The 230,686-nt window shown below is 64.9% G+C and carries 197 protein-coding genes, 4 tRNA genes, 2 pseudogenes and 1 riboswitch (2 of these 204 cut by a window edge); of the genes and pseudogenes, 103 read left to right on the top strand and 100 right to left on the bottom strand.

The annotated features are described in order from the left end of the window. A protein-coding gene (locus tag ACQHGV_RS08635) for a mannose-1-phosphate guanylyltransferase/mannose-6-phosphate isomerase (protein WP_440977884.1) crosses the window boundary here: on the bottom strand, positions 1–716 show its 5' portion. 328 nt of this gene lie to the left of the window's left edge; the window shows 716 of its 1,044 coding nt (coding positions 1–716); its start codon is at positions 714–716; its stop codon lies beyond the left edge, outside the window. Between the two features lie 152 nt (positions 717–868). Between ACQHGV_RS08635 and ACQHGV_RS08630 the strand changes: the two genes are divergently transcribed. From ACQHGV_RS08630 to lepA, 7 genes are all read left to right on the top strand, one after another. Continuing rightward, positions 869–2,257, top strand: coding sequence for a TIGR03013 family XrtA/PEP-CTERM system glycosyltransferase (locus tag ACQHGV_RS08630; RefSeq protein ID WP_440977883.1), 1,389 nt, complete (start codon positions 869–871; stop codon positions 2,255–2,257). Next, a complete protein-coding gene (locus tag ACQHGV_RS08625; protein ID WP_440977882.1) occupies positions 2,254–4,287 on the top strand; it encodes a tetratricopeptide repeat protein in 2,034 nt (677 codons plus the stop codon). The genes ACQHGV_RS08630 and ACQHGV_RS08625 overlap by 4 nt, the downstream gene beginning before the upstream one ends. Before the next feature lie 45 nt (positions 4,288–4,332). Then, positions 4,333–5,151: an ATP-binding protein gene (locus ACQHGV_RS08620; protein WP_440977881.1), complete on the top strand. Its 819-nt coding sequence runs from the start codon at positions 4,333–4,335 to the stop codon at positions 5,149–5,151. A gap of 118 nt (positions 5,152–5,269) precedes the next feature. After that, positions 5,270–5,346: transfer RNA gene (locus ACQHGV_RS08615), tRNA-Pro, on the top strand. A gap of 73 nt (positions 5,347–5,419) precedes the next feature. Next, positions 5,420–5,971, top strand: coding sequence for a nicotinamide riboside transporter PnuC (pnuC, locus tag ACQHGV_RS08610; protein WP_440977880.1), 552 nt, complete (start codon positions 5,420–5,422; stop codon positions 5,969–5,971). Beyond that, positions 5,953–6,495: an AAA family ATPase gene (locus tag ACQHGV_RS08605; protein WP_183951814.1), complete on the top strand. Its 543-nt coding sequence runs from the start codon at positions 5,953–5,955 to the stop codon at positions 6,493–6,495. Before pnuC ends, ACQHGV_RS08605 begins: the two co-directional genes overlap by 19 nt. Before the next feature lie 38 nt (positions 6,496–6,533). Then, positions 6,534–8,345 (top strand): translation elongation factor 4, encoded by a 1,812-nt coding sequence (gene lepA, locus ACQHGV_RS08600; RefSeq protein ID WP_183951813.1) that lies wholly within the window; start codon positions 6,534–6,536, stop codon positions 8,343–8,345. Positions 8,346–8,390: 45 nt separating this feature from the next. Here lepA and ACQHGV_RS08595 read toward each other — a convergent pair whose 3' ends face one another. Both ACQHGV_RS08595 and ACQHGV_RS08590 read right to left on the bottom strand, forming a co-directional pair. Then, on the bottom strand, positions 8,391–8,813 hold the full coding sequence (locus ACQHGV_RS08595) for a hypothetical protein (RefSeq protein ID WP_440977879.1): 423 nt from the start codon (positions 8,811–8,813) through the stop codon (positions 8,391–8,393). Between the two features lie 166 nt (positions 8,814–8,979). Beyond that, entirely contained in the window at positions 8,980–12,387 is a 3,408-nt protein-coding gene (locus ACQHGV_RS08590) for an autotransporter domain-containing protein (RefSeq protein WP_440977878.1), read from the bottom strand. A gap of 196 nt (positions 12,388–12,583) precedes the next feature. Here ACQHGV_RS08590 and modA point away from each other — a divergent pair, with 196 nt between their 5' ends. From modA to ACQHGV_RS08575, 3 genes are read left to right on the top strand one after another with little or no spacing between them, the layout of a single operon-like run. Beyond that, positions 12,584–13,333, top strand: coding sequence for a molybdate ABC transporter substrate-binding protein (gene modA, locus ACQHGV_RS08585; RefSeq protein ID WP_440977877.1), 750 nt, complete (start codon positions 12,584–12,586; stop codon positions 13,331–13,333). Between the two features lie 7 nt (positions 13,334–13,340). Continuing rightward, a complete protein-coding gene (gene modB / locus ACQHGV_RS08580) occupies positions 13,341–14,030 on the top strand; it encodes a molybdate ABC transporter permease subunit (RefSeq protein WP_440977876.1) in 690 nt (229 codons plus the stop codon). Next, a complete protein-coding gene (locus ACQHGV_RS08575) occupies positions 14,020–14,625 on the top strand; it encodes an ATP-binding cassette domain-containing protein (RefSeq protein ID WP_440977875.1) in 606 nt (201 codons plus the stop codon). The genes modB and ACQHGV_RS08575 overlap by 11 nt, the downstream gene beginning before the upstream one ends. Positions 14,626–14,630: 5 nt before the next feature. On the opposite strand, the gene ACQHGV_RS08570 is transcribed toward ACQHGV_RS08575, so the two are convergent. The 3 genes from ACQHGV_RS08570 to ACQHGV_RS08560 form a co-directional block, all read right to left on the bottom strand. Next, positions 14,631–16,874, bottom strand: a complete 2,244-nt coding sequence (locus ACQHGV_RS08570) for a glycoside hydrolase family 3 N-terminal domain-containing protein (protein WP_440977874.1) — start codon at positions 16,872–16,874, stop codon at positions 14,631–14,633. Positions 16,875–16,952: 78 nt separating this feature from the next. Next, positions 16,953–17,705 carry a hypothetical protein gene (locus ACQHGV_RS08565; RefSeq protein ID WP_440977873.1) on the bottom strand — a complete coding sequence of 251 codons (753 nt, stop codon included), beginning with the start codon at positions 17,703–17,705 and terminating at the stop codon, positions 16,953–16,955. Between the two features lie 117 nt (positions 17,706–17,822). Further along, a complete protein-coding gene (locus ACQHGV_RS08560; protein WP_440977872.1) occupies positions 17,823–18,713 on the bottom strand; it encodes a DMT family transporter in 891 nt (296 codons plus the stop codon). A gap of 284 nt (positions 18,714–18,997) precedes the next feature. Between ACQHGV_RS08560 and ACQHGV_RS08555 the strand changes: the two genes are divergently transcribed. Then, entirely contained in the window at positions 18,998–19,240 is a 243-nt protein-coding gene (locus ACQHGV_RS08555; RefSeq protein WP_440977871.1) for a hypothetical protein, read from the top strand. Positions 19,241–19,339: 99 nt separating this feature from the next. Here ACQHGV_RS08555 and rpsI read toward each other — a convergent pair whose 3' ends face one another. From rpsI to ACQHGV_RS08540, 3 genes are all read right to left on the bottom strand, one after another. Next, the gene (rpsI, locus tag ACQHGV_RS08550; RefSeq protein ID WP_440977870.1) at positions 19,340–19,885 is read right to left on the bottom strand and encodes a 30S ribosomal protein S9; all 546 of its coding nucleotides are present in this window, start codon (positions 19,883–19,885) and stop codon (positions 19,340–19,342) included. Beyond that, entirely contained in the window at positions 19,885–20,364 is a 480-nt protein-coding gene (rplM, locus tag ACQHGV_RS08545; RefSeq protein WP_037568175.1) for a 50S ribosomal protein L13, read from the bottom strand. The genes rpsI and rplM overlap by 1 nt, the downstream gene beginning before the upstream one ends. A gap of 122 nt (positions 20,365–20,486) precedes the next feature. Beyond that, entirely contained in the window at positions 20,487–21,542 is a 1,056-nt protein-coding gene (locus tag ACQHGV_RS08540) for a COX15/CtaA family protein (protein WP_440977869.1), read from the bottom strand. 116 nt (positions 21,543–21,658) lie between these two features. Between ACQHGV_RS08540 and ACQHGV_RS08535 the strand changes: the two genes are divergently transcribed. Then, positions 21,659–22,078: a MerC domain-containing protein gene (locus tag ACQHGV_RS08535; RefSeq protein ID WP_440977868.1), complete on the top strand. Its 420-nt coding sequence runs from the start codon at positions 21,659–21,661 to the stop codon at positions 22,076–22,078. Positions 22,079–22,087: 9 nt separating this feature from the next. Further along, the gene (locus ACQHGV_RS08530) at positions 22,088–22,555 is read left to right on the top strand and encodes a Fur family transcriptional regulator (RefSeq protein WP_440977867.1); all 468 of its coding nucleotides are present in this window, start codon (positions 22,088–22,090) and stop codon (positions 22,553–22,555) included. A gap of 201 nt (positions 22,556–22,756) precedes the next feature. On the opposite strand, the gene ACQHGV_RS08525 is transcribed toward ACQHGV_RS08530, so the two are convergent. After that, positions 22,757–23,233, bottom strand: a complete 477-nt coding sequence (locus tag ACQHGV_RS08525) for a GNAT family N-acetyltransferase (RefSeq protein WP_440977866.1) — start codon at positions 23,231–23,233, stop codon at positions 22,757–22,759. Positions 23,234–23,380: 147 nt separating this feature from the next. On the opposite strand from ACQHGV_RS08525, the gene dxs reads away from it, so the two are divergent. Then, on the top strand, positions 23,381–25,306 hold the full coding sequence (dxs, locus tag ACQHGV_RS08520) for a 1-deoxy-D-xylulose-5-phosphate synthase (RefSeq protein ID WP_440977865.1): 1,926 nt from the start codon (positions 23,381–23,383) through the stop codon (positions 25,304–25,306). Beyond that, positions 25,303–25,488 carry a hypothetical protein gene (locus tag ACQHGV_RS08515; protein ID WP_440977864.1) on the top strand — a complete coding sequence of 62 codons (186 nt, stop codon included), beginning with the start codon at positions 25,303–25,305 and terminating at the stop codon, positions 25,486–25,488. Before dxs ends, ACQHGV_RS08515 begins: the two co-directional genes overlap by 4 nt. 409 nt (positions 25,489–25,897) lie before the next feature. Here ACQHGV_RS08515 and ACQHGV_RS08510 read toward each other — a convergent pair whose 3' ends face one another. Next, the gene (locus tag ACQHGV_RS08510; RefSeq protein WP_440977863.1) at positions 25,898–26,578 is read right to left on the bottom strand and encodes an RBBP9/YdeN family alpha/beta hydrolase; all 681 of its coding nucleotides are present in this window, start codon (positions 26,576–26,578) and stop codon (positions 25,898–25,900) included. Positions 26,579–26,726: 148 nt separating this feature from the next. Between ACQHGV_RS08510 and ACQHGV_RS08505 the strand changes: the two genes are divergently transcribed. From ACQHGV_RS08505 to ACQHGV_RS08485, 5 genes are all read left to right on the top strand, one after another. Further along, entirely contained in the window at positions 26,727–27,461 is a 735-nt protein-coding gene (locus ACQHGV_RS08505) for a TlyA family RNA methyltransferase (protein WP_440977862.1), read from the top strand. Between the two features lie 121 nt (positions 27,462–27,582). Further along, positions 27,583–28,101 carry a TspO/MBR family protein gene (locus tag ACQHGV_RS08500; protein WP_440977861.1) on the top strand — a complete coding sequence of 173 codons (519 nt, stop codon included), beginning with the start codon at positions 27,583–27,585 and terminating at the stop codon, positions 28,099–28,101. Positions 28,102–28,123: 22 nt separating this feature from the next. Continuing rightward, positions 28,124–28,405 (top strand): accessory factor UbiK family protein, encoded by a 282-nt coding sequence (locus ACQHGV_RS08495; RefSeq protein ID WP_183951794.1) that lies wholly within the window; start codon positions 28,124–28,126, stop codon positions 28,403–28,405. A gap of 138 nt (positions 28,406–28,543) precedes the next feature. Next, positions 28,544–29,047 carry a YbjN domain-containing protein gene (locus ACQHGV_RS08490; protein ID WP_183951793.1) on the top strand — a complete coding sequence of 168 codons (504 nt, stop codon included), beginning with the start codon at positions 28,544–28,546 and terminating at the stop codon, positions 29,045–29,047. Beyond that, the gene (locus ACQHGV_RS08485; RefSeq protein WP_440977860.1) at positions 29,044–29,844 is read left to right on the top strand and encodes a pyrroline-5-carboxylate reductase family protein; all 801 of its coding nucleotides are present in this window, start codon (positions 29,044–29,046) and stop codon (positions 29,842–29,844) included. Before ACQHGV_RS08490 ends, ACQHGV_RS08485 begins: the two co-directional genes overlap by 4 nt. Before the next feature lie 3 nt (positions 29,845–29,847). Here the strand turns inward: ACQHGV_RS08485 and ACQHGV_RS08480 are convergent, their stop codons facing one another. Continuing rightward, on the bottom strand, positions 29,848–30,345 hold the full coding sequence (locus tag ACQHGV_RS08480; protein WP_183951792.1) for a MarR family transcriptional regulator: 498 nt from the start codon (positions 30,343–30,345) through the stop codon (positions 29,848–29,850). Between the two features lie 57 nt (positions 30,346–30,402). Between ACQHGV_RS08480 and ACQHGV_RS08475 the strand changes: the two genes are divergently transcribed. From ACQHGV_RS08475 to ACQHGV_RS08460, 4 genes are all read left to right on the top strand, one after another. Then, positions 30,403–31,500 carry a branched-chain amino acid aminotransferase gene (locus ACQHGV_RS08475; protein ID WP_440977859.1) on the top strand — a complete coding sequence of 366 codons (1,098 nt, stop codon included), beginning with the start codon at positions 30,403–30,405 and terminating at the stop codon, positions 31,498–31,500. A 64-nt stretch (positions 31,501–31,564) separates the two neighbouring features. Further along, positions 31,565–31,639 (top strand) — tRNA-Gln (locus ACQHGV_RS08470). Positions 31,640–32,057: 418 nt separating this feature from the next. Further along, complete coding sequence (locus ACQHGV_RS08465; protein WP_440977858.1) at positions 32,058–32,684, top strand: hypothetical protein; 627 nt, start codon at positions 32,058–32,060, stop codon at positions 32,682–32,684. 553 nt (positions 32,685–33,237) lie between these two features. Further along, positions 33,238–34,587 carry a DNA cytosine methyltransferase gene (locus ACQHGV_RS08460; RefSeq protein WP_440977857.1) on the top strand — a complete coding sequence of 450 codons (1,350 nt, stop codon included), beginning with the start codon at positions 33,238–33,240 and terminating at the stop codon, positions 34,585–34,587. Here ACQHGV_RS08460 and ACQHGV_RS08455 read toward each other — a convergent pair. Then, positions 34,584–35,249 (bottom strand): hypothetical protein, encoded by a 666-nt coding sequence (locus ACQHGV_RS08455; protein ID WP_440977856.1) that lies wholly within the window; start codon positions 35,247–35,249, stop codon positions 34,584–34,586. The two genes, ACQHGV_RS08460 and ACQHGV_RS08455, sit on opposite strands and share 4 nt — an antisense overlap. A 71-nt stretch (positions 35,250–35,320) precedes the next feature. Then, entirely contained in the window at positions 35,321–35,476 is a 156-nt protein-coding gene (locus ACQHGV_RS08450) for a recombinase family protein (RefSeq protein WP_440980173.1), read from the bottom strand. A gap of 186 nt (positions 35,477–35,662) precedes the next feature. Here ACQHGV_RS08450 and ACQHGV_RS08445 point away from each other — a divergent pair. Further along, positions 35,663–36,828 (top strand): IS3 family transposase gene (locus tag ACQHGV_RS08445; RefSeq protein WP_440977798.1). Its coding sequence is split into 2 segments (ribosomal slippage): positions 35,663–35,915 and positions 35,915–36,828, totalling 1,167 coding nucleotides; the frame shifts between segments, so codons are not numbered across the junction. A gap of 29 nt (positions 36,829–36,857) precedes the next feature. Here ACQHGV_RS08445 and ACQHGV_RS08440 read toward each other — a convergent pair. Both ACQHGV_RS08440 and ACQHGV_RS08435 read right to left on the bottom strand, forming a co-directional pair. After that, positions 36,858–37,250, bottom strand: a pseudogene (locus ACQHGV_RS08440) (recombinase family protein); the annotation flags it as partial. 411 nt (positions 37,251–37,661) lie between these two features. Continuing rightward, on the bottom strand, positions 37,662–37,835 hold the full coding sequence (locus ACQHGV_RS08435; protein ID WP_440977855.1) for a hypothetical protein: 174 nt from the start codon (positions 37,833–37,835) through the stop codon (positions 37,662–37,664). Between the two features lie 408 nt (positions 37,836–38,243). On the opposite strand from ACQHGV_RS08435, the gene ACQHGV_RS08430 reads away from it, so the two are divergent. Then, complete coding sequence (locus tag ACQHGV_RS08430) at positions 38,244–39,605, top strand: RNA-directed DNA polymerase (RefSeq protein WP_440977854.1); 1,362 nt, start codon at positions 38,244–38,246, stop codon at positions 39,603–39,605. A 22-nt stretch (positions 39,606–39,627) separates the two neighbouring features. Here ACQHGV_RS08430 and ACQHGV_RS08425 read toward each other — a convergent pair whose 3' ends face one another. Continuing rightward, the gene (locus tag ACQHGV_RS08425) at positions 39,628–41,295 is read right to left on the bottom strand and encodes a DUF6538 domain-containing protein (RefSeq protein WP_440977853.1); all 1,668 of its coding nucleotides are present in this window, start codon (positions 41,293–41,295) and stop codon (positions 39,628–39,630) included. Positions 41,296–41,593: 298 nt separating this feature from the next. Between ACQHGV_RS08425 and ACQHGV_RS08420 the strand changes: the two genes are divergently transcribed. Next, the gene (locus tag ACQHGV_RS08420) at positions 41,594–42,880 is read left to right on the top strand and encodes a tyrosine-type recombinase/integrase (RefSeq protein WP_440977852.1); all 1,287 of its coding nucleotides are present in this window, start codon (positions 41,594–41,596) and stop codon (positions 42,878–42,880) included. Between the two features lie 619 nt (positions 42,881–43,499). Here ACQHGV_RS08420 and ACQHGV_RS08415 read toward each other — a convergent pair. Further along, positions 43,500–45,395, bottom strand: coding sequence for a family 1 glycosylhydrolase (locus tag ACQHGV_RS08415; RefSeq protein ID WP_440977851.1), 1,896 nt, complete (start codon positions 45,393–45,395; stop codon positions 43,500–43,502). Between the two features lie 271 nt (positions 45,396–45,666). Here ACQHGV_RS08415 and glf point away from each other — a divergent pair, with 271 nt between their 5' ends. Genes glf through ACQHGV_RS08400 form a run of 3 tightly spaced genes read left to right on the top strand, consistent with a single transcriptional unit; the run spans position 45,667 to position 50,610 of the window. Beyond that, complete coding sequence (gene glf / locus ACQHGV_RS08410; protein ID WP_440977850.1) at positions 45,667–47,904, top strand: UDP-galactopyranose mutase; 2,238 nt, start codon at positions 45,667–45,669, stop codon at positions 47,902–47,904. A gap of 20 nt (positions 47,905–47,924) precedes the next feature. Continuing rightward, on the top strand, positions 47,925–48,263 hold the full coding sequence (locus tag ACQHGV_RS08405) for a hypothetical protein (protein WP_440977849.1): 339 nt from the start codon (positions 47,925–47,927) through the stop codon (positions 48,261–48,263). A gap of 55 nt (positions 48,264–48,318) precedes the next feature. After that, positions 48,319–50,610 carry a PAS domain S-box protein gene (locus ACQHGV_RS08400; protein ID WP_440977848.1) on the top strand — a complete coding sequence of 764 codons (2,292 nt, stop codon included), beginning with the start codon at positions 48,319–48,321 and terminating at the stop codon, positions 50,608–50,610. On the opposite strand, the gene ACQHGV_RS08395 is transcribed toward ACQHGV_RS08400, so the two are convergent. The 3 genes from ACQHGV_RS08395 to ACQHGV_RS08385 all read right to left on the bottom strand — a co-directional run bounded on the left by ACQHGV_RS08395 (position 50,607) and on the right by ACQHGV_RS08385 (position 52,551). Then, positions 50,607–51,470 carry an ATP-grasp fold amidoligase family protein gene (locus tag ACQHGV_RS08395; RefSeq protein WP_440977847.1) on the bottom strand — a complete coding sequence of 288 codons (864 nt, stop codon included), beginning with the start codon at positions 51,468–51,470 and terminating at the stop codon, positions 50,607–50,609. The two genes, ACQHGV_RS08400 and ACQHGV_RS08395, sit on opposite strands and share 4 nt — an antisense overlap. A 227-nt stretch (positions 51,471–51,697) precedes the next feature. Further along, on the bottom strand, positions 51,698–51,901 hold the full coding sequence (locus tag ACQHGV_RS08390; RefSeq protein ID WP_084787799.1) for a DUF3606 domain-containing protein: 204 nt from the start codon (positions 51,899–51,901) through the stop codon (positions 51,698–51,700). A 17-nt stretch (positions 51,902–51,918) separates the two neighbouring features. Further along, a complete protein-coding gene (locus ACQHGV_RS08385) occupies positions 51,919–52,551 on the bottom strand; it encodes an alcohol dehydrogenase catalytic domain-containing protein (protein ID WP_440977846.1) in 633 nt (210 codons plus the stop codon). Between the two features lie 324 nt (positions 52,552–52,875). Here ACQHGV_RS08385 and ACQHGV_RS08380 point away from each other — a divergent pair, with 324 nt between their 5' ends. Genes ACQHGV_RS08380 through ACQHGV_RS08350 form a run of 7 tightly spaced genes read left to right on the top strand, consistent with a single transcriptional unit; the run spans position 52,876 to position 58,373 of the window. Next, positions 52,876–53,343 carry a hypothetical protein gene (locus tag ACQHGV_RS08380; protein WP_440977845.1) on the top strand — a complete coding sequence of 156 codons (468 nt, stop codon included), beginning with the start codon at positions 52,876–52,878 and terminating at the stop codon, positions 53,341–53,343. After that, positions 53,340–54,302 carry a cytochrome c oxidase subunit II gene (locus ACQHGV_RS08375; RefSeq protein ID WP_167345437.1) on the top strand — a complete coding sequence of 321 codons (963 nt, stop codon included), beginning with the start codon at positions 53,340–53,342 and terminating at the stop codon, positions 54,300–54,302. Before ACQHGV_RS08380 ends, ACQHGV_RS08375 begins: the two co-directional genes overlap by 4 nt. Then, the gene (locus tag ACQHGV_RS08370; protein WP_440977844.1) at positions 54,299–56,173 is read left to right on the top strand and encodes a cbb3-type cytochrome c oxidase subunit I; all 1,875 of its coding nucleotides are present in this window, start codon (positions 54,299–54,301) and stop codon (positions 56,171–56,173) included. Before ACQHGV_RS08375 ends, ACQHGV_RS08370 begins: the two co-directional genes overlap by 4 nt. Next, entirely contained in the window at positions 56,170–56,793 is a 624-nt protein-coding gene (locus ACQHGV_RS08365) for a cytochrome c oxidase subunit 3 (protein ID WP_440977843.1), read from the top strand. The genes ACQHGV_RS08370 and ACQHGV_RS08365 overlap by 4 nt, the downstream gene beginning before the upstream one ends. Next, positions 56,790–57,098 carry a hypothetical protein gene (locus ACQHGV_RS08360; protein ID WP_440977842.1) on the top strand — a complete coding sequence of 103 codons (309 nt, stop codon included), beginning with the start codon at positions 56,790–56,792 and terminating at the stop codon, positions 57,096–57,098. Before ACQHGV_RS08365 ends, ACQHGV_RS08360 begins: the two co-directional genes overlap by 4 nt. After that, positions 57,086–57,958, top strand: coding sequence for a cytochrome c oxidase assembly protein (locus ACQHGV_RS08355; RefSeq protein ID WP_440977841.1), 873 nt, complete (start codon positions 57,086–57,088; stop codon positions 57,956–57,958). Before ACQHGV_RS08360 ends, ACQHGV_RS08355 begins: the two co-directional genes overlap by 13 nt. Next, entirely contained in the window at positions 57,951–58,373 is a 423-nt protein-coding gene (locus ACQHGV_RS08350) for a c-type cytochrome (protein ID WP_440977840.1), read from the top strand. Before ACQHGV_RS08355 ends, ACQHGV_RS08350 begins: the two co-directional genes overlap by 8 nt. Before the next feature lie 31 nt (positions 58,374–58,404). On the opposite strand, the gene ACQHGV_RS08345 is transcribed toward ACQHGV_RS08350, so the two are convergent. Beyond that, positions 58,405–60,735 carry an FdhF/YdeP family oxidoreductase gene (locus ACQHGV_RS08345; protein ID WP_440977839.1) on the bottom strand — a complete coding sequence of 777 codons (2,331 nt, stop codon included), beginning with the start codon at positions 60,733–60,735 and terminating at the stop codon, positions 58,405–58,407. Positions 60,736–60,863: 128 nt separating this feature from the next. Here ACQHGV_RS08345 and ACQHGV_RS08340 point away from each other — a divergent pair, with 128 nt between their 5' ends. Further along, the gene (locus ACQHGV_RS08340; protein ID WP_440977838.1) at positions 60,864–61,130 is read left to right on the top strand and encodes a hypothetical protein; all 267 of its coding nucleotides are present in this window, start codon (positions 60,864–60,866) and stop codon (positions 61,128–61,130) included. Between the two features lie 66 nt (positions 61,131–61,196). Further along, a complete protein-coding gene (locus tag ACQHGV_RS08335) occupies positions 61,197–62,177 on the top strand; it encodes a methyltransferase (protein ID WP_440977837.1) in 981 nt (326 codons plus the stop codon). 9 nt (positions 62,178–62,186) lie between these two features. Here the strand turns inward: ACQHGV_RS08335 and ACQHGV_RS08330 are convergent, their stop codons facing one another. From ACQHGV_RS08330 to ACQHGV_RS08320, 3 genes are all read right to left on the bottom strand, one after another. Beyond that, on the bottom strand, positions 62,187–62,921 hold the full coding sequence (locus ACQHGV_RS08330; protein ID WP_440977836.1) for an SDR family oxidoreductase: 735 nt from the start codon (positions 62,919–62,921) through the stop codon (positions 62,187–62,189). A gap of 2 nt (positions 62,922–62,923) precedes the next feature. After that, entirely contained in the window at positions 62,924–65,149 is a 2,226-nt protein-coding gene (locus ACQHGV_RS08325) for a hypothetical protein (RefSeq protein ID WP_440977835.1), read from the bottom strand. Between the two features lie 87 nt (positions 65,150–65,236). Next, positions 65,237–66,745, bottom strand: a complete 1,509-nt coding sequence (locus ACQHGV_RS08320; protein WP_440977834.1) for an MFS transporter — start codon at positions 66,743–66,745, stop codon at positions 65,237–65,239. Positions 66,746–66,879: 134 nt separating this feature from the next. On the opposite strand from ACQHGV_RS08320, the gene ACQHGV_RS08315 reads away from it, so the two are divergent. The 4 genes from ACQHGV_RS08315 (at position 66,880) to ACQHGV_RS08300 (ending at position 71,521) form a co-directional block, all read left to right on the top strand. Further along, complete coding sequence (locus tag ACQHGV_RS08315; RefSeq protein ID WP_440977833.1) at positions 66,880–67,938, top strand: patatin-like phospholipase family protein; 1,059 nt, start codon at positions 66,880–66,882, stop codon at positions 67,936–67,938. Next, positions 67,935–68,987 (top strand): zinc-dependent alcohol dehydrogenase, encoded by a 1,053-nt coding sequence (locus tag ACQHGV_RS08310; RefSeq protein ID WP_440977832.1) that lies wholly within the window; start codon positions 67,935–67,937, stop codon positions 68,985–68,987. Before ACQHGV_RS08315 ends, ACQHGV_RS08310 begins: the two co-directional genes overlap by 4 nt. A 396-nt stretch (positions 68,988–69,383) precedes the next feature. After that, positions 69,384–70,334 (top strand): glycerophosphodiester phosphodiesterase family protein, encoded by a 951-nt coding sequence (locus tag ACQHGV_RS08305; protein WP_440977831.1) that lies wholly within the window; start codon positions 69,384–69,386, stop codon positions 70,332–70,334. A 191-nt stretch (positions 70,335–70,525) separates the two neighbouring features. Continuing rightward, complete coding sequence (locus tag ACQHGV_RS08300; protein WP_440977830.1) at positions 70,526–71,521, top strand: alpha/beta hydrolase; 996 nt, start codon at positions 70,526–70,528, stop codon at positions 71,519–71,521. A gap of 142 nt (positions 71,522–71,663) precedes the next feature. Here ACQHGV_RS08300 and ACQHGV_RS08295 read toward each other — a convergent pair whose 3' ends face one another. The 6 genes from ACQHGV_RS08295 to ACQHGV_RS08270 all read right to left on the bottom strand — a co-directional run bounded on the left by ACQHGV_RS08295 (position 71,664) and on the right by ACQHGV_RS08270 (position 76,924). Then, a complete protein-coding gene (locus tag ACQHGV_RS08295) occupies positions 71,664–72,290 on the bottom strand; it encodes a response regulator transcription factor (RefSeq protein WP_440977829.1) in 627 nt (208 codons plus the stop codon). Further along, on the bottom strand, positions 72,287–73,408 hold the full coding sequence (locus ACQHGV_RS08290) for a sensor histidine kinase (RefSeq protein WP_440977828.1): 1,122 nt from the start codon (positions 73,406–73,408) through the stop codon (positions 72,287–72,289). Before ACQHGV_RS08290 ends, ACQHGV_RS08295 begins: the two co-directional genes overlap by 4 nt. Beyond that, positions 73,378–74,136 (bottom strand): ABC transporter permease, encoded by a 759-nt coding sequence (locus ACQHGV_RS08285; RefSeq protein ID WP_440977827.1) that lies wholly within the window; start codon positions 74,134–74,136, stop codon positions 73,378–73,380. The genes ACQHGV_RS08290 and ACQHGV_RS08285 overlap by 31 nt, the downstream gene beginning before the upstream one ends. Continuing rightward, positions 74,133–75,044: an ABC transporter ATP-binding protein gene (locus ACQHGV_RS08280; protein ID WP_440977826.1), complete on the bottom strand. Its 912-nt coding sequence runs from the start codon at positions 75,042–75,044 to the stop codon at positions 74,133–74,135. Before ACQHGV_RS08280 ends, ACQHGV_RS08285 begins: the two co-directional genes overlap by 4 nt. Positions 75,045–75,587: 543 nt before the next feature. Beyond that, positions 75,588–76,124, bottom strand: a complete 537-nt coding sequence (locus ACQHGV_RS08275; RefSeq protein ID WP_440977825.1) for a GNAT family N-acetyltransferase — start codon at positions 76,122–76,124, stop codon at positions 75,588–75,590. Positions 76,125–76,210: 86 nt separating this feature from the next. Beyond that, complete coding sequence (locus ACQHGV_RS08270) at positions 76,211–76,924, bottom strand: ArsR/SmtB family transcription factor (protein ID WP_219019578.1); 714 nt, start codon at positions 76,922–76,924, stop codon at positions 76,211–76,213. A 138-nt stretch (positions 76,925–77,062) separates the two neighbouring features. Here ACQHGV_RS08270 and ACQHGV_RS08265 point away from each other — a divergent pair, with 138 nt between their 5' ends. Next, positions 77,063–77,392, top strand: coding sequence for an NIPSNAP family protein (locus ACQHGV_RS08265; RefSeq protein ID WP_440977824.1), 330 nt, complete (start codon positions 77,063–77,065; stop codon positions 77,390–77,392). Continuing rightward, the gene (locus ACQHGV_RS08260) at positions 77,389–77,736 is read left to right on the top strand and encodes an antibiotic biosynthesis monooxygenase family protein (protein WP_440977823.1); all 348 of its coding nucleotides are present in this window, start codon (positions 77,389–77,391) and stop codon (positions 77,734–77,736) included. Before ACQHGV_RS08265 ends, ACQHGV_RS08260 begins: the two co-directional genes overlap by 4 nt. A gap of 376 nt (positions 77,737–78,112) precedes the next feature. Here the strand turns inward: ACQHGV_RS08260 and ACQHGV_RS08255 are convergent, their stop codons facing one another. Both ACQHGV_RS08255 and ACQHGV_RS08250 read right to left on the bottom strand, forming a co-directional pair. Beyond that, on the bottom strand, positions 78,113–78,658 hold the full coding sequence (locus ACQHGV_RS08255; RefSeq protein WP_440977822.1) for a hypothetical protein: 546 nt from the start codon (positions 78,656–78,658) through the stop codon (positions 78,113–78,115). A 38-nt stretch (positions 78,659–78,696) separates the two neighbouring features. After that, the gene (locus ACQHGV_RS08250; protein ID WP_440977821.1) at positions 78,697–79,608 is read right to left on the bottom strand and encodes a peptidoglycan-binding domain-containing protein; all 912 of its coding nucleotides are present in this window, start codon (positions 79,606–79,608) and stop codon (positions 78,697–78,699) included. 139 nt (positions 79,609–79,747) lie between these two features. Between ACQHGV_RS08250 and ACQHGV_RS08245 the strand changes: the two genes are divergently transcribed. Beyond that, entirely contained in the window at positions 79,748–80,029 is a 282-nt protein-coding gene (locus ACQHGV_RS08245) for a hypothetical protein (RefSeq protein ID WP_440977820.1), read from the top strand. Positions 80,030–80,293: 264 nt separating this feature from the next. Beyond that, entirely contained in the window at positions 80,294–80,521 is a 228-nt protein-coding gene (locus ACQHGV_RS08240) for a hypothetical protein (protein ID WP_440977819.1), read from the top strand. A gap of 185 nt (positions 80,522–80,706) precedes the next feature. Here the strand turns inward: ACQHGV_RS08240 and ACQHGV_RS08235 are convergent. From ACQHGV_RS08235 to ACQHGV_RS08225, 3 genes and pseudogenes are all read right to left on the bottom strand, one after another. Next, positions 80,707–81,339, bottom strand: a pseudogene (locus ACQHGV_RS08235) (tyrosine-type recombinase/integrase). 157 nt (positions 81,340–81,496) lie between these two features. After that, on the bottom strand, positions 81,497–84,667 hold the full coding sequence (locus tag ACQHGV_RS08230) for an efflux RND transporter permease subunit (RefSeq protein ID WP_440977818.1): 3,171 nt from the start codon (positions 84,665–84,667) through the stop codon (positions 81,497–81,499). Then, complete coding sequence (locus ACQHGV_RS08225; RefSeq protein ID WP_440977817.1) at positions 84,664–85,920, bottom strand: TolC family protein; 1,257 nt, start codon at positions 85,918–85,920, stop codon at positions 84,664–84,666. The genes ACQHGV_RS08230 and ACQHGV_RS08225 overlap by 4 nt, the downstream gene beginning before the upstream one ends. A gap of 188 nt (positions 85,921–86,108) precedes the next feature. Here ACQHGV_RS08225 and ACQHGV_RS08220 point away from each other — a divergent pair, with 188 nt between their 5' ends. The 4 genes from ACQHGV_RS08220 (at position 86,109) to ACQHGV_RS08205 (ending at position 90,719) form a co-directional block, all read left to right on the top strand. Next, complete coding sequence (locus ACQHGV_RS08220; protein ID WP_440977816.1) at positions 86,109–86,786, top strand: response regulator transcription factor; 678 nt, start codon at positions 86,109–86,111, stop codon at positions 86,784–86,786. Then, the gene (locus tag ACQHGV_RS08215; RefSeq protein WP_440977815.1) at positions 86,764–88,125 is read left to right on the top strand and encodes an ATP-binding protein; all 1,362 of its coding nucleotides are present in this window, start codon (positions 86,764–86,766) and stop codon (positions 88,123–88,125) included. The genes ACQHGV_RS08220 and ACQHGV_RS08215 overlap by 23 nt, the downstream gene beginning before the upstream one ends. Positions 88,126–88,313: 188 nt before the next feature. Then, on the top strand, positions 88,314–88,901 hold the full coding sequence (locus tag ACQHGV_RS08210; RefSeq protein ID WP_440977814.1) for a Dps family protein: 588 nt from the start codon (positions 88,314–88,316) through the stop codon (positions 88,899–88,901). A gap of 381 nt (positions 88,902–89,282) precedes the next feature. After that, complete coding sequence (locus ACQHGV_RS08205; RefSeq protein ID WP_440977813.1) at positions 89,283–90,719, top strand: IS1182 family transposase; 1,437 nt, start codon at positions 89,283–89,285, stop codon at positions 90,717–90,719. Between the two features lie 92 nt (positions 90,720–90,811). Here ACQHGV_RS08205 and ACQHGV_RS08200 read toward each other — a convergent pair whose 3' ends face one another. The 7 genes from ACQHGV_RS08200 to ACQHGV_RS08170 all read right to left on the bottom strand — a co-directional run bounded on the left by ACQHGV_RS08200 (position 90,812) and on the right by ACQHGV_RS08170 (position 99,192). After that, positions 90,812–91,198, bottom strand: coding sequence for a DUF6334 family protein (locus ACQHGV_RS08200; protein WP_440977812.1), 387 nt, complete (start codon positions 91,196–91,198; stop codon positions 90,812–90,814). An 86-nt stretch (positions 91,199–91,284) separates the two neighbouring features. Continuing rightward, on the bottom strand, positions 91,285–91,602 hold the full coding sequence (locus ACQHGV_RS08195; RefSeq protein ID WP_440977811.1) for a hypothetical protein: 318 nt from the start codon (positions 91,600–91,602) through the stop codon (positions 91,285–91,287). A gap of 198 nt (positions 91,603–91,800) precedes the next feature. Beyond that, positions 91,801–93,042: an MFS transporter gene (locus ACQHGV_RS08190; RefSeq protein WP_440977810.1), complete on the bottom strand. Its 1,242-nt coding sequence runs from the start codon at positions 93,040–93,042 to the stop codon at positions 91,801–91,803. After that, positions 93,039–93,584, bottom strand: coding sequence for a cytochrome b (locus tag ACQHGV_RS08185; RefSeq protein WP_440977809.1), 546 nt, complete (start codon positions 93,582–93,584; stop codon positions 93,039–93,041). Before ACQHGV_RS08185 ends, ACQHGV_RS08190 begins: the two co-directional genes overlap by 4 nt. Next, complete coding sequence (locus ACQHGV_RS08180) at positions 93,581–95,002, bottom strand: efflux transporter outer membrane subunit (RefSeq protein WP_440977808.1); 1,422 nt, start codon at positions 95,000–95,002, stop codon at positions 93,581–93,583. The genes ACQHGV_RS08185 and ACQHGV_RS08180 overlap by 4 nt, the downstream gene beginning before the upstream one ends. Beyond that, complete coding sequence (locus ACQHGV_RS08175) at positions 94,999–98,106, bottom strand: multidrug efflux RND transporter permease subunit (RefSeq protein ID WP_440977807.1); 3,108 nt, start codon at positions 98,104–98,106, stop codon at positions 94,999–95,001. Before ACQHGV_RS08175 ends, ACQHGV_RS08180 begins: the two co-directional genes overlap by 4 nt. Positions 98,107–98,109: 3 nt before the next feature. Continuing rightward, a complete protein-coding gene (locus tag ACQHGV_RS08170; protein ID WP_440977806.1) occupies positions 98,110–99,192 on the bottom strand; it encodes an efflux RND transporter periplasmic adaptor subunit in 1,083 nt (360 codons plus the stop codon). Between the two features lie 176 nt (positions 99,193–99,368). Between ACQHGV_RS08170 and ACQHGV_RS08165 the strand changes: the two genes are divergently transcribed. The 8 genes from ACQHGV_RS08165 (at position 99,369) to ACQHGV_RS08130 (ending at position 105,478) form a co-directional block, all read left to right on the top strand. Then, entirely contained in the window at positions 99,369–100,046 is a 678-nt protein-coding gene (locus tag ACQHGV_RS08165; RefSeq protein WP_294269412.1) for a response regulator, read from the top strand. Then, positions 100,031–101,098, top strand: coding sequence for an ATP-binding protein (locus tag ACQHGV_RS08160; RefSeq protein WP_440977805.1), 1,068 nt, complete (start codon positions 100,031–100,033; stop codon positions 101,096–101,098). The genes ACQHGV_RS08165 and ACQHGV_RS08160 overlap by 16 nt, the downstream gene beginning before the upstream one ends. A gap of 358 nt (positions 101,099–101,456) precedes the next feature. Beyond that, a riboswitch (yybP-ykoY riboswitch) is annotated at positions 101,457–101,640 on the top strand. Then, positions 101,605–102,219, top strand: coding sequence for a manganese efflux pump MntP (locus ACQHGV_RS08155; protein ID WP_440977804.1), 615 nt, complete (start codon positions 101,605–101,607; stop codon positions 102,217–102,219). Its footprint overlaps the riboswitch before it by 36 nt. 293 nt (positions 102,220–102,512) lie before the next feature. Then, on the top strand, positions 102,513–103,115 hold the full coding sequence (locus ACQHGV_RS08150) for a sigma-70 family RNA polymerase sigma factor (RefSeq protein WP_440977803.1): 603 nt from the start codon (positions 102,513–102,515) through the stop codon (positions 103,113–103,115). After that, on the top strand, positions 103,105–103,776 hold the full coding sequence (locus ACQHGV_RS08145; protein WP_440977802.1) for an anti-sigma factor: 672 nt from the start codon (positions 103,105–103,107) through the stop codon (positions 103,774–103,776). The genes ACQHGV_RS08150 and ACQHGV_RS08145 overlap by 11 nt, the downstream gene beginning before the upstream one ends. An 82-nt stretch (positions 103,777–103,858) precedes the next feature. After that, on the top strand, positions 103,859–104,410 hold the full coding sequence (locus ACQHGV_RS08140; RefSeq protein ID WP_440977801.1) for a fasciclin domain-containing protein: 552 nt from the start codon (positions 103,859–103,861) through the stop codon (positions 104,408–104,410). A gap of 108 nt (positions 104,411–104,518) precedes the next feature. Next, positions 104,519–104,917: a VOC family protein gene (locus tag ACQHGV_RS08135; protein WP_440977800.1), complete on the top strand. Its 399-nt coding sequence runs from the start codon at positions 104,519–104,521 to the stop codon at positions 104,915–104,917. Positions 104,918–105,025: 108 nt separating this feature from the next. After that, positions 105,026–105,478, top strand: a complete 453-nt coding sequence (locus tag ACQHGV_RS08130; protein WP_440977799.1) for a hypothetical protein — start codon at positions 105,026–105,028, stop codon at positions 105,476–105,478. 254 nt (positions 105,479–105,732) lie between these two features. Here the strand turns inward: ACQHGV_RS08130 and ACQHGV_RS08125 are convergent. The 3 genes from ACQHGV_RS08125 to ACQHGV_RS08115 all read right to left on the bottom strand — a co-directional run bounded on the left by ACQHGV_RS08125 (position 105,733) and on the right by ACQHGV_RS08115 (position 108,938). Next, a protein-coding gene (locus ACQHGV_RS08125; protein ID WP_440977798.1) for an IS3 family transposase occupies positions 105,733–106,898 on the bottom strand; the annotation gives its coding sequence in 2 pieces (ribosomal slippage) (positions 105,733–106,646 and positions 106,646–106,898; 1,167 coding nt in all). A 217-nt stretch (positions 106,899–107,115) separates the two neighbouring features. Further along, positions 107,116–107,694 (bottom strand): DUF1826 domain-containing protein, encoded by a 579-nt coding sequence (locus ACQHGV_RS08120; protein ID WP_440977797.1) that lies wholly within the window; start codon positions 107,692–107,694, stop codon positions 107,116–107,118. Between the two features lie 8 nt (positions 107,695–107,702). Then, entirely contained in the window at positions 107,703–108,938 is a 1,236-nt protein-coding gene (locus tag ACQHGV_RS08115; protein WP_440977796.1) for a GTP-binding protein, read from the bottom strand. A gap of 54 nt (positions 108,939–108,992) precedes the next feature. Between ACQHGV_RS08115 and ACQHGV_RS08110 the strand changes: the two genes are divergently transcribed. The 4 genes from ACQHGV_RS08110 to ACQHGV_RS08095 are packed head-to-tail and all read left to right on the top strand — an operon-like array spanning position 108,993 to position 111,464. After that, complete coding sequence (locus ACQHGV_RS08110) at positions 108,993–109,427, top strand: MerC domain-containing protein (protein ID WP_440977795.1); 435 nt, start codon at positions 108,993–108,995, stop codon at positions 109,425–109,427. A 42-nt stretch (positions 109,428–109,469) separates the two neighbouring features. Beyond that, positions 109,470–110,522: a CobW family GTP-binding protein gene (locus tag ACQHGV_RS08105; RefSeq protein ID WP_440977794.1), complete on the top strand. Its 1,053-nt coding sequence runs from the start codon at positions 109,470–109,472 to the stop codon at positions 110,520–110,522. After that, positions 110,519–110,944, top strand: coding sequence for a Fur family transcriptional regulator (locus tag ACQHGV_RS08100; protein ID WP_440977793.1), 426 nt, complete (start codon positions 110,519–110,521; stop codon positions 110,942–110,944). Before ACQHGV_RS08105 ends, ACQHGV_RS08100 begins: the two co-directional genes overlap by 4 nt. 55 nt (positions 110,945–110,999) lie before the next feature. After that, positions 111,000–111,464: a hypothetical protein gene (locus tag ACQHGV_RS08095; protein ID WP_440977792.1), complete on the top strand. Its 465-nt coding sequence runs from the start codon at positions 111,000–111,002 to the stop codon at positions 111,462–111,464. Positions 111,465–112,223: 759 nt separating this feature from the next. Here the strand turns inward: ACQHGV_RS08095 and ACQHGV_RS08090 are convergent. Together ACQHGV_RS08090 and ACQHGV_RS08085 are read right to left on the bottom strand one after the other, a co-directional pair. Continuing rightward, a complete protein-coding gene (locus ACQHGV_RS08090; protein ID WP_440977791.1) occupies positions 112,224–113,369 on the bottom strand; it encodes a metallophosphoesterase in 1,146 nt (381 codons plus the stop codon). A gap of 230 nt (positions 113,370–113,599) precedes the next feature. Further along, entirely contained in the window at positions 113,600–114,334 is a 735-nt protein-coding gene (locus ACQHGV_RS08085) for a 3-oxoacyl-ACP reductase family protein (protein ID WP_440977790.1), read from the bottom strand. A 131-nt stretch (positions 114,335–114,465) separates the two neighbouring features. Between ACQHGV_RS08085 and ACQHGV_RS08080 the strand changes: the two genes are divergently transcribed. Continuing rightward, the gene (locus tag ACQHGV_RS08080; protein ID WP_440977789.1) at positions 114,466–114,777 is read left to right on the top strand and encodes an ArsR/SmtB family transcription factor; all 312 of its coding nucleotides are present in this window, start codon (positions 114,466–114,468) and stop codon (positions 114,775–114,777) included. On the opposite strand, the gene ACQHGV_RS08075 is transcribed toward ACQHGV_RS08080, so the two are convergent. After that, positions 114,778–115,641, bottom strand: a complete 864-nt coding sequence (locus ACQHGV_RS08075; protein WP_440977788.1) for an aldo/keto reductase family oxidoreductase — start codon at positions 115,639–115,641, stop codon at positions 114,778–114,780. It lies immediately after the preceding gene. A gap of 92 nt (positions 115,642–115,733) precedes the next feature. Between ACQHGV_RS08075 and ACQHGV_RS08070 the strand changes: the two genes are divergently transcribed. The 4 genes from ACQHGV_RS08070 (at position 115,734) to ACQHGV_RS08055 (ending at position 123,300) form a co-directional block, all read left to right on the top strand. Beyond that, the gene (locus tag ACQHGV_RS08070) at positions 115,734–116,630 is read left to right on the top strand and encodes a LysR family transcriptional regulator (RefSeq protein WP_440977787.1); all 897 of its coding nucleotides are present in this window, start codon (positions 115,734–115,736) and stop codon (positions 116,628–116,630) included. 406 nt (positions 116,631–117,036) lie between these two features. Further along, positions 117,037–119,484 (top strand): DUF2339 domain-containing protein, encoded by a 2,448-nt coding sequence (locus ACQHGV_RS08065; RefSeq protein ID WP_440977786.1) that lies wholly within the window; start codon positions 117,037–117,039, stop codon positions 119,482–119,484. Positions 119,485–119,494: 10 nt separating this feature from the next. Continuing rightward, a complete protein-coding gene (locus ACQHGV_RS08060) occupies positions 119,495–119,833 on the top strand; it encodes a DUF2339 domain-containing protein (RefSeq protein ID WP_440977785.1) in 339 nt (112 codons plus the stop codon). A gap of 41 nt (positions 119,834–119,874) precedes the next feature. Next, on the top strand, positions 119,875–123,300 hold the full coding sequence (locus ACQHGV_RS08055; RefSeq protein WP_440977784.1) for an acyl-[ACP]--phospholipid O-acyltransferase: 3,426 nt from the start codon (positions 119,875–119,877) through the stop codon (positions 123,298–123,300). Here ACQHGV_RS08055 and ACQHGV_RS08050 read toward each other — a convergent pair. The 3 genes from ACQHGV_RS08050 to ACQHGV_RS08040 form a co-directional block, all read right to left on the bottom strand. After that, positions 123,297–124,205 carry a sigma 54-interacting transcriptional regulator gene (locus tag ACQHGV_RS08050; protein ID WP_440977783.1) on the bottom strand — a complete coding sequence of 303 codons (909 nt, stop codon included), beginning with the start codon at positions 124,203–124,205 and terminating at the stop codon, positions 123,297–123,299. The genes ACQHGV_RS08055 and ACQHGV_RS08050 overlap by 4 nt on opposite strands. A gap of 673 nt (positions 124,206–124,878) precedes the next feature. Beyond that, positions 124,879–125,754, bottom strand: coding sequence for an SUMF1/EgtB/PvdO family nonheme iron enzyme (locus ACQHGV_RS08045; protein ID WP_440977782.1), 876 nt, complete (start codon positions 125,752–125,754; stop codon positions 124,879–124,881). Then, entirely contained in the window at positions 125,751–127,523 is a 1,773-nt protein-coding gene (locus ACQHGV_RS08040) for an arylsulfatase (protein WP_440977781.1), read from the bottom strand. The genes ACQHGV_RS08045 and ACQHGV_RS08040 overlap by 4 nt, the downstream gene beginning before the upstream one ends. 187 nt (positions 127,524–127,710) lie before the next feature. Between ACQHGV_RS08040 and ACQHGV_RS08035 the strand changes: the two genes are divergently transcribed. Next, positions 127,711–130,104 carry a TonB-dependent receptor gene (locus tag ACQHGV_RS08035; protein WP_440977780.1) on the top strand — a complete coding sequence of 798 codons (2,394 nt, stop codon included), beginning with the start codon at positions 127,711–127,713 and terminating at the stop codon, positions 130,102–130,104. Positions 130,105–130,411: 307 nt separating this feature from the next. On the opposite strand, the gene ACQHGV_RS08030 is transcribed toward ACQHGV_RS08035, so the two are convergent. Continuing rightward, positions 130,412–133,621 carry a TRCF domain-containing protein gene (locus ACQHGV_RS08030; protein ID WP_440980172.1) on the bottom strand — a complete coding sequence of 1,070 codons (3,210 nt, stop codon included), beginning with the start codon at positions 133,619–133,621 and terminating at the stop codon, positions 130,412–130,414. Between the two features lie 636 nt (positions 133,622–134,257). Here ACQHGV_RS08030 and ACQHGV_RS08025 point away from each other — a divergent pair. After that, positions 134,258–135,943 (top strand): GH39 family glycosyl hydrolase, encoded by a 1,686-nt coding sequence (locus ACQHGV_RS08025; protein WP_440977779.1) that lies wholly within the window; start codon positions 134,258–134,260, stop codon positions 135,941–135,943. Positions 135,944–136,071: 128 nt separating this feature from the next. Then, a complete protein-coding gene (locus ACQHGV_RS08020) occupies positions 136,072–137,265 on the top strand; it encodes an alpha/beta hydrolase (protein ID WP_440977778.1) in 1,194 nt (397 codons plus the stop codon). A 39-nt stretch (positions 137,266–137,304) separates the two neighbouring features. Here the strand turns inward: ACQHGV_RS08020 and ACQHGV_RS08015 are convergent, their stop codons facing one another. Beyond that, positions 137,305–138,270 carry an SMP-30/gluconolactonase/LRE family protein gene (locus tag ACQHGV_RS08015; RefSeq protein ID WP_440977777.1) on the bottom strand — a complete coding sequence of 322 codons (966 nt, stop codon included), beginning with the start codon at positions 138,268–138,270 and terminating at the stop codon, positions 137,305–137,307. A gap of 189 nt (positions 138,271–138,459) precedes the next feature. On the opposite strand from ACQHGV_RS08015, the gene ACQHGV_RS08010 reads away from it, so the two are divergent. Both ACQHGV_RS08010 and ACQHGV_RS08005 read left to right on the top strand, forming a co-directional pair. Further along, a complete protein-coding gene (locus ACQHGV_RS08010; protein WP_440977776.1) occupies positions 138,460–139,734 on the top strand; it encodes a PQQ-dependent sugar dehydrogenase in 1,275 nt (424 codons plus the stop codon). Between the two features lie 23 nt (positions 139,735–139,757). Beyond that, positions 139,758–140,618, top strand: coding sequence for a hypothetical protein (locus tag ACQHGV_RS08005; protein ID WP_440977775.1), 861 nt, complete (start codon positions 139,758–139,760; stop codon positions 140,616–140,618). A gap of 13 nt (positions 140,619–140,631) precedes the next feature. On the opposite strand, the gene ACQHGV_RS08000 is transcribed toward ACQHGV_RS08005, so the two are convergent. Then, positions 140,632–142,212, bottom strand: a complete 1,581-nt coding sequence (locus tag ACQHGV_RS08000; RefSeq protein ID WP_440977774.1) for an ABC-F family ATP-binding cassette domain-containing protein — start codon at positions 142,210–142,212, stop codon at positions 140,632–140,634. A gap of 212 nt (positions 142,213–142,424) precedes the next feature. On the opposite strand from ACQHGV_RS08000, the gene ACQHGV_RS07995 reads away from it, so the two are divergent. Together ACQHGV_RS07995 and ACQHGV_RS07990 are read left to right on the top strand one after the other, a co-directional pair. Further along, positions 142,425–143,855, top strand: coding sequence for a L,D-transpeptidase family protein (locus tag ACQHGV_RS07995; RefSeq protein WP_440977773.1), 1,431 nt, complete (start codon positions 142,425–142,427; stop codon positions 143,853–143,855). Positions 143,856–143,947: 92 nt separating this feature from the next. Beyond that, on the top strand, positions 143,948–144,886 hold the full coding sequence (locus ACQHGV_RS07990; protein ID WP_440977772.1) for a 3-keto-disaccharide hydrolase: 939 nt from the start codon (positions 143,948–143,950) through the stop codon (positions 144,884–144,886). Between the two features lie 70 nt (positions 144,887–144,956). Here ACQHGV_RS07990 and ACQHGV_RS07985 read toward each other — a convergent pair whose 3' ends face one another. After that, positions 144,957–145,490, bottom strand: a complete 534-nt coding sequence (locus ACQHGV_RS07985; RefSeq protein WP_440980090.1) for a hypothetical protein — start codon at positions 145,488–145,490, stop codon at positions 144,957–144,959. Between the two features lie 260 nt (positions 145,491–145,750). Between ACQHGV_RS07985 and ACQHGV_RS07980 the strand changes: the two genes are divergently transcribed. After that, positions 145,751–148,189: a TonB-dependent receptor plug domain-containing protein gene (locus ACQHGV_RS07980; RefSeq protein WP_440980171.1), complete on the top strand. Its 2,439-nt coding sequence runs from the start codon at positions 145,751–145,753 to the stop codon at positions 148,187–148,189. 88 nt (positions 148,190–148,277) lie between these two features. Here ACQHGV_RS07980 and ACQHGV_RS07975 read toward each other — a convergent pair whose 3' ends face one another. Next, positions 148,278–148,895 (bottom strand): cysteine hydrolase family protein, encoded by a 618-nt coding sequence (locus tag ACQHGV_RS07975; RefSeq protein WP_440980089.1) that lies wholly within the window; start codon positions 148,893–148,895, stop codon positions 148,278–148,280. 74 nt (positions 148,896–148,969) lie between these two features. Here ACQHGV_RS07975 and ACQHGV_RS07970 point away from each other — a divergent pair, with 74 nt between their 5' ends. From ACQHGV_RS07970 to ACQHGV_RS07955, 4 genes are all read left to right on the top strand, one after another. After that, on the top strand, positions 148,970–149,698 hold the full coding sequence (locus ACQHGV_RS07970) for an NUDIX hydrolase (protein ID WP_440980088.1): 729 nt from the start codon (positions 148,970–148,972) through the stop codon (positions 149,696–149,698). Positions 149,699–149,776: 78 nt separating this feature from the next. After that, positions 149,777–151,081, top strand: a complete 1,305-nt coding sequence (gene pncB / locus ACQHGV_RS07965; RefSeq protein WP_440980087.1) for a nicotinate phosphoribosyltransferase — start codon at positions 149,777–149,779, stop codon at positions 151,079–151,081. 261 nt (positions 151,082–151,342) lie between these two features. Next, positions 151,343–154,312, top strand: a complete 2,970-nt coding sequence (locus ACQHGV_RS07960) for a TonB-dependent receptor plug domain-containing protein (RefSeq protein WP_440980170.1) — start codon at positions 151,343–151,345, stop codon at positions 154,310–154,312. Between the two features lie 11 nt (positions 154,313–154,323). Next, a complete protein-coding gene (locus tag ACQHGV_RS07955) occupies positions 154,324–155,325 on the top strand; it encodes a glycoside hydrolase family 43 protein (protein WP_440980086.1) in 1,002 nt (333 codons plus the stop codon). A gap of 168 nt (positions 155,326–155,493) precedes the next feature. On the opposite strand, the gene ACQHGV_RS07950 is transcribed toward ACQHGV_RS07955, so the two are convergent. Further along, positions 155,494–156,528 carry a LacI family DNA-binding transcriptional regulator gene (locus ACQHGV_RS07950; protein ID WP_440980085.1) on the bottom strand — a complete coding sequence of 345 codons (1,035 nt, stop codon included), beginning with the start codon at positions 156,526–156,528 and terminating at the stop codon, positions 155,494–155,496. Positions 156,529–156,635: 107 nt separating this feature from the next. Here ACQHGV_RS07950 and ACQHGV_RS07945 point away from each other — a divergent pair, with 107 nt between their 5' ends. Next, the gene (locus ACQHGV_RS07945; protein ID WP_440980084.1) at positions 156,636–157,910 is read left to right on the top strand and encodes an MFS transporter; all 1,275 of its coding nucleotides are present in this window, start codon (positions 156,636–156,638) and stop codon (positions 157,908–157,910) included. Then, the gene (locus ACQHGV_RS07940) at positions 157,907–159,517 is read left to right on the top strand and encodes a glycoside hydrolase family 43 protein (RefSeq protein ID WP_440980083.1); all 1,611 of its coding nucleotides are present in this window, start codon (positions 157,907–157,909) and stop codon (positions 159,515–159,517) included. Before ACQHGV_RS07945 ends, ACQHGV_RS07940 begins: the two co-directional genes overlap by 4 nt. A gap of 39 nt (positions 159,518–159,556) precedes the next feature. Here ACQHGV_RS07940 and ACQHGV_RS07935 read toward each other — a convergent pair whose 3' ends face one another. From ACQHGV_RS07935 to ACQHGV_RS07925, 3 genes are all read right to left on the bottom strand, one after another. Next, complete coding sequence (locus ACQHGV_RS07935; protein ID WP_440980082.1) at positions 159,557–161,386, bottom strand: calcium-binding protein; 1,830 nt, start codon at positions 161,384–161,386, stop codon at positions 159,557–159,559. Between the two features lie 364 nt (positions 161,387–161,750). After that, on the bottom strand, positions 161,751–164,912 hold the full coding sequence (locus ACQHGV_RS07930; RefSeq protein ID WP_440980081.1) for a TonB-dependent receptor: 3,162 nt from the start codon (positions 164,910–164,912) through the stop codon (positions 161,751–161,753). Between the two features lie 391 nt (positions 164,913–165,303). Further along, the gene (locus ACQHGV_RS07925; RefSeq protein ID WP_440980080.1) at positions 165,304–167,367 is read right to left on the bottom strand and encodes an alpha-glucuronidase family glycosyl hydrolase; all 2,064 of its coding nucleotides are present in this window, start codon (positions 167,365–167,367) and stop codon (positions 165,304–165,306) included. Between the two features lie 321 nt (positions 167,368–167,688). Here ACQHGV_RS07925 and manD point away from each other — a divergent pair, with 321 nt between their 5' ends. Together manD and ACQHGV_RS07915 are read left to right on the top strand one after the other, a co-directional pair. Continuing rightward, complete coding sequence (gene manD / locus ACQHGV_RS07920) at positions 167,689–168,900, top strand: D-mannonate dehydratase ManD (protein WP_440980079.1); 1,212 nt, start codon at positions 167,689–167,691, stop codon at positions 168,898–168,900. A gap of 1 nt (position 168,901) precedes the next feature. Further along, the gene (locus tag ACQHGV_RS07915; protein ID WP_440980078.1) at positions 168,902–170,221 is read left to right on the top strand and encodes an MFS transporter; all 1,320 of its coding nucleotides are present in this window, start codon (positions 168,902–168,904) and stop codon (positions 170,219–170,221) included. Positions 170,222–170,876: 655 nt separating this feature from the next. Here the strand turns inward: ACQHGV_RS07915 and ACQHGV_RS07910 are convergent. The 9 genes from ACQHGV_RS07910 to ACQHGV_RS07870 all read right to left on the bottom strand — a co-directional run bounded on the left by ACQHGV_RS07910 (position 170,877) and on the right by ACQHGV_RS07870 (position 183,082). Beyond that, positions 170,877–172,379 (bottom strand): ATP-binding protein, encoded by a 1,503-nt coding sequence (locus ACQHGV_RS07910; RefSeq protein WP_440980077.1) that lies wholly within the window; start codon positions 172,377–172,379, stop codon positions 170,877–170,879. 4 nt (positions 172,380–172,383) lie between these two features. Next, on the bottom strand, positions 172,384–173,109 hold the full coding sequence (locus tag ACQHGV_RS07905; RefSeq protein WP_440980076.1) for a hypothetical protein: 726 nt from the start codon (positions 173,107–173,109) through the stop codon (positions 172,384–172,386). Between the two features lie 501 nt (positions 173,110–173,610). Continuing rightward, positions 173,611–174,804, bottom strand: coding sequence for a GIY-YIG nuclease family protein (locus ACQHGV_RS07900; protein WP_440980075.1), 1,194 nt, complete (start codon positions 174,802–174,804; stop codon positions 173,611–173,613). Position 174,805: 1 nt separating this feature from the next. Beyond that, positions 174,806–176,893 (bottom strand): DEAD/DEAH box helicase, encoded by a 2,088-nt coding sequence (locus tag ACQHGV_RS07895; protein ID WP_440980074.1) that lies wholly within the window; start codon positions 176,891–176,893, stop codon positions 174,806–174,808. Continuing rightward, positions 176,890–177,945: an endonuclease NucS domain-containing protein gene (locus ACQHGV_RS07890; RefSeq protein WP_440980073.1), complete on the bottom strand. Its 1,056-nt coding sequence runs from the start codon at positions 177,943–177,945 to the stop codon at positions 176,890–176,892. The genes ACQHGV_RS07895 and ACQHGV_RS07890 overlap by 4 nt, the downstream gene beginning before the upstream one ends. Next, entirely contained in the window at positions 177,942–180,815 is a 2,874-nt protein-coding gene (locus ACQHGV_RS07885; protein ID WP_440980072.1) for a class I SAM-dependent DNA methyltransferase, read from the bottom strand. Before ACQHGV_RS07885 ends, ACQHGV_RS07890 begins: the two co-directional genes overlap by 4 nt. A gap of 120 nt (positions 180,816–180,935) precedes the next feature. Beyond that, positions 180,936–181,496: an alpha-ketoglutarate-dependent dioxygenase AlkB gene (locus ACQHGV_RS07880; RefSeq protein ID WP_440980071.1), complete on the bottom strand. Its 561-nt coding sequence runs from the start codon at positions 181,494–181,496 to the stop codon at positions 180,936–180,938. After that, positions 181,496–182,578, bottom strand: a complete 1,083-nt coding sequence (gene dinB / locus ACQHGV_RS07875) for a DNA polymerase IV (protein ID WP_440980070.1) — start codon at positions 182,576–182,578, stop codon at positions 181,496–181,498. Before dinB ends, ACQHGV_RS07880 begins: the two co-directional genes overlap by 1 nt. 156 nt (positions 182,579–182,734) lie before the next feature. Beyond that, the gene (locus ACQHGV_RS07870; RefSeq protein ID WP_042490832.1) at positions 182,735–183,082 is read right to left on the bottom strand and encodes a winged helix-turn-helix transcriptional regulator; all 348 of its coding nucleotides are present in this window, start codon (positions 183,080–183,082) and stop codon (positions 182,735–182,737) included. Positions 183,083–183,182: 100 nt separating this feature from the next. On the opposite strand from ACQHGV_RS07870, the gene ACQHGV_RS07865 reads away from it, so the two are divergent. After that, positions 183,183–184,214 carry a zinc-binding alcohol dehydrogenase family protein gene (locus tag ACQHGV_RS07865; RefSeq protein ID WP_440980069.1) on the top strand — a complete coding sequence of 344 codons (1,032 nt, stop codon included), beginning with the start codon at positions 183,183–183,185 and terminating at the stop codon, positions 184,212–184,214. Between the two features lie 39 nt (positions 184,215–184,253). Here the strand turns inward: ACQHGV_RS07865 and ACQHGV_RS07860 are convergent, their stop codons facing one another. Together ACQHGV_RS07860 and ACQHGV_RS07855 are read right to left on the bottom strand one after the other, a co-directional pair. Then, complete coding sequence (locus tag ACQHGV_RS07860) at positions 184,254–184,859, bottom strand: DJ-1/PfpI family protein (RefSeq protein ID WP_440980169.1); 606 nt, start codon at positions 184,857–184,859, stop codon at positions 184,254–184,256. Then, complete coding sequence (locus tag ACQHGV_RS07855; RefSeq protein WP_440980068.1) at positions 184,859–185,701, bottom strand: PhzF family phenazine biosynthesis protein; 843 nt, start codon at positions 185,699–185,701, stop codon at positions 184,859–184,861. The genes ACQHGV_RS07860 and ACQHGV_RS07855 overlap by 1 nt, the downstream gene beginning before the upstream one ends. A 106-nt stretch (positions 185,702–185,807) precedes the next feature. Between ACQHGV_RS07855 and ACQHGV_RS07850 the strand changes: the two genes are divergently transcribed. Continuing rightward, complete coding sequence (locus ACQHGV_RS07850) at positions 185,808–187,220, top strand: PLP-dependent aminotransferase family protein (protein ID WP_440980067.1); 1,413 nt, start codon at positions 185,808–185,810, stop codon at positions 187,218–187,220. Here the strand turns inward: ACQHGV_RS07850 and ACQHGV_RS07845 are convergent. Beyond that, positions 187,200–188,117: a LysR family transcriptional regulator gene (locus ACQHGV_RS07845; RefSeq protein ID WP_440980066.1), complete on the bottom strand. Its 918-nt coding sequence runs from the start codon at positions 188,115–188,117 to the stop codon at positions 187,200–187,202. The genes ACQHGV_RS07850 and ACQHGV_RS07845 overlap by 21 nt on opposite strands. A gap of 92 nt (positions 188,118–188,209) precedes the next feature. On the opposite strand from ACQHGV_RS07845, the gene ACQHGV_RS07840 reads away from it, so the two are divergent. Then, positions 188,210–189,244 (top strand): aldo/keto reductase, encoded by a 1,035-nt coding sequence (locus ACQHGV_RS07840; RefSeq protein WP_440980065.1) that lies wholly within the window; start codon positions 188,210–188,212, stop codon positions 189,242–189,244. Between the two features lie 13 nt (positions 189,245–189,257). Further along, a complete protein-coding gene (locus tag ACQHGV_RS07835; protein WP_440980064.1) occupies positions 189,258–190,421 on the top strand; it encodes an MFS transporter in 1,164 nt (387 codons plus the stop codon). Between the two features lie 23 nt (positions 190,422–190,444). Here the strand turns inward: ACQHGV_RS07835 and ACQHGV_RS07830 are convergent, their stop codons facing one another. Genes ACQHGV_RS07830 through ACQHGV_RS07820 form a run of 3 tightly spaced genes read right to left on the bottom strand, consistent with a single transcriptional unit; the run spans position 190,445 to position 192,832 of the window. Further along, positions 190,445–190,981, bottom strand: coding sequence for a GNAT family N-acetyltransferase (locus ACQHGV_RS07830; protein ID WP_440980063.1), 537 nt, complete (start codon positions 190,979–190,981; stop codon positions 190,445–190,447). Continuing rightward, positions 190,978–191,895, bottom strand: a complete 918-nt coding sequence (locus ACQHGV_RS07825; RefSeq protein WP_440980168.1) for a bifunctional helix-turn-helix transcriptional regulator/GNAT family N-acetyltransferase — start codon at positions 191,893–191,895, stop codon at positions 190,978–190,980. The genes ACQHGV_RS07830 and ACQHGV_RS07825 overlap by 4 nt, the downstream gene beginning before the upstream one ends. 40 nt (positions 191,896–191,935) lie before the next feature. After that, entirely contained in the window at positions 191,936–192,832 is an 897-nt protein-coding gene (locus ACQHGV_RS07820) for an AraC family transcriptional regulator N-terminal domain-containing protein (RefSeq protein ID WP_440980062.1), read from the bottom strand. A 150-nt stretch (positions 192,833–192,982) separates the two neighbouring features. On the opposite strand from ACQHGV_RS07820, the gene ACQHGV_RS07815 reads away from it, so the two are divergent. Further along, positions 192,983–193,999, top strand: coding sequence for an aldo/keto reductase (locus ACQHGV_RS07815; RefSeq protein ID WP_440980061.1), 1,017 nt, complete (start codon positions 192,983–192,985; stop codon positions 193,997–193,999). A gap of 72 nt (positions 194,000–194,071) precedes the next feature. On the opposite strand, the gene ACQHGV_RS07810 is transcribed toward ACQHGV_RS07815, so the two are convergent. Beyond that, positions 194,072–194,899, bottom strand: coding sequence for a metallophosphoesterase family protein (locus tag ACQHGV_RS07810; RefSeq protein WP_440980060.1), 828 nt, complete (start codon positions 194,897–194,899; stop codon positions 194,072–194,074). An 88-nt stretch (positions 194,900–194,987) separates the two neighbouring features. Here ACQHGV_RS07810 and ACQHGV_RS07805 point away from each other — a divergent pair, with 88 nt between their 5' ends. Continuing rightward, positions 194,988–196,124 (top strand): winged helix-turn-helix domain-containing protein, encoded by a 1,137-nt coding sequence (locus ACQHGV_RS07805; protein WP_440980059.1) that lies wholly within the window; start codon positions 194,988–194,990, stop codon positions 196,122–196,124. 13 nt (positions 196,125–196,137) lie between these two features. On the opposite strand, the gene ACQHGV_RS07800 is transcribed toward ACQHGV_RS07805, so the two are convergent. The 4 genes from ACQHGV_RS07800 to ACQHGV_RS07785 all read right to left on the bottom strand — a co-directional run bounded on the left by ACQHGV_RS07800 (position 196,138) and on the right by ACQHGV_RS07785 (position 199,582). Next, positions 196,138–196,314, bottom strand: coding sequence for a hypothetical protein (locus ACQHGV_RS07800; RefSeq protein WP_440980058.1), 177 nt, complete (start codon positions 196,312–196,314; stop codon positions 196,138–196,140). Between the two features lie 42 nt (positions 196,315–196,356). Further along, complete coding sequence (locus ACQHGV_RS07795) at positions 196,357–197,112, bottom strand: serine hydrolase domain-containing protein (RefSeq protein ID WP_440980057.1); 756 nt, start codon at positions 197,110–197,112, stop codon at positions 196,357–196,359. Positions 197,113–197,186: 74 nt separating this feature from the next. Further along, entirely contained in the window at positions 197,187–198,188 is a 1,002-nt protein-coding gene (locus ACQHGV_RS07790) for an alpha/beta fold hydrolase (protein ID WP_440980056.1), read from the bottom strand. A 53-nt stretch (positions 198,189–198,241) separates the two neighbouring features. After that, positions 198,242–199,582: a hypothetical protein gene (locus tag ACQHGV_RS07785; protein WP_440980055.1), complete on the bottom strand. Its 1,341-nt coding sequence runs from the start codon at positions 199,580–199,582 to the stop codon at positions 198,242–198,244. Between the two features lie 522 nt (positions 199,583–200,104). Here ACQHGV_RS07785 and ACQHGV_RS07780 point away from each other — a divergent pair. Beyond that, positions 200,105–200,611, top strand: a complete 507-nt coding sequence (locus tag ACQHGV_RS07780; protein ID WP_440980054.1) for a hypothetical protein — start codon at positions 200,105–200,107, stop codon at positions 200,609–200,611. Further along, on the top strand, positions 200,608–201,234 hold the full coding sequence (locus ACQHGV_RS07775; RefSeq protein ID WP_440980053.1) for a hypothetical protein: 627 nt from the start codon (positions 200,608–200,610) through the stop codon (positions 201,232–201,234). Before ACQHGV_RS07780 ends, ACQHGV_RS07775 begins: the two co-directional genes overlap by 4 nt. A gap of 112 nt (positions 201,235–201,346) precedes the next feature. Here ACQHGV_RS07775 and ACQHGV_RS07770 read toward each other — a convergent pair whose 3' ends face one another. Both ACQHGV_RS07770 and ACQHGV_RS07765 read right to left on the bottom strand, forming a co-directional pair. After that, the gene (locus tag ACQHGV_RS07770; protein ID WP_440980052.1) at positions 201,347–202,015 is read right to left on the bottom strand and encodes a hypothetical protein; all 669 of its coding nucleotides are present in this window, start codon (positions 202,013–202,015) and stop codon (positions 201,347–201,349) included. A gap of 131 nt (positions 202,016–202,146) precedes the next feature. Further along, entirely contained in the window at positions 202,147–204,168 is a 2,022-nt protein-coding gene (locus ACQHGV_RS07765; RefSeq protein ID WP_440980051.1) for a S8 family serine peptidase, read from the bottom strand. A gap of 640 nt (positions 204,169–204,808) precedes the next feature. Between ACQHGV_RS07765 and ACQHGV_RS07760 the strand changes: the two genes are divergently transcribed. The 3 genes from ACQHGV_RS07760 (at position 204,809) to ACQHGV_RS07750 (ending at position 206,247) form a co-directional block, all read left to right on the top strand. After that, on the top strand, positions 204,809–205,117 hold the full coding sequence (locus ACQHGV_RS07760) for a hypothetical protein (RefSeq protein WP_440980050.1): 309 nt from the start codon (positions 204,809–204,811) through the stop codon (positions 205,115–205,117). 63 nt (positions 205,118–205,180) lie between these two features. Then, positions 205,181–205,699, top strand: coding sequence for a hypothetical protein (locus tag ACQHGV_RS07755; protein WP_440980049.1), 519 nt, complete (start codon positions 205,181–205,183; stop codon positions 205,697–205,699). Positions 205,700–205,758: 59 nt separating this feature from the next. Then, on the top strand, positions 205,759–206,247 hold the full coding sequence (locus ACQHGV_RS07750; protein WP_440980048.1) for a hypothetical protein: 489 nt from the start codon (positions 205,759–205,761) through the stop codon (positions 206,245–206,247). 113 nt (positions 206,248–206,360) lie between these two features. Here the strand turns inward: ACQHGV_RS07750 and ACQHGV_RS07745 are convergent, their stop codons facing one another. From ACQHGV_RS07745 to ACQHGV_RS07730, 4 genes are all read right to left on the bottom strand, one after another. After that, entirely contained in the window at positions 206,361–208,223 is a 1,863-nt protein-coding gene (locus ACQHGV_RS07745) for a hypothetical protein (protein WP_440980047.1), read from the bottom strand. Positions 208,224–208,447: 224 nt separating this feature from the next. Further along, positions 208,448–208,524: transfer RNA gene (locus tag ACQHGV_RS07740), tRNA-Pro, on the bottom strand. Positions 208,525–208,608: 84 nt separating this feature from the next. Further along, complete coding sequence (locus tag ACQHGV_RS07735; protein WP_183952493.1) at positions 208,609–208,779, bottom strand: (2Fe-2S)-binding protein; 171 nt, start codon at positions 208,777–208,779, stop codon at positions 208,609–208,611. 76 nt (positions 208,780–208,855) lie between these two features. Then, the gene (locus tag ACQHGV_RS07730; RefSeq protein ID WP_440980046.1) at positions 208,856–210,100 is read right to left on the bottom strand and encodes a DUF418 domain-containing protein; all 1,245 of its coding nucleotides are present in this window, start codon (positions 210,098–210,100) and stop codon (positions 208,856–208,858) included. Between the two features lie 82 nt (positions 210,101–210,182). Between ACQHGV_RS07730 and nhaA the strand changes: the two genes are divergently transcribed. Beyond that, positions 210,183–211,589: a Na+/H+ antiporter NhaA gene (gene nhaA / locus ACQHGV_RS07725; protein ID WP_440980045.1), complete on the top strand. Its 1,407-nt coding sequence runs from the start codon at positions 210,183–210,185 to the stop codon at positions 211,587–211,589. Here the strand turns inward: nhaA and purL are convergent. After that, a complete protein-coding gene (gene purL / locus ACQHGV_RS07720; RefSeq protein ID WP_440980044.1) occupies positions 211,586–213,811 on the bottom strand; it encodes a phosphoribosylformylglycinamidine synthase subunit PurL in 2,226 nt (741 codons plus the stop codon). The genes nhaA and purL overlap by 4 nt on opposite strands. Before the next feature lie 98 nt (positions 213,812–213,909). Here purL and ACQHGV_RS07715 point away from each other — a divergent pair, with 98 nt between their 5' ends. Both ACQHGV_RS07715 and ACQHGV_RS07710 read left to right on the top strand, forming a co-directional pair. Continuing rightward, a complete protein-coding gene (locus ACQHGV_RS07715; protein ID WP_440980043.1) occupies positions 213,910–214,851 on the top strand; it encodes a hypothetical protein in 942 nt (313 codons plus the stop codon). Positions 214,852–214,898: 47 nt separating this feature from the next. After that, a protein-coding gene (locus tag ACQHGV_RS07710) for an IS5 family transposase (protein WP_440980042.1) occupies positions 214,899–215,650 on the top strand; the annotation gives its coding sequence in 2 pieces (ribosomal slippage) (positions 214,899–215,229 and positions 215,229–215,650; 753 coding nt in all). Between the two features lie 13 nt (positions 215,651–215,663). Here the strand turns inward: ACQHGV_RS07710 and ACQHGV_RS07705 are convergent. Both ACQHGV_RS07705 and map read right to left on the bottom strand, forming a co-directional pair. Continuing rightward, positions 215,664–217,169: an ABC1 kinase family protein gene (locus tag ACQHGV_RS07705; RefSeq protein WP_440980041.1), complete on the bottom strand. Its 1,506-nt coding sequence runs from the start codon at positions 217,167–217,169 to the stop codon at positions 215,664–215,666. A 7-nt stretch (positions 217,170–217,176) separates the two neighbouring features. Then, the gene (gene map, locus ACQHGV_RS07700; protein ID WP_440980040.1) at positions 217,177–218,004 is read right to left on the bottom strand and encodes a type I methionyl aminopeptidase; all 828 of its coding nucleotides are present in this window, start codon (positions 218,002–218,004) and stop codon (positions 217,177–217,179) included. Positions 218,005–218,054: 50 nt separating this feature from the next. Here map and ACQHGV_RS07695 point away from each other — a divergent pair, with 50 nt between their 5' ends. From ACQHGV_RS07695 to ACQHGV_RS07685, 3 genes are all read left to right on the top strand, one after another. Continuing rightward, positions 218,055–218,825 carry a competence/damage-inducible protein A gene (locus tag ACQHGV_RS07695; RefSeq protein WP_440980039.1) on the top strand — a complete coding sequence of 257 codons (771 nt, stop codon included), beginning with the start codon at positions 218,055–218,057 and terminating at the stop codon, positions 218,823–218,825. A gap of 97 nt (positions 218,826–218,922) precedes the next feature. Further along, entirely contained in the window at positions 218,923–219,900 is a 978-nt protein-coding gene (locus tag ACQHGV_RS07690; RefSeq protein WP_440980038.1) for an NAD-dependent epimerase/dehydratase family protein, read from the top strand. A 157-nt stretch (positions 219,901–220,057) separates the two neighbouring features. Next, positions 220,058–220,131 (top strand) — tRNA-Gly (locus ACQHGV_RS07685). A gap of 253 nt (positions 220,132–220,384) precedes the next feature. Here the strand turns inward: ACQHGV_RS07685 and ACQHGV_RS07680 are convergent. The 4 genes from ACQHGV_RS07680 to ACQHGV_RS07665 all read right to left on the bottom strand — a co-directional run bounded on the left by ACQHGV_RS07680 (position 220,385) and on the right by ACQHGV_RS07665 (position 224,406). Further along, a complete protein-coding gene (locus ACQHGV_RS07680; protein WP_440980037.1) occupies positions 220,385–222,034 on the bottom strand; it encodes a hypothetical protein in 1,650 nt (549 codons plus the stop codon). A gap of 460 nt (positions 222,035–222,494) precedes the next feature. Then, a complete protein-coding gene (locus ACQHGV_RS07675) occupies positions 222,495–223,133 on the bottom strand; it encodes a L,D-transpeptidase family protein (RefSeq protein WP_440980036.1) in 639 nt (212 codons plus the stop codon). Positions 223,134–223,169: 36 nt separating this feature from the next. Then, positions 223,170–224,105 carry a CDF family Co(II)/Ni(II) efflux transporter DmeF gene (gene dmeF, locus ACQHGV_RS07670; protein WP_440980035.1) on the bottom strand — a complete coding sequence of 312 codons (936 nt, stop codon included), beginning with the start codon at positions 224,103–224,105 and terminating at the stop codon, positions 223,170–223,172. A gap of 25 nt (positions 224,106–224,130) precedes the next feature. After that, positions 224,131–224,406 carry a metal/formaldehyde-sensitive transcriptional repressor gene (locus ACQHGV_RS07665; RefSeq protein WP_183950955.1) on the bottom strand — a complete coding sequence of 92 codons (276 nt, stop codon included), beginning with the start codon at positions 224,404–224,406 and terminating at the stop codon, positions 224,131–224,133. Between the two features lie 109 nt (positions 224,407–224,515). On the opposite strand from ACQHGV_RS07665, the gene ACQHGV_RS07660 reads away from it, so the two are divergent. Beyond that, entirely contained in the window at positions 224,516–225,379 is an 864-nt protein-coding gene (locus ACQHGV_RS07660; RefSeq protein WP_440980034.1) for a PEP-CTERM sorting domain-containing protein, read from the top strand. Here the strand turns inward: ACQHGV_RS07660 and ACQHGV_RS07655 are convergent. The 4 genes from ACQHGV_RS07655 to hppD all read right to left on the bottom strand — a co-directional run bounded on the left by ACQHGV_RS07655 (position 225,369) and on the right by hppD (position 228,845). Then, on the bottom strand, positions 225,369–225,728 hold the full coding sequence (locus ACQHGV_RS07655; protein WP_440980033.1) for a Rieske (2Fe-2S) protein: 360 nt from the start codon (positions 225,726–225,728) through the stop codon (positions 225,369–225,371). The genes ACQHGV_RS07660 and ACQHGV_RS07655 overlap by 11 nt on opposite strands. Then, positions 225,725–226,357 (bottom strand): maleylacetoacetate isomerase, encoded by a 633-nt coding sequence (gene maiA / locus ACQHGV_RS07650; RefSeq protein WP_440980032.1) that lies wholly within the window; start codon positions 226,355–226,357, stop codon positions 225,725–225,727. The genes ACQHGV_RS07655 and maiA overlap by 4 nt, the downstream gene beginning before the upstream one ends. Next, entirely contained in the window at positions 226,354–227,631 is a 1,278-nt protein-coding gene (hmgA, locus tag ACQHGV_RS07645; protein WP_440980031.1) for a homogentisate 1,2-dioxygenase, read from the bottom strand. Before hmgA ends, maiA begins: the two co-directional genes overlap by 4 nt. A 152-nt stretch (positions 227,632–227,783) precedes the next feature. Then, positions 227,784–228,845 carry a 4-hydroxyphenylpyruvate dioxygenase gene (gene hppD, locus ACQHGV_RS07640; RefSeq protein ID WP_440980030.1) on the bottom strand — a complete coding sequence of 354 codons (1,062 nt, stop codon included), beginning with the start codon at positions 228,843–228,845 and terminating at the stop codon, positions 227,784–227,786. A gap of 63 nt (positions 228,846–228,908) precedes the next feature. On the opposite strand from hppD, the gene ACQHGV_RS07635 reads away from it, so the two are divergent. Then, positions 228,909–229,379, top strand: coding sequence for a MarR family winged helix-turn-helix transcriptional regulator (locus ACQHGV_RS07635; RefSeq protein WP_440980029.1), 471 nt, complete (start codon positions 228,909–228,911; stop codon positions 229,377–229,379). Here the strand turns inward: ACQHGV_RS07635 and ACQHGV_RS07630 are convergent. After that, positions 229,358–230,365, bottom strand: coding sequence for a glycosyltransferase family 4 protein (locus ACQHGV_RS07630; RefSeq protein WP_440980028.1), 1,008 nt, complete (start codon positions 230,363–230,365; stop codon positions 229,358–229,360). The genes ACQHGV_RS07635 and ACQHGV_RS07630 overlap by 22 nt on opposite strands. Then, on the bottom strand, positions 230,362–230,686 hold the 3' end of the coding sequence (locus ACQHGV_RS07625; protein ID WP_440980027.1) for an alpha-amylase family glycosyl hydrolase. The gene runs 1,271 nt beyond the window's last position; only the last 325 of its 1,596 coding nucleotides appear in the window; the start codon falls outside the window, past its right edge — the gene reads right to left on this strand; its stop codon occupies positions 230,362–230,364. The genes ACQHGV_RS07630 and ACQHGV_RS07625 overlap by 4 nt, the downstream gene beginning before the upstream one ends.

Here is a 230,686-nt window from a genome sequence, read left to right as displayed (position 1 = left end):
AACTCGGTCTCGTCGGGGCAGATGCGCTTGCCGTCGCGCTTGGCGGCGCGCATCGCCTTTTCGGCGGCGACCAGCATCTCGGGGGCGTGCTGGCCCAGTTCCTCCAGATAGCGATCGGCGCGGAACAGGAAGATGCCGCCGTTCCAGGCATAGTCGCCGCGTGCCAGCATCGCCTCGGCCCGCTCCAGACGCGGTTTTTCGACGAAGCGCGCCACCTGATGCACGCCCTTGGCGATCTCACGGCCCACCTGAATCCAGCCATAGCCGGTCTCGGGCTTGTCGGCTGCGATGCCGAAGGTCGCCAGCCAGCCCTGCGACACCATAGGCAGCGCGGCGTGGATGGCGGCATGGAAGGCGTCGAGATCGGCGATCACATGGTCGGACGGCATGACCAGCATGACGTCTTCCGGATTGGCCGCCAGCGCGGCGAGCGCGATGGCGGGCGCGGTGTTGCGCGCCACCGGCTCCAGGATCAGCGCCTGGGGCGGGGTGCCGGCGTCGGTCAGCTGCCCCTCGACCAGATCGGCGTGGCGTTGGCCCGCGACGACGATCGGCGCGGCGAATTCGTTGGATGCGGTGCGCTGCGCGGTCAGCTGCAGCATGGTTTCGTCCGAGGTCAGCGCCAGCAGCTGCTTGGGCATTTCCGGCTTCGACATCGGCCATAGACGCGTGCCGGACCCGCCGGACAGGATGACCGGTACGATCTGATTATGCATATTCGCCCCTTCTCATGTCCCGTCACCAAAAACCGGGCGACGTGGCTCTCTACAACGCCGCATAACGCATATCTTCACGCTTCGTTTGTCATTCTCTGCAAAAATTGGGACAGTTGGTGATCACGCACGGCCCGGGTACGATCGATCGATAGATGATCCGTCTGTTCAAACACTATGTCCCGCACGCCGTGCTGCTGCTCGGTCTGGTCGATTTCGTGCTGTTGATGGCAGCGGCGGAGCTGGGCTGGACGGTGCGCGCGTGGCAGATCGGCTATCCCGCCGGGCGCGTGATCGACAATCTGCCGCAGATCCTGGGCTTTGCCGTACCGCTTCAGATCGCGCTGATGGCGGTCGGGGCCTATGCGGCGGCCTCCTTCCTGTCGCTCCGCTTCGCCGCCGCGCGGCTGATGGTGGCGATCTCGATGGGCGTGATCCTGTTGTCGCTCATCTATTTCTTCTTTCCTCCGCTGTCCTATTGGCGCTCCAGCCTGTTCTACTCGATGGTCATCGCGGTCGTCCTGCTGGTGGTCGTCCGCGGGCTGCTCGGGCGGTCGCTGGGCGGGGACCGGTTCAAGCGCCGCATCGTCCTGATGGGGGCCGGCGAGCGTGCCGCGCGGATCGCGGCGCTCGCGGGACAGCCGGGCTGCAACTTCCTGGTTGCGGGCGTGATCGCGATGAACGCCGACGAGACCGCTTTGCCAGACGCGATTCCCCGTTCCGCGATACCCAATCTGCAAGGTTTCGTCATCGACCAGCGGGCGACCGAGGTCGTGCTGGCGATTCAGGAACGCCGCAACGCCTTGCCCTATCAGGACCTGTTGCGGGTGCGTACCGCCGGCGTGCAGGTGTCCGAACTGTCGAGCTTTCTCGAGCGCGAGACCGGGCGGATCGACCTCGCCTCGGTCAGCCATAGCTGGCTGATCTTCTCAGACGGTTTCGCGTCGGGCCGGATGTGGTCGGCGATCGTCAAGCGCGCCTTCGACGTGACGGTCAGCCTGCTGCTGATGGTCGTCGCGCTGCCGATCATCCTGATCACCGCCCTCGCCATCAAGCTGGAGTCCAAAGGCCCGGCCTTTTACCGGCAGCGGCGCGTGGGGCTGTTCAACCAGCCGTTCGACATCCCCAAGCTGCGGTCGATGCGCCAGGACGCCGAATTGGCCGGGCAGGCGATCTGGGCCGAGAAGGACGATCCCCGGATCACGCGGATCGGCCGCTTCATCCGCAAGGTGCGGATCGACGAGCTGCCGCAAATCTGGTCGGTGCTGCTGGGTGAGATGAGCTTCGTCGGCCCCCGCCCGGAGCGCCCGCAATTCGTCGAGCAGCTGGAGCAGCAAATCCCCTTCTATGCCGAGCGGCATATGGTCAAACCCGGCATCACCGGCTGGGCACAGCTCAACTATCCCTATGGCGCCTCGATCGACGATGCGCGGCACAAGCTGGAATATGACCTGTATTATGCGAAGAATTATTCGCCTTTCCTCGATGCGCTGATCCTGGTGCAGACGCTGCGCGTCATCCTGTGGCCGTCGGGCGCACGGTGAGCGACGACATCCGGCCCGAGCGGGGCTATCGCGGTCGCGACCGACGCGCGGCGCAGCCCTATCCGATGATGCGGCGCAAGCGGCGGCGGATATGGCGGCGGCGTTCGATCCGGCGGCGGGCGCGGCTGATCGCGATCCTGATGGCCATCGCGCTGGCCATGGCGGGTCTTGCCTATCTGTTGCGCGGCGGCGAGCCGCCGGTCGATCCGGCCGTCGCGCTTCGCAACGCGGCGACCGCGTTGCAGGCCGGCAATTATCACGCCGCCCATGATCTGGCCCGCCGCGCGAGCGTCGCTGCCCCGCGATCGCGCGCGGCGCAGATGACGCTGGCGCGGACCAGCCTGTTGCTGGAGGAGGGCGTCACCGCCGAGGCGGCGCTGGACCGTGCGATCGCGGCGGGCGTTCCGGTCGCGGACACGCTGGCGATGCGGGCCGAGGCGCGGTTGTTGCTCGGCAATCCGGCCGGCGCGCAGGAGGCGGTCGCGCAGATGCCGGCGGCTCGCGATGCCGAGATGATCCGTATCGCCGCCAAGGTGCGCGCCGCGCAGACGAACGCCGGGGGCGCCTATCGCGCCACGCTCCAGCAATTGGCGGCGGCGAAGCCCGATGACGCGGCGATCTGGACCGATCTGGGGCGCAGCCGCTTCGGCGCGGGGGATGTTGCGGGTGCGACCGAGGCCGCCTCGCGCGCAGCGGCGCTGGCCCCGGCCGATCCGCGCGCACTGACGTTGCGGGGGGAGATCGTTCGCGCGCGCTATGGGCTGACGGCGGCGCTGCCATGGTTCCGGCAGGCGCTTGGCCGTGATCCCTATTATCATCCCGCGCTGATCCAATATGCCGCGACGCTGGGCGATCTCGGCCGGGCGGGCGACGCGCTGGCGGTGACGCGCACCGCGCTGGTGTCGCTGCCGGGGAGTCCGGAGGCCTTCTACCTCCAGGCGGTGATCGCGGCACGCGCCAAGCGCTATGGTCTGGCCGAACAGCTCCTGCAACTGACCGGCGGAGCATTGGCGCAGCGACCGGCGACGGCGATGCTCGAGGGCGTGGTCGCCTATGCGCAGGGCCGCCCGCAGCGTGCGGTGCGCGCCTGGGGGCGGTTGGTCGGCATGCAACCGATGAATATCGGCGCACGGCAGCTGCTGGCGGCGGCGCAGATCGGTATCGGCGATCGCGCGGCGGCGCTGGCCACGCTCAGGCCGATGCTGAGCCGGCCCGATGCGGACGGCTATGCGCTGCGACTGGCGGTGATAGCACTGGCGGGTGGTTCGGACAGCGCGGCCATGGTCGACCGGGCGCAGTCGGGGACACGCGGGGACTCGACCATCTTTCGCCCCGACCGCCCTCTTGCCGAACTGACCCAGGCGGCGGCAGGCGAGCCGACCGACCCCACCTATGCGCTGGGCGTCATCCGAGGGCTGGCGAGCCAGGGCAATTGGGGCGCGGCGGCGGCAAGGGCGCAGGCGCTGGTTCGCGCCGCGCCCGGCGCACCGGCGACGCAGCTGGCATATGGGGACATATTGGCGCTGTCCGGCCGCTCGGCGGAGGCGGTCGCCCCTTATGCGCATGCGGCGAACCTGACCTTCGACGAACCGACGATGCTTCGCCTGATCGACGGACAAATTCGTGCCGCCAAGCCGCGCGATGCGGCCGTCGCGCTGGGACTATACATATCGCAGAACCCGCAAAGCGTGGCCGCGCGGCGCTTGCTGGGCCAGTGGCAATTACGCAACGGCGATTGGGACGCGGCGATCGAACTGCTCGAAGGTTTGCGCGAGCAGCTCGGGTCGCGCGACGTCGTGCTCCTGCGTGACCTGGCGCTGGCCTATGCCGGGGCGGGGGACGGCGTGGTCGCACGTCGATATGGTGCGGCGGCCTATCGACTGGCCCCGATGAACCCCGAAGTGGCCGATGTATATGGCGTGGCGCTGGCGGCGGCGGGTGAGGCCGAGGGCGCGCGGCAGCTGTTCGACAAGGCGTTGTCGCTGTCACCCGGCAATCCCGTCGTGATCGCCCACCGCGACGCGCTGTGAGCCGCCATCTTTGCAGCAAGGTGCCGGCCGCCTAAGACGCGCGGCATGACCGAGCTTCCCACCGCCGCGCTGGAGCGGATCGCCGCCGCCCTCGAACGTCTCGCTCCCCCAGCAACGGTTTCGGCCGATCCGCTGGCCCATCCGGCCTATCTGTGGCGCGAAGAGGTGTTGCAGCCGGCGCGGGGCTTCGCACCATTGCCGCTGGCGATGTTGCAGGGACTGGATCGCCAGCGCGAGGCGCTGGTCACCAATTTGGAACGGCTGGCCGATGGTCATGCTGCACAGGACGTGCTGCTCTGGGGCGCACGGGGCACGGGCAAGTCGGCGCTGGTCAAGGCCTCGGTCGCGGCGGTTCAGGCGACCCGGCCGGGCCGGCTGGCATTGGTATCGGTCGACACGCTCGACAGCCTGCCCGCGTTGTTCGCGATGCTGGAAGGGGTCGACCGCGCCTTCGTCCTGTTCATCGACGATCTGGGTTTCGACGAAGCCGGCGAGGCGCGACGTCTGCGCTCGTTGCTCGATGGCGGGGCGGAGGCGCGGCCGGCGCATGTCCGCCTGCTGGTCACCGCCAATCGCCGCCATCTGCTGCCCCGCGATCTCAGCGAGCAGGACAGCGCGATCAACCCGCGTGACGTGGTCGACGACCAGCTGGCGCTGGCCGACCGCTTCGGTCTCAGCCTGGGCTTCCATGCGCTCGATCAGGACGGCTATCTCGCCATCGTCCGTGCCTATACCGATCGCCACGACCTGCCGTTCGACGGGGCCGAGGCGGTCAACTGGGCGACCCGGCGGGGCAGCCGTTCGGGGCGCGTCGCCTGGCAATATATCGTCGATCTGGCGGGGCGGCTGGGCCGTGCGCTGTAAGAATTTTCGTTTCGGGTGAAAAACCGCTTGCGTGGTGTGCGGCCGCTGGCTATTGGCGCGCCTCCAGCATGGATCGGCCTTCCCGAAAGGCTCTGACAACCGGTCCATACTCTCTAGTCGGGGAGTAGCTCAGCCTGGTAGAGCACTGCCTTCGGGAGGCAGGGGCCGGAGGTTCGAATCCTCTCTCCCCGACCATTTCGCCGCGAAGTACGCGGCCCAGCCCATCGATAGCGAACCGCCCCAGGGCGACCGGATTTGCTCCGGTGGCATGACCTGGCTTGAAATCGTCGCCTTCGTTCTGGGTATCGCGAACGTCACGCTCGTCGTGCGACGCAGCTTGTGGAATTATCCGGTCGCGCTGGCGATGGTGTCGCTTTACGGCCTGCTGTTCTGGCAGGAGCGGCTGTACAGCGACGCGGCGCTGCAAGTATTCTTCTTCGTCATCAACCTTTACGGCTGGGTCGTCTGGCGGCGCAGCCTGGCGCGTGAGGGGGAGGTCGCGGTCGGCACGCTGACGCCTGTCGCGCAAGGCGTATGGCTGGTCGGGATCGCGGTTGCGTCTCTATTGTGGGGCGGGGTGATGGCGCGCTGGACCGATGCCGCCATGCCCTATTGGGACGCCGTCAATGCGGTGGCCAGCGTCGCGGCGCAAATCCTGCTGGCGAGGCGTCGGCTGGAGAACTGGCTGCTATGGATCGCGGTCGATCTGTCGTCCATCGCGCTCTACGCGGTGAAGGGCCTGACGCTGACCGCCATTCTTTATGTCATCTTTCTGGGACTGTCGGTGTGGGGCTATCGCGAATGGCGGGTACGGGTGTGACGAGCATCTGTCTGCATGGCCCGGAGAGCACCGGCAAATCGACCATCGGCCCACGTCTCGCCGCCGCGCTCGGCGGGCGCTATCTGCCCGAATATGGCCGCGACTATGCCGAGGCGCATGGCACCGACTTCACCATGGCCGATCTGGTGGCGATCGGGCAGGGGCATGACGCGATGCTGGCCGAGGCGCTGGCGCAGGGGCCCTGGCCGGTCGTGACCGACACCGATCCGCTGATGACCGCCGTGTGGGCCGATATGCTGTTCGGTGCGCGCGACCCGTGGTTCGCCCGCTGGAATCGGCTGTCCGACGTCTATCTCCTGTTCGCGCCCGACCTGCCCTGGGTGGAGGACGGCACGCGCCTGTTCGGCACGCTGGCCGAGCGGCAGCGCTTCTTCGACCTGTCGCGGGCCGAGCTGGATCGGCGCGGGGTGCGCTATGCGCTGGTCGAGGGGCAGGGCGAGCGTCGCTATGCAAATGCGCTGGCCGCGATCGATAGCTTTGGCATCCGCGCGCATCTTTGCTAACGGCGTCAGCTAAAGCTTTTCAGGAAACCATTCCCCCCGTGTCCACGCCGCTCGACAAGATCCGCAACTTCTCCATCATCGCGCATATCGACCATGGCAAGTCGACGCTCGCCGATCGCCTGATCCAGTTCACCGGCGGCCTGACCGACCGCGAGATGAGCGAACAGGTTCTCGATAACATGGAGATCGAGAAGGAACGCGGCATCACCATCAAGGCGCAGACCGTGCGCCTGGCGTACAAGGCGCAGGACGGCGAAACCTATACGCTGAACCTGATGGACACGCCGGGCCATGTCGACTTCGCCTATGAGGTCAGCCGGTCGCTGGCGGCGTGCGAAGGCGCGCTGCTCGTCGTCGACGCTGCGCAGGGCGTCGAGGCGCAGACGCTGGCGAACGTCTATCAGTCGATCGAGCACGACCATGAGATCGTGCCCGTCATCAACAAGATCGACCTGCCCGCCGCCGAACCCGAAAAGGTCCGCGCCGAGATCGAGGACGTCATCGGCATCGACGCCTCGGGCGCGGTGCTGGCCAGTGCCAAGTCGGGCATCGGCATCGGCGACATCCTGGAAGCGATCGTCAAGAACATCCCCGCGCCCAAGGGCGACGCGACCGCGCCGCTCAAGGCGATGCTGGTCGATAGCTGGTACGACCCCTATCTGGGCGTCGTCATCCTGGTGCGCGTGATGGAAGGCACCCTGAAAAAGGGGCAGCAGATCAAGTTCATGCAGGCGGGCACCACCCATCTGATCGACCGCGTCGGCTGTTTCCGCCCCAAGATCGAGCAGCTGACCGAGCTTGGCGTGGGCGAGATCGGCTTCATCACCGCGCAGATCAAGGACGTGGCGCAGGCGCGCGTCGGCGACACGCTGACCGACGCCAAGAAGCCGACCGAGCAGGCGCTGCCGGGCTTCAAGGAAGTTCAGCCGGTCGTGTTCTGCGGCCTGTTCCCGGTCGACGCCAACGACTTCGAGAAGCTGCGCGAGTCGATCAGCAAGCTGCGGCTGAACGACGCCTCGTTCAGCTTCGAGATGGAGACGTCGGCGGCGCTGGGCTTCGGCTTCCGTTGCGGCTTCCTGGGGCTGCTGCATCTGGAGATCATCCAGGAGCGGCTGACCCGCGAATATGACCTCGACCTGATCACGACCGCGCCGTCGGTGGTCTATCAGATCGAGCTGACCCATGACGGCGGCCAGATCGACCTGCACAACCCGGCCGACATGCCCGATCCCAACAAGATCGAGTCGATCAGCGAGCCGTGGATCGAGGCGACCATCTATGTCCCCGATGAGTATCTCGGCTCGATCCTGAAGCTGTGCCAAGACCGGCGCGGCATCCAGAAGAACCTGACCTATGTCGGCGGCCGCGCGCAGGCGACCTATGAACTGCCGCTCAACGAGGTCGTGTTCGACTTCTACGATCGGCTCAAGTCGCTGTCGAAGGGCTATGCCAGCTTCGACTATCACCAGATCGGCTATCGCGAGGGCGACCTCGTCAAGATGAGCATCCTGGTCAACGAAGAGCCGGTCGACGCGCTGTCGATGATCGTCCACCGCGGCACCGCCGAGACGCGCGGGCGCGGCATGTGCGAGCGGCTGAAGGAACTCATCCCACGCCACCTGTTCAAGATCCCGATCCAGGCGGCGATCGGCGGCAAGGTGATCGCGCGCGAGACGATCAGCGCGATGCGCAAGGACGTGACCGCCAAATGCTATGGCGGCGACGCCACCCGCAAGCGCAAGCTGCTGGAAAAGCAGAAAAAGGGTAAGGCAAAGATGCGCGAATACGGCTCGGTCAGCATCCCGCAGGAAGCCTTCATCGCCGCGCTGCGCATGGGCGACGAGGCGTAAGGATTCGAAGGCCGCCCCGATATAATCGGGGCGGCCTTTCCATATTCAGAGGAAAAACACGCTCGCCAGATCGTCTTCGGGCTCATGGGCCCAACGCATGAAGCGAAAGGCAAAGACGCCGAATACGCCCAAGGCAGCACCCGCCCAGATATAGTCGGCGTCACGGGCGACGTTTATGAAAATAGCATATCCGAGATACGCCGAGACAGCGAAGGCACAGGCCGTTCTTACCCACGCGGATCGGAGCGATCGTGTGACGGCGAACCATAAAATGGTCAACACACCGATAATCAGCAATATAACGAAGACCGGATGGACATCCTGCGCGCGCAGATGCGTCCAAATGGGTACACAAATTTCGAGCAGCGTCAGGCCGACAAATCCGATGATGCCCAGCGTCAAGCATCCATTTGCATCAATTCCTGGCGAGTCGAGACGACGCCCATATTCATCATAAATTCCCGGCATTGCTTACCCTCTGCTGCGCGTTGCGCATCTTGTCTCAAAGAGTGGCGTACGAAATTCCGACGTCGTTCCATAAGAAATTGATGGTAAATAGAAAAACAAGTTCGTGGGGAAAGGCCCGCCCGGTTTCCTCGGACGGGCCTTTCGATGTTCAACGAACGGGATCGGATCAGAACGCGATCTTGATCGTGCCCCGATAGGACTGGTTCTCGACATCCTTGCGCTCGAACGTCGTGTCGGCGCCCAGCGACAGCTGGACACGGCCCGAGGTGTAGGACACGCCCAGGCTCGCCTCGCCCCAATCCTTGTCGTGGCCGGGTAGCGCGAACAGCGCCGACGGGCCGATGCCGCCCGCGAAATTCGCACCGAACACGCCCGGGCGATCCTGGAAGTCATGGACATAATAGGCCGAGGCATAGGGACGGAACGGCCCGTCCGAGCTCAGCATCAGACCGGCGCGACCCTGGACGCTGTTATAGTCCTGGCGGTCATAGCGCAGCGCGGGGCCGCCGCCGGTTTCGGCGGTGGGGGTGAAGCCCAGATGGCTCACGCGCGCAGCGATACGCGGTCCGATCTTGAGCCCGCCAAAGCCATAGGTCTTGGCCAACCCGACTTCGCTCGACAGTGCCAGGGCATTGTCGCGCGACCGCAAGTTATAGGCGACACCCGCCAGCGACACGTTGCGCTGCGTCTGCGCCTGGAACACGCCGGCGCTGAACTGGCTGTCCAGCGAGAAGCCGCCCACCTCCGCCTTGCCGTAGAGCGTCCCCTGATACAGGTCGCCGCGCGCATATTGGCCGAACGAGGTGTTGCCGGTCGTCTTGGTATAGGAGAAGCCGAAGCCGAGGATGCTGGCATCGTCCACCTCGGTCTCGATACCGGTCGCGACGTAGAAGCCGTCGAACCGGTCGCGAATGTCGGCAGTCGCCGTCTGCGGCAGGGCACGCGCCTTGCCGTCGAGATAGCCACCCGCCAGGAACACCGCGACATTTTCGGGCAGGACATTCTCGCGCATCGACACGCCGCCGCTGTCGGTCGCCATCTGCGCCTGGCTGCCCGCCAGGTTGCTCATGGCAAGGCTCGCGACCTGCACCGGCTTGCCGATCATGGTCAGCGTGCCGCCCAGGCCTTCGCTCGGCGACAGCGTCGCCAGATGCTCACGGAAGAAGCGCGCGCTGTTGTCGAGCGCCATGGTGCCCTGTGCCCGCTTCAGCGCCTCGGTCGAGGGGGCCAGACCTTCGAGCGTGTTGCGGATGGTCGATGCGGATTGCAGGTCTAGTGTGCCGTACAGATTGCTGAAATTGCCCTGGATCGACCGGTTCTGGTCGAGCAGGCGCGCATAGGCCGTCTGATAGGGCGTGTTGGCGACGACATTGGCGTAAGCGCCGGCGACGATCCGCGCGGTGACGGCGTTGCCGCTATAGTTCAGCGTCGGTGTCAGGATCGCGCTGAGCGCGGTCGGGGCATTGAACCGCCCTGACACGCCGCCGCTGGCGGTCGCGATCGTGTAGACGTCGCCGGCGCGGATCAGGTGCCCGCTCACGGGTGCGAAGCCGACCGAGCCGCCGGCGTTGAGCTGGCCATTCGCGGTGCCATTGGCGACAACCGCGATCTTGTCCGAGGTGCCGCCGGGACCGACATCGATCAGCAGCTGCGTCCCCGAGGCGAGCACGACATTGCCGCCAAAGGTCAGCGTGCCGATCGTGCCGACCGTGCCGGGGGCGATCATGCCGCCGACGCTGGTGAAGAACGGCGCGTTGATCCGCCCCGAGCCCTGCAGGCCGCCAGCCAGCATCAGGAAATCGCCGCCGGCGTTGATCGTGCCGTTATTGGCGATCATGCCCGTCAGCTGGTTGAAGTCCGCCACGGTGGTCAATGCGCCGCCGCTGGCCAGCGACAGCCGCGCCTGCGACCCGCTGATGGTGAAGCGGTCGACCGTCGCCGCCGAGCTGAGCGTCGTATTGCCCGCCGCCGACAGGGTAACGTCGTAATAGCGCGCCGCGACCGAGGCGGTCGGGTTGACGTTGTTGGGCACGAAGTTGGTCGCACCCGGCAGGCCGTTGGCCAGCGTGGCGGCCGGAAGGGCGGCGGCGACCGCCTTGCCGCTCGCCTGTGCCTGGTCCTCGGCACCGGTCATGCTGTCGGTCAGCGTGGCGCGGCCGGCGGCGTTCAGCTCGCGGCCCATGCTGCTGGCATCGTCATTCTGCGCGGTGATCTTGCCGGTCTTGATGTTCTGGCACTCGACACCGTCGCAGATCTCGCCGAACTTGTTGTCCGGGTCGTTCGCGATGCCGATGCCGGGCGTGGTGGGAACGCCGTTCACCAGCTGGCCGTTCTGGATGATCTGATAGGCCGGGTCGGTCGTCGTCACCCAATGCGCACCGTCCTCCCACGCGCCGTCACCGGCCTTGGCGGCGGCATAGCGATAGGGGTTCTTGGCGGCGATATAGTCCCAGAAGAGGTAGAGCGGTTGGTAGAAGGACGAGGTGCCATAGGTGGAGAAGGGCTGCGGCCCGAAGAAGCGGCTGCCGCCCGACAGCACGCCGACCACAACCTTGCGCGCGAACGTCCGGTCGAGGATCAGCGGACCGCCGGAGTCGCCACCCGCCGTCGTGCCTTCCTTGGGCAGCGGCGCGTCGCGGAACAGGTTGAAATCATAGGGGCTGGCGGCTGCGGTGCCCCGGCGCGGATCGTCGAAGTCGAGCTGGTACAGGTTCTGCGGCAGGTTCGAACCCTGGCCGAACAACCACAGATTGCGGTCGTCGAACGAGCCGAGCAGGCCGATATAATTTTCGGCAATGCGGCGGCGATAGTCGATGCCGTTGGTATCGCCCTGATTGCCGACACCGCTGCGGCCATAGCCGGTCAGCGTAACGTGATAGCCGGTGCCCGTGGTCGGATCGATCGCGGCGGGCGCGGGCAGCGCCGACAGCAGGATCGCCCAGGTCGGAACGCCGGTCGCCGGCGTGTCAAGCGAGGCAAGCGCGACATCGGCCTCCAGGAACGTCGTGCGCGCCGACCCCGAATTCCAATGGACCTGGTTCACATTGTAGACGGCGTTGGCGGTGTTCGTCTTGAACTGGTTGGCGTTGGCCGCGCCGCCCAACGTGCTCAGGAACCATTCGCGCACGCCCGGCAGATTGTCGGGCTTGAAGCCGAAGGCGATGGGCGTGCCGCCGCGCGCGGTGCCATAGCTGGCGGCGGCGGCGGAATTGACGCAATGCGCCGCGAAGATGACGGTGCGCGGGTTGATCAGCGTGCCGGTGCACAGGCTGAGGCCGCCGCCGCTGGCTGCGATGAACATCTGGCCGACGCCATTGACGCCGCCGGCGGTGTCGAGCGCGCTGGTCGTGGTGCCGGGCTGCGAAATGACGATCTGCGGCTCGTCGACGACGCGCAGGCCGGGAATGGCGCCCATGCGCTCCGGGCTGGACGACTGGGCATAGTCGATCGCCTGTTCGGGGCGCGCGGTCTGCGCTTGGGCCGGCGTGGCGAGCGACAGCGCGAGCAGTGCGCTGGATGCGAGCAGGGCCGCGCGTCGTCGCGCCCCGCCCATCGATGCGAGATCGTGGACCATGAAAATTCCCCCTTGTTTTGGGGAGCGTGGCTTTTTCTCCATTCGCTCCGAAAACGGAGGCTATTCAGGAAATCGTTTTCATACAATTACTAAAGGGGCAATCGGCATGCCCTATTCGAACAGCGTCGCCGAATCCTCTGGGAATATTAACAATGTCGAGCGACAGCGACTCGGCGGAAAACAGGGAAAACTGCCAATGGTAGCGCGTATGATCTTGGGGGTGGCGGCCTTGTGCTGTACCCAGCCGGTTTTGGCGCAGGAGCGTGCGCCGCTGGTCCTAGCGGCGGCGAGTTTGCAGGAATCTATGAATGCCGCCGCCGATTCGTGGGCGAATCAGGGACATAGGCGACCGGTCATTTCCTTCGCCGCGTCCTCCGCCCTGGCGCGCCAGGTTCAGGCCGGGGGCAAGGCCGACCTATTCGCATCGGCCGATGAGGAATGGATGGACGTGCTGCAAAAGGACGGCCTGCTGGCGGACCGAACGCGCAGCGCGTTCCTAGGCAATCGGCTGGTCGTGATCGCATCGGCCGGCCAAGGCGGGCGGGTGACGACGCGGACCCTGGCCAAGACCCTGTCCGCCGGGCCGCTGGCCATGGCCGATACCGACAGCGTGCCGGCGGGCAAATATGGCAAGGCGGCGCTGGAGCGATTAGGGGCATGGCCGATGGTTGCACCCCATGTCGTCCGGGCCGAGAATGTGCGCGCCGCCCTCGCTTTGGTCGAGCGTGGGGCGGCGCCCTATGGCATCGTCTATGCCACCGACGCCAAGGCGTCGTCGAGGGTCCGCGTGGTCGGCATGTTCCCGGCGGCCAGCCATCCGCCGATCACCTATCCGCTTGCCCGGCTGAAGGCCTCGACCAATCCGGCGGCGGAGGGGTTCCGGCGCTTCCTGATTTCGGCGCAGGGCAAGGCGATCTTCCGGCGTTTCGGGTTCTCGACACGGTGATCGGTTGATGTTGTCGGTCGAGGAATGGGGGATCGTGCGGCTGTCGCTGCTGGTCGGTGGCACGGCGATGCTGGTGACGCTGCCGATCGCCTTTGGTCTCGCCTGGTTGCTGGCGCGGGGGCGCTTTCCGGGCAAGGTGCTGCTTGATGGCGTCGTCCATCTGCCGCTGGTCGTGCCGCCGGTGGTGACGGGCTGGGCGCTGCTGCTGCTCTTCGGGCCGGCGGGACCGATCGGGGCCTGGCTGGCGCAGTGGTTCGGGGTCAGCGTGCTGTTCCGTTGGACCGGCGCGGCGATCGCGGCCGGGGTCATGGCGCTGCCCCTGGTGGTGCGCGCCATTCGCCTTTCGATCGAGTCCGTCGACCGGCAGTTGGAGCAGGCCGCGCGCACGCTGGGCGCGGGGCGCTGGCGGGTTTTCGCGACGATCACGCTGCCGCTATGCGCGCCGGGCGTGCTGGCGGGGCTGGTGCTGGGCTTCGCGCGCTCGATCGGCGAGTTCGGCGCGACGATCACCTTCGTCTCGAACGTGCCCGGCGAGACCGCGACGCTGCCGCTCGCCATCTATTCCGCGCTCCAGCGGCCGGGTGGTGAAGCAATGGTCTGGCGCCTGGCGGGGGTGTCGGTCGGCCTGTCGCTGATCGCGCTGATCGCCTCCGAATGGCTCGCGCGGCGCATGGGGCGGGGGCTGCATGTCCTTTGACGTTTCGCTGTCCGTCCGGCGGGGCGAGAGCCGGATTGCGGCGTCCTTCGTCACCGGGCCGGGCGCGACGGTGCTGTTCGGGCCGTCGGGCATCGGGAAGACCAGCATCCTCCAGATGGTCGCCGGATTGCTCAAGCCCGAGGCGGGGCATGTACGGATCGCCGGCGAGACGCTGTTCGACGCCGCAAAGCGGATCGACGTGCCGCCCGAGCGGCGTCGGATCGGTTATGTCTTTCAGGAGGCGCGGCTGTTCCCGCATCGGCGGGTCGCGGCCAATCTGCGCTATGGCATGCGACAGGGCGCGGGCGATTGGGACGGGGTGATCGCGATGCTGGGCATCGGTCATCTGCTCGATCGCTGGCCGCGCACCCTGTCGGGGGGCGAGGCGCGGCGGGTCGCCATCGGCCGCGCGCTGCTCAGCGATCCGCGCGTGCTGCTGCTCGACGAGCCACTGTCCTCGCTCGACCGCGCGCGGCGCGGGGATATTCTCGACGCGCTGATCGCGGTGCGTGACCGGACAGGCATCCCCATCCTGATGGTTACGCACGATCCGGACGAAGCCGAACGGATCGCCACCGCGATCGTCCGGCTCTGATCCCCTCAGACCAGTTCGAAGGTCTGTTTCTCGCCATTCGCCGAGCTGGTCGCGACCCACAGGTCGAACTGGCCCGGCTCCACCACCCAGTCGTCCTTGCCCCAGAAGCGCAAGGCCTCGCGGGTCAGGCGCAGGCGGACGGTCCGCGACTGGCCGGGGTTCAGCATCACCCGCTCGAACCCCTTCAACTCGCGGACGGGGCGGGTGCGGCTGGCGACCTTGTCATGGATATAGAGCTGTACGACCTCCGCCCCGGCGCGCGCGCCGGTGTTGGTGACGGTGGCGGTCACCTCCATCGCATCGGTCATCCGCGTCGGCACCGAGACGTTGGAGATGGCGAAGCGCGTATAGCTCAGCCCATGGCCGAAGGGGTAGAGCGGCTCGTTCTTCGTCTCGCGATAGCGCGCCTTATATTCCTGCGCGCCGGTGTCGGGGGCGGGGCGGCCGGTATTCTTGTGGTTGTAGAAATAGGGCTGCTGCCCGCTCTCACGCGGGAAGCTGGCGGACAGCTTGGCCGAGGGGTTCACATCGCCGAACAGTACGTCCGCGATCGCGTTGCCGCTCTCCGACCCCAGGAACCAGGTGGCGAGGATCGCTGGAGCATCCTTGACCGCGCCGTGCAGCGCCAGCGCGCGGCCATGGCGTAGCAGGACGACGACCGGCTTGCCCGTCGCCGCCACCGCCTCGGCCAGCGCCATCTGCGCCGCCGGCACGACGATCTCGGTGCGCGACTGCGCCTCGCCCGACATCAGCTGCGTCTCACCGATCGCCAGCAATACGACATCGGCGTTGCGCGCGGCGGCGACGGCCGCGTCGATCCCGCCGGCGATGGGGGCCTCGACCTCCGATCCCTTGACGACATCGACCGTCAGCTTGCGATTGCGAAGCCCCTGCGCGATCGACACGTTCAGCGCGGCGTCGGACATGAACGCCCAGGTGCCGACCACATTGTCACGGTCTTCGCCGAACGGGCCGATCAGCGCGATACGGCCGGGATTGGCCTTGAGCGGCAGCAGGTCGCCTTCGTTCTTCAGCAGCACGATCGACCGCGCGCCCGCCTCACGCGACAGCTTCAGCATGGCGGGCGTCGACACCTGCGTCCGCTCGGCCTTCTGGCTGATCGAACGATAGGGATTGTCGAACAGGCCGATCGCCTCCTTCAGCGACAGGACGCGGCGCACCGCCTCGTCCAGCCGGGCCATCGGCACCTCGCCCTTCTCGACCAGATCGGGCAGCCACAGATTGAACAGGTTGGAGGCCATGGCCATGTCCATGCCCGCCAGGAACGCCTTCTTGGCGGCGTCGCGGCCATCGGCGGCATAGCCGTGCGCGATCAGTTCCTCATCGGCGGTATAGTCGCCGACGACCATGCCCTTGAACCCCCATTCGCCGTGGAGCAGGTCGGTCAGCAGCCACTTGTTGCCCGATGACGGTACGCCGTCGATGTCGTTGAACGCCGACATGATCGTCGCCACGCCGGCATCGACGCACGCCTTGAACGGCGCGAGGTGCACCTCGTGCAGCGTCTGCGGCGAAATCTCGGTGAAGTTGTAATCCATGCCTCCGCTGACCGCGCCATACGCGGCGAAATGCTTGGCGCAGGCGGCGAGGCTGGTGGGATCGCGCAGGGTCCGGCCCTGGAAACCGCGCACCCGCGCGACGGCCAGCCTGGTGCCCAAATAGACATCCTCGCCCGAACCCTCGGCCACGCGGCCCCAGCGCTGGTCGCGCGCCACGTCGACCATCGGCGCGAAGGTCCATTGCATGCCGAGCGCGGTCGTCTCGATCGCCGCCGCGCGTGCGGTGCGCTCGGCCAGATCGGGGTCGAAGGCGCAGGCCTCGGCGATGGGCAGCGGATAAGCGGTGCGCAGGCCGTGGATGACGTCGCCCGCGAAGATCAGCGGGATCTTCAGCCGCGTCTCCATCATCGCGTCCTGCGCCGCTTTGGCCCCGGCATAGCCGACGCCGTTGAACAGCATGCCGATCTCGCCCTTGCGGATGCGCGCCAGCTGCGCGGTCGCATCGTTGCGGGCGGGCAGGCCGGGGTTGAAGGGCAGGCCGATCGGGCGGATCTGGTCGGAAAAGCAGGACAGCTGGCCGGCCTTTTCCGCCGGAGTCATCTGGCGGATCAGGCTTTCGATACGGTCCGACGCGCCCGACGACTGGGCCAGCGCCCGGCCACCCAGCGACAGGCCGGCGATCGTGGCACCCGCCTTCAGCATCTGGCGGCGATCGAGGGTGGGGGACATGGACGCTCTCCTACAGGCATGGTGATTTTGTCACGCAGCTACCGCCCACCGGTGCGGCGGGCAAGTTTTGCGGACCGCTCAGCGTTTCGGGGGCGTGCACCACAGCACCCGCGCGATCAGCCGGGGCTGGGGGCAGGGACCGTCGGGCAGCGGTAACGGGCTGCCCGGCCGCCAGAGATTCAGGCGTCTTAGCGTCTCCGGCATCTCGGAGTCGATGACGGCCAGCGGGTTGCCGTCGCCATAGCGCGTCGAGCTGCGATAGCGGAGTATGGGGGCATAGCGGCCATCGCGCCCGATGCGGTTGACGGAGATCCAGAAGGCGAAGGGCGCATCCGTCGTCGGTTCGGCGGAAATGATCGCACCGCGCAAAGCGCCTTTCTCGATGAAGCGCACGTCCTGATTGTTGTTACGGCCGGTCCGCTTGGCATAGACGGGCACGAAGCGCTGGCCCGCCCGGTCATAGGCCAGTGCCATGCGCCCGACGATCTGGTCGCCATTGCCGGCATGGAGGCTGGCGACCTGCACCCAGAGCAGCGGTCGGTCGGGGACGGGGCGGATGACCCTTGCGAACTCCAGATAATGCACGGTGTCGAATACGTTTTTGCCGTCCCCGGTGACCAGCATGGTGTCGAGTGCGGGGCGGCAGGTCCTGCCCCCGTCACGCGTGATGCAAAGGTGAAGCGCGCCCGGTGCGCGGTTTCCGCCGGGGTCTTCCTCCTCGGGGCCCTGTCTCGTGACGAGCTGCCAGCCGCGCGGCAGGCCGAAGGGGGCGGAGAGGTCGAGACGCGGCTGCGAGGTGCCGGGCGGCGCTGCGGCGGCCAGGGACATCATCGCCAGGCCAATCCCCATCGCTCGCCGCATGCCCGACCCTCCTGATAACCCGCTATAGCGCGCCGATGCCGCCCGGTGATGGTGAAAATGGCGTATGATCAAAACGTCATCCGGCCGTCAGAACAGGGTCGTGATTAGGACGCCGCCAATGATGGCGATGCCCGACAGGACCTGCCGCAGACCCAGTCGTTCACGGAATAGCCGGTGCCCCGCCATGGCAGCGATCGGCGCCTCGATGATGCCAAGCGCGCGGACCGGCGCGGCGGGCGAGAGCGCCAGCGCGATGAACCATCCGGCGGAGGCGCAGGCGCCGCAAAGCCCCGCCCCCAGTGAGGGACGCCAGCGGCGCGCCACCTCGACCAACGTCGCCGGATCGCGCCAGGCGAGGATGAGGCTGAGCGCGACGGTCTGCATCGCCTGTACCACCGCGACGCAGACCAAAGCGGCGAAGACGGGATGCGTGGGATCGAGCGCCAGCGCGGCATGGCGAAAGGCGTTGAGCGAAAAGCCGAAGAACAGCCCTGACGCCAGCCCCATGGCGGCCCCGATCAGCGAGGCGCGGCGCTGCTCGGCGGGCGGCCAGGACAGGGCGACCAGACCGATGGTGGTGACGACGACGCCCATCCAGGCCAGCGCGCTGATCCGGTCGTCATAGATGACCAGGCCCAGAAGCGCCGCGAGCGGCAGCGAACTCTGCTGAAGCGCAGTGCCCACGGCAAAGCCCGACCGGTGCATCGCATCGAGCAACGCGGCCGTCGCCAGCACCTGCGACGCCGCGCCGACCACCGCCGACAGCCAGAAGGCGCTGCTCCAGTGCAGATCGGCCCCCGGCATGACATGATGGGCGACCGTGACGAACAGAATGGAAAAGGGCAGGCCGAACAGGAAGCGGACCAGCGTCGCGCCCCACGGACCCGAGGACGACATGACCCCGCGCTGCAAGGCGTTACGCCCGACCTGAAAGGTCGCGGCCGCGATCGTGGCGGGAATCCAGAGCGGGTTGGTCATGGGAAGCTCTTAGTGAAGTTTCGGCGCGGGTGAACCGGCTCCGGCGCTTTGTCTGGCACGACGGTCATATCGACATTCAGGCGATTGCGCCTTCATTCACCCCTGCAAGGGATCGTTGCGAGATGGGCGTTCCTACGCTCTTCACGCACCACCCCGGCGAAGGCCGGGGTCCAGATGCGGAACGCTTTCCATCGCTTATCCGCGCTTACCCAACTGGACCCCGGCCTACGCCGGGGTGGTGTAAGGAGTTTTGCAGCGGCCCATGCAGGGGAGGAATGGGATGGATGTCGATCGGCCTGGCCTGTCCCGCCTGCCTTTCGGAACCCCGGCTTTCCGGCTGGCGTTGCCGGGGGATGGTCATATTGGGGTGCCTGCTGCTCATCATCCTGCCGCTGATGGGCTTCGTGATCGGCGGCTATCTCGGCGGGGTCGAGATCGGGATATGGGCGGCGCTCGGCGGCCTTGGCCTGGCCGTGCTCGCCTGCGTGATCCCGGTCATAGCCCTGGTGAAGGCCGGGCGTCGCTAGCACCGGGCATGTCTGGAACGACAAAGGGCGACCCGTTGCCGGATCGCCCTATCGTACCCTGTCCCCGGATGGCCTGAACCATCCGGGCGGGTCCGCGTCTTAGCGCTTCGAGAACTGGAAGCTGCGACGCGCCTTGGCGCGGCCATACTTCTTACGCTCGACGGCGCGGCTGTCGCGGGTCAGGAAGCCAGCGGCCTTGACCGGCGCGCGCAGGACCGGCTCGTACTTGGTCAGCGCCTGGCTGATGCCGTGCTTGACTGCACCGGCCTGGCCCGACAGACCACCGCCCTTGACGGTGCAGATCACGTCATACTGACCTTCGCGCTCGGTGATGCCGAACACCTGGTTGATGACGAGACGCAGCGTCGGACGTGCGAAATACACTTCCTGGTCACGACCGTTGATCGTGATCTTGCCCGAACCCGGCTTCAGCCAGACGCGAGCCACGGCGTCCTTACGACGGCCGGTCGCATAGGCGCGGCCGAACTTGTCCAGTTCCTGCTGACGCAGCGGGGTGGTGTTGACGCGCTCGACGGGAGCGGCGGCGGGGGCTTCACCGGCGGCGGCGGGCTGCGCCGAAGCGGCGGCGGCCTGCTGGTTCAGCGTGGCGCCGAGATCGGCGAGCGACTGGCGGTTGTCGGACATTATGCGCCCACCTTGTTCTTGCGGTTCATGCTCGCGATGTCGAGCACTTCGGGGTTCTGCGCGGCGTGCGGATGCTCGGTGCCGGCGAAGATGCGCAGGTTGCGCATCTGCTGACGACCCAGCGGACCACGCGGGATCATGCGCTCGACGGCCTTTTCCAGGACGCGCTCGGGGAAGCGGCCTTCCAGGACCTTGGCGGCGGTGATGCCCTTGATACCACCGGCATAACCGGTGTGCTTGTAGTACACCTTCTGGCCCAGCTTGTTGCCGGTGAAGCGCACTTTGTCCGCGTTGATGACGATGACATTGTCACCGCAATCGACGTGCGGGGTGAAGGACGGCTTGTGCTTGCCGCGCAGGATGTTCGCGATGATGGTGGCGGCGCGGCCGACAACCAGGCCGTCGGCGTCGACGATATGCCACTTCTTCTCCACCTCGTGCGGCTTGGCCGCCTTGGTGGTCTTCATGAGCGCCTTCATGGGCGTGAGACCTTTCGGTTTGAAATGCAACGCGCCGCCCTTTGGATCGGGCGGCGCGGACAAGGGGCCAATGCTGGAGGGACTCGAAAATGTCAAGCAAAGCGCGGCTTTGCTGACGGGTATTATGATACCATGGGCTTCTTCGGAGCCTGTCCCAGGCGGTGCGCGGCGGCGGTCGCGGCGATCAGCAACAGGGCGGCATTGGCCTGGTGCGCGACGGCGATGTCGATCTGCACGCCGCTCAGCAGCGTGGCGATGCCAAGCCCGATCTGAACGATGACCAGCACGATCACCAGCCAGCCGGCGCGCAGGGCCCCGCTGCGGATCGCACGCGCCGCCATCCACACCAGCAGGCCGGCCGCCGCGAAGGCGAACCAGCGGTGGATGAACTGGACGACGACCGGATTGTCGAAGACGTTGGCGATGGCGGGCGTCATCATCGGCGTGCCCGCCGGGAACCAGGCATCGCCCATCAGCGGCCAGCTGGAAAAGGCATAGCCCGCGTCCAGCCCGGCGGTCAGCGCGCCGAACATCAGCTGGACGAACAGGGTCAGCACCGCGCCGGCACCCAGCCAGGTCAGCCGGGCGGGGGCCGCCAGCCGGTTGCGATGCAGCGCCAGAAGGTCGAGCGCGGTCCAAACGATCCCCGCCAGGATGAACAGCGCGGTCAGCAGATGGACGGTCAGGCGGATATGGCTGACATCGGTCCGCTCGACGAGGCCCGAGGCGACCATCCACCAGCCGATCGCGCCCTGCAGCCCGCCGAGGGCAAGGAGTGCGAGCAGGCGTGGCTTATACCCTGCCGGGATCGCCTTGCGCACCCAGAACCACAGCAAGGGGAGGGCGAAGGCCATGCCGATCACCCGGCCCAACACGCGGTGGAGATATTCCCAGAAGAAGATCGCCTTGAACCCCGCGAGCGTCATGTCGCGATTGAAGGTCCAATATTCGGGGATGCGTTTGTAATTGTCGAACTCGGCCTGCCACTGGCTCTCGGTCAGCGGCGGGATGATGCCGGTGATCGGCTTCCATTCGGTGATCGACAGGCCGCTATTGGTCAGGCGCGTGATGCCGCCGACGATCACCATCGCGACGATCAGGCCGGCGACAACGATCAGCCAGCGGGCAACGGCGCGCGGGCGGGCGGTGACCATGAAGGCGGGGTTGGGTTGCAACATGCCCTATTGATAAGGTGTCGACGCGGCGGCGGATAGTGGACCGAATGCCCGATCTCGGTTCTGCTTACGAGTAATGTTATGTTGTAACTTGTAGATTGCAGTCCTACATGGCGTGAATGAATGCCGCGACATCGACCCTTTCCGCGCGACCGCGCCATGCGTCCGGCTTGGATCGCTGGGCGATCGGATTGTCGGGCCTGTGCGTCGTGCACTGTGTGACGTCGTCGGTGCTGATCGCATTGATGTCGACCGCCGGCGGCCTGCTGGCCGCGCCGATCATCCATGAGGTCGGGTTGGTCGTCGCGATCCTGCTGGGCGTCGTCGCGTTGGGGCGCGGTTTCTTGCGGCATCGCCGTGTCTTGCCCGTGCTGGTCGGTGTCGCCGGTCTCGGCACGATGGGTTGGGCCATGACCCTGCCGCATGATGCGTCGGGTGGCGAGGCGCTGTGGACCATTGTCGGCGTCGTGCTGCTGGCCATGGGCCACCTGCTCAATGAGCGCGCCGCCCGGCTTGCTCCCGTCACGACGACACCTTAAGTCCGGACCATGGCGCACGCGCATCACCATCATGAGCCCGAAGGGGCCGATCTTGCCCAGGCGGCGAAGACCACGCTCGAGCGGGCGGGCGAACAATGGACCGCGATGCGCGCCAGCGTATTCGAGGCACTGGCCGGGTTCGAAAAGCCGGCCTCGGCCTATGACATCGCCGACGCCATGTCGAAGGCGCAGGGACGTCGCGTCGCCGCCAACAGCGTCTATCGCATCCTCGACCTGTTCGTCGGCGCCAATCTCGCGCGACGCGTGGAAAGCGCCAACGCCTATGTCGCCAACGCGCATCCCGATTGCCTGCACGACTGCATCTTCCTGGTCTGCGACAAATGCGGGCAGACCACGCATATCGACGACGACCGCCTGACCGGCGCGGTCCGCGATGCGGCGCGCGGGGCGGGGTTCAGCCCCGAGCGGCCGGTGATCGAGGTGCGCGGCCGCTGCTCGGACTGCGCTCAATCCTGAACGGTCGGTAGGCTGATAGGGCCGATACACATTTCCTCTATTCCTCCCCTGCAAGGGGAGGTGGCAGGCCAAAGGCCTGACGGAGGGATGTCGCCGCCAGAGGGATCGACCTTCACGCGTGACCGGGTACACCCCTCTACCATGCTCCGCGTGGTCGCGCTTCCGCTCTCAGGGGAAGAGTGAAAGCCGCTCCATAGCGATCTACAGCGCTTTGCCCATGCGGATCAGCGGCACGCTGACCCCGTCGACCGGGGCGGATCGGACCGGCTCGATCACCTCATACCCGCAGGCGCGGTAGAGCGGCTCGCCCGCCAGCGTCGCCATCATCTCGGCCCGCTGGAAGCCTGCCTCGCGGGCGGCATCCTCGCACCGGGTCAGGATCATCCGGCCCAGGCCCCGGCGCGTGAAATCGGGGTCGGTGTACATCGCCCGGATACGCGCCGCCTGTGTCGCGGGGTCGAGCATGGCGGCGTCACGCAAGCTCGTGCTGTGGTCGCCGCCATACAGAGTCGCGCGGGCGCTCCAGCCGCCGCATCCGGTCAGCCGACCCTCGCATTCGGCGAGCAGATAGGTGCCATCGGCGATCAATTGCGTGTCCAGCCCCATGACCGCGCGGCTGGCGGCGATTTCGGCCGGGGAAAGAAACGGCTGCTGGAGCGTTGCGATGGCGCGGTCCATCAGGACCGCGATAGCGGGAAGATCAGACGAATTGGCCCAGCGAAACGAAAACATGTCCCAATTTTGCAACAGGGTGATGTGTCGTCAACATGACATCGGTGAACGGTTGCAATCGACACCATCGATTTGCTGCGATAAGCCGGTGTGATGGCAGACATTCCTCAGACCCCGTTGCTCGATACGGTTCACACTCCCGACGATCTTCGGCGGCTCGCGCCCGAGCAGTTGCGGCAGCTGGCGGACGAGCTGCGGACCGAGACGATTTCGGCGGTCGGCACCACCGGCGGCCATCTCGGCTCCGGTCTGGGCGTGGTCGAGCTGACGGTCGCGCTCCATTATGTCTTCAACACCCCGGCCGACCGGCTGGTATGGGACGTCGGCCACCAATGCTATCCGCACAAGATCCTGACCGGCCGTCGCGATCGCATCCGCACCATCCGTCAGGGTGGCGGTTTGTCGGGCTTCACCAAGCGATCGGAAAGCGAATACGACCCCTTCGGCGCGGCGCACAGTTCGACCTCGATCTCGGCCGCACTCGGCTTTGCGGTCGCCAACAAGCTGGCGGGTACGCCGGGCAAGGGCATCGCGGTCATCGGCGACGGCGCGATGTCGGCGGGCATGGCCTATGAGGCGATGAACAATGCCGAGCAGGCGGGCAATCGCCTGGTCGTGATCCTCAACGACAACGACATGTCGATCGCGCCGCCGGTCGGCGGCCTGTCGGCCTATCTGTCGCGCATGGTGTCGAGCCGCGAGTTCCTGGGTGTGCGCGACGTGCTCAAGAAGCTCGCCAAGCGCTTCCCGCGTCCGATCCAGAAGGCCGCGCAGAAGACCGACGAGTTCGCGCGTGGCATGACCATGGGCGGCACGCTGTTCGAGGAGCTGGGCTTTTATTATGTCGGCCCGATCGACGGTCACAATCTCGACCATCTGATCCCGGTGCTGGAGAATGTCCGCGACGCCGAGGAAGGCCCGATCCTGATCCACGTCGTCACCAAGAAGGGCAAGGGCTATGCCCCGGCCGAGGCGGCGGCGGACAAATATCACGGCGTCCAGAAGTTCGACGTCATCACCGGCGCGCAGGCCAAGGCCCCGCCGGGGCCGCCCGCCTATCAGAATGTCTTCGGCGAAACGCTGGCCAAGGAAGCCGAGAGCGATCCGCGCATCTGTGCGATCACGGCGGCCATGCCGTCGGGCACCGGGCTGGATCGATTCGCGCAGGCGCACCCAGAGCGCTTCTTCGACGTCGGCATCGCCGAGCAGCATGCGGTGACCTTCGCCGCCGGTCTGGCCGCGCAGGGCATGCGGCCCTTCTGCGCCATTTATTCGACCTTCCTGCAACGCGCCTATGACCAGGTGGTCCATGACGTCGCGATTCAGAACCTGCCGGTCCGCTTCGCGATCGACCGCGCGGGGCTGGTCGGCGCGGACGGCGCGACCCATGCGGGCTCGTTCGACATCACCTATCTGGCCAGCCTGCCCAACATGGTCGTGATGGCCGCCGCCGACGAGGCCGAGCTGGTCCATATGGTCCATACCTGCGTCAACCACGACAGCGGCCCGATCGCGGTACGCTATCCGCGCGGCAACGGCGTCGGCGTGGCATTGCCGGAGACGCCCGAACTGCTCGAGATCGGCAAGGGGCGTGTCGTGCGCGAAGGCAAGAAGGTCGCGATCCTCTCGCTCGGCACCCGCCTGGCCGAGGCGCTGCGCGCTGCCGACACGCTGGAGGCCAAGGGGCTGTCGACTTCGGTCGCCGACCTGCGCTTTGCCAAGCCGCTCGACGAGGCGCTGATCCGTCGGATGCTGACCACCCATGAAGTGGCGGTGACGATCGAGGAAAATGCGATCGGCGGCTTCGGCGCGCATGTCCTGACCATGGCGTCGGACGAAGGGCTGATCGATGCCGGGCTGAAGCTGCGCACCATGCGTCTGCCCGACCTGTTCCAGGATCAGGACAAGCCCGAAGTGCAATATGCCCAGGCCGGGCTGGACGCCGATGCGATCGTCGAGACGGTGCTGAAGGCGCTGCGCCACAACAGCACCCACGTCACCGAGGGCGCGCGCGCGTGATCCGGGGATGGACCGCCGTCATTGTCTTCACGACGCTGGCGGTGGTCATGATGATCGGCGTGAACGTCCGCATGTGGCGGCGAATGAAGGCCGCCACCGCGGCGGCGAAGGCGGATGCGGAGCGGGGTGAGGGTGAGGCTGAGAACCCCTCCGACCCAGACTCCGATCTCCGTTCAGCCTGAGCGCAGTCGAAGGCCAAGGGATGACATTCGTCCGATCGGGCCTTGGCAACGATCGGTAACTCAGAGCGCAAATTGACGAGAGCCTGGGCGTGGCCTTCGACTTCGCTCAGGCTGAACGGCGGGTGGGATGAGGACGCGGTTCCTTAGGTCCGTTTCCCACCTCTTAGTGATGCGCCTGCGGAGGGCTGGTCATCGGCACCATGTGCTTCGCCAGGCACAGATGCGTTAGACCAAACCCCCGTTCAGCCTGAGCGTAGTCGAAGGCCACGCCCAGTCCTTCGCCAACAGACCCGCAAGTTTTCCCCCAGCCGCCAAGGGCTGCTCCAAAACAGGCGCTGTCCCTTGGCCTTCGACTACGCTCAGGCAGAACGGAGGGTAGGATGCTGGGACAAGGTTCCTTGATCCGTTCTCACCGCCCCAGATAATGCGCCTGCGCGGCATCGGTCGCGTTGATCGCCAGCACCGCGCGGGCTTCGCTGGGCGAGAGCGGTCCCGACTGGGTCGGCCGATCCGCGCCGCTGGCCGAGATCACGCGGCCGAGCAGTTCCTGCCCCTCCTGCCACCAGCCCAGGCCGCTGGCGGCGTTGATATGTCCCTGATGCCCGGCATCGACGAAATGGCTACCCCAATCGACCGCCAGGCTGTGCGCGCGCTCGATCGAGATCCAGGGGTCGTCCCGGCTCGCGACCAAAATCGACGGGAAGGGCAGGGGCGTGCGTGGTGACGGCGCAAAGCCCTTCAGGCTGTCGGGTGCATCGGCGCGGTCGACATCGGCGGGCGCGACCAGGAGCGCGCCGGCGACCGGCCAGCCATAGGGTTGCGGTGACAGCTCCGCCCACCAGGCCACCGCCAGACACCCCAGCGAGTGGGCGGCGAGGATGACCGGGGCCTGGGCATGGCTGATCGCCTGATCCAGGCGCGTGACCCAGGCGTTGCGGTGCGGCGTCGACCACATGCCCAATTCGACCCGGATCGTATCGGGCCGCGCCTCTTCCCACAGGCTCTGCCAATGCGATCGACCCGAGCCGCCCAGGCCCGGCACGGTCAGGATGGTCGGCTTGCGTGCTTCATAGGATGCGAACGAACCCATCGGGCGTCTCCTTGCTGCCGGAGCCGAACGGGTGAGTCCCCGTGTCGACCCATGGTGGCATATTATTCCTACTATATTGATAGGCAATAGGCGTCGCGCCTGACGGATGGCGGCTTGCGACGAACCGAGCGGCGCGATAGGGGCGGCCATGGCCAAACAGCGTGTCGACCAGATGCTCGTGGATCGCGGACTCGTGGAATCGCGATCCCGTGCGCAGGCCATGATCATGGCGGGGCTGGTCTTTTCCGGCGAAACGAAGATCGCCAAGCCCGGCCAGCAGCTGGCCGATGACGCAGGGCTGGAAGTGCGCGGGCGCGATCATCCCTGGGTGTCGCGCGGCGGCATCAAGCTGGCGCACGGGCTGGAGCATTTCGGCTGGGACGTGACCGGCGCGGTCGCGATCGATGTCGGGTCGTCGACCGGAGGCTTTACCGATGTGATGCTGCAAAAGGGCGCCGTGCGTGTCTATGCGGTCGACAGCGGGACGAACCAGCTCGCCTGGTCGCTGCGCCAGGACCCGCGCGTGGTCGTCCATGAACAGACCAGCGCGCGCATCCTGACCGAGGCCCATATTCCCGAACCCGTCGACCTGATCGTCTGCGATGCCAGCTTCATCGGGCTGGCCAAGGTACTGGAGCGGCCGCTGAGCTTTGCGGGGCCGTCGGGGCGGTTGCTGGCGCTGATCAAGCCGCAGTTCGAGGCGGGGCGCGAAGAGGTCGGCAAGGGCGGGGTGGTGCGCGATCCGGCGGTCCATGCACGGGTCTGTGAAGAGGTTACCGCCTGGCTGACCGGCATCGGCTGGCGGGTGCACGGGGTGGTGCAGAGCCCGATCACCGGGCCGGAGGGCAATATCGAGTTTCTGGTCGCCGCATCCCGAAATTGAACGGCGCGTCGCCATCGTCGTTGAGCTTTCCGTTTACTGTCTTGTGGCAGTCCGGCAGATCGACGGCATCATAAGGAAAGAGGAACGAGTGGGCGCGATCGCATCGAAGGGGCAGTTGCGGATGGCATTTCTGCGCTGGGCGGTCGTGACCGTACCGCTGGTGCTGTTGCTGGGCTTCGCCTCGGGCCGCTCGGTCCCGGCGGGGAGCGACAATCTCTGGTATGTTGCGCTAACCAAGCCGCCACTGACGCCGCCCGGCTGGGTCTTTCCGGTCGCCTGGACGACGCTCTACATCCTGATGGGGCTGGCGCTGGCGATGATCCTCCATGCGCGCGGCGCGAAGGGGCGGGGTGTGGCGATCGGCCTGTTCGTCGCGCAATTCGCGCTGAACCTGTGCTGGACGCCGCTATTCTTCGGGGCGCACCGCGTCACCCTCGCGCTGATCGTGCTGCTCGCCATCCTCGCGCTGGCCATCGCCACGACCGTCGCCTTTGCGCGTATCCGGCGCGGTGCGGCGTGGCTGATGCTGCCCTATCTGGTCTGGCTGTCCTTCGCCGGCGTGCTGAACTGGCGGATCGGACAGCTCAATCCCGATGCGGAAAGCCTTGTGCCGCGCACCCAAACCTCCCAAATGCTGTGAAACGCTTATTGGGATTTTGATCATGCAGGCCGACAACAAGCTTTTCGACGATTTCGCCAAGGTGATGAACGGCCTGGCCGGCACCGTCGCGGGCATGGGCCGCGAGGCCGAATCCAGCGCCCGCGCTCGTGCGCGTGAATGGATCGGCGGCCTGGATTTCGTCAGCCGCGAGGAGTTCGAAGTGGTGAAGGCGATGGCCGTCGCCGCACGCGACGAGGCCGACGAACTCAAGGCGCGGCTCGACGCGCTGGAGGCCAAGCAGCAGGGTGGCGTGACCGCGCCGATGACCGGGTCCGAATCCTGATCGGCATAGCCCTGCGGGATGGCTTAAGCGTCGTTTCGGGCGGCGCAGCTATCCACAGCTTTCGATCCAACGCTGCTTGCAGTGAGACCGTTACGGGTGCACCCTGTAACGGTCTGGTTTTGTTCGCAGGACAGCGCGATGCTTGAGTCGACCGATCATGAAGCCGAAGAATCAGCCCCCATCGATATGCTGGAGGCCTATTTCGCCGCGCATGGTTGGGAGCATGAACGGCATGATGAAGAGATCGTCGCGACCGTAAAGGGCAGCTGGGCGACGTATGAGTTGCGCGCGCTGTGGCGCGACGACGACAGCGTCCTGCAATTCCTGGCCTTCCCCGACATCAAGGTGACCGAGGATCGCCGCGCCGGCATCTATGAGGCCCTGGCGCTGGTGAACGAACAGCTGTGGATCGGCCATTTCGAACTATGGTCGAACAGCGGCATCCTGCTCTATCGCCATGCCGCCATGGTCGATGGCGGTGAGGATGGCACGATCTCGCTCAGCGCGACCGAATTGCTGGTCGAATCGGCGATCGAGGAGTGCGAGCGCTTCTACCCTGTGTTCCAGTTCGTGCTTTGGGGCGGCAAGAGCCCGCGCGAGGCGCTGGCCGCCGCGCTGATCGAGACGCAGGGCGAGGCGTGAGTTTTCCCGAAGGGCCGTTCTGGCTGATCGGATGCGGCAACATGGCCGGCGCGATGCTGCGTCGCTGGTTGTCGCAAGGGCTAGACCCGGCGCAGGTGACGGTGATCACGCGCAGCGGTCGCGGTGCGCCCGAAGGCGTGCGTTCGCTGACCGCGTTGCCGATCGACGAAACGCCGGCCACGTTGATGCTGGGGTTCAAGCCCCAGCAGCTCGACGACATCGCGCCGACGCTGGCGCATCTGAACCCCAGACTGGTTTTGTCGATCCTGGCCGGTGTCGAGGAACAGGTGCTGGCCGATCGCATCCCGGCGGGCGCGACGGTGCGGATGATGCCCAACCTGCCGGTCGGGATCGGGCAGGGGGTGACCGCCTTGTTCACCCGCTCGACCGATGCGCAGGTGCGTGGGCATGCGCAAGCGCTGGCCGAGGCGTTGGGATTGGCGCCGTGGATCGAGGATGAAGCGCGCTTCGACGCGGTGACGGCGCTGGCCGGATGCGGCCCCGCTTTCGTCTTCCGTTTCATCGATGCCATCGCGCAGGCCGGGGTCGCACTCGGCCTCGATGCGGACCTGGCTCAGCAACTGGCGCTGGCGACGGTGAACGGCGCAGGATCGATGGCGATCGGCGCCGATGCCTCGCCCGGCGTCCTGGCCGACCGTGTCGCCAGTCCGGGCGGCTCGACGCGCGAGGGGTTGAACGTCCTCGACGCCGATGATGCGCTCAAGAGGCTGATGGCGGCGACGCTGGCCGCCTCCGAACGGCGCAATCGCGGAATGGCCGCGGCGGCGCGCCGCTGACCGTCAGGCGTCGTTGGTGCGCAGATCCTCGACCCGGGCGCGTTCCTGCTCGGGGATCAGCCCTTCCAGCACGGTCCAGAACCCCGTCACCGCCTGCTGCCCGGCGCGGGCATAGGCCTTGGCCAGCTTCTCGCGCAGCGCATCGAACAACTGCGCCTCCATCGCCGCGCCGGCCGGGGTCAGCCGCAACAGCCTTTGCCGACGGTCACGATCGCCCGGTCGGGTCTCGACCAGATCGCGGCTCGCCAACTCGTTCAGCACGCGCCCCAGCGACTGTTTGGTGATCGCCAGCAGCGACAATAGCTCGCTGACCGTCATGTCGGGCTTGCGCGCCATGAAATAGAGCGCACGGTGATGCGCCCGGCCCAATCCCTGTGCCGCGAGGCCGCGGTCGATGGAACGGACGATGTGACTATTGCCGAAATACAGCAGTTCCAGCCCGCGCCGAAGCTCGGGCTCGCGGAGAAATTGTGCCGATGCGGACTGGTTCGAGGCAGCCATGTTGACCCGTCTACTCACACGCCCTAGGCCACGGCAACCCAAAACAGAGAGATGGTCATGAAAGCGCAGCAATCCCTGACGTTTCGGTTCGATCCTTGCACGACTCCGGTCGCGGCGAGCGAACGGGCGGCGCGGCTGGTAGACCCCGGCTTCGGGCGCGTTTTCACCGATCACATGGCGCTCATCCGCTATAGCGACGAACAGGGCTGGCACGATGCGCAGATCACCGCGCGTGTGCCGCTGACCGTCGATCCGGCCGCCTCGGTCCTGCACTATGCGCAGGAGATCTTCGAGGGGATGAAGGCCTATCGGCTGGCCGATGGTGGCACCGCGCTGTTCCGTCCCGAGGCCAATGCCCGCCGTTTCCAGGATTCCGCGCGGCGCATGGCGATGCCCGAACTGCCAGAAGAGCTGTTCCTGGAATCGGTCGAGCGTCTGGTCGAGGTCGAGCGCGACTGGATTCCCGAACAGGATGGCGGCGCGCTCTACCTGCGGCCCTTCATGTTCGCCAGCGAGGTGTTCCTGGGCGTGAAGCCCTCGTCCGAATATCTCTACATGGTCATCGCCTCGTCGGTCGGCGCCTATTTCAAGGGCGGCGCGCCCGCCGTGTCGATCTGGGTGAGCCAGGGCTATACGCGCGCCGCGCCCGGCGGCACGGGGGCTGCCAAGTGCGGCGGTAACTATGCGGCCAGCCTGCTCGCGCAGAAGGAGGCCATCGCCAATGGCTGTGACCAGGTCGTCTTCCTCGATGCGGTCGAGCGCCGCTGGGTCGAGGAACTGGGCGGCATGAACGTGTTCTTCGTGTTCGACGACGGCAGCCTGGTGACTCCGCCGCTGACCGGCACGATCCTGCCCGGCATCACCCGCGACTCGATCCTGACGATCGCGCGCGCGCAAGGGTTGACGGTGCGCGAGGAGCCCTATGCCATCGACCAGTGGCGCGCCGACGCCGCCAGCGGTCGCCTCGTCGAGGCGTTCGCCTGCGGTACCGCCGCCGTCGTCACCCCGATCGGCAGCGTCGCGGAGCCGGCAGGCCGCTTCACCATCGGCAGCGGCGGCCCCGGCCAGCTGACCACGAGCTTGCGCGAGCAACTGGTCTCCATCCAGCGCGGTCAGGCCCCCGACCCGCACGGCTGGATGCGTCGCCTGGGCTGACGATTTTCCCCGGAATAGGGGCTTTTCAAGAGCGGCGCGCCGGGTATAAGGCGCGCCTCTCCACTGGGGCGTCGCCAAGCGGTAAGGCAACGGTTTTTGGTACCGTCATACGCAGGTTCGAATCCTGCCGCCCCAGCCAATCCTTCTTATCCGCAGAAAACTGCGGAATTTGGGGGTGCGTTGTAGCACCCCATTGTAGCACTCACCGTAGCAGTTGAGACCGCGCGGCGGTTGACGAATCCGTAGTCGCTCTCCACTCGGCGCCCATGGCAACGACCCCAACACGGCAGCCCATCTCGGGAGCGCAGCCTCGGAAGCGCAAGACGCAAAAAGTTGACGCGCTGACGGAGCTCCGGCTGGAGAATCCGCAGGTTCATCGCGATGCGCAAATCCTAGGAAAACTGCGAAATTCGAGCCGAGGGCTTATCGGGAGACCGGCGCGTCGGGTGCAGGGGGGTAAGCACCCTTCATTATATAGAAGATACAGGGGAACAGGATTTCCCCTTCAATGGAAGCAAGGATCATCCCTCCCATCATGGAGATCGTTGTCGCCATGGATGAAGGTGCAGATTGCTACCCTGGCCCTAGCTGAGAAGGGCTACATGCAATTCAAGATACACCTCCATGACGACCACTTCGCAGAGGTGCTGGCCTCGGGTGAGAATCCTCGAGACAGACTGCGGAACGATCTCAGTCGGCATCTCAAGAGGCGTCTCGGCAGAGTGCCGTGGTTCTTTTTCGTTCTAGAGGATCGTTCCGTCGCCGGTGAGGAGACGCGAGCTCACGCTCATGGGTCCATTGAGATTGTGCGCGCGCCATTGCCCAAGGCGGGGCTAGGGTCGCGACGTTTGGCGACACTCGCTGCGGCAGGCCAAAGCGACGCAGCCGAGCTAGAGGCCGGAAGGATCGTCATTGCGGCCGCGATGTGGGCTGCGTCGGGTGGCAAGCTGCCGAGGGTCGCTTTGACAACGGGAATCGACCAGACGCGGAACGTCTGGCATCGCCGCCCCTATCACCCGCTCTTCAACTCTCAGTGGGTGGATTATGCCTTCAAAAACGTGGGGGCCGTCAGCAAGAAGCTGCCGGACAGCCGGCTGGCGCTACCTAATAGCTTGAGAGGTGAAGCGCAGCGTCTCTGGCGGTTGGTCAAAGAAGGTGAGAGCGCGATGGACCAATGGGACTGAACGGCGGCTTGCGCAACGAGGCCGTGTCTCAGGGGGCCGGGATCATAAGTTGGTAAAAAGTAGTAGTTTTGTTGATGAAATCCGCTGTGTATTTTTTGCCCTACACCGGGAATTTCGAAACCATAAGCTTGTCAAAGACTTAGGTTGCGCGTGTGCAAATGCAGGTGGTTGATGATTCAACTTTTTGCAACTTTGCCTCGAAACGGTAAGCCAAACCCATGCAAGCTGCTCGCGAGGGCACCGTCAGCAACCTTCACGCGTCGACATGTCTGGCAGGGGCTCTGGGGCGCTCCCTGAGCGCGGTTCAGCGATGCTCCGCTAGGTAGGTAGCATCCAAGCGACGTCCCAGTGCCAGCGGCCTTCCCAGCGGGCCAGCGATCCCTGGCCAGATCCACGCATTCAGTCTGCTTCCGGTGAGATTTCTGGGGATAGTAGGTCGGCGGGGGCGTCGGAACTCGTGACAGGAGCAGAGGCCGCGTCCTATCGTCCCCGAATGGCAACTCTCCTCGACGTGCGCACTCTTCGTTCCTCACTCGGACTTAAGCAGCGTGATTTGGCAGAAGCTCTCGGCATACCGCTGCGGCAGATGATGCTGTTAGAGCGCGGGCTGGCCGAGTGCACCGACCAGGTGCTCGAAAAGCTCGCCCACCTCACTGAACTCAACGCCCATCACCTTCTCGACCTGAAGAAGCCGCAGGAGCCACTCTGCGGCGAGGGCTATGTGACCGCTCGTCCAGAGGGCAAAGCGGAGATCCCGCGCCGTCGTGCGCCGTCCGTATCGAAGCGACCAGTCATGGACTTATTCTGTGGCGTCGGCGGGTTCTCTTTCGGTTTCGAGCAGACCGGCGAGTTCGAAGTTGTAGCGGGCATCGATCTTCTCGGAGACAGGCTCAGCACGTTCTGCACCAATCACGACGCAGCCAACGCTTACGGGCAGGACATTCGGTCGATCTCAACCGCCACCCTAGATGACGAGAATCCCCGTCCCTTCGTGATTGTGGGCGGCCCTCCCTGTCAGGGTTTCTCATCCCTTCGGCCGTTCCGAAACGTCGACTGGAATGACCCTCGCAACAATCTCGCTGAGGAGTTCGTGCGCATCGTGGCCGCGCTGCAACCTGAGTGGCTCGTGTTCGAGAACGTCGTTGGGTTGCTGACCTATGCGAACGGCCGAGCATGGCGGGCGATCTGTGAAGCGTTCGAGGAGGTCGGCTACACGACGGACGCAAAGGTGCTCAATGGAGCCAGCTTCGGATTACCTCAGAAGCGCGAGCGACTGATCATCGTAGGCAACCGCAGCGGGAAGCGATTCAAGTGGCCGGTGCCGACGCATAGCTTCGAGGGGAGGAGTATGGCGCCGGACGGCATGCTCCTCGAGGGCACCGAGCGCGATCTCTTCCGCTCGGAGTTGCCTATTGCCGTGTCGGTCATGGATGCCATCGGCGATCTGCCGCCAGTCGCCTCAGGTGAGGGGTGCGAAACTTACACCTTAGAACCGACCACCGACTACCAGCGTCGAATGAGAGCCGGGTCGAAAACGCTTACTCTCCATGATGCAACTCGGCATTCAGCGAAAATGCTGGAGATCATCAAGCACGCCGGGGCAAATATTAACGCGCTTCCGCCGGGAATGGTCACGAGTGGCTTCTCGTCCTGCTACAGCCGTCTTGATGCCGGCGAGCCCTCCACCACGATCACCGTCAATTTCGTTCATCCGGCGTCGAACCGTTGCATTCACCCCACGCAGCATCGCGCGCTCACTCCCCGCGAGGGTGCGCGCCTTCAAGGTTTCCCCGACCGTTTCACGTTCGAGGGCACCCGATCTCAGATCGTCAAACAGATCGGCAATGCGGTCCCGCCCCTGCTTGGGCAGGCCATTGCGGAGGCAATACTCGCCAGCGACTAGGAGCAGAGCCTTACGAGTTCCTTGTAGCGCGCTCCGCGTTGGCCGAGGGGTGCGCGCTCAAGATCGACGTAAACGATCGACAGTGCTTTCATGCCTTCGGCGTTCACCACGGCGGTCTTGCCGGAGTCGCCATCGGTATTCGATGAATTGAAATGACTGTCCTCGAGTTCCCCACATCGAATCTCCCAGATGTGCGGTGTCACGCCGCGCTGTTTGTGCTTCCCCTTCCAGAGAGGCGTTCCATGGTCATCGCACAGAACGTAGCGGCACGTTATGTAGTGACCTGCCTTAACTAGATGCCCCTTAGGCTTGTTGTCCTCCAGTGCCACCTTGATCTCAATGTTGGGGGTAATGCTCGGCTGGTTCGTCAGGAGGTCAGGGAACTTGTGGGGGCCGTTGCGAGAGAAGATACCGTCGGCTGCCGTAACGACGGATGCGGCGAAGATGTTGCCCAACATCGAGGAGAGGTTTGCAAGTTCCACCGTGGCGCTCAACGGTTCCGCCCCTGCGTCTATGAGGGTGGCGTCGATGCGGTCGAGCAGTCGGTATGTGTTAAGCACAGCACGACTGAGGATGTCCGCTGTTAAGCCGATTTTTGTAAGTTCATCCTCGTTGGTGAACTTGCCGCCGATTTCCCGCAGAACTTCTGGTTGAGCCGCCATTGAACCCCCTATCAAGAGGGTGGAGTGGATAGTCGGCTATCGGCGGATCGTCCAGCGACTTACATGTCGTTTCAAGCGGCCATAGAGGACCGATCAATAACGACCTTGACCTGGGCGGCGCTCCATCGGCCTCCGCGGCTCGTTGTTATGCCACGGCGGTTTAGGGCCTCGGCTATCTGCCGCAGCGACTGAATGCCTTCGCCGCGAATTGCCTCGATCTGCACCATGACCTTGGCAGCGCGCTCCAGAGCAGCTCGCGACCGCTTCTCAGCGCTCGCCTGCGGTCCCTTCTTCAAGTCCTCAAGATTGCCCCTCGCGCCGCCTAGCGTAACGCCCCTCGCTCTCGCAGTGACGTGACCCCCGTTTCTTCATCCATCTGGAAGTAGAGACCGGCCCTTGAAGGGACGGACGGAATGAAGCGGAAGCAGTTTTCGGAAGAGCAGATCATCGGCATCCTGAAGGAGGCCGAGGCGGGTGCGGTGGTGACGGAGCTGTGCCGCAAGCACGGGATGTCGAGCGCGACGTACTATGCGTGGAAGGCGAAGTTCGGCGGCCTGGAGGTGTCCGACGCAAAGCGCCTGCGGTCGCTGGAAGAGGAGAATGCCCGGCTCAAACGGCTTCTTGCGGACACGATGCTGGACAACGCGGGGTTGAAAGACCTGCTGTCAAAAAAGTGGTGACGCCCGCCGCGAAGCGACAAGCGGTCGCCCATCTCCAGGCGACGTTGGGGATGAGCGAGCGGCGGGCATGCGCAGTTGTCGGAGCGGATCGCACGAGCATGCGGTATCGCTCGTGCCGGGCAGATGATGGCGACCTGCGGTCGCGTTTGCGTGAGCTGGCGCAGCAGCGTCGGCGGTTCGGCTATCGACGGCTGCACATCCTGCTGCGCCGGGACGGCATCACGATCAACCGCAAGAAGACCCAGCGACTCTACCGCGAGGAAGGGCTGACGGTCAGGCGCCGGAAGGGACGAAGACGCGCGGTTGGCACACGGGCGCCCGCGCCGGTGCTGGCGCTTCCCAACCAGCGCTGGAGCCTGGACTTCGTGCACGACCAGCTCGTCACTGGCCGACGGTTCCGCGTGCTCAACATCGTCGACGACGTCACACGCGAGTGCCTCCGGGCGGTGGTGGACACGTCGATTTCGGGCCGGCGGGTCGTGCGCGAGTTGACCGATCTGGTCGCCGAACGCGGCAAACCGACGATGATCGTCAGCGACAACGGGACCGAACTCACCTCGAACGCGGTGCTTGCCTGGTCCGGCAACATGGACATCGAGTGGCATTACATTGCGCCGGGCAAGCCGACCCAGAACGGGTTTGCCGAGAGCTTCAATGGTCGCATGCGCGACGAGTTGCTCAACGAGACGCTGTTCTTCACCATCGGCCAAGCCCGCTCGATCCTGGCGCGCTGGGTCGACGACTACAACACCGAGCGGCCGCACTCGTCGCTGGGCTACGCTACCCCGGCTGCGTTCGCTGCCGAGCTCGAACAGCAACGGGCGGGGTTAACCCCGCCCGTTGCTTCAACTGCGCTCATGCGCAACAACACCGGTCGGTCTCTGGTCGCAGCTGGGTGAAAGACTGGGGTCACGTCAGCAGCCGCGAGAGCCTCAGTCGTTCGCTTTGAGATTGCCTTACGCTCGGCCTGCGCGACCGCGGCCATGATGTGAATCGTTAGTTCGTTCGCCTCAGGCATGTCTGCCGCGAGGAAGCGAGCCCCACTGTCTTGCAGGGCCGCAAGAAAGGCGACATTTCGGCTGAGCCGATCCAGCTTCGCTACCACGAGAGTAGCACCTGTAAGCTCACACTGCGCGAGAGCCGCCGACAGCTGAGGTCGAGCATCGATCTTCCCTGACTCTATCTCGATGAACTCGCCGACCAGTTGGCAATCGCTAGCGCTTAGGAAGGCGTCCACAGCCGACTTCTGGGCCTCAAGCCCCAGACCGCTCCGGCCCTGCTTGCGGGTGCTCACGCGATAATACGCTACAAACTTTCGCATGGTGTGGTGTTCCGTTACTCGCAACCGACGTTGCTACTGACGTAACACCCCGCCCCGCTTTGCCAAGGCTGAGAATCGCGCCGCACGGCGGTTGCGGTCGCGGATGTCTTCCACCTCTTCTGTCAAGAAGAAGTCCTAGATCGCGCCTGTATTCATGATCCGGGTGGTGCCGATCCCTAGGTCAAATTGGCGCTCTGCCATCCACAGGGGGAGCTTGGTCGCTCCTTCCTTATCCTCATGCGCTGTCCCCGCCACTCTGATTTTCACGCATTTCTTTCTTCTTCTCCTTGATGTCTCGCATGAGTTCCGCGTGCTTTTTCGCCGTCGAACTGGTGTCGCCCTTTTTGAATGGCATTGATTGGCCTCCTCTCTCTAGAAATTCTGACGAGACGCTCCCGCGCATGGCCACCGTTAGCCGTGCTCGATCTTGACCGTCTTCTCGAACGGAGGAGCGTCAGGGTAGAGCCCCCGATACATATCAAGCGCTTGGCTGATCAATTCCGCCAGGTCTCCGGCCTGTCGCACCCCCACGACGTGCTCAACGCGCTGGCCGGCGGGACCAGTTACCGTCACCTTCACATCCATTGGTTCATCTCCTCTGCATAGGTTAACGTGCGAGACCGACTAGGGATGCCCAATGTCGATGCGCACACCGCCGGTTGCGAGCGCCAAGATTACGGCCGCAGAGAGGTGGCGTTTGGACCAGAGTGCCTGTATCGCCATTCTATGGCCACGAAGAAGAAGAGCGCGTCTGCATCCCCTTCTCCCACAGAAGCCCGCCTTCGGCGCCTAATGGCGCATGGTTATTTCCCGGGTGAGCTTCCGCCGCCATTTACCACAGCCGACTATGCAGTCCATGTCGCCAAATTGGCCGCTAAGTGGGACGGCAAGAATATTAGAAAATTCTGGAGCCGGCCAGAAACCTATAGTGTGCCCCGGTATGGACATGCACGCCGTAGGCTCTCTATCGTTAATCCAGTCAATCAGCTGCATGTGGCGGACCTGATTGCCACCAACTGGGACGCCATCCGTAGGAGGCTTGAGCGCTCCACGATCACGGAGTTTGATCCGCAGATCGTGCTGAAGGGGCCGGGGCGGGCAGTCACCGGCGTCAATTTCGACGGCGTGGCTCGGCGCAGAGCGGAGATACTCGGCTCATACGGCCGCTATGTGAAGACCGATGTAGCTAGGTTCTATCCCTCGATCTACACGCACGCCATCCCATGGGCCATCCTCGGGAAAGAGCACGTCAAGGGACACCACCACGACGCCGCGTTCAAAAAGTCCTTCGCCAACCTGCTGGATAAGGCAGTGGGAGCGGGTCAGGAGGGTCAGACCATCGGCATTCCCATCGGACCTGACACATCGCGCATATTATCTGAATTGGTTGCCGTAGAGGTCGAGACGATAGCGCGAGGGCATATACCCGACCTCAATGAGAGGGCAGTGCGCTATGTCGATGATATGCTAATCGGGCTGAGGGACACAGAAACACCTTCCGCGGTGTTGTCCGGCCTCTCCGTGGCCCTCTATGAATACGAGTTGGAGCTAAACGCCGAAAAGACCGTCACTCTCGGATTCGGATGTCCACACGCGCCCGAGTGGATCCATTACGTGAGGACCTTCAATCTAGGCGCAAAGCCTGAGCGCCAGCGTGAGGACTTAGACTCGTTCTTCGAACAAGCCTTCCACTTGGCTGATGCCAACCCGCGGGAGAATGTTCTCTTGTTCGCCGCAAAGCGGGCGGCGAGCTTTGACGTGCACACGACGAATACTGCCCATTTGGTTCGTTGGCTACTCTACTCCGCTCGGCGGTCCCCAAGCTGCCTCAGCTTCGTGGCAGAGCACCTTGCCGCAACCCAAGCGACCGTGGGCATGCCCAAGGGTGAGATCGAGGCATACATTCTCCAGCAACTCCCCCTGAAGGCCGATGCTGGGCACACTGACGAGGTTGCGTGGCTTCTCTTCTGGGCGCGGGAGATCAGCCTAACGCTTCCGGCTGCCACCCTTGCCAAGGTGACCTCCCTCCGTAGTTCAGTCGTGGCGATGCTGGTGCTCGATCTATTGCAGCGCGGACGCGTCCAAGGGCAATTAGACGTTGCTGCGTGGCAGCGCGCGGCCTCTGTCGACGGGCTGCGATCGGAGCTCTGGTTAGTCGCCTATGAAGCTACGAAGAAGGGCTGGTGGCCAGCGGCTCAGCAGACGGATTTCCTCACTGGACACGAGTTCTTCGCAGACATCTATGCGGCGGACGTCGAGTTTTATGATCCAACGAAGACGGCTCGGAAGAAGGTCAAGCCCACATTCCTCCAAGGCGTTCCGAGTGCCAGCATGCTTGCCGGTTATCCCGATTGACGTCGACCGAGCGCCGGCGAACCTAGGCGGCGATTTCCAGCTCCTGTGAGCCCTTCGCCTCGGGGTGCGGGATAGCCAGCCCCGGATAGTCAATCAGGCCGATGATTTCGGCCTTGCGCACCAGGTCGATCCCATCCGGGTTGTAGACGCCGTAAGTGAACCCGCGTTCATGCCCGAAGACCTGCGCCCACTCATTCTCAGGGACGCGAGCCCGTTCCATGATGCGGGTGACATTCTTTCGGAAGGAGTGAAACGTCTTGGTCCGCGAAGTGAAGCCGCGACCTAGTTTGAAGCTCGAGAACTCTCTGCTCGCGTCGGCTCCCGGCTTTTTCCCCACCCCTTCCTCATTGAAGCCGGGCCAAATGCGGGCAGAATGGTCGGACCTGTCTCGGGCCAGCAGCCACCCTAGCGCTGGGTGCACCGGCACTTGGCGGATGCCAGCTGGGGTCTTCGCATCCACTACCTGAAAGTAGTTGATCACGACGCCGTTGATCGTCTCGCTGCGGACCTGCCCCCAAGTCAGTGCAGCAATCTCATCGAGTCTCATCCCGGTGAAGAGCCCCACGATGATCACCTCCAGCATGTCCTGTCGCTGGGGAGGCGGCGTTAGCAGCTGACGAATCTCGCTGGGCTCCCATGCAACGTATGAGTTCACGTTGACCCCCCTCCGAAGCTTCGTGTGGAAGCCGTCGAACGGATTGTCCCCCGCGCAGTGGCCTCGTTTGCTGGCCCAGCGCCAGAGTTCCTGTAGCGTAGCCATGTGCCGGTTCATGGTGGCATCTGAGAGGCCGCGTTCCTGATTGCCGAAGCGCGTGATCAGTTGGCTCCAAGAGAGACCGCGCGCAGCGGGGGAGCGGGCCCAATCTGGGTGAAGTAGCTTGACGGCGTCGCGAAATGCCGCCGCATGAGTATGGTTGACGCCCCTGATCGGCGCATCATTCCAGAAGCCTTCGAACAAGCGGAACGTGGCCCGCTTCTGCTGCTCGGTGTTCGTGATCTTGCCGCCGGGCTTGCTCGCCTTCCACTGGCGGAGAAATGCCTCTGTGAGTTGGGAGAACCTGATGTCGGTCGCGGTGGCCGCCGCGGCTTCCGAAGCTTCTGTGGCTTGCCTCAGGACCGCGCTCGCTGGCTCTGCGGTTAGGTCACCCCGGTCCTGCCGGTTGCTGACCTGGACCGCAGCGACAGTCACCTCCGCCATCATGGCCACGAAGCGCTTGAACCAGTCGCTATTCTGATCAACCGCGATGCCACGGTTCACGAGGATGCGCTCGGCTGGTGCCAGCCACGGTTGCAGGTCGTTGGCTTGAAGGGCGCGGACCAGCCCGATCTGGGCCTGCTCCTGCCGTTCCAAGTAGTCCGCATAGGTGTCGGGGTCTGATGCGAAACGCTCCTTTCGCTTCGTTTGCGAGAGCTCGCGCGCCTGTTCGAAAACCTCTTTGGCCAGCTTGAGCAAGTTGGCGTCAGACGGTTCGTCAGCCGCAGGCGGTGAGCCCCGCCTTAACCGCTCCCACTCGCCCGTCAGGTCCAAGAGTATCGGCAGGGCCTTCATAGCGGCTCGCTCCCGATCGCGCTCGCGGAGTGATACCGTGACCTCCTTGCGACCGTAGGCTGCTTGGACGTCTCTCGGCACCGGCACCCGAAGCTGCCAATAGCCGGAACGTGGACGTTTGGTGAGATAGCGATCAAGCACGCGGAGCGACCTCTGTAGCACTGGCTGTAGCACTCTGCTGTAGCACGCATGCCGGGAAATCAAGGACTTGTGCTATCCCTATGAAGCAAAAGGCGCGTGCGGGAGCCTCAGGTTCGAATCCTGCCGCCCCAGCCAGCAGAATCACTCGATTCGGCTGTGAAGTGAATACCTTGAGCGCGGTCCTACAAAATTCGGATGTAGACGAATGCAGCCTGAAATGGCCTCATGCGGACGCGTATTGTGCCCAATTTGTGCCCGCGTTTTTGTGTCGCTTCGCAGCCCGTGAGGGATTCGAAACGTGGCATCGAGACAGCCTTTCACCCCGGCCAGCCTGGACAATCTGAAGTCCGGCTCGCTCACCGATCCGCAGACGCCCGGCCCCGTCATCGAGGTCGGTGCCCGCGGTAAGAAGACCTGGAAGTATCGCCGTCGCCTTCCGGATCAGGATGTGACGGTGAAGATGACGCTGGGCAGCTATCCTGCATACCGGATCGGTGACGCCCGCGAATGGGCGCGGCAACTCAATAATGACGTCGAAACCGGAGTCGACCCGCGCGAGGCGCTCCGCGAGGCGGCGGCACGGGCGGAGATGACCGTCGCCCGAGCGCACGCCCTCTATATGACGGCCGCGCGGGAAGGGCGCGCCTCGCGGGCCAAGCGCCTGAACAAGCCGCGCACGCTCAAGGACAAGCAGGAGATTTATGATCGCGATATCGCACCCATATTGGGTGCGAAGATCATCTACGAAGTGACCGAGAAAGACCTGATTAAATTGGTCTCGAAGAAGGGCGAAACCGCCAAGGTCCGGGCGAACCGGCTGGCCGCCGAACTGAAGGTGTTCTTCGGCTGGGCGGCGGGCTTGCGCGGACTGGTGGTCGGCTTGGAAAAAGACCCGTCGCGGCGACTGGGAGATTTGAAGTTCGTTGAAACACGGCGGACGCGTAAACTCAACCTCAATGAGATCCGCTGGTTCCTGCAAGCCGTCGCGCTGGAGAAACGCGATTTCCGGCGTGGCCTGATCCTGTCGCTCCTGACCGCAACAAGGATCAACGAACTGGTCAAGGCTCGTAGCTCCGAGATCGAGAACGGCGTGTGGACGATCCCCGCCGCCCGATCCAAGAACTCCACAGCGCATGCCATCGCCCTGGGGCCGTGGGGGCGGCGGCTATTCGCGAGTAATCACAAGTGGGTTTTTCCCGCCGAAAGGGTGGAAGGGCCGCGGACCACCGGCTGGTACAAGGCTAGGGATCGCGTGCTGGCCCGAATGGAGAAGATCGCCGACAGGCCCGTTGATCGCTTTTGCCCGCACGATTTTCGACGAACGGCGCGGAGCAACACCAAGCGGCTGAAGGTCGACTTCGAGACGGCCGAAGCGATGCTGAACCACCTGAAGGTTGGAATGGAACGGATTTACGATGGATATGAGCTCGAAGAGGAAAAGGCAGCCTGGTTCCTCAAGTGGGAGCGTGAGATCATCCAGTTAGCGGAGAAGGCGGGGGTGGCAGCTGAACTCGAAGTCCCGGTTCAGCCGAAGCGAGCCGTAAAGGCACCTTCCGGGCGACGCCGTTGTACGCGACGATCGTAGGCTGCGTGAGAGCGGTCAGAGGAAGCCGGAGGTTTGAGAGTCTCCTCCGCGTGACAGTAATTGGGTATTGCGACCGCGGCAGGTGTCGACCAATCCCGGTCGTTCGCCCTCACTCCGGCAAACGTCTGGTCCCGACAGTAGCTGCCATTCGCCCTGATCAAGGCCAGTGAACGAAACATGCCGAATGGACGACCGTCTGCGCCGCGTCCAAATCTTTGATCGCGAACCGGCACGTCGAAACTTGGTGGATTGCAGCCGGTCCGCTTTCGGACGACACACCGGGGTAAGCTGCCGTTCGTTCAGCAGTGAGGGCAGGGGGCTCGAACGCCTGCCGCTGGTGGGAAGCGGATTGGCCGCTTTCGGGCGAGGATCGTGAGGAAGCGGACGTTCGTTCATCTGTAGCCGGACGGTAGCAAAGTGCCTTGAAAATGGCTGATAGCTTGCCGCCAGCTGATACCAAAAGCGGTCGTTTTCTTCGTTGCTCGCACTACAGCCCCAAGAGTACGATCGGCCGCTCCCTGGTAGCTTGGCGATGCGCTGGGGTCGCAGACTGGCGGAAAGTTGGCACGCTTGAGAGCGGTTATAGAATTTGAAGGGGTCGGCTGAGAACGGCCGTTTTTCAAGTTTGAGCAGCATCGCCGACGGCCGCAGTAATGGCTGCCTGTCGCCCGTGCGCAGTCATGGCGTCGTCAAACTGGAGGGTGGTCGCTCCGAAACCATCTATGGTGCTGCTGCTCCCTACCAATGATCGGGCGGGCTCATGCAAACCATCCTGACCATCGATCAGCAGGTCCAGCGCAGCATTCATAACGGCAGGATCGGATCGGCGGTCTGCAAATCCGCCTTCTCGTCCCCAAGGAATGAGCAAGGCGCCGGGGGGTATCGGCGACCGAGCGCCCTCCTGCACGGGTGGGGACATGTCATTCGGGGCGAGACAGGCGCGCCCGGCGATGAGGTGGAGGCTCGCGACCCGTCTGTCCTGACAGACACGCGCCACCCCGATCGCATCGGCGACATTTTCGGCATCGAGATGAGCCAGAGCCCATGGCCCGATAGAATCCAGCATGGCGGCCATATCGGGCGGACGGTTTCCATCCCGCGTTTCGCATGCGGCTACATGATGGGCGATTCCTCGATTCCGGCACAGTTCCGACCACGCTTGGCCCAGAGCGCTGTTACTACTCCAGATCAGCAGAACCGGATCCGAGCGCGCGTCGCGCAATGGTGGTGTTTTGATCGGATAGGGGATCGCGGGATAGACAAGCCGCTCCTGACGCCGCCACCAGCCCGGGGCATGAACGACCGGATGGCGTTCGGTGCCGGTCGGCAAGCCCTTCCATAAGGATGCCAGCGCGGTCGGCCGGGGCACGCCATGGGATATGTCGAATACCCCCGGTTCATAGGTGCCGGGGCGGGTCAGCAGGGTGTCCCATCCTAACGAACCCAGCAGCGACCAAGCCGTGACGGCCCTGATGTCGACCCCTGCCTGACGAAGCGTCACGCAGCCGTCCCACGCCTCGGCTGCCCAGCGCAACTGCTCCTCGCGGGTGCAGCCATTATGCACCTCCGTCACCGCGATGGGTGTGCCGTAACGGTCCCAGGCTTCGCGGAGGGCTCCGACCAGACCGGGGGGTGGCGGATCGAGGACGCGTATCGCCTCGACATCGGCATAGGCGCGGCGTGCATTGCCGCCATGGCTGCGCGGCGGATAGCGTTGCAACCGATGGTCGAGAAAGCGGTCGCTGGTCAGATAATGGTTCACCCCGACCATGTCGGGCGGGCAGGGATCGTCGGCGATGCGACGCAGCCGGTCGGAAAACCCGAAGCTCCCGATCCGCGCCCAAAGTGGGTGGTCCGAGGTTATACGTCCGAACAACAGGTCCCATCCGGCCCAGCGCCGTAGGTTATCGAACGCTGCCTGCTCACCCAGGATGAGGGTCGCATAGGTGCGACCGAGATCATCGGTCTGGATCAGCCTCGCCGCCGGATTGATCCGGCGGATGGCCCGCATCGCGGCTCTTGTGCCGTCGATCTGGTTGAGCAGCGCCAGCCAGAAGGCCCCTTCGTCCCGAGCATGGGGATACCAATGGCCGTAGAGCGCGGAGAAGCGCGCCGTGGTCACAGGTTCATTGACCGGAGTCCAGTCCTCGATCCACGGATAGCGCTCGGCGACCTGTTGCGCATAGTCGCCCAGCCCGGCGGCGAATTCATCGTCGAGCAGATGGGTATGGGTCGGCCCGCTGCCATGATGGACTAGCCCGGCGATTGGACGGATACCCAGCTTACGCAGTCGCCCAAGCCGTTCGTCGGTCCATGACCAATCCGCTATCCGTCCCTCCCGCATCACACGTTCCCACAAGACGGGGTAGCGGATCGCGCTCAGACCCAATCCGGCAAACAGGTCGAGATCGGCGATCCGATCGTGATGTCCGCTCAAGCGGACCTGATCGCTATAGCCTGTGGCGGTGCGATTGACGGTGCATTCCACACCACCCCAAAGTTCCAGGCTGTCCATGAGCGTCTCCCCCGGCCCCAACGGATCGGGGTCGGCGACGTTCCGGGAAACTGACTGATTTGCATCTATAATCAATAAGTTATCAGGAACTTGGCGAAGCGGCGGGATGTTTCTGTTCTGTAACAGAGATAGAAGAGGAGCTTCCGTGACCGCCCAGCTGTCGAGTGCCGCCCATAGCTCCCATGGTCTTTACCACCGCCGTCCGCGATCGACGCTGATCTGCTTTAGTCACCTTCGCTGGGCCTTCGTCTTTCAACGGCCACAGCATCTGATGACCCGCTTTGCCGCGACGCAGGATGTGTTGTTCTGGGAGGAACCGGAATATCGCCCCGGACCGTCCGAACTGCATAGCCGGACCTGCCCCGACAGCGGTGTGGTCGTCCTGACCCCGCAACTCGACGACGCCTTGCGCGGGCGGGAGGAGGAGGCGCTGGCGACCTTGCTCGACACCGTGTTGGAGGCGGTGACCGGCCCGGTCCTTCGCTGGTATTACACGCCGATGATGCTGCCCTTTTCGGACCATGTCCCGGCGGCTTGCATCGTCTATGACTGTATGGACGAACTGTCCGCCTTCAAGGGCGCGCCTCCCGAGTTGCTGGAGCGGGAGCAGCGGCTGATCGAGCGGGCCGATCTGGTCTTCACCGGCGGGACCAGTCTGTACGAGGCGAAACGTAGCCGCCATTCCAATGTCCACGTCTTTCCGTCCAGCATCGACGCCGCGCATTTCGGCCGCGCACGTTCGGGGAGCGAGGAACCGGCGGATCAGGCGCCGTTGCCGTACCCACGGCTCGGTTTCGCGGGGGTCGTCGACGAGCGGATGGACCTGGAACTGCTGGCAACCCTGGCCGACGCCCATCCCGAATGGTCGCTGGTCATCATCGGCCCCGTTGTGAAGATCGACGAGGCCGATCTGCCGCGTCGGGCCAACATCCATTATCTTGGCGGGCGGCCTTACCCGGCGCTGCCGGACTATATGGCGGGCTGGGATGTCGCGCTGATGCCCTTTGCGATCAACGAGGCGACGCGGTTCATCAGCCCGACCAAGACCCCCGAATATCTGGCGGCGGGCTGTCCGGTCGTCTCGACGCCTATCACTGATGTCGTTCGCCATTATGGTGCCCTGGCGGGCGTGACCATCGCCGACACGCCCGCCGCCTTCGTGGCCGCGTGTGAAGCGGCGATGGCCTTGCGCGCCGCCGGAAACGACTGGCGCGACGCGGCGGATGCGCAGCTTTCACGCGGATCTTGGAGCAGCACGGCGCTGGAGATGACCGCGCTGATCGAGGCGGAGATCGCGGGTCGCAACCGGCACGAGCCCATCGTGTCCCCCGTCACCTGGCCGCCGCGGCATGAGCGCTATGACGTGATGGTCGTCGGCGCGGGGTTTGCAGGGGCCGTGATGGCGGAGCGGCTGGCGGCCGATGGGGGCAAGCGTGTGCTGGTCGTCGACCGGCGGCCGCATCTTGCGGGCAATGCCTATGACCATCACGATGCGGCGGGCATCCTGGTCCATCGCTATGGCCCGCATATCTTCCACACCAATTCGGACGACGTGTTCGAGTATCTGTCGCGCTTCACCGATTGGCGGCCCTATGAGCATCGTGTGCTGGCCGATGTCGACGGCACGCTGGTGCCGATGCCGATCAATCGCACGACGCTGAACGCGCTATATGGTCTGGACCTGTCGAGCGATGCGGAGGTCGAGGCGTTTTTGGCGTCGCGCGCCGAGCCGGTCGACCCGATTCGCACATCGGCGGATGTGGTCATCTCAAAGGTCGGGCGCGAACTCTACGAGACGTTCTTCCAGGGTTATACCCGCAAGCAATGGGGCATGGACCCGTCGGAACTCGACAAGTCGGTCGCCGCGAGGGTGCCGACCCGGACCTGCACCGACGACCGCTATTTCGGCGATCGCCATCAGGCGATGCCCGCGCAAGGTTTCACCCGCATGTTCGAGGCGATGCTCAGCCATCCCAATATCGATCTGCTGCTGGGGGTCGATTATGCCGATGTCCGTGATGCCTATCCGCACGACCATCTGGTCTTCACCGGGCCGATCGACGAATATTTCGGCTATCGGCACGGCCGCTTGCCCTATCGCTCGCTGCGTTTCGAGCATCGGACGCTGAACGAGGAACGGCATCAGCCCGTCGCCGTCGTCAACTATCCCGACGAGGCCGTCCCCCATACGCGCATTACCGAATACAAGCATCTGACCGGCCAGATCGCGCCGCAGACCAGCGTGACCTATGAATATCCCAGCGCGACGGGCGACCCCTATTACCCGATCCCGCGCGACGAGAATCAGGCGCTGTACAAACGCTATGAGGCGCTGGCCCTGGCCGAACCGCATGTCAGTTTCGTCGGGCGGCTGGCAACCTATCGCTATTACAATATGGACCAGGTCGTCGGGCAGGCGCTGGCGACCTATCGCCGGTTGAAGCCGATGCTTGAGGAAGCCGAGATAACGGGTTTGGCCGCCCTGGCGGGGGGACGCAGCGCCGCATGACCCACGGAGATGGGGGCGGCATGGCCAAGCCGGTCCTCCTGCTGGCGGCCCAGATCAATTTCGCCGTCGATTATGTCGCGAGCGTGCTGAAACAAGGGGATAGTTGGGTGATCGGCCCCATGGACGACCTGTCGCAGGCGATCCGGGTCCTGTTGACGGAGGATCTGCGGGGCGCGGTCATCATCGGTCCCTTTCGCACCGAGGATCGCGAGCGGCTGGTCGACATTCTGGCCCGCCGAGCACTGCCCTATCTGTCGGTCAGGAGCGACGTGCAGGCCGAACAGGACGAAGATGGCGCCGCGCTGTTCCCACCATTTGCCGCCTATCAGGTGGCGGACTGGGTCGCTGCGCTGACATGATCGGCCAAGCCAAGGCCGATTGATGAGCGACATACTCCAACGGGTTTGACAGACGATGAAGCGTAAAGCCGCCATTGCGAATGCCATCATCGAAAGCGCGATGGATTACGCGATCATTTCCCTCGATTCCGCCGGTCTCATTACAAGCTGGAATAGCGGGGCCGAACATGTGCTCGGCTGGTCCGCTGACGAAGCGCTGGGCCAGTCTGGCGAGATCATATTCACGGCGGACGATCGCGCGGACGGCGTGCCGCGTCGAGAAATGCGGCATGCCGATGAAGCGGGACGTGCCGCCGATGAACGCTGGCACGTACGGCGCGACGGCAGCCTGTTCTTCGCGCTGGGCGAGCTGATGCCGCTGCGGCTGGAGGAAGGGGGCTACGTCAAAATCCTGCGCGACCGTACCGATCAGCGTCGCGCCGTTCAGGATCTGGAGGATAGTCGCAAAGAGACAAGCGGTGCCAACGCAATGCTCGCCGAGTTGACCGAGTCGCTTCAGGACCCATTTTATGCCGTGGATGCGCAGTGGCGCTTCACCTACGTCAACCGTAAGGCGGGCGAGCTTTGGGGGCGGGCGCCCCAGGACTTGATCGGCAAAATCTGCTGGGATGAGTTTCCCCAGGCGGGCGGCAGCGAACCCTATCACGCTCATCAACGCGCAATGGCCGAGCGCATCGCCGTCCGCCTCGAAGCGAAATCCCCGATTTTGGGCAAATGGGTCGACATCGATATTCATCCGATCACGACCGGCGGGCTGGCCGTCTATTTCAAGGATGCCAGCCTGAGAAAGGCGGCGGAGATCGCGTTGAGGGCACAGAACGACACGCTGGCCGAGGAGATCGCCGAGCGCACCCGCGAACGCGACCGGATCTGGCAGCTGTCCGGCGACCTGATGGACGTATGCAGCGCCGATGGCCGCCTCCACACCGTCAATGCCGCCTGGACGGCCATGCTGGGTTGGACCGAAGACGAACTGCTCCGCGCCAACTTCTTCGACCTGATCCACCCGGAGGACCGCGAGGCGACGGCCGCCGAGTTCGCGCGCCTCGCCAAGGGGGAAGAGGCGGCGCATTTCGAGAACCGGTTTCGCGGACGGGACGGCTGCTATCATGTCATCTCCTGGGCCACGGCGCCCGAGGCCGACTTGTTCTACTCGATCGGCCGCGACATGACGGATCATCGCCGCGTCGAAGAACAGTTGCGCCAGAGCCAGAAGATGGAAGCGGTCGGGCAGTTGACCGGCGGGCTGGCGCATGACTTCAACAATCTGCTGACGGGCATCACGGGCAGCCTGGAGATGATGGCGATCCGTATCGGACAGGGTCGGATCGGCGATGTCGAGAAATATAATGCGGCGGCGCAGGGTGCGGCCAAGCGCGCCGCCGCCTTGACCCACCGTCTGCTCGCCTTCTCCCGACGCCAGACGCTGGACCCCAAGCTGATCGACCCCAATCGGCTGATCGATGGAATGCTCGAGCTGATCATGCGCTCGGTGGGCCCGGACGTGGATACCCGCTATGTCGCGCAGGCGGAGCTATGGGCCACGTTGGTGGATCCCAATCAGTTGGAAAATGCCCTGCTCAATCTCTGCATCAACGCACGGGACGCGATGCCGGATGGGGGAAGGCTGACCATCGAAACGTCCAACCGGACACTGGACGAACGCATGGCACGCTTTCACGAAATGGAGCCGGGGCGCTATGTCGCCGTGTGCGTGTCCGATACGGGGACCGGGATGACGCCCGATGTCGTCGCCAAGGCGTTCGACCCGTTCTTCACCACCAAGCCGATCGGCGTCGGCACCGGCCTTGGCCTGTCGATGATCTATGGCTTTGCCCGCCAGTCGGGCGGCAGCGTTCGCATCCATTCCCATCCCGGAGAGGGCACGACCGTCTGTATCTATTTGCCCGCGCATATCGGCCGCGCCGAGGCGGAAGACGATGTCGCCGACCTGGCCGATGCCCCCCGCGCCAGGTCGGGCGAAACGGTGCTGATCGTCGATGATGAGCCATCAGTGCGAATGCTGGTCACCGACGTGCTGGAAGAACTTGGTTATACCGCGATCGAGGCGGCCGACGGAGCGGCGGGGCTGAGCGTTCTGCAATCCGATGTGCGGATCGATCTTCTGGTTTCGGATGTCGGTTTGCCGGGTGGGATGAATGGGCGTCAGATGGCCGATGCCGCCCGGGTGACCCGACCCGATTTGAAAGTCCTGTTCATCACCGGCTTTGCGCAGAATGCCGCGGTCGGTAACGGGCAGCTCGAACCGGGTATGCATGTCATGACCAAGCCCTTTGCCATGGAAGCCATGGCGACGCGGATCAAGGCCCTGATAGAAGGGCGCTAGATCGCCTTCCACGCCTTGCGGAGCGCGTCCATGAGGGTGCGGCTATAGATATGGTGCGTCGCCGTTTCGCGATGAACACCAGCGCTGGATGGCGCGATGCCCAGCGACGCGGCGGGCGTGAAGGTGAGTTCTCCGAAATAGATGCCGTCGCGACCATCGTACAGGTCGACGCGGACGAACTCGAACGGCGCCGAAAGCGCGCGCGCAGCGGCGATCATCATATCCAGCCGGTCGCGCGTCGCCATGGCGAAACCGTTTGGCACGGTCAGGCCATCTCTTTCATCCATCGCATCGAATTGCGGTACACGGAACAATCGGCTCCACGGCTGTGCGAACCGCCCATGGTCGATCTGGCACAATAGCGGCTCGCCATGGATGCAATGGAACTTGTAATCGTCGGGCGGTCCCAAGCGATGCGCCGGTATCAGCGTTTCGACGATGATCTTTCGCGGCAGTCGCCAATATTGCATTTCGCGCAGGATCGCCGCGTAATCGATCGAAGCCAGGTCATATAGTCCACGCAAAGCCGCAGGATCGACGAGATCGCGCAGGAACACGACGCCGCCACTGGCATGGGTCGGCTTGGCGACGGCGTCCGTACCGATATACGGACGAAGCCGGTCGAAGAACTGCTCGGGCGACGTCAGCTTCTCGACCGGCATGACGGCCAGCGTGTCCGGGATATGAAGGGCGGGGAAGCGTCGCTGTGCCTCGACCTTGGCCGTTTCCTTGTCGACGAAGGTCCGCTGCAAGGCCGACCAGTTCGGATCGATCATCCGGTCGTAAACGACGTCGTTGATCAGTGCATCGGGATGGTGTGGTGGCAGCGGTGCGCGGCGGAACTTGCGCGCAAATGGCACGGAAGCCGCCCGATGATTGGCCGCTCTCGTCATGGAGGCGCACCAACCGTCGTCCCCGTCTCGGTTCGGATTATCATTCAAGGGTGACGGCGTGGTGGCCATACTCACGAATTCCGGTTGAGGGCGGACGAGCTCAAGGTGGCGAGCAGCGCAAGGGACCAGATGTTTTTGGCGATCAGCCGATACGCGTCCAACAGCGGCGGCGACCGCCAGGATTAGCCGAGGCTTTATCCGTCGCCGCGTCGACCCGTCAGTTTTTGCGCCGCGGCGTCCAACTCGGCGCGATCATTGCCGATCCGCGCGATCAATTCGCGAGCCTGCCCCTGCGATAGCCCATGCTTTGATGCGAAATACGCGACTTCATAGGGTTCCTCGCCAGCGACCCTGCTACGATCTTGTCGGCCTTGCTTGTTTTTGTCGTCGGTCATCATTTCCTCCTCATTTCAGATCAATATCGCCCTCGAATTTCGGTCGTCCCATATGCCGACAGCGGCGGGCATCGATAGGACGAGACTATTCGCGTCGCATCGCCAATGCGCTGATTGCGGCGAGACCGCCGAACGCGGTACCGACGCCCATGACGCAGGCCTTCCGTCGCCGTTCGGGGGCGGCGCCGACCGCCAGATTGGGGATCAGCAACTGGTCCAGCTTCAGGACGATCGCGGGGGTGATCGGCAATCCGGACGACCGCCTTTGTCACGGTTTCGGGCGTCAGCGAACCGGGGGGTAGTGACCGCTTCACACCCGTGTAATTCCCGGTGCGATCCACGCCGGGCATATCGGCGAAGGTCGGATGGACGTCGCGGATGTGGATGCGCGGGTGCTTCGACAGTTCGCCGCGCAGCGCCACGGTAAACCCGCGCACCAGATCGCCTAATGCCTCGACCGCGCCGGCGCCTTCATGGCCGAGGATCGTGCCGACCCGCATCCGCGCAAATGTGCCGCGCACGGAATGAAGATCGGTGCCGCAAACTGCCGATATGGTCAGGCGAACAAGGGCGTCGGCCGGTTCCTGAATACGGAGGTCGGGCACCGCCTCGATCCGGATATCGCCGATACCGTGCCAAGCGACTGCTTTCATCACGCGCTCCCCGCTTCGTAATGGGATAACGGAGGCAGAAGGACGGCGTTCCGAATTCAGCTCGGTTAAAAGGTTTTTTGTGCATCTGTGATATAGATTTTAACCGCTGGTCGGTGGCGATCGTAATTCTCGCGTGTCAGAAAAAGATATGAAGTCATAAGTCGATCATTGATCCATGTGGGTAGAAGATGTGGCATATTGACGTGGATCATCGAAAACTTCGTATTTTCGGCTAAAGCTATCCGTCATGGTTGGCGGAGTGCTGTGTGGCGGATAGGCGAAATCCGGGGAGCGATGCCAGCCTGATCCGGTGCGCGTCGAACCATGCCCGCGGCTGATATGCGACGGGCGCGGGCGGCCGTACTCGCGATGCTGCTTTGCGGGTGCAGCAACGAGGCGCGGGAGATCGGTCCGACCGTGCCGCAAACCGCCCCCATCGGTGAGCGGGACCCGCGCATCGCCTATTATCAGGACAATTTTGGGCAGGTCGCGCAGGGCGGCCGGTATTTTCGCTATTATGGTTGCGCCGGATGCCATGATGACGGCGCGCCGGGTGCGCGCGACCTGACCGATGGGCGATGGAAGCGGGGCGGGGGCTTTGCCGCGGTCTTCACATCGATCGCCCATGGTCATGGCGAACGGGCCTATGCGACGCGCATTCCGGTCGAGCCGCTCTGGCAGTTGACCGCCTATGTGCGTGATTTGCAGCGCCACACGCCCGAGAAGCGACGGCGACAGGCACTCGACCAGCAGGCCGAACCCCGGGGGGCGGCTTGGTGGGGACCGCAATGATGCGGATCATCGTGACCGGCGCGTTGCTGTCGCTGGCCGGGTGTCAGGGCATTCAGTCGCCGCTGGCACCAGGTGGTGATCAGGCGGCGGCGTTGCACAGCCTCTTCCTCCTGATGATGGGCGTATGCGGCGTCATCTATATGCTGGTTCTCGGCGGATTGGGCTGGAGCCTGTGGCGCGCCCGTTCCGCAAGCGATGCGGCGGTGGTCCCCGAGCGGGGCCTGTGGGCGGTGGCCATCGTGATCGTCGTCGGCCTCACCGTCCTCATCATCGGCAGCTTCGTCGCGGACCGCGCGGTGTTCGCCTCACGGGCGCACGGCGCGATGATCGTGCGCGTGACCGGACACCAATGGTGGTGGCGGATCGAATATCGCGATCCCGCCACCGGCCGATGGATCGAGACCGCCAACGAGCTTCACCTGCCACGCGACCGAACGACGCGGCTTGCGCTGGGCTCGGCGGATGTGATCCACAGCTTCTGGGTGCCCAATGTCGCGGGCAAGCTCGACATGATTCCCGGGCGCCGCAATATCCTGGACCTGACGCCGCGCCGGATCGGCTGGTTTCGCGGCCAGTGCGCCGAATTCTGTGGAACCCAGCACGCGCATATGGCGCTCGACGTGAAGGTGGAGAGCGCAGCCGCGTTCGATGCCTGGCTGGCGACGCAGGCGCGACCGGCCGCCGCCGTCGCGTCGCGCGGGGCGGCGGTCTTCGCGGGGCCGTGTGCCGCCTGTCACACCATACGCGGAACAGGCGCGTCGGGGCGGGCGGGGCCGGATCTGACGCATCTTGCGGCGCGGCGCTCGATCGCGGCGGGCACGCTGACCATGACGCGGGGTAATCTTCAGGGTTGGATCGCGCAGCCCCAGGCCTTGAAGCCCGGCACCGCGATGCCGAGCGTGCCATTGTCGGGGCCCGATGCCGATGCGCTCGCCACCTATCTGGAGCGCCTGCGATGAGGCCCGAACAGACGCGGCTGGACCGGCTGTCGCTGACGTGGCGCGACCCGCTGGGGTTGTGGGGGTTCCTGACCACCGTCGATCACAAGCGGATCGCGGCACGCTATATCGTCACCGCGCTGCTCCTGATGTTCCTGGCGGGCATGTTGGCGCTTGACATGCGCTGGCAGCTGTCGACGCCCGAAAATGTCCGCATGGGTCCGCAACTCTATAATGAGAGCTTCTCGCTGCACGGGTCGACGATGCTGTTCCTCGTCTCGGTGCCGGTCATGGAGGCCATGGCCTTCTGGCTGGTTCCCCTGATGCTGGGACAGCGCAACATGGCGTTTCCCCGGTTGGGGGCGTTCAGCTATTGGCTGTATCTCGGTGGTGTGCTGACGCTGTGGATCAGCCATGCCCTGGACATCACCCCCGATCTGGGCTGGTTCGAATATCCCCCGCTCAGCGGCCCTGCCTATGCCCCCGGCCACCGCGCCGATATTTGGGCGCAGATGATCACCTTTACCGAGGTCGCGGCTCTCGCCGCCTCGGTCAATGTCGCGGCGACGATCCTGAAGATGCGACCGCCCGGCATGACGCTGGCGCGGATGCCGGTCTTTTTGTGGGCGATGCTCGTCGCGTCGATCATGACGATCCTGTCGATGCCCGCGATCATGCTGGTGACGTCGATGCTGATCGCCGACCGCCTGGTCTCGACCCATTTCTTCTCGCCCGCCGGGGGCGGGGACGTGCTGCTGTTCCAGCACCTCTTCTGGTTCTTCGGCCATCCGGAGGTGTACATCATCTTCGTGCCCGCAACCGGATTCGTCTCGGCGATCGTCGAGACGTTTTCGCGCCGCCCGCTCTTTGGGCATTCGGTAATCGTGCTGGCAATCCTGTCGATCGGCGCGCTCGCTTTTGGTCTGTGGGTGCACCACATGTTCGCGGTCGGGCTCCCGCGTCTCGGCAACAATTTCTACACCGCCGCCAGCATGGCGATCGCTCTGCCCGCCGGACTGCAGATCTTTTGCTGGATCGCCACGATATGGAGCGGACGGCCCTGGCTGGCGACGCCGATGCTGTGGGTGATCGGCTTCGTCACGACCTTCGTGATCGGCGGCCTGTCGGGGGTGATGACCGCGTCGGCGGCGCTCGACCTGCAACTGACCGACAGCTACTTCATCGTGGCGCATTTCCATTATGTGCTGGTCGGCGGCGCGATGTTCCCGCTCTTCGGGGCGTTCTGTTACTGGTATCCCAAGGCGACCGGGCGGATGATGTCGGAGCGCTGGGGGCGGATCGCCTTTGCGCTGATCGTCGGCGGGTTCAATCTGGGCTTTTTCCCGATGCACCTGCTCGGCCTGCTGGGCATGCCGCGCCGGGTCTATACCTATCCTGCGGGCATGGGGTGGGAAGGGCTGAACCAGGTCGCGACCCTGGGCAGCGTGATTGCGGTGGCGGGCGGTTTGGTGTTCGTCGCCAATGCCCTGGTCTGTTACTGGCGGGGGGCGCCGTCCGGGGCGGACCCATGGGGCGGCTCGACGCTGGAATGGGCGGGCGAGGCGCCCGCGCCGTCCTGGAACCTCGCCTATACCCCGATGGTCGACAGCCTGACGCCGATGTGGAACGGCGGCGCTCCGTTGCGCGTCGCGGACGGCGTCGCGATCGAGCGACGCGAGGTACTCATCACCTCCGTGACCGATGCCGATCCGCTTTATCGCCAGAAAAGCGCATCGCCCTCGATCTGGCCGCTTCTGTCCGCGCTGGCGGTCAGCGTGATGTTCATCGCCAGCATCTTCACCCCTTGGGCGATCGTGGTCGGAGCGGTGCCGATCGGCGCGGCCCTGACCGGCTGGTTCTGGCCGCAGCGCCCGCGAAGGAACCGCGGATGACCACCTCGCCCCCACGCCCGTTCGAGGTCGTCGCCGACCTGTCGAGCCTGCCGTCCGGTGCGATCGGCGCGCGGCACCTGGTCTGGTGGGGCAATGTCGGTTTCATGGTCATCGAAGGGACGGGCTTCGCGCTGGCGGCGGCGGCCTATCTCTATCTGATGACGCAAAGCCTCGTCTGGCCACCAGTCGGAGATGCGCTGCCCGGACTGTTGTGGGGCGGGGTCTTCACCGCCGCGCTGGTGCTCAGCACCGTGCCGAACCTCTGGGTGCTGCGTTGCGCCCGCGCCAAGAAGGCGGCGGCGGTGCGCTGGGGCATGGCAGGGTTGGTCCTGATCGGCCTGATCCTGATGGCTCTGCGCGGGGCGGAATTCGCCCATCTGGGGGTGCGGTGGGACCGGGACGGCTATGGCTCGGTCCTGTGGCTGCTGCTGGTGCTCCATACGACGCATATCGTGACCGAATGGGCCGAATGCGCGGTCCAGGCGGTCTGGCTGTTCACCCATGAGATTGGCGACGATCAGTTCTCCGACGTGGAAGACAGCGCCAATTACTGGTCCTTCGTCGTCCTGACCTGGCTGCCGCTTTATGCGTTGATCTATTGGGCGCCGAGGGCGCTATGAGAATCCGCACCCGCGCCTGGGCCGCGCTCGTCCTGCCGCCGATCATCTGGTTCGCCTTCGAGCAGGGGCTGTCGGCGGTGCTGCACGGCGATTGCACTCGCTCGGGCCTGGGGATCGGCTGGGGTGTCACCAGCCTTGCCCTGTGCCTTGGTGCCCTGTGGTTCGGTTGGCCGTATCGGACGCGGCAGAGCCCGCTTTCGGATGTCTGGCTGGCACGGTCCGCCATGCTGGTAGCGGGCTTCTTCGCGCTCGCGATCCTCTTCCAGACGCTCGCCATTCTATGGATCCCGCCATGCGTCGCGTGAAAGCCATGGTCGCGCTGGCGTTTCTGGCCGCCCCGGCCTGGGCGCATGACACCGGGCAGCCCCATGACGAGCCGCCCGGCTGGACCCTCGATCCCTGGATCGTCGTGCCGCTGCTGCTTGCGGTGCTGCTGTTCGCCGTCGGGTGGCGGCGGCTGGCGCGGCGTTTGGGCCGGGGCAGGGCGCGATGGGGGCGGCGGGCGCGGCTCTTCGCGACGGGGTGGCTGATCCTCGGCATCGCGCTCGTCTCGCCGCTCCATGACGCGGGGGAGCGATCCTTCGCGGCGCATATGTTCGAGCATGAGCTGATCATGCTGGTCGCCGCGCCGTTGCTGGTGCTGGCCGAGCCTTTGCCCGTGATGCTGTGGGCGTTCCCGGCGGCCGGGCGGCGCGCCATCGGATCGCTGGTCATGGCGCCCGTCATCGCGGTGCCGTGGCGCATGGTTTCGGCACCCGTGACGGCGACGCTGGTTCAGGCGACGGCCTTGTGGTTGTGGCATGCGCCCGTTCTGTTCGACCTGGCGCTCGCCCATGAGGGGTGGCATGCGGCGCAGCACCTGTCATTCCTCGTCAGTGCGCTGTTCTTCTGGAGTGCGATGCTCGGGCGCCACGTCGCGGCCGGAACCGCCGCCCTGTGCCTGGTCGCGACCTCAATCGTCTCGGGCGCGCTGGGTGCCTTGATGGCTTTTGCGACAAGCCCCTGGTATGCCGGTTATGCCCGGCTGGGCCTTGCGCCCTTCGGCCTAACGCCCGCCGAGGATCAGCAACTGGCGGGCCTGCTGATGTGGGTGCCGGGCGGTGTCGTCCATGCGGCTGCTGCGTTGATCGTCATGCGGCGTCTGCTAAGGATCGCCCATGCCTAGGCGTCCGGTGCCTGCGACACTGATGTGGCTTGCCGCCTTGTTCGGGCTCGCGATGCTCGCGGCGGTCGTCGCAGGGATAACCCTCTATGCCGAGACCCGCGCAAAGACGCGAACCCATGCCGAGGCGATCACCGGCGGACGGGTCGATCGCGGGCGTGCCGCCATCGTGCAGCGCGGCTGCGGCGGCTGTCATGATATTCCGGGAATCACGGGCGCGTCGGGCAGGGTAGGGCCATCTTTGTCCAGGATCGCCACCCGTGCGCATATTGCGGGCGCTTTCCCCAACGATCCGGACACGATGACGCACTGGCTGATGCATCCCCAGAAGATGCGTCCCGGCACTGGTATGCCGGAACAAGGGCTGAGCGAGGCGGAGGCACGCGTGATCGCGGCCTATCTCTATACCTTGGATTGACCGCCGATCGTCGAAAGCCGGTTCGCGCCGGTCATGCCATCGAACGATCCTCCATTCCCGGCTCCAGGATCGCGTCGCCGTCGCTCGTCACCGTCACAGGGATAGACTTGGCGGCGGGCGTCTTGCTGCCCACGGCATAATGCCACACCGGCATCAGGACGTTGCACTCGGGATAATAGCCGCCGATGCACCCGACCGGGATGTCGTAGGCGACGACGATCAGCCCCGACAGATGCCGGTCGACCCCGTCATCGGCGACGGTGTGCAACGTCACCGCCTGTCCTACCTTCAGACCCCGGCGTTCTATGTCGGATCGGTTCATCAGCACGACGTTGCGGATGCCGTCGATACCCCGGAAGCGATCGTTATAGCCATAGACGGTCGTATTGAACTGATCGTTGCTGCGCAGGGTCATCAGCCGCAGCACGTCATGCCCGACGTCCGGCATGTCAAGATCCTCGTCGAGTGCCTCCGGTGTGACGAAATTGGCGCGGCCGGTATCGGTTTGCCATTCGCGCCGTTTGGCGGGCAGATCGCGCTGGAAGCCGCCGGGCTCCCACATCCGTGTTTCATAGTCGTGGAAATTGTCGGGCAGGGTGTGGGCGATCTCGCGCCGGATTTCGGCATAATCGGTCATATAGTCGTCCCACCGCACCTTGGGGTGGGGCTCGAGCACCTGTTTCGCCAGTTCGCACAGCAGCCGTATCTCGCTGACGAGATGCGGAGAGGCCGGTGTGCGGATCCCGCGATTGCCGTGGACGCAGCCGGAGGTGTCCTCCATCGACAGCACTTGCTGCCCGGCCGCCGTCTCGTCGATCTCCAGCCGCCCGATGACGGGCAGGATATAGCTGATCTCGCCGGGGAGCAGCGCCGTACGGTTGAGCTTGGTCAGGACATTGACGGTCAGCCGCATCCGGCGCCAGGCGGGCTCCATCCGGCCCTGGTCGGGGATGGCGCGGGCGAAGTTGCCGCCCAGCATGAAGAACGCCTTCACCCGGCCTTCGAGGATCGCCTCACATGCCTCGACCGTGTTGTATCCCGCCTCGCGCGGCGGCTCGAAGCCGAATTGCTCGCCCAGCCGGTCGAGCGGGAAAAGCTCGGCCTTTTCCGTGATGCCGACCGTCCGCTGGCCCTGGACATTGCTGTGGCCGCGGACCGGACAGATGCCCGCGCCGGGACGCCCGATATTGCCGCGCATCAGGAGCAGGTTGACCAGCATCTGCACCGTCTCGACCCCCGCACGGTGCTGGGTCAGGCCCATGCCGTAAATGCCGATGGTCGACTGCGCGCGGGCATAGATGAGCGCGGTCGCTTCGAGATCGGCACGATGGAGACCCGACCGCCGCTCCAACTCGTCCCAATCCTGTACCCGCAGCCATTCGACGAAGCGCTCAAAGCCGTGCGTGTGCTCGTCGATGAAGGCCAGGTCGAGGATGGGCGGCTCACCCGCCGCCAAGGCATCGTCGTGCAGCGTCAACACCGCCTTGCAGATGCCCGCGATCGCCGCCAGATCGCCGCCATTCTTGACCTGATGATAGTCCGAGCTGATCCGCGTATCCTTGCCCGTCAGCATCTCGGTCGGCGACTGGGGGTTCAGGAACCGTTCCAGTCCCCGTTCGCGCAGCGGATTGAAGGTGATGATCGGCACGCCGCGCTGGCTGGCTTCCTGAAGCGGGTGTAGCATGCGGGGTGAGTTGCTCCCCGGATTCTGACCAAAGAACATCAAGCAGTCGGTTTTGGCGAAGTCCCCCTGGTCGACCGTGCCGACGCCCTGGCCGATGCTGGCGGGCAGGGCGACCGAGGTCGTCTCGTGGCACATGTTCGAACTGTCAGGCAGGTTGTTGTTGCCGTAAAGCCGGGCGAACAGCTGATAGAGATAGCTGCCTTCATTCGACAACCGGCCGGAGCTGTAGAAGACGGTGCCGTGTTGCTTGTCTTCCACGGCGCGAAGTTCGTGGGCGATCTCCGCGATGGCATGGCCCCAGGATACCGGGACATATTTGTCGGTCGCGGAATCATAGCGCAGCGGATGGGTCAGGCGGCCGGGCTGTTCCAGATGATAGTCGTCCCACGTCAGCAACTCGCTGACCGTATGTTCGGCGAAGAAGGCGGGTGTGCAGCGATGCGCGGTCAACTCCCACGCCACCGCCTTCACGCCGTTCTCGCAGAATTCGAAGGGAAGCGGCGTGGCGGGTTTGACCCAGGCGCAGCTGTTGCACTGATAGCCATCGACCTTGTTATGCCGCGACAGCGCGACGCTGGCGCTGCCCAGCACGCCCTCCCGGCGCAGGATGTTGCCGACCGAGCGCGCAGAGCCCCAGCCGCCGGGGGGGAGGCGATACGGCTTGTACGTGGCTTTCATCGGGCATCTCCGGCCGGGGCGGCGGGCGTTTCCGTACGAAACATTCGCCGGGGCCTGTCGTTAACCCTGTGGCGGCGGCGGCTATCCCAAATATGATCTAAGATACGGATTTAAAAAGGATAAGTGCCATGACGGTCGGTCGCGACTATATGCTGAAAAAGACCTCGGGTCCTTCGGCCTCCAAATTTTTCATCGACACACAGCTTGTCCCGCGACTGGTCAACGCCATCGGTCGAGGAGAGGTCATGCTCGACCGTTCGGCGGTCCGCCTCGGGGTCCGTCCGTCGGTGCTGGTCGCGGGAGCGGCGGGTGCCTTGGTCATGCTGGTTTTCAGAATCAGACGCGGACGGCAGGGAGCAGTCGAACAAGCGCAGCCGGTTCAGCGAACAGACTGATCCATATTGAACCCGGGAACCGCGCTCGACCTCTGTTATTGAAGGAGAAAATATAAGGATAATAATGTGATAGAGGAAAAGAACCAGGGCTCGGCGGCGATCCGGGCTCCGATCGGATCGGCAAAGCAGCGCGAGGGCCTGTTGCATCTCCTGCAATTGCTGGAGGCACACCATTATACGTTCGTGACGCCGACGCCTGCCACCCATGCGCGGGTCCTCGTCAATCGTGGGGCTCGGCCTGCGACCGATTTGCGCGACATTCTAGGCTGGAGCCTGCCCTTCTCGCCGTCGGTATTGGATGCAGAACTGCGCGCAGCCTTGGCCGCGGCGGAGATACTGGTTCAACGCGATGACGGCTTGTTGCAAGCCACGTTGCGCGTGTCGCGCGTCGAGGGGACGCTGTTTCTCCATTCCGCCTATCCGACTACGGCCACGGAATCCGTGTTTCTCGGGCCGGACAGCTATCGGTTCGCCAAGTTGATCATCGGGCGGATGGATACGGGCGCGCGGCACATCCTCGATTACGGGGCGGGCGCCGGGGTCGGCGGGATCGTCGCAGCGCGGGTGGCGCGCGGCTCGCACCTGACGCTGGCCGACATCAATCCGCGCGCGCTGTTCCTGGCGTCGATCAACGCCGAACATGCGGGTGTCGCGCACAGCGTCGAGCGGGTGTCCGCGCCGAAAGAGCTGACCGACTGCTTCGACCAGATCGTCACCCATCCGCCGTTCATGATCGATGCGGATCGCCGCGCTTATCGCGATGGCGGCAACCTATATGGCGGCCAGCTTTCGCTCGACTGGACACTTCAGGCCCTGGCTCTGCTCAAGCCCAAGGGCCGGCTGATCCTGCATACCGGCGCCTCGGTCGTCGACGGGCAGGACGTGCTGCGCGCCGCGCTGGCCGAGCATCTGCCCGCGACCGGATTCGAGATCGACTATTCCGAGCTCGACCCCGACATCTTCGGCGACGAACTGGAAAAGCCGACCTATGTCGATGTCGAACGGATCGCGGCGGTGGGGTTGGTCGTACGGCGGGTGGGACTGTGACGTCCCGCCTTACGCCGTCTTCTGGATCAGCGGTTCGATCCGCAGGTTGACGATATCGCAATTGGCCGAGCGGCTGAGGACGAACAGGATCGCGTCGGCGACATCCTCGGCGGGCAGCATCCGGCCTTCCGCGACGGCGGCCTGTTTCTCTTCTTCGCTGCATTCCTGCATCTCGGTGTCGACCGATCCGGGCTGGATCACGCTGACCCGGATGCGCTTGTCGGCGACCTCCTTGCGCAGCGTCTCGGCAAAGGCCTGGATGCCCGCCTTGGTGGCGGCATAGACGCTTTCGCCCGCCGCCTTGATCTCGGCACTGATCGATCCGACGAACAGCAGATGGCCGCCGCCCTGCTCCTGCATGCCCAGGATGGCGGCGCGGGCGCAGGCGAGATAGCCGGTCAGATTGGCGTCGATGACATAGCGCCAGTCGTCCTCGGCCATCTCGTGGATCGGCTGCGCGCCGAGCGCGGCACATGCGACCAGCATGTCGATGCCCCCCAGCCGGTCGTCGACGGCGGCGAAGACCCGGTCGATGCCGTCGCGCGTCGCGGCGTCCTCGACGATCCCGATCACGTCGCCATCGATCCCGGCGAGCGCAGCGTCGAGCGTGTCGCGATGCCGCCCGAAGGTCAGGACGCGCGCGCCCTCGTTCGCCAGCGCCTTCAACGCGGCCCGGCCGATCCCGGTGGTGCCCCCGGTCAGCAGGATGCGGCGGCCGGACAACATGGTGGGGTTCTTGGTCATTGTCATTCCCAGGTCAGGATCAGGCGGCCATGGGCGGGCACGCAATAGTCGACGCGGTCGGCGCTGACGGCATCGGGGGCGATCGCTTCGCCGCTGGCGGTGGTGACGCGGCTGTCGGTCAGCGTGCGCCGCTTCAACCGGACGAGGCGCAGCCAGGCGGTGCGCGTCTCGCCTCCGTCGAGCAGGATCGACAGCGCATGGTCGCCGACCCGCTCGACCGCGCGGACCAGCATGTCGCAATACAGGCGAAAGGGCGCGCCCTCCACGGGATGGAAAGCGCTGGTGGCGAAGATGAACGCCGCGCCCGCGCCGTAGACTTCCTGTCCCACCTGCCCGGCGGGCTGACCATCGGGATAGAGATCTTCCAGCGGAAAGGAGAGGGTCTTGTCGATATGACCGTTCGCCTCGCGCTGTTCCTCGGCGATGGCGTCGGGGGGCAGCGCGTCGGGATAATAATACCAGGCACGCGACAGGGCATGGCGGCAATATTCGCCGATCAGCATCCGCGCCTCGGGATCGAGGTCGGGGCCGCCATCGTCCAGATAGCGCTCGAACGCGACATAGCTGTCGAAACATTCGTACATCGCCATATAGGGCGCGTCCTGAAGACAGGTGACCGCCAGGAACGTCTCGTAATGCGCGGCATGGCCGATGCGGCTGTCCCAGATCACCGCATTGTGCAAAAAGCTGGCGAGATAGACATAGCTCTGCTCGCGATAGACGTCGCGATTGGTGATCCGCCACAACCGCATGCAGGCGGCCGCGCCCCAGGCGGTCAGATTGGCCTGATAGTTGATATCGAAGCCCAGCCCGATGGCGGCATCGATCGCGGCGCGCGCCTCATCGAGATAGGTCCTGTCGTCGGTCAGCTCGAACGCCTGGAGCATGACCCAGGCATAGATGCCGCCCACATCGGTCTGCCCGCGCCCGTCGACGGGGGCCCGCCCAGTGATGATCGAGAAGTCGGTGACGTCATATTCGATCGGCCAGCGATAGTCGAAATGCCGCGCGACCCGCACGCCATAGTCGATCGCCTTCAGGAACAGCGCCCGCGCCTCGTCATCACCGTCCAGCGCCAGCGTGCCGAGGTTGAGCAGCGGGTGATAGAGATACCAGCTGTCGACCGCATCGGCGTTCTTGTCCTTGCCGACATTGGGCAGATAGCGGCGGAACGTGCCGAGCTTTTCGTCGAAGAAGCGCGGCAGCCCTGCCTTGAACGCAGCTTCCAGCGGATGCGGCTCGCCGCACCAATTGCCCCATCGGTGGAGCGCGGCAATCACCGACATCTGCACCATGATGTCGGGATATTCCGCGCCGGTATAGGGATGGACATAGCGATGGCCGTAATGGCGGATCGTGGCGGCGGGGGCTTCGTCCAGATCGCGTGCGGCTCGCTCGGCACGGTCGATCCAGTCGCGATAGGCGACCGGTGGCGGCTCGAGTAGGTCATAGGCGCTGCCCAGCATCTGCACGAACTGGCGGGCGGATTCGCGTTCATGCGGGGGCGCGCGATGGCGAAAGACCAGGATGGTGTCGGACAGCGTGACGCGCTCTCCCGCCGGCAGCGCGACCTCGGCGGGATCGGCCTCGGCCTCGGGGATGGGTAGCGCATAGCCCAGTTCGGGCCAGCTACCCGCCACCGCCTCGCGCGGGATCGTGCCGGTGGCGCGGAAATAGTCGTTCAAGGCGGTGAAATTCTGGATGTAGAGGACGTTCCCAAAGGTCGGTGCGTCGATACGGAAATAAAGGAGTCCTGTGTTCAGCCCGCGCTGCGACGCTTCCACCACCCCTTGCGCGCGCAGGGGATCGTCGCCTGCGCCAAAGGGATAGAGATCGCGCGGGGCGGGGGGCATGACCATTGGCCGGGCGGGGGTAAATCGCGTCGTGATGCGCAGCCGCTCGATCGCCAGCCGGTCGGCAAGGCATGAAATGACATGCTCGCCCATGGCGCTGGTCAGACGAAGGCGGGCGAGCTCATCACCCTCGGGCGGCAGCACCGCGCAATCGAAGCTGGTCGGCACAAAGGCGGCGCGCACCGCCAGCCCGCCGGTGCTGCCTTGGCGCCGCACGATCGCGAACACCGATGTCGCGGTTCTATGCAGCCGGATCGTCAGGTCGCCGACGATGAAATCGACCAGGGGCGCGGGTTCGTCGCGCAGCAGCTCGCGCAGATCCAGCAGATGGGGGCTGATCGCGGGCGGCGCTTCGGCCGTCGCTGTTCGGGGCATGGCACAACTCCGAAAGGGGGACGGGATGATCGCCAACCCCCTCAGAAAGAACGGAGTTCCGGGCAAATGGCGTTCCGCTAAACTGGGTCAGTGCATTCGTCCCGCCCGCGCCGCCTGCGCGCGCTTCAACCGGATGCGGGTGCGGGCATCGCGCAGGAGTGCGCCGGGCAGATCGGTCGCGGCACGCAGCCCCGCGACCGAGGATATGTTGCGGATACTGCGCCGCGTCTCGTTCAGCACCTGCCCGACCATGGCCCGCCGCTCGATCTCACCCTGCTCGCGCACCAGCGACAGGCGGTGGATCGCATAGAGGCCGATCAGCCCGGCCAGCAGGAAATAAAAGTCCCAGGCGGTGAGGGTGATCGGCAGGGAGAAGATGCCGTTGGGGCTGCGCCAGCGCGCCACCAGCTCGAACTGGCGGGCGGCGAAGAACTGCGCCAGCAACCCGCCCAGGATCGGTGCGATCCCGGCCGCGATGGCGGTGGTCATCGCATTGGCCGCGACATAGGCGGTGGCGGACCCCTTGGGCGACAGTTTCAGCGCGATATTGGTGCTGGCCAGCGTCACGCCCGCGATCGTCGCGCCCATGACGAGGTGAAGCCCGATGAGCCACAGTTTCACCGCGCCCCGGTCGCCCAGTTGCGACGCGCCGATCATCGCGACGATCGCCAGGATATAGGCCGGGGCGCACACCGCCAGCACCGACTTGTTGGCGAACCGGTCGCTGAGCCGCCCCCAAAGGCGCAGCGCAAGGATATTGGCGAGCTGACTGGCGACGCTGAGTAGCAGCACGAAACTGACCGCAAAATGCAGCTGGCGGACGATGAAGACGGTGAAGAAGGGTGTCGCGAGGTTGATCGCGAACTGCCAGCTGGCCACGAAGACCAGCAATCGGCGGAAATTGGGGTCATGGAGCGGCTGGGCCAGCAGGGCTCGCAGTTTGATGGGGCCGGGGGCGTGCGGCATTAGCGGTTCCGGCATCATTGCGACGATCCGTGCGCTGATCAGCCCGGTGACGCAGCCACTGGCGAACATCGCGGCGAACACCATGTCTCGCGCGGGTGATCCCGTGCGCGTCCAATCGATTGCCAGCGCGGCGACCAGCCCCAGGATCAGGCTGATCGCCGTCAGCCATACCGTCCGCCGGGCAAAGACGTCGCCCAACCGATTATCGGGCGCGAGATCGCGCATCCAGCTATTCCAGGCGCATCCGCCGACCGCGCCCAATCCGCAGAGCAGCATCTGCGTGCCCAGGAAGATCAGCAGCGCGGTCGTCCCGCTGAAAAAGGCAAGTACCGCCATCACCGCCAACATGGTGCGCCCGACCAGGCTGGACAGGACCGCGATCCGCTTGCGCCGCCGCCATCGCTCGACCAGCTGGATGGCGGGAAGCTGAAGCAACTGCGCGAGGAACGGCATCGCGGCGAGAATGCCGACCATCACGTTCGACGCCCCCAGATGCAGCGCGAAGGCGGTCAGGATCACCCCGCTGGTCAGCGCGGCCGCGCCGCCCGAAAACCCCGCCTCGACGACAAGCAGCCGCAAGCCGCGCTCGCGATCGGCGGTGGTCAGCTCGGCTTGCGGGTCCAGGGGCATGGGTGTCGGGCAACGCCCCGCTTGCGGCCGGGGTTGCCATCAATGTCTGCGGGGACTGATCCATATCATTGAGTTTTCACGATATTACTGCGCCTGCCACGCCACCATCCCGGCGTTCGCGGGTTTGTCGGTCCATGACGCTGCTCCTGCCGCCCGATCTGCGCATCGCCATGGTCCTGGCCGGGGGCAATGCGCTGGGGGCCTATCAGGCCGGGGTCTTTGAGGCCCTGCATGGGGCCGGTATCTCCCTCGACTGGATCGTCGGCACCTCGGCGGGCGCGATCAATGGTGCCATCATTGCGGGGAGCGCCCCGGCCGATCGCCTGTCGCGGCTGACCGATCTGTGGCGGCCCGAAGGGACCGGCGCCATCGCCGTCTCGGCATGGGATGATATGATCGACAGCTGGCGGCGCAGCTCCGAGGTGATCGCGACGCTGCTTGGCGGGCGGCGCGGGCTGTTCGCGCCGCTGGGCACCGCCCTGGCTGAACGCCCCGCGCCCGCGCTCTATGACACGAAACCGCTGGTGCACACGCTGGCCCGGCTCGTCGATTTCGACCGGCTGAATGACGGCGCGATCCGCTACATGGCGCAGGCGGTGGCGCTCGATACCGGCGCTGAGATCGTCTTCGATAACAGGCGCGACAGGATTGCCCCCGACCATGTCCGCGCAAGCTGCGCCATGCCGCCTGCCTTTCCTCCGGTTGCGATCGACGGCGTGCCGTATGTCGATGGCGGGTTGTCGGCCAATCTACCGCTTGATGCCGTGCTGGCCGATCCCGGTGACGCACCGCTGCTGTGCATTGCCGTCGACCTGTTGCCATTGGCTGGCCCGCGCGCGCCGACCCTTGGCGGTCTGATCAGTCGAACGCAGGACCTGGTCTTCGCCGCCCAGTCGCGCCGGACCATGGTGCGCTGGCAGGAGCATTATGCCACCGCTCAAGACAAGGCGGCGGCATCGGTCATGTTGGTGCAGCTGCGCTATGCCGACCAGCAGGATGAAGTCGCGGGCAAGGCGCTGGATTTCTCGCCCCGCACCGTGCGGGCGCGGTGGGATGCGGGGCTGCGCGACGGGCGGGCGCTGGTCGCTGCTCTGGCGGACGGCGACATCCCGTTTGGGAGCAGGGGGCTGACATCCACCACTATAGCGGCGGGGCAGGAGCTACCCGCCGCCCATACGGGAGCCACGCCATGAAAGCCGCCCGCAAGACCGCCGATGGCCGTTTTGAGATCGTCGAGGTCGAGGAGCCGCGCCTGCCCGCCGACGACTGGGTCAAGGCACGGGTGCGGATGGCGGGTATCTGCGGCACCGACCTGCGCCATTGGGAAAAGGCCGAAGAAGAGCTGCATTGCTGTATCATGGGCCATGAGCTGGCGGGCGAGGTGGTCGAGATCGGTCCGGCGGTCACCCACGTCGCGGTCGGTGACCGGGTGCTGGTCGAATCCGTGCTCGGCTGTGGCCACTGCGAATGGTGCCGGGTGCAGCAATATAATCGCTGCCCCGATCTCTATCCCACCCGCCGCGCCAGCGTCTCGCGCGCCTATGCCAAATATGTCGTCGGTCCGCAGCACAAGTTCCACCGCCTGCCCGACAGTGTGGGGTTCGATGACGCCGCGCTGCTCGACACCTATGCGGTGGCGCTGCATGCCCAGCATCTGTCCGGCCTGACCATCGGGACGCGCGTGGCGATCATCGGGGCCGGGCCGATCGGGCTCGGCCAGCTGATGCTCGCCAAGGCCAGCGGCGCGACCGTGACGATCATCGACAGGATGCCGCACGCCCTCGCATTGGCAGCGCGGCTGGGCGCGGACCGCACCATCCATTCGGATGACGAGGACCCCGAGGCCGGGATCCGCGCGCTGACCGACGATCGGGGCGCCGACATCGTGTTCGAATGCGCGGGCGGCGAGTCCATGCCCGAGACGTTGCCGCTCGCCACGCGGCTGGTGCGGCGCGGCGGCAAGGTCGTCATCGTCGGTGGCTTCGATGCCGGCGACATCGCCATCCCGCTGGAATGGCAGCGCATCCAGATGTCCGAGATCACTTTGATCCCCAGCGCCAGCTTCGCCTTTCACGACATCCATGCCGAACAGGTCGAGGTGCTCGATCTGGTGGCGCGTGGCGTGCTGCAGACGCAGGCGCTGATCACCCACCGCTTCCCGCTCGACCAAATCAACGAGGCGTTCGAGGTGGCACAGGATCGTGGCCGGACAGGCGCTATCTTCGTCGGCCTGACAGTCTGAAGAGACTGAGTCTCATACCCGGCTTTCGCTGACATGAACGAATGGCGGGAGTTCGGAAGCAAGATGTGCCGGTTGCGTGTCCGGATGTGGGTCACCGCGATCGCAAAGCTGCAATGCACCTGAACACCACTGTCTAATGGTTGGGAAAGAGGGCACGGTACACAGCGATAGATAGCCGTATATGCAACAGAGCGGTTAAAAGGCAGGAGATCGGTCGTGAGCGCCGGCAATCGCATTATTGCCGGTAGTTCTTGCCGATTAGGCATCCTCCTGTCCGCTAGCGATCCACTGGGGTACGCCGCTTGAATGAATGACGACGTTCACGCCCTATGAACTACCGCGTTGAACAATGGGGGACTCATGAAATGTCGATATTTGGCGGCTATAGGCGCAGGTGTGATCCTGGTGCCCCTGTATCTGGCGAACGCTTCCTGGCTGGCAAAGCTACCGACAGGGCGGCCGACACTAATTGCCCAACGCGGCGTACATCAGCTTTTCGAGGGGAACTCGGATAATCCCCAGGATTGCAAGGCCAGGCATATTCTGCCGCCACGCCATCGCCTGATCGAGAACACGCTACCGTCGATCCGCGCCGCCATCGATGCCGGCGCGGATGTCGTCGAGGTCGATGTCAGGGAGGCGGCTGATGGAGAGTTTGTCCTCTTCCATGATTTCGGCCTGGAATGCCGGACGGACGGAGCAGGTGCGGTCAATCGGACGACCTTCGCGGACATGAAGTCCCTGGATGTCGGCTATGGCTACACGGCGGACGGCGGCAAGACCTACCCGCTCCGGGGTCAGGGGCGGGGGCTGATGACCACGCTGGACGAAGCGTTGCGCGCCTTTCCGAAGCAGCGCTTCCTCGTCCAGTTGAAGGACGGCGCGTCCGCGGGCGCGAACCTTGTCCTGTACATTGACAAGCGGCATCCCGAGGCTTGGGGCCACATCGCCCTGTTCGGCGACACCCCTGCCACGGAGGCAGCCAAGAGACTTCGACCGCAACTGCCGGTGGTCCATGACAGACGCGGCGCGAAATGCACGCTCACCTATGCTGCACTGGGCTGGACAGGTTACGTTCCAAAGGCGTGTAGAGACGGGACGGTTCTCGCCGCGATGAACACGCGGGACTTGGCCTGGGGCTGGCCCAACCGCTTTCTTGCGCGCATGGCCAACGCCAATACCGATGTCATGCTGATTGGGTCGGTGTCCGGCCTGGGTTCCAATGACTTCACCCGGCTGGACACGGTCGACGAACTTGCCAATGTACCGGACGGCTTCGGCGGCCTGATCTGGACTGACCGCGTCGAGGTCATCGGACCGGCCATTCGCAAACGCTGGCCGCGTTGACATGGCGGTCCCAAGGCTCCGCAATATTGGTCATGAGATAAACTATGGCCTGCCGGGATTTAATATCCTTTGTCGGCCCGAACATGCCGAACATATACTTCCGCCGGCGCCGACAAGACATGTAGCCATGAGGTTTCTGCGCCCATCTCGCGCAGAGACCGTTTCCATTCACCATGATGAGGAGATCGCGCGTGACCCGATCGAAGATGGTATGGCTTTTTGTGGTAACGGCGGCTCTTTGCGCTTGCGGTGGTTCGACGGCAGCCGAGCAAGGCAAGCCTGCTTCGCCCCCTGACGATGCGGTCGAGAAGGTCGAAACTTGGCGAGCGCCCGCAGGATCGCGCCAGATGAATATCTGGCCGGGCGCGGCACCCGACGGGACGTTCAGGCCGCAGTCCGGCGAAACGGTCAGGACGTATCGGGACCCCGGCGTGGCAGGCGGCCGGTCCCAGGTCGTCATGAACGTCGCGGTTCCGACTATGACCATCATGCCCGCGAAAGAGCCGAGAACGAAGACAGCAGTTACCGTCTTTCCAGGGGGCGGCTTCCAGAAGGTGTTCGTCGGGCTGGAAGGCACGGAAATTTGCGATTGGCTGGTAGCCCGGGGCGTCACCTCCATCGTCTCGAAATACCGTGCGCCGGGCGGCAACGACTTTTGGGATCCCGTGACGGAGCGTCAGATCACACCAAAAATTCCACGCGCTCTGCAGGATGCCCAGCGTACCATAAGGTTGGTACGGTCCAAGGCGGCTGAGCTCGGCATCGATCCCAACCGTATCGGTGTTCTGGGCATGTCGGCCGGCGGCTATCTGGTAGCGCAGACCAGCAACATCCTCGCGCCGACCTATCGCCCCGTCGATGCGATCGACACGATCAGTAGCCGTCCGGACTTCGGCATCGCGCTCTATCCCGGCCATATCTGCAGGGACGACGGGTCATTCGATCCGAAGCTGCCCGTAACGAAAGCCGCGCCCCCGCAATTCATCGTTCAAGCCTGGAACGACGAGACGGACCCCGTCTGCAACAGCCTGATGTATGCCTCCGCACTCGACAAGGCGGGCGTCCCCACCGAATTGCACCTGTTCGCGCATGGCGGCCACGCCTTCGCCCTCCGCCACCCGAACGAGCCTGTCGGCAAGTGGCCGGAGCTGGTTGAACTGTGGCTCAGGCAAATCAAGATGCTGTGATTTTAGGACTGGCGCCCGCATCAGCTTGCTCGACCTGCGGAGGCGCTTTGATCGGGGTACCGCCAAACTCGGGTATGAACGAATGGCCGAAAGTCGGACGCAGTCAAGGTAGGTCGAGTGGCCGGAATTGGGTCGTTTAAACCTAAAGCCACCCATTCGCGCGCGCCGTTCGTCCAGCTTCGATGCGGTTAGCAGCACCCAGCTTGGACGCTGCATCCGATAGGTAGTTTCTGACGGTGCCTGGAGAAAGGTTGAGGCGACGAGCGATATCTTTGTTCGACAATCCCTGTTCGGCCAATCGAAGTGTGTCGCGTTCACGATCCGTCAGTGGGTCGCGGCCGATTTCCCAAGCGGCTGCGGCGAGTTCGGCAGGGATCGCATGTCCGCCGGCAGCGACGGTGCGAATGGCTGCGGTGAGATCGTCGACCGGTGCGTCTTTCAACAGATAGCCGCGGACGCCGGCGCTTTGGGCGCGGGCAAGATAGCCGGGGCGTGCGAACGTCGTCACGATTACGACTGCGGTACTTGGTGTTTCGGCCGCGATTATCTGGGCAAGCTCTAGGCCGGTGTGCCCCGGCATTTCGATGTCGGACAGTAGGATATCGGGTCGATGGGCGCGGACGATGTCCAGAGCTGCATCGCCATCGGCGGCACGTCCGACGATGGCGAAGTCAGGTTCCATCGCCAGCAGCGCGGCGATCGCGCCGAGCACCAGTGTCTGGTCCTCGGCGATGACGATTTTGATGGGGTTGGGGCAGGTTGAAATCATGCCGGTACGCTGGCCTCTAAGCGCGTGCCCGGATACATAGGCGTCAGCGTGAGACGGCCACCAGCGGCGACTAGCCGCTGGCGCATCCCGGTGAGGCCGTTGCCTTCGCGAAAGGGCAAGCCGACGCCGTCGTCTTCCACGATCAGCCGCACATCGTCGGGGCCGGTGGCAATGCCAATCCTGCACTGACGGGCGTCGGCATGGCGGATGACGTTGGTCACGGCCTCGCGCAGGGTCATAGCCAGAACGCCACCGGCTTCTTCGGGTACGTCTGCTGGGTTGCCGCTGAGGACAAGATCGACACCGGCGGTGCGCAGCGCCGCGCGAGAAGCGGCCGTCTCCTGCGCCAAGCCACCCCCGGCCTGGCCAGCCAAAGCCGCGCGTACGTCGGCAAGACCGGCTCGGGCGGCGGTGGCAATCGCGGCTACTTCGTGACGTGCTGCTTCTGTATCCCGGTCGAGCATGCGCCCGGCCAGATCCGCCTTCAACGCTACTAGCGTCAGGGTACGGCCAATGACGTCATGCAGATCGCGCGTGATGCGCTCTCGTTCGGCAGTGCCCGCGAGACGGCGGACTTCTTCCTGTGTCGCCAGCAGCGCTTGCGTTCGCTCATCAAAGGCCTCGCGCGAGATCGTGGCGCCGCCCGTGATCACGACGAGCAACAGACCGGGCAGCCACCAGAGCAGCGGCTGGTTCTGCATGGATCCGGTGATTGCGACGACGATGGCGATTAGCGCGATCCCGACGACCGCAGCCCTGGGCGGGCGGACGCGCCCCATCTCGGCTGCGGCGTAGATTGCGAAGGTTGTCCACCCGACAGGAAACGTGGCGAGGGCGATCCCGATAGCGGTGATAGCAAGGCAGACGATGGCTCGGCGCGGCCCGTCCATGCGATGCGCGACGAAGTATAGCGGCAGGAACACTGCGACAGCGAACCCGGTCAGCACCAGCGTTGTGGTGTCCGGCCACTTCCAAAGCCATGGCAGCGGTACGAAGATGAGGTAGACCAGCCAGGGCCACGGACCCGCCCACCATCGTTCGTGCTTGGTTTGCATGATCCCTCTGTCGAGGGTGAGAGCGGCCACCGTCAAGCAGGGCTTCGCTGCCAGCCGGTCCATGCCCAGGCAGCCCCAGCTACGGTCATTATGAAGACGGCTGCGATATGGACAAGCGGTGATCCGATCGTCTCGACGCCGACGATCCCACGCGCAAGCTGCCCGAGGTGAAAGGAGGGTGTCGCATCTCCCAGCGTCCGCATCCAGCCGGGAAGCATTGTGCTGGGAATCCACAATCCGCCCAGCACCGATCCGCCGAGGAAAAGCGCGTTGGCGATCGCAACCGCGCCCTTGCCGCTCATCCGCATGCCCATACCAAAGCCGATCAGGGCAAAGGGGATGGCAGAGCCGAGATGAAGCAGCGTGAGCGACGCCCAGGTTGCGGCAGATAGGCGGACGCCTGCAACAACCGCCAGCGCATCGATCAGGACGAGCGCCATCGCCGTGGTGACGATCGCCGCAATCAGCTTGGCCGCCACATATGCACCCGCTGGCATCGGCGAGACGCGTTTGAGCTCGATCAAACCCTGCTCACGCTCCATCGCTACGCCGGCTCCGAAACCGAAGAGCGCCGGCCCGGTCGCCGCAAACACGCCGTATCCAGCCAGCGTCGCGGCGGCATACTCAGGCGAGGGTGACTTGGCGACGGCGAGCGTAAAGAGCCCGTAGAACGCGGCTGGCGTCAGTACGGTCGGCAGAAGAAATTGCGGTAGCCGAGCCGTCCGCTTCAACTCGGCAATGGCTTCGCGCAGCCAGATGCCACCAAGGGCGGGGGCAGTAACGGCGGTCATGCGGCGATCCTCTCGTCATGCGGGTTCAACAGGGTCGCGATCGCATCTTCCAGTGTCGCATCGACGACGCGCAGGTCGGCCAGGGTCTTATCGACGTCAAGAAGCGCGCGGACGGTAGCGGTGGCATTGGCGGTGACAATACGAAGTTCGGCGCCTTCCATGACGGCCTCCCGGACAGCTGGAAGCTGCATGGCCTCCATGGCCTGCAAGTGGCTGCGGCAGCGGATAACGGATCCGCCGGCACGCGCGCGGAGGGCCGCAGGCGCGGCATCGGCGACGATGCGCCCGGCATCCATCACAACAATCCGATCTGCCAGCGTGTCAGCCTCGGCAAGGTCGTGGCTGGTCAGCAGCACGGCAGCGCCGTCGTCAACTAGCGCACGGACCGTTTCCCACAACATCCGGGCGGACGCGCGGTCCATCGCAGCCGTTGGTTCGTCGAGTACCAGCAGGTCAGGCCGGCCGCAGATCGCCAGCGCATAATGAACACGCCGCGCCTGGCCCCCAGACAAGGCGCCGCAGCGTCGGTCGGCAAGCCCCGTCAGGCCGGCGAGCGCCAGCGTCTCTGACAGTGGCCATGGGTCCGGGTAGTAGCCGGACTGAAGCGTCACCGCCTCGGCGATTGTCAGGACGTCAGGCAGCCCTGCACTTTGCAGCATGACGCCCAGCCGCCGGCGCGCGGCGGGGCGGCCCGGATCGAGTCCGAATAGCATTGCCTCGCCAGCCTCCGGCGCGATGCGGCCCGTGAGCAGCGACACACACGTGGTTTTGCCCGCGCCGTTGGGACCGAGCAGTGCCGTGACCTCGCCCGCGCGGACGCCTATACTGAAGTCCGCGAGGATCGAGCGGCCACCAAGCCGCTTCGAGACGCCCGTGAGGCTTGCGACATCGTGAAGGTCGTGAATCATGCTGCCGCGCTCGCGTACGGTATGATTACGAACGATGAGTGGGTACCAATGAATGTGAAGGCGTTTGGAAGCATGGGTCAACCTCGTCGAAGTTGGCTCAGTTTGCGCCACGCCTCACCTGCCGCGTAGTGACAGATGTCATAGGACGACAATTTTTGGATTGGGTCTATCAAGCGCCTCAAATTTGACCGCTAAGGCACCGATGAACGAGCGTCCGGTTTCGGGAAATGTCTTGGGTCTTGTGAACGTCCGGGTATGGGTCCTCGCGGCCGCTAGGCTGCCCGGCCGGTAGCGAGCCATTTCCGGCCATTCTGTGAATCGGCTCGGCATCCCGAAACCGGCCGATCCGCCAACCGTCAGCAGTCCCGTTTCTCCATGTTCAACAGACCGTTTTGGGAAAACGCAATCGGGAACAGATTTCGGGAAGGCCAGCCCGCCGAACAATTGAGGAAGGCGGGAGTTGCCTGAGCCGTCCCGCTCGACCTTCCCAGTCGAGAGTGACGATCGGCATGGCATCACCATAGGATGTGTCCAGTTGGCGCTTTATGCCGTCATAACGCTTTCCCGTCCCAAGGTCTTCGAAAAGCAGACTGCCTCAGGCCGTCCAACATATTTGCCAAAGTTGGGAATGCGATGGTAGCCGTTCCTCTCGTAGAACTCAACGGCGCGGCTGTTTACCAATCGTGTTTCCAGCCATAACTCGCGATAGCCATCGGCTTCTGCTCTCCTTTCAAGATCGTTTAGAATAGCTGATCCCACCCCTTTACTTGCCGGAATGGCGAACATCCGCTTCAACTCCGCCACGCCCTTCTGAAGAGGTCGATATGCCCCGCACCCCAGAGCGTTACCCTGTGCGTCATACGCCAGTACAAACGAGGCCCCGGCTCCTTCTACATCGTAGGGGTCGAATGACGATCTCCCGCTATCTCCGGTTATACCAGCCAGCGTGACCGAAAGTTGATCGAGTAGCTGTAGCGCCATCGGATCAGAGGGGTGGACCGGCTCAACGCGCATTCGCAAAAGCTCCTTTGCAACATCAGAATGCTGCGCCAGCCGACAGGCGGCGCCCACATATTCCATTGCCTCTGCATTTTCGAAAAACCATCCCAAACGAGACGGCGCAGGCCGTCTTGATGGTCGTTCCCAAACCGGAACGACACAGCCGGTTATTGTTCGGTTAGTTTGATACCGAAGTTGACGTTGAGCGCTAGCGCTCCGGCCCTCGTGATCGAGATAATCCGCGAGCGATCGTTGCGTCGCATCCAGCCCTGTTCGATGCACGCATTCAGGAGGGCTGCACCGACCGTCCCGGCGATGTGCGGGCGGCGTTCGCTCCAATCGAGGCAGGGGCGGCAAAACAGCCTGCGCGCCGTCGTGCGGTTCAGTGCCGTATCGATATCAACACCGATCGATCGGAAGAACATGATTCCTTCGGCGGATAGCTCGCCTCCATCAGCCAGATCGGTGATGTAGCCTCGCTCACCCATGCGATCAGCGACAGCTACGGCGATGCTGCCAGCTAGATGGTCGTAGCAGGAGCGGGCGCGTCGCATTGCGGCATCGCGAGGGCCTGTCCTTACTTTGCGGTTTGCGAGGTTCGCGGGTTCGGCCGCGACCGCCATGATGCTTTCGATCATGGTGGCGACGGTCACCGAGGCGAGCCGATGATACCGGTGGCGTCCCTGCCGTTCGACCGCCAGCAGCCCCGCCTCCGTCATCCGCCCCAAGTGACTGCTCGCCGTCTGGGGGGTGATCCCCGCAACGTCGGCCAGCTCGGTCGCCGTCAGCGCGCGCCCGTCCATCAGCGTCACCAGCATCGCGCTTCGGGCAGGATCGCCGATCAGGGCGGCGATTTCGGCAATTCCGGTCGTGGTCAGCATTTATCTCTCACCCGAAGCGGGTTTCGTTGCACACGTCCTCGCATATGCGGCTTCCGTAATGGTTCGATGCCGATCGAAGCATCGCCCAAAGCCCGCGATCTATGAAGGCCCGGTCACGGCAACACCGGAAGGCCATTCATGATTACGTGTTTTATCCGCTATGAAATCGACCCCTTTCGTGTCGATGCGTTCGAGGAATATGCCTGCAACTGGGGGCAAGCAATCCCGCGTTGCGGGGCCGATCTGATCGGCTATTTCGCCCCTCATGAGGGGTCGGCGACCACAGCCTATGGCCTGCACAACATTGAAGACCTTGCCGCCTACGAGGTTTACCGTGCGCGACTGCGCGATGATCCCCTTGGGCGAAGCAATTACGAGTTTGCAAAGCGGGAGCGCTTCATCCACCGCGAAGATCGCATGTTTCTCAGGCTTGCTTCGACACCCCATGCATCGCTGGTGAAACCATGATCGCCGTCATCTTCGAGGTTGATGTGGCCGAGGGGCGGACGGATCAGTACCTTGCGCTCGCCGCTGCATTGCGTGGCGAGCTGGAAACGATCGACGGCTTCCTGTCGGTCGAGCGCTTTCAAAGCATGTCCGCGCCAAACAGGATGGTGTCGCTCTCGTTCTTTCGAGATGAGCAGGCCGTTCAACAGTGGCGAAACACGTCCGCACACCGTGCCACGCAGGCGCAGGGGCGAGCAGGCATTTTTACGAACTATCGGCTGCGGGTCGCCAGCATCGTCCGCGATTACGGGATGCTCGATCGTATCGAGGCTCCAGCAGATAGCCTAGCTGTTCATTCGATGTAGGACAGTCGCCCCACACTGAAACACGTCTACCCTTCCCATTTCCCCTGCCAGGGGAGGTTTCGGGAAGCCTAGCGGCTTCCCGCTCAACCATGGTTTTTGGCAAAGGCGGTCCGCCGCGACATCGGCTAGCGCCATCTGCGTACCCGCAGGTGAACTGCCCGCTCTTAACATTTGAGGACATTCAAGCATCCAGCCTTGATGTGAGTGATCGGCTATCGCGAGATGAACAAATGGCAGAAAGCGGGAAGCGGCTTGGCAGCCTTAAGCGGCCGTTTCTGGGTCCCACCAGTCGCGAAGGCGTAGCATGGCTTTAGTCGCCAAAAGCACGAACTTCACGACCGCTGACGCGTGACCGCTGCTGGCGTGCGGAGGGCAATCAGAACAGCCCGCCCGACTCCGCACGAAAGGAGACCGTGACGGTCTTGCCGGCCATGGGAATGGTGGCGGTCAGGATCTGCCCCGCATCGACGCGCGCGACCCCGGAGGTGTCGGCGGCCCCACCGCCGGCATTGGCGAAATTGGCCTGCAAGAAATGGCTGGCACCGGGCGGGAGTACCAGCGGCGAGGCGCTACCCGGCATATCCTGGCCGATCAGCATGCCGGGCGTGTCATTATCGCTGCGCGTGTCGGCAAGGTCGACGCCGGTCATATCGAGGACAGACAGCGTGTCGATCGGATCGACACCGCGTCGCAACCGGATGTCGCGCGGATCGATCCGGACCACCATCGTGCCCTGATTGGTATATCGGATGTCGAGCGTCTGTTCGCCTTCGCTGGCCCATTGCCCCGATAGCGTGACCGTCACTGCGCCCGATCGCAGCGTCGCTGACGGCCCGCCACCTTTGACCACCGGCGCACCGCCGGTCCCCTCGACAGGGACGAGGGGGCCGCCAGAACCCGGCTGGCACGCCGTCAGCAACAAGGCTACCGCGCCAAGGACCCCAGCGGGACGCAAGGCCGTCACGGCGCGGACACCAGCTGCTCGATGGGCCGCGCGAGTTTCTGGCGTGTCTCGCTATTGGGTCCACCCAGATCGCGATCGACCTTCAGCCGATTGGCGCGCTGAAAGGCTTCCACGGCATCCAGTGTCGCGGATCGACTGCGTCCGATTAGTCCATCGGCATGACGCGCGTCGAGATAGCCCAGCGCTACCAATCGGTCCTGTATGGCCTTGATCGCGACGTCGCCGCCCGGCGCGAGGCTCGAGCCCAGTGCCCTGTAGGGCGCGCTACGGTTACCAGCCCGGATCACATCGCGAATATAAGGAAAGCGCGGATCGGCCTCCGATCGACCGCCGCCAATGACCCCCGGCCCGAACTCCATGCGAGTTCGCCGACGATCGGTCTCGGTGATGAACCAGCTCTCGACCAGCGAACCCTGCTGCTCGACCCCAAAGTCGCTCCACGCCTTTCCCCAATCACGGGCGTGGAGGGTATAGGCGCCGGAGCGATGTTCGTCCCAACGGCGGAATTCGCGCTTTTCGACGATGTCCTTCACCCCCTCGACGATCTGGTCCGTAATCGACTGACCCATGTAGAAGGTTGGCCATACGCCATGAGCGCCTTGCCACACATGCGTCAGTTCATGGATCAGCGTAGCCCGGCGAAACGCCGAATTCATGATATTGCGAAAGCCGACCGGCCAGCAGATACGATAGGAGAAACGTCGGTCCGACAGGTTCAGACCGGAAAGGGTCACGGCCGTGTTGCCGATCTTCCAATCAGAGATGGCGACCCGATCATAGGGCACGCTGCTCTTGAACACCGTACGTGCCAGCGCAATCTCTTGCGCCGTAAGTGGCCGGGTAGATTCCATGACCAAAAGCTCCGCCAGACAGGCCAGCTTGTCAATATGAAGCTGCGTGAGCTGCATCGGTTCGCATATGGAGTCCTTGAGGTCCGTATCGCCACATCAGACGCAAATTCTTCCGCAACAGGGGCGTCGATTCAGGTCGTGGATGTACGTGGCTCGACTGCCTACCTACGTTTCAACGCGCAACCATCGCACCTAAATGGACGCGTCACTGCAGGAAGCGGAACGTCCGCCAACGCTGCACATTCAATCCAGCGTTTCTGCAAAAAACCGGATGAATGAATGTCCGAAGTTCGGAAGCGGGCAGGGTGCTTTGGATGACCGCAACTGGGTCATCGTAACGGTGGAGCAGGGTGGCTGCTTCCGCCCAAGAGCAGACATTTTGCTGCGCCCACGAGGAGATAAAGATGAGACGATGCGTCCTCACGTTTTCCGCAGTTATCATGATTTCTTCTATCGCGGCATTTGCCGCGGGGTATAATATTGCGACCAAGTCATACGACAGGGCAATTGTATCTAATACATGTATGGCTAGATATGCAGAAGAGAACGGGAAGATAGTCTGGATATACATTGGGGATGGACTATGTTCTTCAAAGCGGAGGGCCAATCTCCTGCGTTGGGACTGACGAATGACGACTAACGCCCAATTGCGGACATTTGACGCTGCGGCCTGCCTGCTACAAGGTGTCGCCCTCTTCAGCGATGGACACAGCTGCCTTCATGATAGAGCGAGTGTAAGCCAATGATGGGACTTCTCTCATTGATTGTTTCGATCGGCCTCACAGGTTTCGCGCTCAATCGCCTCTACGTCATGGCGAAGTACAAGGTGATAAACGTCAAGGGGCAGCATTATGACAGAAGCGCTGATCCCTTCCAGTTCTGGTTCTTTGTCGCGGCCGATTGCTTTATGCTCCTGTGGGGAACCGTGATGACGGTTGTTTCATCGGCCGGTATGCTCGGCCTCCTGTAGATCGGAAGATACCTGCCATACCGCTGAGTGAAGACGTACGCGCAAAGCGGAACGGCAGCTTCCCACCCATCTCCGCTGTTCCGAGCGGCCAAGCGGGCTCGCTCAAGCAGCCGATCCGCTGATATGAACGAGCGGCATTTTTCGGGAAGCGAGAAGGCACGTGCGAACGCCCTGGATTGGGTCGGTTAGACCTCAGTGCGTTCTGCCAGTTCCAAAGCGTCCTCGATGTCAACGCCCAGGTAGCGCACTGTGCTGTCGATCTTGGCATGGCCGAGGAGAATCTGAACAGCACGGAGGTTGCCGGTCGCTTTGTAGATGATGGATGCTTTCGTACGTCGAAGCGAGTGTGTCCCGTAATCTTGAGCCGGAAGGCCGATGCCGACTACCTACTCGTGTACGAGGCGGGCATATTGCCGGGTACTCATGTGGGCCATGTAGTCGTTCCGGCTTGGGAAGACGAAGTCGTTCAGTGTCCCGCCACGACGCTCCAGCCATGCCCGCATTGTCTTACGTGCCGTGTCCATCAGCTCGAATTGGACCGGCCGTCTGGTTTTCTGCTGAACCACGACGGCGCGGTCACGGACACGTCCGCCAGAAACTACATCTCCGATCCGTACTCGGACTACGTCACAGCCGCGCAGCTTGCTGTCGATCGCGAAGTCGAACAACGCTCGGTCACGCAGTCGTCTATGCTGGTCGAGCCAGAAGCGAATGGCCCAGACCTGTTGCTGTTTCAGCGCGCGCTTCGCACCGATCAGCCGACCTTCGTTCCAAGGCCGAAGTTCGTGAAAGGCAGGGTCCATCGACGAGTGACCCATCGATCATCTCCAGCAGGCCAAATTGCCAAACGAGCTTACCTAGGCCCGGTGAATCGGCGGTTCGGAAATGTGGTTGATCGGCCAGTGATAACGTTGAACGAGTGGCCAGTTTCGGGCGCAGCCCCAAAAATTGCGGACAACGGAACTGGGGTCTGGTTCACGCGATATCTTTGTTAGGGTGAACGGTTCTGCGGCGGCGTTCGATCCAGGCGTATAGGCTGGGCAACAGCACCAGAGTCAGGATCGTCGAGGTGATGATCCCGCCGATGACCACGGTCGCCAACGGCCGCTGCACCTCCGCACCCGAGCCGGTGGCGATCGCCATGGGGATGAAGCCGACCGAGGCGACCAGCGCGGTCGACAGGACGGGACGCAGCCTATCATGCGCGCCGCGACGCACGGCATCCTCGGCGGGCATCGGATCGCGCTCACGCCCGTCGCGCAGGGAATTGATATGGTCGATCAGCACCAGCCCGTTGAGCATGGCGATGCCCGACAATGCGATGAAGCCGATCGCCGCGGTGATCGAAAAGGGCATGCCGCGCAGCCACAGCGCCAATACGCCGCCGGTCACCGCGAAGGGGATGCCGGTATAGACGATCGCCGCCTCGCGCACGCTGCCCAACGCCGCATAGACCAAAGCGAAGATCAGGATCAGCGCGGCGGGCACGACGATCGACAAGCGCTTCTGCGCGGCCTCAAGCTGGTGGTACTGGCCGCCGAATTTGATGCGATAGCCCGGCGGCAGCTTGACCTGCCCGTCGATCGCCGACTGCGCGCGCTGGACATAGCCCGCCAGATCGCTGGTCGACAGATTGACCATCAGCGCGGCGCGGCGGTTGGTGTCGTCGTGCAGGATCGGCTCGACGATGCGGGTTTCCTTCAACCGGGCGACACGCGACAGCGTCACCATGCCATAGTCGCCGACCCGCAAGGGCAGCGCCATGATCGCGGCGGGGTCTGCGCGTAGCGATTCGGGCATGCGGATCACGATGGCATGGCGTGCTGGGCCGTGCGGGATGAAGCCGACCTCGGCCCCCGCCAGCGCGTCACGGATCGCGTCGTTGACCGCCTGCGCGCCCAGATTCAGGCGGATCAGGGCTGTACGGTCGAGTTCGACGACGATGCTCTTGGGGCGCCCGGCCGTCTCGAACTCGATGCCCTCGGTGCCGGGCAGCTTTTCCAAGATCGCTTTGGCCTGTCCGGCGGCGCGTTCCAGCGTGTCGTAATCGTCGCCGTAGATCTTGACCGAGACGTCGGCGCGCACGCCCTCCAGCATCTCGTTGAAGCGCATTTCGATCGGCTGGGCGAATTCGAAATTCTGGCCCTTATAGACCTGGCGCGCGACCTTCTCGATCCCGGCGATCAGCTCCTGCTTGGTGGTCGGCATGCCGTCACCGGTCGGCCAGTCCTTCAGCGGCGTGTAGAAGATGTAAAGGTCGTTCTCGTTGGGCGGCATCGGGTCGGTCGCGACCTCGCTGGTGCCGATGCGCGAGAAGGTGTGGCTGACCTGTGGGAATTTGCGGCGGATGGCGCGCTCGGTCGCCTGCTCGATGGCTAGGCTCTGTTCGAGCGACATGCCGACCGGGCGATAGACCATCGCGGTGATCGAACCCTCGTCCAGCTGCGGCGTGAATTGCGAGCCGAGCGTCTTGAAGGCGAGGAACGCCGCCACCAGTAGCATCAGAGCACCGAGGACGAGGATCGCCGGATGACGCAGCGAGCGTTCCAGAACCGGCGTATAGACCCGCTCGGCCACCGCGACGAAGCCCTTGGGCGTGTCCTCGCCGTGCGGCCGGGCGGGCGCGCGCAGGAGCCATGCCGACAGCATCGGCACGATGGTGAAGGTCCAGAACAGCCCGGCGACGATGGCCAGCATGACCGCCTGCGCCATCGGCTGGAACAGCTTGCCCTCGACCCCGCCCAGGCTGAGCACGGGGACATAGACGAGCGCGATGATCGCGATGCCGAAAAAGGTCGGGCGCGCCACCATGCGGGCGGCATGGGCCACCGTGTCGCGGCGCTCGTCCGCGGTCAGGTCCTCGCCCTTTTCGGCCCGTCGCAGCGCCAGCAGCCTCAGGCTGTTCTCGACCACCACGATCGATCCGTCGACGATCAACCCGAAGTCGAGCGCGCCCAGGCTCATCAGATTGCCCGACAGGCCGATCGCGTGCATCCCGCTGACCGTGACCAGAAAGGCAAGCGGGATGACGAGTGCGACGATCAACGCCGCGCGCCAGTTGCCCATCACCAGCAGCAGGACGATCGCCACCAGCAGCGCGCCTTCGCCGAGATTGCGCTCGACGGTGTGGATGGTCTGATCGACCAGATCGGCGCGGCTATATTGCCGGTCGATTACCATGCCCTTGGGCAGTGCGGCGGAGATGCCGGGCAGCGCCTCTTGAACGCGCAGCGCGGTCTCGCGGCTGTTCTGCCCGACCAGCATCATGACCGTGCCCAGCACCGTCTCGCGGCCATTCTGGGTCGCGGCGCCCTGGCGCGGGGCGGCACCGGTGACGACCTTGGCGAGGTCGCTGACCTGTAGCGGCAGTACGCCGCCTGCGAACTTCACTGGGATCGCGGCGATCTGGTCGGCCGTCATCACGCGGGCGTCGGTGCGCACGGTGAAGCGTTCGGGGCCGCGCCGGATGATGCCGCCGCCCGCATTCTCGACATTCTTGACGACCGCCGCGGCCAGCTCGCCCGCGGTGACGCCGTGCATGGTCAGCCGAACGGGATCGGGCTCGACGACATATTGTTCTTCCAGCCCGCCGTTCGAGTTGACGTCGGCGACCCCCGCGACCGCACGCAGCATCGGGCGCACGGTATATTCCTGCGCCTCGTACAGCGCCATCAACTGGGCTTGTGCATCCAGCCCCGGCGGCGGCTTTCGCCATTCCAGCGTATAGTAGAATATCTCGCCCAGCCCGGTGGTGATAGGAGCCAGCTGCGGCGTGCTGCCCGGCGGCAACTGGTCGCGCACCGCCGCCAGCCGCTCGGTGACGAGCTGGCGCGCCTTCAGCTGGTCGGTACCATCCTTGTAGAGAAGCGTAACCTGGGACAGCCCGGTCTTCGTCAGCGAGCGTGTCTGGTCCAGCCCCGGCTGGCCCCCCATGGCGCGTTCGATGGGCAGGGTCACCAGCCGCTCGATCTCCTCGGGCGCGAGGGCCGGGACCGTGGTGTTGATCTGCACCTGAACCCCGGTGATGTCGGGGATGGCGTCGATCTGGAGATTGGCGAAGGACCACAGCCCGATCGCGGCGATCAGCGCCGCGACCAGCGCGACGCCCAGCCGGTGGCGGATGACGAGATCGAACCAGCGCTTCATCGGGCCAGCGCCGCCCCGCCGTTCAGCGCGCGCAGCTGGAGCAGCGCCTCCAATGCCTCACGCCTTGTGTCGAGTACGGCGTTGACCGCCTCGACATAGGATTGCTGGATCTGGGTATAGGTAGTCAGAGGAATCGCGCCGAGCCGGTAGTTGCGGTCGGCATCGTCGGCGGCCTGCGCGAAACGCTGCGGCGAATTGCCGTCCCATTTGGCCAGCGCCTCGCGCTTGGCCTCATATTGCGCGGCCTGGTCGAACACGTCGCGCGCGATCCGGCGTTCGGCGTTGATGAGCGTCGCGTTCGCCTGCGCCTGCTTGCCCTGCTCGACCGCGACATCGCCCGCCTGGCGGTTCCACAGCGGGATGGTCGTGGACATGCGGACGCCGTAATTGGTCTCGCGAATGTCGGAGCGGGCGCGGTCGTAATAGGGCCCGACGCTGACCGTCGGGATGCGGCTTTTTCGCGCCAGGTCGACACGGAGCCCCTGCTGCGCGAATTGCGCGCGTAGCGCCTTCAGTTCGAAATTATTCTCGCTCGCCCGGTCGGCCAGTACCTGGCCCGCGGGCAGGGCGGGCAGCGACATGTCGGGGCGCACGATGCGAATACGCGCGGTAAAGGGCGCGCCGCGCAGCTGGTTGAGTTCGTAGAGGATCGAGTTCGCTTCGGCATCGGCGGCGGCCGCTGTGCGCTCGGCGCTGATCGCGCTGGCCTGGAGCGAGGCGGCCTCCAGCTGCGGCGAGGGGCCCGCCGGATCGCGCGCGACGATCACGCGGGCCAGCGTCCGCATCCGTCCCGCAACCTCGCGCGCGGCGGCGGCCTTCTCATCCGCCGCGAACAGGCCGTAACCCAGCGAGCGGGCGCGCGCCGCCAGCGTCGCGTCGAACTGCTGCAACCCGATCCGCGCCAGCCCGACCTGCCCGTCGGCGATCGCGCGGCGCAGTGCGATGCGCCCGCCAAACTCGATCGGTTGGACGACCGACACGGCATAGGTCATGCCCTCGCCGGTGACCGCGCCGCTGGTCGGGTCCTGCGCGCGGCGCTGGCCGAATTCGACCACCGCTTCCGGGTCGGCCCAGCGGCCCGCCGCCTCGCGCTCCACGCCCGCCGTCTCGATCTGGCGCTGGTAGAATTGGCGCTCGGGATTGCCTGCGACGACGTTCTGGACCAGCGCGTCGAGCGTCATCGCCTGCTGTTGCGCCGCTGCGGGCGCGGCGATCACCGTCGCCGCCAGTCCTGCCAAAGCCGTGATCCGCATGTCATCCCCTGCGCGGTATTCGATACCGTCGCGCTAGACGAGTTTGTCGCGCCGCGTCGACTAAATACCGATTTAGGGAATGCTGGTGGAGATATTTGGGCCGCTTGCAGCCTTTTGTTCGTAATGACTATCAATACTAAATCTTAATTTCGTTGACGCCGCCCGCCGTCTGTTGCGATCACGGTGACATGACGCGGATATTGGTGATCGAGGATGATGGGGGCACGGCGGAGGAGATCCAGCTGGAGCTGCGCGCCGCCGGGCATGAGGTGTGCCATGCCGCCAGTCTCGGCTCGGCGGCCGCCCTTGTCGACGGCGCAAATTTCGACCTGCTGATCCTCGACCGGCAGCTGCCCGATGGCGAGGGGCTGGCGCTGCTGTCCGATCTGCGCGCGCGAGGGCAGCATACGCCCGCGCTGGTGCTGAGCGCGCTCGGCAGCCTGGACGACCGGGTGCGCGGCCTGCGCGCCGGGGGCGACGACTATCTGGCCAAGCCGTTCGCGCTGGTCGAACTGATCGCGCGGGTCGAGGCGCTGCTGCGCCGCCCCAACGACACGCGCGAGACGCGGCTGATCGCGGGGCCGCTCGACCTCGACCTGCTGGCGGGCAGCGCCACCCGCGCCGGGCGTGATCTGGCGCTGTTACCGCGCGAGCTGAAGCTGCTCGATTACATGGTGCGGCGGCCGGGACGGATCATCACCCGCTCGATGCTGCTCCAGGACGTCTGGGGCTATAGTTTCGAGCCCAATACCAATGTCGTCGACGTCCATATGGGCCGCCTGCGCCGCAAGGTGGACGGCGAGGGCGAGGCGCAGCTGATCCGCAACGTGCGGGGGCAGGGTTATGTCTTCGATCTTCCCCACTGATCCGCGCGCGCGGGCGACGTGGCGCTGGGGCAGCGCGCTGGCGGCGATGCTGGTCCTGCAATCGCTGGCGCTGGCGGCGGTCTTCTGGGTGCTGGCGCATGACAATCACCGGCGCGAGATCGAGCATCAGTTGAGCGACGACTGCACCTTCTTCCGCCTGACCCCGGCCGACGAGCGGCCGGAGGAACTGCGCGAGAAGCTGGACCGCGACCTGCACCGCGACCTGTTCCTGGCGCTGTTCGATGCGAACGGACGGCGGATCGCAGGCAATGTCGCGCACCTGCCGCCCGGCGCGCCCGCAGGCGGATCGTTCGTCGCCACGGTCGTCCCCACCGAATTGCCGGGCAAGCACAGCGACGAGGCGCGGGTGCAGCTGTGCGCGATGCCGGACGGTACGCGCCTGCTGATCGGCGTCGATCTGGACGATACGGTGGCGTCGATGCGGCTGGTCGGCCAGTCGCTGCTCGTCGGGCTGGTGCCGGGCATTCTGATGGCGCTGGTCTTCGGGCTGATCGCCGGGCGGCGCGCGGCGCGGCAGGTCGATGCGGTCCGCCGCCTGACCGAGCGGATCATGGCAGGTGACCTGTCGCAGCGCCTGCCGGTGCCGGACGATCCCGACAGCTTCGGCCTGCTATGCGCCGACATCAACCTGATGCTTGACCGCCTCCAGCTGCTGGTTGGCGATATGCGGGGCATCGGCGACGATATCGCGCACCAGCTGCGCACCCCGCTCACCCGCTTGCGCGCGCGCGTCGAACGGGGGATGCGTGACGATATCGACCGCGACGCCTTTGCCGCGACCGCGGAGGCGACGCTGGCCGATGTCGACAAGCTGCTGGGCATCATCGCCGCGCTGCTGCGCATCCGCGAACTGGAGGACCATGCCCGCCGCAGCCGCTTCGCGCCCGTCGACCTGGCCCGGCTTGTCGAGGATGCCTGCGACCTTCACCATCCGGCCGCCGAGGATCGCGGCATCGCGCTATCCTGCGCCACTGAACCGGTGCCGCCCGTGGACGGCGATGCCAGCCTGTTGATGGAGGCGCTGGCGAACCTGATCGACAATGCCATGAAGTTCGGGCCCATCGGCGGCGCGGTGCACGTCACCCTGGCCATGCGGGAAGGCGCGATCGTGCTGAGCGTGGCCGATGACGGCATCGGCGTTCCCCCGCCCGAGCGCGCACTGGTGCTCCAGCGTTTCTATCGCGGGCGCGCGGACCAGCCGGGGGTGGGCCTGGGTCTGCCGCTGGTCAAGGCGATCGCCGATCTGCACGGTTTCGTTTTGGCCTTCGCGGCACGGGGAAGCGTCGTGTCGATCATCCGCCCCGGCGCGGCAAAATAAACATAAATTTAGAGAACTCTATTCCGATGGTCGCGTTCACCGATTGCCGACTGACGGCTTGAGCCGATCCCCGATACCCCACGGCTGAGCCCCCTTTCGAAGGAACAGGAACGATGCGTTACGCTTCGCTCGCGCTAGTCGCGTGCCTCTTTGCTGCGCCCGCTGTCGCCCAGACTGGTGACACACAGATGGGCAATGGATTTCCCCAAAACAGTCTGTCGAGCCAGCCGCATGGCGGCCCGCAGGGCGAGGCGCAGCGGACCTCGATCATGGCGCTGCAACAGACGCTGATCGAACTCCAGCAGCTTCAGCTCCAGACGAAGCAGGCGCATTGGAACGTGTCGGGCACGCTGTTCTACCCGCTCCACGAACTGTTGCAGGACCATCATGACGGCGTCGCCAAATATGCCGACGAGGTGGCCGAGCGGCTGCTGGCGATCGGCGCGTCGGCGGACGGCCGCGCCAACACCATCGTGCGCACCAGCCGCGTCCCCGAAATGCCCGGCGGCTTCATCGACGATGCGCAGGTGATCGGCTGGTTCGCGACCAACTACCGCGTGGTTAGCGACGAGATCGGCCAGGGCATCAAGGCCAGCGAGGATGGCGATCCCACCACCTCCAACCTGTTGCAGGAAGTCCAGCACGCGATCGACAAATATCAGTGGCAGATACGGGCCATAATGCAGCCGACGCCGACCGATGCCAATAACGGCGCCGACCTGAACGGCGGCCGCCCGGCGCCGCCGATGGTACGGACGGCCCCCGGCGCACGATAGGCATCGACGTCCGTCGCGCTCGACCGATGCCGGGGACTTTAGGCCTTACGGCAGTTGGGGGCGCATGGGATGATCCTATCGAACCGGAGCCAGCAACGACCTGCTAGCTCCGGGTACGTCACGCTCGGATCGCACCTATATGTCGCTCACATAGGAGGACCGCATTAAGTGCCCTCCGCCGTTTTAGCATCGGGAGCGGCCTGGGCCTTAGAACCCGAATCAAAACATGAATGAATGGCAGAAGTCCGTGAGCGGGGATGGCGGCCTGAACGACCGGGATTGGGTCGTCTTGACGGTAGGGCAGGGCGGCCGCTTCCACCCGAGGCTGTGTAAAAACGTCGGAATCTGCTATGGTTTTCCGGCGTTTCGGGAGGCTTGGGTATGGGCCGTTTCGTTCAGGGGGAAGACCGTCGGCAGGACTATCTACTGCCTGCATCGCTCGATGATTACGTATCGGCAGATAACCCGGTTCGCGCGGTCGAGGCGTTCATCGATGCGCTGGATCTGAAGGCGCTGGAGTTCGCGGGCATGACGCCGGCTGAGACGGGACGGCCCGCCTATCATCCGGCGACGATGCTCAAGATCTACCTCTATGGCTATCTGAACCGGATCCAGTCGAGCCGACGGCTCGAGCGTGAAGCGCAGCGCAACGTGGAATTGATGTGGCTGACGGGGCGGTTAGCGCCCGACTTCAAGACGATCGCCAACTTCCGCCAGGCGAATGGCGCTGCGATCCGGGCAGTGTGCAGCCGGTTCATCACGCTGTGCCGGCAATTGGGGCTGTTCACACGCGCGGTGGTCGCCATCGACGGCAGCAAGATGAAGGCGGTCAACAACCGCGACAAGAACTACACCGCCGCGAAGGTCGCCTCGCGGATGAAGCAGGTCCAGGACAATATCGACCGGTATCTCGACGCGCTTGATCGCGCCGACCGCGAAGAAAGTGACATTGCCGAGCCGAAGGCGAAGCGATTGACGGAGAAGATCGCCCGGTTGCGCGCGCAGTTGCGCGATCTTGCGGTACGTGAGGAGGAAGTCCGGAATGCGCCGGACCAGCAGGTGTCGCTGACCGATCCGGACGCCCGCGCCATGGCGAGTGCGGGGCGCGGCACGAGCATCGTCGGCTACAATCTCCAGGCGGCCGTCGATGCCGAGCACCACCTCATCGTCGCGCACGAGCTTTTGAACATTGGATATGACCGCGGGCAACTTGCCCCCATGGCGGCGAAAGCCAAGGACGCCATGGGGGTGGTGGCTTTGGATGCCATTGCCGACAAGGGCTATTTCAAGGGCGAGGACATCCGAACCTGCGAGGGGATGGGCGTTACTGCCTTCGTACCCAGACCGCTGACCTCAGGGGCGAAGGCGCAAGGTCGCTTTGGCAAGCAGGACTTCGCCTATCTGGAGCAGGAAAACGTCTATCGTTGTCCCGCCGGCGAAGACCTGATCTATCGGTACACGTCGGTCGAGGCCGGTATGACGCTCCATAGCTACGGGAGCTCGAATTGCCAGACATGCGCGCTTCATGACCGATGCACGACTGGCAAGGAACGCCGGGTCAAAAGATGGGAACATGAGGCAGTCGTCGAGGCGATGGAGCGGCGCCTCGATCGTGCGCCAGACGCCATGCGGATCCGCCGGCAGACTGTCGAACATCCATTCGGCACGCTGAAAGCGTGGATGGGCTCGACGCACTTCCAAACGAAAACGCTGAAGCACGTCAGAACCGAGGCCAGCCTCCATATCCTGGCCTATAACTTCAAACGGCTGATCGCCATCCTCGGCGTCCGGGCAATGATCGCAGCAATCCAGAGCTGAGCGCCAACGCTCAACCTTCAACGCGCCACGCCGAAACTACCGACTAGCTGCTGTGAAGCCGTTTTTACACGGCCTGACCCAATAGCGGACGTTCACGCGGCGGGCTGAATGCGCCTTACGCTGATGGTTGCGGCCTCGCCTAAGAAGCAAACCTGCGGTTCAAGGCCGGAAAACGATAGGGCGAACATGTCGAGATAACCCCGGTAATTTCGACCCTCCCAGCACCACCCAAGCTCCAATCCAACAACGTCCGACAATTCGGCGACAGCGAGCCAACCGCTATCCATTTCTGGCGCTGCCTCAAGATGCACCGCGATCTCGTCAGTGTCCGGATCAACCCGCAGCATTAGGGCACGGCTCCCGAGCACCACCGCTATGTCTTGCCAGTTAGCCGCTTCCTCGCGTTGGCCGAGCACGGCGGTTGCCACATGCCCGTGCATCTCATCATAATCGAATTGTAGCATCGTGCGGTCGGCCATGGTCCACTCTTACCTTGCCGGAGGGATGTCCGCCAACAACCCCAAGCAGACAAGCCGCTGCCGCCCAGTTGCAGACAGTCGCACGGCTATAACAGCAGCAACTTGACGATGCCTGCACCGGCCAAAAGTACCAACGCGCATCCCCACCACGGAATGGGGATACCGTCGTCATATTCTCCGCGTTCGACATACAGGCGCACGTCTTGCCTCTGACGTGTGCCGTATACGTCGTCGCGACAGCGAATGTCCGCATCATCAAGATAGCGGTGCACAGCCTCGGGTGTGGCGTCGATTGGGAGTTCCCGCTGAAGCTCGCTCGCTACCCGTTCCACTTCAAGCCAATCGGTAGGCTCGCGTTCTTCGACAGCCAGGATTACCGCCAAGCGGCGCCGCAACTCGTCCATTTCCATCCGCACAGACTATTGGAGCAGGCGCTTGGCGCAATGGCAGCTAACCACCCATCTCCGCCGTTCCGAGTGGCCGAGCGGCTCGCTCAAGCAGCCAATCCACTTATATGAACGAGCGGCCGATTTTGGGAAGCGAGAAGGCGCGTGCGAACGACCGCTTCTGGGTCTCTCCGCATCGAGCTGACGAGGGATGCTTCAATCAGCGTTTCTCAGTTCAATAGAGAGGAACGCAGCCACGCTGGCCATCGTACCCAACACGCCAGTCAGGACGAAAAGCCAACGGACGCCGATCAACGCTCCAAGCGGTGCGGCGGCAAGCAGACCGACCGGCGCGGCCAGACCCATCAGCGTACCGAGCAGGCCCAGAGCCCGTCCCTGAAGCTGGTTGGGCACGGTGGTCTGGATCAGGGCGGTGAAGGGGGCATCGCCCAGGATGAAGGTAACGCCGCTCAACGCCCAGAAGAATGCCGCCAGCCAGAACAAGCCCGGCGGGACCAGCGCAGTCAGGGCCAATGTCGCGCAGGACAGGGTGAAGCCCCACAGGATCCACGACACCAGCCGCCGTGGCACGATGACCGCGACGATCACGCCGCCCGCGATCATGCCCGCCCCGCCCATGCTTTCGAGGATCGCGACCTCGGCCGGCCCACCGCCGAAATGCTGCTTCACCAGCAGCGGCAACAGCGTGAACGTTGGCATGATGACCAGCACCACGGCGGTCAGCAGCGCATAGATGCGCAGCAATTGTTTGCTCTGCCAGACGACGCCGATGCCCTCGCGAAACTCGGCCAATAGGCCGGTCGTGCCGTCGGAGGTGCAGTGTTGCGGGATCGTGAAGATCAAGAGTGGCGTGATGCCGAGCAGCGCCGTGCCGACGTCGATCCACAAAGCCATGCCGACCGGCATTACGGCGATCGCCAGGGCTCCCAGCGGCGCGGCCGCGACCGTCACAATGCCCATAAGCGTCTGATTCAGTCCGGCGGCACGCGGAAGGAAATGCTGCGGCACCAGCATCGCCTCGCTGGCCGCGGCGGCAGGCAACTGGAAGGCGGTGGCCGCGCTGCGAACGAACATCGCCATATAGATGTGCCACAGGGCGATATGGCCGCTCAGGAACAGGGCGATCAGGATCACGATGCACAAGGCCGAGATGAGGTCGGAGACGATCATCAGCATCCGGCGGCTGTAGCGGTCGGCGAATGTGCCTCCAACAGGCCCCAGCAGCGCCTGGGGGAGCAGCGCGGCCAGCCCGGCGGTTGCCAGCACACCCAGGTCGCCGGTCGTGTCGGTGATCCACCAGATCAACACGAACTGCGTCATCGCCGAGCCGATCAGCGACAGCGACTGTCCGGCAAAGATCGACCAGAAGCGCCACTGCCAGCCGGGACCGGGGTCCACGCCCGCTGAGCCCTGCTCCATCGGAATGGTCCGGCTCATAGCATCCGGCGCAGGACGTCGGCGGCCCGGCCTCGATCGAGGAAACGGTGCTTGAGAACGCCCATGACATGCAGCACGACCAGCGCCAGCAGGGTGTAGGCCAGCGTCTTGTGCGCCACAGCGAAGAGCGCGAAGGCGTGGTCGTTCCCCGGCAGGAGTTCGGGCAGGTCGGTGACGAAGAACGGCACGCCGTCGCTCTGCGTGAACGAGCTGGACATGGCATAGCCCATCAGCGGCACGACGATCGCCAGCGCCAGCATCGCATATTGAACCATGTTCGACAGGATGATCTCCCACGCCGCCAGTCCGGCGGGATGATGGGGCAGGGCGGAACCGCGACGCACGATCAGCGCGATGGCGCCAATCAAGAAGGCCAGCACGCCGAATTCCTTGTGGACGGGATACATCCATTCGAACTTGGCGGCGGTGCTGTCGGGCAGCGACGTCATCGTCCAGCCGAGCGCGATAAGCCCCAGGATCAGCGCGGCGCGCGTCCAATGGAGCAGTCGCATCGGCAGCGTGTAGCGGTCACGGCGGTTCATCGCAGCGTTCCCTGGGCTTCGGTATCGCCGCCGAGCGCGCGGTAGAGCGCGGCGGCGGCGGTCAGTTGATCGCGCCGAACGATCAGGGTGGTCTGGCGCGCGGCGTAGATTGCGCGCTGGGCGTCGAGCAATTCCAGGCGGCTGGTCTGCCCCGCGCGATAGGCGAGGTCGGTCAGCGTGGCGCGACGCTCCGCCTCGGTGACGACGGCACGCTGCTCGGTCAGCTGCTTTCCATAGGTTTGCTGCGCCGCAAGCCCGTCGGCGACTTCGCGGAAGCCCGTCTGGATCGCCTTTTCATAGGTGGCGACGGCGGTCGAGGTGCGCAGTCGGGCGAGGTCGAGATTGCCGTGCAGTTCGCCGCCAAGAAAGATCGGCAGGCTGATCGCGGGCGAATAGGACCAGGACCGGTTCGCCCCCCGGAACAGACTCTCGAGCGCCAGACTGGCGAAACCGAAAGCGGCGGTTAGCGACACGCGCGGGAAGAAGGCCGCACGCGCCGCGCCGATATCGGCATTAGCCGCGCGCAGGTCCTGCTCGGCCTGCGCGATGTCGGGGCGGCGGACCAGCAGGTCCGAGGGCGTTCCCGCCGCCAGCGCGGTGTGGATCGGCTGATCCATGAGCGGCGTGGGGGGCAACAGGTCGCTCGGCAGAGATGCGCCGACCGCGAGTGTCAGCGCATTGGTCGCCTGCGCCAGTTCGCGCTCGCGCTGTGCCAGATCGGCCTGCGCCTGCCGAACCAGCCCTTCAGCTTGAGCCAGATCGGCACCACTCGCCTGGCCTGCTTGCCTTCGCAGCCGGGTGATGTCGAACGAGGCGCGCCAGTCGGCCAGCGTCGAGCGGGTCAAGGCCAGTTGCTCGTCCGCCAGTCGCTCGTTCCAATAGGCATCGGCGACCGCGCCGATCACGGCCAGACGCACCGCGCGCCGGGCCTCGACCGTCGCGAGCCAGCGGTGGAAGGCCGCTTCGTTCATGGCGCGCAGGCGGCCGAACAGATCGATCTCGAAACTGGTCAGCGCGGCTTGTGCGCTGAACTGGCCGAACTCGAAACCGGTCGCTCCGCTTCCGGGGGATAGACCGACGCCCGCACCAGCGACACTCGAGGGCTGACGCTGTCGGGTATAACCCGCGTCGACATTGACGCCCGGCAGCGACTGGGCGCGTTGCACCCGTACCTGGGCTCGCGCCGCTTCGGCGTTCAATGCAGCGATACGCAGGTCACGATTGGCGTCGAGCGACAGTGCGATCAGGCTTTGCAGCCGGGGATCGCCGAACATACCGCGCCATTCGGGCAAGGCTTCGGTGCCGCTCGGCGCCGGATAGGCTTCGGCGACCGGCGGGGTCGGCAGGGCCAAGCGGGGCGTCATCGAACAGGCGGTGGTCGCCAGCAACAGGGTGAGTGGCAGGTATCGCATCGTCATGCCTCCTTCACCCGGCGTGCGCGCCAGCGCTCGGCCAACCCCACCACGACCACGAAGAAGGTCGGCACGAAGATCAGTGCCAGCACGGTGCCGGTGATCATCCCTCCGAACACGCCGGTCCCGATCGCATGCTGCGTTTCGGCGCTTGCACCTCCCGCCAGCATCAGCGGCACCACGCCCAGCGTGAAGGCCAGGCTGGTCATCACGATCGGGCGCAGGCGCACCCGCGCGGCTGTGATGGCGGCGTCGACCAGGCTGCTTCCCGCCTCGCGATATTGCTTGGCGAATTCGACGATCAGGATCGCGTTCTTGGCACTGAGGCCGATGATGGTGATCAGGCCGACCTTGAAGAAGATGTCGTTCGACATGCCCCGCAGCATCACCGCCGACACCGCGCCGATCAGGCCGAGCGGCACGACCAGCATCACCGCCATCGGGATCGACCAGCTTTCATAGAGCGCCGCCAGCACCAGGAAGACGACCAGCATCGACAGGGCAAGCAGCATCGGCGCCTGCGCCCCCGCCTCACGTTCCTGTCGCGACTGTCCGGTCCATTCGATGCCGAAGCCGGGCGGCAGTTCGGCGGCCAGCCGCTCCATCTCGCGCATCGCATCGCCGCTGGAAACCCCGGGCGCGGCGGTTCCGGTGATGCTGACGGAAGGGTAGCCATTATACGTGGAGAGCTGAAGCGGACTATTGCTCCATACCGGCGTGACCAACTCGGCCAGCGCGACGGTGCCCCCGGTCGCGTTCTTGACGCGAAGTTTCATGACGTCGTCCAGGTTCATGCGGTGCGCCGGCTCGGCCTGCACGATCACCTGCTGCAACCGGCCCTTGTTGGGGAAGTCGTTGACATAGCTACTGCCGAGCGCGGTGCCGATCATGTCGCTGATCGCGCTGAACGACACGCCGAGTGCACGCGCCTTGGCCCGGTCGATGTCGAGCCGAACGCTGGTCCCAGACGGCAGCCCCTCGGCATAGACGCCGGTCAGCTTGGGGCTGCGCCGGGCATAGGCGACCAGCATGTCGCGGGCGGTGAACAGCGCGTGGCGGCCCTTGCCCGACCGGTCCTCCAGCCGCAGCGCGAAGCCCGATGACGTGCCGAGTTCATCGATCGCGGGCGGCATGACGTTCATTACCAGTCCCTCATGCACGTCCCTGCCCATTGCGGCATCGGCGGCGGCGACTTCCTTGCGCACATCGGTGCCGTCGCGGTCCTTCCAGTCCTTCAGCATCGTATAGACCATCGCGGCATTGGGACCGGAGCCGGAGAAGCCGAAGCCCAGGATCGCCTCGGTGGTCTCGACGCCAGGGCGAGTGGCCATGTGCCTCTCGAGCGTCTTGACCGCCGTCAGCGTGCGGGAGGCGGTGGCATCGGCGGGCAGCTGAAAGCTGGTCATGAAATAGCCCTGATCCTCCTCGGGCATGAAGGACGACGGCAGGTTGACGAAGGCGACGGCGAGCATCCCGATGATGGCGACGAAGACCAGCATCATCCGCCCGCTCGCCTTCAGGAGCGTCGCGACCCAGCCCTGATAGCTGCGCGTGGCGCGGTCGAACTGACGATCAAACCAGGTGAAAAATCGGTTCTTGGGTCGTTCAGCGTCCAGCGGCTTGAGCAGCGTCGCGCACAGAGCCGGGGTAAGGGTAAGGGCGAGGAAGGCGGAGAATAGGATGGACACGGCCATCGCCATCGAAAACTGGCGATAGATGGTGCCGACCGACCCGGCCGCCAGCGCCATGGGAATGAACACCGCTGAGAGGACCAGCGTGATGCCGATGATCGCAGGGGTGATTTCCTGCATCGCCTTGCGCGTGGCGTCGGCGGGAGAGAGCCTTTCCTCGTGCATCAGCCGCTCGACATTCTCGACGACGACGATGGCGTCGTCGACGATGATGCCGATCGCCAGCACCATGCCGAACATGGTCAGCACGTTGATCGAATAACCGCTCGCCAGCATGACCGCGATCGTGCCGAGCAGCGCGATCGGCGCGACGATCGCAGGGATCAGCGTGTAGCGGACCTTTTGCAGGAACAGGTACATGACGAGGAAGACCAGCAGCATCGCCTCGGCCAGGGTGTGCAGAACCTTCTCGATCGAGATTTGGACGAACGGCGCGGTGTCGAACGGCGCGGACCAGCTCATCCCCGACGGTAGCGCGCGGGCCAGCTCGGTCATCCGTGCGCGTACCGCCTTCGACGCCGCGACGGCGTTGGCACCGGGCGTGAGCTGGATTCCGACCGAAGCCGCCGCCTTGCCGTTCTCGCGCGTGTCGTTGCCGAAGCTCTGTCGCCCGAGCTCGATGCGGGCGACCTTGTCCAGCGTCACCGACGACCCGTCGCTATTGGCCTTCAGGATGATACCGGCGAAATCCTCGGGCGTCTTGAGCTGTCCGTCGGCGGTCAGCGGGACCAGCACGCGCTGGCCATTGGCGGTCGGTTCGGCGCCAAGCGAGCCGGGGGCGATCTGGACATTCTGTTCGGCGATCGCCGCAGTCACGTCGGTTGCGGTCAGGCCATATCCTGCCAGCTTGGCCGGATCGATCCAGATGCGCATCGCGCGTTCGGCCGAAAAGTTCTGGACGCGCCCGACACCGGGAATGCGCTTCAACTCGTCGACGATGTTGCGGGTCATGTAATCGGCCAGTTCGACCTCATCCTGACGCCCGTCCGACAACAGGCTGACGATCATCAGAAAGCCAGAGGAGGCGGACTCGACCGTGACGCCGGTCTGGCGCACCACCTGCGGCAGGCGGGGCTCGATCGTCTTCAGCCGGTTCTGCACATCGACCTGCGCCATTTCCGGGTCGGTGCCGGGACGGAAGGTCGCGGTGATCGTCGCCGAACCCGAGGTGTCGGCCGAACTTTCAAAATAGAGCAGGTTCTTCACGCTCGACAGCTCGCGCTGCACCAGCGAGACGACGCTGTCGTTCAGCGTCTGCGGCGTGGCGCCGGGGTAGGTGGCGAAGATGCTGACCGTCGGCGGCGCGACGCTGGGGAAGCGGGCGACCGGCATTTGCGGGATGGCGATGACGCCCATCAGGACGATCGCGATGGCGATCACCCAGGCGAAGATCGGGCGGTTGATGAAGAATTGCGCCACGGCTCAGCTCGCCGCCCCGCCACGCCAGGGGCGTTGGTTGACCGGGGTGCCGGGCTGGACGCGGTCCTGCCCCTCGACGATCACGGTCTCGCCCGCGCGCAGCCCCGATTGGATGATATAGCGGCCATCGACCAACGGGCCGAGCGTGACGCGGCGCAGATGCACCCGGTCCTGTCCACCGACCACACTGACCTGCGCCGAGCCGTCACCCGCGCGGGTCACGGCCTGTTGCGGCACGGTCAGCGCGGCGGCCATTCTGGGACGCGGCAGGCGAGCGCGGACGAACATGCCGGGCAGGAGGCGCTCGCCGGGATTGGGCACCTCGACCCGGACCAGCACATCGCCAGTGCCCGGATCGACGGCGATCCCGGAAAACAGGATGCGCCCCTGCACCGGATGGTGCCGTCCCGAAGGGGTGAGGATCTCGACCGGCCCAGCCGCCGCACTCTGCGCGCGCAATTCGGCATAGCGTTCGGCCGGTTGCCGGACATCCACATAGACCCGGTCGATCTGCTGGATCGTCGCCAGCGGGGTAGCATCGGCCGCCGTCACCAGCGCGCCCTCGGTGACATTGGCCGATCCGATGCGTCCGGCGATCGGTGCGGTGACGCGCGAAAAGTCCAGGTCGATCCGGCGGCGGCGAAGGGTGGCGCGCGCTTCGGCCAGTTCGGCGGCCGCCTGCTCGCGTGCGGCAACGGCATCGTCATAGCTTTGGCGGCTTATCGCATCGGCGGCGACCAGCGGCTTCAGACGATCGGCCTGGGCGCGGGCGCGGGCATAGGCGGCGCTGGCCTTTTGCACGGTTGCCTGCGCGGTGTCGGCATCGGCGCGATAGGGGGCGGGGCTGATCTGGAACAGCATCTGCCCGGCGCGCACCGTCGCGCCCTGCTCGAACAGGCGACGCTGGATGATGCCGCCGACCTGCGGGCGGATTTCCGCTGTACGAAATGCCACGACACGACCGGGCAACTCATCAGCGGCGGTGACTTCGGTCGGCGCGACACGCATGGTCAGCACCGTAACCGGGTCCGCCGGGGCGGCGGGGGCTTCGGCGGAGCAGCCGCTGAGCGAGGCCGTCATCACCATGACGATCGGCAGGGCGGGGAGCGCGCGGCAAGAAAGAGATCGACCCATCATGCCGCCACCTATCCGTGCGGGTCGTTGCGCCTGCGTCGAGATTGTGTGGAGGCTTTGTGGAGGCGGGCTGGCGGCGTGCGCTGCGCCGCTGATAGGAACGGCGTTATGCTCAATGGACTCGCCGCATGAACCCGCTCGTCCTGATCGCCGAGGATGATCGCGATATCGCCGAAATCGTCCGCGCCTATCTGGAGCGCGAAGGGTTTCGAACCGTCCATGCCGGTGACGGGCGCACCGCGCTCGACCTGCATCTCGCGTTGAAGCCCGACATCCTGCTGCTCGATATCTCGATGCCGCTGGTCGACGGCTGGGGCGTGCTCTCCGAAATACGGCGGCGGGGCCATACGCCCGTCGTCGTCACCACCGCGCTGGACCAGGACATCGACAAGCTCCAGGCGCTGCGCATCGGGGCTGACGATTATGTCGTCAAGCCGTTCAACCCGGTCGAGGTGGTGGCGCGGGTCAAGGCGGTGTTGCGGCGCGCGGGCGGCGACGGGGCGAACGGCGTGCTGCGTGTCGGCCCGGTCGAGATCGACACGACCGCGCACATGGTCCGCACGGAAAGCGGCGACGTGGCGCTGACCCTGACTGAGTTCCGCCTGCTCGCCCATATGGCCCGCACGCCGAGCCGGGTGTTCAGCCGCAGCGAACTGCTCGACGCCTGCCTGCCCGGATCGGATGCCCTCGACCGAACGGTCGACAGTCATGTCAGCAAGCTGCGCCGCAAACTGGATCAGGCAGGCGTGCCCGATATGCCCGAAGGCGTTCGAGGTGTCGGATACCGGCTGTGGTCGCGCGGATGAGGAACCGGAACAGCCTGACCCGGCAATTGTCGATCGCGATGGCGGCGCTGGCCTTCGTCGCGGTCGCGGTCAGCACGGCCGCTTTTTACATCGTCTATGCCGTGCTGGAGCGGCTCCGTATCGTTGCGCCGCTGCCGCCTGGGGTGGCGGACACCACGGGTCTGGATGTCGGCATCACCCTCGCGGCCTGCGTCGTCGGGGTGGCGCTGGCGCTGGCAGTTGCGATCCGGCTGGCGCGGCGTATTGTGCAGCCGCTCGGCGCAGTGGGCGAGGCGGCGCGTCGGATCGCCGACGGCGACCTGACTACCCGCATCGCGCCGGTACGCACCGCGCATGGCGAGGCGGCGCTGCTGATCGCCGATTTCAACGCCATGGCCGACCGGCTGCAACGCATGTCGGACGATGTGAAGCTGTGGAATGCCCAGATCGCGCACGAATTGCGCACCCCCCTGACCATATTGCGCGGGCGGCTGCAAGGCGCGAAGGACGGCGTCTTTCCGCTTGATGACGCACTGGTCGTCGGCCTGATGAAACAGGTCGAGGGCCTGACCCGGCTGGTCGAGGATCTGCGCAGCGTCAGCCTGGCTGAGAGCGGGCGACTGGAGCTGGTGATCGGGGACGTCGATCTGGCTGCCGAGTTGGAGGATATGCGACCGATCCTGTCATCCATGCTGTCGCCAGCGGGTTTCGAACTGGAAATGACGTTGGAGGCTGGCGTCGTCCGGGCCGATGCGGCGCGTATCCGACAGGCGGTGGTCGCCCTCGTCGACAATGCGCGTCGCCATGCGTCGCCTTGTACTTTGCGGCTCGCGGTTGAATTCACGAGGAGTGAGGTGGTCATCACCGTTGCGGACAAAGGGCCGGGGTTGCCACCCGAGTTTGAGAGAAGCGCTTTTCACCAATTTGCACGCGGTACAAAGAACTCCGGGGGATCGGGACTGGGCCTTTCCGTCGTTCAGGCTATCGCCCGTGCACATGGCGGAGATGCCAACTATCAAAGAACCAACGACCGATCTCTATTTCGTATTCTCTTGCCGATGCCAAAAGGCTGACAGGGACTGATCGCGTTGCAGCCAGCGCAGGGAAGGCGCTTGCACTGCACATCCGGGTTCGGAGCCAAACCTGAATGAACGTCAGAAGTTGGGGGGCGCTCTACGCCGCCTGAACGTTCGGGAATGGGTCGTCGTTGCGGTGGGGCGGGATGGCTGCTTCCGCCCAACTCGCCCCGTAGACATCTGCGTGAGCAGCGCGACTTCCTCTGAAGCCCGATTTGCAAGGTTCGCAACGATCGATACGTTTTGCAACGCCCGTCAATCTCGCGATCCCCCCCAATAAGGCGAAGAGGACGTGCCGTCCTCGATCAATCGGATCAAATTGATCGCATTTATCATCTGGTGGCAACGGAAATCACCAGATATTGGGCTTCGTCCTTGGGGAGTAGCTACCCGCAGTAGTGGGGTTGCCGTCAACATCCTTGAGCCATCGGCTCGTGGCGGCAGCAGCAGGTTCGTCCTGCCCGGCGAGACCAATGATGCAGCACTCCGCTTTGTGGCCACGGGTGCATGCATCGTTTGGTTTGCTGGCCCTGAGTGATGACGTGATGCCCGGAATAATGACGCTTGGCGCTTTGGGCGCAAGCCTGTCTGTCGATGCCTTCGCTGCGGCGTTGGGCAAAGGGGCGACCGAAGGACGAGCCCGCCTTCGCGATGCCGTTAAAGTCGGCATCGTGTTCGGCTTTTTCGAAGCTCTGACGCCCGCGCTAGGCTGGCTGCTTGGCTTTGCGCTAAATGATTGGATTGCCGATTACGACCATTGGGTCGCGTTCACGCTACTGTTTGCCGTTGGTGCATATACGATCCGGGAAGCCTGGACGAGTGAAGGCGATGCGGCCCAAATTGACAGCGAGACTAAGCCCAGCATGCTGCGGCTTGCTGCGACAGCAATCGCAACGAGCGTCGACGCGGCGGCCGTCGGTGTGACCCTTGCCCTTATGGACGTCAACATTTGGGCTGCCTGCATGGTCATTGGTGGAACGACGACGTTGATGGCGACCATCGGCGTTATGCTGGGCAAGCATATTGGGCCCTACCTGGGTCGGTACGCTGGCATCCTAGGCGGCTTTGTCCTGATCATCATCGGCGGACTGATCCTGGCTCAGCACCTGTCATCTTAAACGCTAGTAAGCTGAGCTCCGGTAGTAACGCTCAATCTGGACCTTGATACGCCAACCATCTGCGGCGCCCATATCGCTGAGCTGGGCTCTACTGCTTCAAAAATCGACATGAACGAATGGCTGACTTTGGGAAGCGGGGGAGGTGGTGTGAATGACCGGTTCTGGGTCACCCTGCTACCCGACCGGTTGGGATACGCGGCGTTTTGGTTTGGCGTCGACGGGCGTCAGCACAAATGCGAATGACGTCGCGCACGATCAGACCCCGAACCGCATCCCCGTTCGGACCCGCCCCGTTGCGTGCCGATGAGCGCTTCGGTATCCCGTCAACGGTGACAATGAACCAACCTGACGCTCGGCAGGAGCTTGTCAAAGCCCTGATCGCCACCGGGCGCGAGGATCGTGTCGCCTTCCGCCAACTTTATGCCCTCACGTCCGCGAAGCTTTTCGGTATCTGCCTTCGTATATGTCGCGAGCGCCAAGCGGCGGAGGACGTTCTGCAAGAGGTCTACGCGATCATCTGGCGGCGCGCCGGTGCCTATGAGCCGGGGCAGACCAGTCCATTCGCCTGGCTGGCCACGATAGCCCGCAACCGGGCCATCGATTATCACCGCGCCCTGGGTCGGCGCCCGACCGCGCCGCTAGACAATGTCGCCGAACCCGCGGCTTCGGAGCGCCTGGCACTGGAAAGCATGCTGCTGGACGAAGAGGAGCGCAAACTTCACGGCTGCATGGACCGCCTGAGCGAAACGCAGCGCGACGCCATCCGGACGGCCTTTTTCGAAGGCATTACCTATGCCGAGCTTGCCGATGTCCGCGGGGTTCCGACGAGCACCATGAAGAGCCGGATTCGGCGTGGCCTCGAACGGCTCAAGGAGTGTCTCGACGATGACATCTGACGAGACCGATCTGACTGCCGCCGAACTGGCACTTGGGGTCCTTGATGGCGACGAGCGCACCGCTGCAATGCGCCGGGCGTTGGACGATCCCGCTTTTGCGCGCAGCGTCGCCTGGTGGAGGCGGCATCTGGCTGCCTTGTATATTGAGGTCGAGCCGATCGCGCCGAGCGCCGATCTGGAACGCCGGATCCTGGCGTTCGGCGACAACGACAATCACCGTACGGCACCCTGGCGAGCGATTGCCGGTTTGGCCGGTCTGGCGGCCGCGATCCTGCTGACGGTCGTGGTAATCCGTCCCGATACGCCAGCCGCTGCACCGCGTGCCGCCAAGCCTGCTCCCTTGCTCTTCGCCGTCCTCACCCCCGAGCGTGCCGCGCCGATCACGGCGTTCTTTGATCCAGCGACTCGCACGTTGAAGCTGCGTGACGCGCCGTCCGTGAAGAGCGGGCAGGACGCACAGCTATGGGCGATCGGGGGCGACGGCGTTCCCCACGCAGCAGGTCTGCTCCGTCATGAAGGCGGGGCTCCCCTGAAGATCGCTCCGCAGGTCACGGTCGTTCCCGGGACCACCTTGGCGATATCCATCGAGCCGCTAGGGGGATCGCCCAAATCAACACCGACGGGGCCGGTGGTGGCTGCGGGTAAGCTTGCCGAAATTTAAGGAGGTGCGTTGCGTCACTGCGTCCAACGGGCTGTTGGCGACGTAATCCGAAAGCCGCGCTTCATGCGGCTGGAGAGATCTGATGACCCTGATGATCCGTGGTGCGATGATGGCTGTCGCGCTCACCGTCGGCGCTGTCGCCGATGCTGCCCCGCGCAACCCGATGGTCGGCGGTGCGGCGATGTACCCCACCAAGACGATCGTGGAGAACGCCTCGCAGTCGAAGGACCATACCACCTTGGTCGCCGCGGTGAAGGCGGCCGGCCTCGTCGACACGCTTTCCGGCCCGGGCCCGTTCACCGTGTTCGCGCCGACCAATGCGGCGTTTGCAAAACTGCCCGCTGGCACCGTCGACACCTTGGTGCAGCCCGAGAACAAGGATAAGTTGACGTCGATCCTCACCTATCACGTCATACCCGGCCGGATCACCGCCCGGGATATTGCCGCCAAGGCAAAGGCCAATGGCGGGACGGCGACCTACATCACCGTTCAGGGCGAGCCGATCATGTTCAAGAAGGCGATGGGCGGCTGGGCCATCATGGACGGCAAGGGCGATACCGGCCGCATCACCACCGCCGATGTCATGCAGTCGAACGGCGTCGTGTATGTTATCGATACGGTGATGATGCCATAAACGAGGGCGGATCATGACATGGGATGGGGCGGCAGGTGGTCGCTCTATCCACGCGACGGTGGGGCAGTCTGTTGCGCAGGCCCCTGGCACCCCGGTAGGAGACGATACGTGCTGTTTCACACGATGATTGGTTCGAACGACATTGAACGGTCGAAGCGCTTTTACGATACTGTGCTGGGAACGCTCGGCATCGGGGAGCCGATGCGGAACGTGGCCGATAGCGGCCACACCCGCCTGATCTATCGGGGCGAGAGCGGAACCGCCTTCATCGTCACGCAGCCGATCAATGATGAACCGGCGACCGTTTCGAACGGCGGCACGGTCGCCTTCCAGTGCGACTCGCCCGAGCAGGTCGAGAAATTCCACGACGTCGCCGTGGCAGCCGGGGGTACGTCTATCGAAGCGCCACCCGGTCCTCGTCATACGGCATCCATGGGAACGATCGAACTGGCCTATGTCCGTGATCCGGACGGCAACAAGCTTTGCGGCATTCATTTTCCGGGGTGACCCGATAGGGCATGGGGCTTGCCACGAATGGCGACGGCAAGCCCATGTCCCAGCAGATCCTCCCTTTCCTAGGCAAGGAAATCGCCATGACACGTGAAAACATGCCCGATGTTTTCTAAGCGATATTCCAATTCGCAGCGCGTTGGATTTGCCCGGCTGGTCGAAGACCATGTTCATATCGAGTCGAGCATCTCGACCCTGTTGAACGATTTGAAGGAAGAGCCTGCATCGCCTCACGACATCTCAGTACAGCTCGATGCCCTGGCCATCGTCATCCGCAAGCATCTGCGTGAAGAGTCCGATGTCATCCAGCATACACGCCTGGAAATATTACCCGATCCATGGCGAGAGACCTGGGTCGAGGGTGAGGCCGCTCTTCTACAGCTCAAGGCCGATTGGAGTGATTTCCTGGACCATTGGATCGAAAACCGTATCGCCAACGATATGCCGGGGTTTTCCGCCGCTGCAAATTCGATCCTGGCCCGATTGAGCGATCGCGTCAAAACAGAAATAGAATGCTTTTATAAAACTGCCCTGTCGTCAGGTAGTATCGACTGCTAATTTCTAGATCATTGAAACCGGTGTCGATTTGTCGATCATTGACTTAATAATTCTTGCTTCGCTCGCGGCTGTCGTCGGACTGGCGACGGTCCACTACCACGCCGTCGATAACGGGATCTTATCGCTGTCACGTTCGCTGATCGCTACCGTTCATAGTGATGTGCTCCCCAAGGCTCTATAACTCAAAACGGGGGCTGAAGCTGGTGTGATCTTCCCCTTGGTGGCGTTGCACGACCTGACGTGACCCCAGTCTTTCACCCAGCTGCGACCAGAGACCGACCGGTGTTGTTGCGCATGAGCGCAGTTGAAGCAACGGGCGGGGTTAACCCCGCCCGTTGCTGTTCGAGCTCGGCAGCGAACGCAGCCGGGGTAGCGTAGCCCAGCGACGAGTGCGGCCGCTCGGTGTTGTAGTCGTCGACCCAGCGCGCCAGGATCGAGCGGGCTTGGCCGATGGTGAAGAACAGCGTCTCGTTGAGCAACTCGTCGCGCATGCGACCATTGAAGCTCTCGGCAAACCCGTTCTGGGTCGGCTTGCCCGGCGCAATGTAATGCCACTCGATGTCCATGTTGCCGGACCAGGCAAGCACCGCGTTCGAGGTGAGTTCGGTCCCGTTGTCGCTGACGATCATCGTCGGTTTGCCGCGTTCGGCGACCAGATCGGTCAACTCGCGCACGACCCGCCGGCCCGAAATCGACGTGTCCACCACCGCCCGGAGGCACTCGCGTGTGACGTCGTCGACGATGTTGAGCACGCGGAACCGTCGGCCAGTGACGAGCTGGTCGTGCACGAAGTCCAGGCTCCAGCGCTGGTTGGGAAGCGCCAGCACCGGCGCGGGCGCCCGTGTGCCAACCGCGCGTCTTCGTCCCTTCCGGCGCCTGACCGTCAGCCCTTCCTCGCGGTAGAGTCGCTGGGTCTTCTTGCGGTTGATCGTGATGCCGTCCCGGCGCAGCAGGATGTGCAGCCGTCGATAGCCGAACCGCCGACGCTGCTGCGCCAGCTCACGCAAACGCGACCGCAGGTCGCCATCATCTGCCCGGCACGAGCGATACCGCATGCTCGTGCGATCCGCTCCGACAACTGCGCATGCCCGCCGCTCGCTCATCCCCAACGTCGCCTGGAGATGGGCGACCGCTTGTCGCTTCGCGGCGGGCGTCACCACTTTTTTGACAGCAGGTCTTTCAACCCCGCGTTGTCCAGCATCGTGTCCGCAAGAAGCCGTTTGAGCCGGGCATTCTCCTCTTCCAGCGACCGCAGGCGCTTTGCGTCGGACACCTCCAGGCCGCCGAACTTCGCCTTCCACGCATAGTACGTCGCGCTCGACATCCCGTGCTTGCGGCACAGCTCCGTCACCACCGCACCCGCCTCGGCCTCCTTCAGGATGCCGATGATCTGCTCTTCCGAAAACTGCTTCCGCTTCATTCCGTCCGTCCCTTCAAGGGCCGGTCTCTACTTCCAGATGGATGAAGAAACGGGGGTCACGTCAGACCTGCTTGGCAACCTGTGCAGTTATCAGGCAATGATTAACGAGCGTCCGCTTCCGGGGGACTGCCGCATTCGTCCGAATGACCGGTTGTGGGTCTTCCTAACGTTCTTTGCCGCAAGTAATAATCACCGACGGTAAAGCCGTGTCTGTTCGTTACGCGATGAGCCGACCGGCCGGCGGATCGATGGCCAGTACGAGACGGCGTTCGCCGGTCGCGCTGATTGGCGGCGAGCGGTGGAGAATGGTGGGCGGGTCAAGCAGCAACCGCCCCTTAAACACGCCCACCGCGCCGGTTGGCACCTCGCAGATCGCATCGGTGGCATCAATCCGGGACCACTGGGTGCCCGGACCCACATAGGTGCACAACAGCCGCAGCGTCACGGAGTCGGCGTGGAAGCGGCGGCAGGCATCGGTTTCGATCACTTCCAGTCGCAGCCGCAACCGATCCTCGCCGGTCAGCGCGGCATGGCGTGCCACCAACAATCTGATATCCTCGGCGAGCAGCGTCGCCACCGGATCGGCATAGCCCGCGTCGGCAAGTGCGCTATCGATCGGTTCCTCGTCGGCAAGGTCGAGCGACACATCATCGACCGTGTCGAGGTCGAGGTATGCCAGCGCGGCACGTAGCGCATCAGGCAGCGATCGCCACCAGATGGCCAGGGCGGCATGGGGCCGGGCAATGGCGTCGAGCGAAGCACGACCATGGCCGAACGCCACGATGTCATCGAGCATGGCAAGGGTCACTCGGCCGGCTCCAATCGGCGCTCGGCCCAGGTCGGGAACGGATCGCGCAGGCCCGTCCACAGCGCTGGAGTGAAGGCAGCGGCGGGCACGAGGCAGGCGTCCAACCGCGTGCGAATTCTCGCCTCGTCCATGCCGATGCCGATGAACACCAGTTCCTGCCGCCGGTCACCCCAGATCATGTCCCAGTGCTTGGCGACGAATTCCTCGAACCGGCCGTCATCGGGCCATTGGTGCTTCGGGATCGACGCCCACCAACGGCCCATGCGCGCGGTCTCGGTCTGGCTGCCCGCCACCGCCAATTCGCCGACCCAGTCGGGTCGGGTCGCCAGCCAGAAATGCCCTTTGGCCCGCACGACATGGTCGAGCCCGCCATCGGTCAGGAAGGCATGGAATTTCGCCGGGTCGAAAGGCGCCCGCGCACGATAGACGAAGCTCTCGATCCCATATTCCTCGGTCTCGGGCTGATGATGGGCATAGCCGTACAGCTCCTTGGCCCAAAGTGGGTGGCGAGACGCCTTCTCCTCGTCGAACAGGCCAGTAGCGAGCACCAGATCCAGATCGACGCGCGAATGATCGGCGGGCACGATGACTGCATCGGCGTTGAGGCTGGCGACCAGCTTCTTGACCACCGCCAGTTGCTCGGCGGACACCGACGACGCCTTGTTGACGATCACCACATCAGCAAACTCGATCTGCTCGACCAGCAGGCCGACCAGGCTGCGGGTATCGTCCTCACCCATCGTCTCGCCGCGGTCGGCCAAGAAATCCTGGCTAGAATAATCGGCGAGCAGGTTCACCGCGTCGACCACCGTCACCATCGTGTCGAGACGCGCGACATCGCCCAGCGATACCCCGTCTTGGTCACGGAACGAGAAGGTGGTGGCGACGGGCAGCGGTTCGGAGATGCCGGTGCTCTCGATCACCAGATAGTCGAACCGCCCCGCCTCGGCGAGCGTCCGCACCTCCACCAACAGGTCGTCGCGCAGTGTGCAGCAGATGCACCCGTTGGTCATCTCGACCAGCGCCTCCTCCGACCGCGACAGTGCGGCCTCTCCGCCCCGCACCAGGTCGGCGTCGATATTTACCTCCGACATGTCGTTGACGATCACCGCCACGCGCCGCCCCTCGCGGTTGGCGAGGATGTGGTTGAGCAGCGTCGTCTTTCCGGCCCCCAGAAAACCGGACAGCACCGTCACTGGCAGGCGGGTGTCGTGCAGCGAATGGCTTGCCATGTCAGTTATCCAATGAGATACGTTACAACATTACATAATCATGAGTTTCAGCCGATGTCCAGTAGCTCCCCGATCACGGGCGATCGCCCGCCGCGCTGGCTCGATGGGGTCGCGGTGACCGCTTCGGTCCTGTGTCTGTTCCATTGCCTCGTTCTGCCCGCAATCCTGGTGGCGCTGCCGGTGCTGGCGACCATGTTGGCAGTGCCCGAGAGCTTTCACGCCTTCGCCTTCGTCCTCGCACTGCCGACCAGCGCGCTGGCGATGACTCCTGGCCATCGGCGTCACGGGTTGCGGTGGTCTTTGGTTGGAGCGGGGATCGGTCTGACGCTGCTCGGCATCGGCGCGTTCGCAGTCGACTCGGAAGCGGTGGAGCGGGCGATCAGCAGCGTGGGTGCGGTCCTGCTTGCGGTGGCCCATGTCGGCAACTGGCGGGCCCTGTCGCACCGGACGCCCGCGCGCCCCGCATGCGCGATGGAGGAACAGGCATGAGCGGCATTCTGGCGGGGGGCGGGCGCGCGTATTCCGGTCTCGTTGCTGACCGGGTTCCTCGGCAGCGGTAAGACGACGGTCCTCAACCATCTCGTTCGCTCGCCGGGCATGGCGCGGGCGCTGGTGATCATCAACGAATTCGGGGCAGTCGGGCTCGATCATGATCTGGTCGCCCGCTCGGACGACGATCTGGTGGTCGAGATGATGGGTGGATGCCTGTGCTGTACCATCCGCGGCGACTTGTCGCGGACGCTGCGCGACGCGCCGTGGCGGTTCGCACGGGACGGGCAGTGCTGGTTCGATCGGGTGGTGATCGAGACCACCGGGCTGGCCGATCCGGCGCCGATCCTCCACACCCTGATGACTGATCCGCGTCTGGAGGCGCTCTACCGGCTCGACGCGGTGATCGCGACGGTGGACGCCGCGACCGGCATGGCGACATTCGATACGCAGCCGGAGGCGGTGAAGCAGGCGGCGGTCGCCGATCGTCTGCTGCTGACCAAGACGGATCTGGTCGACGCAGCGGGGCAGGGGGCGATCCTGGGCCGGTTGGCCGCGCTCAATCCGGCCGCGCCGGTCATCGCCGTGACCGATGGAGCGGTCGACCCGTCGCTGTTGTTCAATGTTGGGTTATGGGATCCAGCCAGCAAGAGCGACGACGTGCGCCGCTGGCTGGCGGAGGAAGTGCATCACGCTGGACACCATCACCACCACCATCACGACGTGAACCGTCATGACGACGGCATCCGCGCGACCTGCCTGACCTTCGACACGCCGCTCGACCCGCTCGCGTTCGAGCGGTGGCTGGGGCTGCTCACGATGTTCAAAGGCGACGATGTGCTGCGGATAAAGGGGATCGTGAACCTAGCGGGGCACCACGCCCCCGTGATCGTCCACGGGGTGCAGCATGTCTTTCATCCGCCGGTCGAGCTGGAGCAGTGGCCATCGGAGGACCGGCGCACGCGGATGGTGTTCATCACCCGCCGGATCGATCCCGAAGAACTGCGCGGCACGCTGGCGCTGATGACGATGGGGCTGAGCGACGTGCAGTTGCAGGGACTGGTCGAGCAGGTCGCTGCGGACCTTCCAGCATGATTCATCAAGCTGCCGCTTTCCCACGTCGTCGCGCTGGTGAGATCGACGAACTGATCTGCACCATTCTCACCGGGGAGGCTCGCCCGCTCAGTGCCTATGACATTGCCGGGCAGGCCAGCCAGGACGGACGGCGTGTCGTGCCTGCGCAAGTGTATCGCACGCTCGCGCGATTGGTGCGTCAGGGGCGCGTGCTGCGGATCGAGATGCTGGGCGCCTATGTCCCGCGACCGGCATCGGCAGACCTGTGCCTGGTCTGTCTGGAATGCCACGGCGTGCAATTGGTCGAGAACCCGGCGCTGCGCGTGATCCATAGCGATGCGACCGGTCGGCGGTTCCGACTGGCCGCGGCCCCGGTGGAGGCCGGTGGCCTGTGCGGGACATGCGCCGATGGTGCGTCGGTAGAGCACCGCCCGAATTCATGACCGTTCCGTCCCGTCAAACGCGGGTGAAATTTCATAACAACAAGGATCAATTGCCATGTTCACCGAAGAGATGGTCCACAAAGCCCTGCAGACCTGGTGCGACAATGTCGTCGCGGTCGGCAAAGCCCATTCCGACGGCGCCGATCCGCGCGCCGTCGCGGCGCAGGTACTGACCGACCATTACGATTATGACGCCGGCAAGGTGCTGTTCAAGCCGACCCTGACCTTCGGCACCCGGACCTTCCGGCCGACGAAGGAGGGCGCGCTGGCCTATTTTGTGGGCGGAAGCGACGAATTTCCCGACGACACGGGGTTCAAGCTGAAGCCCTGGGTGAAGGTATGGTACAGCAAGGAGGACTTCATCCTGCATGGCGATCTCGCGATCGTGCAGTGCAATGTGCATTTCATCGGTCAGGACGACAGCCACATCTTCGTGAACAAGAGCTTTGTGTTCAAGGAATGCGAGGACGGCAAGGTGCGTATCATACTTCATCAGTCGTCTTTGCCGTATCAGCCATAATCTCTGATAGATTCGCTATGATTATCATATTTTCAGATTAAGCAATACTGCACAAGCAGTATAATTAACGATTTTCCTATCGTTGCACCTTAGGTTGATTTATCCGGATTGGCTAAGTTATAATTGTGCCGGCACACTGCGTGGGCGTGTCCTAAGCGTTGTGTTATGCCCCTAACTGATTATTAATCGGAGGCATCGGAACGGTGTCTTTGCCCCAGATTTTTCGGTTTTTGTACCTGGAGTGGCTGAGCCTGCAAACCTGGTTCAGAACCTGAATGAATGGCGGAGTTTGGGGAGCAGGTGGGGCAGCCTGAACGGCCGCAATTGGGTCAGTGCAGAAGCGAGTGGCTGATCTGCCGGTGTCACAACCGTTCGGTTGTGACACCAGCACGCGAGTGGCTGTTTTCTGCTAGGTTCGCCGTGTCAAAAGCCCGCGTCAGATTGTCTGCGTGAGGAATGACCGGTCATCCGGTGCATGTTCACCATCTGCCCTCGTTTCATACCTGCGAGATGAACAAACGTCCGCGTCCGGGAGGAAGAACAATGCCGCTGAACGACCGGAAATGGGTCTTCGTGCCGCCTTCGGTTATCCGCTGCGTAGCATTCCAGCACTTGTTTGCGTGTGCCCCCTGCTGTACCCCTCAATGTGCAACTCGCTGATAGGCGGGTTGCACGGTGACGAAAAAGCAATGACTTAGCGCGCGGAAGAAATAGGTCAGGAATCCTGTCTCCCGATATTTGCCGCCAAATCCTGCAAACTTATCTCATCGGCCGCAACGTGAACCGCGTGATTTCGGACGGCACGCCCAACCGGAGCGCGAAGCCCGGCCACAAGCCGGTGCCGTTGCTGACGTAGAGCGTCATGCCGCCGACTTCGTACCGTCCCGACACGAACCCGGCATTGGCCCGCGCGACGATCCGGTCGAGTCCCGCGATCATGCCGCCATGGGTGTGTCCGGACAGTTGAAGCGCGACACCGCGTGCGGCGGCATCGCGTGCCTTTCCGGGTTGATGGTCGAGAAGAAGGATCGGCGCCTTGGCGGGTGCACCTCTCAGCGCGAGAGCAAGGTCGGGTCCGGGCGCGCCGACGCTCGGTGCCGACAGGTCAGTGACACCGGCCAGTACCAGCCGTCGGCCGCCGCGTTCGATCGCCGCATGCGCGTTGGGCAGCATGCGGAACCCCATGCCCGACAGGTGCCGCATCCACGCGCCGTAATCGAAGAAATATTCGTGATTGCCCGGGATGGCGTAGACCCCGTCCGGCGCGCGCAGCAGTTGCAGGGGCGCTACGTCATGGCGCCGCATTTCGACCGATCCGTCGATGAAGTCGCCGGTCACGACGATCAGGTCGGCACCGGACGCGTTGGTGCTATCGACGACGGCCTGCGCCCAATCGGCCGTGAAGAGGCGGCTGATATGCAAGTCGGTAAGTTGGACGACCCGATATCCGTCGAAGGATGGCGGAAGGTCGCGGATCGCCACCGTCACGTCCTTGATCGGCGGAACGCGCAGCGCGTTGGCGACCCCGATCCCGGCCAGCACCGCGGCCAAGCCGGCAATGGTGTAGCGCAGCGCGTCTGGTTCCCGGATCGCCTCCCGCCTTACCAGCATGGTCAACAGTGCTCCCACGTCGATCACCAGTTGGAGCACCGCAAGCAGGACCAGCGCGCCGAACGCCCAGTTGAAGAGGATCACGACCAGACGCGGGAACTCGGGCGCGAAGACCGAACCCGACGATAGTCGACTCCAGAAATGGAATTGCGACGCCGCGAGCATCAGGATGCCTGCGGGAATCTTGGCCCAGAGCGGCAACGGCAAGGGCCAGAGCCAGCGCGCCAGGACGATCAGCGCCGGTACGGCAAAGACGACATTAAAGATGGGACGCGCTCCGGCTTTTGCAGGCAATGTCGCCTGTAAACGAGGCGCACGCCGTACGTGTCCGCCACATGCCACGGGGGAGGGGGCTTGGATATGATTTCGACGCGGCCCGCCGTCGCAATAACAGCGGTGCGCGACGAAATCACATGGCCTCGGTCATCACCGCGAGGGATGGGCGAGTATCGGGTACAGACGTCCGCGTCATACTCGCCCGCACTTCAGCGGGGCCAACCATCAAGGCTGGCCGACCACCGGTTTCAGGCCGTTGCACCGCCGTCGATGTTGAGCGTCGTGCCGGTGATGTAGCTCGCATCGGGCCCGGCGAGGAAGGCGACCGCGCCCGCGATCTCCTCGACCTTGCCATAGCGGCCGAGCGGGATCGCCTGCAGCACCTGCCCGGCGAATTCGCTGTCGGCGGGGTTCATGTCGGTGTCGATCGGTCCCGGCTGCACGGTGTTGACCAGGATATTGCGCGGGGCGAGGTCCTTGGCCCAGCCCCGGGCCAACGCCGCGACCGCCGCTTTAGTCGCGCTGTAGACGGTGGTCGCGGGGAAGGCCATTTCGCCCGAGATGCTGCCAATCAGGATGATCCGGCCGCCGTCCCGCAGATGCGGCAGCGCTGCGCGGGTGCCGACGTGCAGGCCCTTCACATTGACGCCGAACTGACGATCGTACGTCTCGTCGGTATCCTCGGCGATCGAAGAGAATTCGGCCACGCCGGCATTGTGGACCAGGATGTCGATCCCGCCCAGAGCGGCGGCGGCCTGTTCGACGCCCGTCCGCTGCGAGGCGGGATCGGCGGCGTTGGCCTGGAAGGCGAAGGCGGTGCCGCCCGCGCTCTCGATCGCTGACACGGTAGCGTCGGCGGCGGCTTTGTTGCCGGCATAGGTAATTGCCACAGTCGCGCCATCCGCCGCCAGCCGCTTGGCGATGGCCGAGCCGATGCCGCGCGATCCGCCGGTGACGAGCGCTGTCCTGCCCTGAATCGACATAGATATTCTCCAAAAATGCTGGCCCGCGATCACGCCGTCGTGCGCTGTCGGCAGGCAGGAAATGGGATGACACTTCAATAGTTCAAGAACACCGAACTATTAAATCGGAGATTGTACCCTATATCGGTTATATGGCCCGCTTCACGCATCCACGACTGGAGGACGTTCCGCTCGATCTGGCCCTGCACGCGCTGGCCGATCCCAATCGGCTGGCCATGGTGGCGCGCCTCGCCGAAACCGAGCGGCTGAGCTGCACCGATGCTGCGCCGTGCGAGACGATCCCTAAGAGCACGCTGTCCAACCATTTGAAGCTGCTGCGCGCGGCAGGGCTGATCGAGACGACGCAGGCGGGGCGTGAAATGATCAACACGCTGCGCCGCGCCGAATTCGACCGGCGCTTTCCCGGTCTGCTTGACGCGGTGCTCGCCAACCGGCCGGCGTGATTACCCGCCCATCGCGTTGAGTTCGGCCACCACGTCTTCGGGCAGCGTCAGCGCGGCAGCGGCGAGGTTCTCGGTAAGGTGCGCGACCGACGAGGTGCCGGGGATCAACAGTATGTTGGGCGATCGCTGGAGCAGCCACGCCAGCGCGACCTGCATCGGCGTTGCTTCAAGCCGGGCGGCCACATCGGAGAGTGTCGCCGACTGAAGCGGGCTGAACCCGCCGAGCGGGAAGAAGGGCACATAGGCGATGCCCTCCGCTGCCAGCGCGTCGATGAAGCCATCGTCGTCGCGGTGGGCGAGGTTGTATTGGCTCTGGACGCAGACGATTGCGGCGATGTCGCGGGCTTCCTCGAACTGTGTCGGCGTCACGTTGCTGAGGCCGATATGGCGCACCAGCCCTTGGCGCTGGAGATCGGCCACGGCCTTGAGCGGCGCGGCCAGTGATCCTTCCGCCGGCCCGTGGACATCGAACATCAGGCGCAGGTTGACGACGTCGAGCGTCTCCAGCCCGAGGTTGGTCAGATTGTCCTCGACCGCACGGGCCAGTTCGTCCGGCGCGAATGCGGGCAACCAGGATGCATCGTTCCCACGCCGCGCGCCGATCTTGGTCACGATCAGCAGGTCGTCGGGGTAGGGGGACAGCGCTTCTCGAATCAACTGGTTGGTGACGTGCGGACCATAGAAGTCGCTGGTGTCGATATGGTTGACCCCGGCCTCGACCGCCACGCGTAGGACGGCCAGCGCCGCATCATGGTCGCGCGGCGGACCGAATACGCCGGGCCCGGCGAGCTGCATCGCGCCATAGCCGAGCCGCTTTACCTTGCGTCCGGCGAAGGAATAGGTGCCTGCCTGATCGATCGTCATCGTCTTATCTCCTGTGCTGGCACCGAGATACGGCTTGCGGATCATAGCGATAAGCCGGAGTGATCCGCACGGGCTGTACGGAAAACCGAACGATGAAGGCTGACCTTGCCGATCTCAATGCGTTCCTGGCGGTCGCGCAAGCGCGGGGGTTTCGCGATGCTGCGCGCACCGTTGGATCGAGCGCTTCGACGCTCAGCGAGGCGGTGCGGCGACTGGAGGCGCGGTTGGGCGTCCGGCTGCTCCATCGCACCACACGCAGCGTCGTGCCGACCGAGGCGGGGACCCGGCTGATCGAACGTCTGGCGCCGGCACTGGGCGAAGTGGAGGCGGCGCTCGACGTCGTGAACCTGTTCCGCGACCGGCCGGCGGGGATGCTCAAGCTCAACGTGCCGGTCAGCGCGGCACGGCTGGTGCTGCCGGCGATCCTGCCCGGCTTCCTCGCCGCCTATCCGGACATTCAGGTCGAGATCGTCGCCGAGGACGGCTTCGTCGATATGGTGGCGTCGGGCTGCGATGCCGGCATCCGCTATGACGAGCGGCTGGAGCAGGACATGATCGCGGTGCCGATCGGCCCGCGCGTCCAGCGCTTCGCGACAGCGGCGGCACCGACCTATCTCGATGCGCGCGGGCGGCCGGACCATCCGCGTGACCTGCTCGACCATGCCTGTCTGCGCGGCCGGTTCAGCAGTGGTGCGCTGACCAGCCCGTGGGAGTTCGAGCGCGACGGCGAGATCGTACGGATCGAGCCGCAAGGACCGTTGATCGCCGGTGTCGCCGGCGCAGTGGACCTGTTGGTCGATGTAGCGGTGGCGGGCGGAGGGATCATCTACCTGTTCGAGGACTGGCTCGCGCCGGCGTTGAGGAGCGGGGCGCTCGAACCGGTGCTCCCCGACTGGTGGCAATCCTTCTCGGGCCCGTTCGTCTATTATTCCGGCCGCCGCCTCGTGCCGCCGCCGCTGCGCGCGTTCCTCGACTTCATCCGCGATTAGGGCATCGCGAGCGGTTCGGGACTGCTTGGCGGCGGGAACAGGGCGTCGAGGTGCCGTGGCTCGGCATCGGACAGTGTCAGGTCCAACGCCGCCCGATTGTCCCGCACATGGGCGATGGACTCGGCCTTGGGTAGCCGAACGCGCATCGATTCCGCCCAGGCAGCGAAGCTGCGCGCGTTGTTCGCCGGCTTCTCCGCGCCACCTCGCGCGCGGAGAAGCCGGCGAGTCCGGACTCGGCGATCAGCATGGACCCCTTGGACAGAATGATCTCTTCGAGTTCGGCGCGGCTGTGGTCGGATCGGCACCCCATGAAGCGCAGGGGGACTGTAAATTGAGCATTGTCCAATTTATATATTGAGCGCCGCTTTATTTATGGTAGCGTGGTGGCGAATCGAGGAGGTCGGCGATGTCGCTGCTGCGATTGATCGTCGGGTGCGTGGCTCTGGTCCTGTTGTGGCAGGAGGTGCGGGGGCTGCGCGACCGCGTCGAAATGCTCAAAGCCTGCGTCACCGCAGCGATCCCGGCGGCGGAGGAGGCACCGCCGGCCGTCCCCGCTCCGCCCGAGCCGTTTCAAGAGCCGGAGCGTGCCGCATACCGATTGGCGGAGCCAATGGTCGAACCGGTGGTGTTGCCGCCAGTGGCGCCCGTCGATCCCCCGCATGAGGCAGACGTCGAGGAGCCGGCGCGGACCGGGGAACAACTCCAGTCGTCGCGCTTCGAGAATATGTTCGGGCGGCAGCTGCCAATCTGGGCGGGCGGGTTGACGCTGGCGGTCGCGGGGGTGCTGATCGTCCGCTATTCGATCGAGGCGGGGCTGCTCTCGCCATGGGTGCGGGTGGTGCTGGGCCTGCTCTTCGGCACGGGGTTGATCGGTGGCGCGGAACTGGCGCTGCGCCGCGACACGGCGGTGCGCGACCCGCGCGTCCGCCAGGCGCTGGCGGGGGCGGGCATCGCCACGCTCTATGCCGTGACGTTGGCGGCGGCGCATTTGTACGACCTGATCGGGCCGGGGACGGCGTTCGTGGCGATGGCGCTGGTGACGGGACTGGCCGGTGCGCTCGCCTTGCGCTTCGGCGCACCGAGTGCGTTGCTCGGGTTGGCGGGTGGTCTCGCGGCGCCGACGCTGGTCGGTGCCGGCGAGCCGAACGTGCCGCTACTGACATTGTATCTGGCGCTGACCGTCGGCGGGCTATGCGCGCTGGGCCGGCAGCAGCGCTGGTGGTGGCTGGGCGCGCTGGCGCTGGCCGGGGGCTTCGGCTGGGGTGCCATGTTGATCCTGGGCGGGGCGCTCGATCTGGCGGCGGCGCTGTCGGTCGGCCTGTACACGCTGGCGCTCGCCATCGTACTCCCGCTTTTGTTGATCGGCGACGGTGCCGCGCTGCTGCGGGTGGGATCGAGCGTGCTCGGCTGCGCGCAGCTGGCCGCCTTGGTCGCGCTGGGCGGTTTTGCGCCGCTCGACTGGGGCTTGTTCGGGCTGATTTCGCTGGCGATCCTGTGGCTGTCACGACGCGAGCCGCTGTTCGCCGACCTTCCGGCGTTGGCACTGACCGTCGCGATCCTGCTCGGCTTCACCTGGCCCGCGCCGACCGCCGTAGAGATGGGGATACTGTTGGCGGCGCTGGTCGCCATCCACGCCGTGCCTGCTGCCCTGCGCGTGTGGCGCGACGATGCTCGGGCGATCGACGCGCCGATGATGGCGGCGGTCGCGGCAGCGATTGGCATACTGCCGACCCTGCGTTTCGATCATGGCGGCCTAGCGGCCTTGATCGGTGCGGCGATGACGGCGGGCGTGGCTGCGCGCGGGTGGCGCGTCCCCGACCGGGGCGATGATGTCCGCTTTGCGACGCTGGCGATCACTTCCGCGGGATCAATGGCGTTGGCCGCAGCGCAGATGCTGCCCTTTGCCGGATGGGCGTCGGTGGCGGCTGTGCTCTGCGTCGCGATGATGACGCTTGCCGATCTCGCCGACGACCGGCGGATAGAGCGGGCCGCCGGGGTCTTCGGCGCCGCGACGATCCCGTTTCTAGGCGTCGGCGGTGGCATCGGTCGCCTGTTCGGTGAAGCGGGAAGCGGGCAGGTCGCTGCATGGATCGTGCCCGCCATGGCGGGGCTCGCTCTGGCGATCCGTTCGACGGGCACGCGCGCAGCGGTGATGCAGCCGGCGGTGGTGGTGATCGGCTATGGCGCGATGGCGCAGTTCGCCTCGGGAGGCGTGTTGCCGCTCGTACCCGTCGCTATGCTGTTGGCTTTGGCCCTTTCGCGGCGGACGACGATCCTGCCGGGCGCACTGACGGCCACCGCCGTTGCGACGGCCTGGACGATCGCACCGCTGCTGGCGTGGGGTTTCTCGGCGCTGATCGCCGCTACCGGTGCCGTCGTATCCGTCGGCAACCGGCCGAGCCTGAGCACCGCGTTTCTGCGGGTGGCGCTGCCGGGCGGGGCGCTGCTGTTGGCCCTGGGACTCCTGCCCTTGCAAGGTGCCGTTCGACGCGCTGTCGCCATCGGCGCGGGCGTGCTGCTGTTGGTCGCGGCGCATGTCGCGCTGGTGCGGCTGATCGGGATCGACAGCCATGCTGCGTTTCTCGCTCGGTCGATGATGGAGCGGGCGCTGTGGGAGGGGATGCTGGCGATCGCCACAGTCCTCGCCTGGAAAGGGCGACGCGACCGAGCCGCCCTCGCTTTCGGCGCGGTAGCGCTGGGGCACGGCGTGTGGTTCACGGGCATCGTCCTCAATCCACTGTTCGAGCCGCAGCATGTTGGGCCATGGCTGGCGCTGTCCTATGCGATCATGGGCGGGCTGCTGTGGGCGATGCCGCGCCTGCGGCCCGCGGCCCGCGGCCGTCCGCGAGCGTGACGGTGCGCTGATGCTATTGATCGTCGTCGCCGCCTTCACGCTGCTTCGACAGGTCAGCCACACGCCGATGCCGCTTTGGGCCGGCACCGGGGCAGGCGAGCAGATCGCGCGCTCAATCCTCGCGCTGGTGCTGGCTGGTGCGTTCCTGTGCATCGGCATCGTCCGTCGGGCCCGCGACTGGCGCCTTGCCAGCCTGGCGCTGATGCTGGTCGCGGTGGTGAAGGTGTTCCTGTTCGATGCCGCCGGCCTCGACGGCCTTGCACGTATCGCATCCTTCGCCGCGCTCGGCTTCAGCCTGATCGGCGTCGGGTGGCTCTACAGCCGCTACCTGCCCGACGAAATCCGTTAAACTTTCATCGCTATCGCCCGAAACGAAGGGGAGCACTGTCCATGTCCGCACCAGAGCTGTCGCTGCTCGGCAAGCGTCGTTTCGCGCCGTTGTTCGTCGTCCAGTTCCTGGGGGCGTTCAACGACAATCTGCTGAAGTTCGCGATGCTGTTCCTCGCCAACTTCACCCTCTACGCCGCAGCGCCGGCCAAGGCGGAATTGCTGGCCACGATCGCGACCGGCCTTTTCATCCTGCCATACTTCCTGCTGTCGGGCCTTGCCGGCCAGCTTGCCGACAAATGGGACAAGGCGCTGCTGGTGCGTGCCGTCAAGGCCGCCGAGATCGGCATCATGCTGCTCGCATTGGGCGGCTTCTGGTTCCAGTCGGTGCCGATCCTGCTCGCCTGTCTGTTCCTGATGGGCGTGCACTCGACGATCTTCGGACCGGCCAAATACTCGATCCTGCCGCAGCATCTCGGTCGGCATGAGCTGATGGGCGGCACCGGGCTGATCGAAGCGGGGACGTTTCTGGCGATCCTGGCGGGGCAGTTGCTCGGCGGCATCATCCCGGCCTGGGAAGCCGGGTTGGTGGCAGTCGCGGTAGCGGCGGTCGGTTTCGTCGCCAGCCTGGCGGTGCCAAGTGCGCCGACGGCGGCACCGGGGCTTGTCATCCAGCGCAACGTGTGGCGCAGTACGGTCGAAGTCCTGTCGGTGGCGCGGGCGGGTCGCGGCGTGTGGCTGGCGATCCTTGGCATCAGCTGGTTCTTCTCCGTGGGCGCGATCCTGTTGTCGGAATTCGCGCCGCTGGTCAGTGGCACGCTGGGCGCCGGCGCAAATGTGGTGACGCTCTTCCTGCTCGTCTTCTCTATATCGGTCGCCGCCGGATCGCTGGTCGTGAACAAGCTGCTCGGCGGGGAAGTGTCCGCGCGCTACGTGCCCATCGCCGCACTCGGCATGGCTGCGTCCCTGATCACGCTGTGGATCGCAACCCGCAGCTTCACCATCACCACGCCGGGCGCCGACGTGTCGGCGTTCCTGGCGAGTTCTGGCAGCTGGCCGATCCTGGCGGGGCTGGTCGGTATCGCCTTCTCGGGCGGCGTGTTCATCGTGCCGCTCTATGCGATCCTGCAGGTGCACACTGACCCGGCGGAACGGTCGCAGGTGATCGCGGCCAACAACATCATCAACGCCTTCGTCACCGTTATCATGGTGGTGGTCGTGACGGCATTGCTGGCATCAGGGGCCGGCGTCCCGGGGATTGTCGGCGCGCTGGGGTTCGCGACGCTGGCCATCGCGCTGATATCGTGCTGGCTGTTGCCGGAGACGGTGTTCAAGGCGTTGGTGCGGTCGTTACTGGTGCTGTTCTACCGCGTCGACGTGCATGGGGCCGAGAATATGCCGCAGCCGGGTGAGCGTGCGGTCGTCGTCGTCAACCATGTCTCGTTCCTCGACGGACTGCTGCTCGCCGCCTTCCTGCCAGGCAAGCCGACCTTTGCGGTCGCCACACATATCGCGCGCGCCTGGTGGGTGAGGCCGTTCCTGGGCATGTTCGACGCCTTTCCGGTCGACCCGACCAACCCGATGGCGGCCAAGGCGATGGTCAAGGCGGTGCGCGAAGGGCGCACGCTGGTGATCTTTCCGGAAGGTCGCATCACCGTAACCGGCGCCTTGATGAAGGTGTTCGATGGACCCGGCATGGTCGCCGACAAGGCGGACGCGCCGATCGTCCCGGTTCGGATCGCCGGTGCGCAGTTCACGCGTTTTTCGCGTCTGAAGGGCAAGGTGCGGTTGCGCGCCTTTCCGAAGATCGACCTCACCATCCTGCCGCCACGACGGTTCCAGGTGGAGGGCGAGACCGCGCGTCAGCGCCGGGCAGCAGCAGGGGCGAAGCTGTATGACGTGATGAGCAACATGATCTTCGCGACGTCGGATACCGACCGCACGTTGTATCAGGCGCTGATCGACGCCAAGGACGTGCATGGCGCCGGTCGCGCGATCGTCGAGGACGTGAAGCGTGAACCGCTGACCTACGCGCGCCTGCTCACCGGAACCATCGCGCTGGGTCGACCCTTTGCGGCTTTGACCCGACCGGGAGAGGCGGTCGGCCTGTTGCTGCCTAACGTCAACGCCGTGGTCGCGAGCTTCTTCGCGTTGCAGGGCCTCGGCCGGGTGCCCGCGATGCTCAACTATACTGCGGGTCTTGCCAACCTGCGGGCCGCCTGCACCGCCGCCGAGGTGCGCACGATCATCACCGCGCGTGCCTTCGTCGAGCAGGCGAAGCTGGGCGAGGTGCTCGCCGGACTGGAAGCGGCGGGGCTCGCCATCGTCTATCTGGAGGATGTCGGCGCGACGATCGGCGCATTCGCCAAGCTGCGGGCACTGGTCGCCACACGCTGGGCGGCACGACTGCATCGTCGTCACGGCGTGTCGGCCGACGCACCGGCCGTCATCTTGTTCACCAGCGGGTCGGAAGGACTGCCGAAGGGCGTCGTGCTGACGCACCGTAACCTCCTGTCCAACTGCCTCCAGCTGTCGGCGCGGATCGACTTCAACTCGGCCGACGTGGTGCTGAACGCGCTGCCGGTGTTCCATAGCTTCGGGCTGACCGGCGGTACGCTGCTACCGATCCTGTCGGGCGTGAAGACGCTGCTCTATCCCAGCCCGCTGCATTACCGGATCGTGCCGGCCCTGGCCTATGATGCGAATGCGACGATCCTGTTCGGCACCGATACCTTCCTGTCCGGCTATGCCCGGATGGCGCATGGCTATGACTTCTATTCGCTCCGCTACATCTTCGCCGGCGCCGAACGGGTGCGCGACGAGACGCGGCGGACCTACGCCGAGAAGTTCGGCCTGCGTATCCTCGAAGGCTATGGCGCGACCGAGGCGGCACCGGTGATCGCGGTCAACACGCCGATGCACTTCAAGGCGGGCAGCGTCGGACGCCTTCTGCCAGGCATCGAGGCGAAGGTCGAACCGGTGCCCGGGATCGAGGAGGGCGGGCGGCTTTCGATCCGAGGACCCAACATCATGGCCGGCTATCTGGAGGCCGATGCGCCCGGCGTGCTGCAGCCGCCCGAGGGCGGATGGCACGACAGCGGCGACATCGTCACGATCGACGAGGCTGGCTTCGTCACGATCAAGGGGCGCGCCAAGCGCTTCGCCAAGATCGGCGGCGAGATGGTGTCGCTGCCTGCGGTCGAGGGCTATGCCGCCAAGCTGTGGCCGGGTGCCGAACATGCCGTGGTGACGCGCCCCGACGCGCGGAAGGGCGAGCACCTGGTGCTGTTCACCACCCAGGCGGGAGCGGCCGCAGGTGCGCTTCAGCAATGGGCGCGCGGCAACGGCATCGCCGAACTCGCGATCCCCAAGGACGTGCGGGTGATCGATGCGCTGCCGGTGCTGGGCACGGGCAAGCTCGACTATGTCACGATGACCGAGCGTGCGGCAGAAGCGACGAGGTCCGTGGCCGAAGAAGAGGACGCCTAGCCTGCGATGTCCGCCCAGCTGAGATCGAACCGCGCGAGATATTTGCGCAGGCGATCGGCGTCGTTGGTCGAGGTGCGCTGGCGGCGCGACGCGGCGAAGAGGGTGCGACCGGCGTCGGACAGCGAGCGGCTGGCGCGGCAGGTCTCGACGACATGCGCCAGCTGGACACGATCGAAGGGATCGAGCGCATCCAGTTGCTCGCCGGTCATCAGGGTCGATAATATGCCTGCTTCCGTCTTTCCGCTGCGCCATAGCCGCTGCAGGCGCACAATCTCGGCGATGACGCAGTCGAGATTGATCCGCCCAGCCGGGCTGAACGTCGCCATCCGCGTCACGCTGGCGGCGAGGTCGCGGAAATTGCCGGGCCAGCGTGCCTCGGCACTGGTCGCGAAGGCGAGATAGCGATCGCGCGCCTCCTTGTTGAAGGCGATGCGGTCGCCCTCGCGCTCGGCATGGCGATCGAGTTCATAGTCGAGGTTGGGCGCGATGTCCTCCCGCCGCTCGGCAAGACCGGGGAGGGCGAAGGTCCAGAGGTTGAGCCGCGCATAGAGGTCGTCGCGGAACGTGCCGTCCGCCACGCATGCGGCGAGGTCGCGATTGGTGCCGGCGATCAGCTGAAAGTCGCTTTCCACCTCCCGGTCGGCGCCGACCGGCAGGAAGCGCTTGTCCTCGATCGCGCGCAGGATCATCGCCTGTTCGTCGAGGCCGAGCTCGCCGATTTCGTCGAGGAACAGGACGCCGGTGTCCGCCGTGCGTAGTAGGCCCGCACGATCGGCGGCGGCACCGGTGAAGGCGCCCTTGCGGTGGCCGAATAGGGCCGACATCGCGCTATCGCCTTTCAGCGTGGCGCAGTTGACCTCGACCAACCGCACCATGTTGGTCCTGGCCGACTTGCTATCGATCATCCCCCGGATGATTAGTTCAACGCTCGTCTCTCATCCCTAAGGACGGGGCGACGGGGATTGATCCGGCGCTTGTATCTGCGCCATCGTGCCCGACGTCCGGTAATCGTGGGCCGATCGTGTTCGCGGGCGATCTGCATCCTTTTTGAAGGTGATCCCCGCCTCAAGCACGATCCGTCACACCGAAACATAGCTCGTCACGACGCCGCGTTCACCCAACCCCGCCACCAGCGCACGCAACTGCTTGCGCCGCAGCGGTTTCGCTGCGGGACTACCCGTCGTCCGACGGCGTCGCGACCACCTTACCGCACACGCCACGTTGATGCCGAACAGTTCATCGGTTGGTGAAGCGCGCCGTCTTTAAGGTGGTTGAGGCTATGAGCGTCGAATGGATCTCGGCATACCGCGGAGGGCAAGGGCACCGCGAGCGTATCGCTGCCATGCGCCAAATGGCGGTTCGCTCGGCCCAGGCAGACCGGCAAAAGTCCGGCCGTAGCAGGGGGCGAGCCTTCTCAATTCGGAACGGGTAGGGGTAAGGCCGCCTGCCGACCTCCGTAGAAAAGTCGTCGATCGGCTCCGTTTTCCCAGCCGCCGCACCAAGTTGCTCTTTCCCGAAGCTGCTCATGGGGGAAACGTGAAAATTCACACGGAACGAACGGCCAGGATTGAGCGATCATCAGCGCAACGATAATCCGCGCTGCGGACCTTTGACAGGATAAGCGACGCGGAACCCGATATGTGACGTCGGAAGGTCGTGTTCCTGTGCCTGATAGGCGGCCGGTCGAAAATTGGCGCAGTAATTCATCGCACAGAGGTAGCTGCCGCCCTTGATCAGACCGACATCCTGATCGCCTTCCACCCATTCCCAGACATTGCCGACCATGTCGTAAAGGCCCAGGTCGTTCGCCTCGAAGCAGCCCACCGGCGCGATCCCGGCATAGCCGTCCTCGGCCGTGTCGCGCATGGGGAAGACGCCCTCCCAGACATTGGCCCTGGGCTTGCCGTGATCGAACGCCCAGTCGACCGGGTCGCGCGTGGCGTTCTGGTTGCCGCGCGCGGCGCGCTCCCATTGTTCGGTGGTGGGCAGCGCCCCTCCGGCCCAGCGGGCATAGGCTGCGGCATCGTCGCGATCGACATGGACGACGGGTTCGTCCGCGCGACCCATCAGGTCGCTGTCGGGACCCTTGGGACGACGCCAGTCCGCGCCCTTCGTCCATCGCCACCAACGCGCGGCATTGTCGAGGGAAACCGGCTCTGTCGGCGCGACGAACAGCGCCGACGCCCCCTGACGTTCGGCCCGTGTCCGATATCCGGTTGCCGCCACGAAGGCCGCGAACTGGCGGTTGGTCACCTCGTGCGCGTCGATCCGGAATGCCGCCACGCGGACCGGCCGGCCGGGGCGATCCGTGCCATCCTCGCCAAACAGGACAACACCCTCGGCGACGGTGACGATGGCATCGTTCGCAAGACAGCGATGAACAGGGGGCGCCGCGCTGGCCCCCAGCGTGCCGGACGCGGTCAGTGCCAGGAGCAGGGCAGCCCCGATCCTCATGGCCGGGCCGCCGGAGCAGGAGCGGCCTCGGCACCAACCGGTAGCGGAACCACGCCCTTGGCCTTGGCATATAGATCATAGGCCTTGACCAGCTCGGCGAGCCGCTTCGGTTCGGCGGCCGCCAGATCGTGGGTCTCGCCGGGATCGCGAGCGACGTTGAACAACTGCCAGCGCCCGGTGCTGACCCCGCCGCGCGTATAGCGGTTGGTCGGCGCGGGCAGAAACACGACCTTCCAATCCCCTTGGCGAAGCGCACGGCGGAAGAACAGCTCATACCCCAGTGTGTCGTCCGCGGAGCGGACGTTCGCGGCACTGGCGGCCAGCACCGGGCGCAGGCTCTTGCCTTCATAAGGCAGGATGGCATGGTCCGCGAACTGGCTGGGCTGGCGTAGCCCCGCATAGTCGAGCAGGGTTGGCGCAACGTCCCGCACGTCCAGATTGGCATTGGCGATCCGACCGCCGCCCGTCACCCCGCGCCCGGCGGCAAAGGCGCTCACCCGGATGCCGCCCTCGGTCGTATAGCCCTTGACCAGCCACGACGGCACCGAATTGGCCTGCGCCCAGCCCGGTCCATAGCCGACATAGCTGGTCGGCTTGCCGATATTCTCCAGACTGTTGTCGATGCCGAGCGCCTGCGCCGGAGGCAGCGCCGCGTCGGGCGAACCGACCTTGAAGCGGGGGCTCGGCGCCTCGATGACATTCCCCTCCGGTCCGTTATCCGCGAAGAACAGGATGATGGTGTTGTCATAGCGCCCTTGCGCCTTCAGCGCGGCGATCACCCGGCCGACATTCTGGTCCATGCGATCGACCATGGCGGCATAGACCTCCATCTTGCGCGCCTCGACAGCCCGTTCGTCCGCGTTGAGCGACGCCCAGGGTCTGGCGAGCTCCAGGCTGTGCGGCACTGCATCGGCCGGTACCAGGCCGAGCGCCTTTTGCCGGGCCAGTCGCTCGGCACGCAGCGCCTCATAGCCTGCGTCATAGCGTCCCTTGTACTTGGCGATCGTCTCCGCTGGTGCCTGGAGCGGCCAGTGCGGCGTCGTGAAGGGCAGATAGGCGAAGAAGGGGCGGCGATCGGCCGCCTTGGCCGATGCATCGAGATAGCCGATCAACCGGTCGGCGAAATAATCCGCAGAATATTGCCCCTTGGGCAGGGCGGCGGGCTTGCCGTCGTCGCGGTAGCTTGGCGCCAGTCCCGCCTTCGTCCAGGCCTCGTCCTGGTCCGCGCCGAAATGGTTCGACAGGCCCTGCAGCAAGGCGAAGCTGTGCTCGAACCCCCGTGCGGCGGGTTCGCGCTCGGGCGTCAGGCCCAGATGCCATTTGCCCGCCATCCATGTCGCATAGCCGCCCGCACGCAGCAGTTCGGCGATGGAGGCGACCCGGTCGTTCAGATATCCCTCATAGCCCGGCTGCCCACGCGTCGCAGGGCCGAGCAGTTCCGCCATCGTGCCCAGTCCGGCTTCGTGATTGTCGACGCCGCTCATCAGCATCGAGCGGGTGGGGGAACAGGTCGGCGCGGTGTGGAACCCGGTGAAGCGCACCCCCGACAGGGCCAGCGCGTCGAGATTGGGGGTCGCGATCTCACCCCCGAACGCGCCCAGGTCCGACCAACCGAGATCGTCGGCGACGATGATCAGGAAGTTGGGGGCATCCTTCGGCGCCGTTTGCGGTTCGCTCGCGGCCGAAGCCGTTGCGGCCGGGGCGGCGAAAGCCGGCGTGGCCGCGATCAGGGCCGACGCGGCCACCGTCCAAAATCTCACACCGATCATGTCTGCTCCCATTGTCGGCGACCATGCGCGCGGTCGCACGCTCGGGATAAAGGTTGCCGCCGTCGCGACAATGATAATTTGCCTATTAGATCGATAGGAATTCCTTCGTTCGCTTCATGAGCGTCCTTTCATAGCCCTAGGCGGGCGGTCGCCACCGCATGTTCGTCCCCGCCATGAGAGAATGTCCATGCCGATTTCGACAGCCCTTCGTCGCCGTGCCTTATGGCTCGCCGGTGCCGTTCTGCTGCCCGCGCCCGCCACCGCGCAAGAGGCGCTGGTCGCCAACGAGGAGGGCCGGGGCGCGGCCGCTGCGGTGCCGGATAGCGGCGCGAGCGAGGATGTCCTGGTGACCGCACGCCGCCGGACGGAACGAAGCCAGGACGTACCGATCGCCATCAATGCCTTCGGCGCGGCGCAGATCGAATCGACCCGCACCTTCAACCTGCGCGACTTGCAACAGCTGACCCCCAGCCTGGTCGTGACCAACACCAACCCCCGCAACACCAGCATCAACATTCGCGGGCTGGGTAACAATGTCGCGGTCTATAATGACGGGCTGGAGCCGGCGGTGGGCGTCTATCTGGACGGCGTCTATCTCGCGCGGCCGGGACAGACCGTGTTCGACCTCGCCGATCTGGAGCGGATCGAGGTGCTGCGCGGGCCGCAGGGCACGCTGTTCGGCAAGAACACCTCGGCGGGTGCGGTGGTGGTCACGACCCGGCAACCGACCTTCGACTGGCAGGCGGGCGGGGATGCCAGTCTGGGCAATTATGATTTCCGCCAGCTCCACGCCTATGTCTCTGGGCCGTTGTCGCAGCATCTGGCGGCGCGGCTGTTCGTGTCCAAGACCGATCGCGACGGCTTTACCCTGAACCGGTTCGACGGACGCTATGGGCAGGATTTTCACGACCTGAACCTGCGCGGCCAGCTCCTCTACAAGCCCAGCGACGCATTGACCCTGCGGATCATCGGCGACTGGGGGCGGCAGAGCAGTTTCACGGCCGGTAGCATCCTGCTGGGGGCCATTCGCAATTACGACAACGGCGCGCCGTTCCTTAACAATTACTACGACCGGGCGGCACGGCTGGGCTATACGCCGGTCGCGGCGAACCCCGCGCTGCGGACGACCGACACCGATGCCGATCCGCGCTACCGGATGAACCAGCACGGGGTGAACGTCACCACCGACTGGGATGTCGGCCCGGCCACGCTGACCTCGGTCACCGCCTATCGCGCTTGGAACTGGTATCCCCATAATGACGGCGACGGCACCAGCATCGACGCAGGCGCGGATTTCCACCAGAGCAACGAGCAGCGGCAGGTCAGCCAGGAACTCCGCATCGCCTCCAACGGCGCGCGGCGCGTCGATTATGTGGCGGGCCTTTATTATCTCTATCAGTCGATCGAGGCGGAGGCGGTCAACCGCTATGGCAGCCGCGCCGCCGACTGGTTCCTGCCGCCGACCACCAATGCGGCCGTCGGTGCGGCGGCCCTTAACGGCTACCATGTCGTCAGCCGCTCGCGCCCCGTCACCGACAGCTATGCCGCCTTTGCCCAGACGATATGGCACATCACCGATGCCGTCGATCTGACGACCGGCCTGCGCTATACCTATGAAACCAAGTCCGGCTATTTCGATCAGGACGCGACCGGAGCATCGCTGGCCGGGCTGACGGCGGCGCAACAGGCGGCGGCCCGGGCGATCCGCACCCGTTATGGCGTGCGCAATTTTTATACCGCGCGCACCGAGGCCGGGCGACTCTCGGGCCAGGCGACCCTGTCCTGGAAGGTCGCCGCACCTGTGCTGGCTTACGCAACCTATGCGCGGGGCAACAAGTTCGGCGGGCTGAACCTCGCCAACATCACCACCACCGGCCAGTTCGCCGCCAATCCCGTCATCCGTCCCGAGACGATCGACAGCTATGAGGTCGGTGCCAAGACGACCTGGGCGGACGGTCGGATCACCGCGAACGTCGCGGCCTTCTGGACCGACGTCAAAGACTATCAGACGACGATCGTCGACGTGGAGCGCAACGGCGTGAGCTTCTTCACCAACGCCGCCAAGGTACGGACCCGCGGCTTCGAGGCGGACCTGCGCGCCGCGCCGACACGGTGGCTGACATTGTACGGATCGGGCACCTATGACGACGCCCGCTACATCTCCTATGCCAATGCACCTTGCCCGATCGAGATCACGGGGCGGACATTGTGCGATTTGAGCGGGCAGCGCCTGCCGGGCGTCTCCCGTTGGGCCGCCTCGGCCGGGGGCGAGGTCCGCGCGCCCCTCGGCGTCAATTTCGGCCATGACGCCGAGGTTTATGCAGGCTCGGATTACAGCTATCGCTCCGCGACCAACAGCACCGCCAGCCTCAGCCGCTATTCGGATATCCCGGCCTATGCGCTGGTCAATCTACGGTTCGGGATCAGAGCCGATGACGGCCGATACGACATCCAGTTCTGGGGACGGAACATAGCCAATTCGACCTATTATCTGTCCCGGGCGGCCAACAACACGGGCGCCGTTACCGCCACGCTGGGCGATCCCCGCACTTACGGCCTTACCCTTCGAACCAAATGGTAGATGGTTTTCGTCTGCTGTCATACGTTGCAATTGACATGTTCAATGTACTGCGAAGAGGAAAAGCCTGGGCTAGCGTCCTTGCTTCAATAGCGATTGATCAAAGCACCATGATTTGCAGGCGGTCTCTATGCGTGGTGGCTATCACTTCAGACAAATTTTTGAGCGAATGTCTATCTTGATTGCTGGGCCACAACAGTCGACTTGATAAGCCTGAGGCCGCCCCCCGGCGTCAGTGCGAGCGTGAATTCTGCCAGCGCTTGGCACGCGATGCTTTGTACGAGGGCCCCATTCTGGCGACCGCGATCGCTCATCCATCCTCCAGCAGCGCTGCCAGGTGCGCCAGCCGCTCGCCCGCATCCTCGATCCGTTCGGTCAGGATCAGCCGCCCGTTCTTTTCGGTCAGCCCCGCGATCGCCTCGCCCGCCTGGCTGTCCGGTCGCGGCGTCAGCGCGATAGCGGCGGGGCCGGCGTCGATCCGCGCGATCCCGTGGCCACGCGCCAGTTCGCGCACGCGCGTGATCGTCATCAGCCGCTCCGCCGCACGCGGCAGCGCGCCGAACCGGTCGCGCAACTCCTCCTCGAAGCCATCGACATCGTCGATCTCGCGCAGCCGGGCGAGCCGCGCATAGAGCGACAGCCGCACATCCTCGTCCTGGACCCAGTCGGCGGGCAGCCAGCCGTTGATGCCCAGGTGCAGCTCGGGCGTCCAGCGCTCAACCGTCTCGCCCCGCGCGGTGCGTAGCGCGCCTTCGAGGAGCTGCTGATACAGCTCGACACCGATCAGCCGCATATGCCCGGCCTGCGTCTCGCCCAGCAGGTCGCCGGCACCGCGCATGTCGAGGTCGCGGCCGCTGATCGCGAAGCCCGCGCCCAGCCGGTCGAACGCCTCCAGCGTGCGCAGTCGCTTGAGCGTCCGGGGCGCGATGGCGTCTTCGCCCTTCGTGAACAGCAGCACCTGGCCGCGCCGATGCCCACGTCCGACCCGCCCGCGCAACTGATGCAATTGGGCGAGGCCGAAGCGATCGGCGTGGACGATCGCCATCGTGTTGGCGCGCGGCACGTCCAGCCCCGCCTCGATGATATTGGTCGCGAGCAGCACGTCGCCGTCGCCGCGACCGAAGCGCACCATCGCCTCGTCGATGTCGGCCGCCGGCATCTTACCGTGTGCCTGCAACAGCTCCAGTTCGGGGACCAGCTCGGCCAGCTGCGCGGCGAGCGGCGCCATGTCGGCGATGCGCGGCACTACGACGAAGCTCTGCCCACCGCGCGCGCGTTCGCGCAGCAATGCCGCGCGCAGCATCTCGGGCGCGAAAGCGGAGACGGCGGTACGGATCGGCTGGCGGCGGGCCGGGGGCGTTGCGATCACCGACAACTGGCGCAAGCCCACCAGCGCCGCCTGCAGGGTACGCGGGATCGGCGTCGCCGACAGGCTGAGCACATGGCCCGCCGATCCATGGCCCGCCGAAAGCGCCTGCAATTTCGCCTTGTCCGCCGCGCCGAAGCGCTGTTCCTCGTCGACGATGACCAGTGCCAGGTCAGCATAGGCGACGCCCTTGCCCGCGAGCGCACCCGTGCCGATGACGATTTGGATGCTGCCATCCTTCAACCCCGCCTTGACGCGGCGCGCCTCGGCCGCGGTCGACAGGCGCGACAGGCCGGCGACCGCGATCCCCGTGTCGGCGAAACGCTGGGTGAAGCTGTCGAGATGCTGGCGGGCGAGCACCGTCGTCGGCGCGGCGATCGCCACCTGCTTGCCCGACAGCGCGGCGATGGCGGCGGCGCGCAGCGCGACCTCGGTCTTGCCATAGCCGACATCGCCGATCACCAGCCGGTCCATCGGCCGTCCGGAGGCCAGGTCGCTGCGCACCGCCTCGATCGCGGCGCGCTGGTCAGGCGTTTCCGAGAAAGGAAAGCCCGCCGCGAAGCGTTCATAGGCGGCGGGTTCGGGATCGAGCACCGGCGCGGTGCGGTCGCCTCGCGCTTCGGCTAGCTCGGTCAGCCCGTGCGCAGTGTCGGCGATGGCGGCATCGATGCCGATGCGCCGCTCCTGCCAGCTCTTGCCGTCCAGCGTGTCGAGCGTGACTGCGTCATCCTCCGCGCCGTATCGCCATAAGCGGTCGGCGTCAGCCACGGGCACCAGCCGCACCGCATCGCGCGCATAGGTCAGCTTGATCGCGTCGCCGCCCGCGGTCGCATCGTCACGCGCCAGCCGTTCCAGCCCCGCGACGATGCCGATGCCATGATCCTCGTGGATGACGGTGTCGCCGACGCGGACGTCGGCGGGTTGCAGCAGCGCGGGCTCGACATGCGGCACGACGCCGTCGGATCGGTCGGCGCGGCTGCCGATCAGGTCCGCCGCGGCGATGGCAAGCAGGCGTTTGGCGCGAAAACCGCAGTCGGCGGGCGCAGCGAGCGTCAGTAGCGGCCCCGCCGAGCGCTTGCGCACCGCCGACCAGTCGGCGGCCGGGGTCGCTTGGGTTGCCAGCGCCTTTTCGACCCGGCGGGTGAGGAAGCGCAGGTCGCGCTCGCTGCCGATCAGGACCACGCGCTCGCCCGCCTCGATCGCCGCCTTGCCCAGTTTGGCGAGGCCGCGCATCGGCGCCGATTGCTCGACGAAGCGGGGCGGCGGATCGCCGGCGCGGTCGATCGTCACGACCTGCCGCGCCGAGATCAGTGCGTCCCACGCCGCCTCGTCGATCACCTCGCGTGCCGCTCGTCGGGCACCGCGCCGCGCGGCATCCGCGCTCAGCAGCAACAGGCGCCGGCGCCGGTCGTCCGCAGCGGGGGGCAGGACGATCGTCGCATCGGGCAGATGATCGATCAGCGCGCAGCGATCCTCACCCAGCGGCGGCTCGGCCACCCGGCCCAGTTCGCGCCGCTCGATCTCGGCGGTGGTGCGCTGGTCGGCGGGGTCGTAGCTGCGGATCGACACGACCCTGCCGTCCTCCACCTCGATGCGCAGCGGCTGTTCGGCATCGGCGGGAAAGACGTCGAGCACGCGACCGCGCAGCGCCAGTTCGCCCGGCTCGTCAACGCGCTCGTCGGGGATATAGCCTAGCCCGGTCAGCGTATCGAACAAGGCCGGCAGGTCGCATGGCTGGCCGACCGCGACCTGCGGCGGCTCCGCATCGAAGGCGGCGGGGGGCGGATAGGCGCGCGCCAGCGCCTCGCCCGTGGTGACCAGCGCGATGCGCGGGCGCTTCGCCTCGCCCAGCATGCACCGCAGCCCGCGCAGCGCGGACACGCGTTGGCCGACATTGGCGGGGGAAGCGGGGGCCTCGTCCCCCGGCAGCGCGTCGGTGCCGGGGCACATCCAGACGCTCGCCTTCGGTATCAGTGCGCTGAGCGCCCGTGCCACGGCAGCCGCGCGCGTCTCGTCCGCCTCGACCGCCACGATATCGTCCTTGGCCAAGCGTTCGGCGAGCGCTGCGGCGGTCTCGACGATACCCAATACGGGATGCGGCGTGCCCGCATCGGGCGCCAGCATGGCAATCTCGGCAGCGGTCAGTGTGCGCATCACATGTCGTATCCCGTTGGGTGACAACGAAAAACGGCTGCCCGACGCGCCCGTTCCCGGGCTCGTCTCAAGGCCATGTTTTTAGCCGATGGTCGAATGGAGGGGGCAGTTATCATCATGTTTTGCAAATGTATCAAGTTTTAAACAACATGATTTTGCGCATTGATAAGTTGATCAAGAATGATCATACTGCAAAAATTAAGACTGCAATAGATATTCGATCATAGAAAGTCGGCTCCATTACGGGAAACAAAAATTGTTATGGTTAATTAGAATTTATTTCTGTTAGGAACGGAATTGTTTGCATTCTGATGTCGACTGAAGCCCGTGCAGCAAATGCTATCAAAGTACCCCGCATCAAACGCAAATTCGCCGAGAATGTAAATTACCCGATATCACCCATGGGCACCGCGAAGCGCAGCTTCCGGCGCTATGCCGGTGTGCGGTTCGGCGTGCACTTCTGATCCTCGAGTAATCTCTCCGGCGTGTCGGGCGTCGTTATCGCCCCAAACGCCGATAGCCGCTCATGCAAACGTACGAGCCGGCGGGGCACCGCCACCCAGATGTCTCGGTCATCGGTGGTTGACCCGGCACCGTCCTGCGCCCAGCATCTGTCCGACATAAAAAAGGGGAGGGATGCCGATGGTCACCCATATCGTCTCGGCGGCGATGATCGCCGCCGTCATGGCCGGGGCCGCGCCCGCCGCCGCGCAGGAAGCGCGGCCGGTTGCGATCACGGTCGATGCCGGCCGGACGACGGGGACGCTGCCGCCGGTCTGGCGGTTCTTCGGGGCGGACGAGCCGAATTATGCGACCATGAAGGACGGCCGCAAACTGCTGCTGTCGCTGGGCAAGCTGCGCAAGGGGGATGTCTATTTCCGGGCGCACAATCTGCTCAATACCGGCGATGGCACGCCGGCGTTCAAATGGGGCAGCACCAACGTCTATACCGAGACCAAGGACGGCAAGCCGGTCTATGACTGGACCGTGGTCGATCGCATCATCGACACCTATCTGGCGCGCGGCGTCCGCCCCTATCTACAGATCGGCTTCATGCCCGAGGCGATGTCGACCGCGCCGTCCGGCACGCCCTATCAGCATGGTTGGCGCCCCGGCTTCGACTATAACGCGATCATTTCCGGCTGGGCCTATCCGCCCAAAAGCTACGACAAATGGCGCGATCTGGTCTATCAATGGACCCGCCACAATGTCGAACGCTATGGCCGGGCGGAGGTCGAGCGCTGGTATTTCGAGGTGTGGAACGAGGCAAACGGAGCCTATTGGGAAGCGCCGCGCGAGGAATTCTACAAGCTGCATGATTACGCCGTCGACGGCGTGCGTCGCGCGCTGCCGACGGCACGGGTCGGTGGGCCGGATTCGGCGGGGGCCGGGGGCGCGTTCATGGACGGCTTCCTGCACCATGTCACCAGCGGCACCAACCATGCGACGGGCAAGACCGGCACGCCGACCGACTTCCTGGCCTTTCACGCCAAGGGCCAGCCGAGCTTCGTCGACGGCCATGTCCGCATGGGGATCGCGACCCATTTGAAGGAAGTCGATCGCGGCTTCGTGAAGGTCACCGCGATCCCCACACTCGCTACCAAGCCCGTCGTGATCGGCGAGAGCGACCCCGAGGGCTGCGCCGCCTGTCCCGGCCCCGAAAACGCCTATCGCAACGGGACGATGTATTCGAGCTATACGGCCGCCAGCTTCGCCCGGATCTGGGAACTGGCGGCGCGGCGGCGGGTCAATCTGGAGGGTGTGCTGTCCTGGTCTTTCGAGTTCGAGAACCAGCCCTGGTTCGCGGGCTATCGCCAGCTGGCGACCAATGGCGTCGCCTTGCCGGTCCTGAACGTCTTTCGCCTGTTCGCGCAGCTGGGCACTGAGCGATTGGCGGCGGAGAGCGATGCGCAGGTGCCGCTGGATATCGTGATGACGCAAGGGGTGCGCGGTGCGCCGGATGTCGGGACCATCGCGACGCGGACCAGCGACGGCCGGATCGCGGTGCTGATCTGGCATTATCACGACGATGACGTCGCCGGTCCGCCGGCTGCCATTCGATTATCGCTGCGTGGCCTGAAGGGCACGGCGCCCGCCTCGGCGACGCTGTGGCGGGTCGATGGCGATCATGCCAATGCCTATGCCGCATGGAAAGCGATGGGCGCCCCCCAGTCGCCCAATCAGTCGCAGTATGCCCAGTTGGAATCTGCATCCGAAATGCGGTCTGAGATGCTGCCCATCGCCACAGGCGGTGGCGTTGCGACGACGGCGCTATCGCTACCACGGCAGGGCGTCGCATTGGTGGTGCTGGGCACACGTTGATCGGCGCCTTCGCCTCCGATGGCGGAGCGATGTGCGTCAGGGCTTGTGTCCTTTCGCCAAGCGCGGCACCTTGGCGATCCGATGCCACGGCCACCAGGCCGGGCGATGATCATGAGGGAGGATGACCGATGAGGATGCTGAGCGCCGCGTTGCTTACGGCGATGATAGCGGTATCACCACTGGTCGCGCAGACGACCGTGCCAGCCGCGCCAGCCGCGCCGGCATCGGTGGTGGAGGATTTCAAACCCTCCACGCTCAACCAGCCGGGACAGGCCTATCCGCAGGTCAATTCGCAGGGCTATGCCCGTTTCCGCATCGTCGCGCCTGACGCCAAAGCGGTGAAGGTCAGCCTGGGGCTGGGCGGGCGCGGCGGTACGGTCCTGACGGAGGCGCCGGACGGGTCGTGGATGGGCACTTCCGAAGGGCCGCTCGATGAGGGGTTTCACTATTATCATCTCACCGTCGATGGCGGGACGTTCAACGATCCGGGGACGCTGAACTTCTACGGCTCCACCCGGTGGGAGAGCGGGATCGAAATCCCGGCGCATGACGCCGATTTCTACGCGCTGAAGGACGTGCCCCATGGCCGCGTCGAGCAGATCCTGTTTGCCTCGCCCAGCACGGCCAGCCAGCGGAGGGCTTTCGTCTATACCCCGCCCGGTTACGACCGGAATGCGCGCGAGCGTTACCCGGTGCTCTATCTCCAGCATGGCTGGGGCGAGGACGAAACCGCCTGGGCGAACCAGGGCCATGCCAATCTGATCATGGACAATCTGATCGCCGCCGGAAAGACGCGGCCGTTCATCATCGTCATGACCTATGGCATGACCAACGACCTGCGGCCCGGCGGCCCCGGCGGGCTGGCCGCGTTCGACATCCGGCCGTTCCAGACCGTGCTGCTCAACGAACTGATCCCTTATGTCGATGGCCATTTCCGGACGCTGTCGGACCAGCGGCATCGCGCCATGGCGGGGTTGTCGATGGGCGGGTTCGAGACCAAGCTGATCGCGCCCAAGCATCTCGACACGTTCGCCTATATCGGGCTGCTCAGCGGCGGGACGATGTCGCTCGAGGATGTGAATGCGGCACCGGGCTATCGCGACAAGGTGAAGCTGACCTTCGTCAGCTTCGGTGGTCGGGAATTGGAGGGCGACCGCACCGGCCCGCCCGGTGGCCCCCGCAGCGATCCGCGCGCCAATGCCGCCGCCCTGAAGCAGGCGGGGCTGAATAGCGTGTTCTTCGTATCCCCCGATACGGGCCACGAGTTCCAGACCTGGCGGCGCAGCCTGCACGCGATGGCGCCGCTGCTGTTCCGCGACTGAAGGCCCGGACGGGCGCGGCGACGCGCCGTGCCCGTCGGCTCAGATCACGCCGGCCACCCGCAGGGTGATCGCATGGACGCTGTCGGTCGCGCAGGCGAACAGCGTGCGCCCGTCGCGTCCGCCAAAGGCGATATTGGCGCACGGCTTGGGTGTCGGGATCGTACCCAGCCGCTCGCCACCGGGCGACCAGATGCCCACACCCTCGGCGATGCCGGCATAGACCCGGCCCGCCCGGTCGACCGCCAGCCCGTCCGGAATACCCTTGTCCAACCGCGCGAAGACCCGCCGGCGGGCGAGGCGAACCCCGTTCACCACGTCGAAGGCCAGGATTTCCCGCGGGCCATCGGGCTTCAACGCGCCGCCCGTCTCGCTGATGTAGAGCGTTCGGCCATCAGGGGAAAAGACGATGCCGTTGGGCTGGTCCATCTCGCCCTCGACGACCGTCAGGCTGCCCGAGGGATCGATGCGATAGACGAAACGCCCCGGCTGTTCGGGTTCGGCGCGGATGCCTTCATCGGGGACGGTGATGCCATAGATCGGATCGGTGAACCACACCGCGCCATCCGCCGCGACGGCCAGATCATTGGGGGAATTGAGGCGCTTGCCCCGATAGCGGTCGGCGAGCACGGTCATCCGGCCATCGGCCTCCTGCCGTACCACCCGCCGGGTGCGATGCTCGCAGGTGATCAACCGGCCGCGTGCGTCGAAGCCATTGCCATTGGCGTTGTTGGACGGTGCGCGAAAGACGCTGACACGCGCGCCATCGATGCGCAACATCGTGTTGCGCTTGACGTCGCTGCAGATCAGTCTCCGCCGCCGTGGGTCCCAGGCGGGGCCTTCCATCCAGCGTCCGCCGCTGTGCAGCGTCCGCAGTCGCGCGGCCGGATCGACGACATCCGCCAGTGATGGCGCGGCGGCGGCACGCGTGCCCATCAGCAGCAGCGAGGCACCCGTCCCCGCCATCATGAACCGTCGGCTGATGCTGTCGTGAGAGGGAAGCGGCATGGCATGTCCTGTTGAGTCTGGAGCGACCGATGCGGACGTAACGTTCGGGCGGGCAAGCTGGCTCCTGCCCATGCTTTGATCAACCAGGGGGCATCATGCGACCGATCGTGACATTTCATGTCTGGCCCGCCATGCGGGATATATGGCCATTTCGGGCGGTTCTGATGGCCGACGCAGCCGGGAGCCATCATGACCAAGACCGCCTTTCTTAACCTCGCCCTCGCATCGATCATGATCGCTGGGACGGCCCATGCCCAGACGACGCCCAAAGTCATAGGCCTGTCGCCGCAGCCCGAACCCTATGCGACGGAGTCGGTGATCAACCATCCGCGCACCATCGGCTGGCCGGAAGGGCGCAAGCCCGTCGCGCCGCGCGGCTATGAGGTGGTGAAGTTCGCCGGCGGTCTCGACTATCCGCGACAGGCGCTGCTGCTGCCCAATGGCGACGTGCTGGTGTCCGAGGCGCGGACCAAGCCCAAGCTCGACGCCGATCCGGAGGTTCAGCGCGGGCAGGCGCTGTCCAAGACCACCGGATACAGCGCCAACCGCCTGACGCTGCTGCGCGACGCGGATCGTGACGGCGTGGCCGAGCAGCGCTTCGTGCTGCGCGACGGGCTGAACCAGCCATTCGGTATGCAATATGCCAATGGTCGGCTCTACGTCGCGAATACCGATGGCGTGGTCAGCTTTCCCTATCAACTGGGGCAGACGCGGATCACCGATGCGCCCCGGCCGCTGATCTCGCTGCCGGCGGGCGGCTATAATAATCACTGGACCCGCAACCTGCTGCTCAGCCCCGATGGCCGCACGCTCTATGTGTCGGTCGGATCGGCGTCGAATGTCGGCGAATATGGCATGGACGAGGAAAAGCGGCGTGCCGCGATCCTGGCGGTGGATGTGAATACGGGCCGTGAGCGTCTCTATGCCTCGGGCCTGCGCAATCCGGTCGGCATGGCCTGGGCACCGACCAGCGGCACCCTCTGGACCGCCGTCAACGAACGCGACGAGATCGGGGACGACATCTCGCCCGATTATCTGGTCGGCGTGCGCGAGGGCGGCTTCTATGGCTGGCCGTACAGCTATTATGGCAAGCAGGACCCGCGTCACGTCAACGAGCGGCGCGATCTGCTGGCGACGACGCTGATGCCCGATGTGGCGGTCGGTGCGCATTCGGCGGCACTCGGCATCGCGTTCGACAAGGCACCGGGCGCACAAATGGCCTATGTCGCGCGCCATGGATCGTGGAACCGGTCGAGCTTCCTCGGCTATGACGTGCTGGCGGTCCCGTTCACGCAAGGACGACCCTCTGCCGAGCCGCAGCCCTTCCTGACCGGCTTCGTCGCCGATGCGAAGAAGGGCGATGTCTATGGCCGCCCGGTCAGCATCCAGACGCGCGAGGATGGGGCGATCTTCGTGGTCGACGATGCCGGCGATACCGTCTGGCTGGTCCGTCGCAAGGCGTGACCCCTCGACCTTGGGCTCACACGATGGCCGCGGCGATGAGCATCCTCGTCGCGGCCCCTCTTCATGCTCAGACGATCCCGTTCGCCGATACCGAGGACGCCACGCTGTCAGAGGTCGACATTCGCGACGGCGCCCGCACCTGGCATCCGGTCATATCCCTCGACGTGCGCAACGGCGACTATGCGCGCGGTGCGCTCGACGATGACGACGCGCGGCTCGACCGGGTGCCGGTCCATGTCGCGATCGGCGGCGCGGTCGTGCTGCGCCGCCGGGAGGACGGAAGCGGTGAGCTGTTCGCCATCGGGCAAAGCTCGAACGGTTTTCATGCCCCGCGTGCGGCGGACCGTGCCTCGCCGCGGGCCTGGTATGAAAGCAACAATCTCCTCGGGCTGGCATGGCGTCCGACCGGGGGGCTGACGACCGCCGTCACCTATACCATCAAGACGAGCCCGAACGGCGTCGCGGCGACGACGCATGAGGCCAGCCTGAGCGTACTTTATTCGGCGGACAAGGGCTGGGGTCGGTTGAAACCGCGTGCGGCGGTGACCCGTCGAACCCAGGGCGATGGCGGCCTCTACACCATTGCCGGGATCGCGCCGTCCTTCGCATTGACCCGGCGCGAGGACGGCCCGACGCTGGCCATACCGGTGATGGGCGGCATCGGCTGGGGCGGCTTCTACGGGCCGGGCACCGGCGACCGTGCCTATGCCAGCGGCGGGCTGACGCTCGCGCAACCCGTCCGTTTGGCCGGCAGCACCGCGACGTTGCAGGCGGAAGTGCTGGCGCTGGTCCGCGACGACCGGTTGCGCCGTCTCGATGCGCCGGACGGCTCGACGGCGGCGGTAATCCCCTATGCCACGCTCTCGCTCGTCATGGCGTGGTGACGCGGCGGCATCGTCAGTCGGCGTCGACCGCCATGGTCCGCGTGATGCCGATCGCATCGAGGAAGCGCCTGTCATGACTGACGACCAGTAACGCGCCGTCGAAGCCGCGCAGCGCGGTTTCGAGAACCTCGATCGACTCGATGTCGAGGTGATTGGTCGGCTCGTCGAGGATCAGCAGCCAGGGCGGGTTTTCCCCCGACAAAAGTGCAGCAAGACCGGCGCGCAGGCGCTCGCCGCCCGACAGCGAGCCCACGATCCGCTGCGCGTCGCGGTTGCGGAACGCGAAGCAGGCGCAGGCGGCATGCACGGCTTCGTCGTCAAGCATGGGATATAGCCGGCGAAGATTGCCAGCGATCGTCTCCGCGTCATCGAGCAAAGTGACATGCTGGTCGAGCATCGCGATCCGATCCGCCCGCCGCCGCACCCTGCCGGTACTGGGCGTGAGGTCGCCGGTCATGAGGCGGAGCAGCGTCGACTTGCCCGCGCCGTTGCGCCCGGTGACGGCGATCCGTTCGGGGCCATGGAGGGACAGCGACCACGGCCCCAGGCACCGATCGCCACGCTCGACCCTCGCCTCCTCAATCACGAGCAATTCGGCTTGGGCGGGCAGGCCGGTCGCGGGCAGATCGATGGTCAGCGGGGTCAGCACCTCGATCCGCGCGCGGGCGGCGGCGCTCGCCGCTGCGGCGTCGGTGATCTGGCGCTCCGCGATCTGGCGGGCGTGACCGCCGCTATTCTCCGCACGTTCGGCGCGCGCGCCCAGCAGGATTTTCGGCTCGGACCCCTTGGCGGCGAAGGCGCGTCCGGCCTTGTCGCGCCGGTCCTTCGCCTCTCGCGCGGCCTGGGCGGCAAGGCGGGTGCTGCGCAAGGTCGCATCGGCGCGTTCGCGCTCGGTCTCGGCGCGGGCGCGTTCGGTGTCGCGAAGGTTGGCGAAGGCCGACCAGCCGCCGCCGACAATGCGGATGTCGATCGGGTTCAACTCGACGATCCGGTCCATGCCCTCCAGCAGCGCACGGTCATGGCTCGCCACCAGCACGCCGCCCCGCCACCCGGCGATCAGCCGGGCGATGGCGGCGCGTCCCGCCCGATCGAGATTGTTGGTCGGCTCGTCCAGCAGCAGCAGGTCGGGCCTGGCGATCGCCAGTCGAGCCAAGCCGATCCGCGTCCGCTCGCCGCCCGACAGGCTGCCCATCGGCCGGTCCAGCGCGACGCCCCCCAGCCCGACCTGCGCGAGCGCCGCGTCGATCGTGGCGGGCAGCGTCCAGTCGGCGGCCTCGAAATCGGTCGCCACGCCGTCGCCCGCCTCGATCCGGGACAGGATCGCGAGCGGTGTGGCGACGCCCAGCGCCTCGGCGACGCTGTCCGCCGGGTCATGGGTCTGGGCGAGCATGCCGACCGTAGAGGCGCGATGGATGGTGCCGGATGCCGGCATGGCCAGCCCGGCCGCGATGCGCAACAGGCTGGATTTGCCCGATCCGTTGCGCCCGACCAAGCCGATGCGCTCGGCACCGACCGACAGGGTCAGATCATGGAAAAGCGTTCGGCCGTCAGGCGTGGCGGCGGAGAGATGCGAGAAGGTGATGAGGCTGGACATGGGCACCGTGACGGACGGGGAGGGCAGGGCGGATGGCGCTGATCTTCCGGTCGTTCACGGGCGTGGCTCCTTCTTTTCGCGGCGCGGATATAGCCGATCGCGGGCGATCACGCCACCCGGGGCCGAGCCGGGCGGCATTTCGTCCAAAAGCACAACGGCTGGGAGCCGTGATCGCCTCGATGCGTTTCAGCCCCGAAATGAAGGAGCGACGCATGTATAAGCGACTGGGCACGCCATTGGTGTTGGGAATGCTGCTGGCGGCCTGCAGCGGTCAGACGGCGTCGGACCAGAACACCGCCTCTCCGGCCGGGGAAACCGCGGGTCCCGCGACATGGAGCGACCGGACCAAGTCCCAGCTGCGCCAGGCGATCGATGCGCGCGCCGCCCATGGTCTCGATCAGATGGCCTTTAATGTCTCGGCGAGCGACGATAACGCTTTGAACGAGCAGGCGCTGCGCTTCGCCGGTGCGCTAGCGCGCGGAGCGAGCGATCCGACAAAATTGTACGAGGTGTATACGGTGCCCCGGCCGTCGCCCGATCTGAAGGCCGGGCTCGCGAACGCGTTGCGCGCCGGTGATCTCAACAAATGGCTGGACAGCCTCGCGCCGCAGGACGGCAATTACAAGCGGTTGTCGGCCGCCTATCTCAAGCTGAAGCAGCAGCCTCAGGCACCCGAGGGGCAGATCGCGGACTCCGGGGAGGCGATCAAGCCGGGTGCCAGCGACCCGCGCATTCCCGCCATCGTCCGCGAACTCGTCATCCTCGATTATCTGGCCCCCGATGCCGCGCAGGGGAACGGCTATGCGCCCACCATCGTCGAGGCGGTTCGCCGGATGCAGGCGGATTACGGGATGAAGCCGGACGGCATCATCGGCGATGAGGCGCTGGCCATCCTCAACATGTCGGACGCCGACCGCATGCGCGCGATCGCGGTGGCGATGGAGCGCCTGCGCTGGCTGGAGCGCACCCCGCCCGCGACCCGGATCGACGTCAACATCGCGGCGGCGCGGCTGACCTATTGGCGCGACGGCAAGATCGTCGACACCCGCCGGGTCGTCGTCGGCGAACCGGATACCGAGACGCCGCAGCTCGGCTCGCCCATTTTCCGCCTCGTCGCCAATCCAACCTGGACCGTGCCCCGGTCGATCCAGAAGAAGGAACTGGCGCAGAAGGGCGCGGCCTATCTGCGCGCCAACAATATGGAGTGGAAGGACGGCTGGATCGTCCAGCAGCCGGGGCCGAAGAACTCGCTTGGCCTCGTCAAGTTCGACATGCAGAACGATCACGCCATCTATCTGCACGACACGCCGGCCAAGGCCCTGTTCGCCATGGTCCAGCGCCAGCGCAGCCATGGCTGTGTCCGTGTCGAGGACGCGCTCGGTTTCGCCGAGATGTTGGCCAAGGACGAGGGCGTGGTCGACGAATGGCACCGGGCGCGCGAAACCGGCAAGGAGACGTTCGTCAAACTGCCGCGCGAAATCCCCGTCCGACTGCTCTATCAGACGGTCCTGTTCGACAAGGATGGCGAGCCGATCGTGCGCAACGATCCCTATGGCTGGGACGACCGGGTCGGCTCGGCGCTGGGCTTCAAGGCCGGCAAGGCGCTGCGCGTTCAGACCGGCGCGGCGGATGTCGGACCGTAATCGTGACGGGTGGGCGATTGTCGCTCGCCTGTTAGCGATAACGCGCTATGATTGCTCCATAATCACCGGACATCAGGTGGGGAGGAGCAGGGATGCGTTTCGACAAGGCATGGCTCGCGCTGGTCGTCATGGCGACACCGGCATTGGCGCAGGATTCGAAGGAGCATGCGCGGCAACTGGCGGGTGAGCCGGTTGCCGGTGCTCAGACGCTGCGGCTGGTCGATATTCCCGAGGCGACGGGCAAACCGATCGCTTTGTTCGACGGCCGCAGTCTGACGGGCTGGACACCGTGGCTGGGCTATGCCGATCCGTCGATCACCTATCGCGCCAGTCCCGGCGCCACGCCGATCGGCGTCGGCCGTGACACCAACGACGATTTCGCGATACGTCAGGTCGACGGCGCGCCCGCCATCTGGGTCAAGGGAGAAACCTGGGGCAGTCTGGTCCACCGCGCCGATCTTCGCGACTATCACCTGCGCCTGCAGTTCAGATGGGGCGACAAGACCTGGGCGCCGCGCAAGGACCAGCCGCGCAACAATGGCCTGCTCTATCACAGTCACGGTGTGCCGGGCGAGGTGTTCGGCACGTGGCGCCCCTCGGCCGAGTTCGAGATCATGCGGGGATCGACCGGCATGATCGTCGCGGTCGGCGGCAAGATCCGCGGACATACCGATGTGGCATTCGACCCGTCGCTGATCGCGCCGCATCTGCGCTACCGGGTCGGCGGGCGGCAGATCGATATCGTCAACGGCACCCCGACCTGGAATGTCGAGGCCGCGACCGATGCCGAGCGACCGATCGGCCAGTGGAACACGCTCGACCTGTATGTCGTCGGTGACCGCGCGGTGCATGTCGTCAACGGCGTGCCGGTGGCCGAAGTGCGCGACTTGGCGGCCATCGCCGCCGATGGCAGCCGCCAGCCGCTGACCCACGGGCATGTCCAGCTTCAATCGGAAGGGGCCGAAACCTGGTTTCGGGCGATCACGGTCGAACCGATCAAGGCGCTGCCCCGGATCGTCGTGGCGAAATAGTCCCTCTTGCTGATCGTCGGCGTTCTCGCGTTCGCGCGCGACGGGCGCCGGATTTGGGGCCGGCGATCGCTCAGCGAAAGGCGAGCCAGCCGATCAGCCCGAAAAGGCCGAGCGCGCACCAGCCGCCATCGGTGCGGATCAGATAGACCGTGCCCATGATGCCGATGGTCGCCATCGCGACCAGCATCGGCTGGCCGTCCGCCACCTGGCCGAGCAGGATCAGCCCGCCGACCAGATTGGCGACGGCGTTGGTCGCGATCCACAGATAGGACAGGACGGGGCCGATCGACCCCAGCAGCGGCATCTTGATCGTCGCGAAACCGCGCATGCTGCTGGGAAACAAATCGGCCGCCAGATGAAGCCCGATGCCGAAGCCCAGTCCCGCCGCGACCGGCCAGGTGCGGGGATCGAGCGTGGCGACGAACAGCGGCAGGATGCTGTGCAGGATTGCGCTGCGATGCCGCAGGCGCAGCGGCGTATCCAGGTCGGGGAGCAGCGTGCCGGCGGTCGCCGATGCCACCACGGTGGCCGCGACGATCCAGGACGCCCCCCCTCCGGTGAACGCCATCACGACTGCCAGCAACAGGAAAAGTAACGCCGCCACTGCGGCGACCTACGCATGGCGTACTCCTTTTGTCCATGGTCCAAGGGGCTCGTCGATTCCGAAGATTCCACTTTTCGTATCGGCGATAAGCGATTGGAATCCGACAGAGTCATTTTTGCCACGCTTCGGGGATGATGGCCGGCTTCAACCCCGCCTATCCCTGCGCACAGATTTTCTCATCCCTGTCAGGGATATAGGCGTGCCTATAGACGCCGTCCGGGTCACGCCGGATAAAAGAGGGAATCCAAACGGTGCACACCATCCGCACGGCCGCCTTGACCGGCACCATTCTTGCCGCCCTGATCGGCACGCCCGCCTTCGCGCAAACGACCCCGACGCCTGCATCGGGGACGCAAGGCAGCGAACCGGCGGAAACCGCGCCGGCCGGCGCCGATGTCGCGACCCGCGCGGATCAGCAGAATGACGTGATCGTCACCGGCACCCGTGTCGAGGGGCGGACCCGGCTGGACAGCATCTCGCCGGTCGACGTGCTCAGCGGCGCCAGCCTGCAGCGGCAGGGCACGACCGAACTCGGCGCGGCGCTGGCAACCGTCGCCCCTTCGATCGATTTCCCGCGTCCCTCCGCCAATGACGGTACGGACTCGGTCCGTCCGGCCACGCTGCGCGGCCTGTCGCCCGACCAGACGCTGGTGCTGATCAACGGTATCCGGGGGCATACGTCCGCGCTGTTGAACACCAACGGCACTGTCGGTCGCGGTTCGGCGGCGGTCGACCTCAACACCATCCCCACGGTCGCGCTCGACCGGATCGAGGTGCTGCGCGACGGTGCGTCGGCGCAATATGGCTCGGACGCGATTGCCGGCGTCGTCAATCTCCGGCTGCGCAAGGCACGCTCAGGCGGCGGGGCACAGGTCAATTACGGTTTCTACGACACCCAGGTCGACACCGCGCGTGGCAGCCGGCACGTCACCGGCGAGCATGCGGTGACCGCCTCGTTGTGGCAGGGCTTCGGCTTTGGCGAGGACGGCTATGTCACGGTGTCGGGCGAGTATCTGAACCGTCGGCCGACCAACCGCGCCGATTTCGATCCGCGCGTCACGCCGACCCGCATCACCGGCCGCTATGGCGATCCCGAGGTCGAGCAGTACACCGGCTTCCTCAACGCCGGCACGACGCTGGTCGATGATTGGAGCCTGTACGGCTTTGTCGGCTATCAGGACCGCGATTCCCGCGGCGCGGCGTTCCCGCGCCTGCCCAGCGCGGCGACCCGATTGGCGGGCTATCCCAATGGCTTCCTGCCGATCATCAACACCAAGTCGCAAGATTTGAACTCCGCCGCCGGCATCAAGGGCAATGTGGCGGGCTTCGATGTCGACCTGTCGTTCAGCTATGGCCGCAACAGGATCGCGTTCCGCACGCTCAACTCCGCCAACTATGCGTACGGCGCGGCGACCCCGAAGAATTTCAACGACGGCGCGTTGATTTACGACCAGTATGTCGCAGGGTTGGACGTCACGCGCCAGTTCGACGTGTTCCAGTCGCTCAACCTCGCCTTCGGTGTCGAGGGCCGGCGCGAAGGCTATAAGATCGTGGCGGGCGAGCGGGCCTCCTACGACTATCCCGAAACCGGCGCGGTCGCGGGGGCGTCGCCCGGCGCGCAGGGCTTTGGCGGCTTCGCGCCCCGCAACGAGATCAAGCGCAGCCGCCGCAACGGCAGCGCCTATCTCGATCTCGAAGCGCAGCTGACCGACAAGTTCCTCGTCGGGCTGGCCGGGCGGTTCGAGGATTATTCGGACTTCGGCAGCACCGCCAATGGCAAGATTTCGGCGCGCTATGACGTGGCCGACTGGTTCGCCCTGCGCGCCACCGCCTCGACCGGCTTCCGTGCGCCGTCGCTGCAACAGCAATATTTCACCCAGGTCGCCTCGGTCGTCACCAATGGCGTGCCGATCCTGACCGGGACCTTCCCGTCGGTGTCGCCGGTCGGCGTGGCGCTGGGCGGCCTGCCGCTGGAGCCGGAAAAGTCGACCAACCTGTCGATCGGCACGGTCATCCGCGCGGGCGGGTTCGACCTGACCGTCGATGCCTACCAGATCCGACTGCGCAACCAGCTGGGCCTCTCGGAGAATATCCAGGCGACCTTCAGTCCGCAGGTGGCCGCGCTGCTGGCACCGTTCAACGTCTCGGCCGCGCGCTTCTTCATCAACGGGCTGGCCTCGACCACGCGCGGTATCGATGCGGTGGCGCATTATCGCTGGCGGACGGCCGGGGCCGGGGTGTTCGACTTCACCGTCGCGGGCAATGTCAACGATGTCGACGTGACGCGGGTGCCGACCTCGACCGCCGTGCTGAACCCGGCACCGACGCTGTTCGCGCGCAGCCGCATCCTGACGCTGGAGCAGGGAACGCCGCGCGAGAAGGTGACGGGCACGATCGACTGGTCGCTCGACCGGCTCGGTGCACTGGCGCGGGTGACCTATTATGGCAACGTCATCCAGCCGGGCACGACGCCCGCCGCCGACGTGCCGACCGGGCGGCGCGCGATCACCGATATCGAGTTGCGCTACACCGGCGATCGTGGCGTGCAACTGGGGCTGGGCGTCAGCAACCTGTTCGACGTCTATCCGCAGCAGCAGGTTGCGGCGAACAATTCGACCGGCGTGCTGGGCTTCCCCTATTACTCGCCGTTCGGTTTCAACGGGCGCTATCTCTATGCCCGTGCCGGGGTGAACTGGTAAGGCGTCTCGGGGCCGGATAGGACGTCCGGCCCCGACGCTCGGACATGAGCCTTCAAGCTCGAGCCCGGCAGCGAGCCGATCGCTGGCGTTAAGGGGCTGGCGTTTCGAGCGGGGCTTCGTCTTGGACGAGCATCACAAGCCGGCCCTCCCACTCCTCCGCCGCCACCGTTTCGGCCGAGCGGACGATGCCGCGTGTCAGGGCGGGGATGACGGATACGCGGAAGTCGCGTGCCATCAGCCCTTCCACCGCCCAACGAACGCAATAATCCGCCGCGACGCCCACGACCGTCACATCGTCGACGCCCCCGGCCCGCAGGTCGGCGAAGAAGGCCTCGCGTTCGATTGGCTCCCCGCCATCGCATGGCGCCAGGACGAGGCCGGGCTCCTCCCACATGTCGAAGACGCTCTTTTCCAGCGTATATGTCGGGATTTCCGCATCGACCACGGCCGGGTCGATCGTCAGCGCCCAACCGGGGCCATCCTTCACGCAGTGAAGGGGAAACTGCTGTGCCTCGGCCGATCCGGCATAGATTTCCGGTATATGGGTATCGCGCGTGAACAACACGCCGGCGGTATCGCTGGCGGACAAGCTGGCCAGCCACTCGCGCATGGGCGCGACGATGGCCTCGGCATCCGGCACGGGCAGGGCGCCATCGGCCGCTACAAAGTCATGCTGCATATCCACCACGATGACGAAGCGCTTCATCGACCTTCTCCTCGTATTTGACATATATCTGCAACGCTCATAAGTAAAGCGCAAGATGGATATAAGGTGGGGTGATGGACGAACGTGCCTATCTGAAGCGATATGACGCCAACGCCTATGACCGGCCATCGGTCACGGTCGATCTGATTCTGATGAGCGTTGTCGATGGCGCGCCGGCGGTGCTGCTGGCCGAACGCGGTCAGCATCCCTTTGCCGGCCATTGGGCCTTGCCGGGTGGTTTCGTGGGGAGGGACGAGAGCCTGGACGCCGCCGCGCGCCGCATCCTGCATGACAAAGCGCATCTGACCGACGCCTATATCGAGCAGCTCTATACCTTCGGCGCCGTGCAGCGCGATCCGCGCATGCGGGTGATCAGCGTCGCCTATTTCGCGCTGTTGCCCGTCGAGCGCTTCCGGGCCGCGCTTCGCCATGCGCCGGAACTGGGGCTGGCGTCGCTTGGCGTGTCGCCGTCAGGAGGCGGGGTCGAGGCGCGGATCGATGGCGATGGCCCTGTGACCCTGGCCTTCGATCATGACGCGATGATCGCGCTCGCACTGGAGCGGTTGCGCGGCAAGCTCGACTATTCGCATGTCGCTTTCGCGCTGTTGCCGGAACGGTTCACTTTGCGAATGCTGCAAGAGGTTTATGAGGCGATTCTCGGGCAGAGTCTCAACAAACCCGCCTTTCGCCGACGCATGCTGGATCGCGGCTGGCTCGAGGCGACGGGTGAGCGCGAAACCGGCGCATCGTTTCGTCCGGCCGAGCTGTACCGCGCCCATATCCCAAAGCGTGACGCTCGATGACCCATCCCCGCTCAGCGTTCGAAACACGGCGCCCGCCTTCGCCGTTTCCCTGCCAAGCCAGCCGATAAAGGACCGACCATGCCCGTTACCGACATCGCCACGCGCGTCTATAATCATGGCTGGCGGCTCGACCCGGTCGTGCGCAGCCTGCTTGATACCGATTTCTACAAGCTGCTGATGCTGCAGATGATCCGGCATCGCCATCCGGACGTGCAGGCGACCTTCTCGCTGATCAATCGCAGCCGTGGCGTGCGACTGGCCGAGGTGATCGACGAGACCGAATTGCGTGAGCAGCTGGATCATGCACGGACCGTGCGCTTCAGCAAGAAAGAGCTGATCTGGCTGGCGGGCAACAGCTTTTACGGCAAGCAGCGTATGTTCGCGCCCGATTTCATCCAGTGGCTCGCCGATTTCCAGCTTCCCGAATATGAGCTGCGGACCGTCGACGGCCAGTTCGAGCTGCATTTCGATGGTCCCTGGACCCACACCACCATGTGGGAAATCCCCGCGCTGGCCATCGTCAACGAGCTTCGCTCGCGCGCCGCGCTGAAGGGGCGGGGGCGGTTCGAGCTCGACATCCTCTATGCCCGCGCCAAGGCGAAGCTGTGGGAGAAGGTCGAGCGACTGCGGCAATTGCCCGACCTCGTCATTTCCGATTTCGGCACCCGGCGGCGGCATGGCTTTCTGTGGCAGCGCTGGTGCGTCGAGGCGTTGAAGGAGGGGCTGGGCCACCGTTTCATCGGCAGTTCCAACGTCCTGCTGGCGATGGACAATGATCTGGAGGCGATCGGCACCAACGCGCATGAGCTGCCGATGGTGCTGGCCGCACTGGCGCAGGACGATGCCGGGGTCGCCGCCGCGCCCTATCGGGTGCTGGAAGAGTGGCAGGCGCATTATGACGGCAATCTGCTGATCGCCCTGCCCGATGCCTTCGGCACCACGAGCTTCCTGCGCAACGCCCCCGACTGGCTGGCCGACTGGACCGGTTTTCGCCCCGATTCGATGCCGCCGATCGAAGGGGGCGAGCAGATCATGGCCTGGTGGCAGGCGCATGGCCGCAATCCGCGTGGCAAGCTGCTGATCTTCTCCGACGGTATGGACGTCGACAGCATCGAGGCGACCTATCGTCATTTCCATGGTCGGGTGCGGATGAGCTTTGGCTGGGGGACGAACCTGACCAATGACTTCCGGGGATGCGACCCGGCGGGCGGGCTGGGGCTGGAGCCGATCTCGCTCGTGGCCAAGGTCATCAGCGCCGATGGCCGGCCGGCGGTCAAGCTGTCGGACAATCCGGCAAAGGCGACCGGCGAGCCATCCGAGATCGAGCGCTATCTGCGCATTTTTGGTCGCGATGGGCATGTGCCGCAAACGGTTGCGGTGTAACCAGCCGATCGGCCGCAGGGGGCATCGATCGCCACCTGCGGTCCCGATCCGAATTTTTCCGTTCGATAGCAACATCATGGACGATGCTTTTGGCTACTCCTCTGAGCGACATTTGAACCCCAAGGCGCGCATTATTTCGGGCAAGACAGACCCCACAACCTCCTGAAATGTCAGAGCATTGACATCCGCTCCAAATCGGACAAGGATGCTGGTAACGTTACCAGGTATAACGGGACGGGCAGGGAGAGGATAATGACGAGGATGGGATCGGGCGCGCGGCGCCTGCGTCGGTCGATGATGGCACCGGCCAGCCTGGCGGTGATCGCGGCCTGTATCATGGCCACGCCAAGCTGGGCGCAGACGGCGACGTCGCCGCAGGGGACGCCCGCCGATCAGGCGGCCGTGACTGCGAGCCCCGCGACACAGGAAGGTGAGGCGGACAGCCGCGACATCATCGTCACCGGATCGCGCATCACCACCGGCGGCTTTACCGCACCGACCCCGACGACGGTGATCGGCGAGGAGCAGATCCAGCAGAACGCGCAGCCCAATATCTTCACGACGGTCGCGCAGCTTCCCTCGCTTCAGGGATCGACCGGCACCTCGGTCAACACCTTCAGCACGTCGAGCGGGCAGCAGGGCCTGAGCTCCTTCTCGCTGCGCGGCGTCGGCGCGATCCGCACCCTGACGCTGCTCGACGGGCAGCGCGTCGTCGGCGCGAACGTGACCGGCGTGCCCGACATCAGCCTGTTTCCGCAGCTGCTGATCAAGCGGGTCGACGTCGTCAATGGCGGCGCCTCGGCCTCCTATGGCTCGGACGCGGTCGGCGGTGTCGTCAACTTCATCACCGATACCCGGTTCAAGGGGATCAAGGGCAATGTCCAGGGCGGCCTGACCACCTATGGGGACAATGAGCAGGTGCTGATCCAGCTGGCGGGCGGCACCAGCCTGTTGAACGACAGCCTGCATGTGATCGCCAGCACCGAGTACGCGCATGAGGACGGCGTCGGCGGCGGCGAGTTCGGCACCGCGCTGGCGGGCGGGCGCGACTGGTTCCGCCAGTCGACGTTGATCAATCGCAACGTCCTGAACGACGGTACGCCGCAATATCTGTTCCGCGACTATGCGCAGCCCTATAACTACACCAAATACGGCCTGATCACGGCCGGGCCGCTGCAGGGTATCGCCTTCGACCAGGCGGGCAATCCGTTCCAGTTCCAGTACGGATCGGGCGGAGTGCCGGCGCGCGATGCGGCGGGCAATGTTCGCGGCTGTTTCCCCGGCTTCTGCCTGGGCGGCGACCTGTCGGGCAATGTCGATGCGGGCCGCTCGCTCCAGTCGAAGATCCAGCGGGTGAACAGCTATGGCCGTATCGGCTATGACTTCGCACCCAATGGCGAAATCTATGGTACGGTCAATATCGGCCAGGTGAAGACCAACAACCAGCCGGTCGGCGGCATGAACCGTCCCAACCTGACCATCCAGTGCGCCAATCCCTTCGTGCCTGCGCTGATCAAGGCGGCGTGCACCACGGCGGGCATCACCAATTTCCAGTACGGCACCAGCAATGCCGCGCTCGGCAATACGCAGGTCTATACCGATCGCCGTCAGTTCCGCTTCGTCGCGGGTGCCAAGGGGCGCGAGTCGGTCGCCGGGTCCGACTGGTCCTACGACATGTATTACGAGCACGGGACCAACTATACCGATGTCGATGTCAGCAACATCATGCTGTCCCGCCGCTTCAACCAGGCAATCAACGCGACCACGCTGAACGGCGCGATCGTCTGTGCCGATGCGACGGCGCGCGCCAATGGGTGTCAGCCGCTCAACATCTTCGGCGGCAATCCTTCGGCGGCGGCGCTCAACTACATCATTCCGCAGAACGGCGCCTATCAGCGCACCCGCCAGACGCAGGACGTGATCAGCCTGAACTTCTCCGGCTCACCCTTCTCGTCCTGGGCGGGGCCGGTGTCGGTGGCGTTCGGCGGCGAGTTCCGCCACGAATTCTACCGCGTGCGCGCCGACCCATACGGCGCGGGCTTCGCCAACAGCCCGGCCAATGGCGCCTATCCGGCCGACCCGGTGCTGCTGGCGGACGGCAATAACTGGTATGCCGGCAACTATAAGAACGGCAGCGGCGCCTATAGCGTCAAGGAGGCGTTCCTGGAGGCCGACCTGCCGATCATCAATTCGGACGCAGGCGGCCGGGCCAACATCACCGGCGCGGCGCGCGTCACCGATTATAGTACCTCGGGCACGGTCTGGGCGTGGAAGCTGGGCGGAACCTGGGACCTGCCGGTCGATGGCCTGCGCATCCGCGGCGTGACCTCGCGCGACGTGCGCGCGCCGAACCTGTCCGAACTTTTCGCTGCACCCGTCACGACGACACTGCCGGGCTTTTTCGATCCGTTCAATAACGTCAACGTACTGGCGCTCCAGAACACCATCGGCAACGTCAACCTGACGCCCGAGATTGCGCGCAACACCACGCTGGGCATCGCCTTCTCCAATTCGCAGGCGATCCCGGGCCTCAGCCTGTCGGTCGACTATTATAAGATCAAGATCACCGACGTGATCTCCAGCCTGGGCGCGCAGGACATCGTCAACCTGTGCTTCCTGAACATCGCGCCGGAGACGTGCGGCGTGTTCAACCTGAACAACCCCAACGGCCCCAACTTCATCAACGTCCAGTCGTTCAACCTGGCGTCGATTCTGACCGATGGTTTCGACATTGAGGCGAGCTATCGCTGGCAACGCCCGCTGGGCCTGCCGGGCAGCCTGACGCTGCGCGCGCTGGCGACCAATATCCGCCGGTTCATCACCGACACCGGCCTGCCGGGCACCATCCCCAACGACTCGGCGGGGGTGAACATCGGCAACACGCCCAAGTGGAAGTGGCTGGCGGTGCAGACCTATGCCACCGACGACTTCTCGCTCCTGCTGCAGGAACGCTGGTTCAGCGACGGCAATTTGGGCAACCAGTATATCGAGTGCACCACCGGCTGCCCCGCGTCGACCGCCAACCGGCCGACGATCGACAATAATTTCATCCCCGGCGCCTTTTATTTCGACGTCGGCGGCACCTATAACATCACGCCGGCGGTCACGACCTATTTCAAGGTCGACAATGTCTTCAACCGTGATCCCGCTCGTTCGCCCTATTTCGTGAACCCGGCGCTGTACGACGTGCTCGGACGCGTGTTCCGCGCCGGCGTGCGGTTCAGCTTCTAAAGGAACAGCCCATGGCCCTGTCGCGGATGATCGCTTCGTTACTGCTCCTCGCTTTGCCGGGCACCGCCATGTCCGGTGCCGGTGCACCGGCGGATCGGCCGGGGAGCAACCCGATCATCCGCGACAAGTTCACGGCCGACCCCGCGCCGCTGGTCGTGGGCGACCGCCTGTACCTCTATGTCGGGCATGACGAGGCGCAGCGGGACGAGATGTTCAACATGAAGGAGTGGCTCGTCTATTCGACCACCGACATGAAGACCTGGACTCCGCACGGGCCGATCATGAACGTGCGCGATTTCAAATGGGCCAAGCAGGACGCCTGGGCCAGCCAGACGATCTACAAGAACGGCAAATACTGGTTCTACGCCGCCGTCGAGCATGACAAGACCCATCCCGGCAAGGCGATCGCGGTCGCGGTCTCCGACACGCCGACCGGCCCCTTCGTCGATGCCAAGGGTTCGGCGCTGATCACCAACGAGATGACGCCCAAAGGCACGCATAGCTGGGAAGACATCGACCCGACCGTCCTGACCGATGACGACGGCACGACCTGGATCGCATGGGGCAACCGGCAATGCTATATCGCGAAGCTGAAGCCCAACATGATCGAGATCGACGGCCCGATCACCGAGATCACGCCGCCCCATTTCGAAGAAGGGCCGTGGGTGCACAAGCGTGGCAATCTCTATTACCTGACCTATGCCTCGCTCGACCGGACGACGCAGCGGGACGAGCATATCTCCTACGCCACCGCGCCGTCGCTGAAGGGGCCATGGACCTATCATGGGTTGTTGACGGGATCGGGCAAGTACAGCTTCACCATCCACCCCGGCATCGCCGAGTTCAAGGGCAAGTCCTACCTCTTCCTCCACAATGCCAACCTCGCGATCGGCGACCAGAGCGGGGCGATCGGACGGCGCGCGGTGACGGTCGAACGGCTTTACTATAATCCGGATGGCACGATGAAGCCGGTCGTCCAGACCGATGCCGGCGTGACGGCATCGGCGCGGTAGAGATTGACGCCGTTGGTCATGCCGACTTGTCCTCGCCCGAAAGGGGAAGGGGGCCACGCGCAACATGGTGGAGGGATGTCGCCGCATGCGATGGACCGCCCCATGGCCGGTGATACCCCTCCGTCAGCGCTGCGCGCTGCCACCTCCCCGTACAGGGGAGGAATGGCGTCATCGCGGCGGGGCGGTCGAGTCACGCTCGATCAGCTGATGGTCGAGGATCGTGACGCGCGGCTGACCGTCACCAGCCGTGCCGCCGCCGCGAATGTCCTGGATCAGCCGCTGCAACGCCTCGGTCGCCAATGCGCGCACGGGCTGATGAATGGTGGTCAGCGGCGGCCAGAGCGTCGTCGCCGCCGTGCTGTCGTCGAAGCCCGCCACCGTCAGGTCGGCCGGCACGTCCAGATGGCGGCGATGCGCGACCGAGACGATCGCGGCGGCCATGTCGTCGTTGCTGGCGAAGATGGCGGTCGGCGGATTTGCGCTTCCCAGCAGTTCCTCGCCGGCGATCAGCCCCGAGGCATAGCTGTAATCGCCGTGCACGACCTGTGTCTCGATCCCGCCACCCGCCGCATCGACCGCCGCGCGGAAACCGGCGAGGCGCGCGATGCTGGCCGACTGGTCGGGATTGCCGAGCACGAAGCCCAGCCGCCGGTGGCCCAGCGCGATCAGGTGCCGGGTCATGTCGAAGGCGGCACGCTCATTGTCGATGCCGACGCACACCGCATCGGGCACGACGCCGCCGATCACCGCGACGGGCAGCCCCGCCTCCTGCAATATCGCGCGCACCGCTTTCGCCTCGCCCAGGGGCGGGGCGAGCAGCACGCCCGCGATCCGCTGCGCGATCAGCCCTTCGATGGCATCGCGCGCCGGCGGACGGCCTTGTTCGCCCTTCAGCAGGAACAACTGCGCCGCGCGGGTCGAGGCCTCCTCGAACACGCCGACCAGCAGCTCGCTCATGAAGGCCGCGCTGGGGTTGGAGTAGATGACACCGATCCGGATCTCGCGCGAGGTCACCAGGCTGCGCGCCATCATGTTGGGGGTGTAGTTCAGCGTCGCGATCACCTCGCGGACATGCGCGCGCACCTCGTCGCGAACGCCGGCATCGCCGTTGATGACGCGCGACACGGTCATCGGCGACACGCCCGCCTGCTTGGCGACATCGATGATCGTGACGCCGCGCGGGCGTCTCTGTCTGCCGGTCAATCCCGTTCCGTCCTGTCGTCGGGCATCGGCCCGGTGGTCGCTTTACGCCCTGCCTCGCCCCGGCGGGGGGCGTCAATGCCGGTCGGCCAATCATGAAGGGAGACGCGGTGCGTCACGACGCTGTCGACGGGGGCGGGCGGGGACGGCCGTTCCCCTATATCCGCTGGACCATCATCGCCTTGTTCGTCGTCGCGATGGTCATCAACTATCTGACGCGCAGCATATTGGGCGTCGCGGCCCCGGCGATCATGGCCGAACAGCATATCTCGTCTTCGCAATATAGCTGGATCACCGGCGCCTTTCAGTTCGGCATCATGTTCCAGCCGGTGGCGGGCTATCTGCTCGACCTGATCGGCTTGAAGATCGGGTTCAGCCTGTTCGTCGCGGTGTGGTCGCTGATCACACTGGGGCATGGTTTTGCCAATGGCTGGCTGGGTTTCGCCGGCTTGCGCGGCGCGCTGGGGCTGGTCGAGGGATCGGCACAGCCGGCGGGGATGAAGGTCGTCGCCGAATGGTTTCCAGCGCGCGAGCGCGGGGTGGCCGGCGGCATCTATCAGATCGGCGCATCCTTCGGCGCCGTCTTCGCGCCGCCGCTCGTCGCCTGGGCGGTCTTCTATCATAGCTGGCGGGCGGCCTTCTTCGTGGCGGGCGGTCTGGGTCTGCTCTGGGTGGTCGCCTGGCTGTTCTGGTATGCGATCCCGGCGCGCCACCCCAGGCTATCGGCCCGCGAGCGCGCGCTGATCGTCGAGGGGCAGGAGGCGAGTCTCGCCAAGCACCGCCGCCGCCCGCCGCTGGGCGAACTGCTGCGCCGGCGCAACCTCTGGGCGATCGCAGCCGCACGCTTCCTGGCCGATCCGGTCTGGGGCATGTTATCGCTCTGGATGCCGCTCTATCTCGTCCAGGCGCGGCATTTCGACCTGACCCAGATCGCGCTGTTCGCCTGGCTGCCGTTCCTTGCCGCCGATCTGGGTTGCCTGTTCGGGCCGGCCGTGGTCGCCTTTCTGCAGCGGCGCGGCGTCAACCTGATCGATGCGCGGCGCGGCGCCTTCACGCTGGGCGCGGTGCTGATGACGGGCATGATGTTCGTCGGCAGCGTGAACAGCCCGGTCACGGCGGTCGCGCTGCTTTGCCTGGGCGGGTTCGCGCATCAGACGCTGTCGGTGACCGTCATCACCCTGTGTTCGGACTTGTTCCCGCAGGATCAGGTCGCGACCGCGACGGGCGTGTCGGGCACGGCCGCCAATCTGGGCGTCCTGCTGTTCACGCTGACCCTGGGATCGCTGGTCGATCAGGTCGGCTATCAGCCCTTTTTTATCCTGCTCGGCCTGCTCGATCTGGCCGGTGCCATTCTCCTCTGGACCCTGGTGCGCAAACCCGCATGACCTCTGCCCCTATCAACCCGGTCAATCCCATCCTGCGCGGGTTCAACCCCGACCCCTCGATCGTACGGGTCGGCGAGGATTATTACATCGCGACCTCGACCTTCGAATGGTATCCCGGCGTCCAGATCCACCATAGCCGGGACCTGACCAACTGGAGGCTCGTCGCCCGGCCGCTGGCGCGGGCGAGCCAACTGGACATGCGCGGCAATCCCGATTCCTGCGGGGTATGGGCGCCGGACCTGAGCTACAAGGACGGGCGCTTCCATCTGATCTTCACCGATGTGAAGCGATACGGCCGCACCACGGTGGACGGTGCGAAGGGCGCATCGCTGCGCGACTTCCACAATTACTGGGTATCGAGCGAGCGGATCGACGGCGACTGGTCCGACCCGGTGCATCTGAACAGCAGCGGCTTCGACCCTGCGCTGTTCCATGACGATGACGGGCGCAGCTGGCTGCTCAACATGCTATGGGACCATCGTCCCGACCGGCGGCGCTTCGCGGGTATCATCGCGCAGGAGATCGACCTGCGCAGCGGCCGGCTGCTGGGCCAGCGCCGGACGATCTTCGAGGGCACGGCGCTCGGCTTCACCGAGGGGCCGCATCTCTACAAGCGCGACGGCTGGTATCATCTGCTGGTCGCCGAAGGGGGGACCGAGCGCGGCCATGCCGTCGTCATGGCACGGTCGCGCAGCCTGTTCGGTCCCTATGAGCCGCATCCCGACGGCCCGGTGCTGACCGCGCGCCAATCCCCCGACGCCCCGCTGCAGCGGACCGGGCATGGCGATCTGGTCGAAACGCCCGAAGGCGAGACATGGATGGCCTATCTGTGCGGTCGTCCCTTGCCCGGCAGCGATCGCTGCGCGCTGGGCCGTGAGACGGCGATCCGGCGGATGCAATGGGGTGCGGACGGCTGGTTGCGCTGTGCCGAGGAACCGCCGGTCACCGATAATGCGACGTCGCCGATCGTCGCACGCGACCTGTTCGACGCCCCGACCCTGCCGGACGCCTTCCAGTGGCTGCGCACGCCGTACCCCGAACAGATATTCAGCCTGACCGCGCGGCCCGGTCATCTCCGGCTGTTCGGGCGGGAGACGATCGGCAGCCATTTCACCCAAGCGCTCGTCGCCCGTCGCCAGACCGGGTTCCGCTATGACGCGCAGACGCTCGTCGATTTCGCGCCCGAGCATTTCCAGCAGGCGGCCGGCCTGGTCTGCTATTATAACAGCAGCAAATATCTCTTCCTCCACCTGACGGCGGCGGATGACGGCACGCGCCAGATCCAGGTGCTATCGGTCCTGCCGATCGGCGAAGGGCAGAGCCTGTTGACCCCGGCCATACCCGTGCCGGAGGGACCGATCGCGATGCGCGTGCAGGTCGATCACGAGGCGCTGCGCTTCGCCTTTCGCGGCGAGGGAGAAGCCGACTGGACCTGGCTGCCCGAGCGGTTCGACGCCAGCCTGTTGTCCGATGAGGCGACGTTGCCCGGGCTGCCCAACTTCACCGGCAGCTTCGTCGGCATCGCGTGTCAGGACATGGCGGGCACCGGCCGGGCGGCCGATTTCCGTCATTTCGATTATGTCGAGGCGGGGGACGTCGTCGCCTGACCATGGGGATCGGCCGGCCGCCGATCCCCATCGCCCGCATCAGCCGAAGAACAGCCCATCGGCCGGCAGGCTATCCCAGGTCGCATGTTCGATCAGCAGATCGGTCGCGCCCAGATGCAGCAACAGGCCATCGGCGGTCTGCTCGCCATGGGCGCGTAGCTCCCCCATGGAGCGAATGCCGCTATTGGTGATCCGGATCGTATCACGCTCGACGTCGCTCAGGCGGAAATCCTCGATGGTGACATGGCCGGGCAGGCTGGCGTCGACGACGAACAGATCGTCACCCAGCCCGCCATTGAGGAGGTCGCGACCGCCGCCACCGGTCAGCCGGTCGTCGCCTTCGCCGCCATAGATCCGGTCATTGCCGCCGCGCCCGTCGAGCCGGTCGTCACCGCTGCCCCCATAGAGAAGATCACTTCCGTTCGTGCCGGTCAGCGTGTCGTTGCCGCCCAGGCCGAACACCCGCGACCCGCTGAGCGTATCCGCACCGGCCGTGCCCTGCTTGGCGCCGGTATAGGCGATGTCCTGGTCGAAGCGCTCGAACAGACCGCTGAAGGTCTGATCCTCCAGCCGATCGGCCTCGATCGTATAGTGACGGCCGCCCCATAGGCCGGTGCCGAGGAAGGTCACCTTCTCGACGCCCGAGACGATGTTCAATCCGAAGCTCTGCGAGAAGAAGGCGATGGTCCCGTCGGTCAGGCGCGTCACGCTCCAGTCGCGCATCGACCCGGACAGCTCCAGCGTATCGCTGCCCAATCCGCCCTCGATGCGGTTCTGGCCCGTGCCGGGGCGGATCACGTCGTCGCCCGCCATGCCGTCGATATAGTCGTTGCCGACATTGCCGCGCAGCCGGTCGCCATATTGCGATCCGATCAGAAAGGCCGAGTCGCCGACATGGCCGTGCCGGTCGGACGGGCGGTCGAGGTCCTCGACCCACACGGCATCGCGGGTCGCTCCGCTGAGGTTGGAGACGATCACCAGGCTGTCGCGCGAGGTCAGCTCGTAAAAGGCCGACTGGGTGATCCGCGTCACCGCGTCCGAACTCACGCCGGCAACATGCGCGGCCCAGCCTCCGGGGATGTTGTAGAGCGCGAAGGGGCCATAGGGCCAGGCGGGGTTGGCATAGTCGTCGCCGAACAGGATGAGGTTGTCGGTCGACGACCCCAGCGCATAGTCCTGTCCGATCAGGCCGGGCGCGGCGGCCACGGCCTCACCGAGCGAGTCGAAATTGCCGGCCGCCCGGTGGACCACGTCGTTCTCGAAACCGATGTTCAGAACCCGGTCGTCGCCTTCATAGGTATAGGGGACCGCATGCGCGACATAGCTGCTGTCGGCGAAGAAACCGCCGGCCAGCGTGTCGGCATATTTGGCCATGATGTTGGTATAGGCCGCCCCCAGCGAATAACCGGTGACGATGACGTCGTCGGCACCCAGGCCGTGGCGGAGCGCATAGTCGCGGACCGCCGAGAGCAGCTGGTCCATCGCGGGTGCGATCTCACCGCTGTTGAGCTGGGTGTAATCGGGCAAGTCGGCGGGCGAGTTGGTGCCGGCGAAGGTCACCGACAGTCGGGTGACATGGCCCCCGGCATCGCGCTCCTCATAGATCTTGGCCTGCGGGCCCGAATAGGTCCGCCCGGTCAGCGGGCTGGGGATGATATAATAGCCGTCGCTGTCGACCGATTCCGGACCCAGCCCCAGTGCCGCCGGCCCGACATCGGACCAGCCGGCGGGCAAGGCGACGTGGATGCGATTGGCGGTGGCGCCGGGCGGCAGGATGTCACCGAACGCATTCGCCAGCCGCGCGACCGGCAAACCGAAAATCCGGTCGAGCTGCCCATAGGTCGCCAGCTGCAACGTGGTGTTGGCCAATTCCGCGGATTCCGTAACGGAATATCGACGATAATCGAACATGCCCATCGCGATCTCTCCCTGGAGAATCAGTATAGTTTTGAAAAAACTATCATCATCGTTCGAAGGTGGCAAATATGCGGATGTGAGCGCATCCGGCGATAGCTTTGGCGCTATGCCAACAGAGCAATTTTACTTATCATGGTGAGCGCTATCCATGGGATTGTCGCGTCATTACATTGCGTTTTCCGAGATAGTGTCGAACATCGGATAAAGTCTTGATGGGCATGGAGAAATGCCGGGGGGGGGCGCGCATCCTGTCGCCGGCATAAAAAAAGGCCCCAGCTTGCGCCGGGGCCGGAGGGGGGAACGGAGAGAACCGGGCTTAGAAGGTGCCGCGCAGACCGATCAGGAACTGGCGACCCGGCTTGTACTGGGTGAAGGTCGCATTCTCGAACTGGAAGTAGGAGCGCAGCGTCGAATTGGTGAAGTTCGCGACGTTGATGGTTAGCTGCGGCGCGCCCGCGATCCCGAAGATCTTGTCGAGGTCGAAGGCCGACGAGAAGTCGTAGGTGGTATAGTCGGTGCCGAACAGCGCGGCTGCGGGGATGCCGTTCTGCGCCGCGCCGCTGTTCTGCGCGCCCTGACGCGAGGTGGTGGCGACACGCAGCATCACGCCGTTCTTCTCGTAATAGGCGGTGATGTTGTAGGTGAACGGCGCCACGCCGAACGCGATGGCGGGGCCGTCGCTGCGCTGGTCGACGATCGTGGCGTTGGCGTTGAAACCGAAGCCGGTGATGCCGAGCGACCGGGTCAGGAAGTCGAGCGGCTGAACCCACTGGAATTCCAGGCCGTTGATGGTCAGCTTGTTGGGCACGTTGACCTGCGACGTCACCTGCACCTGCGCCGAGCCCGGCCCGCCGCGTGCGTTGATCGCGATCTGCTGCGTCGGGTTCAGCGTGTCATAGGTGATGCCATATTGCGCCAGGTTGGAGAAGGGCACCGTCGAGATCGCGGTGGTGGTGAACCCTTCCAGCGACTTGCGGAACGCGTTGAAGCTGATCACGCCCTCGCGCCCGGTATAATATTCGAAACCGAGGTCGAGGTTGGTCGACAGATAGGGCGCGAGCGCCGGATTGCCGATCGAGGCCTGGTCGGCCGATGGCGCGCCGAAGTTGATGCCCGGCAGCTGCGCGGAAGGATCGGGCCGGGTCATGGTGCGCGAACCCGCGACACGCACCACCGCATGTTCGCCGATGTCATAGGCGAAGGTCGCGGCGGGCAGCCATTCCGAATAGACGTTGCGCGTCTCGGCGATGTTGATGATGCTCGGATAGCGGCTGCCATCCGGCAGCGTTCCGCCGCTGGCGGTCGTGTTGCGCGGATCGGGAAGCGAGACGCGGCCCGAAATGGTCTGGATCGTGTTGACGTAACGCAGGCCAACATTGAAGCGCAGCGTGTTGCCGCCCAGCTCCTGCGCGCCGTTGACCGTCGCGAAGGCCGACTTCACGACCTCGCGGATGAAGCCCGCGCTGGCACCGGTGTTCGCGCCGCCATTCTCGGGCGCGTTGTCGTGGAAGAACTGGTAGTTGCTGGCCTTGGCAAAGGCGGGCCAGTTGACCGTCACGAAGCCGGCCGGCCCCGGCGACAAATAGCTCGGGGCCGCACTGTTGGGGATCAGCGAGCCGCCATAGCTGACCGGGCCGCTCATGCCCGACGAGAAGCCGGTGCCATAGCCTGGATAGGTCGGATAGCCCGCAGGCGCCGCGCCCGGCGCGTTCCGGCCTTCGCAGGGCGGCTGCGAGTTGGGTGAGGGGACGGCGACGTTGGGATTGTTGCCGCAGACCGCATTCTGCCAATACTGGCTGTTGTCGAAGCCGCGAATACGGCGCGATGTGTCGTCATAGGCGCCGCCGACCTTCAGGTTCAGCGCGGTGTCGCCCCAGGTCAGGTCGCCGCGCAGCCCCTTGTTGATGTTCAGGCGACGCTCGTCCTGCAGGTTGACGCGGCTGCCGGCATACCAGCCGAAATTCTTCGGATCGTTCAGGTCAAGGGCGCTCTTGATCGTCGGGATGCCGCCATTGGTCGAGAAGGTGACGGTATTGCCGACGCCCAGCGGCGTGGTCATGCCGACGGTCGGGCTTTCGCGGTGGAAGGTCGACCGGGCGTAATTGCCCTGGAAGTTGAACTTCAGCTTGTCGTTGATCTCCCACTCGCCGCCGGGATTGACGCTCCAGAGGTGCGTCGTCTCGGTATAGGGGCGGAATTCGTTGAAGAACTGCGCGTTGGCGAAGGTGCCGCCGGTGACCGTGCAGCCCGCGCTGCAATCCGACTTGTCGAAGGTCAGATTGGTCGGGATGATCGCGCCGTTGCGGACGATCCACGCCATGTTCTCACGCGTCAGCTCGTTCTGCTTATAGCCGTACAGGCCATCGACATAGAAATGCAGCGTGTCGGTCGGACGATACTCGGCGCTAACGATCGCGTTCACGCGGTCGCGGGGGCCACGAATGCTGGTGACGCGGCCCAGGCGTGGCAGCAGGCCGTTGTCGATCTGCTGGATGGTCGCGCCCGGATTGTTGGCGAGCAGGAAGTTGCGGTCGATCACCGTGCCCGGAACCAGCCCGCCGCCCGCGCCGACCGGCACCGTCGACGGAATCGTCCAGTTGCCGCCGCCGGTGCTGTTGCAGCCGCTGGTCGCGCCGCATTGCGCCGCGGTCAGCGCCGGATTGGTATAGCCGATCGTCTCGAAACCGCGCGTATCGGTGAACAGGCGCTGCGCCGACACGCCGGCGAGGATGCCGACCGTATCATTGCGCCAGCTGCCGATCAGCGAGCCGCGTGCGCCGATCCGGTCTTCGGGCGTCTGCCTGGACCCCTGGATGTTGTAGGCGAGGAACGGTCCGGTGCGATCGAAGGGCCGCGCCGAACGCAGATCGATATTGCCGGCCGCACCGCCCTCCAACAGGTCTGCGGTATAGCTCTTGTTGACGGTCAGCTTGGTGAACAAGTCGGTCGGGAAGAAGCTGAGGTCGACCGAGCGGTCGGTGCCCTGCGCGTCGGTCGCACCCGACGAGGCGACCGCGATCGGCGCGCCATTCAGCGTGACGTTGGTGAAGTTCGACCCGAGGCCGCGAATGGCGACATTGGTGCCTTCGCCGGTCACGTCGCGGGTGATGGTGACGCCCGGAATACGGTTGAACGACTCCGCGATGTTGGTGTCGGGGAACTTGCCGATGTCCTCGGCGAAGATCGAGTCGGTGAAGCCGGTCGACGCGCGCTTGGCGTTGGTCGACTTGGCGAGGCTCGAGCGATAGCCGGTGACGACGATGTCCTCGCTCGACGTGCCCTGGGTCGCGTCGACCTGCGGGGCGGGGGGCGTCGCGGGGCCATTGTCCTGACCATCGGCGGGGACCTGTTCCTGCGGCGGCGGCACCGCCTGCGCCATGACGGTTGAGGCGCTCATCGCCCCGGCGGCCGTGGCACAGAGCAGAGCGATACGGCGGAGGCGCACATGGGGCAGGCGCGCAGGGGGCAGGGGCTTCATCTCAGGTCCTCTCTGTCGGTCCGCTGCCGTTCGTCGCGACATGCGGGAATATTCTTTATGACGGTAAAATCGGGTGGCCGGGTCGGATCAGGGCCAAGTGGGGCAGGGACCATGCACGCACGACGCGACTGTCGAAGCCATTCCGCTACCCCCCTTACCATGACCGCCTGACGCGGGTCGTTGATAGCGGTATCGTTACGCTTATTGGTCAGGCGGTCAATAAAAATTGGTTAGGCCAACATGAAAAACTGTATCGGCCGGCCGGCGGGGCGGCATGTGTCTGAAATACCGGGCATCGATCCCAAGGTGACAGAGAAAATTGCAATCGATCCGTAAGCGGAGGGGGCGTGTTAGCGGCCTCTTTTCAGCTTCGACTCGCGCGCACCATTGGTCAGTGCGCCTGCCCCGGCGCATAAGGGAAATGCTGGGCCTTGTACCACGCCAGATCATGCTCGGGCGGCCGAACGCCAGCGGCGAGCGGCCGGTGGTTCACCGACATCCAATAGGCCAGGCTGGCATCGCGCCACCATCGCGCTTCACGTTCCTGGATCGCCAGATAGGTCGCGGTCTTCTGCCAGATTTCGGCATCCAGCTTGCCCTTCAGACTGTCCCATTGCTGGCGCATCTGCCCGACATAGGCGACGCCGCGATCATAATGGCCGACCAGATCCTCCCACAGCGTCCGCCCATCCGTCATGCGACGGTCCCAGGGCAGGTGGTGGAACCATAGCAGCATCGACTCGGGCGTCGTCTCCGGCTTGGCGAAGGCCCGGGCGACCGGGCCGGCATATTGACCGACCGCGTTGCTGCCGCCCGCGGTCCTGTCGAAGCCGATCCCGGCGGCATCGGCGCGGTGGTAATAGACGGGATTCCATTCGGGCCGGGCCAGATCGGCGACCCAGGGACCGGGTCCATAATGATGCCCGGTCGCCATCAGATGCGCGAGGCCCAGCGCGCCGGTATAGTCCACCACCGCCTCGCGCGAGCCCATCATCATCGCGGTGACCGTATGGACGACCTGGCGGTCATTGCCGAACGTCTCCGCCGCCCAGGCCCGCGCAATCGCCTCGGCTGACAGGTCGGGGTCCCAGGCCAGCCGGCCAAAGGCGTACCAATTGGCTTGATTGAAGGTCGATCCGCTCCAGTCGCGGTCACGCCCGATATTGGCGACGCCCGCCATGCCCGACAGTTTATGCCCCTCGGCTTGGCCATCGACGACATCGGCAACGGTCTCGCCCCGCTTCTGTCCCGTCTTGGCGTCCAGCACCTCGGTGAAAAGTGGACCGAGATAGGCGAGGTGGGTCGCGAAGCCGAGATACTCCTTGGTGATCTGGAACTCGATCATCAGCGGGGTGCGCGGCATCGCACCGAACAGCGGGTGGAAGGGCTCGCGCGGCTGGAAGTCGATCGCGCCGTTCTTCACCTGCACCAGCACATTGTCGGCGAATTTGCCGTCGAGCGGCTTGAACTCGGTATAGGCCTGCTTTGCGCGATCCTCGGGGTCCGTCTCGGCATAGACAAAGGCGCGCCACATCACGATGCCGCCATGGGGCTTGACCGCGGCGGCCAGCATGTTGGCGCCATCGGCATGGCTGGCGCCATAGTCGCGGGGGCCGGGCTGGCCCTCGCTGTTCGCCTTGACCAGAAAGCCACCGAAATCGGGGATGGCGCGGTAAATTTCGTCCGCCTTCGCCTTCCACCAGGCGGCCACCGCCGGATCGCGCGGATCGGCGGTCTTCAGTCCGCCCAGCTCGATCGGTGCGGAGAAGCGGACCGAGAGATAGACCTTGATGCCCCAGGGACGGAACACGTCCGCCAGTGCCGCCGCCTTGGCGATATAGGGCGCGTTCAGGCTGTCGGCCTTGGCATTGACGTTGTTGAGGACGGTGCCGTTGATTCCGATCGAGGCATTGGCGCGCGCATAATCGGTATAGCGCGGATCGCGAAAATCCGGGAGCGTCCACCAGTCCCACAGCGATTGGCCGGCATAGCCACGCTCGATCGAGCCATCGAGATTATCCCAATGGTTCAGCACACGCAGCTTAACCCTGGGCGCCGAGCGCAGCGAGAGGGTGTCGGCGAGCGGCGTGGTGGCCAAATGGCGGATCAGGGCGAAGGCCCCGTACAGCACGCCCTTGTCGCCATTGCCCGCGATCAGCAGCGTGCGCTGACCATTCAGAGTCGCCGTTCGAACCAGATACCCTTCGGGCCCCAGCCCCTCGAACGGCAGGCGCAACGCGGTAATGGACGGGTTCCCGGCGGTGGCCAGCAATATCGGCGGCAGACCGGCCGGTAGTGAACGTTGCAGCTCAGCCTGTGCCACGATCAGGGTAGGGGAGTCTTCTGACCGGGAGACGTCAATCTGCCTGACCGATTGTTCCGTCGATTTGAGCCATAGACCATATCCATCGTCGGCAGAGGCGGGAATTGCCGTAAAAGACAATGATATAGCCATGGTGCTGGCCAATGATCGCCACGCCTTCATTCCGCACTCTCCCAACGGGCCGGCGATTGACAGGCCGACTTAGGCGCATAATGGTAGCGCTGTCAGACCAATTGGCAAGCCGGTTGAACGCCGCTGTCGGAACAGGAGAGGGCGGAATCGCCGTGCAAGCCGAAACGCGTGGCCGCGTGAAGCCGTGGCCAGTCGCCACCACCGCTGCGCCATCGTCGAAATTTCCGAGAGCGCTATCGTCGCTGATCCCATCCGACATCCGTGTCGCGTGTGGCGTCACGACGTCCGCCACCCCCGTCATCCCCTGAAGGACGTCCTGCCATGCCCAAGATCATCGCCGCCCGCCTGATCGTCACATCGCCGGGGCGCAACTTCGTCACGCTGAAGATCGAATGCGACGACGGCACCACCGGCCTGGGCGATGCGACGCTCAACGGCCGCGAACTGGCGGTCGCCAGCTATTTGCAGGACCACGTCATTCCGTGCCTGATTGGCCGCGATGCGCACCGGATCGAGGACATCTGGCAGTATCTCTACAAGGGCGCCTATTGGCGGCGCGGGCCCGTGACGATGACCGCGATCGCGGCGGTCGACATGGCGCTATGGGATATCAAGGGCAAGATCGCCGGACTGCCCGTCTATCAACTGCTCGGCGGCGCGTCGCGCGAGGGGTGCCTGGTCTATTGCCATGCCAATGGCTCGACCATCGAGGACACGATCGAGACCGCAATCCGTCACCGCGACGAAGGCTATCGCGCCATCCGCCTGCAATGCGGGGTGCCGGGGCTGGCCTCCACCTATGGCGTGGCCAAGGCGGGCCAGCGTTACGAACCCGCCGATGCCGACCTGCCCAGCGAGAGCGTCTGGTCGACCGAGAAATATCTGCGCGTCGTCCCCGAACTGTTCGCGGCGGCGCGCGAGGCGCTGGGCTGGGACGTCCACCTGCTCCACGACGTCCACCACCGCCTGACCCCGATCGAAGCGGCACGGCTGGCCAAGGATCTGGAGCCCTATCGCCCCTTCTGGATCGAGGATGCGACGCCGGCGGAAAATCAGGACAGCTTCCGACTGATCCGCCAGCACAGCACGACGCCGATCGCGGTGGGCGAGGTCTTCAACTCCATCTGGGATGCCAAGCATCTGATCGAGAACCAGCTGATCGACTATATCCGCGCGACCGTCGTCCATGCCGGTGGCCTGACTCATTTGCGGCGGATCGCCGCGCTCGCCGACCTGTATCAGGTGCGCACGGGCTGCCACGGCGCGACCGACCTGTCGCCGGTGACGATGGCGGCGGCGCTGCATTTCGGGCTGTCGGTCCCCAATTTCGGCATTCAGGAGCATATGCCGCATACCGAGGAGACCGACGCCGTCTTCCCGCATCATTACCGTTTCGAGGACGGGATGATGCACCCCGGCGACGCTCCCGGTCTGGGCGTGTCGATCGATGAGGAACGCGCGGCGGCCCACCCCTATAAGCGCGCCTATCTGCCGGTGAACCGTCTGGAGGACGGCACTCTGTGGAGCTGGTGAGATGAGCGATTTGCAACAGGCCGCCGCCACCGGCCCCGATACCGCCGTCCAGGCCGTACCCGCGCCGCGCGGGCGGGTGCGATGGGTGATCTGCGGCCTGCTCTTTGCGGCGGTCGTGCTCAGCTATATCGACCGGCTGGTGCTGGGCGTGCTCAAGCCGCAGCTGACCACGCTCTACGGCTGGACCAATAGCGGCTATGGCGACATCACCGGCTATTTCCAGGTCGCCTACGGGATCGGTTTCCTGCTGTTCGGGTGGCTGATCGACCGGATCGGGCCGCGTGCCGGCTATCTGCTCGCGATGGGCAGCTGGACCGTCGGGCATTTTGCCCAGACGCTGGTCACCTCGACCACCGGCTTCGTGATCGCGCGCATCCCGCTGGCCTTTGGTGAGGCGGGGACCTACCCCTCCGCACTTGCCGCCGCGTCGCAATGGTTTCCGAAGAAAGAGCGCGCGCTCGCCATCGGCATCTTCAACGCCGGTGCCAATGTCGGCGCGGTGGTCACGCCGCTCCTGATCGGCTTCATCGTCGCCGACCTAGTCCTCGACTGGCGCTGGGCGTTCATCATCACCGGGTTGTTCAACCTGGTCTGGCTGGGCGCGTGGTGGCGGCTCTATCACCCGCCGCACGCGCATCCGCGCATCACGCCCGAGGAACGCGCTTGGATCGAGGCGGAGCCGGTCGAAACGACGGGACGCGCGGGCTTCCGTACCGTGCTGCGTCACCGGGAAACCTGGTCCTATATGACCGGGCGGTTCCTGATCGATCCGGTATGGTGGACCTTCCTGTTCTGGCTGCCGGATTTCTTCCATAGCCGTTATGGCTATGACTTGAAGAGCTTCGGCCCGCCGCTGGTCGCCATCTATATCATGGCCGATGTCGGCGCGATCCTGGGCGGCTGGTACTCGTCACGGCTGTTGAAGTCCGGCGTCGAGACGGGCCGCGCCCGCAAGCGCGCGATGTTCGCCTGCGCGCTGTTCGCCCTGCCGGTGATGTTCGCCGCGCAGGCGAGCAGCATCTGGATCGCGGTCGCGATGATCGGCCTGGCCTGCGCCGCGCATCAGGGCTTTTCAACCAACCTCTTCGCTTTGCCGGGCGATCAGTTCCCCCGCTATGCGCAGGGGACGCTGATCGGTCTGGGCGGCTTCGCGGGCGCGACGGGCGGGTTCATCGCCTCCAAGGCGCTGGGCGTGCTGCTCGATCGGGTTGGCAGCTACCAGCCCTTCTTCATCGCCTGCGGCATGGCCTATCTAGTCGCACTGCTGGTCTTCCACATCCTCAACCCGCGCTATCGCGACGTACGGATCGGTGTCGGCTGACCAGGTGGGCGGATGATGATGTGCGGATGGTCGGGGAGACAGGATTCCTGACCTATTTTTTCCGCGCGCTAAGCCATTGATTTTGCGTCGCTGCACAACCCGTCTGTCGGCGAGTTGCACAGTAATGGGTACAAGAAGGGGTACAGCGTGGCAAGGCCATCAAACGGGCTTGTCGACTTGGCGATACCTCAAGCCATAGTCGTGCTTGACGATCTTCGCAGATCGCGGGTCAGCCATAGCTGTGCGACATGTCCCGACGCATTGTTCGAGGCGTGATGCCCGAGCAGGCGAGCGGTAGATCTCGATCATCGTATTCCCCTCGACTTGGCCGATGTTGGGACTTCTCTGCCGTTCCCGCGTACCGTGCCTAACAGCTGCTCTCGCCAAAACCTGCCTCTTGGCGGGCTTGGCAGCTGCGCCGCCAAATTTGCGATCGAAACACACGCTCGCGGATCGCAAACCGACGTTCTGACACGAGCTTTTGACACCAGTGAAGTCGCGAAGAACCGTGCATTGGCATGCCGTGTCAAAACCGTCCGGTTGTGACACTAATGTGTCGCGGACGGGCCAATAATCGACGTGCAGTTGGCGCTATGTAGATTCCTCAGCCACCTTCCAATAGGCTTTTCTCTTAAGACTTTGAAAGGACGAAATGTTACATCCAAACGGCCTGATAGCTAAGATCTCTTGCTTTTTTAATCGTTGCATCACCTATACCATCAATCGCGATCAGATCGGCGTCACTTGCTGCAACGAGATCACCGACATTTTGGTAGCCGGAGTCGACAAGAAGGCTAAGCTTTCCCGGGGTGAGTCCAAAGGGGTACATATTTCCTTTTTGAATCCAGGAAAGTGGTTTCTCCAAAATTCCAAGCGTATCGACAGAGGGAAGGTTCGGGAGGTTTACTCCTTCAAACACATCCGAGTTTACATGGATTTCAGTTGCATCAAGTCGGGCTGATCGCCAGTCGTTCATCATATCAAACGTCATACGTTTTCCGGAGACTTGCTCTAACAAGCTACATAGATTAACGGAATATACGGGCCCTCTCCCACCTGATTTTAGCGCCCTAGATGCATCTCGTTTGCCAATAAACCCAAGATATTCTAGTATCTCAAATGGCTTTGCATACTTTGTGACAATTGCCCGATGTATGAGCACGCGTTCTGAAGGCGAGTGACGGCCGGAACTGCTCTTTGATGCCACTTCTATTATTTTATTGAATATATCTGTAGCCGTTTCAATAAACGGTTCATATTGACCTAGCTTAGGAGCAACTTCCTCCATGAGAGGCCAATAGTAATCGGAAGCCATATCTAAAAGGCATGCGTTTAGGTCTGGAACTGAAATCTTATCTTTGTCGGCAAATTTGTTGCAGGCAAGAATGTAGGCTCGCATATTTCCAACCAAAGCGCGAGCTAGGACGCTACTAAACATTTCAAGGGTTAGACGATCGGAAAATGTTGTTCGATCTGCAAGCCTTGGATATCTTTGTCTTAATACTTCTACAAAGTGAATTTCCACCTCGCTGATATCTAGCCGCGCAACATCAATGACCGTTGCATCATTAAATATATCAAATCTAATACCAAACTTTGTGACGCCAGGGTAAATCGACGCTTTACAGGATATAGTGTTGCTTGAGAGAGTTCGAAAAAGGTCGAAAAAGACTTCAAGCGGCTTTTCACGCCCAATATGTGCAGCGTCATCAAAAAGCAAAACTATCCTCTTCCCAACGGCGGCGGATAGCTTAGCCAAGCCACGCTGCAGGTCTGTAAGATTTTCGGCTTTTTCAAAGGCGACGTCAGATTGCCTGATTTTTAGCTCAGACTGAACTTTGTCTGATAAAACTTGACAGAAGTGCTTAATATACTCCTCCCCGTCAGATTGGAGAAGTGGAAGATATCTGAGGCTCAAATAAACAGAAAAGATAGCGTTCTTCTCCGTCATTCTTTTATGAGCAGCTATCAAAAGGGCGCTTTTACCGCTTCCCCGTCCGCCACGGATTAGCACGGGGCCGTGCGCCGAAAGCTTTCTAATGATGCTTTCGTCATAACTAGAAAAAGTGTGATGTGCATCGAATGCATCCAGCGGCCATTCTTCTGCCGCAAGTATCAGACCTGGATCAAAGTTTTCGTCTTGGAAGGCATCGACCATCGCTCTAGATCTCACTGTACAATTGGTAGGCGCGGCCCTTGTCTATTCGGCCATATGATGTTGGAATAAAATGTGAGGTAAAAGCCAAAAGGGAAATGTAGGACTGACAATCATCCAAGGCGACTAACAGGGTATCAGGATCCAACATGGCTTCTGGCGTGAGATAGTCCCAATGAACTCCCTTTGAGAGAAGAGAATACAACCTTGATAACTCAGCCTTTGTCCGGCTTATATATCTATCAGGCTCCATCGTCGCCATCAATGCGGAACGGTCTAAGCCATTGCTATCTATGTAATCCAACGCGCTTACAAAAGCAGGACGCCAAAATAGCTCGTCACAGTAGGGTGAAAACAACGCTCTACTTAGTTTGCTACTTTCAACATCCTTACTCCAGATGTTGGAAACGTCTTCGGCAGGCACAACGTCTGGAGTCCACTTGTATCCGGCCTTAAGCTGTTTTCCGTGATCAAAATTATCTTGAGCTTGGAAGCTCCGAATGGCCATCATTCGAAAAGGGTCAAGCCGACCGGAGAGTATCGCACTTGAGTTTTCTAGAATAACACGAGAACAGAACGCGGCAAACATCGAAGCATCAGGCTGTGTTAAATCAACCCTATACTGAGCAAGCTTCTCGTAAAATCTATTTAGTAGTTCAGTATAATGCGTAATTGTGTCCAATGCCGACCAATCAGCATCGGGTTCTCCGCAAACTAACGTGCCAATGCTCATATGATCGTCGCGCCGCTGTCTTCAAACTAACATTTGGAACTTAAGGTGGAGGTCCTATAGATGAAAAAGCGTGAGCAAACAATCCGGCTAAGCTGGCCGTCGCCCGTCAGGAATGGCGTTGAGACCGATGGAAAGGGCTGGGTCACTAACAGCGGCCCGGATACGTCACGTGCTTAATGAGCTACCAGATGGTGTCACAACCGAGCGGTTGTGACACCTCTTAAACAGCAGCTTTTTGCTTCCTGCAGTTGGAAGCGGCATATCAGCAAGCGGCCCATTTCCGGGCACTCCGCGTTCACCGCTCGGGTAAGCGCTGGGCGTCGGCTTTGGGGAAAAACTGCCGCCCAAGGCGCAGCCGACCAACGGCGCATTGTGGTCGCAAAATGCCTTTCAATTGTGTCACACTGCGATGGCGGGTAACTCGCTTCAGCCCATGGAACGACTGCTTGTAGGAAACCCAGTTGCGAACATAGAATTGATTGCTTGCTGATCGGTCTATTTCTATGTTGGGACGAGCGCAGCGGTCTTGGGGTCATAACTGACGTTCGCGAGAGTCCCGTCCATTATCCGCTCAACAATCTGATCGATGATAGGTAGTGGCACGAGAAACCATTCGCGCGGTCGGACCAACTTGCCGAAACGATCCGGTATCTCGATGTCGAAGCGAACCGTTTCAAGAACACGGTGGATCAATGCTTCCAAGCGAGGTCGATTGATATCGAACAATTTGTAAGTAGCGATCACGTCTACATCATCGAGCAGATAGGTGGCGTCGTTTGAGGCATTAGCGATGCGCGCCTCGACCGATCCACCGGTGATGCCGATCTTGTGGATGAGATCGCGGTGCGCAGCAATGGTCGGGTGCGTCGAACGGCTGCGCAGGACGTAGAGAGTGCCGGTCGGCAGGTGGTCGGGTTCGATCTCGGTCTTCACGGCGCTGTCGAACAGCGGCCCGGCAGTCGGTTCGGTGATCCGGCGGCCGCCCTCATCCTTATATAGCGCGCGTTGGAGCGAGCGGAGAAGCAGGTCGTTTTCGGTGCCGTTGGAATAGACGACGCGCAGGCGGGCATCGGTTTCGCCATTGGGGGCCTCGATCGGTTCGCCTACCTCGGCGACATAGGCGAGTTGGCCGCCGACGACGAAGAATTCGCCCTGCTTGATATCGGCCTTCGACATGCCGAGATCGCGAACGAAAGGCCGCGTGGTGCGGACGCCGACGTCGAGATCGACCTGGACCTGGTCAAAGAGCGGCCTGAACGTCGCGAAATCTTCGCATCGTTTGGCGCTGGCGACCTCCTCGGCGGCCTGGCGATCGGCATTGGAGCGGACGTTGCGCAGCTGGGTGATGTCGTTCGATGCGTCGGACTCAATTCCCAATTCGGCGAGCAGCGCGTTGTCGTCCAGATCGTCGATGGCATCGGTCACCGTCGCGCCGTCCAACAGGCCGTGTACGTCCATATCTGCCAGCAGTTCGCGGCACTCGGCCTGCGCGCGGAGCCGGTCGAGGCGCACCGCGTAGAGCCGCTCAAAGATGTCGCGGCCCTCGCCATGCTGGGGGACGCGGCCGTGTTCGTCATGGAAGCGGACGATATCCTCGAAGCCGGCTATGATCCGTTCCTCGCGCGGGGTGCGGGCGCGGACTTTCTTGGGCGTGAGGTCGAAGCCAAGTTCGGCAAGGATATCGTCGTCGGTCATGTCAGCCATTGGCCGCGGCTCCTGCGGCCTGGGCCTTGGCGCGGAAGCGGGCGAAGGCGGCGACGCCCTCCGCCAGCTGGCGCTCCCACGGGTCTTGTGATGTCGCCTCGGGCGCGCGACCGCGCTCGCGCTTCCACTGGACCGCGCGGATCGCGAAGGCACGCGCCTCTTCTTCGGTCAGCGTGGTCTTTCGCGCCGAGATCGCCGCCTGCACTTGGCGCAGCGTGCCCTCGTTCATCGCCTTGGCGAGGATCGCGTAAGCAGCTTCGAATGGGTTGATCCGGTCGATCAGGTCTATGTCGAGCTCGCGCACGTTCATGAATTTGCGCACACCATCGACGAACGAGGTATTCGCCTTCAGCTCACCCGTGCCGTCGTCAGTCGCCGTCTCGGTGACGATCTTCGCCGCCTGCTGGGTGATGTTGAGCGCGGCGATGGCGTGCTGGCGGATCGCTTCCTGGTCGGTTTCGCTGAGGTCAGGATAGCGGTCGCGGACGATCTTGCCCATGCGGACCTGGGTCAGTTCCTCCGGGACCACCTCGGGATCGAACAGGCCGCGTTCGATAGCCTGCTTGTCCTGGATGAAGCTAGTGATGACCTCATTGATGTCCTCCGCGCAGATCCGCTTGCCCTCGGTCGAGCTGGGCAGCACCAGATCCTTTAGCTCGAAGTGGAACTGGCCGCGTTCGTCGTTGAAGCCGACGTTCGTGCGGCCCTCCTGATACCCATCGGGACCATAGTCGAACCCGTCCTTCGGCCCGACATCCTTCGGCGTGAACTCGAAGCGCGGGGCCAGCACCTGTTCCATCAGCAGGCTGGCCGCGATCGCCTTCAGCGTGTCGTTGACCGCCTCGGCCACCACATCATCGGCAGCGGCCGGTTCGGCGATCAGGTTGGTGAAGCGCGCGACCGTCTTGCCCGGCGCGTCGCGGGTAGCGCGGCCGATGATCTGAATGATCTCGGTCAGGCTGGAACGATAGCCGACCGTCAGCGCATGTTCGCACCATATCCAGTCGAAGCCCTCCTTCGCCATGCCGAGCGCGATGATGACGTCGACATGGTCGCGGTTGCTCCGCGCCTCGGGGCTTTTCAAGGCCGCCGCCACGCGGTCGCGCTTGGCGGGGTCGTCGTCGACCAGATCGGCGACCTTGATCGTCACGCCCGCCGCCGTTTCGATAAGGTGGAAGCCGGTGACCGGATCGGTGCCCTTCCACGTGCCGAGGTGATCCATGATCTCCTCGACCTCGCGATGCTTGTCCTTGGTGCTTTCGCGGCTGTTGACGCTAGGGATGTGGACGATCGTCTTCACCGCCGGGTCGAGCAAGTCGTTGATCTTGTCGATGTAGCGCCCGGTGTAGAAGCTGTACGCGATATCGAGCGTCTTCAGGTAGCGATAGCCGTTGAGCTGCTCGTAATAGGTGTAGGTGACGGTGGTGAACTTCGCCTCGTCCTCCGCCGACAGCACCGCGACCGCGTCGCCGCGGAAATAGCTGCCGGTCATCGCGACCAGATGCACCTTGTCGCGCGCGATCAGCTGGCCCAGCTGCGCGCCCAGCCGGTTCTCCGGGTTCGCCGAGACATGGTGGAACTCGTCCACCGCGATCAGCCGCCCGTCGAACGCCGCGATCCCCAGTTCATCGATCGCGAAGCGGAAGGTGGCGTGGGTGCAGACCAGCACCGTGTCGCCACTACCCAGGAACTCGCCGACCGCCTTCACCTTCGACTTGGCGACCTTCACGTCGTCGGCGCCGGGCGTGTTGCACAGGTTCCAGTGCGGCTTCACCGTCCAGTCGGCCCAGAAGCCGTGCGCCGATAGCGGTTCATCGGCGAAGCTGCCACCGATCGAGCGCTCCGGGACCACGATGATCGCCTGTTTGACGCCCTGATTGTTCAGCTTGTCGAGCGCGATGAACATCAGCGCGCGGGACTTGCCCGAGGCGGGCGGCGACTTGATGAGCAGATATTGCTCGCCGCGATGCGCATAGGCGCGCGCCTGCATCGGCCGCATGCCCAGTTCGTTGGCGCTAGAGGATGCGCCGGTCTGGCCGGTGACGAGGCGCACGGCCGGAATGGGGCGGTGATCGGTCATTCACTTTCCTCATGCGTCACGCCGAATTGCTCGCGCAGAAAATCGGCGGTTTGCTGGTCATAGATTTTGCAGACGACATTCTGGTTGGCGAAAATCCCCGAAAACCATCGGGCTTCGTCGCGATCGAATGTCCTCTTCCAATCTACGCCGACGACATAGGACGCCATGTCGGGATCATCGGCATAGTCGGTCACATATCCGCTGGGCAGCACGTCAGGAAGAAGATCACCGGACGCAAGCCTGAACTCCGTCGCCGGCATCTTGGCGGTCGTCACCAGCCCGTAGCCCAAATAGCCCTTATTCTTCTGGTAATAGAAGATAGGTGCCCCGATTTCGAGCCGGTCCAGTGCATTGCTGTAGCGGCGGCCACCACAGGCGGTGAAGAAGCCGTAGCGGCGCAGCTCTTCCCACGGTCGGTCTTCCTCCGCCCCGCCGGTGACGTAATACAGTCCCGACCACGGCGCCCGCGCCTTCTTGACGGCACGGTCCTTCACTTCTTCCTGGTCGAGCAGGCTGTCGGTGGTCAGCCATTCGTGGCCCTGGTCGCCGAATATATTGAAGAAGCTGGCGTTGATGCCGACGTCATGCTCCTCGGACAGATACTCGATGATCCGCTTGGTCGCCTCATCGACCTCGCTCGCCACCACGATCATCTGGTGCGAGGCGTTCAGCGTTTCTGGCACCGCCTTGCCATAGCGATCGCGGTACAAGTCCGGCAGCGAGCGCCCCATGGCCGCCCGAACCAGATCGTGCACGTCCTTGGTCGTCAGGTGCCGCACCCAGGACGCGTAGTCGAGCACCTGCCCGACGATGTCGCGGGGTGAGCGGTCGCGCTTTAGTTCGATGATGATGAGGTTGCCGTCCTCGTCCATCGCCAGCAGGTCGATGCGCGTGCCGTGATCGGTCGCGACCTGGCGGCCAATGACGAAGCCGTCGACGCCGACAAGGCTGAGGTCGCGCGCCACCCAATCCTCGATTCGGCTTTCCAGATCGAGCGGCTTGCGGCGGCTTTCGACCAGCCCTTGTTCGGTGATGCGGAACAGGCGGGTCATGCGGCTTTCTTGCCCTTCTTCGGTTTCGGCTGGTTCGCCGTCATCTTGGTGTAGAGGTCGAACAGCTTCTCCAGCCGCTCGGTGTCGTTCCGGAATCGGCGGCCGATATAGATGCGCTCCAGCACCTCGTCATTCTCCTCATGCGCACGGCGCAGGTCGTCCGGCATATTCTCCGGGTCGTAGAGGTCGGCGATGGTCGCCGGAAAATGCGCCTCGCGAGCGAGCAGGATGTTCTCGGCGGTGCGGGTGAGGTCGGCCTTGTCCTGTTCGGTGAGCTTGGGGACGGGGAAGGTGTTCCAGCCGAGGGTGTTGGAATAGCGGTATCGGGTTTCCAATTTTCCGCAGACTGTAGCGATCCAGACTAGGTGAATTCGCGAGGCGATCAATGCCATAGTCCAAAGAGGAGCGTCGTAAAGGCCAAATGCTGCATTCGATACGACCGCGCCTTCAGCGAGGGCGCCAACTGGCAGGGCACTTCTATTTTCGCTTGAGTGGATTGGTATGATCAGTGGATAGGTGTTACTTGATTTTCCATGGCGCACCTCAGCAAAGCGATGAGGTGTGCCTGCCTGCTCTCTCGTTTTCGGCTTCGTGCTTCGCCCGCGCGTTGCCGCGACAACGTTAAGCCGCTCGTTTACGAATGGTATTTTAGACGCGCTCTCGAGGCAGTCGTCTTCAATCCAGAGGCAGAAGCGCATCTTGCCGTCAATGTATTCGTCGCTTCCCACATACGGCTTTATATAGTCGCGAGCAGCGACGGGAGCTGCTAAATAATCCGACGTCGAAAGGATTAGCCCGCCACCATCGGCAGGCTTGCTGCCATAATCCATTGGAGGCATCAGGTTAATAGGTCTACTTGACTTATCTACAATAGTGAGTGTGTTAGGAACCAGGTATGGTCCAATCGTTTCAACGGACCTTTCGATACCAGGACCATTCTCCTCGTCTTCGTAGATGACCGTCTTTGTGAATTTTGAAGACAAGCCGACGACTATAACCGTAACCCCTGCATTATTTTTAGCCAGATTCTTCCACTTAAAAGACGTCCTGGCGAAATTTATACGGACATCGCTTGCAAGGGCATGTTTCCAAAATGCTGGAACTTGCTGTCCTTGGCAAATTGAGTTGGTTGTGACGAACGCACATCCGCCAATGTCATGTCGGCACAATTGTATTGCTTTATGAAACCAGCCGAGCACGTAATCGAGCGATTTCCAGTCGGCGGAGCTTCCAGCAAACGCCTCTTGAAGATAAGTTTTTTCACGGTCGCTCATTTCGGACTGGCCGCTGTAGGGAGGGTTCCCGCAGATGTATGTCTCCACTGTGATCCGATCGCCCAGTCCGTTCTCATTCAGCGCCATCCGGCCGGTCGGTCCAGCCAGATCCTGTTCTTCTACCAATATCGCGCCGACCGGCGGACACACTTCCAACCAATCCAGCAGCAATGCATTCCCCACCGTGATCTGCCCCGTCTTGTGCAGCGGCAGCACCATCGCGCGGGCTTCCTGCTGGCTTAGATACAGGCAGTCCGCCTGAAACTCGGCGATCAGCAGCGCGAGGCGGGCGATCTCGGCGGCGAAGCCTTTGATCTCGATGCCGTAGAAGTTGCTCAAGGGGATGACGCTGCGCCGCTCGTCCAGCTTCAGGTTGGCCTCGCCGCCCAGCCGTTCGACGATCACCGCCTCGATCGCGCGCATCTCCTTATAGGCGATGACCAAGAAATTGCCCGATCCGCAGGCCGGGTCGAACACGCGGATATTAGCCAGCCGCCGCCGCAGGTTGCGCAGTTTCTGACGGCTGTGGCCCGCCGCCTCCAGCTGCTCGCGCAAGCCATCGAGGAACAGCGGGTTCAGCACCTTCAGGATGTTGGGTACGCTGGTATAGTGCATGCCCAGCTCGCCACGCTCGCCATCGTCGGCCACCGCCTGGATCATCGAGCCGAAGATGTCCGGGTTGATCTCTTTCCAGTCCAGCTCGCCCGCGCGCAGCAGATACGCGCGCGCGGTGCGGCTGAAGCGTGGGCTCTCGGTCGCCCCGGTGAACAGGCCGCCGTTCACATAAGGAAAGACGTCGGCATAGGGCCGGATGCCCGCCGCGCGGCGATAGCGGTCGTCGAGATTGCCTTCATGCGTGACCGGCGTGTCCATCGCGCGGAACAGTTCGGTCAGTACCTCATGCGTGTTGCCCCATTGCTCCTCGCCGCTGCCGTGCCCGGCATGGCTCATCTGGGTGATGGTGGCGGTAAACTGGTTCTCGCGGAAGATGCCGGTATCCTCGGCGAAGAAGCAGAAGATCAGCCGCGCCATGAACTGGTTCAGCTCGTGCCGCCGCTCCTCGGTCGCCCAGTCCGGGTTGTCCTTCAACAGCTCGACATACAGCTTGTTGAGCCGCCCCGTCGCCTTGACGTCGATGGGATTGTTCTTGATCTCCTTGACCGTGGAGATGCCAGCCAGCGGCAGGAAGGTCGCGAAGTGACGCGGCAGGTCGGCGTAGGAACAGGCGATGACGTCGCCGCCGACCAGATCCTCGGCCTCGACCGTCTCGCCATCGGTGGCGAGGAGGAACTTGGCCTTGGCGCTGGTGGTCTTGGGGCTGGCGCGCAAGGTGGCGAGCGTCGCGCCGACCTGTCCGGCGGACGCGATGCCGATATGGATGTTGTTACGCTGCAGGACGCCGCCGACGTCCGACTGGTTGGTGCCGTTCTTCGTCGCGCGCAGGCGGTCGACCGTTGCCTTCTTGGCGCCGAACGCGGTGATGAACTGGAACGGGAATTCGGCGGCGTCGAACGGCTGTTGGACGAGGTCGGATACGGCTTCTTCGATTTCGACGGCGTTCATTCGGTTCGTCAGATCCAACAGGCTGGCCCGCATCGGCGGGACTGATTCATCCGGCGGACGATAGGATAGGTCAGTGCGATAGTCATCGCCTGTCATTGCGGCCAATTCGGATTGATGCACCGATCCCCATAGCGCGAGTGCGCTCGTCCCTGCTCACCGATTCTCCGCTAGACTCCGAAAGGTGATCGACCAGCGCGGCCGTTCCATCGGTGCGATGCTGTGTTCCCATTCATGCCGAGCAGGTCCGCTCATGTGATAGCCGCCCCGCGGTTCGAGCGGCAACGACGCGCGGTCGAAGCCGCCGGCTCGCCGCCGCCGGAAGCGCATCGTCGCCGGTTCGCCGAGGGAGATGCCGAGGACATGGCCGTAGATCGGCCGGTCGCGATGCCAGCCGATCCCGGCGCCCGGGTCGTAGCGAATGAGCAGCGCCTGGATCAGTGCTTCGGGCGGGAGCCCGGCGAAATTGGCGGCCCTGTCGCGAATGGGGAGAAGCCAGTCCGGCATCGGTGGCGCATCCTTCGGGCGCCCGACCTCGAAGTCGTAACTCCATCCGAAGGACGTTGTCAGCCGCTTGCCTGTCCAGCCCTGAAAGCGGAACGGCTCGAGGTGGGTCGCGTCGATCCGCTCGATCAGCATGCGCTCCTCGTCCGCGGCAGTCAGGTTCGCCCGCGTGGCGAGCCCCGGCAGGAGCGGCGCGTCAAAGAGGTCAAGCATCACGCCGCCGCCTCCGCGAAAATCGGCAATTCGGTCGGTGTCGCTGCCCCAGCCTCGACGAAGTTCGATACCGTTACGCCGACCAGACGTATCCCCTTCTGGGTCGGCAGAACCGACCGGATCAGGTCGAGCGCGGCGTGGTGGAGGCCTTCGCGACTGGTGACCGCCACGGTCTGGCTGCGGCGTCGGGTGATCTGATGGAAGTCGGCGTATTTGACCTTCACCGTGACGGTGCGGCCGAAGGCTTGCCGTCCCTCGCACCAGTCCCAGACATCATCCGCCATCTTGAGCACGCCGGCCTCGATCTCGGCGGGTTCCGTCAGGTCGCGGTTGAACGTCGTTTCCGACCCCGACGACTTGCGCACGCGGTTCGGATTGACGGGACGGTCGTCTTCCCCGCGCGCTATGGCGTGATACCAATCGGCGGAACTGCCAAAATGCTGCTGCAGGAACGCCAGCGACTTGGCGCGCAGATCGGCCCCGGTCTCGATCCCCAGCCGCTTCATCTTTTCCGCCGTCACCGGTCCGACGCCGTGGAAGCGGCTGACGGGCAGCGTCTCGACCCAGGCGGCGCCCATGTCCGGCGTGACGGCGAACTGGCCATTCGGCTTGCGATGATCCGAGGCGAGCTTGGCTAGGAACTTGTTGTACGAAATACCCGCCGACGCGGTCAGGCCGGTCTCCACCAGAATATCGGCGCGAATCGCCTTGGCAGTCAGCCATGCGGTTTCCAGGCCACGCTTGTTCGCGGTGACGTCGAGATAGGCCTCGTCGAGCGACAAGGGCTGGATCAGGTCGGTGTAGCGCGCGAACACCTCATGGATCTGGCGCGAGACGTCGCGGTACACCTCGAAGCGGGGCGGCACGAAGATCAGGTCGGGACAGCGGCGCAGCGCGGTGACTGAGGGCAAAGCAGAGCGAACGCCGAACGTGCGCGCCTCGTAGCTGGCCGCCGCCACCACGCCCCGTGCCGCGGCATGACCGACCGCAACCGGCTTGCCGCGCAGCGACGGATCGTCACGCTGCTCCACCGACGCGAAGAAGGCGTCCATGTCGACGTGAATGATCTTACGCACCGCCATGCGCACCTTTTAACGCATGCAGAACAGGATGTGAACATATTGTGCAAAAACGTCGGAAACCCGTCGCTTATCCCACCTGCCCATCTCTTGGCGTAGATCCGAGCACGACGCCGTTCGAGCGATGCCGCGAACGTCGCCGACGCATCAGCTGGATGATCACCGCCGTGCGAAGAGGTCCATATTCGCATCGCCCCAAGCCTTCAGCGCCGCGATGATCGGCGACAGGGATCGACCACGATCGGACAGGCTGTATTCGACACGCGGCGGCACCTGGGCGAAGACCTCACGCTCGATCAGGCCATCGGCCTCCAGCTCGCGCAGCTGGTTGGTCAGCATGCGCGGCGTCACATCACCAGCGCGGCGGCGCAGTTCGTTGAAGCGCGTGCGTCCGTCCTGCAGATGGTAGAGGATCACCGCCTTCCACTTGCCGTCGATCAGGCTCACCGCCGCCTCGACGGCGCAACCCGGGGCACAATCGAGGCGGGAGTGACGGGCTTTCGCCATCAGGGCGGTATCCTTTTCGACACTATGAGCGTTTTTTGTGCCTACGACATAAGCTGACACCGTCCCTATCTCGCGTGTGTCAGCAAAAGGAGCAAGACCCATGCGCGCCATAGCCTATCGCCAGCCCGGCCCGATTGACCGGGACGAAGCCCTTGTCGAGGTCAAACTGCCACGACCCGTTCCGACCGGGCGCGACATTCTGGTCGCGGTTCGGGCCATCTCGGTGAACCCCGTCGACGCGAAGGTTCGCACTGGCGCCGCGCCATTCGACGGACGTGACGAGCGCATTCTCGGCTGGGATGCGGCGGGCTTGGTCGAGGCGGTCGGCCCAGAGGCCACCCGCTTCAAGGTGGGTGACGAGGTCTTCTATGCGGGCGACCTGATGCGCGACGGCAGTAATGCCGAATATCAGCTAGTTGACGAGCGGATGGTCGGCCATCGCCCCCGCAGCATCGGCTTCGCAGAGGCGGCGGCGCTGCCGCTAACGGCCATCACGGCTTGGGAAACTCTGTTCGACCGGTTGAAGGTCGACGACCAACCGGCTGGCGGCGCCCGTGCCATCCTGATCATCGGCGGCGCGGGTGGTGTCGGTTCCGCGGCGATCCAGATCGCGCGTGCTCGGACCGACCTGACCGTGATCGCCACCGCCTCGCGCGCCGAGACGCAGGACTGGGTGCGCGACCTAGGCGCGCATCATGTCATCGATCATTCCCGGCCGATGGCACCGCAGATCGCCGCGCTGGAGATCGGTGCGCCCGCCTTCGTCTTCTCGACCACCCATACCGATCGCCATCTGGCCGATATCGCCGAGCTGATCGCGCCGCAGGGGCGCTTCGCGCTGATCGACGATCCCGCCAGCCTCGACATCGTCGACTTCAAGCGCAAGGCGGTGTCGGTCCATTGGGAATTGATGTTCACACGGTCGCTCTTCGACACACCGGACGTCGGCGAGCAGGGTCGCCTGTTGGACGCGGTGGCCGAATTGGTGGACGAAGGGCGCATTCGCACCACGGCCACCGACACGCTGTCACCGATCAATGCCGCCAACCTGATCGAGGCGCACCGCCGCATCGAGAGCACCACCACGCGGGGCAAGATCGTCCTGGAAGGCTGGGACAGCCCGCAGGCGTAATCTCGACGCGGGTTCCTACGAAATGCGCGTGCGGGCGGGTCAGGCGAATGCCAGCTTGCCCGCGACGATCGCCATGGCATGGTCGACGAAGCGCCCCTTCTCGCCGACCGGTGCGACGTAACGAAGTGCCTCGCGGGCCAGTTCGGGCTCGCCTCCGCGCGCGATCAGCCATGCGGCAAGATAGGGCGCGGCAAGACAACCGCCCGCCGTCGCGACGTTGCCATGAGCAGCGAACGGTGCGTCGATGACCGAGACACCGGCCTCCATCACCCATGGCTTGGTGGTGAGGTCGGTGCAGGCGGGCAGATCGCCAATCAGGCCGAGTTTGGCCAGCAGCAGCGTCCCCGAGCATTGCGCCGCGATCAACTGCCGCGTTGGATCGAGGCGAAGCCGGGCGAGCATCGCCGGATCGGTGGCAATCTGCCGCGTGCGGACACCGCTGCCGATCAGCACCGCATCCGCTTCCTCGAGGAATGCGAGCGGCCGTTGGCGATGGACGGTGACGCCGTTCAACGACGTCACCGTTTCGGTCAGGGCGGTAATATGCGCAGCCCAGCCATGCGGGCGCAGCCGGTTGATGATCGCGGCGGCGACGAACGAATCCAGTTCGTTGAAGCCGTCGAAGGTCAGGACCGCGACCTGCATCACCCTTGCGCCCGTCCGGAGAATAGCGTCCGCGTCGCGCCCGCGACCCACACTTGGCCAGCCTCGTCCTGCGAGACATGGATACGCCCGCTCCGCCCGAGGCGCGTACCCTGGGCGGCGAGATAGCTGCCGCTGGCCCGACCGCTGGCGAACAGCCACTGGCCGACGGATGCGTTGAGGCTGCCGGTCACCGGGTCCTCGATCAGCCCGCCATGCGCGTCGGTGAAGAGCGCGCGCAGTTCGAACGCGACCTCGCTGCCGGGCGCGTGCGGCCCGACGATGCCGATGTCGATATGCTCGGGGTGGTACCGCGCCGGTTCGACCGCCAGCACCGCCTCCGCCGACTCCAGCATGACCGCGATCCAGCCGGGGCCATTGTCCGCCCAGGCGGCATCGACGATTGCCGCACGGTCGATCCGCAGCAGATCGGCGACCTGGGTGATCTCCGCCTCGGTTGGCGTGCCGCCGCGCAGCAATGGCGGGGCGGCAAAAGCAAGCTGGTCGCCATCGCGCCGGATCGTCACCAGCCCGACACCGCATTCCTGCATGATCACGCCGTCCTGCTTCGGCTGCCCGCCCGCTTCCGCCCACGCATGGGCGCTGCCCAAGGTCGGGTGCCCGGCGAACGGCAGTTCGTGCGCCATGGTGAAGATGCGGACGCGATAGTCGGCCGATGGATCGGTCGGCGGCAGCAGGAAGGTCGTCTCCGAAAAGTTCAGCCAGCTTGCGATCGCCTGCATCTCGTCCGTCGTCAGGCGATCGGCATCGGCGATGACGGCCAAGGGATTGCCGGTCAGCGGATCGGTGCCGAATACGTCGACGAGGCGAAAGGGGCGGGTCACGGTCATCTCCTGTTGATGTTGGCTCGTCCTATCGCGCGACGACTGGCGCCGACAGATACACATCGGTACGATCGTGCCGAACTGTATTGGTGAGATTGGCAGTACGATGGCGAGCGCGCCCGACGAAACCCGCACCGGCATGGTGGTCCGTGCGATCCGCGACCGGATCGATGCCCGCGCGCTGACGCCGGGCGCACGGCTGCCGTCGATCCGCGCCATGGCCGAGACGAGCGGCGTCGCGCGCTCGACGGTGGTCGAGGCCTATGATCGCCTCGCGGCCGAGGGCGTCATTCGCTCGCGACCGGGATCAGGGTTCTATGTCGCGGCGCCCTTGGCCCCGCTGACGCTGGATCGGCTGGCCAGTACGAAGGAGCGCGAGGTCGATCCGCTCTGGATGCTGCGCCAGTCGCTGGGTGAGCGGCGCCATGAATTGATGCCGGGATGCGGCTGGTTGCCCGACGACTGGATGGCGGGCGATGCCCTTCGCAAGGCGATGCGTGGGGCGGCGCGATCCGACGAGAACGGCACCCTGGCGGGCTATGCCTCCCCCTTGGGTTCGCCACCGCTCAGGGCATTGTTGGCGAGGCGGATGGCGGATCAAGGCATCGAAGCCGGCCCCGAACAGATCCTGCTGACCGACAGCGGCACCCATGCGCTCGATCTGGTGTGCCGCTTCCTGCTTCAGCCGGGCGATACCGTGCTGGTCGACGACCCGTGCTATTTCAACTTTCTAGCGCTTCTGCGGGCGCACCGGGCAACGGTGGTGGGCGTACCGATGACGCCGATCGGTCCAGACGTCGCCGCCTTCGCCGAGGCCGCCGCGACGCGTCGGCCGCGCTTCTACCTGACCAACTCAGGCGTCCATAACCCGACCGGCGCGTCGCTCGCGGCCACTACCGCGCACCGGCTGCTCAAGATCGCTGAGGCCCATGACATGGTCGTCGTCGAGGACGATATCTTCGCCGACTTCGAGCACACGCCGTCGCCACGATTGGCCGCCTTCGACGGGCTCGACCGGACGATCCGCATCGGCAGCTTCTCCAAGTCGCTGTCGGCGGCGGTGCGCTGTGGCCATATCGCGGCCCGACCCGACTGGATCGAAGGGTTGGCCGACCTACGCATCGCGACGTCGATGGCGGGCAGTCCGCTCGCCGCCAACCTGCTGCACGCGGTGCTGACCGATGGCAGCTATCGGCGTCATGTCGACGGTGTCCGGACCCGGCTGGCCCGGGCCACGGCGCGGGTGGCGAAACGCCTGCGGGCCATCGGGATCGAGCCGTGGACCGATCCGGCGGCGGGCATCTTCCTCTGGGCGCGACTGCCGGACGGCGTCGATGCCGTTGAGCTTGCCCGGCGAGCGATCACGCAAGGTATCGTGCTCGCACCGGGGCCGGTGTTCAGTCCCAACGGAGGCTGGCGGGATCACATGCGCTTCAACGTCGCCATGAGCGACGACGATCGGCTGTACGCTTTCCTGGAAAAGGCCGTGTCGCACCCGCTACTCGAACCGGCTGGCTAGGCGCTCGACCAGGAAGTCGACGAACACCCGCACCCGTGCTGGCGTGGTTGAGCCGCCGACGAAGACCGCGTGGATCAGCTCGACGTCGCCCGGATTATAGTCCTCCAGCAATGGCACGAGCCGCCCGTCCGCGATCTCAGCCGCGACGCTGAAGCGGCCGACCCGGGTGACGCCGACCCCGGCAGCGGCGAGATGACCCAGCGTCTCACCATTGTTGGCGACGATCCCGCCCTCGACGGACAGCGCGAAGTCCCGGCCGTCGCGGCGGAACGGCCAGGTCGGCTCGGCGCGGCGGAAGTTGAAGTTGAGGCAGTTGTGGGCGTGCAGGTCCTCCGGAACCTTGGGCGTGCCGGCCCGGGCGAGATAGTCCGGTGAGGCGACAATCACCCGCCCGCCTTCGGACAATTTGCGCGCGGTGAGCCCGCTGTCCGCGAGCGGGCCGAACCGGACGGCGACATCGGCCTGCCCGCCGGCCACATCGACCAGCGTGTCGGTCAGCGCCACGTCGATCAGGATATGCGGATAGGCGCGGGCGAAGTCGCCGAGCAGCGGCACGACGCACAACCGGCCATGCGCCAGCGCCGCACTGATCCGCAGCCGTCCGCGTGGTGCGCCCTGGTCGGCGATCTGCTGCTCGACATCGTCGAGATCGGCGAGGATGCGGCGGGCGGCGAGCAGATAGGCTTGCCCCTCGGCGGTGAGCGTCAGCGCGCGGGTGGAGCGGAGCAGCAGCCGGACGCCCAGTCGCGCCTCGATCCGGTCGATCGCGCGCGCCACCGCCGAGGGCGTCAGCCCGAGCGTGCGGCCGGCGGCGGAGAAGCTGCCTTGCTCCACCACGCTCGCGAACAGGGCGAGTGACCGGGCGCGATCGTCATTGCCTATCACCTTTGCGTCCAAGGCATAGATCCTTTGCACCGGCGGGTAGTTCCGCCGCACTGCTTCACCGTCCATCTATGCGCCTGACGAATGACATTCGCAAAGGAGGTGTCATGGAATATCGCCAATTGGGATCGTCCGGCCTGCGCGTTCCGGCGCTGTCGTTCGGCGCGGGGACCTTCGGCGGCAAGGGACCGCTGTTCAGCGCGTGGGGCACAAGCGACGCCGCCGAGGCGCGGCGGCTGGTCGATATCTGCCTCGACGCGGGGGTGACGCTGTTCGATACCGCCGACGTCTATTCGGATGGCGCGTCGGAACAGGTGCTGGGCGAAGCGATCAAGGGTCGCCGCGATGCCGTTCTGATATCGACCAAGACCGGCCTGCCGATGGGTGACGGTCCGCAGGACTGGGGCGCGTCGCGGGCGCGGCTGATCGGTGCGGTCGAGGCGGCGCTCCGGCGGCTCGGCACCGACCGGATCGACCTGCTCCAGCTTCACGCCTTCGATGCGTCAACGCCGACCGAGGAGGTGATGGGTACGCTCGACCGGCTGATCGCCGACGGCAAGGTCCGCTATGCGGGCGTCTCCAACTATCCCGGCTGGCAGATCATGAAGGCGCAAGCGCTGGCCGATCGCCATGGCTGGCCGCGCCTCGTCGCGCATCAAGTCTATTACTCGCTAATCGGCCGTGCGTACGAATGGGATCTGATGCCGCTGGCGGCGGATCAGGGGGTTGGCTCGCTGGTGTGGAGCCCGCTCGGCTGGGGCCGGCTGACCGGCAAGATCGGGCGCGGACGGCCGATCCCGGCGGGGAGCCGGTTGCACGAAACCGCGCAGTTCGCGCCGCCGGTCGAGGACGAGCATCTCTACCGCGTCGTCGACGCGCTGGAGGCGGTGGCGGCCGAGGTGGGCAAGACCGTGCCTCAGGTCGCGATCAACTGGCTGCTGCGACGTCCGACGGTATCGTCGGTCATCATCGGCGCGCGCGACGAGGCGCAGCTGCGCGACAATCTCGGTGCGGTCGGCTGGGCGTTGTCGCCCGAGCAAGTGGCGGCGCTCGACGCCGCGAGCGACGTGCTGCCGCCCTATCCACACACCCCATACCGGCAGCAGGAGGGTTTCGCCCGCCTTGCGCCGCCGATGGTTTGAGGGAGCCACGATCATGAAGTTCAACCTCGGATTGCTCGCGCTGGCGGTCGGCGCCTTCGGCATCGGCGTGACCGAGTTTGCGCCGATGGGCATGTTGCCGGTGATCGCGGCCGACCTGCACGTGTCGATCCCCGCCGCCGGGCTGCTGGTCAGCGCCTATGCGATGGGCGTGCTGATCGGCGCACCGCTGATGACGCTCACCACCGGGCGGATCGACCGGCGGACATTGCTGATCGCGTTGATGGGCATCTTCACGCTTGGCAACGCGCTGTCTGCCGCGGCGGGCGGATACTGGATGCTGATGGCGGCGCGCGTCGTCACCTCGTTCAACCATGGCGCGTTCTTCGGCGTGGGGTCGGTGGTCGCCGCCAGCCTCGTGCCGCCGGACAAGCGCGCGGGCGCGGTGGCGGCGATGTTCACCGGGCTGACCGTCGCCACGATCGGCGGCGTGCCAGCGGCGACCTGGGTCAGCGAGGCGATCGGCTGGCGCACCGCCTTTGCCGGGATCGCCGGCGTTGGCGCGATCGCGATGGTGGCGCTACGCCTCGCGCTGCCACCGCTGCCCGCGGCCGAGGGCGGCGACATGCGCGCCGAACTGCGGGTGCTGACGCGCAAGCCGGTGCTGGCGGCACTAGCGCTGACCGTGGTGGGGGCGAGCGCCATGTTCACCGTCTTCACCTATATCGTCCCAATCCTGCGGGATGAGACGCACGCATCGACCGGGTTCGTGACGGCGATGCTGATGCTCTACGGCATAGGGCTGACGATCGGGAACACGCTGGGCGGGCGGCTGGCCGATCGGTCGATCGAGCGGACCTTGATCGGCAGCTTCGCGGTGCTCGCCACGGTGCTCGTCGTGTTTGCGGGGGTGATGCAATGGCCATGGCCCGCCGCCGTCGCGATCCTGATCTGGGGCATCGCCAGCTTCGCGATCGTCCCGCCCTTGCAGATGCGGGTGATGGATGCGGCCTCCGACGCGCCGAACCTCGCCTCCGCGATGAATATCGGCGCGTTCAACCTCGGCAATGCCTTTGGCGCGGCGCTGGGCGGGGGCGTGATCGGTGCCGGGCTTGGACTTCCGGTCGTGTCGCTCGCCGGTGCGGCGATGGCGGCAGCCGCGCTCGTGATGCTGCTGGCGCTCCGGCGTCAGCCGAGCGCCAAAGCCTGCCCGACCTGACGGGCGGGGACGTTACCCTCGAGTCACAGCCGCTTCCGCATCCGGGTCAGCGGCACGACGACACCATCGACATGGGTATCGACGCGCTCAATCGGCTCGTAACCGCAGGCCGCGTAGAGCGGCACGCCGCCGGCCGTGCCCATCAGTTCGACGGCGGCGAAATCCTCCGCCCGCGCCGCCTGCTCGCAGCGGTCGAGGATCATCCGCCCAACTCCGCGCCGGACATGATCCGGGTGGGTGTACATGGCCCGGATGCGGGCGGCATCTTTCGCCGGATCGAGCAGCGCCGGGTCCCGCAGGTCGGTGCTATGGTCGCCGCCATAGAGCGTCGCGCGCCGACTCCATCCGCCGCAGCCGACCGGCACGCCATGGTCCTCGAGGACGAAGTACGTGCCGTCGCGCACCAATTGCGTGTCGAGCCCCATCACCGCCCCGCTGGCGACGATCTGCGTCGGGGTCAGCACCGCCGCCTGGCCGCGATTGATCGACAACGTCATCAGGTCGCGCAGCGCCCCGAGGTCGGCTTCGGTCGCGAGGCGGATCGTCAGGCCGCCGCTCACGCCGCCAACTCCAGCCGCCAGGTCTCACCCTGGAGTGGAACGCCGAACCGGTCATGCATCGCCGTTTCGACACACGCGAAACCGTGTGCGGCATAGAGGCGACGCGCAGACTCCAGCACGGTGTGGGTCCACAGCGTCAACGCGTGATAGCCCGTTTCTCGGGCGAAGGTGACGCAAGCGCCGACCAGCGCATCGCCGATACCCCGGCGGCGGGCGAAGGGCTCGACATGGAGGAGGCGCAGCCGGGCGATGGCGTTGCCTTCGTCGGTGACGAACACCGCGCCTGCCATGACCCCGTCGATCTCGGCGACCCAGCATTGCTCACGCTCAGGATTGAAGTCGCGCAAGAACGCCGCGGTCACCTCGCTCTCGATCACCTCCAGCTCACGACCCCAGCCATGGCTTTCGGCATAGAGGAGCGACTGGCGCGCCGCGATCAGCGCGGGCTCACCGGTACGGAAGGGCCGGATGACGAACGGACCATCCGATGCGGGATCCAGCAGCAGCCGGGCGCGCGTCAGGGCTTCGACCAGATCATGCCGCGCTTGTCCGTCCACGGTTGCGAGCAGATCACCGACGGCATGGCTCTGGCGATGGTCGAGAAGCGCGAAAGCCTCACGTCCCGCCTCGGTCAACCGCAAGTCGCGGGCGCGGGCGTCGTCGTCACGGCGCACCCGCACGATCCAGCCGCGCTTTTCGAAGCGTGCGACCAGGCGGCTGAGATAGCCCGCGTCCATGCCGAGCGCGTCCTGCAACACTCTAGCGGTGACGGGCTCGCGCGTCGCGATCTCGAACAGCAAGCGGGCTTCCGGCAGGCTCGCCTCGGTGCCGAGGAACCGCGCATCGAGCGCGCCGATCGTCTGGGTGTAGAAGCGGTTGAACCGGCGGATGGCGGTAATGTCTGCATCTTCCATGTCCGCCATGCTGGATCAATTTACTTGACGGAGTCAACTATCAGGGCAGAGCAGGCTCCGGCACCAGTTGCGCGCGCATCGCTGCCGCATCCCGTCCCGGCGGTGCCCCGAACAGGCGGCGATAGTCACGGCTGAACTGCGACAGGCTTTCGTAACCGATCGCGAAGCCGACCCGCGCGACCTCCTCGGCGGCGACCAGGCGGCGGCGTGCTTCCTGCAAACGCACTTGCTTCTGGAACTGCACCGGCGTCATCGTCGTCACTGCCTTGAAGTGGCGGTGGAAGCCGGGGACGCTCATGCCTGCCAGCGTGGCGAGGTCGGCCACGCGCAACGTCTCGGCATAATGGTCACGGATGAACGCCGTCGCACGGCCGATGCGCGCGGCATGGGTGTCGACCAGACCCATCTGGCGCAGCGCCGGTCCCAGCGCGCCGCCGAGCAGCCTCCAGACGATCTCGCGCCGGATCAGCGGAGCGAGCACCGCCTGGTCGGCCGGATGATCGAGCAGGTCGAGCAGCCGCCTGAGAGGATCGCGCAGCGCCGGGTCATGGTCGCTTGTCGCCAGCGCGTTGAAGGCGGCAGCCGGCCCCGGCACGCTCGCCTGCTCCGCCACCAATTCGGCAACGGTCACCGGTTCGATCGCAAGCGATAGTGCCAGATAGGGCGCGTCGGCACTCGCCCGCACGATGCGTGACGTGACCGGCAGGTCGACCGAGGCGAGCAGGCATTCGCCCTCGGCATAATGATAGGGCGTCGGCCCCAGCATCGACATCTTCGCGCCCTGCACGACGAGGCAGAAGGACGGCCGATAGACCGTGCGGATGATGCCGGTCGGCTCCTCCGCGCGGGTGATGAGCAGGCCCGGGATCGGCGTTTCACGACCATGGACGAACCAATGGCGCTCGATCAGTCGGGCAAGGTCGGTCAGTGTCGTCATGGCAGACACCTTAGCTTCGCCGAGCACTGAATGCACCGGCGGCCGCGTCACTTTGATAGGATCGGGCAGGACTTTGATCGGATCGGCGTCGCAGCGCCGAGCGTTTGCGGCGTATCTCGGGCTCATCCATTCCAACAGGAGTATCATCCAATGCGTATGCGCCAACTCGGCCATAGCGGTCTGTTCGTGTCCGAACTCTGCCTCGGCACCATGACCTTCGGCGGCAGCGAGGGCATCTGGGGCCAGATCGGCCAGCTTCGCCAGGACGAGGCGGACGCGCTGGTCCGGACCGCGCTCGATGCCGGCATCAACTTCATCGACACCGCCAATGTCTATGCCGGCGGTGAGAGCGAGCGGATCCTCGGCCAGTCGCTCAAGAACCTCGGCGTCGCCCGCGACGATGTCGTCATCGCGACCAAGGTGCTGGGGCCGATGGGCGATGGTCCCAATGCGCGCGGCGCCTCGCGCGGCCACATCCTCAGCCAGTGCAAACAGAGCCTCCAGCGGCTCGGGCTCGACCATATCGACCTCTACCAGATCCATGGCTTCGATCCCGCGACGCCGATCGAAGAGACGCTGGAGGCGCTCGACACGCTCGTCCGTCATGGTCACGTCAGCTATCTTGGCCTGTCCAACTGGGCGGCGTGGCAGGTGATGAAGGCGGTCGGCATCACCGAGGCGCGGCGGCTCGCGCCGATCCTGTCGCTCCAAGCCTATTACACGCTGGTCGGCCGCGACCTGGAGCGTGAGATCGTGCCGATGCTGCGGTCCGAGAAGATCGGGCTGATGGTATGGAGTCCGCTCGCGGGCGGGTATCTGTCGGGCAAATATGACGGCGAGGGCCAGGCGGCGGACGGGCGGCGCGCGAATTTCGACTTTCCGCCGGTCGACCGGACGCGCGGCTCGGTGGTGATCCCCGAGATGCGCCGCATCGCCGAGACGAAGGGCTGCACCGTCGCTCAGGTCGCGCTCGCCTGGCTGCTCCACCAGCCGGTGGTGACGAGCGTGATCGTCGGGGCCAAGCGGGTCGATCAGCTTACCGACAATATCGCCGCGACCGAGGTTTCGCTCGACGCGGACGATCTCGCCGCGCTCGATGCGGTGACCAAGCTGCCTACGGAATATCCCGGCTGGATGCTGGAGCGCCAAGGCGGCTATCGCGCCTGACGGTCGCAGGTTCGGCGGGATGATTCCATGACCGTCCCGCCGCTCCGAACGTCCGTCCAGAGGGGCAGCGGATCACCCAGGCAGGATACGGCCCGTCCGGGCGGCATGGGCAAAGGCCGGAAAGCCGAAGCCTTCCGCCTGGCGGGCGGCGATCTCATAGTCATAGGGCACGCCGTGCAGTTGAGCGGCCCATCCGGCGTTACGACGCTCGACGATGGCATAGCGCGCGAGCGGGCTGCCCGCCTCCATGACGTGCGGGGTCGCGCCCCGATCCCGGTAGCACGGCATCCCGACGCTGCCGGGATTGACGATCAGCACGCCATCGACCGTCACCATCCGCGGCGTATGCGTATGCCCGCACAGTACCAGACTGGCCGACCCGATCCCCTTCAGGCGCGGCCGGATGGCGATGTCGGCATCCAGCGTGGCGCGACCGGAGGTCACGTCCTCGAGCAGATATTCCAAATCCCCGCCCGCCGGGCTGCCATGGCAGGCGAAGACGTCGCCGTCGCAAAGGCTGAGCGTCGCGGGCAGACCCTCGATCCATGCCCAATGCTCTCGGCTGAGGAGCGGCCGCGCCAGAACGTCGAAGGCGCCGTCGCTGCCGTCCTGTAACTGCCGCTCGTGGTTTCCAGCGATGGTCAGATAATCGGAACGCATCTGAAATTCCGCGCTTGCTCCAGGATCGAACGGGCCGGACACGAGGTCGCCCAGATTGACCACCATGTCGGGCGCGGCGGCAGTCATTGCGTCGCGGACGGCCTCCAGCGCGGCCAGATTCCCGTGGGCGTCGGCAATAACCCCGATCTTCAATGCTTCCTCCTCGGCGGACACATGCGGCGTCCGGGCGGAACTTGGCAGACGCTTCTTCAAAACGCCATGCAGGGCAGCGACCCACACGCTGCCGGCCCGCTGGATTGACGGCCGCCCAATTACAGTCCTTCTCCCCACTATGAGCGTTTCCCTCCGCGAAGCCCGTCGGATCGTCTTGGCAGCCCAGGGCTTGGGTCGCGCGCGTCCCGACAGCCCGTCCGTTCGCCACCTGCGCAGCGCCGCCGAGCGGCTCAACCTGTTCCAGATCGATAGCGTCAACGTGCTGACGCGGGCGCACTATCTGCCCGCATTCTCACGTCTCGGCAGCTATGACCGTGCCTTGCTGGAGGGGGATGCGTGGGGGCCGAAACGGCAGCGGCGCATGTTCGAATATTGGGCGCACGAGGCGTCGTTGCTGCCGCTCGACCTCCATCCATTGCTCCGCTGGCGCATGGCGCGGGCGGAGCGAGGCGAGATCGGCTATCAGGCGCTGCGCCGGTTCGCGGTCGAACGCCGGGCCGAGGCTGACGCCGTGCTCGAACGGATCACCGCCGAAGGACCCCTGGCAGCCGCCGACTTCGAGAACGGGTCCAGCCGCAGCGGCTGGTGGGAATGGAGCCACGTCAAGCACGCGCTCGAATGGCTGTTCTGGTCCGGGCAGATCACCACCGCGACCCGGCGGGGCAGCTTTGCGCGCCTGTACGACCTGACCGAGCGGGTTATCCCGCCAGCCGTGCTGGCTCTGCCCACGCCGTCGGTCGAGGCGGCGCAACGTGCGCTGATCGAACGCAGCGCCCGTGCCTTGGGCGTCGCCACCGCCAGCGATCTGCGCGACTATTTCCGGTTGAAACCCGTCGAAGCCGATCACGCCATCGCCGATCTGGCGGAGGATGGCGTGCTCGTGCCGGTGCGGGTCGAGGGCTGGAACCAGAAGGCATGGATGCATCGCGACGCGACCATGCCGCGCCGGGTGCGTAGCGCTGCCTTGCTCGCGCCGTTCGATCCGTTGATCTGGGAGCGGACCCGCGCCGAACGCCTGTTCGGCTTCCACTATCGCATCGAGATCTACGTTCCGCAGGATCGGCGCACGCATGGCTATTACGTGCTGCCCTTCCTAATGGACGAGGCGCTGGTCGGCCGGGTCGATCTCAAGGCGGATCGGCAAGCCGGGCTGCTGCTCGCGCACCGCATTACGCTGGAACCGGAAGCGCCCGCCGAGACGCTGCCCCGGCTTCAGGTCGAGTTGGACCGGATGGCGGCTTGGCTCGGTTTGGACGCCGTCCGCATCGGCGCGGTCGTGCATCGCGGTTGAGCGTCTTCGCCCGTCACGTTGCTCCACCCCGCTCAGCAGCGACCACGATGCCGTCGTCGAGCAGCGCGTGGAGTGCGGCGATATGGCCATTGTCGCGCGCGCCGCTGGAATCGGAGGTCATGACGACGGTCAGCTTGAGGTCCGGCACGATGAACAGCATCTGCCCGCCATAGCCCCAGGCGAAGCGCAACGGATGGCCGCGACTGGTGCCAACGAACCAGCCATAGCCATATTACCCACCGCTCCACGGCGATACAGTGCGCGGGGTCCAGCTTTCTTCGATCCAGCGGGCGGGGACGATCCGCCGCCCGTCGATCACCCCACCCAGGCGATAGAGTTCGCCGAACCGCGCCAGGCTGCGCGGCGACATCATCATGTCGTTGCCGCCGAAAAAGATGCCCTGCGGATCGCGCGACCATGGCGGGATGGTGATGCCGAGCGGCTCCGCCAGCCAGTCGCGCATCAGCGTGTGGGTGTCGCGTCCCGAAGCGCGGGTCAGCATCGCCGACATCAGATGCGTGTTGCCGGTGGAATAAAGCATCGCGCCGCCCGGCTCATCGACGAACGGGCGCGCGAGGGCGAAGCGGACCCAGTTCCGGCTGGACACCCAGCGCCCGTAATTCTCACCCGACGTCCGCTCCAGTCCGGCGCGCATCGTCAGCAGGTCCTCGACGGTCAGGCGGGCAAGACGCGGGTCGGGATCGGGCGGCGCATCGCTGCGAAGGACCGACAGCACGGGCTGGTCGACGCCGGTCAGCACGCCCCGCGCGATCGCAATGCCGACCAGTGCGGACAGGACCGACTTGGACGCGGACTTGATATTGACCGGCTGGTCGAGCGGCGGCCCGCCCTTGAAGCGCTGCTCGGCCAGCACCTGCCCGTCGCGGAGGACCAGCAGCGAGCGGAGCCGGGGAAGACGGCTGGCTTGGGCAACGGTGTCGGCCAGGATGGTGCCGTCCAAACCGCGCGTCTCGACCGGGCGGGACATGGCGGCTTGCCGTGGCGCAGGTGCAGCATCGCAACCGCTGGCGAGGAGGAGCACCAGCGCGCAGACATATCGCTTCACGGCGTCATCGCAGAGCGAAGCGATTGCAGGAACGCGGCGGGCGCTTCGACCTGCGGCGAATGGCCGAGACCGTCCAGGCGGATCAGGCGGCCGCCGGGGATGCGCTTCACCGCCTCCTCGGCGGCCTGCGGCACGGTGCGGATGCGCGCACGTCGATCCTCCGGCGCACTGTTGGCCCGAAAGGCCGTCAAGTCGCGCTGGCCGATGATGAGCGTGGTCGGGATCGCTAGGCGCGGCAGTTCGGCGGCGACCGGCTGGGTCTGGATCATGTCGGACAGGCGGGCCTGTGCATCGCGCACCGTGTCGCCATCGGGGCTGGCATACTGCCCGGCCAGCATGGCGACCCAGCGATCATAGGCCGAACGCCAGACCCCATGATAATAGTTTCGGAGCTGATAGGCCTTGATCGACGTCGCATCCGTCTTCGCCTCTTCGGCGCGCAGCTTGCCGAGATCGGCATAGGGCACGCCCTCGCTCAGCGTGTCGTTGAGGCCGAGCGGGTTGACCAGCACCAGCTTCGCGACCCGCTCAGGGTACAGGAGCGCGAGGCGGGTGGCGAGGATGCCCCCGGTCGAATGACCGACCAGCACGACCTTGCCGGCCCCGGCCCGGTCGAGCAGCGCGGCAGTCAGCGCGGCCATAGTGTGGAAACTGTACTGATAGCCACTCGGCTTCGACGATTTGCAAAAGCCGATCTGGTCCGGCGCGATGACGCGGTAGCCTGCGGTCACCAGTCCGCGTGCGGTGTCGCCCCAGGTCGCGGCGCAAAAGTTCTTACCGTGGAGCAGGACGACCGTCGTGCCGTTGGGCGTGGTGGTCGCTGGCCAGTCGAGAAAGGCCATGCGAACCGGATGGCCCTGTGACGTCGCCTCGAACCAGTGCACGGGGGCAGGATAGTCGAACCGCTCCAGATTGGCACCGAGCGGCGCGGTTTGCGCTGAGGCAACGGTTGAAAGCAGGGCCGAACAGGCGGCGGCAGCGAGAAAGGGACGAAGCATCAAAGGGTAACACCAGCCGCGGCGCCAATATCCCTGGCGCCGCGACGACGTCGTCAGATGGTTCGCTTTGTCTCCGCACGGCTGGTGACCATGTCCCACAATCGGTAGGCCGCGTCTTCATCCTCCGGGGATGGCGCATGGAGATTGAAGCCGATAGCCTCCCAAGGCTGGCGGGTCTCCCAGTCCGGATTGAGCGACCAGTAACAGACGCTCGCCTCGAACATCGCCAGATGCTCGATGGGGGTTTCCATCGGCGGCAGGCCCTTTGTCTCGACGTGACTGTGAATGGACCGCGCCAGATCATCGAGCCGCTTGTTGATCATTTCGCTTTCCGTCAGCCGTAGGGGGCGTGGCGACATGATCGCGATGGGCGCCATGGCAGCGCGTCCCAGAACCTGCTCGGTCGTGCTGGGGCCAGCGGCGACCGGCATGAATCGCCGCAGCAGCTCGGTTGGCATGGGTGACTCGCCACCGGGGTAATCTGCTGCCACCGGGTGCCCCGGCATGTCGCGCAGCCAGGCGTAAGCCGGTTCGTCACGGAGAGTGCCGAGCACGGCATCAATCGTTGGATCGTCGTTTTCGCTGTCGCCGGACAACAGGATTTTGCCGAACGCGATCAGCGCATTTTTGCGTCGCTCCTCGGATTCCGCCTCACGGGCAAAATGCTGCTCGATGTCGGTCTGCGGTGCCTGGCTGTTGACCTGCGTGTTCTTCGTCAGGACCTTGCCCGGATGGCGCTTCGCCCAGTCGATCACCGAACGCTGGATGTCAGCGGCGAGCTGATGTCGAAACGACGGATCGTCTCCATAGCCAGCGATGAACCGACGGAGTTCCGCATGCTGTCGCCCGGAGACGGCGCTGACGAGCGGCCAAGCACTGCCGAGTGCGGCCCGTTCATTGGTGACGTTGTGCAGTTCTTTGAGTAGCGACGTCGCGATCAGGATACCCAGCGCGGTCCGCAGATCGGCAATTTCTCGTGCGTTCGGCGGACGATGGCCCGCCGCCTTCTGGTATCGCTCAAGCAGACGGGGCAGGAAATTACCTGGCGATCCGATCGCGGGCTGCTTACCGTCGATCGTCTTCGGCCGCTTGCCATAGGCCTTGTACCCGGTGAGGTCGAAGCTGCCACGGGCGATGGCCTCGATCCAGGCGTGCGGATCGGGGGCTGGGCCGAGCAGTACCGCGATCAGCTCCGATAGGATCGAGCCTCGTCCGGGGCCCAGGGCTCCAACGGCGTTGCGCCCCGCCTTCGTCACCAGAAGCTCCAGCATTCTGGTGATGCTCGCGGCGGCGGCCTTCTCCTGTTCGGGACTGCCGTCGCCGTACTGCCCGCCCGCCATGTGACGCCGATACACTTCCAGTTCGGCCGGGGTCAGCAGGGCATTCAGATCCATCCTCGACGCTCCATCGATGCGGACGGCCGACGCTCGCCGCTCGCGACACCATGCAGGCATAGCCTTGCAGACCCTCACACGCGGTAAACGCCGCCGTAAGGACGGCGTGCACAGCCTCACAAAGAAGCGGAGGAAAGCTCACAGAAAGAAGTGGGCGCCCTCACAGAAGAAGGCAGAGCGGCCCCATGCGGGGCCGCACAGAAACTGCGGCGCAATACCGCTAAAATGCCGCATTTCATGTTTGTGTCATTTTAGCTGCGTCGGCGCGTGCGCGCCGGGAGCGCGAAGCGCTCCTGGTGGAGGCGTCGCCTCCAGGTCCGCCGGCACCGCGATGACGGTGCCTCCGGAAGGCGGGACCGGTCGCATAGCCGGGGGCATGCTCCGCCAAGACCACCCAAGCGCTGCATGGCGGCGAGGTCGATGATGAAAGATCGGGAGAACGGATCGGCTGAGCCGAGAGGTGAAATGACCAGGGAGGATCGCCGCGTACAGCCCGCGGCCACCCATGGATATAAGTCGACCATGCACATCAAGACACTGGAGGCGGTCGCGATCGCCGCCGCCCTGATCCCTGCGCGTCTCGCCGGGCTGCGCTTTCCTGTCGATCCGGTTGCGGGTTCAATACCCGCCACGCGGCTGCGGCACTATCTTCACGCGCCGACGGCGCAGTTGCTGATCGTCCCGGCGATCGTACCGCCCGCCCGCCGAGACGTCGAGGAACTCGCCCGAGCATATGACACCGATGTGCTGATCGCACTCGCATCGCGTGGTGACGTTGACGGCATTACCTTCGCGGTCATGCTCGCCGGCAACGATCCGGTTTACACATCCGGGTTGAGCCTCTTCCTCGGTGCCGGGGCGCCATCTCATTTCGTGCCCCCGGAGCCGGGCAGAACGTCCTTCGCTCTGCTGCCGGTGGGGCTTCGCGGTTGCGAATGCGCGCCATGGGATAGCGAGGTGGACCGGCGTGCGGGACTGGCGGATGGTCGCGCGCTTCTGTCCGGCATCTTCGCGGGAGGGACGAAGTGATCGCGCTCCCCGAGTGGCTGGCACCGGGTGCGGTCGCCGACCGGCTTTTCGACGTCCGTGGTGAGGCTGGCCGCGCGATCGGCTTTGGTCTCGTTCGGCCGCGTCGTAGCGGGCTGGACAATTCGATGAGCCAGATCGCCTTCGCCAAGCTCAACCCGGTCAAACCGGTCGACGATGGGGTGAGAACGGCGTGCGGCTGGCCGGTGACGGCCCGCGATTACCGGCTCATCCCTGCGCCCGGCGTGCAGGACGTCACATCTATCGGGCGGCTGTTTGGCGACTATGACGCGGCGGTCCGGCCGCATCAGAAGCTTCTGGGCGCCGTCTTCACCTTCCCGTTCGTTTCCGATGTGCCCGTGCATGACGGGTTCGGAGCGGTGCTATCCTACGCGGCATTGCGGTTCGGCCGGGAACGCCGCTTGACCAGTCTCGTCGTCGCTCACGCACCGTGCGATCAGCTGGCGGAGGAAGCCCCGCACGCCCATGCCATCGTGCTTGGTCGCACCCACCGGGCGTCGGGTTGGGGGCCGACGCATCCCGATCTTGCCGAAAGCGAGCATGCCATGTGGGCAGAGGATTGGGCGGATTTCTTCGCACGCTGGGCGCTGACGCTGGGGCAATGAACAGCGTGGCATTGCGGTGTCGCTTCATGCAGCGTGCCGCATCGATGCATGGCGATGGACGGGACGACCCAGCGTCCCGTCCATCGAGTTGATCGTCGGCGGCTACGGCTCGTCAGAATGACGATTTCGCTGCCGTGCCTCCACCGACCGCACGGCTGACCGCATTCTGCCGTGCCCGCTCCGCTACCACGTCTTGCGAGAGGGAGACGTTCAGTTTGCCGTAGACGTCGAGTTTGGCCGCAAGCCCCTGGTGCGGATTGCCCCAGATTTGACGGCACCGGTCGCCGCCCGTGCACCAGCTCGCCTCGTATGTGGATCCGACGATTTGCGAGAAACCCGGCTTGCCATAGCGCTTCGCCATTTCAGCGGCGATCTGCTCGGGCGTCCGTCCGGCCGCAGGCGCGACGTATTTGACGAACTTGACGACGTCAGCAGTCGGCATCGGCTGGAACTCCACGATCAGGCTCTCGTCGCCCTTCGTCGCATTCAGCGCCGCAATGCCGTTCTTCGGCTCCTCGATCGGAAAGACGCCCCGCTGCCGCTTGGCCTCATGGTCGACGGTCGCGGCCCAATCCTCGCCCGCCGACGTCTCGACCTTCCATCCGGTACGGGCAAGCGTCGCCTGCACCTCGGGCGCGGCCATGCCGATACGGATGCCAGCGATCGTCAGCGGTGCGGCCGCGGTCTTCGTCTGTCCGGCGGCCTCCTGCTCGGCAACCGAGGCCGATCCACAGGCGGTGAGCAGCGCCAGTGCGGCGGTGGCGGTGATCTTCGTCATCATATTGCTTCCTTGTCTTCCGGACGAGCGGGTTTGTTCGCCGAGATGCATCCCGGCGTGGCACGTCCGTCGTGGGGTGTGTCGCTACGGGTGAACTGGGCTTGCCGGTGGCGAGCGCGCCCGGACGGCAAGCCTCATCGCAGCACCAGCGCGACAAAGCCTGCGGTGTCCTGCGCGCCAGCGACGTGGCCGGCGTCGAAGGCGTGGGCGACGCCGAGCCGCAGTGACGAGCTGGGTGACAGCGCAGCCGACCAGCCGAGCTCGACGTCCATCTCGCGCGCGGTCGGTGTCAGGTCGACGGTGGTGAGGCGGGTGGCGAGCACGCCGGTCATCAGGTCATAGGCGACGGGCGCTTCGACCACCGCGCGGGCGCGCTCGAGCCGAAGCGGTGATGATAGTCCGAGCGTGACGGTACCGCCGCCAAGACGATACGCCGCGTCGAGCGCGAAGGCGGTGCCGGTCATCGGGCCGGTGAAGCGCAACAGGTCCGATCCGCCAGCGACCTGGGTGGTGGCGGCCGTGGCCCGTGCCGACAGCAGGACGCCGGCAACGGTTCGGCTGGCGGTCAGGGTGGCCAGCGTCGTCCGGCTGCCGGATAGGGCAAAGCCAGCGGGTCCGCGTAGTCCCAGTACCTGTCCGCGTTCGGTCAGGTCCGATAGCTCGACACCGAGGCCGATCGGCGATGCGAAAGTGACGCTGCGCAAAGCAGAGCGGCCGTCGCGTGACGCGCCGGAAGCAAAGCCCGCCGACCAGCCGCCGCCGCTCCACGACGATGACGTGCCGACCGGTCCAGCGACGACACCGCGCAGGGCAGAACCGGCGATGCCCGCGCCTTGCCGGATCGCGGCATTGGCGCTGAAGCTCACCATATGGCCTGCAGCAGGCGAGAAGGCGAAGGTGGCCGGGCGGTTGGACCGCGTCGCGGCCCATGGACCGGTGGTGGCGGAGGTGAACCCCAGTTTTGCGTCGTTGGCCGTGGTGGCCAGCCACGGCGGATCGATCGTCCCCAGCAGCGCACCCGCCAGCAATCCCGAACTCCGAACCCGTGGTCCGGTGGTGCCGGTCATGGCGAAGTCGCGGCCATAGCGGTCGAACACCGTCATCCGGGTGACGGTATCGGCTAGTCGGGCACCGCCACCGTATGGGCCGGAGAGGCTGAGTGAGGAATAGCGCGCCAGCACCATGTCGGCGGCGGCAAAAGCGCTGGTGGGCGCCTGCGCCTTCATCGCGGCCTCGACGTTGAGCAAGCCAACGCCGAATATCTGGTCGGCACCCTTGTCGCCGAGGTCGGTCGCGGTATCGAGCAGGATGCGCGAGATCGCCTTGCCGCCGAGTTGCGGCCAGTATTGCTTGAGCAGCGCGGCCGCCCCGGCGATCGCGGGGGCGGCAAAGCTGTTGCCGGTGACGGTGGTCAGTTGACCGTCCTTGCCGACGACGCTGACGTCCGTCGCGACCACCGCCAGCGTGCGGTCGGCAAGATCGCCGGGCAGGCCATTGCCGCTGGGCGGTCGCAACGCACTGTCGACCCGGATGCCGAACAGGAAGTTGTTCTTATTTTCCAAATTGCTACCGACGAGGTTGCGGGAGATCGTGCCAGGCGCAGCGCTCTTGTCGTCGACGAAGTTGGAGACGGACTGCACGAGCAGCCGGTCGGCTTTGACGACGCCGTCCATGGCGGCACGTTCGTCGGCGGCGATCTGGCCGCCATGTTCGCCATTCAGGCTCATCGAGATGACGAACGCCCCTTTCTCAACGGCATAGGTGATGGCGGGGGCGATGCTGGCGGCGTTTGCGCCGTTGCCTTCCCTGATGACCGATGTCGCGGTGACGCCCTCGAGATCGGGGGCTACGACCTTCAGCGCGAGTAGTGTGGCGTCATAGGCGACGCCTTGCACGCCTGAGCCATTTCTGGCGGCCAGCGCGACCGAGGCGACCTCGGTACCATGACCCTGCACATCGTCGAGCGGGAAGGTCACCGTCTCCGGCGCGCAGGTGGCGCAACGCGCGATCTTATTCTCGAACGCCTTGCTGTCTGGCGAGATGCGGGCGGCGAACTTGGCGCTGCTGGTGGCGATGCCAGTGTCGATGACCGCGATGGTCACGCCCTTGCCGGTGATGCCCTTGTCATAGGCATAGGCGGTCTTGGCGCCGACCACGGCGCCGGAAGCCTTATACTCGGCGCTATCGGCAGCGCTGGGCGGCGGGGTTGGCGTGGGAGACGGCGACGGTGTTGGGCTGGGTGTCGGCGTGGGTGCAGGCGTCGGGATCGATCCGGACGAATTAACGCCTCCACCACCTCCGCCGCCACAGGCCGCAAGCAGCATGGCTGCTGAAATCACCGATGATGTTTGAAATGCTTTCCGCCACTGGCGGCCAAGTCCCGCAACCATACGCACCCCCGTGTCAGGCGATGCTTGGCTTCCCCAGCCGACGGCATCGCCCCTGATGACGAGGCGATGCCGACCCGAAAGCCGGAAGTTGAGAACCCGCTGTTAGACGAGCGCGCACGCCTTTAGGCGCCCGAAAGCGCCCTGGACATCCGCGTGCGCCTCCCGGCCGAAACTGGTTCGGGCCGGGTGCACGGCTACTAACAGCAAGGTTCTCACGCCTCGGTCCGCCTGCTGACGAACGTGGCTGGTGTAGGCCGGACACGTTAACGAACCAAGTCCTGCCGTGCAGGAATGACGTTCGGGTTGCTGCAACATGCGGCAAGCTGGGCCGCTTCTGACTGCACAATCCAAGGTATTTCGAGATACTTACCCTCTCCAGCAGCGACAATCTGCTGGAGGAAAGAAAATGAAGCGACGCCGCTTTCCGTTGGTTTTCCGCGTGAGCGCCATCCTGCTGCTCACCGCCCTGGTTGCCGGGCAATGGTGGCAGCGCCAGCCCGCCGGCACCATCGCCGGCTGGGTGCCGGTCATGGCCGAAGTCTATTGCCCGGCTGCCGTGATCCATCGCTCCGGCACCATCTCGGACAGCGCCCGCACGCTCGATAGCTGGGGCTATGCCGTCATCGGCAACGCCATCTTTCGCGATGGCCGCGATCGCTGCCGCGTGAAGAGGGGAAGATCGGCCGGGGCCGAGCGAAGCCCTGACGAGAGATGAAAATCGAAGGGGCCTGATCCGGACCAGCCGGTCCGGGGATCACGCTGTTGCGCAGGTACCCCCATGCATTCGACTCTCCATGACACGCTGCCGACGACCTCGGTCGCGCTCCTCAACTATGTTCTGACCGCACTCGCTCCCGACGAGCCGTACCCCTACGCGGGCAACACTGGCCTGCCGGGGGGCGTGGAGTCGCTCGAGAACAACCTCATCGTCGTGGCGACCCCGGTCGCCGAGCGTCTCTATGACGACGCGGTGATGCGCTGTGCAGCGACCCGCAAGCGCGACGTGGTGCTGATAAGGCATGGTTTCCACCCCGAAATTCTTGAACCGGTGCGGGCCGATGTCGCGCTGCACTCGGTCACCGGACCGATCCTGGTGCCGGATTTGAGCTTTTACCGCGATGCCGATGGCGGCCTGCACCTCGTGCCGGCGCGTCCGGACCTCTTCGTCGGCATCACCCGGCACGGGTTGGAGGTGTCGATGCCCGCTCCCTGGAACAGCGGGTGGGAGCGGGTGGCCGGGCTCGAACGCGCCGCCGCCGAGATCGTCCGCGCCTGCCGGCGGACGGAGCAGGGTTGAGATCAGCGAACACGAGAATGTGCCCCCGGAGATGGGGGATGAAACAAGGAGATATCCAGATGAACACCTCGCCCTTCGAAGCCGCCGTCACCCGCGCCGTCGTGAAGCTGCTGCTCGGTACCCGCAAGCTCAAGCCCGGCGTCGCCATCACCGGCGGCGATCCGCTCGAGATCGAGGACCAGATCAAGATGGGCCGTCACGCGGTCGAGACCGACGCCGACGTCCTGCACCTCGAATATCGCACGGGACCGAACCCGGCGCTGACCGGGATCACGATGTTCTTGCCGCGCGATGGCCGCTGCCACATCCAGAGCGGCTGCCGCCTGTGGCTGTCGAAGTCGGGCAACCGCGGGCTGATCCTGCCGCAGGCTCATGTGCGCGGGCATTTCCGGCTCGCTCCACGGGAGATCGTGCATATCGACGGCAAACCCGCCGACGATCTGAGTGAGGGCATCGAACGCGCCAGCACGTGGCTGACCCGGCAGGTCATGCGGCCGGGCGTTCAGTATGACGACGCGCAGTGCACGCTCTGGGCAAAGGCCGCCTGACGGATCGCGTCGAGGTCTATCACCCTATACGGACGAGCCAGCCAATTCGGACACCCGCTCGAAAATAATAGCGGTCTTGCCCGAATATGGCGGCTCGTCCGATATGCCGACACTCACTTCAACCGCACCTTCGCGGCTCGCGTACGATGCTGCCGTCGCTCGGGCGGCCTTAGCCGAATAGGGAGCGTCGCTGGGATGTGTGCGGTCAGCGGCGTCAGCAACTTCAGGGCATCAAGCTTGAGGGAAAGCTCGGCTTCCTCGTCATAGGTCCTTGCGGTTTCCGTCTCGCCCTCGTGGCCGAAGATGTCGCACCGCACTTCGCTGGGAACGCGCCCTTTCATGGTCGTCGTTGCCAAGCCGCGGAAGCTGTGGACGTCCTTGTCCTTCCATGCCCCGCCGACGCGATGCCGCCATGACGTGCCCCCCGGGAAAGCCCAGTCCCGCAACGGCCTGAACACGGACTTGTAGAACGTCCCGGCGAATGTCGTGGAGTTCGGCGACTGCATCTCAGGAAACAGCATGGTCGATCCTGCGGCGCGCATCGCCTTGACATAAGCGATAAAGCCCAAGCGGATCAGTTCGGGATGGATCGGCAGCCGTCGAATCGACTGGATGTTCTTGAGCGAGCGATCCTCGGTATATTGGATCAGAAAATAGGGAATCGGGTCTTGTTCGAACACCTCGGCCAAGCCCAGTCCGGCAAGTTCTGAACTGCGACCGCCATAAAGTGGGAGCATCAACGGCAGCCAGTACCAGGCGTCGTGAAAGATTTCGGTTCCGGGTTTGAAACGTCCGCCGATACCGACGCACCCGGTCCAGATCGGCGCGGACAACAGCGTGGCGACTTCCTGCTTGGTCCAATTGGCGCGCTTGTCCCGGTCACGCTTGCGCTGCTTGCGATCGGATTTGCCAAGGCCGGCCCGCGCAACCTTGAAGGACAGCGGCTTGGCCGGTCGATGCGCCTTGGGATCATCCTCTTCGCCCGCCGCATGGGCCAGGACGGCAGCGACCCATGTCAGATGCTTGTTGATGGTGACCTGACTGATGCCGATCTGCGCGTGGTCCATGCCTTTCGCCCGCTCCAGGCTGGCGGCGATGCCACCCGCCTGTTCCTCGCGGGTACGACCCCAGCGGTTCGGCAATGCCCGACAAAGGGTCGTGAAGGCGCGAACATGGGATTGGTCCAGATCCTCAATGAAGGCGTCGCCGCCGCAAGCGTGATCGAACAGGCGGATGGCGGTCCGCACCTGCTTGATCGAATCCCTGTCCCAGCCGCCCTCCTTGCTGTACGCGGCGATGCAGTCCTCAGCCGCATCGACGATGCGTTGTTTCGGTCGCTCGGGCTTTGGCGGCGGTGCCGGGGGCTGAGCCGGCGTGACGATGTCATCCGAGAGCGGTTCTTTAGGCGCAGGGCGCGTGCCTTGTGGTGCGATCTGCTCGAAGGCGAATGGCGCGTCGTCCGCCAACGCGTCGTCGACCCATGCGGCCGTCTCGTCTTCGGTTTCGGGCAGCAGCGCCGTCGCCTCTCGGCAGGCGGCGGCCCGCGCGGCGCAGATCGTCTTGCCCATACGGGCGACATTGTCCTGCGTCGGCTTGATGCCGAACACGGTGGTGTAGCTGTCGATCTGGGCCTTGGAGACGGGGTCGTTGTTCTGGAATTCGAACACCAGATCGGCGACCTGCTTCGCGCGCGCCGGCGACCAGCCGGCCGCGATCAGGCGGTCATGCTCGTCCAGCGTCCATTGCGCGCCGACCCCGCGACGGCCCAGAAAGCCCCAGGCCTCGGCATAGAGGCTATTGATCGACGCGTGATCATCGGACGGCGCGGTGGTGCCTGCCTGATCTTCCAGGATGCGCTGCAACTGCCAGCGCAGCGCATCGCTGAACACCTTCTTCAGTTGATCCGGCCTCATCCCCGTCGATTGGCCATAGGCCATGCGCACCCCCTCGACCGCCACGTTCAGGCGATCGGCCATACACCGCGCATGTTTATAATTTCCCGTTCGAAGGGAAAAGCACAGGGGCACGTGCGTGCCCGCCACCGTGATCTTGCGCCGCCAATGATAGCTGCCGCCGCGCAGTTGCAGGTTCCGTAATCCCATTCCGTCACCCCCAATGGGTACAGCGATGGGTACAGCCGTGGGTACAACGGTTCCCGATCGCCAGTTCGGCGACGTGAAATCAAAGACTTAGATGCGGATGGTCGGGGAGACAGGATTCGAACCTGCGACATCCTGCTCCCAAAGCAGGCGCGCTACCAGACTGCGCCACTCCCCGACAGGGGGTTGCCCTTAGGGGCAGGGGGGCGGTCGGCGCAAGGGGAATTTCACGCTTGCGCCATGCATCCCGTCAAACTGGGCTTCAGGCGGCGGCGCGTTCTTCGTCGATGATGGCGCGGGCGACGGTGGCGCATTGGCCGCATTTGGGCTGGCGCCCCAGCGCGCGGTACATTTGGCAGGGCGTGACCGATCCGGCGCGGGCGGCTTCCCGGACCTGGCACTCGCGGATGGCATTGCAGACGCAGACGACCAAGACGCTCTCCTCAGCAGCGGCCTCCAATTACCGCTAATGAGAGTGGATCGCAAGCCTATTGCAAGGCATTTGCAGATTATTGTCGCGTGCCGCTGACCTGTCCCCGCGCGGCCAAGCGCCAAAGTCGTTCGAGCGGCCCCTGACCGAAATGGTTGAGCCATGGCCTGGACCAGAGCAGCATGCCCGCCCAGACGAGCGGCACCAGCAGATAGATGCTCGCCCGATCCCAGCGGGCGAACTGGCCGAGGCCATGGCCGTAAAAGACGAAGGTCATGACGATGCTGGTCGCGATATAGTTAGTGAAGGCCATGCGCCCGGCTGCAGCGATGCGGGTGGTCCACCAGCCGCCGGGGTGGAGCATTAATAGGATCAGCGCGGCGTAACCGACCGTGCCGATCAGTCGGACCGGTGCCTGTAACAGCAACTCGCTGAGCGCGACCGCGCGCACGTCATAGCTGCTCATCATGACGAAGGCCGCCATGCCGGCATAAGCCGGGATGGAAATACCGAGGCAGAGGATGGCGACACGCCGATACTGGGCGCGGGGCCATTCGCCGCTCAGAAAGCCGGACCGGAGCGCCGCCATGCCCAAGAACATGGCGCTCAGCGTCTCCGGGCCGATGCTGATCAGGTCGGATAGCGGGTTGCCGTTGTTCGCCAGACGAAAGCGGGTGGCGTCGATCCATGATCCGCGCATGGCGGTGATTTCGGGTTGGAGTATTTTGACGCCCGGCGTGCCGAACGCCGCCTGATAGGCGTCCCACAAGGCGACGGCTTGCGGGGTATTGCGGGCGGATGCCGCGAACAGGCCGAAGCATTCCAGCCCCGCCATCGCCATCGACAGCGCGACCATCGCGACGGCGGTGACCATCAATGTCCGGGCCTTGAGGCCAACAAAGCCCAGTGCGATCACGCCCGCCAGCGCGTAATGCGCCAGGATGTCACCGGTCCAGATGAAGCTGAGATGGATCATCCCCAGGACGAACAGGACGGCCATCCGGCGAAGGTGAAGCGCGGCGCCATTCTCTCCCGCATCGTCGGCGCGGTGCAGGATCAGCAGCATCGACGCGCCGAACAGCATCGAGAACAGCCCGCGCATCCGGCCGTTGATGAAGGTCTCCGTCAACAGCCACGCCGCGATGTCGGCCGGGCGCTCGCCACCCCAGGCGAGCGGGTTGGAATAGGCCGGGTCGGGCAGAGCGAAGCCCGGCATGTTGGCGGGCAGGATCGCCATCACCGCTACGCCACGCAGCGCATCGAGCGTCAGCAGTCGCCCGCGATCGATGAAGGCGGCCGGCGGGGTAGGGGGGCGATCGATCACATCATGGCTCCGGATGGCGCGATCGGCTTACCGCGACCCTCCCCGGATGCAACCGCCGGTCCGCGTGAAGCATTGGCTTGGCATGGGATTATCACCTCGCCTGACGGGCCGCGTCGCCGCACGGGCGCATCATTCGCCGGCGGCCTCGGCCTTTCTGCACAAGATCGAACCCTTTTTCGCGGGCAGCGAGGTGACCGGCGGCCCCTTGCTGCTGGCGACGATCCTGGCCCTGATCCTGACGAACAGCGCTTGGTCGGCGGGGTTCGAGGGCTTTTGGGATACGTCCCTGACCATCGGCTTCGGTGCGCGGTCGGTATCGCATCGGCTGGCGGAGTGGATCGACCATGCGTTGCTGCCGCTGTTCTTCGTGATCGTCGGTGCCGATGTGAAGCGCGAACTGGTCCTGGGACCGCTGGCGCGCTGGCGGACGGCGGCCTTTCCGCTGGCGGGGGCGATCGGGGGCATGGTGGTGCCGGTGGGGCTGTATCTGGCGGTGGCGGGCGGTACGCCGGCGGCACCGGGCTGGGGAAGCGTCATCACGACCGACACGGCCTTCGGCCTGGCGTTGATCGCATTGTTCGCGACGCGTCTGCCGGTCGGCTTGCGCGCGCTGATGCTGGCCTTCGCGGCCGTTGACGATGTCGGAGGCCTGCTGGTCATCGCCTTCGCCTATAGCGGTTCGATCGATCCCTGGGGGCTGGTGACGGCTGGTGTCGCCCTGGGCGGCATCGCCGGGTTGCGCCGGCTCGGCTGGATTTCGAGCGTGCCCTATGTCCTGCTCGCCCTGATCGTCTGGGGCGGCGTCTTGGAGTCGGGCGTCCATGCGACCATCGCGGGCGTCCTGATCGGATTGACGGTGCCGGTCGCGCCCCGGCTCGATCAAGGACGGTTCGCCGAGCGGGTGCAGCAGCGTGTCGACGAGTTTCAGGATGCGCACGGCGCCGCCGAGGAGGCGGACAACGAGGAAGAGGAACTGCGCCAGCGCGAGCGCGCCGAGGATCGTCTGGGCTATCTCCACGAAATGGCCTCGGCCACACGGGAGGCGAGCAGCCGCCTGATCGAGATACTGACCCCCTGGGTCAATTATGTCGTTCTGCCCCTGTTCGCCCTGTCCAATGTCCGCATCCATTTCTCCGCCGATCTGCTCGGGACGATCGGCAGTCCGCTGGTGCTGGGCGTGGTGGCGGGCTTGGTGGTCGGCAAGCCGCTGGGCTTCCTGACCTTTACCTGGCTGGCCAGCCTGTTGGGCGTGGCGGAGCGGCCGGATCAGGTGACGTGGCGCATGGTGATCGGCGTCGGTGCGCTGGCCGGGATCGGCTTTACGATCTCGCTGTTTATCGCCAGCCTGGCGTTCGGCGATGGGGAAATGCGTGAGACGGCGTCGCTGGGGGTGCTGATCGCGTCGCTGCTGGCCGCCGGGATCGGCTATGCGATCCTGTCATCCTGCGCGGAGCCCCGGCGCGCGGCCGAGGCTCCACCACAGGGTTAGGCGAGGGCCGCGTCCGCGCCCATGAGCGCGGGGAAGAAGCCCTCATGCGCGCGGCGCAGATCGTCAAGCGCCACGACGAAATCGCCATCCTCACGCTCGAAGATCAGGCGCGTGCCGGCGGTGCGGCCGATCCGCTCGACCTCGACGCCCGCCTGATGCGCATTGGCGAGGAAGTCGACCAGGGCGGTATCCTCGACCGTGGCGACGTACAGGCCCTGATCTTCCGCAAAGAGCTGGCGGCAGGCCTCGCCCGTTTCCGGGAACTGGATCAGCGCGCCGATATTGCCGGCCAGCGCCATTTCGGCGAGCGTCACCGCAATGCCGCCGTCCGAGACGTCGTGCACGGCGGTCAGATGGCCGGCGGTGATCGACTCGCGAACCAGATCGCCGGTGCGACGCTCGGCATCCAGATCGATCGACGGGGGCGGACCCGCATCGCGGCCCTCAATCCCATGGACTTCGCGCAGCCACAGCGACTGGCCGATCTCGCCCTTGGGCGTACCGATCAGGACGATGACGTCGCCGGTACCCTTGAAGGCGATGGTCGCCGACTTGGACCAGTCCGCCATCAGGCCGACGCCGCCGATCGCGGGCGTCGGCAGGATCGCCGAGCCGCCGCCGGTCGCCTTCGACTCGTTGTAGAGCGAGACGTTACCCGACACGATCGGATAGTCGAGCGCGCGGCACGCCTGGCTCATGCCCTCGAGACAGCCGACGATCTGGCCCATGATCTCGGGCCGCTGCGGGTTGGCGAAGTTGAGGCAGTTGGTAATGGCGAGCGGCTTGGCGCCGACCGCGGTGATGTTGCGCCACGTCTCGACGACCGCCTGCATGCCGCCGGTCACCGGATCGGCATAGCAATAGCGCGGCGTGCAGTCGGTGCTCATCGCGAGCCCCTTTTGCGTGCCGTGGACGCGGACGACGGCGGCATCGCCACCGGGGCGCTGCACCGTGTCGCCGCCGACCATATGATCATACTGCTCCCAGATCCACCGACGCGAGGCGATGTCGGGCGAGCCCATCAGCTTGAGCAGATCCGCCGCCGGGTCCTGACAACCGGGCGAGGTGATCGCGGCCGGAACCTCGGTCGGAACATGCGGACGGTCGTAAAGCGGTGCGTCATCGGCCAGCGGAGCCAAGGGGATGTCGCACACTACTTCGCCCTTGTGGCGCAGGACCATACGCCCGCTCTCGGTGACGTGACCGATGACCGCGAAATCCAGCTCCCACTTGCGGAAGATCGCTTCGGCGAAATCCTCGCGGCCGGGCTTCAGCACCATGAGCATGCGCTCCTGGCTCTCCGACAGCATCATTTCATACGCCGTCATGCCCTCTTCACGCTGGGGCACGTCGTCCATGATCAGCTCGATGCCGACGCCGCCCTTGGACGCCATCTCCACGCTCGAGGAGGTCAGGCCCGCCGCCCCCATGTCCTGGATCGCGACGATCGCGTCCGAGGCCATGAGTTCGAGGCACGCCTCGATCAGCAGCTTTTCGGTGAAGGGGTCGCCGACCTGCACGGTCGGGCGCTTGGCCTCCGCATCCTCGCCGAAATCGGCCGACGCCATGGTCGCGCCGTGGATACCGTCGCGACCGGTTTTGGAGCCGACATAGACGATCGGATTGCCGACGCCCGAAGCCGCCGAATAGAAGATTTTGTCCTGATCGGCGACGCCGACCGTCATCGCGTTGACCAGGATGTTGCCGTCATAGGCCGGGTGGAAGTTCACCTCGCCGCCGACGGTTGGCACGCCGACGCAATTGCCATAGCCGCCGATGCCGTGGACCACGCCCGAGATCAGGTGGCGCATCTTGGGGTGATCGGGCCGCCCGAAGCGCAGCGCGTTCAGGTTCGCAACCGGCCGCGCGCCCATCGTGAACACGTCGCGCAGGATACCGCCGACACCCGTCGCCGCACCCTGATAGGGCTCGATGTAGGACGGGTGATTATGGCTCTCCATCTTGAAAATGGCGGCCTGGCCGTCGCCGATGTCGATCACGCCCGCATTCTCACCCGGGCCGCAAATGACCTGAGGCCCTTCGGTGGGCAGCTTCTTCAGGTGGATGCGGCTCGACTTGTAGCTGCAATGCTCGGACCACATGACCGAGAAGATGCCGAGCTCCACGAGATTGGGCTCGCGGCCCAGCGCGGTCAGCACGCGCTGATATTCTTCTTCGGACAGGCCGTGGTCGGCGACGATCTGGGGCGTGATCTCGGTCATGGCCCGCGCCTTTAGCGAGGTGTCGCGGGTTCGTCACTATCGCTGTTGGCAATGATGCACCATGATCGGTACGGGACGGGAAACGAGGGGGCCGCGCAATGATCTTGGCGATGATGATGGGCGTGGCGTTGGCGAGCACGGAACTGCCGCCGGTGCCGGAGAGGACGATGCTGGCGGAGGTGCAGCATATCTATCGCGGGACGGGAAATCTGCTCTGGCCGGGTTTCGACAAGGTGCTGCTGGACCTCGTACTGATCGGGCCGGAGAGCGAAACGCTTTTCTGCCATGCGGCGGTAAAGGGTTTTGTCCCCGCCGGGCGCGATCCGCTGACGCAATGTCCGTTACAGACCCGTTCCCGCGAATTGGCGGTCGATCTTTCAGCCGCCGCCAACTTCTTTCCCGGCGGAGCAACGATCGCGATGGGTTATCCCAAGGCATTGGAGATGCCCCCTGCCTATTGGAAAGCCACGGTCCTTCATGAGGCCTTCCACCTCTACCAGTCGCATATAGCGGGCTATGCCCAAACTGTTGCTGCCCTGGGGTTGGCTGGTCGTTCGACCAATGGCAGTTGGATGCTGAACCACCCCTTCCCCTACGCCGATCCGCAGGTGGAGGCGGCCTTCCTAGCGATGGGAGATGCTGGACTGGCTTTTCTCAAAGCGACGTCACCAGAGCAACGACGTGCTACAACCAAGGCCTATGTCGCAAGACGTGAGACTGCCCTCGCTCAGGTGAGCGCTGCAAACCGTCGCTATTATGAATTTCAGGTTGGGCAGGAAGGCGTCGCACGCTGGACGGAACTGACATTGGCGCGGCAGGGCGACGCCGCCATGCGCGACGATGCGCTTGGCCGCTGGAAGGGCTTGGCGACCAGCCTGCGCTCGATCCGTGAGCAGGGTTTCAAGATCTGGAAACGGAGCGCATTCTATGTCTATGGCGCGATCGAGGCGGAGATGCTGGAGCGGGCAGGGGTGAACTGGCGCGACGAGTATCGCCGTCATCCCTTCGGTTTGGGCGATCAGTTGAAGCGATTGAACTAGGGCCTGTGGGGATTCACAAATCGTGATGGATGTGATTCACACTACGGATGGATCGGGACATACTGATGGACGCTCAATGGGCGAAGATCGAGCCTCATTGTTTAGGCAAGCGGACTGACCCTGGCCGAAGCGGCCGAGACAATCGGTTATTTGTGGAGGCGGTGTTGTGGATCGCGCGCACGGGCAGCCCGTGGCGTGATCTGCCGGAGCGGTTCGGCAACTGGAGTACGGCCTTCCGGCGCTTTCGCGACTGGCGCAAAGCCGATGTCTTCAAACGGATATTTGATGAACTGTCGGACGAGCCGGACCTCAAATATGCCATGGTCGATGCGACGATCGTCAAGGTCCACCGCCACGGCCAGGGCGCAAAAGGGGGACTCAGAGCCAGGCCATTGGACGCTCCAAAGGCGGCATGACGACCAAGATCCTCGCGCTGACTGATGCGCTGGGCAACCTCGTGCGCTTCCACCTGATGCCGGGACACCGCTTCGACACCGTCGGCGTTCCGCCGTTGATCGACGGGATCGCGTTCGATGGCCTGATCGCGGACAAGGCATTCGACAGCAACGCGATCATCGCCGACCTCGACGAGCGTGGAGCGGCGGTGATTATCTCGCAGCACCCACGGCGCATCGGCGCGCGCAAAATCGACCCCGCCATCTATGCGTGGCGGCACCTGATTGAGAACTTCTTTTGCAAGCTCAAAGAGTTCAAACGCATCGCCATGCGTGCCTGCAAAACCGATCGCAGCTTCGAGGCTATGATCTACCTCGCCGCCGCCATCATCAATTCACGATGAATCCCCACACGCCCTAGGCCAACCGCATCGCCACCGCGATCGCGATGCCCGACAGCGCTGCGGCGATCCAGCCGGCGCCGATACGGATTGCCGCCTCGATGCCGGCGGTCGAAACCATGGCCTGTTCGCTCTCCAGCTTGCGCGTCGTTGCGCGGATCAGGCGAGGCAAATCGTCCCCCAGCCGGTCGAGTTCCAGTGCCAGCGCGGCGGCGCGCTTGCCCCAGCGTTCGGGGGAGAGGCGCACCTCGACGATCCGCGCGGCGGCCCGGCGCAGCGCGTCCGACAGGTTGAAGTCGAGCTGGATACCGCTCAGCACGCCGTCGATCGTGATCAGCGCCTTGAACAGGAGCAGCAGGTCGGGCTGAAGGACGATACGTTCCTCGCGCAGGATCGGGAAGATGTCCGCCAGGATCGCCGCCAGCCGCAGTGATCCGCCGCCATGCCGGGCGATCAGCCGGTCGGCGACCGCCGCGAACCGGTCGGGCGCGATGTCGTCGGTCTGCGACCATTGCCGCATCGTTTCCGCCAGCAGCGCGGAATCGCTGTTTATGATCGCCTGGGTGAAGGCGATCACCTCTTCGCGCCGGCGCGGGGACACATGGCCGATCAGCCCCAGGTCGAGCAGCGCGATCCGGTTGCCGGGCAGGCAGAGCAGATTGCCGGGATGCGGATCGCCATGGAAACGCCCGTTGATCAGCGTCATGTCGAGCACGATGTCGGCCCCGCACGCGGCGATGGCCGCCGGGTCGATGCCCGCCTGCTCCAGGATTGCGGCGTTTCGGGGTGGGACGCCGTCGATATAGTCCATGACCAGCAAGGTCTCGGACGAGTGATCCCAATGGATGGTCGGCACCACGACACGCGGCTCGCGCGCGAAATCCTCGCGGAGCCGATCGGCGTTGCGCCCTTCGTTGGTGAAGTCCAGCTCCTCCAATATGTCACGGCTGAGTTCGCGGACCATCCGCGCCGCGCCATAGCGGCGTGCCTCGGCATTGGTCGCTTCGACCACCGCGGCGAATTGAGTCAGCAGGCGAAGGTCGGCCTCCATGATCGGGCGGATGCCGGGGCGGCGGATCTTGAGGACGACCTCGGTTCCGTCGGTCAGCGCCGCGCGGTGGACCTGTGCGATCGAGGCGGCGGCGAGCGGCTCGGCATCGAAGCGGGCGAAGGCGGTTTCGGGCGGCTCGCCCAAGGCAGCCTCGACCTGTTCGCGCAATTGCTCGAAGTGCAGGCGCGGGGCCGCGCTGTGCAGATGCTCCAGCTCCGCGATCCATTCGGGCGGCAGAAGATCGGAGCGGGTGGCGAGGATCTGTCCCAGCTTCACCCAGACGGGGCCCAAGGCCTCCATGGCGCGCCGTGTCCGGGCGGGCAGGTCGAAGGGCAGGGCATCGGGATCGCGGCGCGCCGGATCGAGGCCCAACCGGGCGAGCAGCACGTCCAGTCCGAAGCGCGAGGCCGTCGCGATCACCTCGGCCAATCGGGCGCGATCCCGCGCCGCGACGCGAATCGCCCCGATCATCGTCATCTCAGATATAAGGCGGCTGGGTGTAGCCGGCGGGGCTGAGCGTGAAGATTTCGCAGCCTTCCTCGGTGATGCCGATCGAATGTTCGAACTGCGCCGACAGCGATCGGTCGCGCGTCACCGCGGTCCATCCGTCGTCGAGCAGCTTCACGTCCGGCCGGCCGATATTGATCATCGGCTCGATGGTGAAGATCATCCCCGGCTTCAGCTCCGGACCGGTGCCGGGGCGGCCGGCATGGACAACCTCGGGCGCGTCATGGAACAACAGGCCCAGACCATGGCCGCAGAAATCGCGGACCACGCCATAGCGATGCTTTTCGGCATGACGCTGGATGGCGTTGGCGACGTCGCCCATATGATTGCCGGGCTTGGCCTGCTCGATACCCAGCATCAGGCATTCATAGGTCACCTCGACAAGCTTGCGCGCCTTCAGCGGCACGTCGCCGATCAGGTACATGCGGCTGGTGTCGCCGTGCCAGCCATCGACGATCGGGGTCACGTCGACATTGACGATGTCGCCCGACTTCAGCGCCTTGTCGGACGGGATGCCATGGCACACGACATGGTTGATCGACACGCAGGTCGAATGGGCATAGCCGCGATAGCCCAAAGTCGCGGGCACGCCGCCACGCTCGACGATGAAGTCATGGACCAGCCGGTTGATCTCGGCGGTGGTGACGCCCGGCACCATGTGCGGGACCAGCATGTCCAGCGTCTCGGCGGCCAGGCGGCCAGCCTTGTGCATGCCCTCGAACGCCTCACGGCCCCATAGCTTGATCGCGCCGTCCCGCCCCTGGGGCGCATCGGCGGAAACGGTCACATAATCGGTCATCGCGCGGATATAGCGTGGCGCGCGGCGTTTTGCGAGGCTATGTCACGGCGATGCAAGCTGCCCCTCGCTCAGAGCGCATCTGGACCGCCGCGCTGGTCGTCATAGGTGATGAAATCCTGTCCGGACGGACGCAGGACCGCAACATCGCCCAGCTTGCCGCATGGCTCAACGTTCAGGGCATCCGACTGGCCGAAGTGCGTGTCGTCGCCGACCAGACGGATGCGATCGGCGAGGCGGTGAACACGCTGCGGGTGCGCAACGACTATCTGTTCACAACGGGCGGCATCGGCCCGACCCATGACGACATCACCGTCGATGCGATCGCCGCCGCGCTGGATTTGCCGGTGATCGAGCATCCCGAGGCGCGCGCGATCCTGGAGGACTATTATACGACGCGGGGCGGGGTGACGCCGGCCCGGGCGCGCATGGCGCGGACGCCCGAGGGGGCTTCGCTGATCCCCAACCGCGTCTCGGGCGCACCGGGCATCCGGATCGGCAATATCTTCATCATGGCCGGCGTGCCGCATATCACCGCCGGCATGCTCGATGCGCTGACCGGTACGCTGGAGGGTGGACAGCCGGTTGTCTCGGGCACGATCGGCTGCTGGGTGGGCGAAAGCGAGGTCGCCGACCTGCTGCGCCAGGCGGAAAAGGCGCATGAGGGCGTCGCGATCGGCAGCTATCCCTTCTTCCGCGAGGGGCGGACGGGCGCGAATTTCGTTGTGCGCAGTCCCGATGCGGCGATGGTCGCGACCTGCATCGCCGACCTGACCGCCGCCCTGGAAGCGCAGGGCCACCGGGTCATTGCCGACGGCATCTGATCTTAGCGGTCCTTTAACCGCCGGTTTCGCATGGCGGAGGTCCGGGACGAGGATGGGATTTCAAGGCGTATGGCGGTGGTGGCATGAGAAAGCGGGCATGACGTCGCCGATCCTGGTGACCGGCGCGGCGGGCTTTATCGGCCATGCCGTCGTCCATCGCCTGCTCGAACGCGGTGAGACGGTGGTCGGCGTCGACATCGTCAACGACTATTATGATCCGGCGCTGAAGGCGGCGCGGCTCTCGACCTTCAACGGTCGCCGGGCCTTCCGCTTTCATCGCCTCGACATCGCCGATGCCGGTGCCATCGCGCGGCTGGTGCGTGAACAGGGCATCACCCGCGTCATCCACCTGGCGGCACAGGCGGGCGTGCGCCACAGCATCGCCAATCCCTTCGCCTATGAGCGCTCGAACATGGCCGGCCATTTGTCGGTGCTGGAGGCCTGTCGCCACCAACCCGGCTTCGAGCATCTCGTCTATGCTTCCTCCAGCTCGGTCTATGGCGACCGGCCGATGGGCGGGCAGGGGTTCAGCGAGGATGAGCCGTCGGTCGCCCCGGTCTCGCTTTACGCGGCGACCAAGCGCTCCTGCGAGCTGATGAGCCAGTCCTATGCCGCGCTCTACGGCTTTCCGCAGACGGGGTTGCGCTTCTTCACCGTCTATGGCCCCTGGGGGCGGCCGGACATGGCCTATTTCTCGTTCACCGACCGGATCATGGCCGGCCAGCCGATCGAAGTCTTCGGCGAAGGCCGCATGGCGCGCGACTTCACCTATATCGACGACATCGTCGACGGCATCATCGGCGCGCTCGATCACCCGCCCGAACGAGGCGACCACCGCATCCTCAATATCGGCGACAGCCAGCCGGTGCCGCTGATGGACATGATCGCCACCCTGGAACAGGCCCTGGGCCGCGAGGCGGTGAAGGTCATGCGCCCGATGCAGCCGGGCGATGTCACCGCGACCTATGCCGACATATCGAAGCTGCACGCCCTGACGGGTTATGCCCCGAAGGTCAGACTGGCGGAAGGATTGGGGCGTTTCGCGGCGTGGTATCGAGAGTATTACCGGGTCTGACCGCGTCAGCAAGGCGACCTGCACTTTTACCTGCCCGCAAGCATGGCATACGCTTGCACAGTGCCCGCCCTTCGCTTATTGAGCGTGCACCGTTTGTTGGAATTCAAACGAAACAGAGGCAGCAGGCCTTAGGAAACCGCAGGTTTTCGAGGGATTTGCGGGTGTAGCTCAATGGTAGAGCAGAAGCTTCCCAAGCTTACGACGAGGGTTCGATTCCCTTCACCCGCTCCATTCCTGACGGTGTAAGGCACACGCAGCTGCTACGGTTATTCTGATCGGTCGATTTGTTTTTCCGACGCTTCCTTCTGGTGGCGTGCCGCTTCCAGTACCGCAAGTGGTCCCAGAGCTCGGCCAAGCCGAAACAATGCTATGACGGCTTCGCTCTTGTTGAGGTCACCCATCTCTCGGACAGCATCGAGAAACGCGTGGTCCGGGTCGCTCAAGCGTACGCTCAAGTTCGGGTGCCATTTTGATTTACGTTGGCTCATGCGGCTGTCGGTAGCGGTTCGCGGCCCGCGCCTCGGCTTCGCCATACCAGTAATTGCATCGGCCGATCCGCTCGAAAGGTGTTCCAAGCCTTGATGCACAAGGCCACGCGTTCTGCTTCGGCCATTCGAGCACGGTTGGATGATTTCGTGCGAAGCAGACGTTCTCGCAAATGCAGGATCGGGCTGTCAGACGATAATTGGACCCCATCCCCCAATCTGGCGAAAAAATGATCGGCGCGTTCGGCATCCTTGTCGGCAAAGGTGCGATGCAAAGCGGCAGCCATCCCGCCACCCATGATTTCTCGGATCGTAGAAATCTGCTTGAGGCTGTTCCTGATCGATGGACGTCTATCGAGGAGGTCTAGCAGTTCGCCACTCGATGGTGATGAATTTGCGGCCAGCACAACGTTGTTTTCGAGCATCCAGAGCCAACGTAAGGCGGACGCAAAAACGATAGTGTTGCTCTCGCCTCGCTCGCGTAGGACATCGCTCATCGCGCGGCGCCGCCCGATGTCTAATGTACTGATGACGTCATTTTCGAGACCTTCAACGATGATGGCTGGAAAGCTCGTTTTCGCCTTCTTGGCGGCTTCCAATCGATGTTGCCCATCGATCAGCCTTCCGTCACGACTGATCTTTATGGTTTGACCATTAAGGCGCCACCGTCCGGCGGCCATGTCGCGGGCATATTTGTTCAGTACGGCAGAAGAAACGGAGCGATTTGGCGCACGGCCATCCAGCATCTTCTCGGCAATGTCCGGCGTAATCGTCACCAGCCTGACGTTTAGCTTTGCCGTTATGGTTGCCGCCGGAGCATTTGCCGGCAGATTTTTCTCCACTTGGCTCAGTGGACCCCAGTCCAGGGATTGCACGCGCGGGAATTTCTCTCCCGCCCCGAACCGCAAGGCCTTGATGGGCTTTCCGGCCTCAAAGGCATTCCATGCCTTTATGGCGATCGCGAGCATATAGGCCTGTTTGCGAGTACCGCCTTGGCTGCGCATTTGCAGCAAGACCTGCCGTAGCTGGACGACAGGGTGGTTGGGCGCCTCGATGGTCGGCTCTTGCAACTGAGTGAGAAAGAGCGTTGCTTTTACCGGGTTTATGGCGCTGGCAAGATGGTGCAGTGCAATTGCGCATCCGTGGGGCAGCAATGGTACGGCACGAAGTGCCGGCATGACGCTATCGCGAATTTGTGGCTTCTGCTCAAGTAAAGCCAAGAGCGCGGTGGGGCTGGGCGATTTGCCGCCGGGGCCATTCCCCAGGCCATAGGACCACAATATACGCAAGGCTGCCCCAAGTGGCCGCCCATGTTGTTCCTGGCGGATGGACAGGATGTCGGCGAGCGTCCGTTTCCGTATGGCATCGATCGATTCGAACGTGTCGTTGGCAATCCCGCGGATCACCAGCGTTTCGAATGTCGCTCCGCTATCGATGCAGGCATGAAGCCGCGCTCGGCCATCAAGGAGTGAGCCGTCGGTCCCGAACACGATGGGCGCTCCGTTCAGCACCCATCCTCCTGCCGCCATGTCTCGTGCAAATGACTCGCGCGACGACGTATCCACTTTGGCACTGCTGAACACACGTTCAAGCATTTGCTTGGCCAAGTTGGGGGCGATGCGTTCGACGCTGAAGGTGGGCGTGTCCATAGGCCGATCATAGCGCTCCGCCTTTACAGAGTTGAGACTCAAAGGTGTCACACAAGCGTCAATGTCGGCGGCGCTGGGTATGCAACGTTCGTGCGGGTATGTGCATCGACGAAGCAGGTGCTTGCGGTTCTTCGCGGATCGAAGGCGGCGCAATCTGTGTGACAGGGCACGTCTACTGTCACCTATTTCGTGCAGGCCTTCCACGACGAAGGGCGCAACTGTGAAGATTCTATGCTTCGCGCATCTGCCAGCTAGAATGAGCACCATGCGGCAAGCGGTTCGAGATCGATGCGCGCTGCTACGAAGCCCGCTGGCACATATGACGGGCGGTCTTAAATGGCATCAACGAGATGGCTGAAAATTACTATTGTGCCTGGCAACCCTGCGAGCCGCCCCTCAGAGCAAGAGGCCAAGTGCCGGCGTGTTCAATTTTAGCTGACGCACATCGCCTCCCGCACCGTCACCCGATGATCGACTGGCCCAGCGTCATCGTCTTGCCGTTGGTCACGATCACAAGGTCGCCCAGGCGGGTCGCGGCGAACAGCTTGCGGGCGAAGCCCGTGGGTACGCCGATGCAGCCATGCGTGGCGTTGCCATATTGTACGTCGCTGGCGTGGATCGCGACGCCGTCATTGGTCAGCCGCAGCATATAGGGCATCGGCGCGTCATAGAGGTTGGAGACGTGGTCGACGTCTTTCTGCAGGATCGGAAAGACGCCCAGCGGGGTCGGCATATTGTCCGCGCCGTAGATGATCGCGGCGGTCCCGATCTCATAGCCGTCTCGGAAGATGGACACGACCTGCGCAGCCAGATCGACGGTGATGACCACCGGGCCTTGCGGCGCCTCGCTTTCGTCCCAGACGAAATCACCGTGCCGCAGCGGCTTTTTGAGGTCGAGGATATGACGCACGACGAACGGCGCTGGCGACGGGGAAGCCGTTGGCGTCGGAGCCGGCAGCGGCGAAGGCTTCGCGGTCAGGGCTTGTGGCAGCGGTGCGCTTGCTGGGGTTGCCGGGGGATCGGCGCGGCGGACGAGCATCGCTCCACCGCCGATCGCCGTCAGCAGGATCGTACCGGCCAGGATTTGCAACGCTCGCATGGCTTGGGGCTTTAGCGGCTGCCGCTGAACGAAGCGTTAGCGAATTTCGACCGTGACATGGCCCAGCGCCGCCATGTCGGAAAGGCGGTCATGGATCACGGCACTGCTGAGCGGCGCTTGGATGCCTTCGACCGCCAGCACGACGGCGTGCGCCGTAGGGCCGATCCGCCAGATATGGAAGTCGTGGATGCGCGTGTCCCCTGGGGCTTCGACGCGGGCGCGGACTTCGTCCGCCAGCTTGGGGTCGGCGGCATCGAGCAGCACCGACGAGGCCTGGCGCATCAGCCCGACCGACCAGTTGGCGATCACGATCGCCCCCAGCAGGCCCACCGCCGGGTCAAGCCAGACCCAGCCCAGATAGCGCCCCGCCACCAGGGCCAGGATCGCCATGACCGAGGTCAGCGCATCGGCCAGCACATGGACATAGGCCGCGCGCATATTGGTGTCGCCGCCATGCTGGTCACGCGCGTGATCATGATCGTGATGATGGCCATGCCCATGCGCGTGGCCATGATGATGGTGGTGACGCCCGTGATGACCACCCGACAGCATGAAGGCGCTGATCAGGTTGATCGCCAGCCCCAGCACCGCGACCATGATCGCATCGCCGAAGACCACCGGATGCGGATCGGCCAGCCGGGTGATCGATTCATAGGCGATGAACAGCGACACGATGCCCAGCACCACCGCCGATCCGAACCCGGCCAGCTCGCCGACCTTGCCGGTGCCCCAGCTGTAACGGGGATTGGCGACATGACGCTTGGCATAGGAATAGGCGACCGCCGCGATGCCCAGCGCGCCGACATGCGTCGCCATGTGGAAGCCGTCCGCCAGCAGCGCCATCGATCCGGTCCAATAGCCGGCGACGATCTCACCCACCATCATCACCGCCGACAGCCACGCGACGGCCTTGGTCCGCCGGGCATTGTCGTCATGGGCGTGGCCCAGATAATCGTGGCTGTGCGTGATCACGACGTCGTCCTCTGGCTTTGCGAAATCAACGGAAATGGCGGCGTAGCAGCTTGGCGACCTCGGCGGCGGCGGCGGTGCGCTCGGCATCCGACAGGCCGGCGGCCGCGACATGCGCGTGGAGATGATCCTCGACCAGCTCGTCCATCAACCCCGCCACCGCGCCTCGCACCGCCGCGACGAGGTGCAGCGTCTCGGCGCAGTCGGCATCGGCGGTCACCGAGCGTTCGATCGCGGCGACCTGGCCCGCGATGCGGCGGACCCGCGCGATGATCTTTTCCTTGCTGGTCGTCACATGGGCCATAATGGATAGGGGTATAGGGTATATTGGCTGATGGATCAATCGCCGGCTTGCCCGTGCCGGATCACTCCGCCAAAGCCCCGATCACGGACGGATAAGCGGGAGTGCGATCATGCGGATGTGGCGGCGATGGGCGATGGCCCTGGTGGCGACATGCGGTGCCGTGCCGGTGTCGGCCGAATCGATCCTGTTCGTCGGCAACAGCTTCACCTTCGGCGCGAACTCGCCGGTCATGCGCTATCGCCCCGATGCGGTGCGCGACCTGAACAAGGAGGGGATTGGCGGCGTGCCCGCGCTGTTCAAGACCTTTGCCGAACAGGCCCGGCTGGACTGGACGGTCAGCCTGGAGACATCGCCGGGCAAGGACCTCATCTATCATTACGAGCAGAAGCGGAACGAGATCGACCGCCGCTGGGACGTCGTGATCCTTCAGAATTACAGCACGCTCGATGCGCAGAAGCCCGGCGATCCCGTGCGGCATCTGGAGGGGGTGGGGCTGATCTCGGACCTGCTGCGGCGTGCCAATCCGCGTGTCCGGATCGAGCTGGTCACGACCTGGAGCCGCGCGGACCTGACCTATCGCACCCCCAGTCCGTGGCATGGCAAACCGATCACGGCGATGGCCGACGATCTGGCGGCGGTGAACGCCTATACGCTGCGTCGCCGGCCGGAGCTGGCAGGGGCGATTCCGGTGGGGCAGGCATGGAACCGGGCCTGGCGTGACCGGGTCGCCGATCCCAACCCCTATGACGGCATCGCGTTCGGCCAGATCGATTTGTGGACCTGGGACCAGTATCACGCCAGCGCGGCGGGCTATTATCTCGAGGCGCTGGTGGTGTTCGGCAAGGTGACGGGGTTCGACGTCCGCCGGCTTGGCGAGAATGAGCGCGCCGGCCGCGATCTGGGGCTGGAGCCGCGGACGGTCGGGCGGCTCCAGGCGATCGCCCAGGCGGAGTTGACGAACCTCAGGCCGTAACGATCGCGCCGTCGCGCACGGTGACGGGCCACGCGGTCAGCGGCTGACCCGCACAGGGACCGCCCAGGCATTGCCCGTCTTCGATAGCGAAGATCGCGCCATGCCAGGAACAGGCGATCCGGTCGCCCTGCGGCGTCAGATAGGCGTCGAGCTGCTGCGCCAACGGCAGGCCCATATGCGGGCAGCGATCGACATAGCCATGAACGTGCTCGCCTCGCCGTACGATGAAGCCATGGAAACGGCCCGCCCGCATCTGGATGACGAAGTTCCGCGCGGCACCGTCCGCGATCGTCTCGAGCGGGCCTAGCCCGATCCCCGCCGGCGTGCTGGTCAGGCGCTCCTCGCTCATCCGGCATCGCCTTGGGCTTCGGGTGCGGCTTGCGGCACGCGCGCGCGCAGCCGGGCGGCGCTGGCCGTCAGCAGGGGGTAGGGGGCCAGATCGACCGCGAACCGCTCGGCATTATAGACCTGCGGCAGGATATGGCAGTCGGCCAGCGTCGGTGTCTCGCCATAGGCATAGTCGCCACCGTACCGCGCGATCAGGGTTTCGAGCGCTGCGAACCCTTCGGCGACCCATTGGCCGATCCAGCCGCGCACCGCCTCTTCGTCCGCCTCCATGTCGTGCCGGAGCCTGGTCAGGACGCGCAGATTGTTGATCGGATGGATGTCGCAGGCGACGATCGCCGCCATGGCACGCACCACGGCGCGGCCATGGGTGTCACGGGGCAGCAGCGGCGGATCGGGATAGCGTTCCTCCAGCCATTCGAGGATGGCTGGGCTTTGGATCAGCGGACCGTCTTCCGTCTCCAAGACCGGCACCAGTCCTTGCGGTTGAAGACGCCGATAGTCCTCGTCCCGCTGCGCGCCCGTCCGCAGGTCATGGGTGACGCTGTCATAGGCCAGCCCCTTCAAACCCAGCGCCAGCCGCACGCGATAGGCGGCGCTCGACCGCCAATAGCCGTGGAGCGTCGGCGTCACGGCAGCTTGGCCTTGGGAAAGTCCTTCCACACCGCATCATAATCGAGCTGGGCATGCGCCAGCGCGTGGGTGGTCGGGCGATAGGGCCAGCAGCTTTCGACCATGAAGGCCATCGTGCCCTCGATCCGGTGCGGCTTGAGCTCGGCGTGGCTCGCGCCCTGCCAACTGGCGAGGTCGGGGCCGTGGCCCGCCATCAGATTATGGAGCGACAGCCCGCCGGGGCGGAAGCCCTCCGCCTTGGCGTCATAGGCGCCGGTGATCAGCCCCATCGCCTCCGACATCACGTTGCGGTGGAACCAGGGCGGGCGGAAGGTGTCCTCCGCCACCATCCAGCGCGGCGGGAACAGGACCAGATCGGCGTTGGCGCGACCGGGCACGTCGCTCGGGGAGGTCAGCAGGGTGAAGATCGACGGATCGGGATGGTCGAAGCTGACCGTGTTGATCGTGTTGAAGCGCGACAGGTCGTAGCGCCATGGGGCGAGGTTGCCGTGCCATGCCACCACGTCGAGCGGGCTGTGATCCAGCGTCATCGTCCAGAGCGAGCCGAGGAATTTCTGGACGACCTGGGTCGGCTCGTCGCGATCCTCGAGCCAGGCGACGGGCGTCTCGAAATCGCGGGGATTCCCTAAGCCATTGGCGCCGATCGGTCCGAGGTCCGGCAGGCGGAACAGGCTGCCATGGTTTTCGGCGACATAGCCCGCCGCTTCACCATCGGGCAGTTCGACGCGGAAGCGCACGCCGCGCGGGACCAGCGCGATCTGGCCCGGCGCGATGTCGATCCGGCCGAGTTCGGTCAGGATGGTCAGGCGACCCGACCGGGGCAGGAATACCAGTTCGCCATCGGCATCGACGAACACCCGCTCCATGCTGCGATTGCAGGCATAGACATGGACCGCGACGCCCTCCAGATCGGCCGGGTCGCGGTTGACGAGCATCGTCGTCATGCCGTCGATCCAGTCGGTGCCAGGCGGCGTCATTGGCGCGGGGTCCCAGCGCAGCCGATTGGGGGGCAGGGGGGCGTCATGGGAGCCGGCTGCGAAGCGGGCTGCTGCTTCGTACGGCTCATAGGGCGGATGCTCGGCGGTCGGGCGCAGGCGGTAAAGCCAAGAGCGACGGTTTTCATGGCGCGGCGCGGTGAAGGCGGTGCCGGAAAGCTGCTCGGCATAAAGACCGTAAGCCGGCCGCTGCGGCGAGTTGCGGCCGATGGGGAGGGCACCCGGCACCGCCTCGGTGGCGATATGGTTGCCGAAGCCGGGGATGTAGGATGTCGTCATCGCATTTCCTCTCTACGACGTGCCAGCGATTCTCTGCGCAAGCCCCTCCCCTTCAGGGGAGGGGTTGGGGTGGGGCCTCTCCACGAGCGGATGGATGGAGGAAAAGCCCCACCCCCGGCCCCTCCCCTGAAGGGGAGGGGAGCAGCTTGGTATCAGGCGTCGACCGAAATCACACCGCGTCGAATCTGGTCGAGTTCAATGCTTTCGAACAACGCCTGGAAATTGCCGTTGCCGAAGCCTTCATTGCCCTTGCGCTGGATGATCTCGAAGAAGATCGGGCCGACCATATTCTCGGTGAAGATTTGCAGCAGGATACCCTCTTCACCGACATTGCCGTCGATCAGGATGCGATTGCGCTTCAGCCGGTCTAGGTCCTCGCCATGGTTCGGCACCCGCTTGTCGACCAGTTCGTAATAGGTCTCGATCGTGTCCTGCAGCCGCACGCCACGCTCGCGCAGCTTTTCCACCGTCTCGTAGATATTGTCGGTGGTCAGCGCGAGGTGCTGGATGCCTTCGCCATTATATTCGCGGATGAACTCCTCGATCTGGCTCTTCTCGTCCTGACTTTCGTTCAGCGGGATGCGGATCGCCTTGTCGGGGGCGATCATCGCCTGGCTGAACAGGCCGGTCGCCTTGCCCTTGATGTCGAAATACTTCTGCTCCTCGAAGCCGAACAGCTTGGAGTAGAAGCCCGACCAGGTGCGCATTTCGCCGCGCCGGACATTGTGGGTCAGGTGGTCGAGCAGGTCGAGGCCGACATTGTTCTCCGCCTCCGCCTGTTGCCAGCCTTCGATCTCATTCCAGCCGGCGAACAGGTCGCTGCCTGCCTTGACGAGGTAGAGATAGCTGCCGCCGATCCCTTCGATCGCCTTGGCATCGGGCGTCAGGCAACCGCGCGTCGCATCGACCGGGGTGGCGCCGCCCTGGATCGCATGATCGAACGCTTCCGCCGGGTCGGCGACATAGAAGCCCATGCCGCTGGCCGAGGGGCCATGCTCGGCCCGGAAGTCGGCGGCCTGGCCCCCATCCTCGGCGTTCAGCAGCAGGGTGATGCGGCCCTGCTTGTAACGGGTGATCGCCTTTTCGGGATGGCGATGGGTGGGGACGAAGCCCATCATGTCGAACTGGCGCGCCAGCGTCTCGGGCTCGGGGGTGGTGAACTCGCAAAAGGCGAAGCCGTCGAGGCCCAGCGGATTGTTCGGGGTGGTTGCCATGACGTCCAACTCCTGATCCAGTAACGTTGGTAACCAAATCGCAGACTGGAGAATTGGTGTCAAATGTTACGATCTCGCGAATTGCGGCTTGATGCCTTCCTTCCTTACCGTCTGTCGATCACGTCCAACCTGGTCAGCGACCATATCGCCAGTGCCTATCAGCAGCTGTTCGGCCTCACGATACCGGAGTGGCGACTGATCGCGATCGTCGCGGAGGAGGGCGCGGTCGCCCAGTCGGCGGTGTGCGAGCGCAGTCGTATGGACAAGGTCACGGTATCGCGCGCGGCGATCGCGATGGTCGGACGCGGCTTGATGGCACGCACGGCGCATGAGGGCGACCGACGCTCGCATCTGCTGGTGTTGACCGATGCCGGGCGAGAACTCTACGCGGATGTCTCGCCCAAGGCCTTGGAATTGGAGGGGCAATTGTTCGAAGGATTCCGCCCTGAGGAACTAGAAGCCTTCGTCGCGATGCTGCGCCGGATCGACAGCGTCGCGCTGTCGCTGCGGGATCAGCCCAGGATCGAGCGGTAGAGCGCCAGATACTCGTCCGCCATCCGATCGACCGAGAAACGGGTGGCGGCAGCCTGACGGCAGGCGGCGCGATCGATCTCGTCGATCCGGTCGATCGCGGCGATGGCCTCATCGATATTGTCGACCAGAAAGCCGGTCACACCATCCTCGATCAGCTCGGGCATCGATCCGCGTCGAATGGCGATGACCGGCGTTCCGCACGCCATGGCCTCGACGACCGACAGTCCGAACGGCTCGTCGAAATTGATGAGGTGGAGCAGCGCGCGGGCCTGACCCAGCGTTGCGGTCCGTGCGGCACCGCCGACGGGGCCGCGATAGACGATGCGGTCGTCATCGACATGCGGGCGGACCTCCCGCTCCCAATAGCCCTGATCCTGGACGATGCCGGCCATGACCAGGCGGCGGCCGCTGGCCTTCGCCGCCGCGATCGCTTCGGCGGCACCCTTGTCGGGATGGATGCGACCGAAGAACAGAAGATCGTCGTGACCCACGGGATCGAAAGGAAAATCATCGATCGGGATGCCGTGATGGATGGTCGCGGCATAGCGGAGGCGGGGGTGACGATCCGCGTCGGAGATTGCGACATAATGCACGCGGTCCTGATAGGGCTCGTACATCGGCATGATACGCTCGGAGGAAAAGCCGTGGATCGTCGTCACCATCGGCGTATCGACCAGCCGGGAAAAGGCATGCGCCGGGAAGTCCGCCTGATTGTGGATCAGATCGAACTCCGCCGCCCGCTCGAACACCGTGGCGAGGTGACGCATCTCCCAGACCTTGGCATCAATCGACGGGTCTTCCGAATAGGCGGCGGGCACCGGGCCGGCGAGTGTGGCTTGCGTGATGCTGTCCTGCGTGGCGAACAGCGTGACGTCGACGCCACGCGCGACCAGTGCTTCGGTCAGCAGGCTGGTGACCAGTTCCCAGGGCCCATAGGCGCGCGGCGGCGTGCGCCATGCGATCGGGGCGATCATCGCGATTTTCATGGCTTGGCGTCGACTTTCAGGATCAGCCCCTCATCGGGGCGCAGAATGGAGGGCGCGGTCCCGACCAGCGGGCCCGGCAGCGTGGAGAGGATGGGACGCGCCATCGGCAGATCGATCGGGGCGGGGCGGGCACCCAGGTTGAGTGCGACGATGATCCGTTCTCCGTCCTGTTCCCGCTCATAGGCCAGGACGTCACCCTCGGCTTCGATCAACCGGATCTTGCCGGTCGCCAGCGCCGGCGTCGAGCGCCGCAGGTTCAGGAGCGCCATGTGCAGCGTCAGCATCGAATTGGGGTCATCGCGCTCGGCAGCGACGTTGCGC

It is taken from the genome of Sphingomonas pseudosanguinis, from assembly GCF_052056765.1.
Lineage (GTDB): Bacteria > Pseudomonadota > Alphaproteobacteria > Sphingomonadales > Sphingomonadaceae > Sphingomonas > Sphingomonas pseudosanguinis.
This window is presented reverse-complemented; position numbering and strand designations above follow the sequence as displayed.

Coding starts and splice junctions, on each gene's coding strand:
- ACQHGV_RS08630 (WP_440977883.1), top strand. CDS start 869: ATGATCCGTCTGTTCAAACACTATGTCCCGCACGCCGTGCTGCTGCTC.
- ACQHGV_RS08620 (WP_440977881.1), top strand. CDS start 4,333: ATGACCGAGCTTCCCACCGCCGCGCTGGAGCGGATCGCCGCCGCCCTC.
- pnuC (WP_440977880.1), top strand. CDS start 5,420: ATGACCTGGCTTGAAATCGTCGCCTTCGTTCTGGGTATCGCGAACGTC.
- ACQHGV_RS08605 (WP_183951814.1), top strand. CDS start 5,953: ATGGCGGGTACGGGTGTGACGAGCATCTGTCTGCATGGCCCGGAGAGC.
- ACQHGV_RS08595 (WP_440977879.1), bottom strand. CDS start 8,813: ATGCCGGGAATTTATGATGAATATGGGCGTCGTCTCGACTCGCCAGGA.
- ACQHGV_RS08590 (WP_440977878.1), bottom strand. CDS start 12,387: ATGGTCCACGATCTCGCATCGATGGGCGGGGCGCGACGACGCGCGGCC.
- modA (WP_440977877.1), top strand. CDS start 12,584: ATGGTAGCGCGTATGATCTTGGGGGTGGCGGCCTTGTGCTGTACCCAG.
- modB (WP_440977876.1), top strand. CDS start 13,341: ATGTTGTCGGTCGAGGAATGGGGGATCGTGCGGCTGTCGCTGCTGGTC.
- ACQHGV_RS08575 (WP_440977875.1), top strand. CDS start 14,020: ATGTCCTTTGACGTTTCGCTGTCCGTCCGGCGGGGCGAGAGCCGGATT.
- ACQHGV_RS08570 (WP_440977874.1), bottom strand. CDS start 16,874: ATGTCCCCCACCCTCGATCGCCGCCAGATGCTGAAGGCGGGTGCCACG.
- ACQHGV_RS08565 (WP_440977873.1), bottom strand. CDS start 17,705: ATGATGTCCCTGGCCGCCGCAGCGCCGCCCGGCACCTCGCAGCCGCGT.
- ACQHGV_RS08560 (WP_440977872.1), bottom strand. CDS start 18,713: ATGACCAACCCGCTCTGGATTCCCGCCACGATCGCGGCCGCGACCTTT.
- ACQHGV_RS08555 (WP_440977871.1), top strand. CDS start 18,998: ATGTCGATCGGCCTGGCCTGTCCCGCCTGCCTTTCGGAACCCCGGCTT.
- rpsI (WP_440977870.1), bottom strand. CDS start 19,885: ATGTCCGACAACCGCCAGTCGCTCGCCGATCTCGGCGCCACGCTGAAC.
- rplM (WP_037568175.1), bottom strand. CDS start 20,364: ATGAAGGCGCTCATGAAGACCACCAAGGCGGCCAAGCCGCACGAGGTG.
- ACQHGV_RS08540 (WP_440977869.1), bottom strand. CDS start 21,542: ATGTTGCAACCCAACCCCGCCTTCATGGTCACCGCCCGCCCGCGCGCC.
- ACQHGV_RS08535 (WP_440977868.1), top strand. CDS start 21,659: ATGAATGCCGCGACATCGACCCTTTCCGCGCGACCGCGCCATGCGTCC.
- ACQHGV_RS08530 (WP_440977867.1), top strand. CDS start 22,088: ATGGCGCACGCGCATCACCATCATGAGCCCGAAGGGGCCGATCTTGCC.
- ACQHGV_RS08525 (WP_440977866.1), bottom strand. CDS start 23,233: ATGGACCGCGCCATCGCAACGCTCCAGCAGCCGTTTCTTTCCCCGGCC.
- dxs (WP_440977865.1), top strand. CDS start 23,381: ATGGCAGACATTCCTCAGACCCCGTTGCTCGATACGGTTCACACTCCC.
- ACQHGV_RS08510 (WP_440977863.1), bottom strand. CDS start 26,578: ATGGGTTCGTTCGCATCCTATGAAGCACGCAAGCCGACCATCCTGACC.
- ACQHGV_RS08505 (WP_440977862.1), top strand. CDS start 26,727: ATGGCCAAACAGCGTGTCGACCAGATGCTCGTGGATCGCGGACTCGTG.
- ACQHGV_RS08500 (WP_440977861.1), top strand. CDS start 27,583: ATGGCATTTCTGCGCTGGGCGGTCGTGACCGTACCGCTGGTGCTGTTG.
- ACQHGV_RS08495 (WP_183951794.1), top strand. CDS start 28,124: ATGCAGGCCGACAACAAGCTTTTCGACGATTTCGCCAAGGTGATGAAC.
- ACQHGV_RS08490 (WP_183951793.1), top strand. CDS start 28,544: ATGCTTGAGTCGACCGATCATGAAGCCGAAGAATCAGCCCCCATCGAT.
- ACQHGV_RS08480 (WP_183951792.1), bottom strand. CDS start 30,345: ATGGCTGCCTCGAACCAGTCCGCATCGGCACAATTTCTCCGCGAGCCC.
- ACQHGV_RS08475 (WP_440977859.1), top strand. CDS start 30,403: ATGAAAGCGCAGCAATCCCTGACGTTTCGGTTCGATCCTTGCACGACT.
- ACQHGV_RS08465 (WP_440977858.1), top strand. CDS start 32,058: ATGAAGGTGCAGATTGCTACCCTGGCCCTAGCTGAGAAGGGCTACATG.
- ACQHGV_RS08455 (WP_440977856.1), bottom strand. CDS start 35,249: ATGGCGGCTCAACCAGAAGTTCTGCGGGAAATCGGCGGCAAGTTCACC.
- ACQHGV_RS08450 (WP_440980173.1), bottom strand. CDS start 35,476: ATGGTGCAGATCGAGGCAATTCGCGGCGAAGGCATTCAGTCGCTGCGG.
- ACQHGV_RS08435 (WP_440977855.1), bottom strand. CDS start 37,835: ATGGATGTGAAGGTGACGGTAACTGGTCCCGCCGGCCAGCGCGTTGAG.
- ACQHGV_RS08415 (WP_440977851.1), bottom strand. CDS start 45,395: ATGGACAGCCTGGAACTTTGGGGTGGTGTGGAATGCACCGTCAATCGC.
- glf (WP_440977850.1), top strand. CDS start 45,667: ATGACCCGCTTTGCCGCGACGCAGGATGTGTTGTTCTGGGAGGAACCG.
- ACQHGV_RS08405 (WP_440977849.1), top strand. CDS start 47,925: ATGGCCAAGCCGGTCCTCCTGCTGGCGGCCCAGATCAATTTCGCCGTC.
- ACQHGV_RS08400 (WP_440977848.1), top strand. CDS start 48,319: ATGAAGCGTAAAGCCGCCATTGCGAATGCCATCATCGAAAGCGCGATG.
- ACQHGV_RS08390 (WP_084787799.1), bottom strand. CDS start 51,901: ATGATGACCGACGACAAAAACAAGCAAGGCCGACAAGATCGTAGCAGG.
- ACQHGV_RS08385 (WP_440977846.1), bottom strand. CDS start 52,551: ATGAAAGCAGTCGCTTGGCACGGTATCGGCGATATCCGGATCGAGGCG.
- ACQHGV_RS08380 (WP_440977845.1), top strand. CDS start 52,876: ATGCCCGCGGCTGATATGCGACGGGCGCGGGCGGCCGTACTCGCGATG.
- ACQHGV_RS08375 (WP_167345437.1), top strand. CDS start 53,340: ATGATGCGGATCATCGTGACCGGCGCGTTGCTGTCGCTGGCCGGGTGT.
- ACQHGV_RS08370 (WP_440977844.1), top strand. CDS start 54,299: ATGAGGCCCGAACAGACGCGGCTGGACCGGCTGTCGCTGACGTGGCGC.
- ACQHGV_RS08365 (WP_440977843.1), top strand. CDS start 56,170: ATGACCACCTCGCCCCCACGCCCGTTCGAGGTCGTCGCCGACCTGTCG.
- ACQHGV_RS08360 (WP_440977842.1), top strand. CDS start 56,790: ATGAGAATCCGCACCCGCGCCTGGGCCGCGCTCGTCCTGCCGCCGATC.
- ACQHGV_RS08355 (WP_440977841.1), top strand. CDS start 57,086: ATGCGTCGCGTGAAAGCCATGGTCGCGCTGGCGTTTCTGGCCGCCCCG.
- ACQHGV_RS08350 (WP_440977840.1), top strand. CDS start 57,951: ATGCCTAGGCGTCCGGTGCCTGCGACACTGATGTGGCTTGCCGCCTTG.
- ACQHGV_RS08345 (WP_440977839.1), bottom strand. CDS start 60,735: ATGAAAGCCACGTACAAGCCGTATCGCCTCCCCCCCGGCGGCTGGGGC.
- ACQHGV_RS08340 (WP_440977838.1), top strand. CDS start 60,864: ATGACGGTCGGTCGCGACTATATGCTGAAAAAGACCTCGGGTCCTTCG.
- ACQHGV_RS08330 (WP_440977836.1), bottom strand. CDS start 62,921: ATGACCAAGAACCCCACCATGTTGTCCGGCCGCCGCATCCTGCTGACC.
- ACQHGV_RS08325 (WP_440977835.1), bottom strand. CDS start 65,149: ATGCCCCGAACAGCGACGGCCGAAGCGCCGCCCGCGATCAGCCCCCAT.
- ACQHGV_RS08320 (WP_440977834.1), bottom strand. CDS start 66,745: ATGCCCCTGGACCCGCAAGCCGAGCTGACCACCGCCGATCGCGAGCGC.
- ACQHGV_RS08315 (WP_440977833.1), top strand. CDS start 66,880: ATGACGCTGCTCCTGCCGCCCGATCTGCGCATCGCCATGGTCCTGGCC.
- ACQHGV_RS08310 (WP_440977832.1), top strand. CDS start 67,935: ATGAAAGCCGCCCGCAAGACCGCCGATGGCCGTTTTGAGATCGTCGAG.
- ACQHGV_RS08295 (WP_440977829.1), bottom strand. CDS start 72,290: ATGATTTCAACCTGCCCCAACCCCATCAAAATCGTCATCGCCGAGGAC.
- ACQHGV_RS08290 (WP_440977828.1), bottom strand. CDS start 73,408: ATGGACCGGCTGGCAGCGAAGCCCTGCTTGACGGTGGCCGCTCTCACC.
- ACQHGV_RS08285 (WP_440977827.1), bottom strand. CDS start 74,136: ATGACCGCCGTTACTGCCCCCGCCCTTGGTGGCATCTGGCTGCGCGAA.
- ACQHGV_RS08280 (WP_440977826.1), bottom strand. CDS start 75,044: ATGATTCACGACCTTCACGATGTCGCAAGCCTCACGGGCGTCTCGAAG.
- ACQHGV_RS08275 (WP_440977825.1), bottom strand. CDS start 76,124: ATGGAATATGTGGGCGCCGCCTGTCGGCTGGCGCAGCATTCTGATGTT.
- ACQHGV_RS08270 (WP_219019578.1), bottom strand. CDS start 76,924: ATGCTGACCACGACCGGAATTGCCGAAATCGCCGCCCTGATCGGCGAT.
- ACQHGV_RS08265 (WP_440977824.1), top strand. CDS start 77,063: ATGATTACGTGTTTTATCCGCTATGAAATCGACCCCTTTCGTGTCGAT.
- ACQHGV_RS08260 (WP_440977823.1), top strand. CDS start 77,389: ATGATCGCCGTCATCTTCGAGGTTGATGTGGCCGAGGGGCGGACGGAT.
- ACQHGV_RS08250 (WP_440977821.1), bottom strand. CDS start 79,608: ATGCAGCTCACGCAGCTTCATATTGACAAGCTGGCCTGTCTGGCGGAG.
- ACQHGV_RS08245 (WP_440977820.1), top strand. CDS start 79,748: ATGGACGCGTCACTGCAGGAAGCGGAACGTCCGCCAACGCTGCACATT.
- ACQHGV_RS08240 (WP_440977819.1), top strand. CDS start 80,294: ATGATGGGACTTCTCTCATTGATTGTTTCGATCGGCCTCACAGGTTTC.
- ACQHGV_RS08230 (WP_440977818.1), bottom strand. CDS start 84,667: ATGAAGCGCTGGTTCGATCTCGTCATCCGCCACCGGCTGGGCGTCGCG.
- ACQHGV_RS08225 (WP_440977817.1), bottom strand. CDS start 85,920: ATGCGGATCACGGCTTTGGCAGGACTGGCGGCGACGGTGATCGCCGCG.
- ACQHGV_RS08220 (WP_440977816.1), top strand. CDS start 86,109: ATGACGCGGATATTGGTGATCGAGGATGATGGGGGCACGGCGGAGGAG.
- ACQHGV_RS08215 (WP_440977815.1), top strand. CDS start 86,764: ATGTCTTCGATCTTCCCCACTGATCCGCGCGCGCGGGCGACGTGGCGC.
- ACQHGV_RS08210 (WP_440977814.1), top strand. CDS start 88,314: ATGGGCAATGGATTTCCCCAAAACAGTCTGTCGAGCCAGCCGCATGGC.
- ACQHGV_RS08205 (WP_440977813.1), top strand. CDS start 89,283: ATGGGCCGTTTCGTTCAGGGGGAAGACCGTCGGCAGGACTATCTACTG.
- ACQHGV_RS08200 (WP_440977812.1), bottom strand. CDS start 91,198: ATGGCCGACCGCACGATGCTACAATTCGATTATGATGAGATGCACGGG.
- ACQHGV_RS08195 (WP_440977811.1), bottom strand. CDS start 91,602: ATGGACGAGTTGCGGCGCCGCTTGGCGGTAATCCTGGCTGTCGAAGAA.
- ACQHGV_RS08190 (WP_440977810.1), bottom strand. CDS start 93,042: ATGAGCCGGACCATTCCGATGGAGCAGGGCTCAGCGGGCGTGGACCCC.
- ACQHGV_RS08185 (WP_440977809.1), bottom strand. CDS start 93,584: ATGAACCGCCGTGACCGCTACACGCTGCCGATGCGACTGCTCCATTGG.
- ACQHGV_RS08180 (WP_440977808.1), bottom strand. CDS start 95,002: ATGACGATGCGATACCTGCCACTCACCCTGTTGCTGGCGACCACCGCC.
- ACQHGV_RS08170 (WP_440977806.1), bottom strand. CDS start 99,192: ATGGTGATGACGGCCTCGCTCAGCGGCTGCTCCGCCGAAGCCCCCGCC.
- ACQHGV_RS08165 (WP_294269412.1), top strand. CDS start 99,369: ATGAACCCGCTCGTCCTGATCGCCGAGGATGATCGCGATATCGCCGAA.
- ACQHGV_RS08145 (WP_440977802.1), top strand. CDS start 103,105: ATGACATCTGACGAGACCGATCTGACTGCCGCCGAACTGGCACTTGGG.
- ACQHGV_RS08140 (WP_440977801.1), top strand. CDS start 103,859: ATGACCCTGATGATCCGTGGTGCGATGATGGCTGTCGCGCTCACCGTC.
- ACQHGV_RS08130 (WP_440977799.1), top strand. CDS start 105,026: ATGTTTTCTAAGCGATATTCCAATTCGCAGCGCGTTGGATTTGCCCGG.
- ACQHGV_RS08120 (WP_440977797.1), bottom strand. CDS start 107,694: ATGCTCGATGACATCGTGGCGTTCGGCCATGGTCGTGCTTCGCTCGAC.
- ACQHGV_RS08115 (WP_440977796.1), bottom strand. CDS start 108,938: ATGGCAAGCCATTCGCTGCACGACACCCGCCTGCCAGTGACGGTGCTG.
- ACQHGV_RS08110 (WP_440977795.1), top strand. CDS start 108,993: ATGTCCAGTAGCTCCCCGATCACGGGCGATCGCCCGCCGCGCTGGCTC.
- ACQHGV_RS08100 (WP_440977793.1), top strand. CDS start 110,519: ATGATTCATCAAGCTGCCGCTTTCCCACGTCGTCGCGCTGGTGAGATC.
- ACQHGV_RS08095 (WP_440977792.1), top strand. CDS start 111,000: ATGTTCACCGAAGAGATGGTCCACAAAGCCCTGCAGACCTGGTGCGAC.
- ACQHGV_RS08085 (WP_440977790.1), bottom strand. CDS start 114,334: ATGTCGATTCAGGGCAGGACAGCGCTCGTCACCGGCGGATCGCGCGGC.
- ACQHGV_RS08080 (WP_440977789.1), top strand. CDS start 114,466: ATGGCCCGCTTCACGCATCCACGACTGGAGGACGTTCCGCTCGATCTG.
- ACQHGV_RS08075 (WP_440977788.1), bottom strand. CDS start 115,641: ATGACGATCGATCAGGCAGGCACCTATTCCTTCGCCGGACGCAAGGTA.
- ACQHGV_RS08070 (WP_440977787.1), top strand. CDS start 115,734: ATGAAGGCTGACCTTGCCGATCTCAATGCGTTCCTGGCGGTCGCGCAA.
- ACQHGV_RS08065 (WP_440977786.1), top strand. CDS start 117,037: ATGTCGCTGCTGCGATTGATCGTCGGGTGCGTGGCTCTGGTCCTGTTG.
- ACQHGV_RS08060 (WP_440977785.1), top strand. CDS start 119,495: ATGCTATTGATCGTCGTCGCCGCCTTCACGCTGCTTCGACAGGTCAGC.
- ACQHGV_RS08055 (WP_440977784.1), top strand. CDS start 119,875: ATGTCCGCACCAGAGCTGTCGCTGCTCGGCAAGCGTCGTTTCGCGCCG.
- ACQHGV_RS08050 (WP_440977783.1), bottom strand. CDS start 124,205: ATGATCGATAGCAAGTCGGCCAGGACCAACATGGTGCGGTTGGTCGAG.
- ACQHGV_RS08045 (WP_440977782.1), bottom strand. CDS start 125,754: ATGAGGATCGGGGCTGCCCTGCTCCTGGCACTGACCGCGTCCGGCACG.
- ACQHGV_RS08040 (WP_440977781.1), bottom strand. CDS start 127,523: ATGATCGGTGTGAGATTTTGGACGGTGGCCGCGTCGGCCCTGATCGCG.
- ACQHGV_RS08035 (WP_440977780.1), top strand. CDS start 127,711: ATGCCGATTTCGACAGCCCTTCGTCGCCGTGCCTTATGGCTCGCCGGT.
- ACQHGV_RS08030 (WP_440980172.1), bottom strand. CDS start 133,621: ATGCGCACACTGACCGCTGCCGAGATTGCCATGCTGGCGCCCGATGCG.
- ACQHGV_RS08025 (WP_440977779.1), top strand. CDS start 134,258: ATGCCGATGGTCACCCATATCGTCTCGGCGGCGATGATCGCCGCCGTC.
- ACQHGV_RS08020 (WP_440977778.1), top strand. CDS start 136,072: ATGAGGATGCTGAGCGCCGCGTTGCTTACGGCGATGATAGCGGTATCA.
- ACQHGV_RS08015 (WP_440977777.1), bottom strand. CDS start 138,270: ATGCCGCTTCCCTCTCACGACAGCATCAGCCGACGGTTCATGATGGCG.
- ACQHGV_RS08010 (WP_440977776.1), top strand. CDS start 138,460: ATGACCAAGACCGCCTTTCTTAACCTCGCCCTCGCATCGATCATGATC.
- ACQHGV_RS08005 (WP_440977775.1), top strand. CDS start 139,758: ATGGCCGCGGCGATGAGCATCCTCGTCGCGGCCCCTCTTCATGCTCAG.
- ACQHGV_RS08000 (WP_440977774.1), bottom strand. CDS start 142,212: ATGTCCAGCCTCATCACCTTCTCGCATCTCTCCGCCGCCACGCCTGAC.
- ACQHGV_RS07995 (WP_440977773.1), top strand. CDS start 142,425: ATGTATAAGCGACTGGGCACGCCATTGGTGTTGGGAATGCTGCTGGCG.
- ACQHGV_RS07990 (WP_440977772.1), top strand. CDS start 143,948: ATGCGTTTCGACAAGGCATGGCTCGCGCTGGTCGTCATGGCGACACCG.
- ACQHGV_RS07975 (WP_440980089.1), bottom strand. CDS start 148,895: ATGAAGCGCTTCGTCATCGTGGTGGATATGCAGCATGACTTTGTAGCG.
- ACQHGV_RS07970 (WP_440980088.1), top strand. CDS start 148,970: ATGGACGAACGTGCCTATCTGAAGCGATATGACGCCAACGCCTATGAC.
- pncB (WP_440980087.1), top strand. CDS start 149,777: ATGCCCGTTACCGACATCGCCACGCGCGTCTATAATCATGGCTGGCGG.
- ACQHGV_RS07960 (WP_440980170.1), top strand. CDS start 151,343: ATGGGATCGGGCGCGCGGCGCCTGCGTCGGTCGATGATGGCACCGGCC.
- ACQHGV_RS07955 (WP_440980086.1), top strand. CDS start 154,324: ATGGCCCTGTCGCGGATGATCGCTTCGTTACTGCTCCTCGCTTTGCCG.
- ACQHGV_RS07940 (WP_440980083.1), top strand. CDS start 157,907: ATGACCTCTGCCCCTATCAACCCGGTCAATCCCATCCTGCGCGGGTTC.
- ACQHGV_RS07930 (WP_440980081.1), bottom strand. CDS start 164,912: ATGAAGCCCCTGCCCCCTGCGCGCCTGCCCCATGTGCGCCTCCGCCGT.
- ACQHGV_RS07925 (WP_440980080.1), bottom strand. CDS start 167,367: ATGGCTATATCATTGTCTTTTACGGCAATTCCCGCCTCTGCCGACGAT.
- manD (WP_440980079.1), top strand. CDS start 167,689: ATGCCCAAGATCATCGCCGCCCGCCTGATCGTCACATCGCCGGGGCGC.
- ACQHGV_RS07915 (WP_440980078.1), top strand. CDS start 168,902: ATGAGCGATTTGCAACAGGCCGCCGCCACCGGCCCCGATACCGCCGTC.
- ACQHGV_RS07910 (WP_440980077.1), bottom strand. CDS start 172,379: ATGGTCGATGCCTTCCAAGACGAAAACTTTGATCCAGGTCTGATACTT.
- ACQHGV_RS07905 (WP_440980076.1), bottom strand. CDS start 173,109: ATGAGCATTGGCACGTTAGTTTGCGGAGAACCCGATGCTGATTGGTCG.
- ACQHGV_RS07900 (WP_440980075.1), bottom strand. CDS start 174,804: ATGACCGACGACGATATCCTTGCCGAACTTGGCTTCGACCTCACGCCC.
- ACQHGV_RS07895 (WP_440980074.1), bottom strand. CDS start 176,893: ATGACCGATCACCGCCCCATTCCGGCCGTGCGCCTCGTCACCGGCCAG.
- ACQHGV_RS07890 (WP_440980073.1), bottom strand. CDS start 177,945: ATGACCCGCCTGTTCCGCATCACCGAACAAGGGCTGGTCGAAAGCCGC.
- ACQHGV_RS07885 (WP_440980072.1), bottom strand. CDS start 180,815: ATGCGGGCCAGCCTGTTGGATCTGACGAACCGAATGAACGCCGTCGAA.
- ACQHGV_RS07880 (WP_440980071.1), bottom strand. CDS start 181,496: ATGCTTGACCTCTTTGACGCGCCGCTCCTGCCGGGGCTCGCCACGCGG.
- dinB (WP_440980070.1), bottom strand. CDS start 182,578: ATGGCGGTGCGTAAGATCATTCACGTCGACATGGACGCCTTCTTCGCG.
- ACQHGV_RS07870 (WP_042490832.1), bottom strand. CDS start 183,082: ATGGCGAAAGCCCGTCACTCCCGCCTCGATTGTGCCCCGGGTTGCGCC.
- ACQHGV_RS07865 (WP_440980069.1), top strand. CDS start 183,183: ATGCGCGCCATAGCCTATCGCCAGCCCGGCCCGATTGACCGGGACGAA.
- ACQHGV_RS07860 (WP_440980169.1), bottom strand. CDS start 184,859: ATGCAGGTCGCGGTCCTGACCTTCGACGGCTTCAACGAACTGGATTCG.
- ACQHGV_RS07850 (WP_440980067.1), top strand. CDS start 185,808: ATGGCGAGCGCGCCCGACGAAACCCGCACCGGCATGGTGGTCCGTGCG.
- ACQHGV_RS07840 (WP_440980065.1), top strand. CDS start 188,210: ATGGAATATCGCCAATTGGGATCGTCCGGCCTGCGCGTTCCGGCGCTG.
- ACQHGV_RS07835 (WP_440980064.1), top strand. CDS start 189,258: ATGAAGTTCAACCTCGGATTGCTCGCGCTGGCGGTCGGCGCCTTCGGC.
- ACQHGV_RS07825 (WP_440980168.1), bottom strand. CDS start 191,895: ATGGAAGATGCAGACATTACCGCCATCCGCCGGTTCAACCGCTTCTAC.
- ACQHGV_RS07820 (WP_440980062.1), bottom strand. CDS start 192,832: ATGACGACACTGACCGACCTTGCCCGACTGATCGAGCGCCATTGGTTC.
- ACQHGV_RS07815 (WP_440980061.1), top strand. CDS start 192,983: ATGCGTATGCGCCAACTCGGCCATAGCGGTCTGTTCGTGTCCGAACTC.
- ACQHGV_RS07795 (WP_440980057.1), bottom strand. CDS start 197,112: ATGTCCCGCCCGGTCGAGACGCGCGGTTTGGACGGCACCATCCTGGCC.
- ACQHGV_RS07790 (WP_440980056.1), bottom strand. CDS start 198,188: ATGCTTCGTCCCTTTCTCGCTGCCGCCGCCTGTTCGGCCCTGCTTTCA.
- ACQHGV_RS07785 (WP_440980055.1), bottom strand. CDS start 199,582: ATGGATCTGAATGCCCTGCTGACCCCGGCCGAACTGGAAGTGTATCGG.
- ACQHGV_RS07780 (WP_440980054.1), top strand. CDS start 200,105: ATGCACATCAAGACACTGGAGGCGGTCGCGATCGCCGCCGCCCTGATC.
- ACQHGV_RS07770 (WP_440980052.1), bottom strand. CDS start 202,015: ATGATGACGAAGATCACCGCCACCGCCGCACTGGCGCTGCTCACCGCC.
- ACQHGV_RS07760 (WP_440980050.1), top strand. CDS start 204,809: ATGAAGCGACGCCGCTTTCCGTTGGTTTTCCGCGTGAGCGCCATCCTG.
- ACQHGV_RS07755 (WP_440980049.1), top strand. CDS start 205,181: ATGCATTCGACTCTCCATGACACGCTGCCGACGACCTCGGTCGCGCTC.
- ACQHGV_RS07750 (WP_440980048.1), top strand. CDS start 205,759: ATGAACACCTCGCCCTTCGAAGCCGCCGTCACCCGCGCCGTCGTGAAG.
- ACQHGV_RS07745 (WP_440980047.1), bottom strand. CDS start 208,223: ATGGCCGATCGCCTGAACGTGGCGGTCGAGGGGGTGCGCATGGCCTAT.
- nhaA (WP_440980045.1), top strand. CDS start 210,183: ATGGGATTATCACCTCGCCTGACGGGCCGCGTCGCCGCACGGGCGCAT.
- purL (WP_440980044.1), bottom strand. CDS start 213,811: ATGACCGAGATCACGCCCCAGATCGTCGCCGACCACGGCCTGTCCGAA.
- ACQHGV_RS07715 (WP_440980043.1), top strand. CDS start 213,910: ATGATCTTGGCGATGATGATGGGCGTGGCGTTGGCGAGCACGGAACTG.
- ACQHGV_RS07705 (WP_440980041.1), bottom strand. CDS start 217,169: ATGATCGGGGCGATTCGCGTCGCGGCGCGGGATCGCGCCCGATTGGCC.
- map (WP_440980040.1), bottom strand. CDS start 218,004: ATGACCGATTATGTGACCGTTTCCGCCGATGCGCCCCAGGGGCGGGAC.
- ACQHGV_RS07695 (WP_440980039.1), top strand. CDS start 218,055: ATGCAAGCTGCCCCTCGCTCAGAGCGCATCTGGACCGCCGCGCTGGTC.
- ACQHGV_RS07690 (WP_440980038.1), top strand. CDS start 218,923: ATGACGTCGCCGATCCTGGTGACCGGCGCGGCGGGCTTTATCGGCCAT.
- ACQHGV_RS07680 (WP_440980037.1), bottom strand. CDS start 222,034: ATGGACACGCCCACCTTCAGCGTCGAACGCATCGCCCCCAACTTGGCC.
- ACQHGV_RS07675 (WP_440980036.1), bottom strand. CDS start 223,133: ATGCGAGCGTTGCAAATCCTGGCCGGTACGATCCTGCTGACGGCGATC.
- ACQHGV_RS07665 (WP_183950955.1), bottom strand. CDS start 224,406: ATGGCCCATGTGACGACCAGCAAGGAAAAGATCATCGCGCGGGTCCGC.
- ACQHGV_RS07660 (WP_440980034.1), top strand. CDS start 224,516: ATGCGGATGTGGCGGCGATGGGCGATGGCCCTGGTGGCGACATGCGGT.
- ACQHGV_RS07655 (WP_440980033.1), bottom strand. CDS start 225,728: ATGAGCGAGGAGCGCCTGACCAGCACGCCGGCGGGGATCGGGCTAGGC.
- hmgA (WP_440980031.1), bottom strand. CDS start 227,631: ATGACGACATCCTACATCCCCGGCTTCGGCAACCATATCGCCACCGAG.
- hppD (WP_440980030.1), bottom strand. CDS start 228,845: ATGGCAACCACCCCGAACAATCCGCTGGGCCTCGACGGCTTCGCCTTT.
- ACQHGV_RS07635 (WP_440980029.1), top strand. CDS start 228,909: ATGTTACGATCTCGCGAATTGCGGCTTGATGCCTTCCTTCCTTACCGT.
- ACQHGV_RS07630 (WP_440980028.1), bottom strand. CDS start 230,365: ATGAAAATCGCGATGATCGCCCCGATCGCATGGCGCACGCCGCCGCGC.